The following is a 230,686-nucleotide window of genomic DNA, read 5'->3' as shown; positions in this document are numbered from 1 at the left end:
GCAGCGCGCATCATCTCAATATCATGCTCGATAACGAGCACCGTATTACCCAAATCGCGCAGCTCCTGAAGCACACGAACGAGGCCAACAGTATCCCGCGGATGAAGCCCGGTCGTCGGTTCATCTAGAATGTATAACACTCCAGTCAGACCTGACCCCAGCAATGAGGCAAGGCGCAGCCGCTGTGCCTCTCCACCAGAGAGGGAGACCGTCTGACGGTTCATGGAAAGATAACCAAGACCAACATCGATAATCCGTTTTAGTCGGGTAGGCATATCGTGAAGGATGGGTTCAAGCAGATGAAGTCCCTCGTTTGGCAAAGTCGCCTCCAAGCCTTTAGTCCACTCGTAAACATCGCTTAATGGCCAATCCGATACCTCCGTAATCGATGCGCCAGCTACCCGAACGAGACGAACTTCTTTTTTTAGGCGAGTGCCAAGGCATTCTGGGCATTGCTGCTCATGAAAAAATCCGCCGTCTTTTTCCTGTGTACCAGCTTCTCCTTCCTTCTCCTTGTATCGCCGCCACAAACCAGGAATGACGCCTTCAAATTTGGTGCCTTGAATCGGCTTAACATTGGGAAAATGGCGCTTAAACGCCTCACTTTCCACTCCGTAATATAACAAGTCGCGCTGAATTTCGCCGTAATCTTTTAAGGGCTGATCCGGGTCAAACTCAAAGCCAAAATGCTTGCCAGCAGCCACTAATATACGCATCTGTATATCACGATGAACACCATTCAGCGAGGCCACCCCACCCTCACGCATACTAAGCTCTGGATTAAACACCGCCGCTTCATTTATAGTTGCCACAGATCCAACACCACCGCAGGCTTCACAAGCTCCCTCCGGTTTATTAAAAGAAAAGTGGGACATGCCCAGCTTCTCAAGCTCAGCTCCGCAATGCGGACAACCCATAGTTTGACCATCCATTTCCTCGTCTTCCTCGATCAGCAATCCCCTCGCTTCAAAAGAAGGTGGAATGCTGCCACTACAGGAAGGGCAAACCCGCTCGCCTAATCTGGAAAAGATAAACCGGACAAACGTATAGATGTCGGTAACTGTCCCAACTGTCGAACGGGGATTACGATTGGTGACATGTTGTCCAACACTAATGGACGGAGACAGTCCAATAATAGATTCCACCTTTGGTTTGCTGATCGTATCTGACGTCATGCCCATGGAATCCAAATACTGTCTTTGGCATTCCCGCTGAAGTGTATCCATAGCTAACGTCGATTTTCCTGATCCCGAAGGTCCTGTCAGGACAACTAGCTTATACTTAGGAATCGTGAGCGAGACATTTTTCAGATTATTCTCTCTTGCACCTTTAATAACAATAGTCTCTTTCACATCTATTCCCCTCTCAATTCAACCCACTGGTTCGTAGTTATATCTTCTATCCATATGGTTGCCCAAAGTTGTTGGATTGCAATTATTTTGCAAAACATTTCTAATTTCGATAGAATGTATTTGATAAATCACAAAATTTTCGAATAACTTTATAATCTAATATCTTGACTATCAAGATATAATTATTTTAAAAGGAGCGTTATCTTTTGTCAAGCCACGAACAACCTACACCAGAGCAGGAACAATTCACCTTGCTTATGCGCAGTTTGGGAAACCGAACGGTATTGTACCAACAAAATGTAGCCGCCTCACTTGGGTTATACAATAATGATTTCTTATCTATAGATATTCTACGGGAGAAAGGTCCGATCACTGCCGGAGAACTGTCTAAATTAACGGGTCTGACCACAGGCAGTGTTACGGCATTAATAGACCGGCTCGAAAAAAATGGCTATGTCCGCAGACAAAATGACCCGAATGACCGCCGTAAAGTGATTATTGTGCCATTATATGAGAATAAAGATGATGTCATTAATACGTACCAACCGCTCCATACCGCCATGGTTAAGCTCGCAGCTTCTTATACGGATGAAGAGCTCGCCCTTATTTCGCAGTTTTTAGGCCAAGCAAGTGCAGTTCTGGAAGAGCAGATTGATCAGCTTAGATCCACTGCGCGCGGCAAATCTTCTTCCTAAGATACGCATTTATACAAAAAGGACGATATCCAAAAGTCATACGACTCTCTGGATACCGTCCTTTTTCATTTATTTTCTAATACCAATCGTTACAATTTCGCATGGACCGATCAGTAAGTCAAAGCTACCTTTCTCATCCCTAGAAACTGGGTGGCTCTCCTCTTCTAGAATCGTCGTTTTATAGAAATACTGCTGTGGAATAGACGAATGGAAGGCCAGGTTGGTGTTCTGCTGACTCATGTTGTACCAACGCATCAGTATATCTCCAGTCTGCTCGTTCATTTTTAGTGAAGAAAATGCGAGTTCCTTACTCTCCCAATCGAATGGAGTATACACCGGCGCAACCACACCTGCATGTACATCTGTCTGACATACAATCCACGGAACCTGGAATTGGTAAGCTTCAGCATAAGCACCAGAAGTTATACCCTCACCTGTGTGCGGGATTAGCTCCATACGAACAACGTGCTCTCCAAGACACTGCGCTTCTGGAGTAGGGAATAGCCCCCAGTCACCAAGTTCGCCAACAGAACGTAGCAGTGTAATCGCAATAGTGTTACGCCCATCTCGCAGCACTTCATATTCATTTAATCCAAAATTAGCGACGGTTAGACCCGCTTTCCCATCACTAATATCAACAAAGGCTTGCTGATGTTGCGTGTTACTCGGATTCTTCCATTCTGTGGCTGGTTCAATATTCCGCTCAGCAACCTCGAACATCGAATCTACACGATGCGTGGCAGCGTTCAAATCTGTTGGAAACAGTATACGAATCCGGTGATCTTTGGCCTGGTTATCTATTGTCGTTTCGATATGCAATCCCTTTCCGCCCCGCTCCAAGGTGATTACAGTACGAAGTTTTAGAATGACTGTGTCACTACTGCGCTGAGCTTTGCGCTCCGGATAGTAAACCAGTGCACGCTGCTCCTCATCCAGCTTATCATCTGCCGAGGCTGGAATCTCCCAGTTATGGTTAATTTCTATAGCGGCGCGAAACGATGTATTTTCCAGTACACAAATGTTAGCCTTCAGTCCTTTAGTCGTCAAAGCTTGTTCAGCCTCTGGCTGTTTGTACATATATTCATTGCCGATATCCCCGGTGTTTTCATATACGCCAAGATCGTTATAGGTCACTCCACTAGTTTTGTCACTTAGCATAAACGAACCATCATCATTAATGACTACCTTGATAACGTCATTTTCCAGCACCCGATCTCCATATAACAAAGATTCAGCGGCTATTGGCAGTTTTGCATCTGCTCGGCGAACCCAAGCATATGATCGAAGACCTAGCGCAGGAACTTCTACGGCTTCAAAGGTAAGTCTTACCCGGCGGCACATATACGGCTGACGGAACTTATCATCTGGCAAATCATAACCAAACTGAAGACCCAAGTCCTCCAGCTGGGAGGCAATGTTATTCCCTTGATCGTCTACTAACACACGACCGTGCAAGTCAATTCCAGTCATACGGCTAGCCGTTTCTTCCAGAGAGAATCCTTCTCGCAAATATAGACGCGCCACATCAAGTTCTACGCTCACAGTACCCGTGCGACTCCAACCCGTCATATTCATCGCTACTAATGGAAGCACATCTTCACCATATGTGGTAAACCCGGACGTATCCACAGCTTCTGCAATCACTCGTTTACTATCCTCAACAATGGTCTCTGCCACATGACGGCTTTTGTCAAAACGGGTGACCATCTCACGGTGTACCTCATCCACGCTGCATCCACAAATACTATCATGCGGATGATTCTGCATTAATGTCTTCCATGCATAGGTGAACAGATGATGGGGGTACTCTTTGCCCAGTAAATGTGCGAACGAAGCAAGTGGCTCGGCCAACTTTTCAAGCAAGATTTGCCCTTCCTGATTCCTCTGTTTCAAATAGACACGAGCAGACGCGGTATTCACTAACGTACCCCATCCATCGGTATGCTGGCTCCGCAGTTCGCCCTTTACAGTCGACAGATTGCTGCGATCCATTACACCCTCTACGGCCTTAAGGTAATCAGGAAAGTTCGAATGAATGAACTCCATATCTGGATACAACCGCTTCGCAGTTTCGATAGCCTCTGGCAAATCCAGTTGAGCCGGCTGATGATCACAACCATTCATGAACAGCAGCTCACCTGTAGAGGCAAACTTCCGCGCATCTGCCAGCTTTTTCTCCCAGAACACTTTGGCTTCTGCTTCATTTACAGGCACTTCGTTTCCGTTAGAATACCAATTGGCAAATAGGATGCCGAGCACTTTTGATCCATCAGGACCTTCCCAAATCAGCTCCGAGAATGAGGATTCGTAACCTCCATCCGACACCGTATTATTGAATCCAGTGGGCTTCACACCTCTTCCAAAAAAGGCATTATTGATGCCGGATTGCAGCATTAATTGTGGAGTCTGGCCGACTAGACCAAAGGTGTCCGGAAAATAACCGATTTTGGAGGGTTCCCCGTAACGCTTCGAATCCTGATGGCCAATCTGCATATTACGAACATTGGCCTCCCCACTAGTAAGGAACGCATCCTGCAAAATATACCAAGGTCCTATTAGAAGGCGACCTTCCGTAATATATTTCTGTAGCCGCTCTTGATTTTCTGGACGTACCTGAAGATAATCTTCCAGAATAATCGTCTGTCCATCCAGATAGAAACTCTTAAATTCGTTATCCTCATCCAACCGGTTCAGTAATTCATCAACCAGTTTCACTAAGCGTACATGATGCTTCTCATAGGGAAGATACCATTCCCGGTCCCAGTGTGTATGGGAAATGATATGGGCTGTCTGAGGGCTAATTGATTGTTTTGAGCTTTCCAAAGTGAAGACCTCCTTATATGCAATGCGTTCTATCTACCAAGTTGCTTAATGTAGAAGATGTGGATAATTGACATGAATCTCGACTTCCTGCGGGCGATAAACACCAAGCAAATCTCCTTTACTATCCGTGGCAAAAAGAACAGAACGTTCCTGTTCCAACACGAACGAATAAGTTCGGCCAGTGGCCGAATCCTTCACCTCGATCTTTGCATCCTGGGCATATTCCGACACGAAGGTAAAAAGTGCACCCGTAGCAAAGCTCAGTTTTCGTCCGTAGATACCCGCTAAGTCCCCACCACTAATCCATTCAAAATCACGTTCCACAAAAGCAGCATTAACCGCGTAGCGGTAAAGTGCAGCCGTAGTATCCCTACGCTCACTCAATTCAACTGGCAGTGGACTCCATAGGAGTCGACCCTTGCCCAGCGGAAGGTTCACGACAGTGTCTATAGTAGAACTCCCACCATTTTTTTGAATGATCGTTTCCTTCGTCACCTCAGCTATCCGGCGGTGGCCGAAAGAGACAGGCAGTACTTGACCTTGAAGCATAAGCACTTCTTCGCGGCGCACATTACGCAATTCGCGTTTGCCAAGAATATCACTCAACCGATCCGAAGAACGCCAGTAGGCATCAATGCTTAACGGTCCAGTGGCAAGCAATACCGCTCCTGTCTCTTCAACGATATGTAACAACCGTTCCATCGCTGCATCAGCGAAGTTATGCGCGCTTGGCAGTATAATCAGCTTCGCAGGGTTCTTCTCCAAATCATCTAGGTGGTATTCAGAAGCCCCCCGAAAAGACATCTTGAGCTCATAAGACAGAATGCGGGTAAGCTCTGTTGTAGACGCAAAAGCCAACTTTCGATTAGAGAAATCATTCGAATAAGGGAACACCACCGCAATCTCTTCCAATTTCCGATCACCAAATATATCACGGATACCTTCTATAAACTTCCCGAAATCATAAGATACGTCTGCCTCAGGCTTCTCGGTTCCATCCGCTCTCAGTGCTCCGATATGGGACTCATTCGCATTATCCATATAGAAATTCGTATTCCAGATCCAGTGAATAGCTCCCGCACCTGCCGTTCCAAAAGCGTAAGCATACTTGCGTTCCAGCAAATTCCGCAGCTCTTGTTCTGAACGTTTGGCTCGGCCATCTGGAGTTTCTACATACATGACGCCTGTCTCCTGAATTAGGTTTGGCTTATTGGGGGTTTTGGCAAAAATGCCATCCCATATCAAATAGTCGTTAAACCACCAGGAATGCACAGTAGTGTAATCTACCGCCTCCTCATAGAAAAATGGCGAAGGACGCTGTGCTCCAAGTCCCTCATCCTGGCCAACCGTAACCATCTGAGCTGGACATTGCTCCTTAATGGTGTCGTATAATTGCTTCACCCAACGGTTATGCATCTCCATAGAAAACAGACAATAATCCAACCAGCGTGTTCCCCTCTTGGCACTGTGCATATCTTGTACGTCGAAGTTCATCTCTCTTGCTTCAGGCAGCCCTGCCGATGCAAAGTCCGGAAGCTGTGCGGGTGTCATATTCCAACGTTCCTGTAGTACTTCAATTTCCACATGTCTATGTCGAAGCCATTCTATGAAAGCTTGTCGCTCAAAGCGATCATGGCATGAACTCGGGCCGTCCGAGAAAATACGGTCCGGATCAAACATCGACGGTTCATTAATAAGATCCCAGTCTACATTCGAAGAATCTTTATGACGAGATACAATAGACCGAATGAACCGCTTCTGAGCCTCCACACTTTGTGGGTCCAGATAAGGATTTACCCCACCCCACGTTTCCGGGGTGAAGGAGAAAAACGTGAACGTCACCTGAAGATCATGCTTTTTCGCCGTCATGATGAAGGCGTCGATCGCCCGCAATACTTCTTCCGAGACATGTCCATCGTCTTGCATCACATTGCGATAAGCTGTCCAGATCCCTGTACGGATCCAGTTAATCCCGGCCTTCCGCATCTGGCCCATATCACGATCCCAAACTCCGACGTTCGGCAGAAAAAGAAATTTTCGCGCCACATCACTCGCCATATAAGTCATGCCGACCACTGGTAGCGGACGCCCATCTTTTATAAAATAATCTCTGCCGCTCGTTACCGGATGGCCTGCTGCCAGCAGCTCAGGAGCATGACCCCAGAACCCTTGGCGCAGAATACGAACCTCACCATCACTGGCTTCTGCTTCACAGACAATCTGGTAGAGGCCCCTACTTATCTCCAGAGGAATGGGCAGACGCACCATGTTTAGTTCAGCATTCGCCTTCATTTCCAAACTCTGAGACCACTTCAAAGAGGTATCTGATTCATGCTCTACATAAATTGTGAAATTCCATGTATCTTCATTTCGCATAGAAGGTCTCACTCGTTCAAGCTGCTGAATCTGAAGGGTTAGGGAAGCACGTTCTCCTGATTCATAAGACGCGTAATTGGGCTTAACCCACATTTCCGTAACACCCTTGCTGCAGAAACGCGCCCAATTGGATATCGCGGAAGGACCTTTTTGCTCCCAAAAAGAAGCTGTTGCAGGTGTATTTACGAACAGCCAGCGTGAACCTGCATATAAACCAATCGTATTCTCCCAAAGAACCACTGGGGCAGCCGTTTCTCGACCCTCGGACGTAATTCCCTTTAAGAGCGGGTAAATCCTTGTGCTCATCGGACCTGCCGAGCCCATTTGATGTGGTAAATCACTCGACTTTGTCGTATGTGGCACGAGGTTCCATGTGTCTGCACTCGTTAGAAAAAGAGATTCTTGACCCTTAAGCAGAGGAATGACATCCAAGGCAAGCAATGAATGGTTGCGTGAGCATTCAACACGAAGTGCCTCATGAATATACAGTTCCTGATGATAGGAAGTCTGCTCCGCTTCCACATGCCATCGGCCATTTTCCCAACGAACAGGTTGTTTGAAGGGTGCGCCTCCAATGCTAATCAGCCCGCCTCCTCTTTGCAGGTATTCAAGAATGGCTATCCAGGCCGCTTTCGGGAAATAAGGGGCATGCAGATTGATGAAACAGCCGCCTTCCGTTTCGCATAGCGTTTGTGCAAGCTGATTCTCATTTACAATAGATCCGAACTCACTCATGGATGTAATCGCATCGCTAGGAATGGGACTGGAAATTGGAAAATCAGAATCATAAAATATGATGACAGGTCTGCTCGAGCTGGTCATAGTAGTCCTTCCTTCATCGTTTTATAGACAAGTTGGGAGAACAGGCTATTGGACCAGGCGAACCATTTTCTAGTGAACGTATTCGGATCATCAACATGGAATCCCTCATGCATAAAGCCAGTATCCGCATCTGTAGCTTCTAACATCGCAAGCATCTCCAGCTTTTCTTCCTTAGTTGAAGCCGTCAAACCTTGCATCGATAATGCCATATGCCAGATGTAGTCTTTGGGAGTATGCGGACTGCCGATTCCCTTCGCTGCGGTTCCTTCAAAATAAAAAGGATTCTCCTTGCTCAGAGCAAATCGTCTCGTATTCTGATAAATTTCATCCTCTGCGGTAACATAGCCGAGATAAGGAATCGACAGGAGTCCTGGTGTTCCCGCATCATCCATCAAGCAGTAGTTGCCATAACCATCGGTCTCGTAGGCGTAGATTGGACCGAATTTCGGATGACGATAAATACCATACAATTGAATTCCGTGATCAATCTCAGCTTCTAATGCTTTAAGCTGTTCCAGAAATTCATGATCACGGAATACCCATTCAGCGAATTCCTGCATATGACGTAATGCAACAACAGCGAACATATTCCCCGGGATGTTGTAATGAAAGTCGCATGCATCATCACTCGAGCGGAATCCCGACCAGACCATACCCGTGTAATTAACAGGCATACCTAGACCGTTATTACGCAGTGTATCTTCAGGAATCCCATTGTTACGCGTAAAGCGGTATGGAGATAATTCACTATGGCGCTGTTCAGTTTTGAACAGGTTGAATATTTTGAACATTGCTGCCTTAAATCCGGCGTCGAATATATCAGCCTTTCCGGTTTCTTTCCAATAGGCATAAGCCAGACGCATGGAAAAACAAAGAGAATCGATCTCGAATTTACGCTCCCACACCCAGGGGGACATTTCCGTAATATCGCTAGTGCTCCAATGCCAATCATTCGCTGTCTCATTAAACGCATTGGCGTACGGATCGATATGAATATACTCGATATGACGTTTAATTAACCCGCCAATAATCCGCCGAAGATCGGGATCTTTTTTAGCAAAGGGCACGTAGTGCATAACCTGCTCCACAGAGTCTCGCAACCAAGAAGCTGGGATATCTCCTGTAATTACAAACGTTGTCCCATCATCCATAAGCTTAGTCGTTGTCTCAAGCGTATTGGGAAAACAGTTCTTAAAAAGCTGCAACAGCTTTGGCCGATGAGCTAACTTCTCCTCTGCTTCGTTCAATACTTCTTGAACCGCTTGAGGAAGCGGCAGCTTCGGCATAGAGATGGCGGGAAGTCGGAATTGTTCCATATTCTCACTCCTTCATAATAAATGGGGATAGATAGAGAGACGGGCAGCATAGCTGCCCGTCTCCACTAATCCTATTTGTGTTACCTTTAGTGATTAATCTTAGGCGTGTTACGTTCATTAGCTTATTTCTTTGTCTGGTTCCACTCATCAAGTTGCTTTTGAACTTCTGCAATGACTTTATCAAGTCCAGCTTCTTTAAATTTCTTCGCTGCTTTTGGCAGATATGTTTTAGGATCAACAGAACCTGTGTATAGCGCTGGCATAAATTCTTTAGTTACGTTGTTGATAGCCGCTACTTCTGTTTTTACAGGTGTAGGATCAAATGCAAAACCGAAGGTAGGGGCTTCTTTTGAAGAATCATTAAACTTCTTGAAAGCATCCCATTTATCAGCAGGGTCATCAGCATGCAGATAAGTCAGTAACATGTTCCCAAGTGTGAAGCCTGGCATTGCATAGCTATCTTGCATAGCTGGCAGATCTTCAATGACATTGTCAGAGATTTTCTTATAATGTGTTCCTTCAATACCATAGTTGAGCAAATTGCGTAAGTACTTATCTGTATTCAAAAGATTCAAGAACATCATCGCGCGCTCAGGATCACCTGAGGTTACGGAAATCGCGTGCATCGAACCTGCGGCGGACTGTGTATATACATAAGGCTCATGCATAGGCGAAGTTACAATTTCATAACCTGCTGAACGAGACCAACCTTTTTCTGCATAAGGCTGTGTAATTTCGCGATCGGCAAACCATTTACCGGTCTTAATGTTATCAATACCTTCAAGTGTTGCAACGTCTGGGCGTAAGTAACCTGCTGTGTAAAGTCTACGCATCGTATCTAACGATGTTGCAAGTTCAGGTGTCTCCAGAATATTAACAACCTTGCCATCTGTGGAATCCATATAGACCCCGATAGGTAGCTCATCACCTAGTACATAGTCAAATGGCATAAATGGTTTAAAGCCTTTAGGAACAGCTAGCGGTGTAATATCCGCCGGCTCGTTCTCTTTAATCGTTTTAAGAAGTGGCTCTAGATCATCCAATGTACGGATATTGGAAATGTCCATGTTGTATTTATCAACATATTTCTTATTGAAGCGCCATACCCATTGCTGTCCAAGCTCCTTATTTACAGGAACACCATAGATCTCACCTTTAATCTTAGTTCCTTCTAAGAAACGAGGGTCCAAAACTTCTTTCGTTTCCTTACCATACTTATCTAGCAGATCATTCAGACCCAAGAACGTACCATTAGCTGCGTTACGGCGGAAATCATTTGTCCAAGAAGAGGTAAAGGCAATATCATAAGGCTCACCAGAAGCGGTGATGACTTGCATCTTCTTATCGTAATCGCCCCAATCGAACATCGTAATGTTCAATGTCGCGTTAATTTTTTCTTGGGTATATTTATTAACTTCTTTTAAGACAAGATCCAAATCCTTTTGAGGTCCACCAATTAAATACATCTTCAACTCATATGGCTTTAATTCTGATGTGTTCCCTGCTGAATTCCCTGCTGCCGCTGAATTGTTTGTTTCTTTAGCAGCATTTGTATTATTATTCGAACCACATCCAGCTAGAAGGCCAGAAAAAAGCATTGTCCCTGCAAGAGCGAGTGTTAAGCCTTTTTTCATTTTCATTTCTATTTTCCCCCTTTAGATTAATAAACGCTTTATTTATATCGATTCCTGTCCTAGCGATTCGAATAAATACATCTTAGTAGTGTTACTCCTTTAAAGAGCCCACGGTTAAGCCTTGTACAAAATACTTTTGGAAGAACGGATACGCTAGTGCTATAGGCAAGGTCGCCAGTACAACCATCGCCATACGAACGGTTTCTGTTGGCAAGGTTGCAGCAATCTCAAAGCTTGATCCCATCTGCATACTGTTCTGAATGACAAACTCCATATTGTTCTGAATTCGCATCAGCATCGCTTGGAGTGGAACAAGACTCGCATCATCTATATACAGCAGGGCATTAAACCAATCATTCCAATAGCCCAGCGTACAGAACAATCCAATCGTTGCAATCCCCGGTAAAGAGATTGGAAGTACAATTTGCAGGAAGGTCCGAAACTCACCAGACCCATCAATTTTGGCAGCCTCAATGAGTGCATCAGGTACACTAGTCTGGAAGAAGGTCCGCATTACTAGAATAAAGAATGCATTCATCGCGATGGGCAATATCAAAGCCCATATCGTATTGTACAAATGTAAAAACTGCGTAGCCACGATATAGTTGGGAACCATTCCGCCTGAGAATAACATCGTGAAGAAGGCGAAGAAGCTGAAATAATTACGATACCGAAATGATCTTCGAGAGAGAACATACGCATAAGTTGTTATTAGAAATAAACTAATGAGCGTACCTAGTACAGTAACCATCAAAGTAACTCCAAAGGAACGAAGCAATTGATCACCTGTGTTAAAAACAAACTGATAAGCTGCTAAACTATATTTTTCGGGTAACAAGCTAAATCCATTTAGAGCAAGTACTTTCTCATCTGTAAAAGAAATGGCTATGACAAACAAGAACGGAAACACACAAGTAAAAGCGAAGATGCCAATTATAATATTGAGTACCACATTCCATAAAGGAGTAATGGCGTTGTTGTCGATTTCTTTTGGCTTACGTTTGAATACTGCCATAACGTCACTAACTCCTTTCTAGAATATCGCATTCTCTTTGCTGATCTTTTTCACAATAGAATTCGTTACAAGCACCATGATAAATCCAACAATCGATTGATATAGACCCGCTGCTGTACTCATCCCTAGATTACCTGTCGTACTCATGCTGCGATAAATATAAGTATCGATAACATTCGTTACGGAGTATAGAACACCTGAATCCCGAGGGATTTGATAGAATAAACCGAAGTCCGATCTAAAAATACCACCAATCGCTAAAATCGTTAGCGTTACCATTAAAGGTTTAAGCAAAGGAAGTGTAATAAACTTAATCTGCTGCCATTTGCTGGCCCCATCAATCATAGCTGCTTCATAGTAGGACTTGTCGATACCCGCTATAGCCGCTAAGTAAACAACACTTGAATAACCAATTGATTTCCAAATCCCCATGAAAATTAGGATATATGGCCAAAAGCGAGTATCCCCATACCAGGAAATAGGATCGCCTCCGAAGTAAACAACCACTTGATTCAATATTCCTTTATCTACACTCAGAAAGCTGAAGGTAAAGAAACTAATAATGACCCAAGAAAGGAAGTAAGGCATAAACATCGCCGTTTGATAAACTTTAGCCATCCGTTTGTTCACAAGTTCATTTAAGGTGATCGCAATGCCCACCGCAAGAACTAAACCGAGAGAGATCAACGCCAAGTTATAAAGAATCGTATTTCTTGTAATGATATAGGCGTCCTCCGTCGAGAACAAAAAGTTAAAATTTTCAAGGCCAACCCACTTACTATTTAAAACGCTTGCAAAGAATCCATCCCGATGAATCTTGAAATCCTTGAATGCAATTACTGTTCCAAACATCGGTAAGTAGCAAAAGATCAGGAACCATAATGTCCCTGGTAATACCATAAACCAGAGTACTTTATCCTTAATTAAACTTTTGAAAAATGCAGGCATTATTCCACATCCCCCTTCTCTCTATCCCCAAACAACCCCTATATATCCCTTCGATCTTTTTCCCTCGCCCCTTTAACTACCCTTAATTCTGCGCTATAAAAGCGGTTTCATAAAGTTGAAAAACTCCAGAATCAGATGTAAAAATTAAAGATCCACAGCAGAAAGGACATTTAAAAAGTCTATTTCCCCTTAAATTTGAGCAAAAAAAAAGGAAACATTCTCGTTATCAACGTCCATGAAGCCCGTACTTGAACGTGATACTCAGGAACATTTCCTTTATTTTAGGATCTTGCTTTTTTGTACATATTCCGAAGCTCTGTCGGCGATACACCTACTGATTTTTTGAACTGGCGATAGAAATATGCTGGATCCGGATATCCTACTTCAGCTGCAATTTCGTTGGTTAGTAACGTAGTTTGAAGCAGCAATTGTCTTGCCTTTTCAATTCGAAATTGATTAACATAATCAGAGAAACTACGGCCCATTTCCTTCTGAAATAGCTGGCCCAAATAATTAGGATGCATTTCCATACGCTGACTGAGCGTTTTCAGGGATAGCTCTTCTCTATAGTGTTTGCTTACTTGATCAACCATATATCTCATATTCGGACTGAGCTCATCATTTACTAATGATAATTGGTCCAGTGTTTCTTTCACACTTTCCTGCACATGGTGCACCAATTGCTCAATAGTATGTATGCGCAGCAATGGATTAAACACGGCACTAAAATTAGAGTTTTTCTCCATTTTCTTAGCAATCAACATTAACTCAATCGCTACGTTGTAATTATCAATGCGGGTAATCATGCCACAGCCAAACAGCTTTTCGAACGTTTCTGCGATAAATTGGTTCGTAGCCTCCCGGTCTCCAGATAATAATAATTTGGTGAATTCCTCATAATCAATTTCGAGCTTCTCCTCATGCAGAACCATCTTTGATAGTTGTTCCACATCTATAATCGGGTAACCCGGTAGCATAAGATGATCAACATATAAACTCTTCGCCTTTTTATAACTATTTGGGACTTCCTGAAAAGCATGCTCCTTACTTCCTATCGTTATCCAGACAGACTTTTCTAACTCATGCATAATCTCACATTGCACTTGCTCCAGTACACAATAAAGCTCTTCTTTGTTCTCAGCTTCAGCCCGCTCAGCAATAATAAGAACAAGATCACCTTCCATATCTATAAATACAATAACGGTTCCAAGTTGCTCTAATGATTTCACAGCGATACGATAACATTCATCCATAAGCTGATTCCTATGGAGTTTATCCTGGCCCTCATCGTCATCCTGTTCGGTGATAAGCCGAATCGCAGCCACCGTAAAAAATGAACAGTCCAGTGAGATATTTAAGACTTTTGAACGGTGCTGTAGCTCCTGCCGGCCTATATTGCCAGTTACCCAGCGGTTTAGAATATTATTGCGTAGAACTTGCCAATCCTCTTTAGCATGAAATTGTTCAACATCCTCTTGATTCAGCACTTCAACAATTTGTTCAATGGTTGATTCCAACTCATGTATATTAATGGGTTTGAGAATATAATTTTCAATGCCTAGACTCATTCCAGCTTTTAAATACTCAAATTGCTCATACCCGCTCAAGATTATAAACCTCATTTTTGAATCAAAAACCTTTATTTGCTGAATCAGTTCAAGTCCCGTAAGTTTTGGCATCGTAATGTCAGTAATTAATATGTCGATCCCTTCATTATGATTGCGTAGAAATTCTAAAGCTTCTTCCCCATTAGACGCTTGTCCCGCGATTCTCAATCCATATTTTTCCCATTCAATCACTGAACGTAATCCTTCAAGAATAAGAGGTTCATCATCCACGATAAGTATATTGTGCATTATTAGTACTCTCCCTTACTACTGGTATATTCATGATGACTATTGTTCCTTTATTTACTTCACTAGCGATCGTTAATCCATATTCAGTCCCATAATAAAGTTTAATTCGTTCATTCACATTACATAGGCCTACCGAAGAAGGAGGTTCATCCATTCTCATACTGACTTGAAGCATTTGCTGTAGCTCTGTCAGCTTGCTGGCAGTAATTCCATTCCCGTTATCACTTATAGCAATTTGAATTCCCCCGCCAGATTCAGTAACTTCAATACGGATGAGATTGCCAAAACGGTCAGGTCTAAATCCGTGAACAATATAATTTTCAATGACCGGTTGGATGAGCAATTTAACGATAGAACAATTCATGGCAACTGGACTTATTTGTGATATGATTTGGAGCCTATCTTTATGTCTAATCTGAAACAACTCCAGATACAAATTGCAGTATTCAATCTCATCAGATATTGTAACGACCATGCTTTTCTTAATCATCGTTCGAAATAATGTCGATAAAATGTAAATCATCTGACCTACATCCTTCGCTCCTTGCGTAATTGCCCGCATCCTAATCGCCTCAAGTGTGTTATATAAAAAGTGTGGATTAATCTGTGATTGAAGTGCAACTAGCTCTGCATTTTTCTGCGTAAGCTCCGAAATGTACACTTTATTAATATAGAGTTCTAACCTTTCACACATATAGTTAAAGTTGTTGGCAATTAGCTGCAATTCATCTTCTCGATTTAGGTGAATACGTGTGCTTAAATCACCTTCCTGTAAGCGCTTCATAGATTTGATAATGATCTTCACTTTTTTAGAAAAACGTAAAATAATTCCGTATGTAAAAGACATTGCAGTAATAATAAGCGCTGTGGTAATCCCGATAATCCAAGTTCGAACCGTTTTCATTTCGTTGTTGACCTGTGACTTCTGAATGATCCCTGCCATAATAAGACCTGAGCTATTCGTTGTATTTAAGTTAACCTTGGAGATCCCATCCAGTGTTGTCCAACCATCCGCATGAAGCACATCGAGATGTGGATATCGCTGTCCCATATACCTTCCCAATGAATCATATATAACGTCACCGCTTGGGGTTAAGACCAACAATTGACCATTATTTTCTGCAACTTTTGTGCCAAGCCATTTTGAAATAAGTTCTGCGTCAAAATCTACTATGAGCATCCCGATCGTTTTCAGTGTAATCGGATCTTTAATTTCCCTAGTCATTGTATACAAATTGTTATTGTCTTCTCTTATTTCCTTAAGCACTAATTTGGTTTCATGCGAGACCCAGCCATTCTTCGGTAAGGATAACTTTTGCTTAGAACCGTCCATGTCGCTCAAGTAGAATTGTCGGGTATTATTTTTATATAAATAATAAAATTCTTTCTCTGTACTGTATAAAATAACGTCATAAATCCCGTTTTTCTGATTCAAATAGGTTTTGAAATAAGTATCGAACGTATGAGGAACGGAGCTCCCTATGTCTGCATATTGATCTAAACGGTATTTAAGATAATCCCCATAATCATTTTGCAAAAAGTAGGACAAATCCTCACTAACAGAGGCATCGCTATAAATTTGCTGGATGGCTACCTGGATGCTTTCGTACTGCTGATTCATATACAAACTTACATAATCCAGCACCTCCCGATTGGCATCTACATGTTGGCGAGTGATCGTCTGTTCATAGTATTTATATACGGTAATGGATGAGGCAATTAACGTAATTATGATGATCGAAGAGTATATAGCTAAAATTTTATTGAACAGTTTTTTCTGCAAATGGTTTTGATAAAATTTCTTTACATTCAACAAAGCCACCTTCTTTCTGAATATCACCTTTAGGATTAGAAGCTTAACATCACACTTCTTTTTCTGCAATGGAAGCGCATGCATTTTTTAATTTATATATTCTAGCGCTCCAACTTTTCTCTCCACCGAGAGTTTACAACTCACACAAAATCGTCTATAGTTGATTTCTACCCCCCAAACAAACCTATAATAACCCAAATAGATCTTAATTTCCTCGTCCCCCATCAACATATTGGAGGGGCTATTACTCATGTTTCTAACCAAACGCAAACTCAACTCCCAACTAAACGAAATTTCCGAATATCGTTACCGGGATCGTATACACATTCCTTTTTTCAACTCTATGATTGACGAACAAGGTGAAATTGCAGCCGAACCGCCCGTGGATGGAGAATGGTCTAAGCTACGAGTTGGAGATACTTGGAAAGGCCGCGATTTGTATTTATGGCTAACGACAAATATAGAAGTACCCGCTACTTGGGCAGGCCGTAGAGTACTGGGTCGATTTGATTTTGGCGAGACGGGTGCTGGAAATAACTCCGGATTTGAATCCTTATTCTTTTTCAACGGCAAACCCTATCAAGGTGTGGATTCCAATCATACCGAAGTGTTCTTGCCAAATGAAACGGCAGGCACTCAGCTTCCACTGACCTTCCGGTTATGGTCGGGACTCGAAGGTGGCGGCCCAAAAAAGGATCAGACACATGGGATTCGCATGGCTGAAATTTGTTGGCTGGATGAACCAACGGATGATTTCTATTTTACCACGCTTGCTGTAGTTGAGACGCTGAACGTACTCGATGCCAAAACACCAGAATATACACAACTTATGAGTGCAGTAGACCGCTCCTTTCTTCTGATCGACTGGTCTCGTCCAGGTTCAGACAACTTCTACGCTTCGATCGGGGAAGCCCGCAATTATTTGCGTGATGAAATTAACAAAATGGAGAAGTCCTCACCCGTCACAGTTACCTGTATTGGCCATACCCATATTGATGTAGCTTGGTTGTGGCAATTGAAACACACCCGTGAGAAATGTGCGCGTTCCTTCTCAACCGTACTACGTCTGATGGAAATGTTCCCGGACTATACCTTTTTACAGACTCAGCCGCAACTCTATGAATATATCAAAAATGACTATCCAGAAATCTATGAAAATATTCGTGAACGTGTGGCTGAAGGACGCTGGGAAGCTGGCGGCGGCATGTGGCTTGAGGCAGATTGCAACTTGACCTCAGGGGAGTCTCTAGTCCGTCAATTACTCTATGGAACTCGCTTCTTACGTAATGAATTTGGGGTTGAATGTGACTATTTATGGCTGCCAGACGTATTTGGCTACAGCTGGTCCTTGCCACAAATTCTAAAAAAATCAGGAATTAATACCTTCATGACCACAAAAATTAGCTGGAATCAATATAACCGGATGCCCCATGATACCTTTCAATGGCGTGGGATTGATGGCACAGAGGTGTTAACACACTTTATTACAACACCAGAGCCTTGGTCCGAAGAAGATTCTTGGTTCTACACTTATAATGGCCGGATTATTCCTAAGACTGTAAAAGGAATTTGGGATACTTACCGGGATAAAGAAGTAAATCGCAATCTGTTACTTTCTTACGGATATGGCGATGGTGGCGGGGGTGTGAACCGTGAAATGCTAGAGATGCGCCGTCGGTTAAACGATCTTCCCGGTCTGCCGAAGATTGAAACAGGAACAGCGGGAGACTACTTCCGTACCCTGCAAGAAACTGTTGCAAATACAGATCGTTATGTCCATGTATGGGATGGCGAGCTTTACTTAGAATATCACCGCGGCACCTACACAAGCCAAGCCTACAATAAGCGGATGAACCGTAAGCTTGAACTGCTATACCGTGAGGCGGAATGGCTAAATACACTGCAAAGTGTAATGACAGGTGACTGGTCGAACTATCGTCAGACCGATTTAGACGAGGGCTGGAGAATTATTTTGCGCAACCAATTCCATGATATTATTCCGGGCTCTTCGATTCGTGAAGTGTATGAAGACAGTACAATTGAATATGCACAAGCAGAAGCAATAGGTCAGTCTGTCTGGGAGCAATCCAGTAAGGCACTTGTGAGCGGAAATGAAGCCGGTAAATATACGATCTGGAACAATGCTGCTTGGGAGCTGACAGAACTCGTAGAAATTACTGTTGAAGCCGGGATGGAAACAGGACATTGGATAAGCTCAGAAGGAAAACAACTACAAGCTCAGCGTGAAGGTGAGCGCTGGATCGTTGAAGTATCTAACATTCCTTCTCTTGGATACACAACGATCTCCTTCGTAGAAGATGTGAATTCTAAGTCACTAAGCGCTCCATTCAAGCTAAATGAATCAGGAATCTCAACGCCTCACTTCGAAATTGAGTGGAACGAACAAGGTCAATTAGTATCCATCTATGATATAAATGAACAAAGACAAGTATTAGCAAACGGAAGTCACGGTAACGTGTTCCAAGTGTTTGAAGATAAACCCCTAGCCCATGAAGCTTGGGACATTGACATCTACTATCAGCAAAAGAAACGTGAAGTCACCGACTGCCGCAGCATTGAAGTCATAGAAAAGGGTTCACTGCGATGTGTTGTACAATTCACATGGAGTTATATGGATTCCACGATTAAGCAGCAAATGATCTTACATGCACACCATCGTCGTATCGATTTCGTGACAAAGGTAGACTGGCATGAGCGACAACAGCTAATGAAAGTAGCTTTCCCTGTTGCAATACGAGCTACCGAAGCCACTTATGATATCCAGTTCGGTAATGTTACACGTCCAACACATTGGAACACTAGCTGGGATTATGCTAGATTCGAGACTGTGGGGCATCAGTGGGCAGATTTATCAGATCGTGGTTATGGCGTTAGCTTGCTGAACGACTGCAAATACGGTTATGACATCAAGGATAATGTGATGCGTCTATCCTTAATCAAATCGGCAACGCACCCTGACCCTGAAGCGGATCAAGGTGAACATACTTTCACCTACTCTATCCTGCCTCATACTGGGGATTGGCTACAGGGTGACACCGTCCGTCAAGCTTGGTCCGTCAACAACCCTCTACGGAGCACCATGGGGCAAGCAGAAGTAGCAACCAAGTCGCTTATTCGCCTTTCTACTCAAACGGTTATGGTTTCTGCGATCAAGAAGTCTGAGGATGGTCAAAAATTAATCGTACGTGTGCACGACTATTCCGGAAGCCGCCAGCAAATTGATATGACTAGCGACTTGAATATTATTTCGTGGCAAGAGTGTAATCTAATGGAGCGTCCTGAAGGGGAAGTCCACACTGAACCTGTCATTACTTTTATACTTGAACCTTACGAACTAAAAACATTTGAAATCGAAGCAGCAAAATTAATAAAGTAACATACAAATAAAGTAACATACACAATCGAGGTGTCCCTGTAGCCATGGATCAAAGGCTGCGAGGACACCTCTTTATATATTTTCTCACGATTGTTTCTTATGCTTTTAAGTATACACCTTGTGTAATGAGTGATCTTGACGTATACTCCGAGTAAGGGAGAGATGGATATGAGAAAAATGAGGAAAATCACAATATTCACAGGTATTGGATTATTCAGCCTTGTTTTGATTGCCATGTTTGCAATCAGCGCTTTTGTAATCAAAAGACCGGCGACTACCACCCCTGTAATTGCGGAAGTGAAGCCTTACAAGTGGAATAAAGTCACGCTAGACGGAAATGTCATATCAAGTGATGGATCAGAGTATTTTTTGTGGAATAAAAAGGGTGAAAATAATAACTGGATCATCTTTTTTTCCGGTGGCGGAGCCAGCTGGGATGCCCAAAGTGCCGCACACCCCATCAAGCTTATGAACTTTATTAAAGGTGGAGATACAGGCAACTATTTCCAGAACATCCCCTTCTATATGTTGACATTGCTGAGAGGCATGATGGATACGGATAACCCTGCCAATCCTTTTCATGGCTGGAATGTGGTCTACCTTCCCTATTCAACCGGTGACTTCCATATCGGCAACCGCAAAGTTGAATATAAAAAAGATGACGGCAGCCCCTTTACTATGCGTTATAACGGCAGCAATAATGTGCGAAGCAGCCTCGATTGGATATATGCCAACGTGGATAAACCCGGCAAACTACTGATTGCTGGCGAAAGTGCCGGTGGCTTCGGGTCCGCTTTTTGGGCTCCCGAGATCGCCTCTCATTACAAGAACTCCGAGATTTTCCAATATTCAGACAGTTCCTTCTTGAAATCAGACAAGTGGCCAAATGTTGTGAAGCAGGAATGGCAGGCAGACTTCGTGAAGAACTTCGGATATGCCCCTGAAGCGGATATCATCGGGGCAGCTTTTAAAGCGAACGGCCATCTACTTCCTGCGAATGCGATAATATTGCAATCCTACTCGGTATTTGACGAGATTCTAATCCACTTTCAGAACAATATCAACGATTACAAGGGGCCAAGAGATCAAAGCATCATTAATGAGTGGTCACAGGAAATGCGGCAATCTGTTTCTTCTTTGGCAGCCACTTTACCTAATTATTATTACTATCTCACCGACTATGGACTGAACGCTAAGACGGGTACAACTCCGCACACTTTTGCCACCAGAGAGACCTTCTTTCAGGCTGAACAGGATGGTGTGAAGCTTCTGAATTGGTTAGGTGATGCGATCAACCGGCAGAACCCCTATTCAGTGGGCAGCAAATTCCTCATGAATTCGAAGCCAGCTCAGAAATAGTGCTAGAAGCAGCGGAAGAGTTGCAACAAGACAGGAGAGAAAATCAATGAATTTGCGGGAAAAGCAAATGCAAATGACAAGGGAGATCATTAAGGATACAGCGCTTAGCTTATTCTGTGCTCAAGGTATTGAGCGCACGGATATGGCACAGATTGCGGAACAAGCCGGCATCTCCCGGCGTACTTTGTATCATCATTATAAAGACAAGGAAGAGTTAGCCGCTCAAATCTATGTCCTTAATCTGGAGCGGATGTTTGGACAGCTGCTGTTTGATTTTGATTTTAAACACCCTGTACAGTCATTGGAGAACATTCTCGATAAATATCTGGCATTAAGAGATCAGCAGGAAGCCCTGATCTACTATGATGCCATTTTTGGAGTTTACTACAGCACGCTTTCCAAAAATCCCGCGGAACTTCCTGACTTTAAGCAGGCTATGGAAGGCTGGTATTCACGGTTAATTCTCCTTGAGTCCATATCAGTCGCTCCGGAGGAAAAAAATAAGTGGCTGGACATTCTGCACAAGTCCACCCACCTGTATTTCATGTATTTACAAAAAGCCGTCATTATTACTCATCAGCGGGGGGGTGTGGTTACGGAGGAAGATCGGGTTATGGACCGGCAATTCAAGGATTTCATTATGTTTGGCGTACGGCAATCCAAGAATCAGACAAACCCTTAATTTCACTTATGGGGCAACCTGACGATAATCGTCGTTCCCGCTCCAACCGCACCGTCCACTTCTATGTTTCCCTGATGCAGGGAGACAATTTTTTTAACGATTGCAAGTCCCAAGCCATTGCCATTGTTGTTTCCATTCCGTGACTTGTCTATTTTATAAAATCTTTGGAATACGGCGTTGAACTCTTCCGGGGAAATCCCGATCCCGTTATCACTGATGGTGACCGATACATCTGCTGCACTGTCATCTATACTAATGCGGATGTTCCCGCCTTCAGGTGTGAACTTGATGCTGTTGCTCAGCAAATTCATCCATACTTGCTTCAGCTGATCTTCATCACCCTTAATTTTGACAGCTTCCGGCAGCTCAAGATCGATAACGATGCCTTTGGCTGACCATTGTGGCTCACAGGTCACAACGATGGTTCTAATCTGCTCGTCAAGATTGAAGGAACCTGCATTAAAGGGATGATGTTCAGAATCCAGGGAAGCGAGCTTCAGCAAATTATCACTTAACCTCGACAGACGTTCACTCTCTGCAATGATGATATCAAGATATTCAGAACGTTCCTCTTCCACGATTAGATCATTGTTCTGCAATGCCTTGGCAAAGCCGGAAATAGACGTAAGCGGTGTCTGAATTTCATGAGAAACGTTGGATACGAAATCCTGCCTCATCAGTTCCAGCTGCTTCAGCTCCCCGGCCATCTCCACATAGCTTTGTGTCAGTTCCCCTATTTCGTCTACTCGGTTTACTTTAAGCTCTACCTCGAAATCACCCTTGGCCAGCCTTCTTGTCGCATTCGTCAAAGCTTTGATCGGCTCCACCAAATATCTGGCGGCAATAAGAATGCATAGACTACCCAGTAAAAGCACGAGTAAAAGCACAAAGAGCAGCATCCGATTGACGATATTTTCGTTCTCGGCAGAATACTGCAAGAACATTGCTTGCCACTCCCCGTTAAACATAAAGGGCATCCCGATAAAGGTATCCTTATCTTTCGCGGAGGAACGATAGAGTTTTCCTTGCAGCACTTGTTTCACAGCCTCGGGGGTGATAGTGACGGCCGGACTATCCTTGAGCCCATAAAAGGTATATTCCCCGGAATGATTATACAAGTGGATAGGGTATGCAGATACCTTAACCATACTATTCAAGAACTCGTCTGTATCCTCAGGCTTGGCGTCATCATAACGGTGAATGATCTCCTTCCCCACTGTGATCATTTCATTCTGTCCCTCGTAACTTATTTGTTTCTGAAAGACATACAAACCAATGAAAAAGGAACAGATCAGACTAAAGATAATGATGCCTAGAAACGTGAGAACGACGCGTACATACAATGTCTTGATCATAGCGCAGGGATCAGCCGGTATCCTAGGCCGCGGGCCGTTTCGATTTGAAATTGCTCGTCGTTACCGCAGAATTTCTCCCTCAACCGGCTTATATGCACATCTACAGTCCGGCCGTCTCCTTCATAGTTCAATCCCCAGATTTGAGAAATCAACTGTTCTCTTGTGAAGATTTGCCTAGGGTGACTAGCCAGCAGAAACAGTAGCTCAAATTCCTTCAAAGGAATCGTTACCGGTTCTTCATCACGCGTAACCTGGAAAGTGCGGCGGTTAAGCACCACATTGCCCAACTGCACAGACTGGGAAGAAACAACCAGCGAGCGTTTAAGCAAAGCTTTTACTCGCATCACCAGTTCAAGCGGATCAAACGGTTTGGTCAGATAGTCATCCGTGCCGAGTTGAAAACCTTTCACTTTATGTGCAGATTCTCCTTTAGCCGTCACCATGAGGAGGGGAATGTTGGCATCAGAGCGCCTGATTTCTCTGCACAGATCCCAACCATCCAATCCTGGCATCATAATATCTAGGATGACGAGATCGACTCGCGAGTTCTCTATAATGGACAGCGCTTTGGTGCCATCCCTGGCTTCTTTGAGGTCAAAACCTTCTTTTCGCAAAAACAAAGACATTAGCTTTCGGATGTTATCATCATCATCAGCAATAAGTATAGTAGCCACGATTGTCCTCCTCTCTTAAGCTTACATTATATATGATATATTCTTGACAAGAAACGAAGTTATCCGAACTGCCAACCCAACAGGTTCCAATAGTAGAAAAACAGAGTCATCACTACAGCCGAAAGTGCCACTAGTGTATAATGCACACGCTTGAAAGCTGTCCAGTATTTATTCTTCCAAACCAGTATAGCCGAGATTAGCAAAGCTAAAGTCAGTCCAACCAAAAGGATTGGCATAACTAAACTGAGCGAAAGCGAAAGACTGATACCGCTGAACTTCTGCATCGTATCCATGGACATAACCACCATAAATATCGTAACGAAAGATAGCAGCGCCCACCCAGCAGTTCCCGCAGATAAGCGGATGGCCCACTTTTCCGGAGGCGTCATCGCCTTGATCTTGCGTCTGGAGAAGATTAGTCCAAGCAATGCAGTGATGAAAATCAACCCCGAGCCGCCAAGTACGATAAGCCAAAACTTATTCTGATTCAAGAGTGGCGTACGCTCCAGTGGCATTTCCGGTGCCATACCTAAGAGCATATGTGTAACCTTACCGGTATCATTTGTGCGGAAGCCGATTTGTTCGGTGCCTCCCTCGAGCTGGAACAGATTCGGAGCGATTTCTCTATACAACTGTTGTTCACTACCACTTCCCAAAGATAGCTTATTGTCCTTTACCTTAACATTTAGCTGGGCAAAAAAATTGAAAAATTTATCAATATCACTGTGGTTACGGCGTGTGAATTGATAGGTTCCCGCATATTTCTGAACAGATTCTGCAGAAGTGGAGAATTCAGGCTGCTTCGCTTCAGGATCGGGATAATAGCGCTCAAAAAAGGCATGGACTAGGCCTGCCGCGGAATCACCGCCCTGACCGCCGTTATAGGAAACAAAGATACCTACATGCTTGGCAGGCACAAGATAAAACTCTGTATTAAACATGGGGTCGGAACCACCATGAGTGATTAGTCTAAGACCATTGATGCGTTTCTCAGAGAACCCCAGATCTACTCCCGGCATACGTTTATCGAATTGGTACGCCGTTGAATGCATTAGTTCTGCAGTCTCCGTTCTAAGAATCTGCTGGTCACCATATTTCCCGTTCTGCAGATGGGCAATCATAAAGTGCGCCATGTCTACTGCTGATACTGTACCCGAGCCGGCAGGACGAAAGCCGCCCTCGAAGGTAAGTGTGCCAGGAATAAAGCTACCGTTCTCACTCGTGTACCCTACAACTTGATTGGGTATGAATGACTCCGGCAAAGGCTCTACCACCGTCGAATATTTCATGTCGAGCGGATCGAAAATATACTTTTGTATATAGTCATTGTAAGGAACACCGCTGACTTCCTCCACAATCCGACCCGCGAGAGTAGCCCCGAAGTTCGAATAAGAACTCATCTCTCCGGGGGGTCTTACCCGTGCCAGCATATGCTTATTGAGTGTTTCCGAGATTGATCCCGGCAATTTGGCAGGGTCGGTAGTGATTTGATAACCCACTCCACCCTCTTCAAACCCCGCTGTATGTGTCATCAAATGGCGCATCGTGATCGGCTCAGGATAAGTAACAGGGATCTTCACTGATTTCAGGTAGGTGTTAATATCAGTGTCCAGATCTATCTTACCTTGTTCGACCATTTGCATCACCGCTGTCCAGGTGAACAGCTTTGTTGTTGAAGCGATTCGAAACATGCTGGTTGTCGGATTAACCGGTGCCGCTTCTTCCAGATTGGAACTGCCATAACCTTTGGCCAAAATAATCTTGCCGTCTTTTACAATGGAGATAACCGCTCCCGGAATTTGCAGCCGGTTCATATCTTTTTCCATAATTCCATCAACGAAGCTAGTCAGTCCCGCGGTATCATCGAGATTGGCAAATGCTTCAATTTGCGCTGCCGGCAGTCCGGTTTGACCCGTTTGGTTCTCAGCCGAGGCCTGTTTCCCAGGAAATACCAAGCTTGCGCCAAAGCCGGCACTAATCACAGCCAATAGGGTCAGACCAGCGATCAGCCTTTTTTTCATAGGTGTCAACATTATTATCCTCCGAGTCATCATTTATTGGGGTGGATGATCATCCGCCTAACACTTATAGAGATTATCAGAGTATTATGAATGGAACGTTAACAAGACAATAAAAAAACTAGACAGCAATCCACCCTTAAAAGTGACGGATCATAGTCTAGTTACATCAGAAAAATCTATAAAAAATCCCATAGCGAACGTATGCCTACAACCTTACTGTAGCTCAGTCCCGATCCCTTTTTCTCTAGCCTTCTTCACGAAGTATACCGCTGTTGCGATATCAAAAACCGCCATCCCCATCGGACAAAAGAAAATCGGCTCATCTGCTCTGAGTTCATTCAGGCAATGGCGCGAGACGACATCGGTAATCATTCGGGTATCGGCACGAGTTAACCCATGTTTCAGATGGAGCTGCTGTATGTCAGTATTCTCGCGGCACACCTCATCCCAGTCGTCGACGATTATGGCCTTCACCGAAGCTAATGCCTCAGGCTTATAATCACGCAGTGAAATATTCAGTAGAAGACTACCTTCCGCCGGAAGCATATCGATATATCTATGATTGGATACGGTACAGGTGATAAAGATATTGGACTTTCGATAAACGTCCGCCCACGTCTCCTCCACTTCTATCCTATCCTTATATATAGATGAGATGTCTGACAAATCTACTTCCCTTATATCAAAGATGCGGACACGTTCAACTCGATCTCCGTACAATGCCATAACCATTTGAAAATGATATTGCCCGATTGGTCCCCAGCCGATAATGCCAAGATAAATCCGTTCAAGTGAACGTGCCTGCAAAAAGTAGCCAATCATCAGTCCACTGATGGAAGCTGTCCTTACGATGCTGGGGAGCGGAGAGCTTAGGACGGATATAGGCTCGCCCGTAATGGGATCATTCAAGACAATGATGCTATGCGCGCGGGGAAGACCAACCTGGATATTATCCGGGAAGCTGGAAATCCATTTGATCCCTGCTGCGTTCACGTTCCCCCCTACGTATGCGGGCATTGCAATAATACGATTTTGAGGATTTTTATACCTTAGATAAGGTTTTACGGGCTGCGCGTAATCTCCAGAATCAAGTATGCGCACCGTAGTTTCTATCGATTCCACGAGAGAAGGCCAATCAAGCCCCACCTCCCGGATGTCCCGATCGTTTAAATACAGCATTCCACAACCTCCTTTTGCCGTTCGTTAAGCAAGGACATCTCCACCGTCAGCCGAGAACTCCTGCCCAAATTCATTCTGAATCCATGGGTCAGAGTATACCGTATCGAGGTAACGCTCCCCTTTGTCATGCAGGATCACCGCACAGACAGATCCTGGAGCCAATTCTTGCTCCATACGCCTAACAGCGGCAAGGTTAGCCCCTGAGGATGCACCGGCCAGAATCGATTCATTCTGAGCGAGTGCTCGGCATCCTTTTACGATATCCAAGTCTGAGACATGCACGATACGGTCGATTAAATCCGTTCTGCAGAAAGGGGGTACGATGCCAGCACCCAGTCCCGGGAACCGCCGTTTCTCTTTGTTGCCACCAAAAATAGTACTTCCCTCCGCATCGACGGCAACAATCTTAGTCTTCAGACCATGATCCCTTACATATTCCGCGAGACCTCGAATCGTGCCGCATGTACTTACGCTGCAAAACAAATAATCTACTTCGCCAAGCTCAGTCACGATTTCTTTCATGGTCGTATGGTAGTGGGACAAATAGTTATTTGCGTTTGCATATTGATTCGGCCAGTAGCTGCCCGGTATTTCCTCCAAGAGTCGCTGCACTCGATTCAGTCTGGCAGGTAGATATTCACCGGTATCAGGGTCAGGATCGCTAACAAAGTCAATTTTTGCAGTTAATGTTTTCAGAATCTGCAGATTTGTTGTGGTGGTTCTTGGATCAACCACGCTAATAAACCGCAGCCCTAAATATTGGCAAATCATCGCCAAGCTAATCGCCATATTTCCCGAACTTGACTCAATAATAGTAGTTCCCGGCCCGATTTTCCCTTCCTTCCATGCCTCATGGATCATCCGCAGAGCTGGACGGTCTTTCACACTTCCTCCCGGATTTAGCAGTTCCATTTTTGCGTAGACTTCGAACTCACTGTTCTGGAACAAATTATTCAGCTTGATTAATGGCGTTTTTCCGATAGTCGACAAGATACCGCCTTGGATATTTATGTCCACCTTAGCTTTGTCCTTCTGATAATATAACTTCTTGTTCTTGACCTGCCCGCTGGCCAGCGACTCCCCTTTAGCTACTATAATGATCTCAATATCATCAAGCAGATGGTTGCGAATCATCATCCCGATTTCCGGAATACACTCCCTGATTTCCTCTTTGATTACCGGGATAATAGAGGGCTTCACAGATTTACTCTTGATATAAATAGAGAGCGCATTGTTTTTTACCTTGACCCGAATGATCGCATCTTCAATATGACGGTATACGACCTGCTCGATATCGTACAGGCTGATCTTCTCACCGTGCTTCAGTTCTTGACCCACTCTTTTTACAATGGACTCAAAGCTTTGTTGTTCAACCCCGTCTATCATCACAGGCCTAAAATCCCTTACAACGTCATAAGTAACAAAACGAAGAGCTGGCAGCATCTTGCGGACAGTTGAGGTAAGCACCAGAATACTTTCATTGTTTCGAAGCGGCCTTACTTCTTCGTCTAACTCCTGAACCCCGATTCCTTCCGCAAAAATTCCGTCGGCAAAAATGTACCTGCCATGATCATGGGAGTAATAAGCGATCGTACCGATTTCAATGGAGCCGTAAGTATCGATGATATCTCTAGGATCAATACCAAACAAGCCAGCCATATTCCGCTGCCACTCAGGCGGAGCAATTTCCCCTACCAAAATAATCTTGCGAATTCCGAATTCACGCGGGTTTCCGGCAGCATATACGATATGGTCAAGGATGGACGGCATCGTATAGAGCAAGTCAGGTTTAAAAGCTTTAAGCTGTTCAATATGCTGTTCGATTGGCAGTTCAAAGGGTATTGAACTTTTCTCCAATCCTAACCTTTCAAAAATGGTCAGCGCAGTATTTGCTGCATGTCCAGTGCCCATATCCGCCAACGCTCTGTTACATCCGCTTCCCGCAATAAGCTCGCCGAATAGCTTCGTTTTAATATCCACATAGTGTTTGTCATCTTCCTCAGAGTAAAGGATTGCTTTTCTACGGCCTGAGCTTGTACCAGACGTCCTATAGACAGTCCAAGAAGGATCGATGGGTTGGTTATAATAGAAGGTTTCAAGTGTTTTCGAAGACATAAGAGGTAAGTTCTGCAGGTTATAATTCGTTTTCTCCCCATCGATCAGCCCCTTGTACCAAGGGTATTCGTCCATTACTTCTTGCACCTTATTCTGCAATTTCCCGAGCAGCATCATAGCCGCCTCCCGTTGACCGCATGCTGCAGCCCAAGTTTAATAAATGCCTCCAATATTCATATGTAGAATTCTTTGCATGTGTTCTATTATTCTGTGGTTGCCCAAGCAAAAACTGCGTATTCCCGTAATATAGCCTATAGATATATAGAACGGAGGAACAAAATGAAGGAGCCAATACGGCGGATATCCAATAAGCTGACGAAAACAAGGGTACTGCTTAGAAAACAAGAGCTAAGGAAGTATATCCCGGTAACGAAAAAAATGAATAAAAACGTACTCTATGAGATGTTGCAAAAACATAAAATGGTGTACATTAAGCCCTGCTGTGGATCTTTGGGACAGGGTGTAATCCGGATTGAAAGATCGCAAGATCATTCCTCCAAAAAACGACCAGCCTACAGCTATCAGTCCGGTACGCATAAACATACATTTTCTGATTACGAGATGGCTTATCGGGCAATCTCTAGCGAGACCCAAGGAAAGTCCTATTTGGTGCAAAAAGGGATTTGGCTTTTGGTTTATGAGGGAAGGCCATTTGATATCCGGGTTATGGTGCAAAGAAATCTTAAGGGTGGATGGGAAGCTACAGGCATTGCGGGTCGCGTAGCTCATCCTCGCAAAGTGGTTACGAATGGGAGCCAAGGGGGAACGATTTATCCGGTAGAGGCATTATTAGAATCCTACACAAACGTAGAGAATAGTAGCGCGTTGATCCGGTCCATGCAACAAATCGGAGTGAACTCCGCCAGACAGCTGAGCACAGCCTATCCCGGCCTGCAGGAAATCGGTGTGGATATTGCTTTGGATCGACGCCTTAAACCATGGATCTTGGAAGTAAATACTGCCCCCGATCCGTGCCCGTTTACCAAACTGAATGACACCAGCATGATTGAGCGAATCGTCAAATATGCAAAAGCCTATGGCCGCACATACAATCTTAAATGCATGAAGTCCAAACAGGGTATGGTCTGAACGGATTTGATTGGTAATAATACAAACAGCCCTGATATATAAAAATCTCTACCAGAGCTGTTTGTGTTGTTTTAGAATTCGGAGTCGCTCACCTTAACAAGCATCTTCCCGAGGTTCGCACCTTGGAACAATTGCAGGAATGCTTCAACCACATTGTCGAATCCTTCAACAACTGTTTCTTCATATTTTAATTTACCTTCTGTTAGCCATTTTCCAAGCTCTTGAAGTCCTTCTGACTGGCGGGCTGCGTAATCACTAAGAACGAATCCTTTGATAAGAGAGCGGGTTTTGATCAATCTGCTCTGAATACGTGGACCCATATCTCCATCTGTACTATTATAGGAAGAAATAGCGCCACATAGGGGAATACGTGCATAATCATTAAGCAAGCTCATCACAGCATCTGAAATCGATCCACCCACGTTGTCAAAATAAACATCCACACCCTTTGGACATGCTTCTTCCAAAGCCTGGCCTAAATTTTCCGTTGTTTTATAATTAATGGTTGCATCAAAGCCAAGTTCTTTTTTCAAATAGTCGCATTTATCATCGCTACCTGCGATCCCAACGACACGAGCGCCTTTGATTTTGGCAATCTGTCCAACAAACATCCCCACTGAACCCGCTGCTCCAGACACTACGACAGTCTCTCCTTCTTTCGGCTGCCCGATATCAAGTAAACCGAAATATGCAGTGAGCCCTGTTAAACCTAGAACACTTAAGTAAGCCGATACAGGTGCAATCGAATCATCGATTTTGGTTACTGCTTTAGCATCTACAGTATTATATAACTGCCAGCCCAGCATACCGATGACTTTATCTCCAGCTTTGAATCGCTCCGATTTGGATTCTACGATCTCTCCCACAAGTCCTCCAGCGATGACTTCATTAAGCTGATACGGAGGAATATACGATTTAGAATCATTCATTCTTCCGCGCATATAAGGATCCACTGACAAATACAACGTACGTACAACAACTTGTCCTTCTTTTGCTTCAACTACAGGAATATCTTTGAACTCGAAATTTTGCTGGGTTGGCATGCCTACAGGACGTGAAATTAACAGGACCTGTTTATTTTTCAACTGATTCATAGATCACTACTCCATTAATATTTATTTTTGCTGCTACCTATAACTATTAACCAAACCCTGTACATGATTATCAAATAGTTATAAAACTATCAAACTATCAAGAAAAAATTATAGGTTTCCGGACATATTATAAACTGTCCAAGAAACCCGGTAATAATTCGCTAAACGTATCCTCTCGAAGCTGGCTAATCTTATTCTGCCCCATACGTGTGACACTTACTAAATCAGCTTCATACAAAATCTTCAGATGGTACGACACATTGGATTTATCCATTCCCATAGATTCACCAATGGACCCACATGTATTGTTCTCCTTATGGAGATGAAGATAACGAATCATTTCAATTCGTTTCACTTCTGCTAATGCTTTAAAAATCTTCACTCGCTTTTCATCATCTTTTAAGGAATATTGTTCGATAGTCATAAAACTATTGTATTCTTCTGATTGCGCAAAGTCAATTTACAATCCCATTTCTTAATCGGATTCATTTTTGTATAATATACCAATCGGCATTAGCGCGGATCTATTTATAAGGAAAGAGGGATGGTAGAAATGGACATTACCAAATACGAAAATCTTGTTCCCCGTGTTTTTTTGTTCGTTGATCGCCGATCCTTCCCGGATTGGGAGATTACGAGGAGTAAAATTGATTTCCATGATCTTACCTTCATCGTAGAAGGGAAGTCTGACTATTTTATTAATGGAGAGAAATTCACGGTTGAAGCCGGGGATATGCTCTATGCCCCTTCTGGCAGCATTCGGGAAGCTCAGACTTTCAAGGAGGCACCCATGCGTTCCTTTGCCTTCAATTTCTTCTGGGAGGGTGAGGACAATCATGTGCAGCTCCCTTTTGAGACTGTAACTAGGAATTGGAGAACTAAAGAGATTCTAGAGGATATTAAAGAATTCTCACATATCTGGATGGGCAAACAACCTTTCTACAAAATGAAGGCCCGGGCCATCTTTCAACTGATTGTGTACCGCTTATTAAGTATCGCCCACCATCAAGAAACACCTCTGATAGATCTAAGAATCCAAAAAGTGATGACCTATATCATGGATCATTATTCGGAGGAAGTTACGATCAAGGAGCTGGCAGATTTGGTTGCCCTAAATCCCGTATATCTTGGTAAGCTGTTTAAGCAGAACACTGGCTCCACCTGTAAAGAATTTATAAACAAGGTGCGCGTGAACAATGCTGAGATGATTCTATCGGCAGGTGGTTTTAATGTGTCCGAAGTGGCAGCGCACTGTGGTTATCAAGATGTCGCCTACTTCAGCAACGTTTTCAAAAATATAAAGGGTTATCCTCCGTCATCTGCCCTGAAATAACGGAGGATCCGAAGCAACCCAGTTGTTCGCCCTATTAATTCAACCTAACTAAGAATGGACGCCGTCCCGCTAGTATAAAAGCTCTCCTCCGGCCCTAAATAGGAATAAGGAAGCTGGGCAGCGGACAATACAAGCTTTTGCAGAACCAGACCCGCATCCAATCCGTAAAAGCGGAGGGTATGAAGACCCTTCGTTAAAGCATGGCTGGTGGTCACAGCATGAATATTGTCCATAACCGCGCGGCACCATGGTTCATTATCATGATTGCCGCCTTCAAAGTTCGTTGGTAAAGCATCCTTAATCACGGGTGCCTCATCATCGAAGCTTATCGCATATTTTAACCCGCTAGTTTGTGACAGATTGTTTGTCGGCGCAATATACGCGGTTAAGCTATAATCGGTGTCCTGCTGCACTAGAATCCGATATTCCAGACAAGGAGCATCCTCCGGTTGTTCAAAAGATACAGCATCCGGAAACATTTTAACCGAGGATAAAGAACGTCCATAGCTGTCAATGGTCTTCCATACCACCCCTGATTTCGAAACACGAGTTATGGTATGCTCCGCTTCAATGGACACGATATTATGGGTCTCGATGAATGTCATCGGTGGCATATCCGGAATGTCTATCCAATCCACGGCTGCCTTCACCTTAACTATATTTCCGGCACCGGAGATCGTAATTTCGCCCGTCGATGCTTCTTTGACCTTCTCCCAATCTACGGAAACCTGAAGCGTCTCCCCTGCCTCAATCCAGCCGCGTATTTTCTCAAGCTTGATCCAATCCACGCTGCTCCGCACCTGATATTCAAAACCCGCTTCTCCACCGTTACTGATTGTGATGCGATAGTTTTCTTTTTGGAGATTTGTAAATACCCGAAGATTAGCTGTGCCGGAAACATACGCTTGTTCCGTTCCTTCCACATCGACAATCATTAAAGAACCTCTGGCGGGCGTCAAGGTGTTTACATCCGGATATTTCCACCCTTCTGCATTCCAATGTATATACCCTACATGAGGGGAACTCATCATTCCCTGCCATTTTCCATCCGAAATTCCGCTATTATAAACCAGCTCCAGATACTTATCCCGTTCGATGGTTTCGCGGGTCAGAGCAGCGTAAGTATTTGCCAACATACTATTTCGCTTAGCGTATAGATGGTTCAGTCCAGCATAAATTTGCATTTTGACCACATTGGCCGAGGCAACAGCAGGGAAATATACGAGCTGGAAGTAAGCATCCTTTAGTTGTTCCGGGATTAGCTCATCGTATTTGCCGGCAGCCTTCTCGATCATCACCGCTTGCTCCAGAACTCTGTGCGCCTCATTGTAATGGATAGGACTGAAGGTGGACGGATAAATAATTTCAGGCTTGCGCCGACCGTTCATCCGGATATAATCCCCTAACAATTGTGCGATTCCCAGACATGTCTCTTGTTCCAGCACATATCCGAATTGCTGCTCTACCCAACGGTTGGTGTATTCCACAGTCCGATTGATTGCACCTGTCCCCCAAGCCTCAAAATCGTAGGCCAAATCCAGAAAGTAGGAAATGGGCAATTCCATAGGCTTCAAATCCCCGACGTTCACAATCCATACATCACGGATGCCATAGTCAAATGCCATACACATTTGCTCCCAGACTTTTTCAAGCGGGGTCGTATTTAACCATTCATAGGAATGCGGACCACCATGGTAGTCAAAATGATAATACATCCCCCATCCTGCGCTGCGGTTACGTTCGTTTTTCGTCGGGATTTTGCGGAGATTGCCAAAGTTATCGTCAGCGAGCAGGATCGTAACGTCATTCAGAACATCCCAGTCCTTCAACCCTTCCACCCCGGCAGTGCCATACCAGTACTTCTCAACTTCCTTATAAACGGCCAAAATTTGCGGCGCATGTTCAAGATTGTATTTCTTCAATAGTTCTTTTTGCGTAAGTATAATGTCCTTCAGCAGATCAATATTCTCCTGGTCGGAGCCCTCCAGCGCAGAGTCACTTTCCCCCCGCATGCCTAGGGTAATCAAGTTATCAAAGTCCTGATTACGCTTGATTCCGTCTTCCCAGAAATCTGTAATCGCCTGTTTATTACGGGCGAAATCCCATAGGTTACTTGTCCCGTATTGGCTGTATACCTTCTGCCATTCACTGCCTGCCCGGAATAAGGGTTCATGATGGGAGGTTCCCATAATAATTCCGTATTCTTGCGCATGCTTAGCGTTGGCAATCGGGCTGCTTTTACCATTCAGGCTAAATTCGGCGCTCCACATCGCCGGCCATAAATAATTCCCCTTCAAGCGAAGAATGAGTTCAAATACCTTGTCATAGAAATCTTCATTAAAGTCACCAAATCTTTGAGTTACCCAAGAACCTAAAGACGGCCAGTCGTCATTCAAAAAAATACCTCTATATTTAACCGAAGGCTCCTTGGAGATCACATGAAGCTGGTTATCAGGAATGGACAATGCCGGCTTCTTCTCCGGCACAATATCCGCCCAGTACACCCAAGGACTAACTCCAATCTTTTCGGAGATCGAATACAACCCGTAAATCGTCCCCCGTTTATCACTTCCTACAATGACGAGCGCCTTGTCCACTCCCGCTGTGGGTTGTTCAACCACCTGAATTTTATAACATTCTCTTTTATTTTGGATGGCCGATACATCAACGGTTCCCTCCGCGATTAAATCACCGATAAAATCATTGCTGCCTATCGATCCAGCGATTATGACTGTTCCATCCAATTCGTTCAATTGTGTATATATCTCAGGCTCAACCTCTGTTACCTGTTTAACATCTGCTGCAAAAGACTGTGCCACCCGGCGTAATCCCTCATAATCTTTCCCCTTGGGGTCTATGTAAATCTTGGCAGCATTGCCCTGCTTCACAAGGTGCAATTCCTTCGTAGGCATGATAATTCTCCCCTTAAGCATCCTATTTTCGTATGACTAGGCACATTATATAAGTAAGCGATTTCAACTTCCATGTGTAAACTAGCAACTTTTTGTAATTATTAAACGAAACTTTGTTTATCGGTTGAACAATCTGGATATTTGGTGTTACTGTTAACAGGTATTCCTTCTAACAAAAGCATGTTTTTTGCAAACGCATCCATAACAAGAAAAGCTTATACAAAAAGCGAGGATGATCAATATGAAAAACAATAACGGGGTCATTACAGGTGGCAAGATTGAAGGTCCAAAGGCGCCCAAGGACCCGGCTGAACGCAGGAACGGTTTTTTTGTGCTCTACGAAACAGCGATTGAGGCGACAGCCCGGGCCGAAGGTCCACCTTCACAGGAAGTTTATCTGGAAGGTAACTATCTAATCGACAAGGCCAGATATATTGGCGGCGTCACTGATGAGACAATACTGGAGCTGCTAGGAAACTGTGTTGGATTTCGCAAATTAGTCCATAGTATCGGAGTGTCTGTGAGAAGGGATCCTGAGCAGAACGAGCCCATCTCTTTTCTATTGCAGAACTGGGGCAAAACCAGCAAATACGAAACAGGCAGCAGCATACGTGTGCCCTGTCCCTCCGACGGTTCAGAAGTCCTCTTAAAGTTAGAGGATTTGGAATGGTCTGAAGAGGATGCAGTGCTCGGCAAATTCGCTTTTGAATTTAAACATGAAGGCGAACTGGCCATCGCGAGTATAATTTTTTATTTGCATGACGGTTATTCTGTACCAGAGCTAATCATTGAACCGCCTGTAGCGTTTGATTCTAACGAATACCGGGAGATCATTACCCAATCCTTGCTTCATCCGGGCAATAATAAAAGATTAAAAACGGCCATCCATAAGGCTATAAAAGGTGAGGATGTCACGATTGCTTATATTGGGGGTTCCATTACTCAGGGAGCAGGTGCTAAGCCGATCCATACAGAATGTTATGCCTACCAATCGTATCTGAGATTTAAGGAATTATTCGGTACGAATGGTGGTGAGAACATCCATTTTGTGAAGGCTGGGGTAGGTGGAACACCGTCCGAGCTTGGGGTCATCCGTTATGAAAGGGATATTCTCCGGGAAGGTTCTGTAACACCTGATATCGTGGTGGTAGAATTTGCGGTAAACGACGAAGGGGATGAAACGAAAGGCAACTGTTTTGAAAGCTTATGCCTAAAAATACTTTCCGCCGATAATAGACCGGCAGTAGTTCTCCTGTTCAGCGTGTTTATGAATGACTGGAACCTGCAGGAACGGCTCTCCCCCATTGGCCGGGCTTATAATCTTCCTATGGTTAGTGTAAAGGATGCGGTATCCGGGCAGTTCCGCCTAAGCAAAAATGAGGGGAACATCCTCTCGAAACGGCAATTTTTCTATGATATCTATCATCCTACTAATGATGGTCACCGGGTAATGGCTGATTGTCTGGCTTATTTATTCTCCGAAACCCACAAAACGCTAATGGACGAAGATGATCTCCTATTGGATCAACATCCGGTCATCGGGAATGATTTTGTGGGAACCCTCCTGCTGGACCGCAAAAGCCATATTGACGCAGGCAGGATCGAGGTGGGCGGATTTTCGGGGATCGATACCGATTTGCAGCGGGTAGAAATGGATACCAATCCTTTCGGAACTCCGGAATTCCCTCATAATTGGATGCATTCAGCGTCGTCTGGGGAACACAGCTTCAAGCTGACGATAACAAGCAAAAATCTCATCCTTGTATACAAGGATTCTGGCAGCAGCGAATTCGGCAAGGCAAACATTTACGTCGATGGTTGTCTTGTAGTCACCGCTGATCCCCATGAGAATAATTGGACACATTGCAATCCGGTAATTCTTTATCAAAATGAGGTTAGTGGGGAGCATCAGGTAGAAATCAGAATGGTGCCGGAAGATCAGGACAAGTCTTTTACTATACTGGGCTTCGGCTATAATGTTTAATAATTTGACCTAGTGGCATATAACCTAAAAAGAAACCCATGGTCTTTAAATGACCTGGGTTTCTCAATAATTTGAGGAATCTTTTTCTATTTGGTAGGCAGCTTCTTATCCAAAATAGCCTTCACATCTTTAACAAGCTGTACGGATGCTTCAATCTCCAACTTACTTGTTGAAACACTTTCAATACTGCAACCAATAGGAATTCCCTTCTCCAGCCCGAAATCTAGCAATTCTTCAAAGATTTTTTGTGATAGCTGGATTGATTTATCCAAAATATCATTCGAGTATTTTAACTCGTTTTCTAACCATCCCGGGATACTGATCCCTAACCACTTCATAAATTGTAATGTTTTCGCGGTGCCGCATGGTGCAAGATTAAATAAAATAGGAACCATCTCAAAACCGTTATTTGTATAGTAATAATATAAATCAGACAATAAATTCTTAGATGCCTCTACATTATAAGTTGCCTGTGTAATAAAAAAGTTGCACCCACTGTTGGTCTTTTCGACAACCCGTATATGCTCATCATTCTTTTTTATATGTCTTTCCGGAATGACAACTCCGCCAAAAGTTAAATTGTTATTTAGCTGTTTACTTAGCTTATAAGCATCTGGTAAATTCAATTTCACCTCTTGTTTACTTGACGAAGCGCCCACATACACGGAAAATCTATCTTCATTTTCATCAGTTTTAACCCAATCCTCGAACTGGGCTCTAGTATCATTACCGACGCACCGGTAAATTATTTTCGGGACCTCCACCTGTCTTAGATATTTATCACCATAGACAGCCGGATCAATCGTTGGTAAATAGGGATAAGGTCTTTCATGATCCACTCTGTCTACTTCTTCCTGAACGTCGTACAGAATTAACGCATCTAAATCAAGGTTTTTAAGTCTCTCAACCTGTTTCTGGGCGATTTCCGAGACCTTTTCTGGTGCGTGGCTTGCCTTCGGTGGTGTCATTCCATATGTTATAATACCCGGTTTTTTGCTCAATATTTTTTGTTTAAATGTATTTTCTGCCGCTCCCAAATTATAAAACCCCTCTACTCGTCGCTTTTAAGATAAGGTTACCATGGCAGGCTTAATATGTGTAACTTCTATTTACTATATCTAGTTATATTTTAAAGCTATGATTCCCTAATGATGCTTTTCGAGTAGTACATGTTGACAACCATTTGGTGTGACTATAATATTAGAAGTCCTGCCAACCTTAAAGTTGGCGATAAGGGGACCGAAAGGTTCATTCTTATTTAAAAAGGGTGAGTATTATGAATAAAGAAGAATTAATGGAAAGCGCACGTAACACAAAGAAAGCTGCTTATGCCCCTTATTCTAAATTTCCAGTTGGAGCAGCCTTATTGCTTAAAGATGGAAATGTTATTAATGGAGTAAACGTAGAAAATGTATCTTTTGGCGCTACTAATTGTGCAGAGAGAACAGCAATCTTCACGGCTATTACAAAGGGCTATACTAAAGGTGATTTTCAGGCTATAGCTGTAGCAGGTGACACAATGGATTTTCTGCCGCCATGCAGTATCTGCAGACAAGTATTATCGGAATTCTGTTTACCCGACATGCCTGTCTATTTAACCAATGAGAAAAAAGAAATCTTAGAGCTGAGTTTAAGGGATTTATTGCCTTATGCATTCAAAAATTTAGATATGTAAAAATAATTCCTCTCGTAGTGGAATAACAAAAACACGCGTACCTGTGTTAGACAAGTACGCGAGTTTTTGTGTTAAAAAGCTTAGCAGAACCAGAGTTCACAGACCAGACACACCGCGTAAATACGTTGTTACTTACCAAATCGCAATTCCAACCTTATCTTTTTCTTTAAATACTACCTTTATCATTTCCAAAGCATTTCTTACCCTAAATTCAATAAATTCTTTATCATAGTCTGTATGTAGTTCTATAGTATCTAAAACTCATATAGTTAAAACCTCTCAATGAACATCATCAATAATAAAAAAACAAGCGATCCATTGAGATAAAAGGATAAACACTTCCTCTCGATGATCGCTTGCTTTTAGTAGCTATGCATAGTCACATTTCTAGTTTTCTGTGATTTTTCATTTTAAATGAAAATTCACTATCAGAAAACCCTTGTAAAATAAGAAAGACTGTTTCAATTTAATTGAGAATTTAAATCCCCAGTAACTAATAATCATCTAATATTTCATTTTAAATGAGAAAATGCGCTATTAAAAAGAGTACCGTAAAATGGGTACACTTTTCATTTAACGTAATAATGTAATATACTGTTTGCTCCTTCAAATGAAATCCTAGGACCTCCACTTGTCCTAGATATTTATCACCATAAATAGCCAGATCAATCGTTGGTAAATATGGGTAAGGTCTTTCATGATCAACTCTTTCTACCTCCTCCTCGAAGTCGTTAAGAATTAAAGTATCTAAATCAACGTTTTTAAGTCTTTCAACCTGTTTCTGTGCAATTTCTGATATCTTTTCTGGTGAATGGCTTGCCTTCGGTGGTGTCATCCCATATGTTAAAATACCAGGTTTCTTGCTCAATATTTTTGGTTTAAATATACTCCCTGCCGCTCCCAAAATAAAAAACTCCTCTACACGTCTCTTTTAAGTTAAGGCTACCATGCAGGTGAAACTGGATTAATTCTCGTACCATCTCCCAGTTCGCCATTCGTGTTAGCTCCCCAGCCCCACACATTTCCTTCCTTAGAAATTGCAAAACTAAATAGATTGCCTGCTGTTATGACTTTTATATTGCTAAGTCCGGTTACAATTGTCGGGGTTGAGTTAGTACTGTTACTCGGAAGAGGGGTTTACTATTAATTTTCGCCTTAAAATTCCCGATGATTACATTATAAGGATATTTAGTGTTTTAGTTAAAATTAATCCATATAATTTCAGGGGTGGTATATAGGTGCTTGAAGTAAGAAGAAAATCTCGATGAAGGGTGATGATATCATTAGAGCATTAAGTGAACGAATGGAAAAGGGGAACGAAAGATGAAGTCATTCAAGACAGGACTACAAGCCATTCTTTATGTAATACTAGTGGTTGGACTGCATCTGATCTTAATCTATTTTTTAAAGATAAGAATAGAGGGATGGGGAACGGAGTTATTAAATATCTCATTTAAGGTGTACTTTATACCACTTTTATTATGTTTTATTAATTCTTTTTTGTTTATAAGGACTCAGAGGATAAAGTACAATGCCATTTGGTTTTTGGTAACTATGCTATCCAGCCTCTTACTTTTTTTATTTTTCAATGCAATGCAAGATGACAGTGATAGTGAATATGGAGTTGTCGTTTCTATTGAATTTTTTCCAAAATATCAAGTGGAAATGCTCTTTCTGCTTCCTTGGAGTATTTCTATTATACAATTTATCTTAACTCTATATTATCTAATCAAAATAAGAAAAAATCTAATCGTTAGAAATAATAAAGGGGGAATATAATATGAAAAGAATATTTTCATTAAGTATAATTATTACAGTTTTTGTTTCTTTATTTAGTCCAACTGGAAAGCTCCAGTGATTTATAAATTGATTGAATTGATAGACGCATGGGATGAAAAACGGCTTGTTGTAAAGAAAGAATCTACTAATAAACTGTTGCCCCGCTTATACGATCCTGACCTGTTATTCAATGAAGAATATAAAATTATGGATAACCGCTATAAAATATTAATTCCAGTTATCTCAGGTGAAATAAAACCGACAGAATTTCAAATGTATATTGATTCATTAACAGATGAGCTGAAAATGAGTATTGGTTCAGTATCCAGGCTATATAAATGGAAAAAAAGATATTCAGCATCTTTTCTATATGTATTACCATAAATCTTAATCGATTTATTCTCCCTGCTTACGTCAGTCCCAAACTTGTCTTTTAAAGCTTCTTCTATCTCATCCTTAAACTTTTTAGAACGAGATGGCGCATTAACAAATCCATAATTGGAATCACTTACACCAGATCTATATTGAGTTCTGAATGTATCTTCCTCTACAACTGCAATGTCCACATCACTTTGGGTGCGTACATTAGTATTTAATTTGTCTTCCTCCATAAGAGATTCCAATTCTTGAAAATACGCCTAAGTTTCAGGGTACATTGGTTCCACAATACTTCTCTTTTCTTGAAATCCTAATGGCTTTAGGGCATTTACAACCATTGCAATTGCATTTTTACATTACTGATCTTCAGTCTTGCTTAGTGGTTGGGAATAATTATCTAACATTGATTCAGTAAACTTCATACATATACCTCCACAATTCAAATAAAAAAATAAGAACAAGAGTTCGTTTTGATCGATTATATAGTATCATTAGGATTACTACAATTAGGTAGAAATCGAGAATCAACCTTAACTAGTGAAGAAACCAACTAGAATCAATCGCCTATAAATAGCAGTTACGCTTAAATGAAAAGCCGGAAAACCCAAAAAGTTAGGCTTGCCGGCTTGATAAGAAAGATTGTGAAACTCGTTGCTTTTATTTTAGATGTATAAATATACGCTTTATTGAATGACTGAGATTTTTCTCTTTTAAAACGAATTTTTATCGCTTTAAATGAACCATTTCTCATTTAAAATGAAAAATCACATTTCCCATAAAACACCTATTGGCTCTAACGTTTACCCACAGCGACTATACCCGCAATTGCCACAAGTCTTACAGCCCTCAATATTAATCAGCGAGGCGCTGCCGCAGGATGGGCAAAGGTCACGGGAAGCCGTAGCATGGTTATGTCCATGATGACCACCATGTCCATCTTCCGTAGCTGACGGAACGCTCGATTTCAACTCCGCATTTAATGCTTCATTGAAATCCTCCAGCTCCAAAGTTGCCGCAATCGGAGCAGGTACATGATCATCATGAGCATTGTTCAGCACATGTGATTCCAGTGCCTTAGCTACAGCGTCAGCAATGGATTCAACCCGGTTCGCGCCGAAGCCGATAGCTCCTGATCCGCCAATGCCTTTCAGATGTTTAATCAACAGCTCCACTTTCTCACCATGATCTCCGTAACGGAGGAACAAGGAGCAGACGCGGCCTAATGCTTCTGCCATAGCAAATACGTCAGAACCTGCTTTACCTACATTCAGGAAGATTTCAGCCGGTATTCCATCAAGATCATTGATCGTAATATATGCCATCCCAAATGGTGTGTTGATTTTATAGGTAGCGCCGCGCAGAACCTGCGGACGTTTTTTGTATTGTTTATCCGCCTCTTTTGTAGTCACTTGAGGCGCTGGGCTTGCTGCTACAACATTTGTACTCGCTTCTACAGTAGTTGTAGCTTCCTCTGCCGCAACCGTAGCAGCTTCTTTTTTGTCTTCCTTCTTCGTGGTTTCCAGAACTTGAACGTCACGACTTCCATCGCGGTAGATCGTAACACCCTTACATCCTAGATCAAAGGCCATTTCATATAGCTCAGCCGTCTCCTCAACCGTAAAGTCAGACGGGCAGTTCGCTGTTTTGGAAATAGAGCTATCTACCCAGCGTTGGATCGCTGCTTGCGCACGAATATGATCTTTAGCTGACAGATCCATCGAAGTTACAAAGTAGTCAGGCAGCTCTTCACCCGGATGAGCCTCCAGCCACTCTTGAGCGATTGGAACAAACTGTTCATCATAGCCAAGACGACTTTGACGGAAATATTTGAAGGCAAAATAAGGCTCAATTCCCGTAGAAGTACCTACCATTGTACCTGTACTACCTGTAGGTGCTTGTGTAATCACTGTAACGTTACGCATACCATGTTCACGAATCGCTTCGCCAACCTCTGGATACGCTTCGACTATATTTTTCATAAAGCCGCTCATTAGATATTTCTCAGTATCAAAAGCTAGGAAGGAACCCTTCTCTCCAGCAATTTCTGCCGAAGCAAGGTAGGCTTCACGAGCCATAAAGCCGTATAGCTTGTCCAGAAACTCCAACGATTCCGGGCTGCCGTAACGGATGTTCAATTTAATCATCAGCTCCGCCAATCCCATGGTTCCGAGACCCACGCGGCGTTCCTTTTTCTGATTCGCTTCATTTTCCGGGAAATGATAAGGTGTTTTATCAATTACATTGTCCAGAAAACGGACCGAATAACGGGTTGTAGTCGCAAGATCTTCCCAATCTACATCATGATTTTTCTCATCGTAGAACTTGGACAGGTTCACCGCAGACAGATTGCAGACTCCCCAGCCTGGCAGTCCTTGCTCTCCACAAGGATTTGTACAAATAATCGGGTTGAAATACCAGCTGTTAGACATCTGGTTATAGTATTCCATGAACACGACGCCTGGCTCAGCGGATTTCCATGCCGATTCAATGATCGTACGCCACACGTCACGCGCTTTTACAGTGCGATAATGGATAACGTTTTTGCCGGCAGCTTTCCACTTGTCGAGATCGCCATCCCACATTTCGTTATATTCAGGATCGGTTGTATCCGGGAATACGAGATCCCAGTCCAGATCTTCTTTTACAGCCTTCATAAAACCATTGCTCACACATACCGAAAGGTTAGCATTAGTGACTTGGCCCATCGTTTGCTTCACGGTAATGAAGTCCTCAACATCGGGATGCCAGTCATTAATCATCAGCATGAGCGCACCACGACGGCTGCCGCCTTGCTCAATAAGCCCCGTAGTATAACTAAACAAACCGCCCCAAGATACGGAACCACTGGATGAACCATTAACCCCTCTAACAATCGCACGACGAGGACGCAATGAAGACAGGTTAATGCCCACACCGCCACCACGGGCCATAATCTCCGTCATTTCAGACAATGTCTGCATGATGCCGCCACGGCTGTCTTTTGGAGAAGGGATTACATAACAGTTGAACAATGTTAATTCTTCACTAGCACCTGCACCAGCCGCAATACGTCCACCCGGCACAAGCTTCCAATCATCTAGGATTGAACGGAATTTGCCCGCCCATTCTGCTTGAAGCTCAGGTGTCTTCTCTACAGAAGCCATCGCTGTGGATAGACGGTCCCACATTTCCTCAGGAGTTTTTTCTATATTAAGGGTCAACTTTTCAACATCCGATTTCACAAACTCACCGCTGCGTGTCTTTACAGTTACGATTCGACCACTGCGCTCCACAATTTCTCCGACTTCCTTAGTTGGAAACTTCGGATCATCTTTGGTCAGCACCAATACAACATCGCCTACTTTAGCATTGTTGCTGTCTGCATCCTTCCAAGCATAACGATCCAAAAATATTTTTTCACTTAGCCCTTCAAGGCGTTGCTTACGTTCCACTTTACTCAATAAAAAAACCTCCCGCATGTGTAGTAGATATTAGTTTCCGGTCCAAGGTATGGGCCCACAACAAAAACCCCCTTACCATCCTCCACTGCTTAACAGGTGTATGTAGGAAGCTCATCTTGTCAATAACAAATACCAGCTAAGCACTCTATAAAAAATACATTTTCAAGCTTTTGTCACAATATATTGTGTGCGTCAGCTTTTAAACTATACCACATATTGTATCGAAGGTCTTATTCGAAAATAGAGTCAAGTTGCCGGATTATCGCAAACGTTGCTGCTTTTTCTCGCTCTTGCTCTCTTTTTTAAAGGCTATCGTGAAAAATAAGAGGTTATGAATTCTCTCGTTTACGAGCATACTACTCTTACGAATGGTGATATAAATCCGAGCTTGAGGAGGCTGCATTATGACGCAATTATTCCGTAATTCTCTACCCCAGCAAGGGGGAACACCCGCGCCAATACTGCCTGTTCCTATTTCTTTTGACCGGAATTGGTTGCAAGATCTGGAGCTCAAATTGGAAAAGGGCGGCCCATGGGGAGACTACCGTTTATCTAAGCTTGCCGTACAAGGAGAGGAAACAGGTCTAGTAACGAGCTTCGATGAGCTGCAATGTATGAAGCATTTATCCGGCTTGTCCCCACTTCCCCATCAGCTGGATACAGCGCATAAGGTTCTGTTCGAAATGTCAGGCCGCGCGATTCTTGCAGATGAGGTTGGACTGGGCAAGACCATCGAAGCAGGACTGGTGCTCAAAGAATATCTGGTACGCGGTCTTGTCTCCAAAGTGCTTATTCTCGTACCTGCTTCTCTAGTATTGCAATGGGTTCGTGAGCTGAATGCGAAATTTGGCATCACTGCTGTCGCTCAGAAAAAAGCCTATTCTTGGGGCAACGCCATAGTCGTCGCATCGATGGATACCGCCAAACGAGATCCTCATAAGGAAATCTTGCTGGAAAATGAATACGATATGTTGATCATTGATGAAGCTCACAAGCTGAAGAATAAAAAATCGACCAATTATCTATTTGTACAGCAATTACGCAAAAAATATTGCCTGCTGCTCACCGCGACTCCCGTTCAGAATGATCTGGGCGAACTCTTTAATCTGATCACTATACTGAAGCCGGGGCAACTTGGAAATCAGGGCGATTTTGCCTCGAATTTCGTGGTTGATAAACGCCAGCCCAAGAATGAAGGTCAACTGCGGGACGAGCTTTCGAAGGTCATGATCCGCAATCGCCGTGGTGAAGGTCCAGTTAATTTCACGAAACGAAAAGTCCGTAATATCCCCTTAGTTCTCTCCCAAGAAGAGAAAGATTTGTATAACAGTGTTACTTCCTTTGTCAAAGACCAGTATCAGGAATCCGGCGGCAATCTTAGCAGTATGCTTTCTCTGGTAACCCTTCAACGTGAGGTGTGCAGCAGCCGGGATGCCGTCTTTATCACTTTAGTTAATTTGATCAAAAAGCTGCCTGCGGATTCCCCAAAAAGAGACCGGATGATGGAGCTGCTACAGACCCTCCGTACCGTTAAAACAAACACTAAAGCTGAAACAACCTTAGCCCTCATTCAAGAAATGAATGAAAAGGTCATCGTTTTCACGGAATATCGAGCAACTCAAGAGTATTTACTACAGTATTTCCGTGAACATGGGCTGATGTGTGTCTCTTATTCCGGCGGAATGAACCGTGGAAAAAAAGATTGGATGATGGATCTTTTCCGCGGCCGCGCTCAAGTTATGATTGCAACGGAAGCCGGTGGTGAAGGAATTAACCTGCAATTTTGCCACCATATGATCAACTTTGACCTGCCCTGGAATCCCATGCGCGTGGAACAACGTATCGGCCGTGTCCACCGGTTAGGGCAAGAAAATGACGTAGTGATCTACAACTTGTCTACGCAAGGCACGATTGAAGAACATATCCTGCATCTGCTGCATGAAAAAATCAATATGTTTGAAATGGTGATTGGCGGGCTGGATGTAATCCTGGAACGTTTTGAAAAGAAGGAATCACTGGAGAAAAGTTTATACAAAATCATGCTCGAATCCCGCTCCGACGAAGAATTGCGGCATGAGCTGGACCATATTGGTGAATCCCTCAGTGAATTGACACAGGGTATTAAAAAAGAAAGTGGGACTGCGACATGACCCTCACCGCACAGGAAGTACGCAAGCATGTGATGGACTATCTTGAAGCCACTGAATGCTCCATCATTGAGGCTTCGCCCCTTCACGTAACTGTGAAATTATCACCTAGAGCTGACAAAATGCTTACCGACCGGCCGTATTATTGGGGATTCGTGGAGCGCACAGGTGTAGATCCTGAGACCCTTTCTTTCACCTTTGTTTTTGATCCGGAAAAATACAACAGTCAAGCTGCAGCAGAGGTTCCCCCCATTGCAAATCGTAGTGCTGGCATTTTGAATCAAGTTGTCACCGGAAGCCTAGCCACAGGCGGAACAAACGATGCAGAGGCTAGCGCTGACTTACTCGAATCCGCCTCCCCGGGCTCAGAAGCAGTGAATGCTCCATCTACTGACCCGGAGGAAAGTATCCTAGCCCGCTACTTCGGCATTGTGCCGGCACTCCCACGAATTGGGCCAGGAATGATCCGCAGAGAGGATATTATTTACGGAAGCAAGCGATTGCAACAGATTTGGAACGCCGCTCGGGACGAAGGGAAATGCCTTTACTTATTTGAGGACCCGGGCAGCAGGCAGCGAAACACGCTGTTCTCTGCCGCTTACGAGCCATGGCTTAGTGTTTGCTATAAAGTGGAGATGAGCTGCGATTTGAAACGTGAAGAACTCCATTATCTTGGCATCTCCCTAACAAAGGGAACCATCATTGATGACTTTAATGCAAAAGTTTCCACAAAAGAGATGATGCCACGCTTGCCGGAAAATGTGCATATCCAGCCTTATGAAATGACAGTAGCAGCCGCTACCGACTTATTGGAAACTCATCTTACCACTCAGTTAGCCGAACTGGACTACACTTGGGCAGAACAGGCACGTGAGCGGCTAAGGGTTGAACTGGACATCATTGATGTCTATTATGGAGAGCTGCTGAAGGAGCCTGACGAAGAAAAACGCCTAGCGACTCAAGAGCAGTATAATCGGCGTCGACAAGAGACCATTTGGCAATATGAGCCGCAAATCGCAGTTTCTGCGGTGACCTATGGACTGTTTCATCTGCGGAGCCTATAGAATGCGACCCTACTCGCTAAAAGCAGGCAAAAAAACAAGAGAACTTCCGCCTTCCGGCGCGACAGCAAGCAACAGCCTTTTTATAGCTTGTCCTCTACAATAAAAAGGAAGCTTATACTTTCTGATATTTCATAACAAAGAAAGGTGAACGACGCCATGAAAATAAGTGTACGGCGGAGGCTGCTTCTTGCAGGTCAAAGCTGCTTCCTCCTGTTTCTATGCATCGGACTCATCGCAACGAGCTCCGGTTCCTCTTCTGCGCTTGCCGCTTCCAGAGTAAGTGTAGTTGATTCAGTCACACAGGATTTGATACCTGTACTGCAGATGGATGTCTTACCTTCACCCGGTACGGTCCAAGAATTTGCCAAGAGTACACTGAACAAGCTCGCAGCAGAAGCTCCATTTACAGCCTGGAAGGACGCAGGAATAGAATATTATCCTCTGGGTCCAGGTACTCATAGCTGGCTTGTCAACGTTATGAAAGGTGAACAGCGGATCGGCTACATGATCATTTCCGCTACGGATCAAGGTGGTTATATGCTTAGCGAATATGGAGCTGGCACTTACGGAATCCCCTATAGTTTGTTAGAACTGCGCCAATTTTTGGTGCAGGAAGGACTTATACCTTCATCTTATACAGGAAAAATAAAACTCACAGCCTTATATGCACCACTTCTACCCGTATGGAAAATCGTCATTGACGATAAAACCATATTTATCAATGCTTCCGTGCCGCAAGTTTTACCGTGGACGCTAAGTAAAGCGGAAGAAGTGCTTAAAGGACAGCAGACAGAAACGGATGTAATCACTAACCTAACTACTGATTTGTCTCCGCTTTCTGCCTATCAAAGCGGGGGAACAGATGATCCTTATAAAGATATCATGTGGTTGACCTCCCCAAAACTGCTTGCTGTAGGCGGTGACAATATCGCCGCACTGATTCGTCCCAAGGAAAGTATTGCTTATCAAGCCGCTGGCCGAAATGATATCGTAGGGGCACCTTTCATGATTACAGGTTATCAAAACTGGTTGCCTGCTTCGAATAAAACAAAAGCAATAAACAACATGCCTACCGTTTACGCAGCATCAGGGCCAGAAGGAAGACGGTATTTGCCACTCACTGCCTTGCAGGCTATAGGAACACTGCACAAGCTGCCCGACAGAAATATCTATAACTAAACATAACAAATAACCTTCCGCTGCCACGCTCGATTAGGCACTGGAAGGTTATTTGTTATTTGTGAAATTCAATCCTTGTCACTGTGGCTCCATTTGCTTCGCCAGATCGACCAACCAAGCGGAAGCATACCGAACCATTTTTGTGACCACGGCTGCTTTGTAGCCGCTCTACGAGCATGAATGGCACGGGGATCCTCGATATAAACAACTACCTTCTCAGTGATATACTTCACAAGCTCATCGCCGCCGGAAGCCATTTGTAACACCTCCTACATTGTAAGTGAATTAAGATAGCCAGCGTCGTTCCATGCTCTTAGTGTGCACCACCGAGCATATATCTAAACTCTTGTCTCGAATTGTTCGAATAGGTTTACCTATTAAAGCACAATCTAACAAAGAATCTAGGGCACGAGGTTATTCACATGCAAGGAGGAGTTCATTTGAACAATGGGAGAAATAAAGCTTATTCCAAGACAGCAGCTGCAATATGTAGCTTGCGTATTACTTTAACCACAGTTGGACTTCTAATGCTGTTTATGGGGAGTGCATATGCTTCTGCAACTCCATCCAAACCCGTAGTGAATGATGAACGTCAGCATCTCTTAAGCCACGGTCACCGTATGATCTTAATTGACGCAGGACATGGGGGGATCGACGGAGGAACTTCCTACGGGAACATTCTTGAAAAGGATATTACATTAGATATCTCACGCCGATTATTTCTGCTGCTGCGCAGCGATGGATTTGACGTTGCCTTAAATCGTAATGGAGATTATGCCCCAAGCGATGAGAACCGCTGGCTGCGCAGTAAATCCCGGCATCTGCGCGACCTTGCCCAGCGTAAAGAGCTGGCTGAGACATTACCAGCTACTGTAGTCGTCAGCATCCATGTTAACTGGGCACCTTCACCATCCAAGCATGGTCCGCTTGTATTATATCGCCAAGAAGGGCGCAGCTTTATCCTCGCCCAGACCATTCAGCAACAATTAAACAGTCTCTATAATATCCAGGCAGAGACAAGACCGGGTAAACCTTTTTATTTACTCAACAAAATAACCGCCACAACCGTAATTGTTGAGGCGGGTTTTGTAAGCAGTCCGACAGATCGCGAAAAGCTGTGCACCCCTAAAGGGCAACAAGAAATTGCTGAAGCAATTGCTGGCGGCATAGTAGCTTATCTTATGGAAGTGTAGGATTCGAGTTCCATTTCATTTCGTTTTTAACGAGATCAGAAATGCCTATAAATTCAACATCATCTTTTATTTGCTCCACACCGCTGCGGATGCCTGCGGCGGTTTCTTTTCCATATACACCAACATGACCAATGGTTACGCAGAATCGTTGATCCTTCGCCAGATTATTTACTAGACCCATTTGTTTCAGCACATGATTAGCTGTGTGTGTATCATCCAAAAAGATATGGTTCTCTACGCGCGGCAGCCCCATTCGATAAGCCATATTGCCAGCAACAGAACGGTAGTTGGTCTTACTGTCCACAAAAAACAATCCCCGCTCTTTGCAGACGGCTAAAATCACACCCATAATCCGTTCGTCCCCGGTAATCTTAGAGCCCATATGGTTGTTTATACCGATAGCATAAGGCACATTATCGAGCGCGGCTTCCACCTTTTGACGCACTTCTTCATCAGACATCTTAGCCAGTATAGCTCCCGGTCCAAGCCATTTAGGATTACCCTGGCGGGGCTCCATTGGCAAATGGACCAGAACATCATCTCCGCGTTCATGCGCGCGTGTGGCGTCCTTCACAGATGTAGGCAAAAAGGGCATAACCGCCACAGTAAGCTTTATTGGCAGCGAAAACATTTCATCCGTCCCCTTCATGCCATTGCCGAAATCGTCAATAATAATTACGACCTTATTACGTTGAGATGTCTTCTCTTCACTTGGTGTGTTTGTAGGGTTGTCTCTGGACTCGGCAGCTGAAACAGACGGTGCCATGGGAGCGATTAAAGTAGCCATTAGAGCAGCAACAGCAATCCAAATTAGTAAATAACGATTAAACTTTCGATTGTCCTTCATCAAGAGGAACGCCTCCTTCGTCTTAAACAATTGTTCTCATTGTTTGGTTCACGAAGGTTAAATATGTACGGGGAGGGTTCGCAATAATTTACAATCGGGCTTTTTCTATTGTCCCCGCGTGTCTGCGGCAAGAATTGCTTCCAGCACATCCACAGCTTGAACTTCAAAAGGCATATTCCAGATGGGGCTATCCCCAGTACAGCTAGCTTCCGCCACCATCATCAATGGATCAATATCCTTACTGGTAATTCCAAGATCGTTGAGAGTAACGGGAAGACCGATTTTTTTGCAGAAACCAATCACCTGATCAATCTCTTCATATGGTGCTTTCTCCAGTACAAGCTGAACGATCGTAGCAAAAGCAACCTTTTCACCATGAAGAGTATTCCTGCATTCCTCATGCAGCGTCAATCCATTATGAATCGCATGCGCCGCAGCAAGTCCTCCACTTTCAAACCCAATGCCACTCAAGTAAATATTGGCTTCAATGATATGTTCCACCGCAGGAGAGGTGATGCCTTGCTTAACATCTTTTAATGCCGTTTCACCCTCTGCAAGAAGGGTATCCAGACAGGCACGAGCTAATGAAAGGGCTGCAATTGTGCTAGTCCCACCTGCGTGGGTAATAGCCCCAGATTCTCGACAAGCTTTTGCTTCGTAAAAAGTGGACAAAGCATCACCCATTCCAGCAACAAGCAATCTTGCAGGAGCTTTAGCAATGATATCGACGTCTACGATAACCAGATCGGGATTTCTTTTTAGTGGAAGATAACAGTCAAAGTCTCCCTCATCCGTATACAACACTGATAAAGCACTACAAGGTGCATCCGTTGAAGCCACTGTGGGTACAATAACTACCGGGAGGTTACTCATGTGGCTTACTGCTTTTGCCGTATCTAAGGTCTTGCCGCCGCCAATCCCTATAATGACTTCCGCATCCTTCAAGCCAAGTGCTGCAACTATCTCATTAACCTGATTACGGCTACACTCGCCCTTGAATTCACACATCACTAGTGGCATTTCGTTCATTTCAAAACTGTATGTGATCTCTTTTTTGTACACAGAGAAAATATAAGGATCAATAATGGCATAAGCTCTTGTCGCTCCTAGCTGCAAACAATAATCTCCCAGCTTACGAATTTCACCATGTCCTTGTATATATTTAGTCGGTGAGCAGATGATCTGCGTCATGGTTTCACTCCTCCTTTTATTTACATTCATATTAGAAGGATTGACCACATTCAGCTATTAAAAAGATCCCTTTAACCACCAGCTTAAATAAATCCACCATTCACACGGATCGTCTGACCTGTAACCCACTGTGATTCTTTGCTGGCTAAGAACAACACAATGCTTGAGATATCCTCAGGCTCGCCTAAACGTCCAAAGGAATTCATATTCCCCACGGTCGCAATCTCTTCCGCCGATTTCCCTACGGTAAATAACTCCGTATTCACAGGTCCAGGTGAAACAGCATTGATAGTGATTCCTTTTCGTCCAAATTCTTTGGCCAGCTGACGAGTGATTTGTTCCACTGCTCCCTTAGTTCCTGCATAGACGCTGTAGGTCGGGAACATTTGACCCGTAACGGAAGTTGAAAAATTGATAATCCGTCCGTTATCATTCATATATTTAGCTGCTTGCTGGCAAGCAAAAAAGGTGCCTTTTACATTTATCGCAAACTGCTTGTCGAAATCTTCTTCCGTCATATTTAGTATCGGCTTCGTAATCATAATCCCGGCGTTATTGACGAGAATGTCGAGTTGTCCATAGGCTTCTAGTGTGGTTTGGAATAATTGTTCAAGTTCTGCCACCTGGCTGATGTCTGCCCGAATAGCGACGGCCTCTCCACCCTTTTGTTTAATACCGGTTACGACTTCCTCGGCTTTGCCGGGGTTACTCGAATAGTTAACGACCACCTTCGCACCCTGTTGTGCCAAGTTCTCCGCAATCTCCCGGCCCATGCCTCTCGATGCACCTGTTACTAATGCTACTTTTCCAGCTAAATTCTGATTCATAATTACTCCTCCTATCACTTTGTCCTTCTTGTTGGTCTGATTATAAATCGATCGATTACAAATTACAAGTGACATTTTTTAATATTTGTCATTTGGATTCGTTTTTGCACACGGGATTTATACCGTTTATCTGCCGCTAGTCGCTCGATTCAGACTGATCTACGGGATTTATACCGTTCATCTGCCCCTAGTTGCTCAATTCAGACTAATCAAACGGGATTTATACCGTTCATTTACTGCTAGTCGCTCAATTCAAACTAATCTACGGGATTTATACCGTTGATCTGCCCCTAGTTGCTCAATTCAGACTAATCTGCGGGATTTATACCGTTCATTCGCCGCTAGTCGCTCAATTCAATCATATCTACGGCATTTATACCATTCATCTGCTGCAACTCGCACAATTCAGCCTAATCTACGGGATTTATACCGATCATCTGCCGCTAGTCGCTCCACTCAGACTAATCTACGGGATTTATACCGCTCATTCGCCACTAGTTGCTCGATTCAGCCTAATCTACGGGATTTATACCGCTCATTCGCCGCTAGTCGCTTAATTCTGACCAATCAACGGGATTTATACCGTTCATTTGCCGCTAGTCGCTCGATTCAGCCTAATCTACGGGATTTATACCGTTCATTTGCTGCAACTCGCACAATTCAGACTAATCTACGGGATTTATACCGCTCATCTGCTAGCAAATCGCTTAATTAATCAAATCTACGGGATTTATACCGTTCATCTGCCGCTAGTCGCTCCATTCAGACTAATCTACGGGATTTATACCGTTCATTCGCCGCTAGTTGCTTGATTCAGCCTAATCTACGGGATTTATACCGTTCATTCGCCGCTAGTCGCTCAATTCAATCATATCTACGGGATTTATACCGTTCATCTGCCGCTAGTCGCTCCATTCAGACTAATCTACGGGATTTATACCGTTCATTCGCCGCTAGTCGCACAATTCAATCATATCTACGGGATTTATACCTCTTTAAGACACAAAAAAACCTCCTGAATATCAGAAGGTTTTAAGTAGATGTTACAAAGAAATCCCGGAAATAATCAAATCCCAAACGGAGGCGAAATCCTGATCAATCGTAGCCGACTGCCACTCTATAGCATGTGCTGGATGGTGATACCGCGAAGTAGCATTAAAAATTGCTCTAGCCGTTACCACTGGTTCAACCACTCTATACTCTTTGGATTGTATGCCTTTTTCAATAATGCCTGCGATTTGCCCAATTAATTGATCTACGTGTAGGGTAATCATATCCACCGCTTCTAAAGTTACAGCTGCATACATAGCAAACATTTCGGCATCATCCACAGCATAGGTGCGTTTACTACGAATCAGCGTATCCATCCATAATCGGAGCTGCTCTTTGGCATTCCCATCAAAATGCTCTGAAATATTCTTTAAAGGCTCTGAAATATTATACTGCAACCATCTTTCGGTTACGGCTTCTCGCAAAGCAGATTTACTGGAAAAATGTCTATACAACGTACCATGACTTACTTTAAGCACCTTCGCTACATCTACAACAGAAGTCTTGTCCGGGCCAAAACGCCGGAGCACTTGTTCAGCCGCGTCCAAAATGTTTTCTTTTGATAATGGAAGATCATTCGACATATGTATTCCCCTCGCTCTATCTCTGGTGGTAATTATCATAGCATATTATGTTCAAAAACGAACTGACAATATTACCACTTTGTCATTCGTTAAATCATTATCAGTATATACTCGCACCCAATTATTAAACTTAGGTCCCAGTTTAGTATCTTATTCTCCGTAGCCCCGTACTACATGAATTCGGACTGAGGAGCCCTTATTTTCAAAAATCACCGTAATTCGCCATGCTATCGGACTCCAATGCGGCTATTCACCCAAATCCCCACCTTTTCGGCATTCTAATGTGCTAATAAGAGCTATGCAGTCCGAAAAGTTAGCCAAACACGCTAAATTGAGCAAATAGCTGCAATACGGTCCGTTACGATGAAGCAGCCCAATATCTAGCAATCCACCTTCTGCTAACCTACGATTTCACCAAAAAACCTCCTTGATCTCTCAAGAAGGCGGGGAATATCAGCTGCTTTTTTGCTCAATCCGATCTAGTCTCGTTCTAACAAACTTACCGACATTCGCAATCGCTTGCTGCGCCTCTGGCAGCATATAAGCTAAAAAGTGAAAGACACTCCACATGTTCTCCCATATTTCCAGTTCTACATGAACATCCGCAGCTTGTGCTCGTTCAGCCAACCTCGTTGCATCACTTAACAATACCTCGTGGTCGCCTACTTGAACAAGTAAATCAGGTAATCCCTGCAAATCCAACCTTAAGGGAGATAATATAGGAGCTAGTTCTGTCCGAGCACCTAAATAAACATCAATTATTCGTTTATTTCCGTCTATGCTGCCTGTTGGATCAAACTCCGCTCGGCTCAGATACGATTCACCATCCAAATGGACGAGATCTGTATGCGGCGAGATTAAAAAAGCACCCGCCGGCAATTCCCCACCCGCATCCCGTATAGTAATCAACGTCATCAGCGCAAGGCTGGCTCCAACAGAATCCCCTCCAAGCACGACATTCCCGGCAGAATATCCATTCGCGAGCAGCCACAGATAAGCGTCTATACAATCTTCATTAGCAGCCGGATAAGTAAACTCTGGTGCCAAGCGATATTCAATGATTAGGATCTTCGTGCCACTAGATTTTGCAATTCGTGTAACCAGATCCCGATAAAATTCACAAGTCCCCGAAATAAAACCCCCACCGTGGAAATAAAGGATCACTTCATCAGCGGGTGGAGCAGAATTCACAGGAATAATCCACTCTCCGCTTAAGGGTCCAATCATGACCCGCTCGACGATAACATCCGTAGGACTGGGCATGTTCGCAGCCGTCGCATCCATCTCCTGCCGTATTTGCCCGATAGACTTGCTATCCCATCGGTTGCTTTGTCGCAAATAATCTTTGATCGCTGCAAGCTGCTCTGTACTTGTCTTTTCCATCTCGTAAATCCCTCCTACAATTTTTTTCAACTCAGATTGTAAAGGCTGTAGGAGACTACAAGGTCAAGTTAAGAATCCATTTTTAGGATTTCGAGCGTGGACTGTACGCCTGGATGTTTATCTGTGGTTAACAAATTTTTTCTCAAATCTGCGAGGGCTGTTAGTTTTATTTCCTGTTTTGCAATTTCGCCTCGAACTCGATCCATTTTCTTATCCACAACAGTTACAAAATCAGCTATGCTAATGCCGCTGCTTTCAGATTTAGTGAGTGCCTTCTTGATTTCCTTTAAAGTGAAACCACACAGTTTAGCATTATGTATAAAAACAAGTCGGCTAAGCACCTCATCCGAATAAAGACGATAACCAGCTTCCGAACGTAAGGGAGTGCTAATTAATCCGAGCTCTTCATAATATCTTAACGTCTCCATATTCACATTCGCCATTTTGGCAATTTGGCCTCGCAAGTACTCTGTCATAATCAGCGCCCCCTTAGAATCCCCTACATTATACCAAATCCAGAGACTGCAGAGGACATCAAAAGGACATCAAAGGGACATCAAAAGAACGTCAACAACTACCCAAACTCCTTTTTAAAAACTCCTTATTTACGCACAAAAAAAACGACATTTCTGCCGTTTTCTCATCAATCATTTCCCAATTCACTATACTTCACTTCGAACTGCATTTTTCTGTATAAGCGAAATCTGTCCGGCATGAATGCCTGTATGATACATAAGTCTGCCTATCGCTTCAAGCGGTGTAGATGTGCCAAAAGCCGACTCCACACTCACATGCCACACTTCTTCCGGAAGCTCCTGCATCGCAGCAGTTAGATTCTCATTGGAAACAGTCAGCAGATCAACGAGTTCATTCAATGTAGAATATGCCGCCTTGTCGCCTTGAGGATTAGGTCTTCCAAAAAAACACTCTGCGAACATAAACTCAACTTCTGCATTATGCTGAATTAATCCCCCAATCGTAGAGTTCCCTAGCTTAAGGTTAAGATCCTCTTCCGGCAAAGTCTTCACCATTTTATGAAATCGCGTTTGCACCGCTTGCCAGATTGGCAACACTGAAGTGAAAGCCATAGATTATTTGCTCCCTTGTACAGTGGCTTCTTCGTCTTTTTTCTTGTCGATCACCACATGGTTGAACAGGTTCGCATCTACGTCGATGTCAAAGGCCAAGCCAAAACCAACAACATAACGCCCTTGGAGAAGGGTCAATTCAAACAATGAAAAATCCAATCCACGCAGCAAATTCACCATTGCCGCCCCATGATCAGCATTAAACAATTCAAAGATCTCCTCATGCCCGTCATTCCCGATATTGCTTGATGTGCAATTCCACCGCACACGTTCCGTTGCAAATTTATTATTCGTCGCAGACTCATCTGCAATTAGAAGCGCATCTACAAAATCGTTATTTTCCATATATCTGTAATGCTCGGCGATCTTACTAATGTAGATATACAGCTTGCCTTCATGCTTAACAAAAGGAGCATAGCTGATAAAAGGTTTTCCTTCGTCATCAATCAAGCTCAAAATCAGATTTTTACGATTCGCAATAAATTGCAAATAGTTTTCTTTATTTTTTTCAACATCTACAGGCTTCTTCATTATAAAATCCCTCCATTAATAGGTTATGTAATCTAGCCACGAATCTAGCGAACGGTACTTAGCAAATGAATACGAGGTTTCGTCTCTGTAGGAACATATTGAACTTCGGCATCCATTCGGTATATATCCCGGATCATATCGGTTGTCATAACTTCATTTGGTGTCCCATACATCGCTTTTTCACCCGCCTGCACCACAACAATACTATCACTATAGGTAGAGGCTTGATTGAGGTCATGCAACACCATCACGACGGTCATCCCCATGTCTTGATTTAGCTCACGTACTAACTCAAGAACTTCATGCTGATGCGAAATATCCAAGTAAGTGGTCGGTTCGTCAAGCAACATAACCAAAGGACGCTGCGCCAAGGCCATAGCAATCCAAGCACGCTGTGATTCACCACCGGATAACGAGGAAACGGCTCGATCCTTATAATCCTTTAAATGTGTCTTCTCCAGTGCCCAGTCGACAATGTCCATATCCTCATGATTTAATTTTTCGAACCATTTTTTATGTGGATACCTTCCATAGGAGACGAGATCGATCACAGTCATATCATTAGGTGCTTGGTTCTTCTGGCTCAGCATACACATTTTTCGAGCGACTTGTTTGGCAGTCATAGACTTTAGATCCGTACCATCGAGTGTGACCGCACCCGTATGATATGGAATTAGCCGTGATACCGCCTTAAGCAATGTAGATTTACCTGAGCCGTTTGGTCCTATAATCGAGACGATTTCACCCTTTTTTACGGAAAAAGAGAAGTTGTTAATAATGTTTTTCTGCTCATACCGAATCGAAATAGAATCGACAGTAAACATGTTAGAACGCCTTCTTTCTCATCAGGTATAGAAAATAAGGTCCACCGATCACCGCCATAAGGATACCCGCAGGAATATCTAAAGGTGCAAATAGGGTACGTCCACCTGTATCTGCTATCAACAATACCAATGCACCAAGTCCCATACTCATCGGCAAAAGAAATTTATAGTCTGAACCCACCAACAATCGAGCCATATGTGGCACAACAAGCCCTACAAAGCCAATCATCCCAATAGCCGCTACAGAGATAGCCGCTAGAAATACTGCCAGCAAGGAAAGTAGAATACGAATTCGGTCCACATTTTCACCTAAATTCGAAGCTACCTGATCCCCTAAACGTATAATATTCGCCTTGCGGATCGCGAAAAAGGATAAGATCCAGCCTGCTATGGCATACGGGAAAACCATCATCAAGGCATTGTTCCCTTTAGCAGCCAGACTGCCGTTTAACCATTGGACCGCTGCCGGAAGTCTGTCGCTGTACATGATGGTCAGGAGTCCTATTAATCCCCCGCAAAGAGCATTCACAGCAACTCCTGATAAAATAATAGTGATGGGCGAAATACCGGTTCTTCTCCACGCTAATGCATATACAATCCCTGCAGCAATTAGTCCACCCACAAAAGCCGCAATTGGAATGAACTCCGTATATTGTGGGGCTGCAAGCATAATGACAAGCACACATGCAGCCGCTCCACTCGTTACACCGGTCAATCCTGGATCAGCAAGTGGGTTGCCCATCACGGCTTGCAGAAGAGCACCTGAAACCGCGATATTTGCCCCAATGATCATCGCCAGTAATACACGCGGCAAACGAATATCCCATATGATGGTCGCATTCACCGCTTTTGCCGCTGAACCAAAGATCGTGCTTAGGATGTCTGGTATAGGAATGTATACTGAGCCTAGTCCAATCGCAATTATAGCGGCAACGAGCGCAAGTGCTAACGTTACAATAACAATAATTCTGCTACGAGATGTATTTATCACTTGCTGTCTCCTTTAATTATTCATAGAAGTATTTTGCAATTTCGGTTAAGGCTGTCTCCGCGTTAATAATCGAAGTGACACCGAATACGCTGTAATCTAGAATGTTGATTTTGTTATTTGCATAAGCCGAAAGCTTTGTCCAAGTTTCATTTTTCTCTATTTCTTTTTTGAACTTATCCTCAGTCGCTCCGTGATCGCCTGAAGCGAGTACGAGAATGATGTCTGGATCAGCGGCTACAATGTTCTCCATATTGATAGGTGAGTAAGTGTCAGTAACTTGCAATACAGAAGTTGCGATGTTATCAGCACCAAGCTTTTTAACCAAGCTACCTAAATAAGATTTCTCACTCATGACCATAAAGGAATCTGCGGTTCCGATTACTAGCAGCACGCTTGGCAGTTCTTTGCCTTCGGCTAATTGAATCAGCTCATTTTCTTTGTTCAAAATCTTTGTTAAAGCAGCATTCATTTCATCTTTTTTATTAAAATAAGTGCCTAATACTTTGAGACTAAGCTTTAGATCCTCGAATGATTCTGTTCTCAAATATGCTTTTTGTAGGTCGATTCCTTCTAGCGATTTGTCCAACGTGCTGCGAAGAGATTCCGCTCCCAGCAGCAAGTCCGGTTCGAGTTTGGTTACTACCTCCAGATCCGGCGCCATAGGTGATCCAATACGATCAATTGTTTCGAAATCAGCAGGGATTGGATTCGTTGAAGTTGGTACACCTACCGGTGTTATGCCGAGCAAATAAAGCATTTCTGTTAACGGTACAGAAGTTGTTACAATACGCTCCGGTACTGTGGCTGGGAATTGGCTTAACGCTTCGTTGAACAATGCTTCATCTACACCATCATTCTCCAGACTGTACACCTTGCCGGCAGCTTCCGCTGTATTTGCTACTTCTGTTGTTTTTGCTGCATTTGCTTCTTTCGATTCATTAGCAGTTGTATTCGTTACCGCTTCATTTTTTGGATTGTCCGCTGTATTTGTAGACGAACATGCAGTCATTGCCGTAAGCGCTGCAATAACCAGTAGTACTAATATTTTTTTCAAAATCTATCCCTCCAAATATGTATATTTATACGTTTCATGTAGTGATAATGATTTTCATTTTCACTTATCGATTCCTATGATAATCGTTATCAATGAGAAGTGTCAAGAATTTTATTTTAATTTTAAATAAGAGGGAATCTCATTATTGTCCGTTGAAGCCAACTAGCATTTCTAATAAAAAAGCCACGCCCTATGGGCGTGACTTCAAATAGTGGTGTATGAAATCCAAGCGTTAGTCAGTAGCTCCCGTATTTAATATCCCATAATGAATAAGGTCTACAAACTCATTCTCTTTATAAATATGCTGTAACAAAACGCCTTCTTTCAGCATGCCAGATTTTTGCATAACTCGTCCCGAACCAGGATTTGAAGCAAAGAATCTGGCGTACACTTTGTGATAATGTTTTTCTGTAAAAGCAAAATTAATGACCGCTTTTGTTGCTTCTGTAGCATATCCATTACCCCAGTGTTCCTCGCCTATCCAATATCCAAGCTCGCCATTTCTGTGTGTCCGGTTATTTCTCAAACCTATAGCACCATACAGTTCGTTTGTATTATTATCAGTAATAGCGAATTCATATGAATTATCATTATTGAACTCAACTTCATGTGTTTCAATCCATGATAATGCACAATCAATAGGGTATGGATAAGGTAGAGTTAATGTACTTTTGTAAACATTATAATTATTGCAGAGCTCACTGACACGCTGTGCATCAGACAATGCAAAAGGTCTTAAAATCAATCTTTCAGTAGTAATTGTTCTCTTCTCTGAATTGTACAATGGTGTCCCCCCCGTTAAACTAATTATTATAAAACAAATACAAGCCAGATAAACAGAAAACTTGGCCACCACTGCTTGCCCGCTTTCACAAACAGCCAGCCAAATATCAAAGAAAAAGCAGTAATATACAAGCCGCTTTGCAGACCATGCGTCAAATGACCTAATCCCCAAGTCAGCATTAAACCTATTCCCCCATAAGGAAGAGAAGGATTCTTAAACCATACTTCTCCTGCACGCTGCATTAGCGCAACCAATAGTACAACTAGTACAGCTTCCACAATGTAATATATGTTTTGAACCAAGGCAACCCATATGCCCATAAAACCATGTTCTAACTTGAAGTTTTCATATTCTCTATAAATCTGTGGAATGCTCTCCCCATTAATCCAAAATTCCAACACAGCGAACAAAAAGCTTGATATAAAAGCTACAATTAACAAAGGAATGACCTTAGAGCTCCAACACAAAGATATAACCGGTCCAATCAACTTCCTCTTCCTGAACCAAAGTAGAAACATCATAGCTCCTACTGCCCACAATAGGGTAACTATGCTCCAATGAACAACTAGTACGTACCAAGGGCTGACAAAAAAGTCGTCTATATTAAACAAATCCCCCCATAACCATTGATCTAATCCCATGATGAACATATCCATTCCTAACATTAAAAATATAAGCAGTCCTAATAAAAAATATTGAATACCTGATATATTCCCTTTTTCTTTCACGAAACCTCTCACCCGCCTTATATATTGTCCATTTTTGTACTATATTCCCAAAATTATGATGCTGAAAGTATGGCATCCCCCCATTCTGTTTGTCTGTAACAAATCACTCACTTGAATCAAAGTTAGAAAAATAAAAAAACAGCATGCATCGATATAAAATCGACGCATGCTGTTTACTTGACCTGGCTTGTCCAAACTAGAATCTAGCCACAAAAAATTCGCGGTCTGCGGGAACGTTAAAGCTTCTTATAGTAGCTCCACTCTCATCTCTTAAAGTGAGAAGATAAGGTACCGATGTTAAGGTACTAATTGTTGGGAATCTAACTACACCAAATTCGTCAAAATCAGCAGTAACCGTTGTAGTTCCAGCTCTCAATGAAGCTGTCCACCCCGTAGTATCTTTAGGTGTACCCGTTGCATTTGTACCAATAGCAACAACAATGAATCTATCCAGAGTCTGTCTAATTCTCCGTTTCTTTCTTGTAGCAGCTGCTTTCGCTTTTTTAGCCGCGAGAACTTTGCTAGCCATAACAGCTTGCTTGTTAACTGGTTTTTTAATCATTGCCATTTATTTCACCACTTTCTTTTTAGGATACGTTAGTAAATGCAAGAATCGTAAGATTTGACCTCTCTTTCACCTACAAATCTGAAAATATGTTAAACCCTAGTTTCATAGTTTCGTGTCCACTAGCTCTGCAGTGCATATAATACCTTCAAGAGGTGATTCATTACTAATGAACGGTCAAAAATGGCTAGAGCAATATCATTCGAAAATGCACCATTCCTTGAGAAAAAGAGTTCAACGTTCCTATTATCCAGGACATAAAGCGAATACCATTCCAGTTATCATTAAATTCAAACAAAAAATAACTACAGCCCAGCTACAGTCTTTACAAAAGCATTTAAAATCCCACGACCTTCCGATCAGACATCATCTTCACCTGCTCAATTTGATATCATCCAAAGTTTCAAAAAGCTGCTTGAACCGGATGTGCCGCTGGGATGGAATCGAGAAAATTTATTTGGATCAAGTCAAAAAAACATCCCTTAATATAGCCACACCATCCATTGGTTCTACAACCGCTCAAAAGAAAAAGGGGCTTACCGGAAAAGGAATAAACATTGCGATTCTTGATACAGGGGTGTATCGTCACCCTGACCTGTTTCGCCCTGTTAACCGTATAGTTGCTTTTAAAGATTTTATCAATCATAGAAAACAGCCCTATGACGATAACGGCCATGGAACTCATATCGCAGGGGATGCAGCAGGCAACGGATGGATGAGTAAAGGAAAATACAAAAGCCCTGCTCCAGAGGCAGGGATAGTAGGTGTCAAAGTACTAGATAAAAATGGCGATGGATATGACTCCACAATCATTAAAGGAATTGAATGGTGTATTGCGAATCGGAGAAGACTTAATCTTCGTATTCTTTCGATGTCGTTCGGGGGTAAGGTGAATCTTCCTTGTTCAGATGATCCACTCTGCCAAGCTGTAGAAAAAGCAATTAAAGCCGGACTTAACGTTGTAATAGCTGCTGGAAACAGCGGCCCGGGACGCAGTACGATCGAATCTCCAGGGATTAGTCCTTCAGCAATTACTGTCGGTGCAGTGGATGACCGTCGCACGCTCACACAAGCGGACGACCGAATCACTTGGTTCTCCAGTCGCGGACCCGCACCGGGAGGAAGGAAGAAACCAGATCTCGTTGCTCCAGGCGAGACGATCATCTCCCTTCGTGCTCCACGATCCAAGCTGGATCGCGAGCTTCCTTATTTGCGGATAGCTAAAGATTACTTTGTGCTGTCCGGTACCAGTGTCTCAACACCTATCGTCTCGGGTGTGATCGCGCAATTACTCCAGAAGAACCCTTCTCTTACGCCTAAGCAAGTAAAATCCATACTAAAAAAGAACACGTATCGCCTTAAACTAAGTCCTAACACAGCAGGATGCGGTGAGATCAATGCGCGGTTTTTATCGTAAATCCGCTTCTTTTTTAAAGGCAGTAATGACGGAAACCGACAAGTCCTCTGTAAATACACCTGTAGGTTCTATTTCTAATAAAGCTGATTTCATATCATCTTCAAAACGTTCTAAGTTATCTCTAAATAATCGCTTAGAAGCATAAGACGTAGAATACAAATTTCCTAGTATCGAATCAACAGTCCAAGTGATGGAATAACTCGGTAATACCTGTCTTTTAACGTCTTTAAAACTGGATCGCTTTACAACATCCTCATGTCTTTCTTGGGGATGTTTATATGTACTTTTTCCGGCTATTCTTTCGTCACCCAACCAGCGTTTCACTACTTCCTCTACCTTTTGTTGCCAAGGTAACGGTTCTTGTTGTTCATTAAAAGTATCAATTACAGCAATACCACCGTTATCATCTAAACTATGATAGAGAACTTCAAGTATGGATTCTCGGTCCATCCAGTGAAACGCCTTAGCCATCATGATGAGACGAAAGGAACCCCAGTCATTGAATAGTTCTTCCGCTCTCCCCTGTTGCCAGCTAACATTCTCAACCCTGTTGTACTGTGATAACAGCTTTGCTTCATCTAGCATCTCTAGTTCAGTATCTACGCCAATGATTTCTTCGAACCAATCCGTAAACCTTAGCGCTAACTGCCCAGTACCACAACCTAAGTCCAGCAACCGGCCCTCTCCGTGAAGTGAGAATTTGTCCACTAGATATCGAATCAGTGAGGACGGATATAGCGGGCGATATCTGGTGTAATAGCTTGCAGTATCTTTGAACAGATCCGGACCATAATCATTCATAGCTGAACTCCCCCTTCTTTTTTACCAAGGACAAAATCATAGCAGATATGTTGTGCAAATAAAAGGCTATCCAGAGCATTCTGGGCAGCCTTTATTTATGTGGATACAGCCCAAAATAATTAAAAATATTGACAATTAACTTCGTTGCATATATGGTTAATTACATAACTAACTAACCAATGAAGTTGGCGGTGAATACATGGGAAACTTAATGGATGATACACGACCGATATTTATGCAGATCGCCGAACGAATAGAAAATGACATCATCGAAGAAACACTGCTGGAGGAATCACAAGTTCCTTCGACAAATCAGTTTGCTGTTTTCTACCAGATCAATCCGGCTACAGCTGCGAAAGGTGTGAATTTGCTTGTGGATCAAGGGATATTGTACAAAAAACGAGGAATCGGTATGTTTGTAGCTTCTGGAGCGCGTGCAGTATTAATGGAGAAGAGAAAAGAACAATTTTATGAACAGTATGTAGTAACCATGATCCGTGAAGCTGAAAAATTAGGAATTACGTTGGATCAATTAACAATTATGATTCAGAGGGGAGACAACAAGTCATGAATGAAGTTGTTGAAATCAAAGGATTGACTAAGTCATACGGAAATGTCACTGCCATTCATGAACTCAGTTTTTCTTTGGAGAAAAACAAGATATACGGGCTTCTCGGCAGAAACGGTGCAGGAAAAACCACAATAATGCATATGATCACAGCTCAGCTTTTCCCCACAAGTGGTGTCCTGAACGTATTTGGTGAACATCCGTACGAGAATAACCGGGTTCTCAGGCAGATTTGCTTCATTAAGGAAAGCCAAAGGTATCCGGACACGTACCGAATCATCGATGTACTGGAGGTATCCGAATTATTTTTTCCAAACTTTGATCGGGAATATGCTCACTCTTTAATCAAGGATTTCAATCTGCCATTAAAAAGAAGAATAAAAAAGCTATCCCGAGGTATGCTCTCGGCTGTAGGAATTGTAGTAGGTCTAGCCAGCCGTGCCCCGCTTACCATTTTTGACGAACCCTATTTAGGACTTGATGCTGTAGCTAGAAGCCTGTTTTACGATCGCCTAATTGAAGATTATGCTGAAAATCCACGCACAGTTGTTTTGTCCACCCATTTGATCGATGAGGTAAGTCAGCTTTTAGAGCATGTTATCGTCATCGACAACGGCAAGCTAATTATTAACGAAGATGCTGAAGCCCTTCGCGGGCAAGCTGTTAAGGTAATCGGCGCGACAGCGAAGATCGAAGATTTTATCGCCGGCAAACAAGTCATTTCCCGCGAGTCTTTTGGCGGATTGCTTACGGCCACCATTATCGGTTTCAACGCGAAAGATCACGCACATGCTGAAAAGTTAGGCTTAGAGATCTCACCTGTATCTTTACAGCAATTAATCGTTCATCTCACAAATAAAAAAACTCTAGGAAAGGAAGTGACCGTGTAATGAATCCTACGGCAGGCATGATAAAAATGCATTTCAGAGATAAGTGGTTATGGTTGTATATGCCTTGGGTAATCTTGTTATCCAGCTTCTTGGTGAATGTCATCGTCGCTTCTTTCATCCAAGAACCAATCTATACCGGCGGTCTCGTCTCCATCTTCATTTATATGTTAATCACCGGTATACTCATTTTGGTGCAGACCTTCCCTTTTGCTCTGGGCTTAAGCCAACGCAGAACGGATTATTTCATAGGCACTTCCTTAATGGCTATTATAACTAGCGCCACCTACTCAATTCTCCTCTACCTGCTCGCAATCATTGAAAGCAAGCTCACGGGTGGCTGGGGTTTGGAACTACATTATTTTCATTTGCCTTTTTTAAATGATGGTAATGCCATAGAACAGCTGTGGATGTATTTTGTGCTCTTTCTTAATATGTTTTTTCTGGGGCTAATGATATCCAGCATCTTCCGGAGATTTGGCCGAAGCGGTTTGTTCATTTTCTCAGGGGCTATGTTTATCCTGTGCAGTCTCGGTGTATTGTTAATGACCTATAATCAGTGGTGGGTAGACCTCTTCAACTGGTTTGCTGGATATACCGCATTTGAACTTGCCTTGTGGTCCATGCCTTTGACAGTTGTGTACGCTCTTTTATCGTTTTTGATGCTGCGTAGAGCAACAGTATAATTCATTATCCTATAAAAAAACAGGTGTGTCCCAAAAGCCATGCCGGGTGCACCTGTTTTCTTTCGTGTCTTAGACTTTGATCTAGACAACAAACTTTATTGGATTCGAGCATAGTTGCGCGTGCGATGGTACTATCGGATTCTGCGGGGCGAGTAGCTTAGAAGCAAACACAGTGTCGCTATTGCAGATATCGACGGGTCAAAACACAGATTAGTATTTCGCTAATTAGCGCGTCCGAAGGCTCTATCGGACTCCGCTGACCTTATTCGTGGCTTTAGAGCATATTGGATTCTATCGGATCCAGCTGACCTTATTCGTGGCTTTAGAGCACATTTGGATTTTATCGAGCCAGCTGACCTTTTTCGTGGTTTTAGAGCACATTTGGATTCTATCGGACCCAGCTGACCTTATTCGTGGTTTTAGAGCACATTTGGATTCCTATCGGACCCCACAGTCGCTATTGGTATAAAAAATGCCTAATTCGTTCCTTTTTCCATGCAATAGCTGCACTGGGGTCCGATACTACGCTCAAAAGGCGATAAATGAGCAAATAGCTTCATCAGGGTCCGTTAGCCTCAGGTGATGATGACGACTCCGCGGGGCGAGTAGCGTAGAAACAAAATACAAATTAGTTTTTATCCAATCTGCGCGTGGAGAGACGCTATCGGACCAACTGACTTTATTCGCAGCTTTAGAGTACATTTAGATTCCTATCGGACCACGTTGACCTTATTCGTACCATTAGGGCAGATTTAGATTCCTTTCGGACCCCACAGTCGCTATTGGCATAAAAAATGCCTTATTCGTTCCTTTTTCCATGTAATAGCTGCGCTGGGGTCCGATACTATGCTCAAAAAGCGATAAATGAGCAAATAGCTTCATCTGGGTCCGTAAGCCTCAGGAGATGTTTCTTAAAGATTTCTTTCGCTTAAGCACTACCGTCTGCTGAAAAACATAAAAAAAGGATTATAAACCTGCTACTAGAGCAGTTCTATAATCCTTTTAGCTATGCGGTCAAGAGGACTCGAACCTCCACGATATTGCTACCACTGGCACCTGAAGCCAGCGCGTCTGCCAATTCCGCCATGACCGCGTATTATAATGACTCGCTTATTGCGGTCACAAGATAGATCATACCACGCTGAGAATTCCACGTCAATATATTTTTGCCGTTTTCTTATCATTCATTAATTTATGGATAATTATTGCTTTTGTTGCCGAATATAAGGTATAATGAGAACAAAAGTTCGCATAATATAAATGAGGTGATTTATAATGGCGACTACAAAGCTAAACACATCCATTATTGATGAAGAAGTAACTAAAGAAGAACTGTCCCTGGTCAGAAGCTATTTGCTGCTAACGTTTATTCATAAAGTTTTCGAACGTGACTGCCGTGTAATCAGTAGAAGCGGCCTGTTTAAGACCCCTCAGCTATATATGGAGCTCGTATCTGGTGCCACTAAGAAGACGTCACTAATGCTTCAAGAGGTTACGCGCGAGCTGAGCTCCCATGATTTGAAGATTACAACCGTTCGCCAAGATCAGCGAGGAGTCGAAGCCTTATATTCCTGCAGAGGATTTCAAGGAGAGATGAATATATTATGGCCAGGCTTCCGTAGAGAAATGATGCTGCGCATGCGCGCGTATCTTGGACTGTCCACAGAACTCTCCATACTCTCCAGAGAAGAGAATGCGTCTGAACTTGCTCTAACTATATAATCCCAAATGATATTACAGAAACAGCTCCCGCCCAGTAGGGCGAGGAGCTGTTTTGTATTATGAAGATTATTACTGCGAAAATTATTACTGTGAAGATTATATATTATCCGGATCTTGTCTTGGTTCACTAAATGGCTGGAATATATAATTGCGATCCAGCTTCACTACTCGTCTATTCTGACGACGTATCATCACCTGAGAATCATCCCAAGCAAGAACTATCCCTTTTACATCGTTACTTTCCAAGCCATCACGCACTACACGAATTTTCTCACCGGAAATCCGATAGGCATCCAATTGCTCATCGCTAATCATCATTAATCCCTCCTGTCATAGCTTGTCCTATTTAGTCTCAGAAAAAAGACCCAAATGATAAATCATCTGGGTCTCATGTAGGCAATTAACGACTTGCATGTCTACTAAAGCATTCTTATATCAGCGCTTCATTCTTCTCAAACCAGAAGTCAAGAACTTTAGCGGACATCACACGTTGCTCCAGATACTCCACTTGGTTAGTTGTGAATTTCTCCCTCCACGGGAAGGATAACTCTTCGCACAAACCTTTGATTGTCAGAAGCTCTGACCAGGCTACATAGCGTTTGTACCAAAAAAACTGAGGATGTTCAATCATATAGGGATACAGATCGTCGAATTCCGTGTGTTTGCAATCCAGCGCACGCTCGAAATGATCCTTGGCCTCGGTTAATTTATCAATAAAAAATTGTTCAGTCACCGGTTCTTTCCCCATTGTGACGCCTCCTCCCTATGTCTAATTTTTATTATAAAGGAAAATCCATAGGGTGAAAAGCAGTTGTTTAAAAAATAGGCCTGTTCTTATTACCAATTAGGTTATTCCCCAAATTCGATGGTGCCTCCATTTAGAGAGGTAATTCTTACGAGTGACTCCAGACGAATGCCTTGCTCTCTGATCGTCCGAGCCCCTGCCTGAAAGCTTTTTTCTACTACAACACCAAGACCAACTAGCTCAGCGCCAGAACGTTGAATGATCTTAATCAAGCCACGCGCTGCATCACCATTGGCAATAATATCATCAATAAAGAGGATTTTATCCTCTGGAGAGATGAACTGGCGAGACAACATAATATCGGTAACGATACCTTTTGTAAAAGACGGAACTCTTTCGCAAAGCGCATCCGGATCAGCTAACAGAGTTTTTTTGCGGCGTGCAAAAACTAGCGGCACCTTTAATTCATACGCGGTGGCAAATGCCACGGCAATGCCCGAGGATTCAACGGTCACAATACGAGTAATTCCTGAATCCGCAAACCTCCCGGCAAACTCCCGTCCCATTTCCATCGTAAGCTGTGGATCAACCTGATGATTTAGCAGTGCATCCAGCTTCAGTACCTCATCCGAAACGACGACACCTTCTTCCAAAATCCGCTGTTTCAACACTTCCATGACTTTGAACCTCCAATACCCTTTATAATCGCAGACATTCCGTACAAATTAATCACTGATCATAAAGCAATTACGACGGAAGTCATGTCCTACTGATCCTCATCATAACCTGTACTATACAGAGTACACAAGGTTATCCTGCATAGCACTCGTTATGATTTTTCTTTAGCTTCGTAAAACTATTAGGAGGGGAGCCATGAAATCACATGTCCGAACATTACAGATCGCTTTCACTTATATTGGCACCATTGTAGGAGCCGGATTCGCCACCGGGCAGGAAATATTAAAATTCTTCACACGTTACGGGCACTGGGCAGTCCTGACCATCCTGCTCTCAACTATATTGTTCATATGGCTGGGTACAAAAATGATGGTCATTGCTCGGCGAATAGAAGCAGAATCCTATGAGGACTTTAACCGTCACCTCTTCGGGGAACAGGTCGGAAGCACCATCAGTTTGTTCACGATGGTCGTCCTGATCGGAGTAAACAGTATTATGCTTGCAGGGGCCGGCGCTATTTTTCAGGAGCATCTCGGACTTCATTATCAGACTGGACTACTTATTACATTGCTTGGTTCATACTTTCTGCTAAAACGAGGGATTTCCGGTATTCTGCAAATGAACAGTATTGTTGTTCCTTTAATGCTTACTCTGTCACTTATCATTATTTTTAATACTTTTCAAATTCCGGGAGCTGGACGGTTCCTGTTCCTTGATAACGATCGCTCTCTCTTTGGGGCATGGATGTCACCGCTGCTCTACACCGCCTTTAATTTAGGGATGGCACAAGCTGTTTTAGTCCCAATGGCTCGTCACACAGAGGAAGAAAAATCCCTTGTATGGGGCGGTATTATTGGGGGTACCGGGATTGGTTTTATGTTGATTGCCGCACATTTCGCAATGAGCTCACAGATGCCAGGGATTCTCAAGTTTGAAATTCCGATGGGCAGCATCGCCGTCCGGTTGGGTACTGTAGTGCAAACTATATATCTGCTGCTGATCTTTTTGGAGATCTTCAGCACTTTTGTCGCCGATATTTATGGAGTAGCTGTACAGCTTAAGCAACGGCTTCCCCTATCAACTGCACTAATCACACCTCTTCTGATGTTGGTCTGCTATTTACTGAGCCAGTTTGGCTTTAGTTCACTTCTCTCGGTGTTCTACCCAATCTTCGGAGGCTTATCATTAGTCTGGGCTGTCAAGCTGCTGCGAACGCCATGGTCCTCTCCACCAGGTAGTAATACTTCATCGAACTCAAAGGAGAAGGGGAACAGTATCGTATCCGTAAAACCAATCACCCGAACTACACGGAAATAACCGCTGCTGTAGGAATCATACGTGCTGCCGCTTCCGCCACATGCTTGTGACAGGTCATCATCACAATCTGGCGGGAGATCGACAGTTCTCCAAGAAGTCCAAGCGCAGCATGAAGACGAGACTCATCAAAGTTAACGAAGAGATCATCGAATAACAGCGGCAGCGATACTTGCCGTGACATGGTCTCTGCCAATGCCAGCCGGATGGCAAGATACAGCTGTTCTGCCGTCCCTCGGCTGAGCAGTCCACTGTCCAGCAGTCCCCCGTCCTTGTGTTCAGCTTTCAGCTCTTTATGCCCTAGTGTCATAACAACCCTTTTGTATTCCCCTTCCGTCAGCTTGGAGAAATAATCTGAGGCAAGCAGTAATACCTGTGGCTGCTTCTCCTGCTCATACACACGGCGAGTTCGCCCGATTAGTTCGGCAGTTATCGCTGCCACTGCATATTTATCAGCCACGATCCGCAAGGCTGCTCTCTGCTCTTCCAGTTGCTGAATAACGGAATCCTCCACGCAGCGCTCCTTCAAATACTCCCTTTCCTGAAGCAGCTTGCCTCGTTGCTCCAGCAGGGTGTTCCAACCCTCTTCCTGCCGTTCCATCAATTCTTCAGCCGATGACCGCTCCAGCTGCAATGCTTCCGCATCATGATGATTTAATAATTCCAGCAGAGCAGCAACCCGCTCCTCCTCCCAACCACCGAACATAGCAAGCTCCCACTGGCGAATCAATTTATTCAGATCACTGCGCCGCTGCACAGCTGCTGACCTGCGTAAGAAATCCTCTCCACCAGTCGCCCCGCCTTCCTGTATCAGAAGCTCACGCTGTTCTCTCAGCTCACCTAATATCCTGTGGCTCTCCTTGAGTTCTTCATCCACATCCTGCAATCTTGACTGCATAGTTTCCCGGCGAATCAAGTCCTTTTTCAGATCATCCCATGCTCTTTTTCGCAGTTCCAGCCAGCTTAGTAAGGTTAATGCAGATACTCGTTTCCCCTCTTGCGGATCTATTTCAAAGCCAGCTGCCGCTACACCAGACTCGTCGCCAAGATCAGCACCCGACTCATAAATAAGAGCGAGCAGCTCCTCCTCAAACACGTTACATTCTGCTTCCAGCTCCTTCAATCGTAAGGAGAGTTTATTCTCTTGGCGCAGCAGCTCATTCCCTTGTTCAACCATAGCAAAAATATCCGGCAGCCCTTCAGGAGATAATCCTTCAGGCAACCTGCGTTGGCAAAGCCATTCTTCATATTGCTCAGCCGTTTCCGTGAATGCCGCCTCCGCCCGGTGCATTTCTTCAGCGAGCAGCTTCTCTTGGCCTGCCAGCGTCTCCAGCTCCGTGCGGCAGGCATCACGCTCGGCGGCATAGCGTTCGATGCGCTGCCGCCAAGCTGACCAAGCCTCCATGAGCCTGCGAAGCTCCCTCATGGAGGCCTCCAGCCCGCCTGCGTCAGGGCTGGACCCCGGGGCGGCCGTCCGCCGCCCCGGCACAACGCTCTCCGGCTCCGCCCCGGAGAGCAGCTGCCCCCGCAGCCGCAGCATCTCGGCTGCGGCTGCGCTGACGTCCCCGCCATGCTCTGGCGGGGACTCTTCCACCCGGCGCGCTCCGCGCAAGCCGGCCCAAAGGGCCAGATCGGCCGCGCCCAGCAGGCCGATCGCAAGCACGGCGCTGGCCGGCGGAGCACCGGTCAGCCACAGCGCTGCGGGCAGCAGCACGGTTAGTGCTGCCCCAGCGCACAGCAGGCGCAGGTAGAGCGCGGCCATGCGCTTCGCGCCAAGGCCGTCACTTCCGGCGCCGCGCGCTGGCCCTTCGCTGAGCTGCGCTTCGCGCCAGCGTTCGGCCGCCTGCTGCAGCTCGTCCCACAGCTGCAGCACTTCACGGGCGCTGCACGGAGCCAGCTGCGCAAAAGCTTCCGCGCCGGTAGCGTGCTCACGCGCCAGCGCCCGTTCTGCTGCTTGGAGCGACGCTGAGGCAGCGGCCAAACGGGAGCGCAACGACTGCCGCGTTGCACCCTCCGCCTCCATGCGGCGGTCATAACTAGCGAACGCCGCCGCAAACTTCCGTGCAGCTTCACGATCCGCCGCTGTCCCAGAGAATGAAGTCAGCTCTGCAGGGCCCCAGCTCACATCAATGCCGCGCAGAATTCGCCGCAAATGCTCATTCAGCGCCGTTAACTCTCCCTCAAGCCGTTGTCTTTCCGTTCTACGGTTCTCGTAACTGCTCCGATGCCGGTCCAGCCGCTCCAAAGCAGGCCCCTGCGCTGCTAATACTTCATCTGGAGGGTTCTTTGCCAGTTCAATAGTAAGCTCGCTTAGAAGACGTTCATAACGTACTACTGATCCCTGTGCATTCCGAATTTCTCCTTCAAACGCCTGAAAGCGAGTTGCCCCTTCTTCAGGAAAGGCTAAAATCAATGGCAATCCTTGCAGCTCTAGCTGAGCCTCGCTCCACTTTAACCACAGCTCACGGACTTCCTGTGCTTTTCGAAACATCACTAGCTGCTCTCCAGTGAGCTTGCGCTGTTGCTCCAATTCATCTAGCTCCGACTCCGTTACCCTCAATGCCACTATATTATCGTTATATCGCGGAAGATAAGAACGGCTCTCAACCATTTGTCGCTCAAGCTTTTCTATGGCTTGCACAACTTTTGCTGCTTCTTGCAGCTTGCCACGAGGTTTGTACAGCTTCTCAGCTTCCTGCACCAAACGGCGTTCCGCACGCATGATTGCACCGCCACCGCCCATACCTGCATGAAAAAGAAAGCTGCTCATCTCCTCAGATTGAAGGGCAGCAAGCTCCTGCAGCTCGTCCAGTGAAACTGCGAACAATTGCTGGAACATACTCCTAGAGATCCCCCCAAGTAAATATCGTTCCATTTCAGCTTGTCCCAGCTCTTGAGTCGTTTCATTTGGATGATTTACTGTAATGTTCAGCTTTTCATTTCTTCCTGATCCCTCAGCACCTGAAGCAAAACGGCGAATGGTCCACAAACCATCATTACTGTCACGTATCTTCAAGGTTCCCCCATGCAATCCGCCTTGCATAGGTTCATACCTCTCCAAGGGATTTCCTCGGCTTGGAATTCCAAACAGCATAGAGCGTATGAATTGCAGTGTCGTACTTTTTCCTGCTTCATTACGCCCATAAAGTACGGTCACTCCCTGCGTTAAATGAATCTCTCGATTGTGAAGACGCCCGAAGCCATTGATATGCAAATGTTCAATTCTCATCGTTTTGCCCTCCGGCTTGTTGATACGAAAGACTTTCCGCCGCTTCAACAGTATCATCCATCCCGCCAAGCATCGTGATTCCCTGCTCTGCTGCACCACGTAGCCAGCTCAACTTCTCTTCTTGACTAGTCATAAACAACAGCTTTCGCAGCTCCTGATTCTCCAATAGCGGTTTAAGCGCACTATTTAATAGTTCTTCGAGCGCTTCCGGGGAATGTTCCGTATGCTCTGCAATGCGCAGCATTTCTCCAAGAAAACTATCCTCTTCCAATAAGCGTTGGCGATCAATAGCTAAACCGGACTCTATAGCGAACCCTTCCGTCCAGACAAGCCCTGCGTAATCTTTACGCTCAGCCCTAATCGCCTCACGGCGCTGGAGTTCAGACAGCAGATCCTCTGCTGCCCCTTTTTCAGCCAATACTTTATGTACGTCCCCTCGCCCAATCAGACGAAATCTGACCACCGACATGAGCTCCGGGAGCTCCGCGCGGATGTCTTCAATAACCTGCTCCACTTTCTGTATCCATTCTGCTTCATTGCTTAATCCTTCTATAGATAAGTCTCTAACCTGCCAGCGAACGAAATCCAGTTCATGAAATTGCAGAGTGGATCTTCCAGCCTCATCTACATCCACAATATAACAACCTTTAGCTCCGGTTTCCTTAATGCTGCGCCCTTGTATATTGCCTGGATATACAATCACAGGCTTCTCATGCAGTACACTACGTTTATGAATATGTCCAAGCGCCCAATAATCAAACCCCCGTTCGATAAGGTCCCTGCGACTGCAAGGAGAATAGGTCTCATGCAGCAAATCACCGTCTACATTGCCATGCAGCATCGCAATATGAAACAGGCGGCTGCCAGGTTTACGAGAAAAGGTTACAGCTGTGTTGTTCGTCACTTTCGCCGTTGGATAAGAGATTCCACTAACGATGGCAACTTCTTGGCCATCTATACGGCGGCAAGCTGTAGCGTGATCTGGCTTCTCTCCGCCAAATACGGTAACATGCTTTGGCATTTCCGTTGTCAGACGCAGTCCGTCAAGCGGATCGTGGTTGCCATGAATCAGGAACACGTGAATCCCGTGCTCACCGAGTTCTTTGAGCGCTTCCTGAAATCGCAGCTGTCCCTGTAATGATGCATCTGAAACATCATACACATCTCCACTAATAACAATAAAATCAACATTCTCTTGGATCGCAACGCGGACAAGCCGCCCGAGGGCGGCAAAGGTAGACTCACGTAAATAAGCACGAATGGCTGGCGAAATATGCGCCAGCCCGGCAAAACGGCTATCCAGATGTAAATCAGCAGTATGCAGAAAGCGAAATGGAATCATAGGTGCTCACCCTTTCGTTCCTGAAGGATACTGTAAATAGGTTTTTTTAAGTTCATTAGCAACTCGTGTCAACGAATATAGGCTTTTGGCTTTATCCCATGCGGAACGTGAAAGCTCATAACGATAAGCCGGATCAGATATCACCTTCTCTAATGCGTCAGCAAGAGCAATCTCATCGTCAGGACTGACCAATAAACCATTCACACCATCTTCAATCTGCTCCGGTATTCCGCCCACATTTGTCCCCACTAAAGCCAGGCAGCTAAGTGCCGCTTCCGCAAACACTGAACCGAACGCCTCCGCCCGAGAGGGCAATACGAAAATATCAAAGAATGGCATGAATTCTTCAGGGTGCAGCGTATATCCGTAAAAGATCGTTTCATTATAGATCCCTAAATGTTGGGCCATCTTTTCCAGATCTGCACGTGAAGGACCGTCGCCAATAATATGCAGTACATACTCATGGCCGCGATTTTTAAGCTCCGCGCAAGCGTTGAGTAATATATCTATTCCTTTGGCCGGAACCAGACGTGTCACGGTCACTAGCTGCGGAATAGCGTTATCATGCGGAACAGGCTTAAATCTTTTTTCATCAAAACCATTCGGTATAACACCTATATTAGAAGGATCAATAATATAAGGGGCCACATACTCTGCAAAAGATCGCGACACCGTCATTAATCGATCACTAACATGCTCAAGTTCACGATAAAGTGAGACTAGAAAACGATGCTCCAAGCCATCCTCGGAAATCGCTCCATTTAGAATCAATTCTCGCTCGTAACTGGAATGCAGGGTATGAATTAACGGAGTATCAGGGAACACTTTTTTCATCGCTAAGCCAGCAATCGGATGATGAGAATGAATAAGATCATAAGGCTTACTCATCCGCAGTTTTGTCCACCATAAATAATCACGATAGGTCTGAATATATTTCTGAACGATCGGACTTTCTCCATACTGCGTCCAATCAAACGTCTCGAATATTACTTCCTCATGCCCCTTATTGCGAATCCGCTTAGGCAGCCAAAACAAATCCATCTCCCAACGGCTTGAACGGAATCTTTCCTGAAGATAAGGGATCATAGATGATACACCACCGGGTTGCTCCGGCGGGAAGAAGAGCGCTTGCAGCAAATTCATATGGTACATCCCCTTTACAATTGCCCTGTGTACTGTAAGACTCGGCAATTATGATATAGTTGAATATATGTAGAATTTCAGGTACGATTACGTTCCCCATACCTTGATTTTATCGGTATAAACATGAAACAGCAACTAAGAAAAAGGAGAATGATCTATGAAGGAAGAACAGCTGCCTGCCTCTTACACCGCATCTATTAAAGAAATGCTGGGGCAAGAGGCAGATGCTTTTCTAGAAAGTTATTCAGCACCACGAACTCAAGGACTGCGCTTTAATCCGCTAAAAAGCACCTCAGCCATAGGCCAAGTTGCGGTGGACCGTACAGTCTCACAATTTAATTTGAAGCCTATCCCATGGTGCCAGGGCGGGTTTTATTATGATGAGCCCGCTCGACCAGGCAGACATCCTTACCATGCAGCTGGACTATATTATATTCAGGAGCCTTCCGCAATGTCCGCAGCTGAACTGCTGGCACCTGAACCCGGTGAAACCGTCCTCGATCTTGCAGCAGCCCCTGGAGGTAAAACTACGCATATCGCTGGTTTAATGCAGGGACAAGGCCTCTTAATCTCTAATGAAATCCATCCGGAACGCGCAAAAATTCTAGCAGAGAACGTTGAACGTCTGGGCATTAAGAATACCCTCGTAACCTGTGCAACACCAGAACAGCTATCTGCGCGTTTCCCGCAAGCTTTTGACCGAATTATGCTGGATGCTCCTTGTTCTGGAGAAGGCATGTTCCGAAAAGATCCAAAAGCCATTCAAGAATGGTCTCCTGCTCATGTAGTTATGTGCGCAGCGAGACAATGGGATATCCTGCAAGACGCCTACATTATGCTTAAACCAGGGGGTACTTTAGCTTACTCTACCTGCACCTTTAACCGTCAAGAGAATGAAGAAACCATTGCTCGATTGACGGCTAGTTACCCCGATATGGAACTACTCACCTGCAAACGCCTTTGGCCGCATTTAGAAAAGGGCGAAGGTCACTTTGTTGCACTCCTGCGTAAGCAAATTGACACTGTATCCGTGAATGACGATGCCAACCGCAACGCCAAAAAACGCCGAAGCAAAAACAACCCAAAAACTAATTCTTCTGTACGTGATGCCTACCAGCTTTTTCAAGACTGGGCTGCGGTAGAACTGCCTGGTCTTTCATGCCAAGGTGTACCCCTGCTCTTCGGTGAATCTCTTTATTTGCTGCCAGAATCCTTTAATGGCAACCTCCATACCGGGCTGCTGGACGGACTGCGTATTCCACGAGCTGGACTACATATTGCCCATTTGAAGAAAAATCGGATTGAACCTGCTCATGCATTAGCTATGGCACTTCAGCCCCTACAAGCATCACGAAGCTTTGATCTCAGCAGTGAGGGCCCGGAAATACATGCTTGGCTCCGCGGTGAAAGCCTGCCTGTCCCCAGCGAATTACATGGATGGACGCTTGTAACTTTAGATGGTTTGCCAATTAGTTGGGGCAAGGCGAGTTTAGGCCAGCTTAAAAATCATCTCCCTAAAGGATTACGTATCCTAAAAGCCCATATTGACGAGCAATAGGCCATAGACCAGTGCAACAGGCCCTCTTCGGCATATGATGTCATTATCTCAGAAAGCTGCGACACCAGTCACAGCAATTGAGAAGAAGACATAAGTTGAGGAGGAATAAATCATGGGTGAATTTCAAGGAGGAGCTTTCACTTCGACCGGAGCGATTTTGGTACTTTTCATCTTGCTGGTCATCATTTCCCGTTCGTTGTTTGTTTAAAACCTTCCCGGCTTAATTAGCTGGTGAAACGAAGCGGCTGTGTCGTCCTTTTTTGGGCGGTGCGGCCGCTTTATTTCTTTCCGACATAACATCTCCATTTGTTATTCTCGTGAATATTTACCGTCTGAAAGCCCGATTTCCATAATAACTGCTCCATCTCTTCGTTCTTAGTGAATTGCTTCATATGATAATTGATTTTATAGATCTCAGAAATAATAACAAATGTACCGCCTGCTATCAGCACCCTAAATGCTTCACTTATATCTTGTTCGAGGTCCGGCCAGAAATAATGCGTCTGAATCGCTGTGATCGTCCCAAAAAATCCATCGTTGTACGGTAACGCCGACACATCTCCCTGACTAATCCTCACCCTACCAGCGGCAACAGCCTTATTGTTTTTTTGAATAGATGTCTCTACAGCTTGTTGTGAGTAATCTATGCCGTAAATTTCATGTTGTTTATTTTGTTTTGCTAAAGTATGTATAGTTTGACCGCCACCACAGCCTATGTCCAGGATAGGAGTGCCGCTCTTGATTTCTATTTTTCTAAGCCCCCATGTTGTGATGCTGGTATGTGCCTGATTCATGATTTTGATCATGATATTTCCTACGAACCCTCTAGGATTCTTGGCTTGCTCAATCAGCGCATTCAATAAACCCATATTTGTACCTCCCAATCAATTGGCCATACCAGCAGCCTGATCCCTTGATATATGTTCCGTAAGATTTTCTGCTGTAACTGCCCACTTATCTGCTTGATACTCTATTTTATGAATACTAGTATATGAAGTCGGGAAATGAGCATTCTTATTCGTCCACGTTAGCCCTTTTAAAATATGGTATATAACATTAATTACGCCACCATGAGTGACCATAATTACATTTTCATTTGGATCAGTACTCTCCAGTTCATTACATAGTTTTGAGAAACTTGAACTTATTCGCGTAAAAAATTCCTGAGGACTTTCTCCTCCTGGAAATCTCTCATCCATTCTTAAAGCCGAGAAATAAAGACCCGGGTATCGTTCATTTGCGATTTCATGGGGCATTCCAGCGATTACACCATTGTTCGTTTCTCTCCAATACTGGCTGCTTTCAACAGGCAAATTAAGCTCTCTGGCGATCTCATTTGCTGTATCTAACGCACGTTGCAAATCACTACAAAGAATACGGGTTATGTTAAAGCTAGATTGATTTTCCTTAAGATAATATCCAAGACGTTCGGCTTGTCTATATCCCTCTACTACAAGTCCACGTTGACTCCAACCCCCACGAAAGCCTTCTTCATCTATTCCATGCCTTATAAAATATATAGCCATCGATTGTATACCTCCTGAACAAGATTGTTATACATTTGCATTAAACTTCGAAAACGCGTGTTTTTTAAGTTGATCCCAATTGGGCGTTGCGATGTTTGCTTGTTGCTTCAAAATATCAAATGAATCAAACAAAGCTGCTATTTCGTTGAAAGAACCGTCCACTAATTTCATAAACGGTAATTTATGAATTATTGTCAGACCATAATATACAGCCTGCTTGTGCTTTCGAACAAAGTTAACTTGCCCTGCTGGAGTGACAGTATAACCTAATTGCTCCATGATTTGAAACCCCTCATCCATTACTGAAATGGCTTGTCTTAATAGCTTCTTATCTTTGGATACCTTTTTCAAATCCCCGTCATGCAGATAACTAAGGGAGTTCAAAGCCACTATAGGCACGATATGACTTTTGAGCCAAGCATCCATATCCTCATGATAAGTTAGCTTATACTTAGCGTTCTCAAACGCTTTTTCCAGTAAGTGTTTTATTGAGATCTCACCGTCTAAACTGCCAAGTACCATTTGCCCTCCTGCGTGTATTTTGATAACACGACCGCTCGTTTCCCGAATTCCTGCACTAAGCTGAAATCCGAAGAGTATATTTTTCCTCACATTGCTCATTTCCTGGAGAGCCTTTTGCATGCCAAGAGCATCGCCATTGTTCCCCACAAGAATTATATTCTGACTCTGATTCTCAGCTAGAATAGGTAGCACAGATGGAAAATCATTATATTTCATAACAACAAAAATAAGATCATAGAGATCATCGGATCGAAGCGTAGAGATGACCTTTACTGTATCCACAGTGTTTTTAATTTGAAAATAATGGCGAAGCACAAGTCCGTCTTTCGTCAATTGCTCTGCTCGCTTTCCTCTGGCAAGCATGGTGACATCATTTCCCCCACGCACTAGAACATGTGCAAGATAGCTGCCTAATACTCCCGCTCCAAAAACTAAAACTCTCATATTTAACTCCTCTATCCCTTTTTAGACATTTGTTGAATTTTGATCAACTGTTCGATAAAATCAGATTATCACATCTCGGGTAGGGTTCAATCGTTAGTTTGATCGGGTTTGTTGATTTTTCAACAGAATACAATACATTGTTTAATAAAAAGGGAGTCTTACCATGGACAGAAGAATTAAAAAAAACCAAACAGCCATCATGAATGCATTAATTCAACTGATGGCTGAAAAAGATTTTGAAAAAATAACGATCAACGAAATCGCAGAGCGCGCTGATGTAAACCGCGGAACGATTTATTCCCATTATGCGGATAAATACGATCTGATGGATAAATGTCTGGAGGCTCAGCTCCGGCAACTAATCGAAAGCTGCTCCGCAGTGGAGGATGAAACCGAACCTAATCCCTCGAAGGCGTCATTGCTCCGCACGCTGGAACAATTGGAGGAGAATGCTCTCTTTTATAAGACTTTATTAAGAAACAAAGCTTTACTCTCCTTTAGAAACCAATTACAAGAAATGATAAATGAGCAGATTAAGGTACAATTTTTAGAAAACAATTTTAACCTGGATGAGCTGAGTAAAGATATATCTGTGCAATTTTTGAGTTCGGCGACTGTCGGAGTGATTGAATGGTGGTTTACTCATAGTAATCCTTGCTCTGCAAAAGAGATCACTGAAAAGTTATGGTCCATGGTCAATCTAAATCTGCAGATGATCCGTTCTCAAGCTTGAATATGCTCTCCCGTATCCATCTCATAAATGGAGCTGATGATTTTTTCAATGGGAATCTCCTTAATAGATATATCAAGGATCTCTACCTTTTCGCTAAGAATATGCAGAAACTCGCCCATTTTACATTGCTCGGTATCGATCAGCAGCTCCACTTCGTAATCCGATATTCTTTCCGATATCAAAGTTCCAGGCAGATCAATATCTCCAATAGTTGTGGCGGCTGAAAGCCTGACTACTTTTTTGGCGCCCAGATGCAGTCGAAGTTCAGAGAACTTGTCGTCATATACTTTTTTCCCTTGATGAATTATAAGTACTCTTTGAACCAAACGCTCTACATCTTCCAAGTCATGTGTTGTCAGAATAAATGTGGTGCCTTCCTGATTCATTTGCTTAATGAATTCTCTGATTCTTTGTTTAGCTATCACATCCAGCCCGATCGTCGGCTCATCCAAAAAAACCACAGGTGGTGAATGAAGCATCGCCATAATAAACTCGCATTTCATTCGTTCTCCCAGGGAAAGGGTTCGTGTGGGTTTAGTGATAATATCGCCAATCTCAAACATGTTTACAAATCGGTCTAGTCTTGTACGAAAGTCGTTCGTAGGAATATCATAGATTTCCTTGTTCATATAAAAGCTATCCAATGGGGGAATGTCCCATATTAACTGCGATTTCTGTCCGAACAATACCCCTATTTGTTTTACATATTGATTTTTCTGCTTATGAGGGTTGTACCCTAGAACATTTATTTCACCCGAGGTAGGATAAAGAACGCCTGTCAGCATTTTAATAGTCGTAGATTTCCCCGCACCGTTTGGACCCAGAATCCCAATAATTTCTCCTTTTCCAACACTGAACGAAAGATCTTCTACAGAGGTAATGATCGATTTTTCACGGTGAAACAGACTTTTAAATACACTTTTTGCATCTTGTCCACGGTGATAGGTTTCGTATTGCTTGGTTAAGTTCTTGACGGTAATAATGTCCAAGTGAAATTCTCCTTCTTAGAGCTAAACTAATCTTTTATCCTCCGGCGCTTTTGTAACTGCGAAGCATGTATGTATAGAGCCAAATTCCGAAGGCAGCAAATAACACACAAGGGATAATCGCTATAAAAAAATAGGGTTCCCATCGGCCAATCAGTGTAGATGCTGGAAAGTAAGCAATCATGGAAACCGGAAACAGAAAAGAACTCACGGCTACGACTGCTTTAGGAAAAATCGTCCCTGGATAACGTCCAAAAGACTTAATGCTCTCAAACATCTCCGGCAAGCGGGAATTCGCTACCCATTTGAAGGAAATCGCTGCCACAATAAGCGCCACGCCGAACATAACAAGCAGCCCTGCGCCAAACAACAACAGGAACAATAACCAAGAGCCGATGGTCATCCCATCGATTCCGCTAAGTGCGTATACGAACATGATTACTCCTCCGCCTAAAAGCCCGATACTTTCGAACTCAAAAGATCTGGCCAACAGCAGAAAAAGGCTCGAGGTCGGTTTAATTAATACCACTTCCAAAGTCCCTTCTACAACATGAGACATCGTATTCCACATAATTCCGTTAAAAAAAATCCCGGCACAAGCCGTAGACAGAATAAAAACGGATTGAATCAACAGCGCCTCTTTAAAGGTCCAACCTGCAAATGAAGCATTCGAATTATAAATGAATACCGTTACTAGAGGAAACAGCACATTCCCTATGAGCATGATAAGACTATTAAGAATAAAATTAACACGATAAGTGATAGCAGAAGCAATATTCGCCTTCATGCAGATTTTATATATTTGATACATACGTTTCATGCGCCCACCCCCGTAAAATGCTTAAGCGACACCGCATACAGCACCCGGCAGACAACTCCGGCAATAATTACCGCTATGAGCTGCAGCAATAACACTTGAGGAATAGGTAAGGTTATATCTGCTAAAGTATAGCTACCTGTATAGACCATTGCGGGAAGAAAGGCCGTGTATTGAAAGGGTAAGAAAAAGGACGCCATTTGTAAGGATTTTGGGAAAAATACTAATGGAATCAGCGATCCTGAAAATATCCCTTCGCAAAGATTAAAAAAATTACGAATACTAGAGGATTGCACCATCCAAAAGGCGACCATTCCAATACTATAATGAATGAAAAAATTCATCATAAACGCCATAGCTACCGAAAGAATCGCGTATAGTAAATTTGCGGGTAAGACATCAATATGAAAAATAAAGAAAAAGATCATAAAGCAGGGTAAAAATTCAAATAAAAGCCCAAGTACCCTATGCCCTGCCTTCTGAGACAAAGCAAAGAACATATGATTTAGCGGTCTTAACGAAAACGTAATGAATTTCCCGGTACGAATAAGCATTTGTAAATTCCAATCGGCAAAATCCATCGTCAAATAGTTGATCAACATCGTAGCACAAAAATAGGAAAGCATTTGGGAGAGTGACATCCCGTTGATATAAGATTCCCCGCTATAAACAGCGCTCCATATATAATACTGCACTAAAAAGTACACTGGGCCTACAAAAATAGAAACCATCGAATGCGTCCTGTACGCACTCCATTCCTTATAAGTAACAAAAGCAACCGCCCTCATAATGCGAAAGCGGTGCTTTATCATCTCAAACATAAGTCACATCCTGCCTATCTATAGATATCACATAAAAAAGTCTTTTTCTTATTCGAGTCCGGACCAGATCACATTATGAGTGCCAAACACCGCTCTGCCGTCCCAAATCCCTTTGTGAAAAGGAAGATACCAAATGGCAATCAGCTTTTCAACCGGGTCAACAAATAAGGCACACGCCCCAGCCCCTTCGTGAAAAAAAGTGCCTTCAGAGTAAGAAGTACTCACATTATAGCGAAGGTCTGGTCCCAGTCCGTATGGTCGATCCGCTCCTGCATCTCCCCATGCATAGTTTGGGATTTTCTCAGAATTAAACCGCTTGGTCATTCTTTGTACCGCCATACGGCTTAAGATATGACCCCCTTCGTATTCCCCTTGATTAAGCAGCATAATCCCGAACTTTTGCAGATCAGCAACTGTGGAATATAAACCACCACCAGTTTCGGGAACGTTGATTTCTTCCTCAGACCTATGTCCCGCGTCCGTAATTTCCCCGTTTTGCAGCTTCTGAAGATATTCCTTAGCCCTTTCCGAACGAATGGCGATCCTACCAGCTTTTTCTGCTGGTATATCAAAGAAGGTATCTTTCATGCCTAACGGTTTTACAATGTGGTCCATTATGTATTTTTCTGCAAAAACACCCGTTATTTTCTCGATAATTGCACCCAAGATCGCGTATCCAAACGATGAATACATCCATTGAGTCCCTACCGGAAAATGAATCCCTTTAGATAGACCGGCTTTAATCCAGTTTTCTTTTCCAAGCTCTGATTCAAAAATATACCACCATGCACTTTTATAGTAAGTATCACTTATAGTGCCAGGATCGGGAGCGATGCCAGAGGTATGAGTCAGTAAATGTGCAATGGTAATCGGCTTAAAAGGGTCGGCATCAAACTCTGGAAGAATAGAACTCACAGGCTGCCCCATAAAAATCTTACCATCATCCGCAAGCTGCCAAATCGCTGTCGCCGTAAACAGCTTCGTAATTGAAGCAACACGAAAAATTGTATCCGTTTTCATTTCCTGGGTGCTTTCTTCTTCGTAACTGAAACGTCCTCCGGCAGCACTAGCAAAGATTTTCCCGTAACGACTAAGAGAATAAATATAACCATCGACTACTTTTTTATCACAGAGATCCTCATAAAAATGATTAACTACCTCTAAACGGTCCTCCCTGTAATTCACTTCGTTCAGCTTGCTAAGCTCTGTGGATGATAACATTATTCGCACTCCCCCTTATTATTCAATAAAATACATGATGCATAAATATCTTGCAATAAAACCCAAATAATTGAAAGGGTGATTTTACATATAACTATTTTATACTGCTCCAATAATTCTGTAACAGCAATGCTGTAATCTCGTTAACGGTTTGTCGTTAGAGATTTAACTAGTGCCATTCCACTAACCAGACCAAATACTATTCCATCATGTATGCTTGCAAATTTGTAGATCTCGATATTCGAAATGTTAAAATACATTACTAAAGTTGGATACATAAGCAGAAGAAAACTTGGAAGAAACACAATAAACAACAGAAGCCAATTAACAACAAAAGCTTTAGGTAATCCTTCTAATAATGCCAGATAGATTCCATAGACAAACGGGATAATAGCCGTGATCCATACAGTATTTTCTAATTGATAGTTCTTTTGTGCCTCTTCAGTGTAATGACTAATTAGCGAGTTTCCATAATGTAATAAGAGCGCCCCCACTATGATCCAGACAAGATAATATAAAAGTTTTGAATTCCGCATCTTCATGAAATCACTCCATTTCTTTTTATATAGTTCATTAGAATGTCTCCATTTAACTTACCATATAATCCATACTTTGGATATTATATTAAAGTAAACTGGCCCTAACTAAAAAGGCTACCTCTCGGCAGCCCTTAATTGAATTCCAACTCCCCTGTAGGATAAGTCTATCTGCGAGGCATGGTGACGCCAGCTTTGTTGTTATATTTTTCCGTAGCTTCCTTGATGACATCGTTACCGCCCTTAGAAAGCCACTCTTCCACAACCTTCGGCCAGTCGCTGATAGGTTCCTTGCCATATACCATCTTTACCATGTGCGTCAGCAGTACCGGAGGAGCCGTGTCCGAGTTAGGTGCAATGTCTGGATTCTTCACCAAGGCATCTAGCCGCGGGTCGAACTGAATTCCGTCACGGCCTTCGTTAGCCAGAATAGTATCGTATACATTGATCAAGCTTCTACCTTCTTCTGTCATGTTAAGGACACCCTTATTATAAGTAGTATCCTGCACCATCCAGAGGAATGACTGGCGGTAGCGCTCCTCATCTATAGCGGCGGAATCCGCAGGAGAAGTGTATACGATTTTGCCGTTCTCTTCCTTATAGGTTTCGTCCTTAATCCCAAAGGTAAAGAAGGTTTCTGCCTCTTCGCTCAGCATCCAGTCAAAAAATTTCACAATATCCGCAGCATTCTTCGTACCTTCCTTAATAAAATAGGTGCGCGTGGCGGAGCCGTACAAGTAGGAGCCTCCTTTTCCATCAGGTCCCACTGGCGAAGGAATAATCTCCAGCTTGGCGGATGGCGTCGTAGCCTTCAGTTGCTGCTCCCACTGCAGAAGCTCGTTGGCATTCATCGTCCACATGCCCGCTTTGCCTGAGAGAATCGCATTTTTGTAGTTGGTCGGGTTAATGGTGGCAAATTCCTTGTTGATCAAACCCTCTGTATACATGGTGTTGTAGGTTTGTAACGCCTTCATCATATTTTCGCTATCCATAAACTTCGGCTGAACCTGGCCGTTTACTTCCTCGAACATAGTCAGATACGGAAAAACATCATAAGCGCCAAAGAAAGCATCCGCATATTTGAAGTCTTGGCGGCCCATGTACGGGTTCTCTATCCCCAGCTTTTTGAAGGCACGCAACACAGTCAAGTACTCATCGACCGTTTTTGGAACCTGCAAGCCGGTTTGATCCAGCAGGTCCTTGCGAATCCAAGTCGCCCGGCGGGAGGGATTGGACAGAAACTCCGGTATTGCATAAATTTTCCCTTGATAGGTGACGTTCTCCCAAGCTTCCTTTGGGATTACTTTCAAAAGGTTCTGGCCGTTTTGCTGCAGCAGATCATCCAAGGGCATGAACACACCAGCTTCAACAGAACCAGCCATCTCCTTGCCATTTACGCCGCCCGAACCTTGAACGACATCCGGTATATCATTAGTAGCGAACATCTGCACCATTTTCTGCTCGAACTCTTTATGAGGAACCAACACAATATCCAAGTCTGTGTTTGTCATCTCCTCCAGCTTTTTCACCCATTTGTCCTTATTCAAGTCGGGTGATTTCTCAACGTAGTTAAAAGCCAGCGTCCGCATCGAGATCGAGAATTCAGTTTTCTGCGGCGTATTTGACGCGCCTCCGGCAGTCTCTTCTTTGTCCTTGTTCGAGCAACCTGCAATAACGGTAGCACCCATTACGATAGCCAGACAGATGCCAATCCATTTTTTCATAATATAACCCTCTCCTTGTACAATGGGGTGTATACGTAAAATGAAGATATCTTAAGACTAATAAGCTTTTGGGATCTCAACACGGTGGGTAATTCCCTGATTCGTAAAGTAGACATGAACCCCATGGTCCTGATCGTCCATAAAGTACGATACGTAATCCCGGCTTCCTGCTTTTTGGGGAATCAGAAGAGTGACGATCCGATGGCTTACAGCCTCTTGGGTAGAGGCAGTCAAATGCCAATGCTCGGGCAGCCCTTCCCATTCTTTCGGATCTACATCTGTAAATTGATTGCTTTGACTGAGTGCCATTTCTCCCGAGGAACTATAGACAAATCTGCCCTCCATCTGAGCTTTTTTACCATGTACTTTAAAAGATTGATCCTTCAGCTTCATGGGATACAGCGTATGAAACAGCCAATCCAATTTTCCCGGACGTTCCAGCTCGACACTGTCTGTGATAACAAAGTAAGCGCTATTAAAGAAAAATATTTCCCGCACATACCGCTTGATATAGGGTACATTCTCGCGGTAGGCTTCGGTGGCATCCATTTGCGTGTAGTTGATTCCGGGCGTACTATACGCCTTCAACACCTTACCGTAGGCTGCCATGTTCTTCGACTTGTCCGTGCCAGCATATTGGCCTTTGCCGTCAATAAGAATTGCGTTCTTGGAGCGGGTCTGCCTGCGCCACTGCATATGCATCGTACTGTTGAATGCAACGTAATAGCCGCTTTCAATAGCCAAGGGCTCGCCGAAGGCATGCAGCAGGAAGGCGTTTTGATCCCCATGGCTATGGCTCACAGAGCCGTAACGGCTGCTCTTGGTCAACAGCATGATATGTTCCTGCGGATCCTCCATCCGATGATGCATGGCCACCCATCCCACATCCTGAAACCACTTCAAAGGTTCTGCAGCCACCGGTGGCTCTGAAGAAATCTGCGGATAATCTGTGCGATAAACCATCTCATCGAACCGGAAATCCCACCAGCCGTAGTTATAGAAGATCATCTGGGTGTCAGGGTTCAGTTCCTTAGTTTGCTCAAAATACCATTGGTACTGGCCATTTCCGGTTAAACCGGCGAATTGGCGGATATTGAAGCCCGTCTTGAGATTGACCGGATCTCCCAGTGACGATTGATCGCCGAAGCTAGCCCTCATGGTATCCGGACTGAAGCAATAGAGCGGAAAGTCACCTGTTTTGCGAAAGAAAGGACGGTCATAGAAATTGATTGCCATGTATTTGCGAATTAGATTGAGCGCCTCCGTAACGAATGCCATCTGAGTGGTCCAATACATCGGACCTTCTGCCCACCCGCCATCTTTGCCACCCCATGGGGTATACATGGCGGAGAAGTACTCCAGCGTATAATCAAGCCATTCCTGCGCCTTCTCCTCCTCACCCAACATGGAAATACAACAGGGTACGAGTACAGAGGATAAAGAGCGGATCGCATGGCTGTCATAAGGAACTTGATGGATGCGGGAACGTTCGATGACATGGAATGCGATCTGCCCGGTTCTTCGCAGTAGCGCCTGCCTTACCTTAAGGCGTTCTTCTTCCGTCAGAGAGCCGTGAAGCCAATCATAGCCCCATGCCAACGCTCCGGCTATGCGAAAGGAGCATTCATCGTTGTAATCCCGGCTGGTGGTACCATCTGTGTTCCAGCTTGCAGCATGAAGCAGCCACTCTTTAGCTTTGGCGATAAGCGCCTCGTCCTCCAACACAACTCCAGCTATAGCAAGATGCCGGATAGCATAGAAGACTTCCTGGCAGTCCATATACATCTGCCGCCATAGTGTGGCGACACGCTTATTATCTGGATACGGTGCAGGCTCGGGAATAAGCTCGCGCTTTGTCCAGGGTAGAACGGAATGCTTCAGGAAGTCTTCCCAGCCAGTTGAAATCGGGTCTTGGCGGACAACTTCCCGGTAAAACGGAAGTTGCTCCGCTTGAAGCCAAAGCCGCGGATGGTTGGCGGAAGCAGCTGAATATCGTTCTGTACGGGAAGGCAGTGGCGTTAGCGGCAATTCATCCTCCACCACAAAAGCTCTTACTTTACTCCACTCGGAACGGATATCTTTCTCCCCGATAAGACTATATCGCCAATAATACGAGCCAGGCGCCAACGGCTTATCCGGGGTAAACAAATTATAGGGAATTCTACTGTAGGTCAATGTGCCTTCCGGCTTAAATTCAGTGTTTGAGGAGATCTGTAGCTCATACATACTCTCTTCCAGACATGCAGGCATCCAAGTAAACCGCGGAGGATTCTCTCCAACATCTGTATGTTCATCTGGCCCATATGACAGGTCGAGTACGCCGCTGGTAGGTTGAAATAAAGGTTCTAACATCTCTACTCCTCCGTATTCCGGGACTTTTCCTGAATCAGTCCCGCTTTAGGGTCAAGGCAATACACCACTGCTTGCCCAGTTGTTGCTATTTGGATTCGGGGCGGTTCGCCCACCAGACTCACTAGCTTCATTACAGCAGGTTCGTGCCCGTCCCGATAAACCGTGATAAAATCAACCGACGGGCCTTTGTACCGAAGCATAATGCCTCGTAGCAATCTACTCGGGTCTTCGGCATTACCCGGTGTGCGGATTTCATACATAGTGGAGCCGGGCGCCAGTAGAGTACTCGTGGATACTTCATACTCCCGGCCGGTGCTCACTCCATCATAACGGATATTCCACTCCGTATTTAACGGACAGTCCGTCTCATTTTTCATTGCGGACAGTACTTCTACTGAGCCATAACCCGCTTCCAGTCCAAGGACTGCCGGAGAATCCTTCTGGACACGGTGAGGGTCGAACGGTAACAGCAAATGTCCCGTCGGATGAAACCATAAGTCTACTTCCTGACTCCGCTCCGTTACTTGCTCAACATGAAACCAATCCAGCAGCCAACCGTCGGCCAATACAAGATGCCGCTCTAGAACAGCTCCTTCATAGGCGCCGTCTGAACGAATCCATAAGTACGTAGCGTTGCCTTCCTGGCGAAATTGACAGCAGCTTCCGGTATGTGGAGCTTGGGAACGACCTCCGATGGTGACCGTGTTATGGCTCGCAGTTTCGGAATACCATTCCTTGCGCAAAACAGATCCATAAGGAACCATACCCAGTTCGGGAGCAACCTCGCCCCATCGGTGCATAATCGTGATATGAAGCTTGTCGAAATGTCCATGTGATCCGCCATGCTCTCCGAAATCCGCCAGCACGGACAGCGGATTGCCCGGGTGGCGGAGCACGGCGAATCCGGAATCCGGCAGTAGGACAGAGTCTCTCACCCTGTAACTGGTCTGAAGCTCCTTACTCTCACCTGCTCCATACAGCACTGCCTCCAGACCAGTCCTTAATTCCTGCCCGTATAGATATCTATAAGCATTCGCCAGTATTGGCTGGAGACTCGGGTCTTGGTAAACCGCAATACCTATTTCAAATACTTCAGCAATTTCTCGGGCGAAAGGAACGCGCGCATAAGGACCATCATGCACGGCTGGAAGCTCCCCGTTATCGCCGCTAAGCTCTGCCAGCAACTGAAACATGCCACGGATGGATTGTCCCTGTTCTCCTTTGGCAGCATAGAGGTCAACCCCGAAGCGCCCGTACATCTCGGCTGCTATGAGATAAGCCCGCAATACAAAAATATGGTAGTACGTGCTGCCTTCAAATTCAAAACCATCTGGCTTCACGCCAATGGACAGATGATGATAGAATCCGCCTTCTCCCTCCAGCAAAGAAGCAAGCTTTTCTCTGGTACCCTTGGCGGCATATACACAAGCCAGGCTAGCATTCAGCCATGCGGTATAATTGTTCTCTGCATTCTTCTTCTCGTAAATGAGGATGTGGCGGTATTGCTCCATACTCTCCTCCAGCATCGTGAAGAACACTTGCAGCTTTACCTCTTCCTCCCCAGCGAACGTTACTCCATGATCCACAAGCAGCAGATAGGCCCGAATAAGCGTAGTGGACCAGATAGCCTCTGTCAGCGCCTGATGAAAGGCACGGCCACTAAGCATCCAGGGTTGAGCATCGGGATGAACCGGATACAAAGGAAACTGCTCCGCATAACCGACAAGAATCTTCCGGGCTAAGCTGCTGTATAATTCTTCTCCGTCTGCGGCGAATACCACGGCAGCTTGCAGGGCGTATCGCGCCATTGCCTGATGCCGGTATACCAGCCATGCTCCCCGGTAGGGTTCACCTTCCAGCTTGCAGCCCTTCGGGCAAGAAAAGACAACCGCATCTTGCTCCATAACATCGAAGATTAGCTCAGTATGATGCTGGGGACATACATATTGGTGCCACCAGCCACCAGGTTCTGTCGGGAGCAGAATCTCTTCTCTCCGGAATGGATCCAGCTCCATTTTCAATTTATCCACCTCAAGGCCAACCCAGGAAAAAGTATCTGCTTTCTCCTTAAGGTTCATCATCGCATGAACAAGCCTCCGTTAATTTCAATAATTTCGCCTGTCAGATAATCCGACAGCTCTGAAGCGAGGAAGAGTGCCACATTGCTCACATCCTGTGGAGCACCTTCCCGGCCCAGCGGAATCTTCGCAATCGTTGCCTGTCTTGCCGCATCTGCAGTAAAGGTAGCATGGAAAGCGGTCTGACCGATAAATCCAGGAGAGATAGCGTTTACATTAATCCCGTGAGGACTCAGCTCCTTGGCAAGTCCCTTGGTATAAGACCATACCGCAGCTTTGCCCGCTGCATAAATGGAAGCGCCCGGTCCGCCGCCGTCATGGGCCGCAAGGGAAGATACATTGATGATTTTACCGCTTTTCTTGGCAATCATTCCTGCGGATACGGCTTTGCAGGCAAACACGCATGATTTAAAATTAACGTCCATCACCTTGTTGTAATGCTCTTCGTTCATTTCAGTATTGGGAACCCGATTGATCATGCCGCCTGCATTGTTGACGAGAATATCGATGGTTCCGCCAAAATGCTCCTCTATTTCCTTCACCATATTGTCCAGTTGACCAGGACTTGTTGCGTCTGCCTGAAAAGCATAAGCTTCTCCTCCGGCCTGACGGATCGCGTCCACCGTCTCCTCCGCAGAACCGAACAAATAGTTTACCGCCACTTTGGCGCCGGAAGCAGCCAAAGTCTCCAAGATTTGTCGGCCTATCCCTGCATTGGACCCTGTAACAAGCGCAATTTTACCAGTCAAATCAATTTTCATTGCCTATTTCCTCCTAATAGTAATTTTTTCTGAAAACATCTTTTTCCTCACTCCGCAGGCATGGATAAGATCAACCGGGTTCCCTCATTCTCCACGCTTTCGACACTTAATCCGTATTGTTCACCGAACACCATTTGAATTCTCCGATGCACGTTCATGAGCCCGATTCCACCTCTATGATAGAGGGAGTCTCCTTCCGTATCCGCCAGCTGATTCAGATTCAGCTTCTCACGAAGCTTATCAAGCCGTTCGCGGGACATCCCTGCGCCGTTATCCTCTACAAGAACTAGAAAACGATCTCCCTCTTTTCTGGCGTCGATTCTAATATAGTGCTTGTCTTCAATTCCCTCGGGAAACGCATGCTGAAAAATATTTTCGATCAAGGGCTGAAGTGTAAGCCTGACCATCTTAGCCAGTAGCAGCGTCGGCGGAATCACTACGTCAATTTCGAACTCCCTGCCGATCCGGTGCTTGAGAATCGTCATGTAGCTCAGTACATGATTAAGCTCATTGGCAATCGTAATTTCCTCCAGATTAGTTTGGATGGAGTAGCGAAGCATGAATGCCATGGCCTCCACTATTTCTGTGATTTCATCCGAATCCTGAACGACCGCATAACATTTGATAGTCTCTAATGTGTTATATAGATAGTGCGGATTAATCTGCAGCTGGAGTGCCTGGAATTCAGCTTGATGACGCTCCAGAGCCTCCTTCTGGGTGGTAAGCTCCGCTTCGTATACCCGCTCAATCATTTCGGACAGCCGGGTCACCATGAGATTGTAGCTGCGCATCAATCCCCCCAGTTCATCCTGACGGCCGTTCATCTCAAGCCTGCGCCACTTGCCTTTTTCCGTCTCCCTCATGCCCTCCTTAAGAATCAGGATGGGCTTCGTGATGGATCGTCCGAACCAGGCTGCAAGGAGCAGTGTGCCGACAAGCGTGAGAACTCCCACCACCAGCGTGGTCGTACGAATGGTAGAAATAGGCTTGCGCAGCTCACCAACGGGTATGGATACTACAAGCTGCCATTTGGAATATTCGGATTTTCTCGACACGAACAAATACTCTTTCCCGTCTACTTTTTCCACCACAGAGTCATTTGGGTGTTGAAATACGTTCTGAATGTGCTCAGCAGATAACCCAGGGTGGTTATTATTCCCTTCCGCCCGGTAAAGGAGCTTGCCGAATTCGTCCATGATAAAATAGGACCCGCCCTGTCCCAGATCAAGAGGTTCCCATATACGGGCCAGATCCTCTGCCTTGAATTCAATGGCGACTATACCTTTGGGACGATAGGAAGAGACCCCTCTGATTCGGCGGACCATCGTAATAATGTTCTTATCCCCTTCATTCATCACATTCGTGTTGAGAATGGTGATGCGGCCGCTCTCCGGCGTATGTTCGCTTAAGAAACTGTAGCGTTCCTGAGGATGAAACTGCAGGCTATGTGCCTGATAGGAGTTATCATCGCTAATGGCCTTGCCGTGTTCACCGATGACGTACATCAGATTAATCTGGGGATACAGAATAAACAAAGAACGAAACAAATACTTCTGAATGTCATTCGTATATTGATAGTAGGAGAAGCTATCCTCCGGGTCCATATCCAAGAACTCCTTGACTTGATTGTAGGACAGAATGGAATCGCTAGCCTTTTCATAATTTTGCAAATACAGATCCGTTTGATAAGACGCACTCCTGATGACTTGGGCTATGGACTTCTCTGAAGACTTATCCAGCTCAGCCGAAGCCTGAAAATAAGAGATAAATCCAACCATGGACAAGGATAGAAGAATGACGGTCAGAAAGGAGGCAAACAGCTTGTTCGACAGACTCTTTCTCATCAATCGATCCCCAGCTGGTTGCGGTACTCAGAAGGAGCCAGCCCGGTGAACTTTTTGAACGTCTTCGTAAAATGAGGATGGTCTGCATACCCGACTTCATAGGAAATATCGGTGATCCGATAGCTTGCATCGGCAAGTAATCTTTTGGCCTTCTCCATCCTGCGTTTTATGCGGTAATGCACAAAGGTCTCTCCTGTTGAGTGCTTAAACATCTGGCTGAAATAAGAGGCATTTAGCCCAAGCACTTCCGCCACTTCTTCCAGCGATACTTCCTGGGCGAGATGCTTTTCAATAAATGCTTTAGCTTCCTCTATCGGATCCTTCGCTTTACCCTTGCGCTTTCTACGAAGCTCTTCCAATATAGCTGCTGACGCTTCTGCGAAGCAGTGAAATAACTGCTCAGGTCCAGCTGCTGCGGACAAGTCTAACACGCTTTTACCGGGTGTAACTGAATTGACAAGCAGCTTCTTCACGAGTAAAGCATAGCCCTCTTCCAGAAGCTCTTTTTGCTGAATTCGGCTCATCTTACGCTGGAGGAAATCAGTTTCCCATTCCTTCAGTACAAGGTACAGCCTTTCTTTATCCAAGGTCCAGATGGCATCATCCATACGCACGACCCATTCATCGAGCTTAGCGACAGAGACAAAACTCTCTAACTTCTCTCTATGCGCTTCCAGTTTGGCGATCACATTTTGAAGGTTCCCTTTGCTCACGGGTTTCAGGAGATATTCTTTCACTCCATAGGACACGCATTGGCGGGCGTATTCAAAATCCCCATAACCCGAGATGACAACAGTCTGAATATCCGTCTCCATCTCCGACAGCCGCCGGCACAGCTCCAGTCCGTCTACCTTGGGCATACGGATATCTGTAAAAAGAAAATCCGGCTGCTCCTCCATAATGAGCTGGATGGCCTCCTCGCCATTCTGGGCCAGCTTAATGTTATACGGATGCTCGCCGCATTGCTGGATCATGATAGAAAGTCCCTTTCGAATCATGGGCTCGTCGTCTACGATTAATACACATCTCATCCATGGATACCACCTTCCGATTCGTCTCGCTTAACGCGTTCCTATTCTACCACACTATGATAGATCAGGATTTGACGGATCCGACCATCATTCCTTTAACGAAATGGCGTTGAAGAAACGGATAAATCATGATAATCGGAATAGTAGCGACAATGATAACAGCCATTTTGATGCCCTCAGGTGAGGTGTGGGCCAAAGAGCTATAAACTGAGGAAGCCGGATCAATGCTGATATCGTCCGTCTCGAAGAGCTTCTTCAACATCACTTGCAGAGGCCATAATGACGGCTTGTTGATATAATACAGAGCGCTCATGTACGTATTCCAGTGCCCGACGGCGTAAAAAATCCCCAATGAGGCCATTACCGGTTTGGACAACGGCAGTACCATATTGACTATGATCCGCAGCTCGCCACACCCATCGATTCTGGAGGAATCTATCAGCTCCTGAGGCAGCTGCATAAAGAAGCTTCTCATCACGAAAAAGTTAAATGCGCTGATGGCCCCCGGAATCATAAGTGCCCATAAGGAGTTCATAAGCCCCAAATTTTTGATCAGGATAAAGTTTGGAATAAGAGGGGCACTGAATACCATAGTGAACAATACCATCATGACGATGTATTTACGTCCTACGAATTCCGGCCGCGACACCGGATAAGCGAGAGAAGCTGTCGCAATCAGATTAATGGCGGTGCCCAGTACCGTAATATAGACGGAAACACCGAACGCCCGCCAAATGGAATGATCGCTGAAAACGTACTGATAATTGATCGCGGTAAATTCCTTTGGCAGCAAGCCTACCCTGCCATTAATAATTGCTTCAGAGCTGCTAAAGGACTGGGCAATCACATTCAGAAACGGCAGAAACATAGCCAAAGCGAGAGCGGTCAGAAACAAAAGATTGAACACATTAAATAGATTCTGGCCGCGAGTATAGCGTACTCTCATCATCCCTACCTCCATAAAGAGCGATTAATACAGCGATTCACCGGTTGTTTTTTTGCTCAAAATGTTGCCGATGAGCACCAGAATGAGTCCAACTACCGACTTGAATAGCCCCACTGCTGTTGTATAGCTGTATTGCTGAGACAGCAGCCCCGCCTTATAGATATAAGTGTCCAGAATCTCCCCGTTCCCGGTATTAAGCGCGTTCAGGAATACCCATACCCGCTCGAAGCCAAGATCAAGAAATCTCCCGATATGGAGAAGGAACAAAATCATAATCGTCGGTATCAGAGACGGCAGTGTAATGGCTAAGGTTTGTTTCCAGCGCCCGGCTCCGTCTACTTCAGCAGCCTCATAAAGATCTGGGTTTATTCCTGCCAACGCGGCCAGATAAATGATCGTACCGTACCCGGAATCCCTCCAGATACCGGAACTGATCAAAATCGTGCGAATGTATGAATTTTCACCAAGAAAATAAATCGGTTCAAAGCCGAAAGCTTGTAAAGCCTGATTCACAATCCCTGTTCCTGGGGAGAGGATACCCAAGGCGATACCGCTGACAATTACCCAAGATAGGAAATGGGGCATATAAACCACCGTTTGCAAAAACCGTTTGTAAAACACAAGCCGAATTTCATTCAGCAGAAGCGCAAGCAATATTGGAGCCGGAAAGGCGAATATAAGATCATACAAGCCTAGCAGAATTGTATTGCTCAAGATTCTTCCGAAATCCTGGTATTGGAACATCGTCCTAAAGTGCTCGAGTCCCACCCATTCACTGCCTGTAAAGCCTTTAAAAATATTGTAGTTCTGAAACGCAATAACTGAACCAGCCAACGGCAAGTACTTGAAAATAATAAAATACAAGATCCCGGGAATCGCAATCACATAGAGTGCTCTGAATTTCCACATGTTTAAAAGCAAGGACCTTTTCGTGTCGGCTTTGTAGTTAATAAGGTCAACCCCAGTTAACTTAGCTTTCATAACCGTTTCCTATAGGTCCTGTTTTCAGCAGGTTCGCCGGAGCATTCTCATCCAGGGGAATTTCTTGAAATTCGACGGTAATAAATCGTTCCTCCCGTTCAATAATTCGGGATAACTCCCGCGTGAATACGGTGACTATCTCCTCCTTCTGCTCACTCGTTCGGCCTTCGTACATCCTAATCTCAATATGTGGCATCGGCTTTCCTCCATTTCCTTAAATAGTGAATGAATCTAACCTCATTCTACCTACAATAAAGCGCTTGCAATATGGAGTTTCTATGAGTGAGCTTGTGTTTTCTTTAGGGTATAATCGGTAACGGCCAACCCTCTACTACTACATGATCATTTTTGAAATAATTGCAACTTATACTGTCAATAAGATTCCCCTGCAGGATGATCCCTTTTCCAGCAAGAAGTCGAATACCGTTCGTATTGCCAATCAGCGAATTTGCGATCAATTGAACGTCCTGCGGGTCGCCCGCTCCGATATCATTTGCTTTGCTGTCGCCGGGATCATGCTCAAGGGATACAGCCCAATAATTCGACGCGGTGTTGTTGCGAATGATATTCTCCTTAATGATAGTACCTGGCCCGTTCAAAATCTGAATGCCCTTGGCGTTCTCTATATGCGTTGTATTCTCAATCACATTTCGCTCAATGACTGTATCCGGGGTGCCCATAGTTACATTGATTCCTTCTCTTGTATTACGAATCGTATTGTCATGGATATAGTTACGCGGTCCTGACTTACTGTGATTGCTGGGTGCTGTACCCCCAGTGTTTCCCAGTCCGATCGCCGCGCCGTAGGGAATATCGCTAATCACATTGCCGTATATCTCGTTCAAATATTCGAGTTCTCCGTGCAGATCGATGGCATCCAGCTTTGTATTCATAAACTGATTGTTTCGCAGGACATTGTTATGGGCAACAAATTGGATCAGCGCCCCATGCCGCAAATAAGGGCCTTCGAAATGGGAGTCCTCCACAACATTCCAAACCGTGTCGTTCTCATACCCGTTGCGATCCTGCTTGGCCATGCCCTGAATCGACACACCATAGCCAGCACCGCCCGGACCTACATCTGTCGCATTTCGGAACGTGCTGCGGCGTACGACGATATCACGGCTGTTGTCGATACGCACACCCATACGTGAATACTTCTCTACAGTAACTCCATCAACCGTGACGTTGTATGACGGAACCTCACCAAAATTTGCGATGGTAATCATGCTGTCGGGACCACCGGCGTCCGGGTTGTTCACTTTGTGATCCGTCGTGTAGACACCGTTCCATGTAGAAGTCAATGTGAGATTAGTTATGGACAGATCATGCTGTCCGGATACTTTCATCAGGGCGCTGTTTTTTACCTTATTGAGAGATGTCTTGAGGATGGTTGTTGATTGATCCTCACCGCGAAGGTTTACTCCTGACTTGAGCTTCAAATTGACAAGAGTATCCAATGTTGAGTTCAAATTATAAACCCCAGACGGCAAATAGACCTCATCGCCGGGCTCAGCACTGTTTATGGCAGCTTGAATAGCAATACCGTCATCTGTGTCGTTATCGGCGAGATCAGCATTATAGTCCAGCACGTTCAAGATGCGCCCAGTGGTAGTAGGTGAGGAATGAACCGGATGCACCGTACCCTCAGGTTCGGTTAATCCGGGAGCTGTGAATGGGATCGGTTCCCGGGGGGGATTAGGTGTGTAGTTCGGGATGCTGGCTACAGGTGTATCGCCATTTGCGAACGGCGCATAGATGTTTACCTCCGATAAACTTGTAAACGCGCTGCCATCAGAATTTCCAAGACCCACGATCCGCACATATCTGGCTTCTGTGTCAGGAAGATCAAAAGGTTGCATCTCTATGGTTCTGTACATGCTTGCACCAGTCCATATGGTAGTCCAAGCCAAACCGTCATTTGAAGTTTCGATACTCAATTGAGCCGTACGCGTGTCACCTTTATAAACGGCAATACCTAAATAACTGATCTGCTTCCGTTCGCCTAAATCGTATTGGACCCACGGGCTGTTACCTGCGGCGGACCAACGGGTGAACAAGTTATTATCGATGGTATTCGTTGCGATATTGCCATCGCTGTCGCTGGCTGTCACGTTTGCAATCGCGTAAGGAATGATGGGTTCTGTAAGCGTTGACCGCGTAAAAGAAAGCGGTACGGATGTATTGCCCGACTGATCCACCGCTTCAACCTTAAAGCTGTACGCCGTGCTAAGGCTAAGCCCAACGGCTGTATACGTTGCACCGGTAACATTGGATAACAGGGTGTTATCCCGGTATACGCGATAGGAGCCGATACCTTGATTATCGCTGGCGGCCGGCCATGAAAGTTGAATGAACTCTGTACCTATATTGACAGCTTTCAGAGAACTTCCATCCGGCCAGGAAGGTTTCTCATGGTCGCTTGAAGGTGCAACCGCTTCTTGAACAACAAGCTGTGGACGGGGGTTGCTGTTGCCATTAGCTTCTTTCGAATAGACATTGAGGGAAATTCCAGTGCTTGCCGCATCACCAAGCAGAAAAGCGATATTACCGCCCGATGCGGACAATCTTTCTCTGACAAACTCGGACACATCGATGCTGTAAACCTGTGGAGCTCCTGATTTGTCTGCCGTTACGGTAAATTTCCCACTTAACGAAGCAATGGTCAGATCCGTGACAGGCGCATTGCTCCAAGTCAGCTCCGATTCAGTCCAATTTGTATCCTTTAGGCCGAATAACGAAAGTTCGAGGTCCGCATTGGATGAACCCTTTTTGGCAGCAACATTAAAAATATACCTGTTTGCAGGATTGCTATATGAAGAGACATCAAATTTAAAATACACATATTTCTTGTTCTCGGCGCCAGAAGAAATACTGAACAATCCATTGCTGCTGCCCGTCGCGCTATTGAAGTTTACAGTGGGCTTGCTGCTGTCGATGACTGCATCGTCGCTCGGTGCCAGAATGGCTAGATCGCGGTATACAACCTCATCATCAGGTGTTGTTGCCGTTCGATTCTTTACATATTGATCCATAAAAGCCCAAGCCTCGGCGCTTGCTTGCTCAGCCGCTTGGCCTATAAAACCGTGACCTTGTTTAGGTACAATTTTGACATCGACCACTTTCACGCCTGCATCCTTCAATTGATTGGAGAACGTAATACTGTCCGTATATGGGATCGTCGAATCCACATCCCCATGGCGGATGAAAAAAGGCGGATCGTCCGGTGACGCATAAGTGCCAGGCATAGCCAACCTTGCCTGGTCTGGCACAGAGAACGCGTCGTTCCCGCCTAAAAGCGCTTTTACAGATTTATAGCTATTAGCGAAGTTTGTTGTAAAATCCGCTGGACCGTAGAGATCGACAACGGCTTGCACTTGATCAGAATATTGCTGCCAACCGCCATTCCCTGCCAAATCCGGAACATTTACGGTATGTCCTGTATCCAATGTGATTGTCTCGCCTGACTTAATGTTCCCAGTCGTACCGAGTAGTGAGGCCAGATGCCCCCCTGATGACGAACCCCATACACCGATCCGACTCGGGTCCAGATGGTATTCTGCCGCATGCGCGCGCAAGTAACGAATAGCAAGCTTCACATCCTGAATTTGCGCCGGGAATGGCGCTTCCGGGGTTAAGCGGTAATCCAGCGATACTCCGATATATCCTCGCTTGGTTACATAGTTGCAGATACTGGCAAGGGCTTGCTTCCGGTCTCCGTGATTCCAACCTCCGCCATGAATGTATACCATCACTGGCACGGGTGCTTGAGGCAGGATCTTGGGTACGGCAATCGAAGTATAAATCGGCCGCGTTCCAGCATTCCCAATCCGCACATCTTCATACAGCTTAACGCCTTCAGGAACCACAAACGGCTTAGGTTCAGCCGGTGTAGGGATTGGCACCGGTGTCTCTGCGGGTGGTATTCCGGGAATCGCTTGAGCTTTGAGGGCGACACTATCAATGTACATATTCGCGCTCATAAGCTCCCCCACACGAACCCGGATTTTGACGTTCGGGTTGTTGTCAGCTCCGCTGCCCAAGTTTTGGACTTTGAGTTGGTTCGGCTCACTGTTCTTTTGTTCCAGCGTTCCTGGGGGCAGCTTAAATTCCTCCAACGTTGTCCAATTTATCCCTCCGTCACTTGACCATTCTACGATGACGCTTCCTCCGATGTAGGAGGATGCCCGTGTATAATAACTCAATTGAAGATTGCGGTACCCCGTCGAATTCACTGGCAGCGCCAATGCATCCTTGCCATCGATTTTCACCAGATTCGGTAAGGACGGGGCCGTGGACGAAACCGAAGTTTTCGCCATACTGTTTCCTTCGCCTTCCTGCAGCCAAGGCCCCGGAATGGCAATACCACCGGTAGATCCAAAATTGTCAGGGTCATCGAAGTTTTCCTCGTAGAGCGTAACATAGTCATCGGTTATTCCGTCTGCATAAACTCCAGTAAGCGCTTGCATTTCCAAAGGCGAATATAACAAAGCCAAAGCCAACAGTACTCTAATGCCCACTCGAAAAGCTTTCCTATATAGTCCGTTTCTCAAATGAATTCCTCCCTGTCATGGTATAGGTAATCACAAGCATTATGGAGTTCAAACCTCTTTTGAGGTGCAGCTTATTAATGTCGGGACAAAATCACACCGTCGTTATTGTTATAACGTTCTGTTGCTTCCTTGACGACATCACTTCCCCCTTTCTGCAGCCATTCCTCCACCACCTTCGGATAGTCGGAGATCGGCTTTTTGCCGTATACCATATTGATCACATGCGTCAATATAACAGGCGGCAATTTATCTCCACCTGGAGTGATGTCCGGGTTTTTCTGATAGCCTTTTACTTGCGGTTCAAATTGAATCCCGTCGCGTCCCTCATTCGCAAGTACTGTGTCGTAGAGCTTCATCAAATCTTTTCCTTCGGGTGTGAGACTAAGCGCACCTTTATTGTAGGTAGTATCCTGTACGAACCACAGCAGGATTTGACGGAACGTTTCTTCATCAACTTCATCAGCTGTTTTCGGTCTGTTATAGTTAATATTTCCGTTCTCTACAGTGTAGTTTTCCCCTTCAATTCCGAAGGTAAAAAACTTCTCCGCTTCGTCACTAACCATCCAGTTGAAAAACTTGACGATCCCGGCAGGGTCTTTCGCATTCTTGTTAATTAAATACGCTCGCGGCACCGTACCGACAAGACGAAGTCCCCCCTTACCGTCTGGCCCTGTGGGCGAGGCGATCAGCTTCATTTTACCTGTAGGCACCTGTTCTCTTAGCTGCTGATCCCATTGGATCAACAGGTTCGCATTCATGTTCCAGATGCCCGCCTTGCCTGCAAGAATATCGTTCTTAAATTTCGTGGGATTAATTGTGACGAATTCCTTGTTGATCAGTCCTTCGTCGAACATTGTCTTGTACGTTTGGATCGTCTTTTGCATATTTTCGATATTCATAAATTTCGGGACAATTTGATCCCCTTGTTTCATAAAGAAATTAGCAAAGGTATCGTAAGATCCGAAGAACATATCCGAATATACAAAGTCCTCCCGGCCCATATAAGGATTCTCCACACCCAGCTTCTTAAAAGCACGCATGACATTCAGGAAGTCATCTACTGTTTTAGGCTCTGGCAGCCCTGTTTGTTCCAAAAGATCCGCACGAATCCAAGTTGCCCGGCGTGACGGATTGGACAGCCATTCCGGAATCGCATAGATATTACCTTTCGCATCGGTCTCCTTCTCCCATGCCTCCTTCGGAACTTTCTTGAGAAGATCCTGCCCATACTGCTCAAGCAATTCATTTAGGGGCATGAATACTCCGGCTTCCACGGAACCTGCCAACTGAGGGTTCGTCAGCCCAGAGCTTGCTTGCACGACATCCGGAATGTCGTTGATCGCGAACATTTGAATCATTTGCGAATCAAAATTTTTCTGCTGCATCAAACGGATGTTAAGAACTGTATTTGTAAGGTCCTCCAGCTTTTTGACCCATTTGTCATCATTAATATTCGGATGATTGTCTGCATACGAAATGTTTCCGCTCCGGAACGATATGGAGAAAGCAGTGGTTTTTTCCGGACTCTCCCCTGCTTGTTCTTCTCCCCCCTTATTAGAAGAGGAACATCCATTCATAGAGACGGCTAATAATGAAACTCCCACCATGGTAAGCATCCAACGCTTCATTTCCATCAACTCCCTATTATAAAATTGGGGACACTTCAGTAGAATGACTAGAAGTTCGGAGGGGTTCGATCATGGGCCGCAACAGCTTGGCTAAATGCTCGCTCATTAGCGTGTGTCCATAATCGGAAGGATGAATCAGATCGGAGGTCAGCGAGGTAAGATCGCGCATGACTGATGCGCCATCCAGCAGATGTAGTTGTGGATGTTTATTGCTTTCACAGTAACGAAGCAGCACTTCGTTAAAAACCGCCTCTTGGACATGAAGAAGATGGCCTGTATCAAGAAAATACGTTGCACGATTCGGATAAATCGTAGTAACGAACACAGGTTTGTCAGGATGATTTTTGATAACCCGGTCCAGCATGTAAGACACTCTACGCTTGAATTCCTCGGGAGACACTACAGCACGCATATTGACACCAAGTTCCAGAAACAGAAAATTCCAATCCTCACGTTCAGCCAGATGATCGGCAACTACGTCCTCGCAATAACAAGATCCGCTAAGCGCAAGATTTAGCACATCCACACCAAGTCTGCGCGCTGTCTGCTGTAAGTAACCATTGAAATGATGCGTGGATCCCGCGCTCTGGCTGATGGAAGATCCATAGGCGAGCATCGTAAGCTTCGGTACCTCTTCCGGTCTAGGCGCACGTACTTCACAACCAAAAGCATCCACATCGTAGTAAACAGCTCCGAAACGATCAAAATGCAAACGCCATACGTTAGAGGAAAATCCAGACTGATTCAGCCGCTTACTTGATACCTCTGTAAAACGTTCCGGCTCCTCCAAGTGCAGAGTGGTTACCGTACCCGCCTGCAGAAAATGCTGAGAATGAAAAAAATCCCCTCTGCATACCACAACGCGGCCGTTACTATCATTCGATCCGACAGTGACCCTAACATGCTTGGATTCGGTGACAAACCGCAATTCACAGCCGTTCGATTGTATAGCTTTGGTTCTTCCTTTCTCTGACAAGCCATTGCGCACATGCTGCGGAAAACGCTGGAGATGCAATCCAGATTGATAGGGTTTATGAACCAGCTCCGAAACATTGTGAAAATAAACGCCTTCCTTTTCCATCTTTGCAGCTACACCACCTTAATAAAATCGAGTTCGTGTTAACTCATATCTGACTTCTATTGCATCATATAATAACAACAAAAGCATAGTCAACAAGTTTTTATGTTTATTATGAGTCATATATGAGTCAATTCTTGTGCAACAAACAAATACTTCAACATAACAAAAAGCACAGATTCAGAATTGAACCTGTGCCGGGATTTTCACATGAACTTTCAGTCCTCAAGAGTGCTGAGTCTCCTGATTTACCGCATTCAATATTTCCTCAAGTCTGCGGCATAACTCGTCGTTGTCCAGTAGACCTGAAACAAACATCATGATATCACGTTGAATCTCTTTCAACTGGAGGTTGCTTAAACCCAGCTCTGTAACCAGACGATAGGTAGGGAAGATCTCACGATAAAGCTGAAAACGGGCCGGACGATAACCCACTTCCTCACCTTCCCAATCCATCACCAAACGGTTGGCTGCAATATTCAGCGTCTTGCGCCTAATGATCAGTTGTGCCTCGTGTGAGGTGAGAAAATCGACGAGTAGCATGGATGCATCCTTGTTCTGTGATTTGCTGTTAACCGCCAGTCCATTTATAATCAGCAGCGTATCAGCATTTTGCAGCCGCGGCAATGGAGCAATATCGAATGCCAAATCGGATTGACGCAATTGATTCAAGAAGTAATAGGTCGTCATTATCATGGACACTTTGCCTTGCAAGAACAAGGCTTCCGCATCCGCATCGCTCTCGGACAATACGGCTGGAAATACATCTTTCATGCCTATCAGCTTTCGGATGGTTCCTAAACTGTCGAGTAGCTTTGAGCCGCTGAACCGGTATTTCCCTTCGTCATCCTGTTCTGCCGCAAACGTTGTGCCGCTTTGAAGCAGGAACAACGGCCACCGGTTACGAGAAGGCAAATAAAAATAAAAACCGTACCAGTCATGACCTTCTGCTACCTTTCGACCATTAGCGAACAAATCGTCCCAGGTCCAGCTACTGTCGGGTGGTGATACGCCGGCTTCCTTAAAATGCTGTTTATTATAACAAAGCACGACTGGAGAATAAATGAAGGGGCGAACGCGATTACGGTCACCATACCGGAACGGGTCGGAAAGAAAACGATACGTGTCCGGCTGTTCCTCCATCGGCTCCAGCAGCTCCGTACAGCCTTGCTCCAAAAAATCCTGATAATTGTTATTATTCATCAGTACGACATCCATGATTTCCGACTGCAAATATTCCTTCAAAGATGTCGAGTAGTTTCCTGAAGACAACTCGAGCGGCTGAACGTCGATATGCGGATAGCGTTTGCCGAACTCATTCAGTAGCTCTTGCATCTCTACAAGCTTGGGAATGTTGTTCACATATCCGAACTTGATCGTCGTTCTGCCTTCCTCTACCGGAGGAATTACCCGATTGCCAACACGCGGAATTTTCTCAATTAATCCTTCATCCACCAGCACCTTAAGCCCGTTGCGCACAGAAGCGTTACTAAGTCCGAAGCGCACCTCTAAGTCACTTTCTGAAGGAAGATAACTGCCGATCGCTATACTTCCCGAATGAATTTCATGTCGCACGGTTTGAATCATTTCCTCTAGCCTGATACGGAAAAATTTTCTGCTATTCCTTTTCTGCATTGGGTTTCCTCGCCATCTTCCGATTAATCGAGCCCATAGGGACAAGTTTATATAGTATTCATCATACTGAAATCCTTTGGGAACGACAAGTATCGGAGTCTGGCCCCATATAGCGTATGTTCTGCACCCACGGTGTCATACAGAGCGGTCAATACACCGTAATCCTCTTAATACCCCATATAACTCTCCAAACCGGCTGGATCTATAATGAGCATTTGCTTGTTTCCGATTAGCTCAATAAGACCTGAATCTTCAAACCTTGAGAATTTTCTGCTAATAGTTTCGCGGGTGACCCCAACATAACTGGCCAGCTCTTCACGAGACAACGGAAGGTCAATATGAATATGAGCGCCACGCTGCTTACCATATTTGTCGCTGAGTTCCATGATCATATAAGCAATTCGTATTTCGGGATCTTTGGTCGCCAGGCTTTGCGCCAGATTTTCCGTATGGGCTAGTCTTTTGGTCACACTCTTCAGTAGTCTAAGCGAAATATCCGGATTATCCCTCATCAGCTGCTCCATATCCGTTCGGGTCAGCATGCAAATGTTAGTGTCTTTCAGAGCATAAGCACTGAAGTTACTCAGCTCATCGCTGTTAAAAATGCTCAGTTCCCCGAAAAAGTCTCCATTCGTCAAGATGTGCAAAATTTGTTCCTTGCCCTCAGGAGTTGTTTTGGATAATTTAACATGCCCTCGCTGAATAATGTACAGCGTATCTGACGGCGCCCCTTCCAGAATTAAAGGTTGACCTTTAGTAAACTTACGATGCTTGATCATAGCGCTGATCCGGGAGAGATCGTCATCGCTTAACGCAGCAAAAATAGGCACCTTGCGGGTACAAGGTTCAGCAGCGTATTGGCAAGAATACTCCTTCATAACTGTCCCCCCTGTTGTTCATTTTTTTGTACAACTCCTACTTTCCTTTAGGATACAGAAGTTTTTTTATCTTCAACCGGCGCAAAATGACTGGTATCTTCACCGCATACCGGACAGACCCAATCTTCAGGCAAATCTTCAAATGCAGTGCCTGCAACAACATCCTCATCGGGATCGCCTAATGCCGGATCATAGATATAACCACAGGGTAGACAAATGTATTTTTTCATCTTTATCATCTCCTAAAAAGTTAATAGTTTAGTTCAACCTGGTTTGTACTTCAGCCATAATCTCCTCGATGCTACTCCCGTTAACATCGATCCCCTCAAGGGAGATGCCATACTCTACAGCGGTTTTATACCCCAGAGAAGCAGCTGCACCTTGCCAGGATATCGCACCGATCATTGTGTTATCTTTCACATAGATACGCGTATACGCCCCATTGTCATCTCCGCTTACCGCCGTATCGCAACACTGTTCATCCACGTTGCCTATCGAAAATAAAGAGATACCAAAGGCGGTAAACAAGGTAACCGGAACAGCTCTACGATACGCCGTCAGATTGGCGACCATATTACTGCCGGCAATCCTGCCCTGCTCAATCGCTCCGCCCCACAGTCCTTCCACATGCCCGTTAATTTCAGCCACATCTCCGGCTGCATACACATGCGGATCATTTGTTTGCATTTGTTCATTTACGATAATGCCCTGCCGGACTTGAATATTCGAGCCACTTACCAGTTTCGTATTCGGTACAATACCAATAGAGTAGACTACATGGTCACAGGAAAAATGAGATTGGTCGTGCAGCGTAATTCCGGTAACATACTCAGTTCCTGTTATAGACGCTACATCAGCTCGAAGAATAACCTTCACACCTGCTTGTTCAAGGTTCTCTTTAAGAAGCTGTGAGGATTTCTCATCAAGCTGTCTGCCCATCAACCGGTGAAAAGCTTCGATCACCGTTACCTGATATCCAGCTTCATGCAGCGCCCAAGCGGTTTCGATTCCCTGCACTCCCCCACCGATTACGGCTACATGGCTGCCATCCTGCAGGTTTTCTTTCAATCTGTCCGCGTCGTTCATATCCCGGAGGGTATGAACATTGTTCAGGGCGAAGCCCTCAAGGGAGAGTGCACGATTCTTCGCTCCCATACACAATAAAAGCTTATGATAAGAAACACTCTGCCCATCTTCTGTCACAACTATTTGCCGGTCCGGGTGGACAGAACGGATTCGGGTCGAGGTTTTTACGGAGATACGGTTATCGCGGTACCATTTTTCCTTTTTAATCAGCACCTTCTCACTGTGCAGGTCGGTAAACAGCCCTTTGGTCAGCTTAATCCGGTTATAGGGCAGTAGACTTTCCTCCCCGAGGATCGAAATTTCCGATTCTGCGTCTTGATCACGGATGGCTTTGGCGGCATGGACGGCGGCTACTCCTCCGCCAACAATAACGTAATGTTTTGTCATCCTATGTTCCTCCTCCCTAAAATGAACTCAGCAGCAAATCCGAAACAAATTCAGCCGCATTTTTAATTTTTTGAACTTTCTCAGGCTCTTTCGGGGAAAATCTGATTCGTACAGGGAACTCTACATGTGTCATCCCCGTGGTTTTAATAACCTCAGATGTGCTTTGCACCGTCATGTTTGTTCCATTCAGATAATCCTGAATGACTTCAATGGCTTCACCACTCCAGCCGTAGGAGCCAAAGGCTGCAGCAAGTTTACCTTCCAGATTCATATTGTGCAATTCTTTCAGAATGTTCTCCAGGTTCCCAATCATGTCCGCGTATTTAGTGGAGCTGCCAATAAAGACCGCGTCCGCTGACGTTATGCTGTTCAGAATATCAGTGGCACTACTTTTATCTGCATCCCAGACCTCTGTCTCTATATTATTTTCCTGCAAGCAATCCTGTATGATTTTGGCCATCTTCTTGGTACTGTTTTTGATGGTGGTATATACGATGGTTGCCTTTTTTCCTTGCGTTGTTTCACGGCTCAATGTGGCGTACATCCCGATATATTTACGTATGTCCTTCCGGATCACAAATCCATGGGAAGGAGCGATCATCCGGATCTCAAGATCCTTAACAGCCTCTAACAGGGTTCTTACATATCTTCTGTGAGGATGAATAATTGCTGCGTAATAGCCCTCGAAATCTTCCGTAATATCAAACCCGGCTTCATCGCTGAATAGATTCTCCACCGCAACATGCGTGCTGAAAATATCACAAGGAAATAAGATTTGATCTTCGATACAATAGGTGATCATCGTTTCTGCGGTATGGAGATACGGTGTTTCTTTAAACAGCAGCGTTTTCCCGCCAATATCCAGCTTATCTCCGTCTTTAACCACCAGGAAGTTCCGGCTATGAAGCTTGTACATTTCCTGCAATTCGGGAACAGCAATCTCGGTGCATACGATCGTGGCATTTGCAGCCTTGGCAGCGAGAGCTGCCAGTCCACCAGAGTGATCAGGCTCTGTATGATTAATTACAATGTAATGGATATCTAGAAGATCAATCATTTCACCCAGACACTCGGCATATTCACGTCCGAATTCCATATCTACGGTATCAATGACAGTTGGCTTACCTGTTTTTAATAAATAAGAATTATAGGTAGTTCCTTTTGCCAGAATCAGGCGGTGAAATGGAACCTGGCGGTTATCGATTTTGCCTATCCAGTAAGTATCCTCGGCGATTTTTTTGAATTGTGTACTCATTTCTTTAACCTCCAATGTTTGATTGATAATGTTTATCAACAACCTTATTTTATTATGGCTGCCAAACAAAAAAGAGGATTTGAATCAAATTATAAAAGTTTGAAAAAAATGAATACCTTAAATTTAGACGATCTAAATAAAGTGATTATGCGTTGAGTCACATTTTAAATAAAAAGCCACACAAAGCCACACAAATGTTTGCACTTCGCCTTAAAGAAAGAATAACCCCTAACAACTTTATGCCATATCCTAATGAAAATAATAAAAAGGTGGATATCCATGACTGAAATACAAATAGCTGCTGTGGGAGATCTAATGGTCAAACGTTATATTATTTCGGATGCTAAACAGCCTGACGGAACCTATTCGTTCAGCCCCCTGTTTGCAAAAGTAGCTCCTTATCTGAAACAGGCTGATTTGACGATTGGCAATCTCGAAACCACCTTTGCTGGAAGCGGCCCCGAATGCCGGAAAAGCCCCCGATCAGGCGGTCCGATATTCAAATGTCCAGACGAACTGGCCCCTGCACTTAAGGAAGCCGGATTCGACGTATTAGTAACGGCCAACAATCATTGCATGGATTATGGTGCCCCGGGTCTGGTTCGGACGTTACGAGTTCTGGACCGTAATGGAATCGACCACACGGGAACAGCTAAATCATTAGAAGAATCCAAGAGAACGCTTATTAAAAACGTCAAAGGAATTACGATTGGCATCCTCTCCTACACAGCAGGAACCAACCGAATTCCTGTACCAGTGAGTAAGCCATGGCTGGTTAACCGGATATCTACGCCCAAGATCATTCGGGAGATTCGAGATTTAAAAAAGAAAGTCGATCTAGTCTTGCTTTATCTGCATTTCGGAAGCGAATATCGTTACACTCCAAACAAGAGGCAAAAAGAGCTGGTCAATCTCTTCTTTAAAAATGGCGCCGACATCATACTGGGGTCTCACCCACATGTTCTTCAACCGTTAGCGCTTCGTGGAAAAAAACAATTCGTTATTTACTCATTGGGGAATTTTGTTTCGACTAAACTAATGAATATTCCTTATACACAAAGCGGTATCATTCTTACGCTTAAAATAAAGAAGGATGAAAAAGGACACACGAGTATAACTAACGTAGGTTACATCCCGACTTGTGTAGATCGAAGAATAAAAAGCGGCAGGAAAATTACAGAGATCATCCCCATCCGCGACGCATTAAAGAGAAGCGACACCGACATAAAAACAGAACGGCGAAATCTCATGAATCGAATGTTGAAACATACGACAACAATCTTAAAGAGGGAATAGAGTCGTTACAGAAAAATAACGTTCCGCGGAATTTACCGCGGAACGTTATAGATTTAGACCTCAAAACTGTGTTTGGGTTTAGCGTAAACGATCAGGCATCATTAATTTAAGGAATTCTAGAATACCATTCTCTACTACGAGTTCTTCTCTATCTTGATCAGCAAGTACTCTTCTGATGATATCTTCTTTACCCTCCAGCACTTTACTTGTCCAATGAGGATCAATGATAAGAGATCGTCCTACTGCTACTAATTCAGCATTTGTCAACGTGTCCTCTGCGTCCTGTTTGGTACGGATATCTCCTACCCCAATTAAAGGTACACGGCCATTGATTTTCTCATGTACATATTGCAGGATTGATTTTTCTTTAAAATCTTCTGATGCAGATACTTTCTTAAAATCCCCTAATGAAATATGCAGATAATCCAGCTTTTTATCAGCTAATTTATCAATAAGATAAAAGGTATCGGTGATTTTAATTCCAGGCTCTTCATATTCTTCTGGAGAAAAACGATACCCGACAATAAAATCCTTAACCTTTGAATTGTCAACGACAGCAATAACTGCATCCACTAATTGGTTAATGAAATTAAATCTTTTCTCTAAGCTTCCGCCCCATTGATCTTCACGACGGTTGGAGTGTGGAGAGAAGAATTGTTGGATTAAATATGTGTTTGCTCCATGAATTTCTACCCCGTCAAATCCAGCTTGAATAGCACGTTGAGTCGCTTTTTTAAAATCCTCAATTACACCGAAAATTTCATCTTCTGTTAATGCTCTTGGAATTTCTGCATTCGGGCGTTCGGCAGCAATGGCGCTGGAGGAAACGGGTTGTACGCCACGCAATATTTTTGAATCTGTCATTCTTCCTGCATGGAATAGCTGTAAAATAGCCTTTGTTCCATTTCGTTTAATAGTAGATGCTAATCGGCTGAGGCTAGGAATAAATTCATCGGAGGAAACACTAAGTTCACCTTCCCATCCTTTTCCACCCTCTTGTACATTTGCTGCCGCAGTGATGACCGCACCTACTTCGCCCGTTCTTAGCGAATAGTATTTCAATTCATCTTGTGTTACTACACCGTCATAAAAGCTCATTCGCGTGGTCATTGGAGCCATAACCACTCGGTTTTTTAATGTCAGCCCTCTGCGAAAAGTTAATGCTGTGTCTAGTGCTATCATCTTTTTCCCAACTTTCATTAAATTATATTTAGATAAATTATTATATACATGCGCATACATATAAATTACAGCAATGATTTATTCTTGTCAACTAATAAAGAACTGCTGTTGGATACAACAAAAAGCGCTGTTCCGCTGAACAGCGCTTTTCGCTCGTTATGAATCGTCCTTATTATTCTAGTTCGGCCGGTTTTACAATGGCTGCACCTTTATTATTTTTGGAATATTTAGCTTCGATTTTCGTGGTGTATGTATCTTTGGCTCCATCACTTACCAGCACATAACTCAGATCGACTATCAGCTTTTCCGTTTGCCAGGTCTTAGTATTGACGAATAATTTCCACGTTACGCTTTTGGGTTGAACTGTCTCTCCATCCCAGAGGTTCTCCTGGTCATAGAGTTTGATTATCCCCTTAGCTGCTGTCGGATCGGTTACCGTGAATTGTAAGACTGTTTGTGCGCCAGCAGTGCTGACTTTCATGGATTTTTTATAACTTTTGACCGAATCAAGCATGGAAACAGGATCGTATTGGCCTTTAGAGTAAAAGGCATCCCATTCCGTTTTCTCCAGTCCAAGCCAATATTGTGCATCAGGATCGATTGGCTCCCCGTCATCGTCGTAACCTTCATCTTCAGATTCATCGATCAGTTCACTTCCGTCTACAAGATAGTAAAACTCCTTGTCATTGGCATATAGACTGTACGATGTTTCTAAAAGACTACTAGCGACAGTGCCTGCTGCGGCAAAATTCGGCAGACGGTTGATATCCAGCTTCAGAGTGTTGGTGTTGCTGATACGCACCCCGCCGCTTTGAATATCCTGTTTTTTGGTCACATCCAGATGGAAATTCTTTATTGCTTTGGAGGCTGCCGTTACTTTGCTGATCATCTGATCCGCGGTTACTACTGTTGAGGTAGCTGCTGACACTACTCCTGGATTAGACATCCATCCGATCGTTCCGGACAGCAATAAAGCACCTACTGCCAAACTAGTACCTATTGTTTTGAAAAAACTGTTCATGTACTTCCCCTTTCGGCCCCTTGCGATAATGTAACGCCGTATAGGTCGAAATAATAAAAGAGCTCAAAATAGACTACATATTCTTAGAGCTATCCTTTATGCTTCATAAGACATCCCTATGGCGGCCTGGCGATCATTTCCTTCTGTCGAAAGGCTTTAGACCCATGGCTTTGTGTCATCATCTTTCGATGATTTTACCTTTAACGCGGACATTCAATTAGTTTTAATAGATTACGGACGCATGTCCCACCGCTAATTTTATCATGGTTATAATTACCTGTAAACGACTTATCTTCCATTCGAATTCGCTATGATACTCAGAAGAAATACTACAATCAAAATGAAAAATGAACGATTACATACGCTTATAAGTCTTATTAATGAGAACAGTAAAGACAGGGGGTGCAGCAAAATGAGTGACCGGGAAATTTTCGAGCTCTATAAAGAACAAGTATATTATTTTTGTTACTACTTAATGAAAAATCAGGCAGATGCGGAGGATATTTCCCAAGAGGTATTTGTAAAAGTTATATTAGCGGATAAGTCGAAGGTAAGAAACTTGAAAGCTTGGATTTTACGAATTGCTTCGAATGAGTGCAACAGTGTGATCAAAAGGCGTAAGACGGGGTGGATGAAAGAAGTACGTAATTATTTACTATCCAGGTCTGAGGAATCAAACCCTGTAGAAAAACGTTTGGATCGACAGGAAACTAAAAAAGAATTACAAGGGTTATACAGTCAGCTTCCCGACAAAATCAGAATGGTAGTAGTCCTTCGTTTTATAAACGAATTGACTGTACCCGAGATCTCTAAAGTTATGAGCATACCCGAAGGAACTGTAAAATCCAGACTGAACAAGGGACTTAAAATACTAAATAGAATGGGTGGAACCCAACTAAAGGAGCTGAATAGTAATGAGTCTGTATATTGAAAAAGATAAACATATTCCCCGACCGGATTATGATTTGATGTGGACTGCCATAGAACAAGAAGCTTATACACGTCAAAGAAATCTGCATGCCTCCCAGAATACTCCTAGGTCTAATAAAAAGGTTATTCCTATCAGTATTGTCTTCTCTTGCCTCTTACTTGTAGCCATTCCTGTATTCGCTAGTATGACGATTAATTGGGATAAAATTGGTGGTCGAAGTGTGAGCAATGCATTAAATAACGGCATCGGTCAACAGTATAATCTTCAAACTTCCAGTTCAGGAGTAACAATGAATTTGAACGGTGTTGTAACTGATGGAGAAAAAATGAAAATGCTGTTATCACTTGATACTAAATCTGATCTATCCAAATATACTGGATTTGCTACAGAGGAAAACATCATGACTAATGAATCCGGTGCCAAGGCAAAGGTATACGGTTATTTAGAATACGATCCTGAAAGCCAGAAACTCATTGGAGTATATGAGACACCTGATACATTAAAGGATGATAAAAAGGACTACAGGTTTGAAGCACGGAATCTCATTTTTTACCGTGATCAGAATATTCCCTTACAATCTAATCATCAAGCAGGGGATACTATCGATACTGGAGTTAAGCAATATCCAAGCATTCAAATCGAATCCGTTCGACAGGTTTCCAATCAAACCATTATCCGTTACAAAGTCGCTGCATCACCATCTGACTTAGGACGGGGTAATCCACATTTGGTAGTTAGTACTGGTGGTCAAAAGAATGAAGCAATTCCAACCATCATGCCTAACGAAGGATCGGATTTATTTATTGAACAGGTTTTCAATATAACTGAATCAGATTGGAAGGAAGCTAGTCTTCATTTTAGTTACATTGAAGAAGCGAAACGATTTTCAGGTACGTGGAAGTTCGATTTTAACGCAGATGGAAAAAAAGCAAGTGAGGCGATTTACACTAAGAAACTGTATAACAGTCCTGAATTTCAAGAAAAGACCGGTATAACCTTAGATCAGCTAGTGGTTACCCCTTTGGATATCCAAATTCTAATAGATGAAAATGATTCGCTTAAAAAAGGAATTGTCCACTATAATACCGCTCAGTTGGTTATAGATGATCAAACAATCACTGGGGGTTGGAATTTGAAAGGAGATCTTTCCGAAAGCTACCAGCATTTTTTTCAATTCGAATCTCCGGAATGGTATAACGACTGGTCCGATGTTCCAATGAAACTTATATTAAAGGATGCTGTCATTGAGAAACGTGATACTACTAAGAATTGGATCACTATAAACAAACCTAAAGAAGAAAAGCAGTTCACTTCACTTGATGTCGATGGGTTAAAAATTGAATTCACTTACTATACTGAGGGCGAAAATTTGATTGTCGAATCAACATCCAAATCTTCTGGCTTCAAAAGCGTTAACCAAACTACGTTACGGATTAATGGCAAAGAAGTGGTGCCTGAAATTACACCTAAGGGCATGATATCTACAGGAACTAATATTGATAGCTACAAAGATATCCCTTTCGACGAAAAAATCGAACTGAACCCTGGTATCTATAAATATAGCGATCCTAGCCGGAACGAGGAAATTAAACTTTAATGCAGGAAGTTAATCTATGTCCCGCCCTTTCTAGTTAATCCTAAGGGCGGGTTATTTATGGATAAAATCATTTCTGTTTAGGTATCTCTTTTATTTCCTTCACAACAAAAAAAGCATAGAACGGACTCAAGTCCGCTTTATGCTTTCCATTATTAAGATAAACAATATTTAACCAGCGCATCTCGCACACCATGCTCGTTGTTAGACCCCGTGACAGCATTCGCTGCCGCTTTGACCTCAACCGGAGAATTATCCATCGCAACGCCCATACCCGCGTATGTAAGCATAGAAATATCATTAAAATAATTACCGATCGAAAGAACTTCCTCTTGCGGAATTTCCAGCTTCACAGCCAGATTCTTTAAGGCGTTGCCCTTGGAGGCTTCCGGATGCATCAAGTCAACGAAAAATTCACCACTGCGCAAAATATTGTACTCATGGGTCCAAGTACGCCATTCACGTTCAGCTTCGTCAAGGATTTCTGGTTGTGTAAATACAGTAAACTTAACAACCGGTTCACGGAAATCTTCCCATGCTGGCAGTGTAGCCGGCACGATACGGAAGTGTTCATACATATAATTGGCTTCTTTGGTCAGGTTTTCTACATTATCTACATACATATCAAAAGCCGTATTCACATCATAATGAATATCATGCTTTCTACAATAATCAATATAAGGGTCAAGACCACGAGCATCCATACCGTATTGATGCAGCACTTCCCGATCTTTCACACGAACCGTAGCAGCTCCATTATGACCCAGCACATAACCAGACAGCCCCATTTCCTCCATAAAAGGAATCGAGTTCTGCGGACTGCGGCCGGTACATAACACGATCTGCCCGCCAAGACGCGTAACCTCAGCAATGGCTTCTTTATTCTCAGTGCTCAAGTGGTGATCATCATTCAACAGTGTACCATCTACATCTAGTGCAATCAGTTTGTATCTCATACTCCCACCATCCTTGTCTTTCTTTTTCTATATATATTGAACCTGGCTATTTGAGTTAAGTTTCAGTCGCAACTGCGGTTAATATTTGGACTTCCAGCCGCTGTTGTTTCCAGATTTCTTGATTTATACCGTTTACTAGTGGTTGAAATCCGGAAACAAAGGCGGTCGCTATCGCTTTTACAGTTCCAAATTTCCCCTCCGCCACTCCATTCCCTTATCCCAAGTTTCCAAATTCAATTTACATACCATTTTTTCTCTATATTATTGTTCTAATGCTTCTGTACTTAAGAGTGCCAGTTCCTCTAGCGTAAGTTCACGACTAGCTCCCAGTGGCAGGCTTTCGTCCAGCTTCAATTCTCCCATAGATACTCGTTTCAGAAAAGTGACTTTTTTGCCGACAGCTTGGAACATTCGCTTCACCTGGTGAAACTTTCCTTCTGTGATGATCAGCGAAATATGTGAGATTACTTTACTGCCGCGTTCTCTTCCCAATATAGTTAGCTGTGCAGGTAAAGTAACATATCCATCTTCCAGCTCAACACCTGCCGCAAAAGCCGCTACATCGTCTGCATCTACGTCTCCCTCAACTGTAGCTTCATACGTCTTAGGGACATGCTTGCGTGGCGATAGTAGCTCGTGAGCAAGCTTTCCATCATTCGTGAGCAGAAGCAGCCCTACTGTGTCCTTATCTAACCTACCTACAGGAAAAGGTTCAAACTGTACATATTCCTGCTTTAAAAGATCCAGAACGGTCCGATCCCGCTTGTCCTCTGTTGCCGACAGGACTCCCGGTGGCTTATTCATCATAAGATAAATAAATTCACGATAGGTAACAAGCTCGCCGCCAACCACAATTTTATCGTGATACGGGTCTACATGAAATCCACTATCCTTGACGACTGCACCATTCACGGTAATTAAACCTTGCTTGGCTTGTTTACGAATATCGCTGCGTGATCCTACCCCCATATGGGACAATACTTTATCTAAACGCTGCTTTTTTGCAGTTTTCCCTGATAGGCTCATTCTTACATCCACCTCCAGCCTGCGGGATATTCATTCTTGAGCACACCGTCCTGCCACTTCCCCCAGCCTGCACTATAACCATCTATGCAGACCAGTACGTATCCTTTTTGGGTAGTTCCTATTTTAATAGAGAGACGTTCTTGACTAATCAACAATGTCTCTCCTTTAAGATAGGAAATAGCTTCATTACTCGTACTGGAAAGTGAGACACTTCGGCAGCTCTCTTCAGGGTGTAACGCGGTAGCCATTGGATGTCCTGGGATAAATCTGCCGTTACGGACATGTCCTACATACCATCCTGGACGAATCGCCTTTAATCCATTTAATCTTTCCTTAGGTAGTGGGGAGATGTACAGATGATCACCGAAGAAAATCGGATACCCTTTTGGCTCCCAGCCAAGCTGGTCTTTTATAAAATCTCCATATGCAGCCAAGGCTTGCTCTTCTCCTGAACCTTGACGGCCACGTTCAGCGCCAGCAGCAGATTTATTAGAGAACTTACCTTCTTTCCCTCGTCTGGCTTCTGGTTTGTTTGCGGATTTAATATGAGCAGTGCCTTTTTTATTCGTATTCCGTGTAACTGCACTCAACTTAACTTCGGCTTGATCACGTTCCTCTGCAGATACCTTTGGCCCCACATGCTGCAGCACAGCCATGAAATGTCCTTCACCTTTTACTTTATGCGGCCATAGTCTTGCTGTCCCTGATAGTTCTCCAAAACCAGGAGCAAATGAGCCAGTGCCTCCAACTGTAATCACCGAAAACTGTGGATGTTCAGAAATAAACTCCGATATAATTTCTTCATTTTCTTCTGTAGCAAATGTACAGGTTGAATAGACAAGTGTACCTCCCGGTGCCAACGCTGTTGCAGCAGAACGTAAAATATCCCGCTGCATGGCTGCATATTTGGCAGGTGTACCTGAATCCCACTGCTTCACCATGTCTTCATCTTTACGGAACATCCCTTCACCTGAGCAAGGAGCATCAATCAAGATTTTGTCAAAATAAAGCGGGAATGCCGCTGCAATATGATCTGGACTTTCGTTTAGTACGATACCGTTGCGCACCCCATATAGCTCTAGATTTTTGGCTAAGGCTTTCGTGCGTTCTGGATGAAGATCATTGGTAACCAACAAGCCTTCTCCTGAGAGCTTGGCAGAAATCTGTGTGGATTTGCCCCCAGGTGCAGCGCATAAATCAAGGACACGATCTCCTGGCTGTACATCAAGCAGTTCCACAGGTGCCATAGCGCTTGGCTCTTGAATGTAATACAATCCCGCGTGATAATGTGGATGTTTACCTGGTCTGGCCCCATCCTCTGTATAGAATCCGGTTGGACACCACGGAATGGGTTCCAGCTCTAAAGTGGAAAGAGCTTGCAATTTCTCCACTGAAATTTTCAAGGTATTAACACGAACGCCTCCGTTAGGGGTCTCCTTGTACGAATCCGCAAATTGATTATAATCCGTTCCCAGCAAGTCCATCATACGCTCGCTGAAAGAACTGGGCAGTTGTGCCGCCATGATGCCGTCCTCCTGATAGTACTGCTAAAATTTAGGTGTTTAAAGATTCAAGGAACACCCTTACGGGTGTTCCTTTGGCAATACTCATTTATAGAGGATCATTATTTACGATGAGAAGAGGTCGGTCTTTGAGGACCTCGTCGTTGAGGATTATTCGGTGTGATCACCTCAGCCGCAGAGTTCACTTCATCCGCTAGACCTTGATCAATGATTTCTATAGTCAGATCATAATAAGAAAATGGCTGCTGCTCACACGACTCCATGCGGCGAACATAATCCTTCACTTCCACCACTAGCTTAGCCAAATTAATGCCGAGTGTCACTGCTGAATATTCTTCCAGCTTGGCAGCAGCCCCGCTTAGCATAATCGTTGCACCACGCATATTATTATTACGGCAATGGTACAACCCAACAGCTACTTGGAGAAGTGCTTTGTACAATGGGTCGCGTTGCTTGGCAAGCCATAGCTCTTCGAGCACCTCGTGACATTCGAAATAATCCCGGTCACGATTAAAGTACACTAGATACGCCAAGTACAACGGATCATAAGCCATCCGGCAAACTATCCTTTTTAGCTGCGGAGAGAAGTCCCCGTACATGATCCAGAAGCTCCTTCATCGCTTCCATGTCCTGAGCCTGCCATATTTCGTTAAATCGAGCCTGAGTATCTATAGCCTCATTCACCAAATGATAGAAATACAATTGATGAATAGATTTGAGAATTTGAGTCGTCATATTCGAGTTTTCCTCGAAGGTCTTTTGCGCTTCCAGGATTTCATCACGAATACTGGACATTTCGCTGTCCAAGATGGAGGCTGCTTCAGCTGCGGTTTTCAGGCGCACTCGCATTTCATCCGGTAAGCTTTCCCGATATTTATAATTCAGAGAGTGCTCTATGGTTGCCCAGAAATTCATAGCTAGTGTACGAATTTGGATCTCTGCGAGCACTATTTTTTGTCCCAGAGCTGTCTGCACAGGATATTTAATAATCATATGAAAGCTGCGATACCCGCTCTCTTTATAATTGGTGATGTAATCCTTCTCATACAGGACTTCAAGATCCTTACGAGCCCGGATATATTCGGCCACTCTGCGGATATCCTCCACGAACTGGCACATAATCCGGATCCCGGCTATATCTTCAATGCCTGTCTCCAGATCCTCCATCTTCACATTCAGGCGCTTAGCCTTCTCCAAAATGCTTGACAGCCGCTTTACACGACCAGTTACGAATTCAATCGGCGTGTATTCCTCTCTTTTCTTCAACTCCGAACGCATTGTTTTGAATTTAACTTTCAATTCTTCCACAGTCTGTTCATATGGAAGCAAAAAAGTTCCCCAGTCCCTGCCGTCCATCGCCTTCGTCCTCCTGTCCTTTCGACTCCTTCAATCAGTGATGATCAGCACCCACTGCTTCAGAGATATGACTGAATCCGTCCCGCCGTAAGAGCTGCCGTAATCCGGCATGCAGCCTGCGGTTAACCTCCGGTCCTTCGTAGATGAGTGCTGTATAAATTTCGACCAGACTTGCGCCTGCTCTTATCTTGTCATACGCATCCTGACTGGTGAATATGCCCCCTGAACCTATGATCGGCATCTTCCCTTCAGTCTGGCGATAAATCCTACGAATGATTTCCGTTGACCGGTCACGAAGTGGCTTACCGCTTAATCCACCTGTCTCATTAGCCTTTTCATGACTAAGTCCATCCCGGTTCAATGTAGTATTCGTAGCAATAATACCATCCATACCAGCTTCTGTCAGTGATTGAACCATATACTCCAACTCAGAGTCACTTACATCTGGAGCAATCTTAACCAACAAGCTCTTATTCAGGCCTGTGGCTTTACGCTGAATCTCCATTTCTTCCTTTACTTGTGCCAGCAGGAACGCTAATTCGCTGCCATGCTGGAGACTGCGCAGCCCCGGTGTATTTGGTGAGCTGATATTGACCACAAAAAAATCACCGTACGGATAAAGCGTACGGATACACTGACGATAATCTTCATGAGCCGCTTCATTACTAGTTATTTTATTCCGTCCAATATTTACTGCTATTGGAACTCTGCGATTTTTTAATTTTTTTAGACGCTCTGCCATAGCGTCAGCCCCTTCGTTATTGAAGCCCATACGATTGATCAGAGCTTCATCAGAGGGAAGACGGAACAAACGCGGGCTATCATTACCCGGCTGACCCTTAGGGGTAACCGTCCCCACTTCCATAAATCCGAATCCGATCGAAGAGAATCCAGAAACGGCCTCGGCATTCTTATCCAAGCCTGCTGCCAGTCCAACTGGAGTCGGAAAATGTATGCCAAACAGATCAACTGCTAAATCTGCCGTTTCAGGAACGCCATACATTAAACGCAATGCCGCGCTTCCCCCTGGAACTGATGATGATTTATCCAATCCACCTATGACGAGATGGTGAGCCTTCTCAGGGTCCAGCTTAAAGAAAATTGGTTTACCAAAATTACGATACAACACCGTTCTCGCTCCTTAAGGGGTACTTCACTAATCCACGTGTCTACCCGATTCTGTAGGTTTCTTCTTAATTTTAGCCTTTTCTTGAACAAAAGAAAAGCATTTTACCCTGTAAGTGTGCAGAGAGCTTAACCCAAAGTATAGTAATTTTCTTGTAAACGCATTACAATATAGGGGTAATCAGCGATTAAGAGAGAAAGAAGGTATGCTGGATGTCAACTAAACGTAAACCACCAACTTTGCAGCAAAAGAAAGAAGAAGTTAATCGTAAAGCGCTAATGTGGATCGGCGTAAGTTTAACTTTACTAATTCTTCTCATCATCGTTCTGTTTATAGTTGCCGGGAACTAATTCAGCCAGTGGTATACTTTGTGGGGGTTGGTCTGATCATATGGAGCAGCAGGGTTGAAGCGTTTCGCCGGCAGCAGCTGCTTGTCAGGCAGAACCCCTTTACTAATCACCACTTTTGTTCCTTTTGGAATCATAGCGAATAGTTCTTCCACATCTTCTCGACTCATCCGAATACAGCCAAGGGATTCATCCTTGCCGACACTTTCTGGCTCATTGGTGCCATGAATAGCATAATTACTATCTGAAAGTTGTAGTCCGCGGCTTCCGAACTCCCCATTATCATGACCGTTTGGATTGACCACTTTATCTGTAATGATGAAATTGCCTTCCGGAGTCTTGTCTCCCCCAAGCCCTACCTCATAATTTCGTAGAATAACAGAGCCGCTGACTACTGCCAAGCGGTGTTTTTGTTTATCCACAATCACTCTAAGCGGCTGGTCAAAAAAAGGAACGCCCTTTCCACTACTTCCACTCTCGCTTAACGCCGTCGGTATGCCCATTCCCGCCTCAGCAGTTGAGCTTGGAGGCTCACCCGCAACTTCCGGTGTACCCAGTGCCTTAGCAGTTGCTATTTCCTTAAGAGATTTGAACTCACGTTTCATAACTGGTGTCGTCCCGCCAATCCAATTTTCCGGAAAAGGTCTGGTCAATTCCGCCAAAGAAGCCGGAAGCTTGCCTTTATGATTCTGATAAGACCTCATTGCACTCCATAATGTAGCTAGCTCCTCTTGATCCCCCTGCCACTTAGCTGCATCCACCGCAAGTTCCCCTTGCTCTGGCGGTTCGCATGCACATGCCGCTGGATCATAGGATTGGTATACCAACCGTCCGTTCCCATTCTTCTGCAGTGTGGAATTAAGCGGAAGCTTCTCTTTCCACAGCAGCCACTTCCCTTCCCGCTCCATGCCCAAAATAGCAGCTTGAAACGGTTCCTCGCGCATTAGCATAGTTGCCATCAGCTTCCCTGACGAAGCCGAAGCTCCACTCTCTTGCGCTGTATACATCATTTTTCGTGCCTCTAGAACGGGTTCCTTCTTAACATCTTTTTGGTCAAGCGGATCTTTGACTTCAGAAGCAACCGTGTCTTGGACCATTTCCTGATCTTCCGCAATATCTAGACCCGGAGCCACAGCCGATGGCACCATAACCAGTAATAGAAGCATCAGCCCAAGCATAATGTAGCGGAATCTTTGCTGCCTTCGGTCCCGCTGGCGGCTTGCCTGAAGCAGCCCTTCCTCATATTCCCGTAGCGTTTCCGCAGGCACCTTACTATGCTCGAAAGCTTCATATACTTCTCCAGCCTGATTGAAGCAATAGTTAGCTTTCCCCTGTTGACCGTTCTTATAGTATTCCTTACCCAGCAAGTACCATGCCATCTTATTGTCTGGATGCATCTGTACATATGCTTTGAGGTGCTGAGAATTTTTCATCGGAACCTCCGAAATTTTATAATTCCTTCCTACATTAATATCGGTCAGACATCGCAAAAAAGACATCCCTAGCTGAACAAAAGTTCGCGAGAGATGTCTTTATGTTGTGCTAGAAGTTACAAAATCCCGGCTAATTAGCCCTCTTTGTTAAAAGGCTCATCCGCAATTTTAATAGAGTCGGTTGGGCATCCATCACAAGAATCCTGGAGATCATCAAACAAATCATCCGGAATCGCTGTGATGCCGTGGTTTCCGTCATTTTCATAAATAACTTCTGCCAAACCTTCGTCATCGTAATCAAAAATATCAGGAGCCGTTGCGCCACATGCACCGCAAGCGATACAAGTGTCTTTTTCGACCCAAGTGTACTTAGCCATTTTATCTCTGCCTCCCGTTGAACAATACAGCGCTGTTGTACCAGCGTCTTATATTTTCTCATATTAATATAAAAAGAATACAATTTCAATCGATTTTCAATACGTTTGCATTTCTGACGCATTCTACGGCATCTATTTTGACATGTCATAGAATGTTCTTGTTACTCTTTATCAGACTCGACAGATAGAAGATTATCCTTTTGCAACGAAGTGCCACGTTCTTTATGATTGCGGAGCCTTGCAGAGTGAGAATCGCTTAACATCCCGGCGGTCAACACTGCATTTTCACCGAATTTATTACGTAGCATGTCCATAGTCTTGTTAAGAGACTCTTTCTTAGGCTGACGTTCGTAATCGAACAAATCAAGCTGAATGGCAGAATCCTCTTTAGCAATCAAGCCCTGCAGGGTCACACCCAGCAGCCGCACAGGCTTCTCCCCATTCCAATGACGAACATATAGATCGCAGACGGACTTGTAGATATCCTCCCCACTCTCCGAAGGAGCCTCTAGCTGACGCGAACGGGTTATGGTCTTCATATCGGGTGTCCGAATGGTCAGCTGCACCCCTGAGGCAACAAGACCTTGCTTACGCAAGCGCCGGGCTACCTGATCACTTAAATTCAACAAAATCGGTCGTACCTCAGCAAGACCTATGACATCCCGCGGCAATGTTGTGGTGTGTCCAATCGACTTACTCTGCTCCCGCTCAGGATTAACGATCCCATGATCAATACCGTTGCCAGCACGCTTTAGCCATGAGCCCATAACTCCGAAATTCTCAACCAGCATATTTTCATCAGCCGCTGCTAATTGACCAATACTGTAAATGCCCAGTTTGCGGAGCTTTTCTGCTGTTTTTCCACCAATGCCGAACATTTCGTTACAAGGCTTGTCCCATAAAATCTTAGGCACATCCCGCAGTCGCAGCACTGAAATACCGTTTGGCTTTTTTAAATCGGAAGCCATCTTCGCAAGCAGCTTATTGGGAGCGATCCCCACTGAGCATGGCAAGCCCAATTCTTCCATTATACGGCGCTGAATCGTCTCCGCTATTTCCATGGGTGTACCGAATTGTCTGGAGCCAGTTATATCAAGGTAACATTCATCGATGGACACTGCTTCCAGTAACGGAGTATAGCTATATGCAATCTGCATAAAAGCATTAGAATATTTGCGGTATAAATGGAAGTCCGGTTTAATAACGATAAGCGATGGACAAATACGAAGCGCCTTCTGAACCTGCATTCCCGTCGAAATCCCCATTCTGCGGGCGACGTAGGAACAAGTCACTATGATCCCTTTCCGCAATTCAACACTACCCGCAACCGCAGTAGCTTTGCCTCTATATTGGTCAGGGTCCTCTGCCTCATGCACAGAGCAGTAAAAAGCATTCATATCAACATGCAGGATAACCCTGCCACTCGTTGGATAATACTGATCAACATTCTGCACAATATCTACCTTCTTATCCTCAGGTTTTCTATTGTCCAACTTAGAATAACTCTCCGCTGCGGTTAGGTCAACTTAAGAGGCTGTAAAGTTCTTTGTTACATTCCCGCGTAAAAATGCTATAATATATAAATTCATTTCCCTATAAGGAGGACTCTCATGTCTAAGTCCATCTCCATCTTCGATACTACATTACGCGACGGCACCCAAGGTGAAGGCATCAGTCTGTCGGCTGACGACAAGCTGAAGATTGCCAAGAAACTCGATGATCTGGGTGTGCACTATATTGAAGGTGGCATCCCGGGAAGCAACAATAAAGACATTGAATTTTTCAAAAGAGTCAAGGAGCTTCATCTGAACGCCAAAATTACAGCGTTCGGCAGCACTCGGCGGAAGAATTCCTTGGCCGAAAACGATGACAATTTAAAACGTATGATTGACGCAGGGGTTCCTGCTGCTACACTCGTCGGAAAATCTTGGGATTTCCATGTACACACTGCATTACAGACTACGCTTGAGGAGAATCTCGCCATGATCGGCGACTCCATATCCTACTTGAAACACCAAGGCCTTGAAGTGATTTTTGATGCCGAGCATTTCTTCGACGGATACAAGAATAATCCTGAATATGCAGCAGCTGTTCTGTCCAAAGCCCGGGAAGCCGGAGCAGATTGGCTTGTAATGTGCGATACCAACGGTGGGACCTTACCTTACGAAATTCATGAGATTGTTACCGCTCTAAATCAACAATTGCCCGGAGCCAATCTCGGAATTCACACTCACAATGACTGTGAGCTAGCGGTTGCCAATGCACTTAGCGCCATCGGAGCTGGAGCACGGCAAGTACAAGGTACCATTAATGGTTACGGTGAACGGTGTGGTAACGCCAACCTATGTTCTATTATTCCTACACTACAGATCAAAATGGGTTATCACTGTATTCCAGGCGATTCATTATCGCAGATTACCAACACTGCCCGCTATATTAGTGAAGTGGCTAATGTTAATCTGCCGGTAAATCAGCCTTATGTCGGAAATGCAGCTTTCGCACACAAAGGTGGAATCCATGTCTCCGCCATCATGCGTGATTCACGGACCTATGAGCATATCGCTCCTGAGCTTGTCGGGAACAAGCAGCGTGTGCTGGTCTCCGAACTTGCCGGACAGAGCAATGTACTCTCCAAAGCACAGGACATGGGTTTAAATCTGGATCCAAGCAGCGAGCAGGCTCGCCGGGTGATCGAGAAGATTAAAACGATGGAACATCAAGGTTATCAATTTGAAGGTGCCGATGCCTCACTGGAGCTACTCCTTCGGGAAGCTACCGGCGAGATGAATGAAACCTTTACCTTTGAATCCTTCAAGATGTTAGTTGAGAAAACCGCAGAACATCCAGTAGTATCTGAAGCGTTCGTGAAACTGAAAGTTGGCAGTGAGAATCTTTATACTGCTGCTGAAGGTAACGGTCCAGTCAACGCACTCGATAACGCGCTTCGTAAAGCATTACAGACCTATTTCCCACAATTAAAGGAAATGCATCTATCCGACTATAAAGTCCGTGTAATAGATGAACAGGATCAGACTGCAGCGAAGGTAAGGGTATTGATTGAATCCAAGAACTTCACAGACACCTGGAGTACGGTTGGTGTCTCCAGTAACGTAATTGAAGCCAGCTGGGAGGCTCTTGTTGACAGTATGCGCTACGCGCTTCTCAATGAGCTCTCATTGGAGAATGAGAAGACGACCAGCAATGAACCTAGAGGCCTGGTCAATCATTAATTGATCACTTATAGAATTTTGTAAGACAAAAAAGAAGCTTCCCAAAAGTAGAATTCTACTTATAGGGCAGCTTCTTTTTATTAAATAGGCTATATAACGGACTATTGCTTTAGCCCATAGACTTTGGGTGGTGGGCGGTGAGCAATGGGCAGTGTGCGGTGCGGGATGCGCAGGGGCGAGTGCGGGGTGCGGGTGCGGTAGAGTAATTAGGGAAAAACTCCCTGAAAATAGCCGATATTCGCTATAAATGAACAGAACCAGGGAATTCCTCCCTAAAAATCAGGGTGATTTCATTATTTTCCACCAAAACAGCTAGATTAGAGGGATATTTTCCCTAATTATTCGTTGAATGACCCGAGATCTCGAAATAATAGGGAGAAATTCCCCAATTGTTCTAACGAGGCTTACTTCGGGGTTCCAGCCATTTCTGCTCCACTGTATAGTGAAATTAATGCTTGGGGTCAACTAAAGCAAATCACGGCTGACCAAAAACGCAGATCAGCGATCCTCCAAAAAGAAGAATCGCTGATCTATAGACTTTTGCTGTTTGGAGAAAAAAGCAGATCTGTCTCCACATGGGACAGCCTGCTTCATGATTCGGTAAGCTTGATTATTTTCTCCTCCAACTCTTCAGGGCTAAGAATACCTAGAATAATCTCAGAGATCACTCCATTCTTATCAATGAGCACATTGGTGGGAAAAACAGCTCCATTATATTTGCTGTACACCTCATCTTTTACATCAAACATAACCGGAAACACAAGACCGTATTTCTTGATAAAACGTTCAGCATTGGGTTTATAATCCTGACTGCTCACATTAATACCGTAGATATCTAGAACATCCTTATACTTAGTGGCCATGGTATTAAGTTCAGGAGCTTCCTGCTGGCAGGGATCACACCATGAAGCCCAGAAATTAAGGATTACCGCTTTATCTCTGGGGCCATCAACAACATAGGTAGTCCCATCTGTTCCCTGAAGTGAAAACGAAGGTGCACGCAGTCCAGCCTTAGGTCCGCTCTTCATCGGCAGCTCATTTTGTTGCGCAAGCACAGCTTCTGCTTTTGGCTCACGATTATACCACACCGCAAACACAGCAACACATACAACTATGAGTAATACTGTTATATTTAATTTATTACTTGCTTTCATAGTCATCTGTTCCTTTACGATTGGAATAGTTTTCTACTATTGTACCCTCAATAGGTTAAATTTCAAACCATCCATTTTTTACACAATAATATATACTTTTATAATAAAAAAGAGGGTTTCGTCTGCGACGAAACCCTAATGAAGAGAGAGGGGTGAACAAATGGCAGCATTCCAGGGAAATGTCCAGCCTATTAGACTGAAATATTCCGTACAGCAAGCACTGGGGAAGCACCTGCTGTCCTGTTATCCGCATGAAGCATGCGGAGTCCTGCTGGGTGCTGCCGCAGCGGGTGGCATGCTCATAGATACTTACGTACCCTTGCGCAACGTAGCGCCAGACCCGCTGCACACCTTTACTCCTCACCCTGAAGAGTGGATTGATGTTCTTTACAACGAACCGACAATCATCGGCCTATTTCATTCCCACCCACATTCAGCACCTATCCCTTCAGTTGCCGATTATAAAGGACTAACAGCACTAGGACCTGAGTTTGCGCTTTATCTTATAGGTTCTCCCAACACCAAAGATAGCGGCAATCCCATTCTGAACGGATTTTATATTGAGCGTTTGCCTGATAACCGCGGCGGAAATTTGTTCCGCGGTTTATCTCAAGCCCCGCTTCACGTTCTACTTAAATAAGCATAAAGATCACCCAAGGTATCCACTTGGCCGCGCTCCGAAATTTCCCGCAGGTAGATCACCCACAGCTGTGCTGTCATCTTTGCGTCTTCCAAGGCATGATGACGGCCATGAATCGGAATTTCATGCACATATAGCAGCTCATCCAGCGAATAATTACTTCGCTGTGGCTCAAGCCATCGCGCTAACATCATCGTGTCCAGCACACGGTGTGTTAGCTGAACTTTAGAGGTTTTCCATAAAGCAGCATTAAGAAAAGCCTTATCATGTGAGCTTGCATGTGCCACCAGCACATTTTGACCTACAAAGGACATAAAATTATGAAGGCCATCCATTAAGGAGGGAGCGGATTGTGTCATTTCTTCCGTAATCCCAGTCAGCCTTGTAATATCCTCCGGAATAGCCGTCTGACAGTTCACCAGTGTATAAAAGCATTCCTCTTCTTTGATCTGCTCTCCAACAACCTTGACGGCTCCGAAAGACATAATCTCATCCCCATGCTGATGGGAAAAGCCTGTAGTCTCTAGATCAAAGATCACTGTCTCTAATTCAGACAATGGGGTATGCAGCACCTCAGGCCGCCGCTTCTCTCGCATCAAAGATCGAATAAAGGCCATTTGCTGCGCAGTCTGTTGCGCAGTTTCCCCACCTCTCATCGAAGCAATTGCCGAGGGCATTCCACCTTGTCTTAGATTACTCCAGAATCCTCCGCTTTTGTTCGGCTCCCTCATGACCGCCACCTTTCCGCTGAGCGGAGCTGACGCTGCAGCGCCCGATGAAGGCGTCTGACAAGCAGCAGGCTTTCACGCAGCTCAGACAGCAGCTGCTTATTCTTCAATTCACTCTCAGCTACATAATCACTGCTGATTAACAATCCATCCTGAACACTATATGGCGTGTTCACTCGCAACCGCATTGCTAATAAGAAAGCTCTGCGGATATCCTCTAAATGTTGATATTTCCCAAGCCTATCAAGCGCTTCAATCCGCTCTAATGTCGAGCCAGCTCTAATGCCATGTAGTAATGACAACCGTCTAACAATGTTCACTAACGGAATATAGACCCCATACTTAACATCAAATCCGCCTGCATAATCACCAAACCGTTCTGTTAACACCTGTCCCAGTAAATTCAAAGTCGCTTTGTGGCGTACTGTATTGCGAAGAACAGCATTAGACAGCTGCTCATTTTCCGCAAAGCCTTCATAGAAAGCTTCTTGCCACTTCGCTGATAACTTCACGCTTCCTGCCACATGACGCATATCAGAAGAGATAATAAGATACCGGATCGGCTCCCATTCCAACTGAGTTCTCCAGCTATCAAGCTGCTCTATCCATTCAGATAATGTCTTACGCCACATGACTTGGGAGCACATTACCTTCCCCGCACATTTCTCATATCCTACTTCTTCAAGCATATCGGATAACAAAGTTCCGAAAAATTCGAAATAGCGATTTTTTTCCCCATCAGGCTCTCCTTCGACTATCAGGCCATTATCCTGATCGCTCCAAAGCGTTGCCTCCTGCCTCCCACTGCTGCCAAACACAATAAAGGAATAAGCACAGGGAGGCGGGCCATAGCCCGCCTCTTTCATCTGCGCCTCACATATGAGTACTGCGGTTTGGGCAATAAGATCATGCATAGTATTCACACGGAACATCCATTCCTCTATAGGAATAACATTCAACTGTTCGAGAAGTACTTTTTGACAGGCAACACGCCTCTCCCTAAGCTCCTCTGACGAACCGGCCAATACGATGGTCCTAAAGCTTTCTTCATTATACTCATCTGTTAACTCCATCGATGCCACACGGTCCGCCTCCCTGTCCGAGTTGAAATGTTATTGTTTAAGGGTTTTGGATTCCGAATCTGCGATCAATTTCATTTGCTCAGGGTATCCGTAAGTACCATGCTCACTGATATCCAGACCCATTAATTCTTCTTCTTCTGTAACGCGAAGTCCGATAGTTACCTTCATTACATACAAGATGATGAAAGAAAGAACGGCTACGAAAACAAATGTTCCAACCACACCAAGCACTTGAACCCCTAGTTGATGGAAACCGCCACCGTAGAACAACCCAGCTTCACCTACCAAGCCGCCTTTAGTAATAAGCTCAGGTACAGCGAACAGACCCGTTGAAACTGCACCCCACATCCCCGCAATACCATGCACCGAAAAAGCATAGATTGGATCATCAAGCCCTGCACGTTCCAGCCATTGGGAAGTCATGAATGTAAAAGCACCGGCTACAAAACCAATAATGATTGCTGCCCATGGATCAACGAAAGCACACGCTCCTGTGATTGCAACCAATGCAGCCAGAACACCATTCAGCATTGCTGGAATATCAGACTTACCAAAGTACAACCAAGAAGCAATCAATGCTGCCAAACCACCTGCTGCTGCTGCGATGTTCGTTGTTAGGGCTACGTGACCGAAGAAACCGCCCATTGGGGACAAAGCACTACCTGGATTGAATCCGAACCAACCAAACCAGAGGATAATAACACCGAGTACAGTAAATACTTGGTTATGACCTGGAATGATCACGGGTTTACCTTCTTTATTAAACTTACCAAGCCGAGGCTTAAGCAATATGGTTGCTACGACTGCTGCCGTTGCACCTGTAAGATGGACAACCGTGGAACCTGCATAATCTTGCATACCCAGCTCAGCCAACCAGCCACCGCCCCATACCCAGTGAGCTACAACTGGATAAATTACGACGGAGAACAAAATTCCGAAAATGATATACACACTTAGCTTCGCACGTTCTGCCATACCACCAGATACGATAGCCAAGGAAACTGCTGCAAAGGCCATTTGGAATAAGAATTTAACATTTAAAGTAACATCAGAAAATGCAAGTGATTCAAAAGAAGCTGCGGTTGAATCTCCTCCGTACAAGAAGCCTGTAGTACCGAAGAAGCCATTGCCGTTACCGAAACCAAGTCCAAAGCCGATAGCCCAGAAGCAAAGACTTGCGATAGCCAGAGTTAGTACTGTCTTACCTGCTACATGCCCTGCATTCTTCATCCGAACCGAACCCGCTTCGAGCATTGCAAACCCTGCTTGCATAAAGAATACTAAAATGAATGCCAGGAAGGTAAACGCTGTGTCCAATCCGACTTGTAAGTCAACGTTCGTCGGACCGTCCGCTGCAAAAGCACTTACCGGATAAATCATCAGTGTAATCATGGCCAGTAACATCATCAACCATTTCTTTTTCATTTTTACCCCACTCCCCAATGTTATATTTTCTAACAAAGCGTGAAACTCTTAATGTCATTATAATCAGAAGTCAGGTAAATTGACAAGACTATTTTAGGAATGTTTTTATTTTATTTTATTTGAGCACACGAAATTTTCACAGTACTAATGGACTAGAGGTCCTAAAGGCCTGATTCTAGCTGCATTTTCATTAAAATAACTACGCGCACAACCTCATTTATATTACCTAATACTTGAACGCATCTTTTACCAAAATTACAAAATACATAACATTTAATGTTATGTATCGGGGTAACTTATAGTTTTGAACCTCAATCATTCTTCAAATTTGATATCCCTTTGAGTTTGAGTGTATTGTATAGAAACTACAGATCACCGTTCATGAATTAACCCTTCTTTACTGCATATACTTTATGAAAGTATGACGTTTGACTGTATGGTTTCCAGTTTGTTATCATTACAGATAGCATAAGAAACCATCAATTTAGGAGATGACCGCCACTTATCGGCAGTCGTATTCAATTAGTGAGGCGAGATTAAATGGGGATATGATTTTGTATCGAATTGGAGAATTAGCTAAGGCTGCTCACATTAGTGAACGAACTATTGATTATTACACGAAACTGGGATTAATCTCCCCGGAATCTAGAAGCACCAAAAATTATCGGCTATACAGCCATGAAACCTTGGCTGCTTTAGAACGTATTACTCAATTAAAGCATGACAAGTATTCATTGGAAGAAATCAAATCTATGCTAGGCAAATGGAACGAGGCAACACCAGAAACTGACGTCTCTGATAAATTAGTTGAGTTAGAGCAGCAAATGCAGCGGCTAGAACGGGAAGTAAAAGCCCTTGAACCTCTTATTAGTGGTTTGAAGCCAGGACAGGCCAGTCGCGTACTTTCAAATCTGCTCCCTCAGGGATTAGCCTGCATGGAAGCGATCCGGCTATTGCTTACGCAAGGACCGCCAATGTAAATACCATATTTACAATACAGTGGAGGAATGCATCTATGTTTATGTACCTATTAGTAATTATTGCTTTTCTTTTCTCATTGTGGGCACAGTTTAGAGTCAAAGGAACCTTCAGCAAGTGGTCAAAGGTAGCTAATTCGAACGGCCTGACTGGATATGAAGCCGCGAGACGTATGCTCGATGCTAATGGCTTACACGATGTTCCGATTGAACCTGTAAGAGGCACACTCTCAGACCATTATGACCCCATCCACAGAGTTGTACGCTTATCAGAGCCTGTGTATTATGAAAGTTCCATCTCAGCAATTTCTGTCGCTTGTCACGAAGTAGGCCACGCGATTCAGCATAAAGTAAGTTATCCTATGTTGACACTTCGTCACCGGATGTTCCCGGTAGTTAATTTCGCATCAGGCATCGCGCCTTTCATGCTGATGGCAGGTTTCATCTTCGGTTACTTTAATCTTATAGGCTTGGGTATCATTTTCTTCTCAGCAGCTGTTGCATTCCAGCTCGTAACGCTGCCTGTAGAATTCAACGCCAGTAACCGGGCTCGTCAGGTCATGGTAGAACAAGGTTTCATCCGCAACGAAGAAGAACGCGGAGTAGCAAAGGTTCTCAACGCCGCTGCATTAACTTATGTTGCTGCCGCTCTAGTATCCTTGCTTGAATTGCTTCGCTTGATCACCGTCTTTTTAGGCAACCGCGACTAATATCGCTTACCTCTAAACAACAAAAACCCCGGAAGGCTAAGAGCCGACCGGGGTATTATTTTGCCTAGCTTTAAAGTAGGAGATTAAAAAAGTCCGAAAGGAACGTGCCACCAGCGGTAATTTACTATCTGTACGGTAGATCAAACCAACCGTTCTCGTCACCGCAGGCTCCACAACCTTCACCTGGGCTGGTTGAAGAGGATTCGTCTGATAGAACGCCATCTCCGGAAGCAAGCTTACACCCATCCCTGCGGCCACCAAACCACGAATGGTATCGGTCTCTCCGCCTTCAAAAGCAATCTGCGGTTGGAATCCCGCCTGCAAGCAAGCTTGCCAAACGATAGGTCTCAACGAATAGCCTTGGCTGAATAGAACAAACTTCTCTTTTTGCAGCTGTTCCAACCGAATTTCAGATTCTCCTGCCAGCCGGTGATTCTGAGGAAGAATCGCAAACAACTCTTCAGTCATTACAATATCCCCCGAGACATGCTCATCATTCTCAGGAAAAGGTGAAATGAAAGTTAAATCCACTTCTCCAGACAATACGTCTTTTATCAAAGAAGGGTAAGATCCTTGTTTAAAACGAAATTTGACATGAGGATAATACTTACGAAAATCTGCAACGATAGTCGGGATTAGATGTGTGCCAAGGCTATGCGGGAATCCAATCCGAATCTCACCACGCTCGGGATCCAGAAATTCATGCACCTCATTTACTGAATGCTCCAACTCCTTAAGGATACTCTCAACCTTCTTGCAAAAGAGCTGCCCAACAGGGGTAAGCTGCAGATTGCGCCCTTTTTGCATGAATAGATCAACCCCAAGCTCTTGCTCCAGCTGATGAATCTGACGACTTACCGCAGACTGCGCTACATGAAGCTCTTCTGCCGCTCTTGTTACGTGTTCTTTTTGAGCTACCTTTAAAAAATATTGCAGCTGTCTTAGCTCCACTCCATCATCGCCCCTGTCTTAGGCTTTTTTTGAATATACGAATAATTAGCCCATACACGAAAAAGCCAGAAACCAAACCTCCGAGATGTGCAACCCAATTCACATTCGGTGTAGCAAACGACATAATGATCCCGATCATTAGCAATCCGTATAAAGTCTTACGCGAGCCCTCATCCATCATCGCCCGTTGAATAACGGCAATGTATAAAAATGCACCATAAATGGCGTAGATTGCTCCAGAAGCACCAACCGAAACCGTACCAACCTCTACTACTGAGCGGGCACTAATCGCAATTGTAAGCAGATTTGCCAGAAAACCACCCGCCACATAGAGCAGCGCATAACGCCACCAGCCCAGCAATCGCTCCAGAGGCGGTGCAAACACCAGGAGAGCGAAGCAATTAAAGAACAGATGGGAAAACCCATTATGTAAAAAAATAGCGGCCAGATAGCGCCACAGTTCCTCTTTGTACGGACTCACATCTACTATAGCACCAAAATCAATAAGCGTTTGAATATTAGTTGATCCTCCGTTAATTACCGTCAGGATAAACATGATCACATTGGCCAATATGAGCAAACAGGTTACCGGATAATACCGGACATAACTTTTCCAATTTTCGTATCGAATAAATATCATAACACCCATCCCTTTACATATATATCTTGTCCGGTTGGACATCTTCCTGCTATTAAGATTATAATTTATTGTGGCAGTAAGAATCCAATATTATAATTCGAGGAGGAAAACAAGGATATGACGCAAGAAAAAACAGGCGTAGCTACTTTTAAAGGCAACCCCATCACTCTCGTAGGACCTAAGCTAACAGCTGGTGATCCTGCACCCGATTTTGTTCTGAGCAAGAATCTTCTAGAAGACGTGTCTCTAAGTGATTATGCCGGTAAAATCAAGCTAATCAGTGTTGTCCCTTCTCTTGATACCGGGGTATGTGACGCACAGACCCGCCGGTTCAACAGTGAAGCCGCAGAGCTTGGTGACGATGTGGTAATTCTCACGGTAAGCACGGACCTGCCGTTTGCCCAAGCTCGCTGGTGCGGTGCTGCCGGTATCGATCGAGTTATTACTCTATCCGACCACAAAGCAACCTCATTTGGACAAGCCTATGGTGTGCTGATTAAAGAATTCCGCTTAGATATGCGCTCCATCTTTGTTCTGGATAAGAACGACAAGATCGTATATGTTGAATATTTGAGTGAAATGACCGAGCACCCTAACTATGAAGATGCTATTGCTGCCGTGAAGAAGCTGCTCTAATTCTTTAATCAGTAGCGGTTATTCCAACAATACTTAATTATCTCTGTTAAAAAAGCGGCAGAAGGTCCATCCTTCTCCCGCTTTTTTTTGTAATAGAAAGATTTATCGATAACACACTGAGCAGCTCACCGTTTACGTAAACGCATTCATACTACCCCTAAGCAAGAAGGGTTTGACGGGCCTCTAAAATTCAGTCTGCTTTGTATTTTCCTAATTTTTTGTCCAAAGATGCATACAAGCGTTGAATCACACGGTAATTCGCCCCGAGATCACCAAGTGAACCTCTAGATGCAGAATACATATCTACACCACAACGAACAGGCGTCGTATTTAGCACCGATACCGTAATGTCCAGCGTACGGCCAAATGCCGTTCTTTTCTCAAGAGTAATCTCACCTACAGACTCCACTTCGTGAAGCACCTTAAATCCAGGAACTTTCTTTAAAGTTGATGAAACTTCTTCCCATGCTTTGTCTTTAGTTAGATTGTAATAACGCGTTTTTAATGTCGGATCTTTGGCGCGGTCGCTTGTTCCATCATGACTGCGGAATAAGCCAACCAAGGTTCTTTTTAACGACAAAATTCTTCCCCCTCTACAAATCCCAAGTTCATTATTATAAGTGTAACACTCTTGTCTCAGGAACAAAAGGGTATAACTCACTTTCCCTTTATTCCAGACATACAAAAAAGCGCCCGCTCCCATTATTCACGGGAAACAGGGCGCCTTGGCTTAAACAAGAGAAAACCCGCTTATGCCGTCCGGCTACAGTGTCTTCTGAACCTGCTAGAGCAGGTGGGTGATCGCAGAAAACGTTTTTGAATTCCCCAAGTCATATAGACAGGGCGGTTCAGCTGCGCTTCGTGTAGATCTCCCAAGACATTATCATTGGTTCAAAACAACGAGTAACCGTAACGTACATCGCAGGATTTGTTATTATTATATTGCGTTTTAACGAAAAAGTAAACCTGTATGCGCTTTATTTTTACACAGGAATTAATTACCTGGAAATATCCAACGCTTAATCCAGCATTTTGTTAAATGCGTTTGGTGTCCTTTTCATCAATTTCATCCTCGTAGTCATCGTCATCGTCATCGTCGTCGTATTCATCCGCCCGATTGTTCAATGCTGCTGCTTCTGCTTCTTCCTGCTCTTTTAGTTTCTTCTTTTCTACTTGCAGCTGTAGCTTATTATAAGTAGCGTAGAAGTTAAAGAAGGCCGCCATTGCAATCAACGTTGGAATACAAATGAAATACAGAGCCGGATATCTAAGACCGATATAAACAAGAACCGCGGCTGCAATCAATGTAGAGAACACACGAATTGGGCGTGCTATAGTCAGCAATATAGAATTGGTCATCACTTGCTTGAAGCCCATTTGGTAATGAACCACAATGGAAAAGAAGTTAAACATGGATACCGACAAAAGTATCATCAGCACCAACATCAAAATACCAACAATTCTGAAGTTAGGCATTTGTGTCATGTAAACTGTTACATCAACGTACATAACAACGAACATCAATGTATAGATAACTCCTCCGAGCATGCTTTTTACATAGTTCTCTTTATACCCCTGGAAAAATGTACGAAAAGTTCCTACATCCGTATTCCCCATTACCCACTTACGTACTACAGTAAATAAAGCGGCTGAAGCTGGAAACACCGTAAAGGGCGCTAGAATCCCCATTGCCCAGTTCAATGTAATTTGCTCGTTCGCTCCACCTGCGCCTGTCCCTAACATAATCATCTTTAAAACACCAAAAAACAAAAACGGGGCGGAACATAGTGCCCATAAGATATTACTTCCTGCGATACGTGAAATCCATTCTGTCACGCGGTATAAGCCGCCCATTGCTCCTTTAAACTCCAATTCCCTTCCTCCTCTGTCTCTTACATACTACATATCTTAACTATACCTCATTTGACCTCCTCATTTCCATAGCCCAACTTTCTGAATTATAGACTATCGTCTATACGTAAAGCCTTTATAGTCCATATATTAGGATTGTAACCATAAGAAATACCAAAATCCCCACATTCTAAAGGAGGTTATCTCATGTCTACACCTGTTGGCTTCGGCGGTTGGACTTCTACAGGCACGATCCTCGTATTGTTTATCTTGCTCGTTATCATCACTCGTACATTCGGATACTAATATCTCACAAAACAAATTCGCGCCCTACTAAGGACACAACAATTCACCAAACATCCTTATATTTCAGCAAAAAGAAGACGAGAACCGCAATGCGGCATCTCGTCTTCTTTGGTATCTTGACGAAGTATTAATTATCGAAATCTTCACGTTTTGCAGGACGAGTGCTCGTGCTGCTTGGACGAGTGTATGGTTTACGCTCTGCGCTGCGGTTTGCACCACCGTCACGAGCTGGTGCACCATCACGGTTGCCTTTATAGCCACCGCCATAGCCGCCACTGCCGCTACCGTAGTTACTGCCACCGCTGCTATAGCCACCACGACTACCGCCACCGTTATTATCACGGTTACCACGGTATCCACCACCGCTACTGCTGCCACCGGAAGTGCCACGGTTTCCGCCATAACCACCATTAGGTTTACGGCCACTGCGGATATCGTTTTTGCCACCACGACGTTTAGCACGAATTGGATCTTCAGGAGTCAATTCAATTGCAGAATCCTTCTTGTCGCCAGTGAGAAGCTTCATAGCTGCGGACAACAATTGTACGGAATCATATTGCTCAAGCAATTGAATAGAAATTCCTTTGTACTCGTTCAACTCTCCGCTTTCTACCACTTCAAGCAAACGCTCAGCAGTAACGCGTTGTTTACCTTCAATAGCTTCAGCCATTGTTGGCAAAGGTTTACGAGTAATCCGGTGACGAGTAACACGTTCGATCAAATGCAGGTGATCGATTTCGCGTGGAGTAACGAATGACCAAGCCGTACCTTCTTTACCTGCGCGTCCTGTACGACCAATACGGTGTACATAGCTTTCAGGATCTTGTGGCAAGTCAAAGTTAATTACGTGAGTTACGCCGGATACGTCCAGACCACGTGCCGCTACGTCAGTAGCTACCAGCACGTCAATGCTGCCATCACGGAATTTACGCATTACAGCATCACGTTGGTTCTGTGACAAGTCACCATGCAATCCATCAGCAGAATATCCGCGTTTTTGCAAAGCTTCAGCAAGCTCATCAACCCGGCGCTTAGTACGTCCGAATACGATAGCTAATTCAGGTGATTCCATATCAATCAAACGACTAAGAGCTTCAAACTTTTGACGCTCAGGCACTTCCACATAAGCTTGATCAATCAGTGGGGCACTGATTTGTTTCGGAATAACGGAGACATGTTGCGGGTTGTTAAGAAATTGTTGAGCTAGGCGTTGAATGTTTGGTGGCATTGTAGCAGAGAACAACATGGTTTGACGTTCTACAGGAACGAGCTTCAAGATAGTCTGAATATCTTCCATAAAGCCCATATCCAGCATTTCATCTGCTTCATCCAATACAACGGTTTGAACATCATCCAAACGGATCGTTTTACGGTTGATGTGATCGAGCAAACGACCAGGTGTACCAATAATGATTTGTGGTTTCTTTTTCAATCCACGGATTTGACGTCCAATATCCTGTCCGCCATAAATCGCCAACGAGCGAAGACCTTTGAAACGGCTTAGTTTGCCAATTTCTTCTGACACTTGGATGGCCAACTCACGAGTTGGTGCCATAATAAGGGCCAAGATTTTTTCGTCTTCACGGTTAATCTTCGAAATGAGGGGGATACCAAAAGCAGCAGTCTTACCTGTACCAGTCTGAGCTTGACCGATCAGATCCGACCCAGTCAATGCTAATGGGATCGACTGTTCCTGTATCGGTGTTGCCTCCTCAAATCCTAACTCTGTGATTGCTTGTAGCACTTTTGGCTCCAAGCCAAATTCTGCGAATGTTTTCAAATTATTCATGCTCCTTCTATACAGTGGACATTCCACATGCTTGTCTGTATTCTTAAGTAGCGGTAAACACATTTATAGGCTGTCCAATCATGCTCTATTTTCTGCATGATATAGCGCTTTTGGGACGAAAAGCCTCCCTAATCATCAGGTACCTTGTTGTACCTGAGCAACTGTAGCTTTACATCCGATGCAATGCAAAAATACCATTGTAACGTTCTACTCAAGAATATCCTATACATTATATCACAAACACATGTGAGAATACCAGTGGGTTCCTTTCATTTCATTGCTTTCATGTTTTATTTTTTTAAATATATATATAAGGGTGGATTTACTTGTTAAGACAGATTTTGAATTGTTTGGTTGTTTTTTTAGGGGCAGCACTGATCGCCAGTGGATTTAATCTATTCTTAATTCCACACCGTTTACTAAGTGGTGGTGTATCTGGGCTTTCCATGTTAGTGGGTTATTTCACTCCATTAAACATAAGCCTCCTATACTTGCTCTTTAATATTCCTCTGCTGGCTGCTGGCTGGTTCCAGTTAGGCCGGAGATTTATTATTATGAGCATGTTGTCCGTTGTGTTTACAACCTGGTTCTTAACGGTGATTCCCGAGCATCTGGTGGCTACAGATATGCTGCTGTCCTCTGTATTTGGCGGAGTTCTTGTTGGGATTGGCTGTGGTATCTCCTTTCGTGCAGGAGGTTCTTCCGGAGGTTTTGACATCTTGGGTTCAATTATCACTAAATACCGTGATTTCCCGGTCGGTAATGTAGTGGTAAGTTTAAATGGACTAGTTATCCTGGCGGCCGCTTATCTTGACCAGAACTGGAATTTAGCACTTTCATCAATGGTATCTATATATGTAACAGGTAAAGTGTTGGATATGATTCATATCAGCCACTTAAAAGTAACCGTATATATTGTAACAAACCGTACAGATGAATTACTGCAACATCTAATAGGCCTTCAACGAGGTGTCACAAAGATTAAAACAGAAGGCGCTTATTCTCACGTTGAAAAGGACATGCTAATGACGGTAACAACCCGCTACGAACTTGCAGAGCTGCAACGTATCATCCGCACGACAGATCCTCAAGCTTTTGTAAATATTGTTGAAACAGTGGGTGTCATGGGCTCCTTCCGGAAAGACAAAATGAGGAAATAAAAATTCCTAGTATTGGAAAATGCACCAAACTCAGAATTATGATATATTATACACACGCAGAACCCTAACAATTTCATAAAGATTGAGATTTACCCCTCTTTTTTCCAAAGCACTTCGTTTTCCGATGAACACTGAATCTATTCAGAACTATCGAAAAAGGAAAGGGTGATTTTTGTGGAAATGGAAACGGTAAAACTGTCAGCAATCGTCATGAGGTGGTATCCTGATATGATGCCGTTTCTCAAACAGGACGAATTAAATTCAGTAATCGTTCTGCGAGACGGGCTAAGTATTCTGGAACCTGCAGATGCCATGGATATTATCCATTACAGCATCTGTGAACATCAGAATTCTGCGTATCTTCAATGAGCAAGCCGCAAGAGAAGTCTTGATAGTTGCCGCCTTGGGTTCGGCCCTGTTGCCGATTTAAGGCGGCATTTACTTTTTTCATACCGTTTCGAATCCATACATCTCGTTTATAAACAACAAAGGCGGTTTTTTATTCCCAATCTGAGCTAATATTGTTACAACACTGTTCTTTTTGGGAGCAACCGTTCCTATATAATTTAGGGGAAAGTACATAAAGGGAGAGAAAAACGAATGAACATCACCTGGGCTCTACTGATGATGGCCTTGGGAAGCGTAGGCGTACAACAGAACCAACATGACGCTGAAGTGGCGATCGCTTTGAAGTCCGCCATGAATCCCCCCATCATTGCACAACAAAACAACAATTCGAATGTAGCAACTCCGGCTCCAAGCGCTTCACCTGAAGCAACAAACTCAGAAAGTATGTTACACACCGATCCACAGCCAGATGCACCCAAAGTAAAAGGCATTTATGTTACCGCCTACAGTGCTGGTGGGGAACGAATGGAAAAGCTGCTTACACTGCTTGACCAAACCGAACTTAACTCAATGGTTATAGACATTAAGGACGATGCGGGTTATATCACGTATAAGACCGATAATGCCGACCTTCAGAAACTCGGTAACCCTCAGCCTTTTATTGGAGATATCAGCAAGTTAATGGAACGTTTGAAGAAACATGATGTTTATCCTATCGCCCGGATTGTTGTTTTTAAAGATTCTATTCTTGCCAAGAAGAACCCGCAGATGTCTTTTGTTAATTCTGATGGCACTGTATGGAAGAATAAGGGCGGCGACAGCTTTGTTAATCCTTATAATGAAGATGTTTGGAAATACAATGTGGATATCGCCAAGGAAGCTGTCAAGCTCGGCTTCAAAGAAATTCAGTTCGACTATGTTCGTTTTCCGGAAGGATTCGAAAAACGCGCTGAAACCCTTAAATACACTAAAACCAGTGATTCACGCGTAGAAATTGTATCTAATTTTGTTAAATATGCCAAAGCAGAGCTAGCTCCACTTGGTGTCCGTGTGTCCGTAGATATTTTTGGATATGCCGCATCTGCCCCTGCTGAGGGTATCGGCCAAGACTTTGTTAAAATATCCAAGAATGTGGATGTTATCAGTCCAATGGTTTATCCAAGTCACTATTCAACGGGATGGTTTGGCGTGAAAGAGCCCGACTTAGATCCTTACGCTACAATCAAAGGCTCCATGGTTGATACACATAAGAAGCTTGATCCACTGGGCAGCTACAAACCCGTTATTCGGCCTTGGATTCAAGACTTTACAGCAAGCTGGCTCGGAAGTGGTCATTATGTGAAATATGGTAAAAAACAGGTGGAAGATCAAATCCGCGCTTTGAAAGATGAGAATGTGGATGAGTTCCTTCTCTGGAACGCCAACAATCGCTATACAGCCGATGTTGATTACGAAAAACAATGAATACAGCCCTTATTATTTATAGCTGATCTGATATACGTATGCTAAAGACCCGGCGTTTGCCGGGTCTTTTAACGGAAACTTATTGAACTATTTAACCTATTCCATGAAAAATCATAAAGAATGAGGCACAGAATTATGATACAGACCACCTCTTTAAAACAAAAGGCAGGACAATTTTTTCATATTTTATTCCCAATCCTTGTTACACAAATTGCTTTATCCGCGATCACCTTCTTTGATACTAATATGTCCGGTAAATTCGGGACCGTCGATCTGGCAGGAGTTGCGATAGGAACTAGTCTTTGGATTCCAATCCAAACCGGTCTCAGCGGTATTCTTATGGGGATCACACCTATTGTTTCACAGCTCATCGGGAGCAAAAAAGATAAGGATGTCGCCTTTCAAGTCACACAAGGTATTTGGCTGTCACTAATTGTTTCGATCATCGTCTTGCTGATTGGCAGCTTTGCCTTGTCACCTATTCTTAATTTTATGAACTTGGAGCCTGGTGTAAGAGATGTTGCTTTCCGCTTCCTCAGTTCTATTTCGTTCGGAATTATCCCCCTGTTTGGATATACGGTACTTCGTAGCTGTATAGACGCTTTAGGGCAAACACGCGTATCCATGTGTATTACACTAATAGCTTTGCCTGTAAATGTAGGTTTGAACTATTTGCTCATCTTCGGGAACTTCGGATTCCCTCGTCTCGGGGGTGTTGGTGCAGGGGTAGCTTCAGCCATTACCTATTGGGTTATATTTGCCGTTGCTCTATTGTTCATATATCGTTCTCAGGCCTTTGTAAATCTCAGATTATTCCGTAATTTCTACTTCATATCGTTAAACAGCATTAAAGATTTGCTTAAAATCGGAGTACCCATCGGTTTCTCGATTTTTTTCGAAACGGCTGTCTTTTCCGCTGTAACCTTGTTAATGAGCCGATTTGATACCGTAACAATTGCCGCGCATCAGGCAGCAATCAATTTTGCAACAACACTCTATATGATTCCGCTCAGTATTTGCATCAGCCTTACCATCCTCGTCGGCTTCGAGACCGGGTCTGGCAGACAAAAGGATGCACGCCAATATGCCATAATGGGTATCGGGCTGGCGGCAATCCTTTCGCTGGCCACAGCTTTATTACTCTTGTTTGCCGGAAATCATGTAGCTGGTCTATATTCAGATGAACCCGATGTCATCTCGTTGATTCAGCATTTCCTGATCTATGCAATCTTTTTTCAAATCTCAGATGCAATTGCTACACCTACTCAAGGGGCGCTTCGCGGATATAAGGATGTTAACCCAGCCTTTATCATTTGTTTTATTGCCTATTGGGTAATTGGCTTACCTACAGGTTATATACTTGCAACTTATACAGATCTAGGAGCATTCGGCTACTGGATTGGTCTTATCACCGGTCTTGCCATCGGTGCGACCCTGCTATTGTCTCGGCTTATCAAAGTTCAACGGCGTTATGCCGCACAATACACACAGGAACAACTACAGAGTTAACGATCCATATTACACAAAAAAGGAACAGTGCGAATTTCGCAGCTGTTCCTTTTTATATATAGGGTCGCTAATTATTGGGAAAGACGGGAAGCCAGCTCGTACAGCTCCAGGTCAAAGCCTTTTTTCGTATTCACAACGAGATCAATATCCGTAAGGGTTAATTCACCTTTGATGATACCACAAGCCTTGTCGGATTCACCTTCGATTAGCTTACGTACGGCAAAATCGCCAAGACGGCTAGCCAAATTCCGGTCTCCAGGAGTTGGTGTTCCACCACGTTGGATATGTCCGAGTACAGTAACACGTGCGTCCAGAGAAGCATGACGGTCTTTCAGAGCTTGAGCCACATCTTCACCTTTGCCAACGCCTTCGGCAACAATTACGATACTGTGACGTTTACCTCTGATAAAGTTATCGCGCATCCGGTCAGCAACTTCATTCAAATCATACGGCATTTCCGGCACAAGAATTGTTTCTGCTCCGGAAGCCAGTCCAGCATGCAGCGCGATATCGCCACAGTGGCGTCCCATAACCTCTACAATGGAAGAACGTTCATGAGAGGACATAGTGTCACGCAACTTGTTAATAGCGTCTACAACAACGCCAACCGCTGTATCAAAACCGATAGTGTAGTCTGTGAAGGAGATATCGTTATCAATCGTACCTGGCAAAGCCATAGTCTTGATACCGAGTTTACTTAATTTGTTAGCTCCTTTATAAGAACCATCTCCACCGATAACTACTAGACCATCGATACCCAGTTCATTAAGGATATCCGCGCCTTTTTGTTGTCCTTCCGGTTTCGTGAACTCCAGACATCTTGCAGACTGCAGAACAGTACCGCCACGTTGAATAATATCTCCTACACTGCGAAGATCCATTGGGAAGATATCGCGATTCAGCAGACCTTGATAACCACGTTGCACCCCAAATACCTCAATACCGAAATAAAGTGCGCTTCTTACAACCGCACGAACAGCGGCGTTCATTCCCTGTGAATCTCCACCACTAGTCAATACTGCGATTTTTTGAATTTTAGACATTCTGTTGTTCCTCCTTAAAATTGTGCGAAGTCTGATACTTCTTATAAAAATAACTTCGCGACATGGTTACAAAAAGCGTTTGCGTATCCAACGGCTGTTAGCGAAGAAGAACAGTCTTGTAAGCGGACTGCCTTTCATCAGGCTTTTAGATACAGAGCGAACTTCCCGCTGTTCGCTAACTTTCGGATCAGATAAATAAAGTGCCAGCAATCCCTCAATCACCATACGATGCATCGAAGACTCTGGAAGATTACGAACATCCTTACGGGCCCACTCAACCATTGCAGCGATCCGACTCAGCATGGTATCCGTGTCATCATAATAATTGCAGAAATTAAGATCACCGCCTGCTCGGTCCTCTTCCTGATCAATCAGATAATCCAGCATAATGTGCAGACCACATACATGCGGAAAATACGCGGCTCGAATCGAAGCCGCAGAAGCTTGGTTCAGCTTCGGATCACATGCAGATAGAAATAACATAAATACACCTAGCGTTGATCCCGTTGCAGCCGAAAACTCATTCCATTGCAGATGCGGCGCTCGACTGCCCTGTTCCTCCCACCACTCCTTCAGGGCTGTTTCCCTGAGTTCCGGGCGGATGTGCTTATACACTTGTAAATCTGTATAGAGCACAGCCAGTTCTCGAATCTCCGCTGCAGCAGCGGAATAACCTGGCAACAAAGAAATCATTTCTTGGCATTTACGAACCAGCCTGTACAAATATCCGCCGTCATTCTGTTCACTTCGAAGCGCATAATAATTACCTGGCTCAGCATTTGGATCAATAGCATCCAGCATAGATTGATGCAGCAGCCTGAAATCTGCAGGATCAAGCGAAGTACTGCGATCACATAAGTTGTCCAGATAATCACTGATAGTTTGATAAGCAACAATTAGCGGAATCAGTATATGTTTCATCGATAAATTGCCGGCGGCATAAATACCACCGCCTATGCAATGAAACTCTTTAGTTTCAATGCTGGCAAGTGCTTGCTTCCGGAGCTCGGGATCGGGAATCCCGTTCGCATCTTGGCGCCAGAAATGGAGACATTCTCTCACTTCCGGCAGCACGTACTTATAGACCCTGTTCATAAGTCCCAGTGGACCACGCGGGCTAAGGTAACGGCCTTGCTCTAATTCACTCAATGACAGTGCCTCCACATTGTTGTCTCCTTATCCAAATCACCACTTATTATAATATGATCAGGCGTATTTGTACAAACAACAAAATCACTTTCGTAAAATCATGAAAGATTCAGAAATACAGCAGTTTTTAAAAACATCTCCCCATTGCTTTATGCTATACTAGGCATATTTCAATTTCGGAGGAGTGCAATCCATGTTTTCAAAACGGACCGGCAGCCTTTACAGTGATCAAAACTGGCTGCGTTCCTTTCTCTTTACCATATATGGTACCAGCGTCCTTGTAGTATCCTACTTTCCTTTATTCTACACACATTTAGGGTTTAGCAGTTCTCAGATAGGCTACTTGTATTCCCTCGGCCCCCTTATCTCCATCCTATCCAATCTATTCTGGAGTATGATAAGCGATAAGTTAGGCACCGTTCGAAAGATCATGTTCATACTACTTGCGGGTCAATTAGTAACTGGTCTTCTATTAGCCAGAGCGGCCGAATTTTCATCTGTCATGCTTATTTTGTCCTTCTTCTACTTCTTCTATTACCCAGTTTTTCCGCTTGCCGATACAATGGCTATCAAAGTTGCCGAAAGGCACGGACGGAACTTCATTACCATTCGCGTTTTTGGCTCCTTAGGCTACTCTTTCTTTGCTCTAACCGTTGGCTATGCATTAAGAGCATTGGGCTCTACTTGGAGCTTGACCCTATGTATCATCATCATTATTGCTGCACTTTTAATTACCCTAGGTCTTAAGGATGTTAAGAGACCTGCTGTTATAGAAACAACGAATCAAGATAAGGACACAGCTGAAGCTGATAATAGCAAAAATGGACTTAAAGATATATTGTTGCAAAAAGAGGTGTTGTGGTTCTTCGGCTGTGTGTTTGTACTCGCGTTGGGCCATAGAATGAACGAAGCCTTTCTGACGATCAGTCTAAAACAACTAGGCGCAGGTGAGGAAATCATTGGCTGGGCATTGCTCGCGTCAGCTCTTAGTGAGATCCCTGTATTATTTATCCTCAGCAGATACGGCGACAAATTCAAAGAATTGCCCTTGCTGGCCTTGGGGAGTCTGATGTATGCTCTGCGTTTTCTTTTGATGTCCCTGGCGGATCATCCAGGCTCAATGATTGCCATTCAAGCCATGCACAGTATATCATTTGGTGTTTTTTATGTAACATCTGTCCGTTATATCACCCGGATTATCCCGGATCGCCTTCGGGCAACAGGTCTTGCCATTTTCACCGTCGTTTGGTCAAGTGCCTCTGGGCTGCTTAGCGGTACCTTTGGCGGCATTATTTATCAAGAGGCGGGGCGTTATATTTTTTATATAGTGGCTACGGGTTTCAGCTTGCTTGCTTTTGCAGGGTTTCTGGGACAGCATTTATTGAAATCCAACCTGGAGCCGATCAATTATTTCAGAAAAAAGAACAAAAAAGCCTCCCTATAATTAGGGTTGGTATTATTCCATAATACAAAGAGGTCGTTGCACTCCCCTTCAATGGAGTGCAACGACCTTTTTCATTTAGGAGAACATCTATAGTGGGCGTAAAAAAACACAGTTCCCGAAAGAACTGTGTTCTGTAAGTTGGTAACCACTCTTGCAAGGGCTTGCCAAGTAAATTATATATTTGTAGCAGACAGCTTAACTGTCCTGCTGTTTCTTATAATTTTACTACGTTTTCAGCTTGCGGTCCGCGACTACCATCAGTGATGTCGAATTCTACTTCTTGACCTTCGTCCAAAGTCTTGAATCCTTCACCTTGAATTGCTGAGAAGTGTACGAATACATCTTCGCCGCCTTCTACTTGAAGAAAACCATAACCTTTTTCTGCGTTAAACCATTTTACTGTACCTTTCAATTGAACAACCTCCTAAAAATAACCGCCATATATGGCGTATAACTATAGTATACTGCAATCTTCTGTTCAAATCAATCAAACCCAACCCTTAATATATGATTTAATTTGCTTTTCCCTTCTCCAGTGCGTTATCATTGAGCCAAAAGCCAAAAATCGCCAGGGTGGTAATGATAATGATCAAAAAACATGAAATATACAAAACAGACAAATGGAATATGATGACGGTAGAAGTTCAAGGCCGCTACATTGTACTCCGCGAAATTTCCGATCAATGGGGAGAAGAAACACATACCTTCCTGAGTCGTCCAGCGATGATGCAATGGGTGAATAACCGCTTCAACAAAGAATCTTATAAAGACAATGAAGAAGAGTACAAAAACATCATTGCAGCTTTCAAACAGGTATAACAGGAAATGAATAACGAAAATCTCACGATTTATGTTGTCCTAGTCCTCTGTCTAGGCGCAGTATTAATTATGACCAAGGATCGTGTCCCGCCGAAACTAAAGCGGGGCATGGCCATGGCTGCGGTCGTAATGATTCTGTTTGCTTTCATCTTTGTTATTTATAGCTTGTTGGCATAACTACCATATAAAGAAGACTAAATATTAATAATCAGGACTTAGCAGGACATAATAAGCTGACTCTACTTTTCAAAGAGGAGGACGTCATGCCTATTACACTCAAGTCCATCCCTCTTCTACTTGTGCTCAGCTTGCTACCGGGTGAAATATCATCCACAGTATTGCCGAGGGAGATTATGCCTACTACATCTCATCATTCTAGGAGGGTTTCTATGGAACAATTATTGAAGAGAAGTGAAGTACCTGCTGAGAATCGTTGGAAGCTTGAAGATATATTTGCCTCTCAGAAGGATTGGGATGCAGAATATGCTGAAGCTAAATCACTGATCAAAAAAGCTGCTGATTTCCAAGGTAAACTTGATTCCGCAGAAGCTGTGAAACAATGTTTTGAGCTGGATGACAAGCTGTCCGTCTCCACTGAGCGACTCTTTGTCTATGCTCATATGCGTCAGGATGAAGACACTGCTAATCCTGAATATCAAGCTTTGTCCTCCAAAGCGAAGAAGCTTGGGATCGAAGCAGGCGAAGCCTTTTCTTTTGTAACCCCAGAAATCTTGGCACTGCCTATTGAGAAGCTGGATCAATTTATTGCTGATCCTGAACTGTCCGCTTACACCTTCACTTTAAAAGAGATGAAACGTGAGAAAGCGCATGTATTGTCCAAGGCTGAGGAAGCTCTGCTTGCCCAAGTTGGAAACCTAGCACAAGCGCCTCAGAATATTTTTAGTATGCTGAACAACGCAGATCTGAAATTCCCTAAGATTAAAGATGAAGATGGCAAAGAGGTCGAGCTGACTCACGGCAACTATATCAAGTTCTTGGAAAGCTCCGATCGCGAGGTTCGCCGAAATGCTTTTAAAGCAGTCTATGACACCTATCGTAAGCAAAAAAACACCATCGCAGCAACGCTTAGCGCCAATGTGAACAAAAACGTCTTTTTCTCACACGTCCGCAAGTATCCATCTGTAATGGAAATGTCTCTTTACGGTGATAACATTCCAAAAGAGGTATACACCAACCTGATCGATACGATTCATGAGAGTCTTCCTTTAATGCACCGTTACATGAAGTTGCGTCAAAAGCTGCTTGGTGTGGATGAGTTACATATGTATGACCTATTTGCACCACTAGTAGATGAATATAAGCTGGATATCACGTACGAAGAAGCGAAGAAAATTACCAAAGAAGGCCTCAAACCGCTGGGTGAAGATTATCTGAATGTGCTGCAAAAAGGCTACGACAATGGCTGGATTGATGTCTATGAGAACGAGAATAAACGCTCTGGAGCTTACAGCTGGGGCCCTTATGGCACACACCCATACGTCCTGCTGAACCATAACGATAATCTGAACAGTATGTTTACTCTGGCACATGAGATGGGTCATGCTCTACACTCTTATTTTTCAGACAACGCTCTGAACTATCGGGATGCACAGTATACCATTTTCCTTGCAGAGGTTGCTTCAACTACCAATGAAGCTTTGCTTATGGATTATCTACTCAAAAAGTCTACAGATCCTAAGGAAAAAATGTATCTGCTCACTTACTATGCCGATCAGTTCCGGACAACGATTTTCCGGCAAACAATGTTCGCAGAATTCGAAAAGATCATTCATCAGCGTGTTGAAGAGGGCGATTCGCTTACCCCACAAGATCTTTCGAGTATCTACTACGACCTGAATGTCAAATACTACGGCAAAGAAATGGTTGTGGATCAGGATATCGAGATGGAATGGGCACGAATTCCGCATTTCTATAACAGCTTCTATGTTTACAAATATGCAACAGGCTTCTCGGCAGCGACTAGCTTTGCCAAACAAATCCTTGAAGAAGGTAAACCGGCGGTAGATCGTTACGTCGGCTTCCTGAAGAGCGGTGGCAGTGATTACTCCATCAATATTTTGTCAAAAGCAGGCGTTGACATGTCGTCTCCTGAGCCGATTCGCGAAGCGATGAGTGTGTTCGAAAGTGTTATCGAGCAAATGGAACAGTTGACCAAATAAGGCAGAGAGCTTAGTATTACATTAATCCCTTGCCCTATCTGGGCAGGGGATTTTATATTGTTATATCCCCCTGAGGAGGAAGAATTCAATGAGAATTCAATGGTCACTAATTGCGGGTCTAATCTTCGCGCTGCTAACCGCCATATTCGCAGTCATCAACGTTGATCCCGTTCAAGTCAATTTCGGTTTTGATGTGGTTAATATACCACTTATACTCGTTATTCTTGGCTGCGCGTTAATTGGCGGAATCATCGTGGGCTCTTACGGCATTTTTCGTCAATACAAACTACAAAAGCAAATTAAAAGCTTAACTGCTGAGCTTACCAAGCTTCGTGATGCCGACACTTCACTGGATTCTTTTAACACAGACAATGATGGCTTAACAGGAGGGCTTAACTAATGATTACCATTCAACCTAATGAAGACTACATACTTTCCATCCTAAAAAAATTACTCGACACCCCCAGCCCAAGCGGTTTCGCCGCACAGGTAATGACACTAGTTGCTGAAGAAGCAGCTGCGCTGAACGTACCTTTAAGCTGGAATGAAAAAGGCGGCGTAATTCTTAACGTCCCTGGCTTAGATCCCTCTCGTACTATTGGCATCAGCGCTCACGTGGATACACTTGGTGCCATGGTCCGCTCGATTAAAGCTAATGGCACACTGCGTCTGACCTCTGTGGGTGGCTTCGCCATGCACAGCATTGAGAATGAATACTGCACGATCCATACCCGTAGCGGCAAAACTTATACAGGAACCATCTTAACCAGCCATCCATCTGTTCACGTATATCCAGACGCCCGTGACTTCAAACGATCAGAGGAGAACATGGAAGTACGTATTGATGAGCTGGTATCTTCTAAAGAAGACGTACTCAAGCTTGGCATTTCCGTCGGAGATTTCATTTCTTTCGATGCACGTGCAGTGATTACGCCTAGCGGCTACATTAAATCCCGTCATTTAGATGACAAAGCAAGCGTGGCTGCCCTTCTCGGATTGCTGGAAAGTATTAAACGTGAAGGCTGGAAACCTCTCCACAACCTTTCTTTCCTCATCTCTAACTACGAGGAAGTGGGACATGGTACAGCTTGGATTCCTGGTGAAATCAATGAAATGATTGCCGTCGATATGGGCGCCATGGGTGATGATCTCAGCTGTAAAGAAACCGATGTATCCATCTGTGCAAAAGACTCTTCCGGCCCTTACGATTATGTTATGACAGGTCGTTTGATTGAACTGGCAGAAGCACTCGCAATTCCTTATGCCGTTGATATTTATCCTATGTACGGCTCCGATGCTTCCGCAGCGCTCAGAGGCGGAAACAATATCCGTGCAGCATTGATTGGCCCAGGTGTACATGCCTCCCACTCCATGGAACGTACGCATAAGCAAGCTGTAGTGAACACTGCTAAGCTTCTCGCTGCTTATGTGGGGACAAACTGAGGGTAGCTCTGGCAAGCTGAACCAGCTCTGGAGGCGCAGACAGGGACTTATCGTCTCACTTCTGGTGTTATTGATAGTGGGGTTAGCGCTATCGTTGTTTCTGGTATTTAGAAATCATAAGGAAGATCCCTTTAAAGGTCTTCCTCACGCCTATAGCTTTTTGGAAACAGTGAGTACAGATAACGTGCAGCTCTATATGATGTCACTTTCACCTGAGGATATTAAGCTCAGGGCCGCGGGTGTCCCTTTACGGCAAGTTAATGCATATGGGATTAACGGTGGTTTTTTCTATCAAGATGCGCTTTTATCCATGGCTATCATGAATGATACTCCAGTCAACGGAGCCCAGAAGGGTTATGGGTCTGGCTGGTTCAATGCTAAATACGCACGTGGAACCCTTGTCTGGGATAGTGCCAGCCGTAGCTTCTCCGTACAGGTTGTCTCTTCTGGAGAAGAATTGAAGATTACTGATCGCCAGCATTATTTTGCGCAAGGTGGCATTAGTATGAATCTGGGACACGAAGACTTATGGGAAGCGGCAGTAGCTGAAGAGCATCTTCCTTACGCTGATGAGAAACGCCTGCGCTCAGGCATGGTGTATGACAACACAGGAAAGCTCTGGCTGATTGTTACCCCAACGCTCTCAACAGCGGCAGAGTTCCGCTCAGCGATCCTCCAGACAGTTCCTGCTAAGGGTCTGGAGGGCATCTTCTTGGACGGAGATGGCTCTTCCCAGATGAATGCGAAGGAAATCATTGTACCCGGCGATTCTCGGTCTGTAGTACAAATGATTGCTGTGGACGGAACGAAATAAATAAGTAGAAAAATAAAAGAGTAGAATTCTCCAATTAGTGGAGGACCCTACTCTTTTTTTTTATTGGTGGTTCGCTTGTTCTTCAACAGACACTGCCGGACTTTCCGGTGGTCATCACTTACGGCTGGTGCTTACGGACCCAGATGGCGTTATTCGCAAATTATTAGCCTTTGGAGCATTGTTTCGGACCCAAGCGACGTTATTCACGCAAAAAAGGAACGTATCGGGTGCTTTTAGTGTCAATAGCGACTGTGGTGTCCGTTAACATTCCAAATGTGCAATAATGCTGCGTTTAAGGTCAGTGGTGTCCGGATAGTACTTCGTAAGTATTAATGTGATCTAAAAACAAGCATCAATCCCAGACTTGCTCCAGTTTATCTGAATAATAAGAAATGGCCTTACTGTAACTTCTTATCCCTTCATCCGCAGAGGTTTCTGCCAACAGCTTAAGCAGCAGCTCCATCGCTTGACTATGCTCTCCAAGATTGTGCAAGGTCATGGCTAGGAACGCCGGAAATTCCTTATTCTCCGGGTACTCCTGAACAGCCAGCATCAGAAGACCTTTTGACTTCTCGTATTCTCCGAGTGTCCGGTAGGTGCTGCCCAGTCCCAATAGAGCGCCAACTCTCTGCTCAGAAGGTAATCCTAACGCCAAGCTTTTCTCATAAAAGGGTACTGCCGCCCGCTCCAAACCCAGCACATCATGCGTCCAGGCCAATTGATATAGAAGTTCAGCGTCCCCAGCATTCTGCTCATATAGCTCAAACAGCATCATTTTGGCTTCTTCCGCTTTACCAGCGTTGCGTAGGGCTACGGCAGCTTTAAGTTTATCTTCCACACAGAGCCCTCCCCTATTTTCATTCAAAGCCATCCAACGGGTTTAAGCCTTACCAGCGATTTTCTCCGCAAGCTCGTTCAGATAGGTCCAGCGTTCCATAAGACGCTCCAGCTCTGCTTCGGCTAGGCGTTGCTCCTCTACTAGCTCCTGCAGCCTTCCAGAGTCAGCAAAAGCCGCCTCCATCTGTACACTAATATCCGTCAAACGTTGCTCTGCAAGCTCAATTTGCTCATCAATGCCCTCATATTCACGCTGTTCCTTGAAGCTGAATTTGAGTTTTGTTTTGGGAGCCGTTGAAGCTGCAGGGTTGCTGGCAGTGTCCGCGGCCTCTTTTTGCTTTGAGCTTCCTTCTTTGTTCGGTTCTCCAATGCGTGACGGTACATTTTTGGCCAGCCATTCTTCATATTCCGTATAATCGCCAACGTGAATCCGGATATCGCCATTTTCAAAAGCAATCAGCTTATCTATCGTACGGTCCAAGAAATAACGGTCATGGGATACGGTAAAGACGACACCCGGAAATTCATCCAGATAATCTTCCAAAACAGCCAATGTGCCGATATCCAAATCGTTCGTAGGTTCATCCAAAAGCAATACGTTAGGCGCTCCCATCAATACACGAAGCAGATACAAGCGTCTTTTTTCGCCCCCGGACAGCTTGGAGATCGGTGTCCATTGCATCGCAGGAGGGAACAAGAAGCGTTCCAGCATTTGACCAGCCGTAATCACACTGCCGTCTGCTGTCCGTATCACTTCTGCTTCTTCCTTCACGTATTCAATGGCACGCATACTGTCATCCATATCCTGATGCTCTTGTGTAAAGTAACCAAGCTTAACCGTAGCGCCAAGCTGAACTTCACCTTTATCGGGTTGCAGCTGACCTGCAATCATATTTAAGAGTGTTGATTTGCCGCTGCCGTTCGGGCCGACGATGCCCACTCTATCCTGGGGTACAGCGATATAGCTGAGATCTTTGATTAGCTGACGACCATCCAACGCTTTCGACAGGTCATTAATTTCAATGATCTTGCGACCTAAACGTGTAGAAGCCACAGAGATATCCAATGAACCGTTCGAGCTGCTTCCCGTACTCTCTTTCAGCTTCTCGAAGCGGTCGATTCTTGCCTTCTGTTTTGTTGAACGGGCTTTGGCACCGCGACGAATCCAAGCCAGCTCTGTACGCAACAGATTCTTACGCTTCTGTTCGGCAGAGGCTTCTCGTTCTTCTCGATCGGCTTTAAGCTCTAGAAACCGTGAATAGTTAGCTTCATAACGATAAAGCTGGCCACCATCCAGCTCTAGCATGACACTAGCCACACGCTCCAGGAAGTAACGATCATGCGTCACCATCAAAAGAGCGCCGCGCCGTTTCTGCAAATATTGCTCCAACCAAGCCACGGAATCCGTATCAATATGGTTGGTAGGCTCATCAAGAATCAGCAGTTCAGAGGGGGTAATCAGTGCAGCTGCCAGAGCCACACGTTTACGTTGTCCACCAGAAAGTGTGTCCATTAACGCATCAAACTTTAAGATGCCTAGCTTGGTAAGCACGCTTTTGGCTTCACTCTCCAAATGCCATGTTCCCGCAGCGTCGATCGCCTGCCCAATCTTTACTAGTTTTCCTTCCAGTTCAGCATTACCAGGCTGCTGTTCAAGCTGGGACATAGTCTCCATATACTCACGCATGGTAGCAAGGTCTGGATCATCCCCGGCGAACACTTGCTGCAAAACTGTATTCATAGGATCATAAGGAGGATTCTGCGCCAAATATTGTACTCTTACATTATTCCCGATGGCAATTTGTCCACCATCCGGAGTATCCAGACCGGCAATAATCCGTAAAAAGGTTGATTTACCCGTTCCATTCACACCGATCAAGCCAATTTTATCCCGATCGTCCATACCAAATGAAGCGTCGCTAAAGAGTACTTTCTCGCCATAACTCTTGGAAAGATGTTCCACGGTCATAATATTCATGCTATTTCCTCGCTTGCCTTATATTTTCATAAAACCGGCCCGCATCTAACCAATGCTATTTATCCGGTCTATCATCCTATCCAAAATTCAGGTGATCATGGCCCCTCTAATAAAAAGACCAGCAGCGAAATCAGCGCGTTTATACGCGTCCTCCTCCGTAAAAGACGGATCAAATAAAATATCCATCTTCAAACGATCCAGCATCCCTATGTAGGACTGTGCCATAAGCTCAGGCTCGGATGCTCCACCTTCTAATAATACCTTGACCACATCTTGCATGTACTGCTCCATAAATTGAGTCATATACGCCACTAATTCAGGATTATTGTTAGGGGCACGGAAAAAGAGCTTCGTATGCCGCTTGCGTTCATAATAATAATTCAGGTGATGTTTAGCAATGATCGACAGTTTACCGGCCAAAGTATCACTAGCCTTCAGCCTTTCCTGTAATTGCAGGAGAAATCCCTCACAATCGCGGCGAGTCACTGCCATGAATAATTCTTCCTTGCTCTTGAAGTATAAATAAACGGTGCCCTTTGCTATCCCGGCTTGCTCCGCCACTTCCGACATCTTCGTTTCGTAAAATCCACCTGAACCGAAGAGCTCGTATGCGGCATCCAGAATAGCAGTATGTTTTTGATTGGATGTGCTACTCATCGGTCCCTCCCTAAACTGTGCCGTTCAAAGCTTAAATTCAAATGCTAAATGATCATGCTCAGCAGTAAGGCTGCCGCACCTCCTAGGATAGAGCTGATGGCATTGACTGCGTCATTGCTCATCCACTTCCAGCCTCTTGCGTGTACAGCTGGAGCCCCACAATGCTGTGAGCCTTCCACTTCGCGGCCGCATACAGTACAGCGGTTCATCTGCTGCACGGTTGCACCAAGGATAGAGTCGGCAAAGGCGCCGACTAATCCTCCGGCAAGTCCTGCTAGGGTAAGCAGCACGAAAGAGTGATCCGGCATGCCGGATATCATACGCAGCAGCCAAGCTGACGCACCGATGAGTGCGCCTCCTGCTGCCGCCGCCAGCGTACCCAAGCTGGATACACCACCCGAAGCTCCGGCAGGAAGAACTTTACCCGTAAGGACAGAACGAGGCGGTTTCTTGCTCAGTGTTCCGATCTCCGTAGCCCATGTATCCGAGGTTACTGTAGCCATTACACCAATAAATAGGAACCCCCACAGCTCATGCGGGAAGATCGCATTCAGAAGAACCAGAACCATGCCAAGTCCACCGTTAGCAAAGACCTGCCCGGCATCGCGGCGGCCCGTCTTAGCATACGTCAGCTCTAATTCTGCTTTATTATCATGATGAAGTTTGGACAGCAGGCTTGAAGTGATGAAGAAGATCAGCAATATCCCAAACCAAAAAGCATTTCCGGCACCAAAATAAATAGTGCCCATCACTACCGCGGCAATCATGCCAGAGAGACTTAAAGACTGCTTCCAATATGCCGCTCCCGCAACAATCAAAGCGCCTAAAGCGCCAATAACCCACTGCATAGATTCATCTCCAACAGATCTATTAACCGATCAGGCAAGTCCCCATCAGCTTGTCGCCCCAGTACAGCTCGAAAGCGTCGCCAGCTACAGTAGGACCCACGCCTGCCGGAGTACCTGTAAATATCACATCGTCTTTCCCTAACCCGTAGCGCTCCGCGATAAAATCAACAATTTTTTGAAGTGAAAAAATCATGTTTTTAACATTGCCGCGTTGTACTTCCACCCCATTTTTCACCACTGTAAAATCAGTTCCCTCCAGCTCTTCCTTATCTGGAAACGCTATGTAAGGGGTGAGTGGTGCGGCATTTTTAAAGCCTTTAGCTGGCGTCCACGGCAAACCTTTCTTCTGCAGATCATTATGCACATCACGCAGCGTGAAATCCAGTCCCAGTGCCATAACATCTACCAGATCCTCCACGCTCATGCCTGGTGTATAATCACGTGCAATACGCAGTACAAGTTCACCTTCATAATGAATCTGACCCGCATCCTTTGGCAGCTTAATTACTGTTTTATCGAGGGAAACAGCCGCATGTGAGGGCTTCATGAAGATGAGCGGCTCCACGGGCACATTGTTACCCAATTCCTCCGCGTGTAGCTTGTAGTTGCGTCCAACACAATATAGATTATTAACAGCAGCGCACATAAACAGTCAGCTCTCTTTCCCATCGATTTGGATTATTTATACCTTCAGAAAGGTGTCGCCCCATATATCCGGGCGGTTTGTACAGATCATTATATCAGAATGCATGTCGGCTAAGCGACGCATCTCTTTCGCTTTGTTCACAGTCCAAGCCATAATTTCCACCCCACGCTCGGACAAAAGCTTAGCCAGTCTAGGATTCAGACGCGAGAAGCTAATCGAAAGTAAAGAGCAATCCAGTTCATGCAGCCTGCGTGCAGGATTGCCAAATCTGGAATCAAAGATCAATCCGGTGCGAAAACGGGGATCAATTTCCTTGACTTTTTTTAATGCTCCAGTATCAAAAGAGGTCAAGATCACGTCGTCCCGCATACCTTTTGCAGAAATAAGATCCGTCACCGTCTTCTCAATGCCAGGATACATATCTCCCACTGTTTTCAGTTCAATATTCAGATGCAATCTTCCGGAGGCTAGTGACAGCACCTCTTCCAAAGAAGGCACCCGCTCGCCCTGAAAAGAACGCCCTTTCCAGCTCCCCGCATCCAGACGCCGGATATATTCCCAGTCCATGTTCTTCACCTTGCCATGACCATTGGTCGTCCGGTCCAACGTATAATCATGAATGACAACAGGAACGCCGTCTTTGGAGAGCTGGACATCAATTTCCATCCAGTGCACATAGGGCATGGCAATCGCCATCCGAATGGCTGCCAATGTATTCTCTGGAGCTTTACCGGAAAACCCTCGATGGGCTACACACAAATTGTTCATCATAAGGACCTCCCAGGAACCCTATTTGGTAACTTGAGTGACTTTACCGTCGCTACCGATCTTTACCCGTCCTGCGGATAGAGCTTCTACTCTTTTTAACAAAAGCTTTCCATCCACTTCGTTCATCGGCACAGGCTGTGCTAGCTCGGCTTTCATAGGCTTCAGCTTTAAGGAGCATTGACCTTTTACACTACATTCCGCCTGAAAAACCGCAGTTTCCCAAGTGGCAGGCACTGTAGATCTCGTAAAAATAAAATTCCCGGTGCTGTAGGCAATCCATTTGCCCTTGTATGGCTCCACGCCTTGCAGCACGTGTGGATGGCCGCCAATGACAAGATCGGCTCCTGCATCGATAAAGCTATGGCCCAGCGACTGTTGCGTTTTATCATATTGTTCTACCCGTTCTTTACCCCAATGGACCACTACGACCACCAAATCGGCTTTCTTTTTGGCTGCAGCAATAGCCTTCAGTCCTTCTGCACTATCGTATACGGAGGCAAGTCCCGGCTTATTTTTCCCTGCCATCCAATCCGACGCAGGAATCACCCGGGTGAATCCCAGCAAAGCGATCTTAATGCCCTTACGTTCAAAATATTGCGCCGAATATGCTTCTTTACTGTTAAGCCCCGCACCCACATAAGGAATTCCTCTTTCAGCAAGGTGGTTAAGGGTATCCCGCAAGCCTTGCTCTCCTTGATCAAGCGTGTGATTATTCGCCATATTTACTGCGTCCACACCCGCTGACTTAAGCGCATCCAGAGCGAGTGGTGATCCTTTGAATACAAATTGCTTATTAGTGGCACTTACGCCACCTGTGGTCACTGGAGTTTCCAGATTCAAGATCGTAAGATCATCTTTCTTGAACAGACCCTCCAATGCGGCATACGAATAATCATAACCTTTCTTCTCCAGCAGTTCTCCAGCTTTCCCGGAAAATATAACATCTCCACCAAAATTCAAAGTTACCGTCTTACCAGACGCGTTATCATCTGACGGCAGACCAGACACTGCATCATTATTTGCTGCTTCCGAGCTGTCCTCATCCTTCGCAGGGGTCGCTGTCGCTTCAGGAGCTTGTGTTTCAATAATCTCTTCGGGCTCCTCCTGCGGTGTAGGCGTTGGCTCTGGAGTTGCCGTAGGAGAAGGGCTTGGCGTCTCTGTAGCTTCAGGCGTTGCAACTGCAACCACCGGAGGTGCTGTCTGAGGCTGATCACTACTCTCTGGTATAGGCGTAGCTGTCGCTTCTGCTACCGGAGGCGGTGAGGCGCTTTTCTTGTCAGGGTCATTCGTAAAGCTATAAGTCAATAACACGGTAATCATCAAAAGAAGACCTGCATTGATCCAAGCCCAGGCCGTTCTGCGCTTGCGTTTGCTCTTATGTTTGTTCTTTTGTCTAGAACGCGATCGCGGCGGATACATGGTTTCTGTGATCTCCTCTACTCTCAAATTGTTTTTATTATAGCATATCTATCACAGCACCCTACAAATAAGAGAGTCGATAGAAATAGAAAATTTTACTAACTAAAGAAAAACAGTGAAGCGCCTCATGCTTCGCTTCACTGTTTTATTTAGTCATCGTACTCACATTTCATTCATTAGCTGTTTAGCAACGCTTTCCGCAATAAGCTTGGACTGCTTGATGCAATCCGGCATTGCTATGCCATTAAATCCGGCGCCAATGACATACACACCAGGAAGCGAAGCCGCTAATTCTTTGCGGAATTCGGTAATATTATCAAGATGTCCTATAGGATACTGAGGCATGGAATGCTCTAAGCGGGTGATTTCCGTAAATATTGGATTCGCAGTAATGCCCATGATCTCTCGCAAATCTTTAAGCACAAGCTCCGTCAAAGCCTCATCAGGCAGCTGAACATTCTGTTCATCACCAGAACGACCCACATAACAGCGCAAAAGCACCTTATCATCAGGAGCCGTATGCGGCCATTTCGTAGATGTCCATGTGCAGGCAGTAATATTTCGCCCTTCTTTACGAGGCACAAAAAAACCTGATCCATCATATTCGTTAACAATATCCTTTTTGTTAAAAGCCATGACTAGATTCGCTACTGAAACATAATCCACCGCTTCCAGCGCCGTAACCTCCATATGGGGACGAAGTAAGTCAGCAGCCGAAAAGTTAGGCGTAGTGATATATACATCATCCGCAAGCAACCGTTCGCCATTCTCCAGCTCTACCTCATAAATAGAAGGACTCCCAACAGCCTGAATAGAAACTACGTTAGATTCCGTCCGTTGTTCTACATCATGCAGCTCATAAATCAGACTATGCACGAGACTTTGCAGCCCTTTGCGGAACGTCAAGAAGGTACTCTGTGTAGTACCTTCCTGTGCCTTTTTATTCTTTCGCCCTGTGCGCATTCCACGAATAAGGCTGCCGTACTGTTGTTCTAATTGTCCAAATTGCGGAAAAGTAGCATGCAGGCTAATTTTTTGTATATCTCCGGCGTACATGCCAGAGAGGAGTGGCTCGGTTAAGTTCTCCAGCACTTCAGACCCTAGACGGCGCTCAATAAGCTCACCAAGCGATTCGTCCTCATCATTACGCCGCGGAGGAAGAATAAAATCCATCATCGCACGTATTTTGCCCCCAAACGAAACTAACCCACTTGATAAAAAAGGTTTCAGTTCGGTAGGGATACCGAGTACAAGACCGTTTGGCAAAGGATTAAGCTTGTCCCGCTGCAAGATATATCGCTTCTTAGCAAGAGGGTTAGTGGATACCAGCTCGTGATCCAATTCCAATTCCTTAGCCAGCTCGCACATCTCCGCCCTTTCCGCCAGAAATGAATCCGGTCCCTTTTCAATCACAAAACCATCGCGATGTAAGGTTTCAATCTTTCCACCGAGGTTTTTCTCTTTCTCAAGCAAGACAATATCAGGCTTAATACCCGCTTCTTTATAAAATTTACGAATATAAAAGGCGGCGCTGAGTCCGCTCAGCCCTCCGCCTATGATAACAATTTTTCTTGTGGGGCCAATCATGATTGAGCGGCCTTCATCTGCTCCAGTCGTTTACGAATTACATCGCTCAATACAGACATATATGCGGGATCACTATTCAGTGAGTCAATCCGCATAAGACGCATATCAAGCTCTGCAGCTACGGCTGTTGCCTCAATATCGAGATCGTACAGTACCTCTAAATGATCGGATACGAATCCGATAGGGGCCACCAATACGTATTCCACCTGTTCTTTACTAAGCTGTTGCAGCGTGTCCAGAATATCTGGACCAAGCCACGGTTCAGCTGTGCGGCCAGCACTTTGCCAAGTAAACTGCCAGTTGGTTATGCCTGCTTGAGCTGCAATTGCCTGCGAAGTTTCCAGCAGCTGATCCCGATATGGATCACCCATAGCCAGAATACGTTCTGGAAGACTATGAGCGCTGAATAATACGCGAATCTCATCACGGGTCGCACCTGCTTCAATATATTGATCCAGCTTCGCCGACACTCTTTGGCTTAACACATCGATCAATTCAGGATGCATATGGTAACTCTCCACAAAACCCATGTCAATCTTGCATGCATCAGCCTTTTCCTGCGCACGCTTGATGTAGCTCCCTACACTCATACTGGAATAGTGTGGCGCCAAAACAATACCCACTGCTTGAGTAATGCCATCCTTCGCCATAGCCTCCACGCCGTCCTCAATAAAGGGACTGGCATGCTTCAAGCCTTGATAGCAGACAAATTCAACATCTGCTCCCGCTTTATCCGCATTTAATGCTGCTTGTAAAGCTTCTACTTGCCGGTCTGTATTCTCCCGCAGTGGGAATACCCCCCCGACGATTGCTTCATAACGGTCGGTTAACTCTTTAAGCTGCTCCGCTGTTGGCGGATTCCCCCGTCTAATATGCGTGTAATAAGCTTTAACATCTTCTAGGCTCTTAGGAGTGCCATACGACATGACGAGAACACCTATTTTTACTGTCACGGATTCCGTCCCCTTTACAATTTAATAGCGTGGAACATATAAATTCTTATATTTTTACGAACGTTGCTTAGCCGTTTCTTGTAATACTTCCTGAGAATAAGCGTGAATATACTCCGTCAATTCTCTAAGTTTGTCTAATGAGGCCTCCGGGAATAATCCATGGCCCAGATTGAAGATATAACCTGGCTCAAGCACACCTTCATCGATCAGTGCTTTCGCGCGTTCTTTCAAGAGGTCCATCGGAGCTGTAAGCAAATATGGATCAAGATTTCCTTGAATCGCAAATTTATTGCCTATTCTGCGTCGGCCTTCAGTCAAGCTAACTCGCCAATCCAGCCCGATTACGTCTGCTTGAAGCTTCGTAAGGCTTGGCAGCAATTCTCCAGAGCTTACGCCAGGAAAGTATATTTTAGGTACATCAAGATCAGATAATTCGGAAAAAATACGAGAAACCGTCGGCAGCACGTACGTTTCAAAATCGCGTGGAGCAAGCGCACCAACCCAACTGTCGAACAATTGGAAGGCTTTGCCTCCACTCCGCACATGACTTCGGAGGTAAGTGATAATCATATCGCCCAGCTTGTCCATCAGCATTTCCCAGACACGGGGTTCACTGTACATTAGCTCTTTCGTACGGATATATCCTTTGGAAGGTCTACCTTCGATCAAATAGCTGGCAATTGTAAACGGCGCGCCTGCAAAAGTGATCAAAGGAACGTCCAGTTCCTTATCCAGAATAGCAATCGTTTCCAAAATGTGGCTCAGATCACCCTCCACATCAATGGGTTTTAGTCTCTCCACATCAGCTGCACTACGGATCGGATTCTCAATCACTGGACCGATATCCTTAACGATATCGAATTTCACTCCGATTGAAGCAACTGGATTCATAATGTCGGAATACAAAATGGCCGCATCCACACCCAGCTTGCGAACGGGCATCATGGTTACTTCTGCCGCCAGCTCAGGCTGCTTGCAGATTTCAAGCAACGAATACTTTTCCTTAATTTTACGGTACTCGGGATCATAACGGCCGGCCTGCCGCATGTACCATACGGGAACGTGCTCCGTGTCCTGCTTTCTGCAGGCGCGGATAAAAGTGTCATTGTAGGTCATGATAAGATCTCCATTATATTTTATTAGATTTTTTTAATCGGCATATCTACTATTATGCCCTTTTTAAAAGCTTGTAACAACTAATACGAAGAGTTTGGAATGACAATCCTATGACATTACTATGACATGTGTTGCACACATGAAGCTGCAAAAAATGATATACTGATAAAATGGCATTTTTTCCGTGAATCATATATTCTCTGAAATTCTTTGAAAGGATGTGAAAGCACTATGAAGAAATGGGAGACCTGGAAGGTCAACCTCTTAGTGCTTTGGTTCGGGCAATTTTTGGTGAATGCTGGAATGACAATGATTACACCCTTCCTGACCTTGTACCTTGCGAAGGATCTTGGTGTCCAGGGTGAACATGAAATTGGAATCTGGGCGGGACTTATTTTTGCCGCAAACTTCTTAACCTCTTTCATATTCCAGCCATTATGGGGCAAGCTTGCAGACAAATATGGACGCAAAATCATGTTGCTGCGTTCCAGCTTTGGGATGGCTATTGTCATGGTATTAATGGGCTTCGCACAATCCCCTTTACAGCTGCTCCTGCTCCGTCTCTTAAACGGTACAATCTCTGGCTTCAATCCCGCCTCCATCGCACTGGTGTCAGGTACTACCCCCAAAGAACGTATGGGCTTCTCCATGGGATTGATGCAATCAGGATCTGTAGCAGGAACAATTCTAGGGCCACTGATTGGTGGCTTACTTGCCGATTTAATCGGATTTCGGCCGATTTTTTATGTCGTTGGAGCCTTGCTCTTTATCGCCTCTCTGCTGGCATTATTTCTTGTTAAAGAAAAATTCGACCGCGCCGAAGCCGCACAAGAGCCACAGGTTTCTGTACTCGCAGGCTTGAAGGAATTAATCAAAATCCCTCAGCTTCCAGCTCTATTCGGTGTAACCTTTCTGCTGCAATTTGCAATGATTAGTCCTATGGCCTTGTTGCCACTTTATGTAGAAAAATTAAATGGACCCGCTGAGAATATAGCCTTCTTGGCCGGGATGGTCAGTGCCGTTACAGGGATCTCCAATATGCTGGCTTCTCCCTTGCTTGGGAAGCTAAGTGACAAAGTCGGCGCACATCGTATTCTGACCTATGCGTTAATTGGCGCTTCACTCTTCCTAATTCCGCAGGCATTCGTAACTAGTGTCTGGCAGCTGATTATAGTCCGTTTCCTAATGGGAGTCTTCATGGGCGGACTGTTGCCCAGCGTTAATGCGCTTATCCGCTCCTATACCCCTGACGGAAAAGAAAGCCGCGCATTCGGCTTCAACAGCAGTACATTGGCGCTAGGCAATATGCTGGGAGCTATCTTGGGCGGCTTTCTATCAGGTTACATCGGAATTGAGGGGCTCTTCATTATATCCGGCTGCTTGCTGCTGGTTAATACGATTTGGGTTCGATTGAAGCTGTACAAAGTAACAACACCGCGGTTATTTCGCTAATCAGCTATTTGACCATCGCTAGTGCCAGTCCATCATAGGCAGGCAGACATGTACTGATAAGGCGTTCATCCGTGGCGATCATCTCATTAAAGTGGCGCACAGCCAGGATGGCAGGACCATTTCTATCTGTATTTAAGGTCCGTCCACGGAGAAAAATATTATCACCCGCAATGATCGCTCCTGGATTGGCCAGCTTGATGGCATATTCCAAGTAGTTAGTGTAGTTCAACTTATCTGCGTCAATGAAAAAGAAATCGAACCTAGCGCCCTCTGCTTCCAGTGCCTTCAAGCTGTCCATTGCGGGTCCTATTCTATACTCCGTAGTATCGCCGAAGCCTGCCAGCTCTAAATTACGGCGGGCAAGCTCGGCATAGTCGGCTCTCAGCTCTAGCGAAGTCAGTGTGCCACTTTCAGAGAAACCGCGGGACAAACAAATTCCGCTGTAACCGCCAAGTGCGCCAATTTCCAAAATACGCTTAGAGCGAGACAGTCTAACTAGCATGGTGAGCAGTCTTCCGTACCCTGGCTCGACAGACACCGGCGGCATGCCTGCTTGGACGATTGCTTCTTTTACTTGAAGCAGAATTTCGTCCTCTGTATAAAGTTGTTCACTGTATTCTTCTTGCGTAAGCATAAAGATTCTCCTTTGAGGATCCCCCGTTTGCTCATAGTAAGGGATGACGGGGAACATTTTATGATTTATGGAATGCCGGGCATTGTGAAGTGTCCCACATTCCCCTATACTTGTATGGATGCTTTAAAGGACGACAATGCCGTCTCTTCTTATTGTACTGGCTTTTTGTATTTATCTACAAGTTAAACGGAGTTGAGAGTATTTGAGCAAATTACAATTAATCGCTACTGCCCCTATGGGTTTAGAAGCTGTGGTAGCACGCGAATTAAACGAACTGGGTTATGAGACCAAGGTCGAGAACGGACGAGTATTATTCAGCGGTGATTACATCGATATCTGTCGCTGTAACTTGTGGCTGCGTACATCTGACCGCGTATTGGTTAAAATGGGCCAATTCCCTGCTAAAACCTTTGACGAGTTATTCGAAGGGGTTAAAGCGTTGCCTTGGGAAGACTGGATTCCAGAGAATGGAGAATTCCCGGTTGAAGGACGGTCCCATAAATCACAACTAACGAGTGTACCCGCTTGCCAAGGGATTGTCAAAAAAGCTATCGTCGAGAAGCTGAAGCTTTCGTATCATACAGACTGGTTCCCGGAGAACGGTCCTCGATATGTGATCGAAGTGATTTTATTAAATGACATCGCTTTGATCACATTAGATACCACAGGACCCGCGCTTCACAAACGGGGTTACCGCAGACATGCAACAGAGGCTCCGCTGAAGGAAACAATGGCTGCTGCACTAATCCAGCTTAGCCGCTGGAATGGCCATCGGCCGCTTTTCGATCCATGTTGTGGTTCGGGAACACTGTTAATTGAAGCTGCCATGATCGCTTGGAATATTGCTCCAGGACTACGCCGCTCATTTCCATCTGAACATTGGCCAGTCATCCCCAAACATCTTTGGGAAGAGGCTCGCGAAGAAGCTTTCGATGCGGTGCGCGATGATTATCCTTTGCAATTAACAGGTACGGACATCGATCCAGAAGCAATTGAAATTGCTGAAGCTGCCGCCAAGAGTGCTGGACTGTCCGGAGAAATTACCTTCAAAGTGATGGCTGCCGCCAAAGCAAGACCTGAAGGAGAATATGGTTGTATCATTACTAACCCTCCATATGGGGAACGGATCAGTAATGACAAAGAAGTGGAGAAGCTGACCCGCCAGTTTGGTGAAATGATGATATATCTGCCAACATGGTCATTTTTTGCGATCAGCCCTTACAAGGAATTCGAACAATTTTACGGTCGTAAGGCAGACAAACGCCGCAAACTGTATAACGGACGTATCGAGTGTCAATATTATCAATACTTGGGTCCACTTCCACCTAGAAATCCGAAATAATTAGGATCACCATTGCTTTGAATGCAGAACGGACATCTACCTCGTATGAGGAGGGTGTCCGTTTTTCTCCGAGTATAAGACTGTTTTAGTTTAGCGCCTATAACTTTTCGCTCATATATTTCTATGAGAAACGTTTATCATCTGAAAAAGACAACAACATTGTTTATTCTGGTTTTATTTATTTTCTGTGTTAGGAGGTTTTATAATGTCTGACTTTCCATCAATTCGGAGCAACAGAACCGTAACAAGTACAATAGCTGCTGTGATTCGCTCCCGATATATCGGTTATCTCCTTTTTCTTGGCATCATGCTGGCCAAGTTATTATTTCTGCATAGTGGGCTGCATGCTCCCAATATAGATATGAACCGGCAGGACAAATGGATTGCTGTAGGTTCAGTCATGTTATTGTCTTTTTGGACCCTGTGGCTTCCCCGCCGGGGACAGACGATAGCGTTGTTAAGTATAAACTTGCTTCTGACACTGCTTATTTATTCGGATATCGTCTACTATCGTTATTTTCAGGATTTTATCACGGTACCCGTATTGTTTCAGGCTGGACAGATGGATGCGCTTGGTGGAAGTATCTTCGCCCTACTGCGTCCTTCCGATCTTTATTTGTTCGCTGACTGGCTTCTGCTTATTGCCTATGGAATCGGAATAGGGTTCTACCACCGGAAAACCCATACATACTTGTCTAATGCCGCCCCTCGCCGTTATGGGCAATCTCACTCTTATTCTCAAACCGGTTATTCCCGCCGCTCTTCACGCCTGAGCAGGATGCTAAAAAGAAGCGTGAATGGCATCGTTGCTCTGGCGCTAGGTTGCGTGCTAACCTTTGGACCTATACACACCTACGCTACTACCTGGGCTAAAGATCTATTCACTGGCAACTGGTGGAGTCTGGCGATGTATAACGTAACCGGACTAATCGGTTTTCACGGTTATGATATTTACTTATATGCTAAAGATCATCTAGGTCCGCAGCCCGAGCTTTCGCAAGAAGAAGCCACCTCAATGCAGCTCTGGTTCAATAAACAAAACACTGAGCAAAATGCCAATAATGACAGCTTTGGAAAATACAGCGGAAGCAACATCGTTGTTATTCAAGCTGAAGCTTTTATGAACTTTGTAGTTGGACGCTCAATATCCGGCCAGGAGATCACGCCTAATCTGAACGCTCTAATCAAAGAAAACACCTATTTCAGCAATTACTACCATCAGACCTCACAAGGACGAACTTCCGATGCGGATTTCACGTCCAACGCTTCCCTGTACCCGCTGGTCTCCGGCTCGGTATTTGTCCGTTACCCGGATCATCAGTTTGACACGCTGCCTGCTATTTTGAAATCAAAGGGCTACAGTACCAATGCTTTTCATGCGTACGAAGGCAGCTTCTGGAATCGGCAGATTATGTATAACGCGATGGGTTATGACCATTTTTATAACAAAAAAGACTATACAATAGACGAACCTCTAGGCTGGTCTCTGGGTGACAAATCCTTTTTGCGGCAATCCCTCGATATTATGGACACTTCAGAAACGATAAAGCAGCCTTTTTATTCATTTTTGACTACACTATCCAGCCATCATCCTTATTCTCTCCCTGCAGATAAACAAGGGCTTGATACTGGAGAGTTCAAGGGCACGATCTTCGGAGATTATTTGCAGGCTGTTCACTATACGGATGAAGCTTTAGGGGAAATGGTCAAAGAGATGAAGCAGCGTGGGCTGTGGGATAATACCATTGTTGCATTCTATGGAGATCATGATAATTCGATTCAGGAGACCTCTTATTACGAACAATTTCTCGGCAAAAGCCTTAGCGCACTCGATATGCAGCAAATAATGCATCAGGTTCCCTTGCTCATTCATCTGCCAGGCTCTAACGCCTCTGTCCTTGATTCAGCTCCAGCTGGTCAGTTGGATCTTACACCTTCCTTGCTCCATTTGCTGGGGATCTCACGTGATCCTTATTATCTCATGGGCAATAATCTGTTTAGCGGGCATGAGCGTCTTGTAACGCTGCGATCCGGCGCCTATGCCGATGCAAAGCTGTCTTATCTCCCCAGCGAAAATGGGCAATTTGCCAGCGGAACCTGTTATAGTCTCGAAAGCCGCGAAGCCGTTGACGTAGGGGAGTGCAGTATCGGGTATGAGACCAGCAAGCTCCGGCTACAGATCTCCGACGATATCATGAAATATGATGGAATCAAGAAGCTCAAGAACACACAATCTGCACCTTAAGCTTACATCCGGGTAAACGAAGAGACTATCCAAAAAAAACTATCGAAAACGGCTGCTGCGATATCCTCTCTATGTTGGACATTTACCACTTGATCGTTGTTGGAAGCACGTTTGGTTTTCCGACTTAAATACGTAAAGTATCTCACTAAAGGACACAGCTGACCCTAAACGCAGCATTATCCGAGATTTGGAATGCTAACGGACTCCAGAGCAGCTATTAGCCTAGAAAACGCCGATATGAGCCTCTTTTTAAGGAATAGCGTCTCTGGGGTCCGAAATCTTGCTTTAAAGGCTAAAAACAGGCAAATAACGTCATCTGAGTCCGTAACTCCTGTGGGATGGTGGAATGATAGGATGGTGGGCTCGATGAGACGGTGAGATGGTGTGACGATGAGATGATGAGACGGAGAAATGATGGGATGATGGGCACGATTGAAGTAAGCCGTCAATGGCCAGAAAACGCAGAGCAGCGATCCTCCAAATTAACAGGAGAATCGCTGCTCTGTTTACTTTTACTTATTCTGAGAATGAAGAGGGATCGACCCTATTATCTTAGTTGATAAGAACTCAGTATTATTTCTGAACGGAGGGCTGTTTGATAAAAGCTTCCGCTTTCTTCAACACTTCATCCTCCGTTGGAGCACTCACATAACGACCATTCACATAAACAAAAGCCCGTTTACCACATGGACCGCAGTACGACTTGCAGCCGACCTTGATCTCGGCATCAGGTGCCATTTTTTGCAGCTTAGGGATAATACTTTTCAACTTCATGAAATTACATTCATCGCACACTTGTATTTCGTTAGCCATGGAGCAACCCTTCTTTGTGTTCGAAATTTACAGGCGAATGTTTAGTGATCGCCGTGATTACCTTTAGAGGGATTCGTAATGACAAAACCTTCTTGTGGAAGATACAAATAATCAACGACCACGCCATCAAGGAGTGGTTGGCTCGGATCAAGAATAACATCGATTTCTTTATCTGTCGATACTACAACATCGTTCTCTTTAGGCGTGTCCAAGTCCAGTCCGTAGTGAGCATGATCACCGTGTGCATGTGTAATTGCTACGCGCAGCTTCAACTCACTGTTTCCTTCAAGCTCCATTTGTTTCTTTATCACTTTAGCCGCATTACGGGTAATTTTGACCTTCATCTATATTCCATCTCCTAGTCCGAAAATTAAATACTCAATTACTTATTTTAAAGGTAAATGACATCTAAAAGCAACTATATTGGCTAATTAGCTCTGAAGTTCTTGTCGAAAATGTGCGGTGCTATCCTTCACCCTGCTGAAGGGTAGGATATTTCCGGCCCATTCGTGACACGAACCAGCCCATTAGCAGCATGGTCACTCCAATATCATCGATCGGAATAAATGGCATGAAGTCCGGCAAGACCCAATAGAGCAGTACTGGAATTGTAAATAACAGCTTGTCCCCCATTGCTACTTTAGGGGAGCGGATGTATTGCCAGGAGCTACTGAAGATATGGGACCATTGTTTTAGTGACAGTATTTTTTTCAGTTTCATGGTGACCCTCCTCCCAAGTAAAAAGGATACAGCCGCGGATAACGTGTAGTGACGACAGCGGCCATACCCTATGGTTTATTTTACGCAAGTTTACTGCAAATGTTTCATAATTATTTCACATTGGAAAGGAGCGTTGCTAATATAAGTCCTGTTTCCAGGGTCATATCTTCAAAATCTGCTAGTGGCAGCGGATTTTTGCCAATCCCAAGCTCCACAGTAAATCCAGGTTTGCGGAAGGTCTGAATAAACCAATCCTTATATCCGGCATCACTTCCCGTCAGCTCCACTGCCCGGTAACTGCTCGCAACTGCCAGCTGCGCGGCTAATTCGCGGCTCTCGGGAGGCTCATACCCGCGGTAGTTCCAATAAATCTCTCCTCCTTGGCTATGCAGAGACACTGCAGCTTCGCCAGGCGCTTCCTCAGCCAGGGCTGCCAGAGCAGCTGCTTCAGGCTCACTCAGCGGCTCAGGGCCGCTGTAATCCCGAGGTGAGGGCTGCCTTACTCCCCGACGTTCCCGCTCCTCTTCCCAATGAGCGGGAAATTGATCCCCAAGATCCACACCGCGGATGTTAGCTTTCCAATGCCGGAAGCTGCTTCGTCCACCATTCCATCTCATGAGGTCATCATAAAACGGATGGTCAGGCAAAACCCCTTCCTGAACCAGCTCCACACCATCTGGATTAGCCATAGGCACGACCCATAATGTCCAGTTTTGGAACCAAACCTCAGGGTTATGTCCATTCCATTCCAAGCCTTCAGCATAAGCTGCTGCATACTCCTCTATGAAGGACATCAAGCACGGCGAAGTCAGCCATTCATTGGCATGCAAAGCGGCGTTAACATGCAGATGACGAGTGCCGTTCCCGATCTTGAGTACATGGAGTGGCTTGCCGAGTACGCTCGTGCCTATTGTGGCTGCTTGTATAAACGGGTATTGGACAAGCAAGCTGTCAATGTCACTCTCAACATCAGCCGGACCGTACTCCCCGCGCAGAAACACCACGCGGTCTGGAATCGGGGGTGGAATGACAAGTATTTTTCCAGGTGTACAGCAGCGCCCTGAGGTCACACCAGGATTAAGCTTCTCCAAATCCTCTAAATTCACATTAAATAATGAGGTTATCCGTTCTGGAGTGTCCCCTTCCTGCACAGCATACCTTTTACGCGGCGAAGATGGCAGAAATAAAACCTGGCCTGGGTATAAATAAGACTGCCTCCCAACCCATGGATTACCTTGAATAACATGCTCAGGTGTTAATCCATGTAGAGCGGCAATTCGGCTTACGGTATCTCCCCTGTTTGCAATATATTGTCGCATTAGGTCTCATCCTCTCGGCCTTAAATTGCTGATACAGCAATACAAAAACAGCGGCATACAGCACTTAACTCTATTGTATGCAAGCGCCACTACCCGGCATGAAGGAGAAATGAATCACAAGAAAAAACAACGTCATCGCCCTTTATAGATGGCAACCATTTCTCATGAAAATAAGGATATTACAGATCCGCAGCGTATAAATGCTTATATTTCAAAAAAACAGACTGGGAAATGTGCTTTCCCAGTCTGTTTTTCTTTTTACACTCCCATGGAGTTTGTCCCTATTCAATTCAACATTGCTCCTGCTTATAACGTGGATACTTGCCACACTACTGGAGTACGTCTAATTTGTTCTCCAAGCCAGTCTCGCGCGATGCTTTGAAACATCTCAGCATCACCGCTGCAGAAGAACTGATGAATTGGACTTTCATCGCCGATGGACAGCTTGCCTTTGTCATATAAAATTGTGCTGATCTCACGAGCGGTCTCATCTGCAGAACTGATCAGCTTGACTCCTGATCCCATAGTCTCACCAATGGGTTCTACAAGAAATGGATAATGAGTGCATCCTAAAATTAAAGTATCGATGTTAGTGTCTTTAATGCCTTCGAGTGCCTCTTCTACGATATCGTAACTTTTCTCTGAGCGGAACTTGCCTTGCTCGACAAGTGGGACAAGCGCTGGACAGGCTTGACTTACAACCTCAACAAAAGGGGACAACTGCTTTAATGCGTTAGTATAAGCTCCGCTGTTGATGGTTCCTACCGTACCGATCACGCCGACATGTCCGCTTTTGGTTGCGCTAATTGCTGCGCGGGCTCCGGGATGAATCACCCCAATTACAGGGATAGAGACCTTGGCTGAGATATAATCGAGTGCCGCAGCTGTTGCGGTATTACAAGCGATAACGATCATTTTAGGATTAAACTGGATCAAATAATCTACAATTTGTTCAGTAAACAGTTGTACTTCCTCGGTCGAACGGGGTCCGTACGGAGCTCGGGCAGTATCTCCGAAATAAATGATCTTCTCCCGCGGGAGTTGCCTCATCACTTCTTTGACAACTGTTAACCCTCCCACACCTGAGTCTAATATTGCTATAGCTTGCTGCACGAACACACCGCTTCCTTCTACTTGTTTTGTGTAGCTTATGTAAGGTGAAAACAAAATGTACCTGGCTTTCAGCCCCAATTGCAGATATTACTCCTTTTGCCCTCTTAGTTCAAGACTAGTCTTCTTCCATCATTTAACAAGCGGGTGCAAACTAATTAAAAAAGCCACCCTCCGCCCAATGCGAAAAAGCGGCTCTATTATAAGAGAATGAGTACTCTTTTACCACTGAAACAGAGGATTTAAACCACGGTCCCATTATAGAATTTCTTTATCAACCTTGTCATCTTGAACGACTTCTTCCAGGCTAACTTCTTCGCTTACATCTTCACTTATAGTGGCCTCAACCCACTCAGTTTCCATTTCCAAAGTGGCAGCAGCCTCTTCAACAGCTTCTACAGCGTCAACTGCTTCTACAGCATCTTCTGTAGCAATACCGCTTACAGTTACTGTGATTTTTTCTTCTTCATCAACAGCATTCGCACATGATTTGCTCCATTCCCGAACTTCATGCACTACATGCCCAATCGAATCTTTTGCTTTGTCATAAATTTCAATGCTCTTGTCTCCGGCTTGAACAGCAATTTCTTGAACCTTCTCAATACCAGCGGCAGTTCCTTCCGCAATATCCTTGCGCAGCTCTTTACCTGGTTTAGGTGCGAACAGCAATGCTGTCACCGATCCAACCACACTGCCGACTAAAGCGCCCCATAATAAGCCTTTGGTGTCCTTTTTCATCGTTTCATCTCTCCTTTAAATTCATTGCTCCCCGCTCTACCGGGCTAATGCCTATATCTGCTATATCATAAGCAGCAGGGGATTGTCTTGTGACTAATTATTATAACTTTTCAGAAGTTTTGTCTGTAACATTTTTGGGTACGATAGCGTAGCGGCAGCAATGGCCGCCCTCTGCCATACATTCATTACGTGTTACCTTAGCATCCAGCAGTTCTTCGAAAAGACTATGCTCACATTGGCAAGCCTTACGATACTGGGTAGCCACTTGGCGAATCGGGCAATTGTACTCCTTTATGACATATGAGCCATCCTCTTCGCGGTTCCATTCTGCCATATATCCACCGGCATTTTGGATGGAAGATAATTCGGCGACGCGTTCTTCCAAATTCCGCCGTTCCATCATCGGAGCATACTGAGCGAGCATTCGGCGGCGGCGTCCTTCAAATAATGTATTAACAGCATCCAGTCCACTGCCGTAATCCAATTCACGCAGAAGCTCCAAAGCCAAGTTGTGATAACTTTTCGGGAAATATTCTTCGGCTCTCTCCGTTAATGAGTACATATGTAAAGGCCGCCCCATCGCTTGCCGGACCACTTTTGTCTTTGCAAGCCCTTCTTGCTCCAGCTGAAGCACATGACGACGGACACCCATCTCTGTAATTCCCAATTCTTCTGCCAGCGCGCCGATGGTCAGTGTTCCTTTCGTCTTCAGGAGCGTCATAATCATTTGTCTTGTCGATCCGTTTTCCTGCCCCATCTTCATCATAAAGGAACCCCTCTCTTTCACGGCTATCGCCTATTCTATGTGATTCTACCCTATGCTATTATAGCGGTACACTGGCTCCAAGCTCCTGGTCCAAATATTTCCGTACCTCAACGGCAAACTGCTCAAGTACTTCCGAAAGAATGGGGGTAAGTGGATGCAGATCACCTCTCTCCCAGGCATAATAATCCTGAACGAGTGGCTTACGCAGAGCAACTAATTCTATCAATCTCTCATAAATTTCACTTTGACCTAGCACTTTCTCTTCATGAATAATAGAAATTATATCCTCATAACTTCCAGCATCACGCATAATAAACCCGTCAATGAGACAGCTACCAACGTCTGTTACAACCTCTATTGCCAGATGGAGGCAGCGTTCCTGTATTAGTCCAGTTAATGTTGTACCATCCCAGGAAGCTGATACAGTCCGAAGACCAGCGGTAATATCAGGGATTTGAGCAAGAATGGTTTCGATTTGATTGCGGTTGACATAATACACAGCAATACCCCCATGTCGATAATTGTTAGAGAATCGTCCTAATCTCTACTTACCGCGTTTGCCACGGCGTTTCAGCCAGAAGAACATTACGAAACATGCTCCGAGAAAAACGACTAAATAAGTTAACGCTTCCATTGGATACTCAAGCTCACGCATTCCTGTCACCGCTTCCGGTATAAAATGATGATACTATATTCAAGCAGCTGCTTAAATTTCGTAATCTACAGCAATCGAGAGTTCTTTGACTTCATTAATGTGAGCAATAACTTCTTTATGCGCCGGATGAACCTGATACGCCTGTAAATCCTCTAGAGAAGCCACTTCTGTGACTAGAGCAATATCAAAGGAACGATCGGAATGAATGATGTCAGCACCCACCTCGATGGAGAGAAGCTGCGGGATATTACCTTCCATATTACGCAGTACCGCTACCGTTGCCGCTACGCTTTCTTCGGACCGATCTTTTAATTTGAAAAACACAATATGTTTGATCATTCTATATCGCTCCCTAATGTAATATTGTAATTAGATATTAAAAATATATCATAAGCGTAGCTGTTCTGAAAGAAACTTAAACGGTGTTGTCAGAAATAGCAGCATTAACCATTGCCGATATACCAGAAAGTGTTGTAGTATATTTTTAAAAAATCGGAGGAATTATGCCTAATAACCAACAAGAAACTCATAATATCCAGGCGTGGTCTCTGATCAATCGCAAATACCTTGGACAAGGCGTTCGAGTCAAAAGATTTCGCCGTCCAAAGCGCAGCCAGATTAGAAACCGTGTGCTGCTTGCTGTATTGATGGCTAAGGATATCAAGCTGTCACGACTCGCAGAAGAGCTTGGTATATCCTCACGCAGTGTAAGCGCTTGGGTATACGAAGGTCGTATCCCTTCCAACAATAACATTGACAAGACCTGCCGCCTATTGGGGTACCCACCCCACATTCTGTTCAATGAAGCGTTGATTCGTCAAAGCCCCATTGTATGTCAGCCTACACCTTCACGTTTTATGAAAAGAAGTATTACCAGTTCACCGCGCAGCAATGTTATCCTGACCGGACTTTGTATGGTTTACGATTTCTCAGTAACGGATGTAAGTATCTGGATAGGCGTCCATCCTGGAACATTTCGAAAATGGCTCCACAACAGCCATCTGCCGACCCCTGCTCTGCAGGAAAAAGCCGAAGCTTTCTTTCGGATTCCACGCCATATTCTATTTGCAGACTGCGGAACGCTCTAATACAATCCTCTCACAAAACACGTCTAACACAGCCCTTCTTCAAGAAATCATGAGAAGGGTTATTTGCCATACCTTTTTTTCTTAAAAAGAGGTCATACTACTGTGTGTAAATATATTGTCTAGTACTAAAGAACGGGTCAGGAGGCGCAAGATGAAACTTAACGGAATTCTGTCAAAGGGCTATACCGATACTTGGAAAGTGGCCCCTGGTGTCATTGGACTTCGCACTATGTTTGTAAATGTCGCATTAATTGGCCAGCCCTCTTCGGATTGGGTTCTTGTAGATACTGGTCTTAGCTCATATACAGGCAATATTATTGATTTTGCTACGGAGCATTATGATAAACCTCCGGTGGCAATTATCCTGACGCATGGGCATTTTGACCATATTGGGGGTGTAAAAAGGCTTGTTGAGGAATGGAATGTGCCTGTATATGCTCATCCTCTAGAACTACCTTTTCTGACAGGTAAAGAAGACTACCCTCCAGCCGATCCGGCCGTAGGCGGCGGGCTTATGAGCATGATTTCCCCTTTATTTTCACATCATGGCATTGACCTTGGTTCAGCCGTTCATCCCTTGCCGGAAGACAGGACTGTCCCTGGTGCGAAGGGCTGGGAATGGATCCATACCCCTGGACATAGTCCCGGACATATCTCCCTGTTCAGGCCTGAGGATAGAGTTCTGATCGCAGGTGATACGTTCCTTACGGTCAAACAGGAATCTGTATTTGCAGTGGCTACGCAGCATCAGGTGGTGCATGGCCCACCCTCTTATTTCACGACAGACTGGGAAGCTGCTGAGAAATCGGTCCGTACCCTTGCCTTGCTGAATCCACATCTTGTTCTTTCGGGACATGGAGTACCCATGGAAGGTGAGGAGCTGTCTACTCAGCTTGCTCATTTGTGCAAAAATTTCAAAGAAATGGCGCTACCGGGTCAAGGTAAATTTGTGTAAAAAAGGTACTCCTGATCAGCGCACAGAGGTCTAGGGAAAAAGTCCCTATAATTCATTTGATATAGCCGATTCTACGGATATTCAACGAAATTATAGGGAGTTCCTCCCTAAATTACTTGCTTAGTGCAGATTTACGTGCGACGATATATCTCAGTATGTATTGATGTTTTTTTCCAAGCGGCCCACATAAAGTCTCCACACATGAGCCGGTCGTAATTATTTTCGTACCTGCAAAATGTTGTCTTAAATCTTCTTCACTAAAAAAATGGGCGTATTTTCCCTCTTTGTATTCGTAGGTTCCCGGTTCCAAAAGTGTTCCACAGCCGTTGTTCGCATCCTCATCGGAAAAACTGGTAAAATAGAGCAAGCCATCCGGCCGCAGCTGTTCCAGACAATTAGCTACGAGCCTGCGGCGATCCTCTTCGAGAAATAAATGCAATACGTCATAGCAGTAGACAGCATCAACCTGTACTTCAGAAATAGGATCTAATACGGAACCTGAGATAAAATGGCTCTTGGGATCCCATTCTGCCGCCATCTTTAACGCGTCCTCGCTCAACTCAATGCCTAAGGTCTTAAACTCATCTGAGAACACCTTCGTATTTCTTCCGTATCCCGCACCCGGGACTAAAACTGATTTCACGTTATGTTGCCGGAATATATCCCTTGCTGCCTGAGCTGTAGGACTAGGTTCACTCCCCCAGATCATTCCTTCCTGAGCAAATCTTCGACTCCAGTATTCGGACATAGATTAGACCTTCTTTTTAAATTTATTCGCTAATTTCATCGCAAGGAACTGAGGGATCAGGTTTAGCATACTAAAAAATATAAACGATCCTGTAGGTCCAAGTGGTTTGAAAAACGTCCCGTCCCAACCGCCTTCCCCTGACAAGTTGCTAATAAAATAATAAGAGACAAATGCAGAAGCGATATTCCCAATGACTATAGCAATTATATTATTAGACCATTTTCCCAAAAAAGCTATTAGTGATGTTATGACGATCATCATTAAATAACCAACCATTGAACCATTATTGAAATCTTTATCCATCGCGAAATATACAAATGGAAAACAGTACACAATAATGATCAGGAGATTCAATCCTAATTTTCTCACCGCATCCCCTCCTCAGCTAGTTTTTCACTCTATACCAATACTGATAGATCTCCTTAAAACCCAGCTTGTCATACAAGGCTGAAGCCCCCGTATTCGCTTGCACAACTTGCAGAAAGGAAGTTGTTGCTCCCTTTGCTCTACCCCAATTAAGCAACGCTAGCAGCAGTTGTTCCGCCATTCCCTTTCTACGATGAGCAGGGGAAGTGACAATATCATACAGACCCAAGTACCCGTTCTGAATCACACCAAGACCGCAGGTGACAGGAACACCATGATTAAACAACAGGACATAACCCTGCTGCAAATGTGATGCAGACAACATTCTAGTTAAGGTTTCCCGGTTCTTATCAGACAAGCCGGTAAGCTCACTGAAGGTGTGCAGCCACTCTTCAGTCAAGCTCTCCTGTATCTGAACCGTATAACGCAGATCGGGGCTCGCTAAGTCCCCCAGATCAAGAAGCCTTACAGATGAAGGCTCGGCAATTGTATAGCCACGCTCTGCAAGAATCTCATCAAGCTTTGGCGGCAGGATGTAGGGGGTTATTTTGAACACGGACTGTAGTCCAGCATGCTCATAATACCGCTCCGCAAGCTTGATTTGTTCTGTGAGTTCAACCTGAGAGCTGTCAGCCCCGTATAATGGATTGACCGAATTGGCCCTTTTTGTATAACCAGCTGCCGAACGTAGAATCCAGCCCTGCAGGAGAACGCTTTGCTCCGCCGGCCAAGTATTAAGTGTGATTTCTTCTATGAATTTATACAGCTTAATCCGCTCCTTTTGAAGCACGTTTGTTACGCATCGCAGGCAGTAATTTCACAGCTCCCTCCCCTTGGGAGGTGAAATAGTCATATTCGGGAGACTCTTTGCCATAGAGAGCTATTTTCCCCTCACCGTTATAATGAACACCCCAACCAAAACGCTTCGGCAACAGTGAAGCCCTTAGACAAGGATGATTTTTGGAAAATAGTTCGTTCCATATTTCTTCCTTACGGGCCAAACGTTCTTCCTGTGGAATTTGTTTATGGCGCACATGAACCTCGTACAGAAGTTCTTCATGATTGTATTTGTAGGGCTCATTGATTAACAGTTCATATTGAATCACATGTGCAGGCGGGAGCGTTCGGCAAGACATCGGAGGAACTCCTATTTCCTCAGGACAGTCCTCTGCTACACGAATAAAAGTATCGGTATAGCTCATTTGCATCCCCTCCATCTTAAATAGAAATATATTCCTTATATGATAAATCATTTTCCTATTCTAAGCATAGCCGAATTTTCTAAAGCCCATGATGGATGAACAGAAAAAACGGCCAATCCTCTAAACTACGGAGGATTAGCCGTTCTCATTTACCAACTCGACTTGGTAATGCCCGGAATCTGACCTTTATGCGCCAATTCGCGGAATACAATTCGGGAAACATTAAATTTCCGCAAATAGCCTCGAGGTCTGCCAGACACTTGGCATCTATTTTTTTGACGAGTTGCGGAGGAATCACGTGGCAGCTTTTGCAAAGCCATATAGTCCCCCTGTTCCTTTAGTTCTTTTCTTTTAACAGCGTATTTGGCGACTAGTGCTTGTCTCTTCAATTCTTTCACAACTTTAGATTTCTTGGCCATGTTCGTTCTCCTTCCATCCTTTAAATCTACTCGTTCAATGCACTCTTCAAGGCTTCCAGGTTCTGACGCATGATTCCTAAATAATCCAGGTTTTGACTGCGATCTTCCTCTGTTAATCCTTCAATTGGGTTTAGAACGGCTGCTTTGGCACCAATCTCTTTTGCTATTGTGTCTGCCACACTGGAGGATACAAGTGTCTCGAAGAAAATCGTCTTCACTTTATGCTCTTTCGCAAACTCCACAATCTTACTCATATTTGCGGCAGAAGGCTCCTGCTCCGGAGATAGTCCGGCAATCGGGACCTGAGTTAATCCATACTGCTTGGCAAGGTATCCAAAAGCCGCATGCTGAGTAATAAAATCCTTGCGTTTAGTATCCTTAAGACCGTCCTTAAATTCTTGATCCAGTTGCTCCAGCTTAGCTACATAAGCATCTGCATTTGTCTTAAAATCCTCGGCATGTTCAGGTGCGGCAGCAGCTAAAGCTGCTTCAATGTTACGCACTTCTTGAATGGCTAATGTAGGATTGAGCCACACATGCGGATCTAATCCACCGTGATCATGCGAATGCTCTTCATGAGCATGTTCTCCTTCTTCATGAGCATGCTCCTCTTCTTCATGAGCATGCTCTCCATCTTCATGGTGGTGGTCAGCTTCTTCATGGTGGTGGTCAGCTTCTTCCTCTTCCGTGCCTTCCATGATGTCCAGACCCTTGCTCGCTTCTACAGTAATTAACGGAGTGCCAGATACACTTTCCAGCACCTGATCTACCCAGCCTTCCATTCCTGCGCCATTATAGATCAGCATATCCGCATCTGAGATTTCTGCCATATCTTTTGCAGTCGGTTCCCAATCATGGGGTTCGATTCCTGCCGGTATGAGTGCTTCCACGTCCGCCAGATCTCCTGCCACATTTTTGGTAAACTCGTAAATAGGATAGAAACTGACTTTAATATTTAATTTAGATGACTCCGGAAGGGCTGTAGCTTCTGCGGCTCCAGAAGCATTCGTAGTAGTAGAAGAATTAACAGCATTATTACCGCAACCGGCGGCAATAAGTAACGCGGACAGGGACAAAATGGCTAAATGATGGATTCTAAATTTCATTGAGAGGTGTAACTCCTTTACTGGAAATAGTTTTATGAATTCGCCGACGATTTCTTAGTCGGATCAGCTTCTGTACCAAAATTGCGATTAATAAGAACGATAGCAGTATAAGAGCAATCGTCCCACCAGGCGGTGTATTGATGTAATACGAGGCACTTAGGCCACTAAAAACGCCGAGTAATCCTACGCCGATTGAGATCAATATAGCTGTCGTAAAACCAGACGCTATACGCAAAGCAATCGAAGCTGGCAAAACAATAAGCGCTGAGACTAACAGCACTCCAACAACTGGCATCGCAGCAGCGACTGTCATTCCAGTTAGTACAGCAAACGAAAATGATAACCAGCCCACATGAACTCCACTGATACTAGCGGTCTCTTCATCAAAGGTCAGATTATATAAGGATCTGCGTAACACAATAAAATAGATCAGACCGATTACAGCAACCACAGCGATAATCTTTAGTTGAGTGTCGCTGACCGCAACGATGGAACCAAACAGATAGGAACTGAAGCTTTTACTTAAATTCTGCTTTAAGCTCATAAGTACAACTGCCAATGCTAATCCAGAGGTCATAATAATCGCTACCGGAAGCTCGCTATATGTACGATAAGAACGTCGAAGCTGTTCGATGACAATACCACCGAGAATCGCTACCATGAAGCCACTTAGTGCCGGATTAAGCTGTAGTATTGAGCCTAGTGCTACTCCTGCAAGCGAAACATGAGAGAGGGTATCCGCCATTAGGACCTGACGGCGAAGCATGAGATATACCCCGAGTAGCGGACCGATAATGCCAATTAATCCACCGGCCCAAAATGCACGTTGCATGAATTCGTAACTAAACATTGCCAACCCTCATTCTCCTTTCGTTCCAGGCTGATCAACGTATCCAGATAGGAGCTGGTCTCTTCCAGGCCATGCGTCACCATGATTACGGTCCGGCCGTGTTCACTGACATCATGGCGCATCAGCTTATAGAACCCAATACGACTGTCCAGATCCATCCCCGTAGTAGGTTCATCGAGAACCAATATCTGCGGCTGTTGTGCCAATGCTCGAGCGATGCAAATCCGCTGCTTCTGGCCGCCTGACAGTTCTCCTATCTTCCGGTCTCGCAAATGCCACATCTCCACCTGCTTTAAACTTCGCTCAACGATCTCGTCCTGCTCAGGTGTAAAGCGTCTAAATAATCCAAGCCTTGGATAACAACCCGAGCGAACCAGTTCGATCACCTTACTTGGGAACCCTGCGTTAAAAGAAGCTACCTGCTGTGGAACGTAGCCGATAACCATCTTTCCGTTATCTGATAACTCTTTATTCAACTGAACCGTTCCACTCCATGGACGAAGCAGGCCGAGCATTAGCTTCAGCAGGGTGGTTTTAGCAGCACCATTGGGTCCCGTTATACCAATAAACTGTCCGATATGAATATCTAATGAGATATCATCAAGAACAGGTTCATCCCCATACCCGAACACTACATTCCGCATGGATGATAGGATCATCATGCCTCGCCTCCCTTCTGACTGATATTATGTCCAACCCAGATTAAATCGTAAGTTTTACGATTTAACAAATTTGATAATATCGTAATCATTACGATTTGTAAACCCAAAACTGAAAATTAATCGTAATAATAACTATTAGTCCTTTTTCGAATACAACAAAAATCCGGAATCCCACCTTCTGGATTCCGGATTTCCACCGTTAATTTACTAAGTATCTATTCCTCAGCAGCCGCAAGGAGTTCTTCAACAGGCCACGGAAGTGGATTGTTGAACTTTGTCCAATCCTGCTTCAGCTCCTCCGCTGTCAGCAGACATCTGTCCAATCTGGCTTCGAGTTGTGCCTGATCTATATTTACACCGATAAATACGATTTCATTTATTCTATCGCCCCACTGCTCGTCCCATTTTGCCCGCAGCTCAGGTTCGCTTTCCAGCACCTCCAACTGCTGATCCTTAGGCATTGTAGCCAACCAGTAACCAGCAGGTCCGAACTCAATGGAAGGTCCTGCCTGACTTACAGTAGCTGCAAGATCACCTTTTGCCGCTACCCATGCCACCCCTTTTGCCCGAACGACCTCTTCCGGCCAGTTGCTAAAGAAAAAACTTAATCTTTGCGGGTGGAACGGTGTTCTCCGGCGATAGACGAAAGAAGAAATCCCGTATTCCTCCGTCTCAGGGGTATGGGTCTCTTTATTCAGCTCCGCGATCCAACCAGAGGATAAGCTTGTTTTCTCAAAATCAAACAATCCGGTATTTAGAATTTCCTTTGGATCTACTACGCCGTTAATTGTACGGATCAGCTTAGCAGACGGCTGAAGCTTACGCAGCACAGCTTCAAGCTTATTGAGTTCATCTTCTTTCAACAGATCGCACTTATTAAGCAGCAAGACATCACAAGTTTCGATCTGATCAATAAGCAGATCCACAATATCGCGGAAATCCCCTTCTCCAGCCGTTTGGTTGCGGTCCATCAGACTATCACCTGAGGAGAAGTCATGCCAGAAACGCCCAGCATCCACAACAGTCACCATCGTGTCTAATTGAGCAAGCGAAGTCAGATCAATATCCAACTCGGGATTGGCATAGGTAAAGGTCTGTGCTACTGGTACAGGTTCGCTAATGCCTGAGGATTCAATCAGGATGTAATCAAATCGCCCTTCCGCAGCCAGTTTTTGTACTTCGACAATCAAATCATCACGAAGTGTACAACAGATGCAACCATTGGACATCTCAACCAATTTCTCTTCAGTCCTGGAAAGCGTATTTCCGGACTTCACCAGATTCGCATCCACATTCACTTCACTCATGTCATTTACAATAACAGCTACTTTAAGACCGTCACGGTTGTGCAGAATATGATTCAACAATGTTGTTTTCCCAGAGCCCAAATATCCACTGAGCACGGTAACAGGGAGCTTTTTCAACTATACCACTCCTATCGTTTATAAAATCAAGATTAAAAACATCCGCCCTTAACGGGTTTCGCGATGTAAGGTTACTCTCTTTAGGCGTGGACAATATTTTTTCATTTCCATACGCCCTGGATGATTTCGTTTATTCTTGGTAGTGGTATAGTTGCGATCTCCTGTCTCCGTACATGCCAAAGTAATGATTACTCTCATCGTTTCCATCTCCTTTTTATTAAATCGTAATAATTACGATTAACACATCGTACACGGTTTATTCACAATCTGTCAACTATGATCTTGTAAAAATTTCAACTCTCTTAATTTTGTGGTCTTTCTGGTGGACAAATTACGTATAGATGGAATTATAAAAAATATGATTCTTGTAATTCCTAGAGAATCAGGCAGGAGTGGAGATCATGAAGATACCAGTAATTATTTTGAGCGGGTTTCTGGGGAGCGGGAAGACAACTCTGCTGTTGTCCCTGCTGAAAGAGAGCAAGGTAAGAGGGCTGAATCCAGGAGTAGTAATGAATGAACTGGGCAAACGAGATGTGGACGGGTATATTTTGCAGGAGCATACCGGTACAGCTGTAACTAAACTGCTGGACGGATGCGTATGTTGTAGCCGTAAAGAGGATTTGGCAGATAGCCTGATGGTGCTGCTGAGAGGACGTCCAGATGCCATTTATATGGAGTTGACCGGCGTCGCCGATCCTGAAGAAATCGCCAAAACGTTGCAGGAAACTCCTCTACAGGATCTGGTGGAGCTGCACTATACCATCACTCTGTTAGATGCGGAAAATGCTCTAGAATATAACAGCAGACTCTCCTCTGACAAACAGCTCGTTCGGACCCTGCGTAAGCAGCTCTCCACAGCTGATCTTATTGTCGTTAATAAAAGTGATCTCGTAGAACCGGAAACCTTATGGCGAATTGAAAAGGGAGTTCGCAAACAAAATACGGAGGCTGAAATTGTGTACACCCATTACAGTGAAATCAACCTGTCTCCGATATTGTCAGGAATTATCCCACGTAAAATCATAGCTCCGGCTCCGCAGCGAGCGCCTCAAACCTTCAAAGGAGCATCACTGAAACAAATGCATTCAGAGCATGGGGGAACCGCTGTAAAAGAGCTGCATGAGGAGCAGCATGCTTCTTTCTCGCAGGTAACAGCCATCACGTTAACCATTCCGCAGGTAAGGACAACTATGCCTTCTAAAGAACGCCTAGAGGCCTTCTTCCAAGAATGGGGTGACAACCTATTACGTGCCAAGGGGCATATTCTTTTGTCCGAACAGGAGCCGGTTCAGCTTGTTCAATATGCGGGGATGCGTACTACCTGGGAAGCCTCTCGTTATCCTGGTATGCCTTATGTAGTGTTCATCGGGATGAATATAGATGAAGAACAGCTGGCAGATCGGTGGTCCGCCTTATTCGAGTTTTGACTACCTTTTCACCATTAAAAATACTGCCGTTGCTCCTCCCGATCTCGTTCCTGATTATCATTGGTTTTGTATGGCTGCCGAATCATCTGGAACTGTTGGATAATGCGTACATCGACACCTTCAAAACCGCTTTTATCGGCATATTGCTGGAAGCCTTGCCGTTTGTATTAGCAGGAGCATTGTTATCTTCACTGCTTCGCGTCTTTATCCCGGATGAAATGATTTCCCGGTGGATTCCGCGGCGACCTCTTCCGGCCATTCTGTTCGCATGTCTGCTCGGAATTATTTTCCCGGTCTGCGAATGTGGAATGATCCCGCTCGTCCGCCGGCTTATCCATAAAGGTATGCCTGTTTACGTGGCTATCGTCTTTATTTTGTCCGGACCGATCCTAAATCCTGTCGTCTATGGGGCGACCATGACAGCATTTCGCAGCCACTCGGAGCTGGCCTATGCCCGTATGGGTCTGGCGTTTGTTGTAGCCTGTCTCATAGGCTTGATAATCTACGCAACGGTCAAAAAATCTCCCATCCGCCTAAATGTTCAGCGTGAAACGGGGGAAGCTCATCACAATAATTCTCGCGGGGGAAAAATAGCCGCTGTTTTCGTCCATACCTCAGATGAGTTTTTTGAGATGGGGAAATATTTAATGATCGGCTGCTTGTTAACCGCTGGTATTCAGACATTTATGGTTCAAGACAGTCTGGCCGCGATCGGAGCTAAGCCGCTGGGGTCATATTTCTTCATGATGGGACTGGCATTTGTGCTCTCGCTCTGCTCCACCTCAGATGCCTTTGTAGCTTCCACCTTCGTACATTCTTTTCCATCTGGGGCTCTGCTCGCTTTTATGGTATTCGGACCCATGCTGGATTTCAAAAATTCATTGATGTTGCTCTCACTGTTTAAGACCAAATTCGCTCTTTATTTGTTCTTTCTGATCTTCGCAAGCGTGTTTGTTGGGGCGGTATTCATGTCCTTGTGGCTGTAATTCATAGAGGTGGTAAGCTGTTGCTTACAACATGGGTAGGAGGATAGAGCATGAATGACTCTCGTAGCATCCGGTTTCACTATTTCTTAAGGGCGGTCATTCTGCTCGCTTTCGCCCTCTATATCGGGCATCTGGTACAGCAGGACGCTTTGCATTATTATGTAGCTCCTAAACTGGCACGCTGGGTTCAATTATGCCCAATCCCGCTGACACTTATGGCGCTCAGTCTGACCATACAGGCTTTATTTGGCAAAGGTAGTGTTCTCTGTGACTGCGAGCATCGGCTCCCACATTCTTTTTTCAAAAGTACAGCGCTATATGGATTATTCCTTTTTCCACTGCTGCTCGGATTTCTTCTTCCTGATCGCGCATTGGGAAGTATGGCTGCTGCTAAAAAAGGAATCTCCCTATCCTCCTTGCCCACTGAAGCTAAAAATTCCGCGAGATTCGAGTCCATTGATCCTTACCATGAAGAGCTTACCGAGCTGGCCAAGATCCTTTATGCACAACCTGTGGTCCCAGTTTATTCGGCGATTTTCTCCGAAACTTTAGGTGCGCTTGAGCTGTACAAACAACAATTTGCAGGCAAAGAAATTACTATTTCCGGCTTTTTATATCGTGATCAAGGTGAACATTCAGAGAATTCTTTTGCCATAGGTAGATTTCTGGTCCAATGCTGTACTGCCGATGCTACACCTTTTGGGATATTAGTGGATTCCGGCAAGCTAAAAAGCCTGCCTACCGATACCTGGATAGAGGTCCGGGGCAAGCTTCAAGTTGTTCCCTATAAAGGTCAAGAAATTATGCAAATTAGTGCAGAGTCTATTACACCTATCAAACAACCCGTAACACCTTACATCTACACCAGTCCTGACTCTATCACCGCATGGAAGGAGCTAGAAGGTTCATCTAAGATTACTAAATAATCGCATCTAGCTCATCCTCATCATTCTCAGACTTATTAGGATTAAATACTTCTACCATAATACGAGCTGGAATACAGATAATTTGCTGTTTGGGTCTTGAGATGAACCCCATTTCCAAAGCAATTCTTAAGGGAGCATCAGAATAGGTCATTTGGATTCCATAATCAAACACCTTTAGCGTATTGTGGCCGAATTTCGTTTGAATATCTATAATTTGTTCTTCTTTAGTCAAAGAAACGGTTTTGTACTCTTTACCGTCCACCGTAATTATAGCTTTCAAATCCCCTTGCTGATACTGCTCATTGCTGCTGTCCCACCACTTCATGCCATAAATCAAGCCCGCAGCTAACAAGGCTATCACAATAATTAAAATATCCCCGCGCTTCATTGTTAGCAAGATAAGAATCCTTTCATGACAAATAATATACGTAATGATTACGATTAATATCAATATATTAATCATAACCTTATTTGTCAATGATGCTCACCTAAACGAATTTGGGCAGACCACTCTCTTAATACCCGGTCGAGCTCTTTTATCGAGATGGGTTTAGAAATGAAATCCTGCATTCCAGCACTAAGACACATCATCTTATCTTCATCTCTGGCAAAGGCTGTAGCCGCAATGATGATTGGATTCAGCCCAAGCTTCTCACGTATGATTCCTGTTGCTTCTATTCCATCCATAATAGGCATCTGAATATCCATAAATACCAGATCATAATGATTGGAAAGCACAGCCCGAACTGCTTCCTCACCATTTAAGGCGATGTCAGGAACATATCCCCTCTTTTTCAGATACGCCTGCATAAGCTGCTGATTCACAGGATGATCTTCAGCAATAAGAATGGACATCGGTCCATATTCACCGGTAGTTAACTCTTTAACAGTGGATTTATCATTTCTGACCAAATCCGTTGAGGCGTTGACGGTCAATTTCTGATCCCATTCCTCTTTGGGAAGAGAAACCTCCACTGTAAAATAAAACTCCGAGCCTTCATTCTCACAGCTATTTACACCGATAGATCCGCCAAGAAGCTCGGCCAGCTTTTTACTAATGGCAAGGCCAAGCCCTGTTCCGCCATATTTACGATTGATCGACGGATGCAATTGCGAGAAGGATTGAAATAATAGACCTTGGCTGGAAACTGGAATCCCCAACCCAGTATCTTTTACGACAAATTTCACGATAAGATTTCCGGATGCCTCTGAGGCTTCTAGCATAACAGAGATACTGATTTCACCTGTCTCCGTAAATTTCACTGCGTTCCCAACCAGATTTACGAGAATTTGACGCAATCTCGCCCCATCAGTCATGATGACGGCTGGAAGCTCAGGAGATAACTCGCTAGTAAGTAAAAGCCCTTTTTCCTTAACCTTCGGATAAAACAGTTCACAAACGTTCTGTATCACTTCATGCAAATCCACCATTTGCAGTTCAAGCGTCATCATGCCTGCTTCAATTTTGCTGAAATCCAGCACTTCATTCAGAATATGAAGCAATGCCTCTCCGCTTTTGTTAATGATCTGTGTGTAGTAGCTTTGCTCTTCATCCAGCTCCGTCCCAGATAAAAGATCAGCCATCCCAATAATACCGTTCATAGGCGTACGCAGCTCATGGCTCATGATCGCTAGGAACTCCGATTTTGCCCGGTCCGCTTCCTCGGCAGACTCCTTCGCCCGCACAATCTCCTTCTCCTCCGTGATATCACGAAAGACGACAACCGCCCCAATCCGTTCATCACCATCAAACAGTGGGGTCATTCGATATCTGACTAAAAAGCTTGAACCATCCTGCCTCCAAAACACACCCTCCCTATCTTCAATAGTGAGATTATTGGAGCGCGAAGGAAGCAGCGTCTTCTGAATTCCTGTAAAAGACTCGTTATCCAGCCAGGTTTGGTGAATCGCATGAAATTTGCTGTTTCCCCACTCAGTAGGATCGAAACCCAACATAGTAATGGCTGCTGGATTAATGAACATCGTGTTGCCTTCAAGGTTCATCCCAAATATGCCCTCAGAGACCGAATTCAAGATCAGCGCATACTCGTTACTTAATTTCTGTATTTCTTCAAAATGACGCGTACGTTCCCCAATGTCGCGGGTTACACAGACAAGCTCCTGATTCCCGCAGGTCTCAGAGTAAATATACCGCAGTGTCGTTTCTGTCCAAATACAGGTTCCGTCTTTGCAAATAAACCGGAGAATAACAGGCTCAAGCTTCTTCCCCTCCATACAATTGCTGAGATATGAAGTTAATTTGATTCTGTCCTCCGGATGTATGTAATCAATCCCTCTAGTTCCGCACATTTCTTCTGGTGCATAGCCAAACATAGTCTGGCAGATGGGTGAGGCATACAGATAGGTAAAGCTCCCGTCCGCTGCATTACGTGAAATGAAGTCCATAGAATTTTCTGAGATCAGACGATAGTTCTGCTCACTTTCCCGCAGTTGTTCTTCCATTCGTTGACGTTCGGTGACATCCTGGGCTATCCCGCTGATCTGCAGCAGTCTTCCTTCTTCATCCGTAATCACTTCCCAGTGCGCATCCAGATATTTCAGCTCTCCATCCGCACTATGAATACGGACCGTTACTTCGCCATTAGTCCCATTCTCCATGGATTGATGTACTAACCGTTCAAGTCTGATGAAATCGTCAGGATCAATGCAAGCAAAAACACGTCTGTAATCAAAATAAGAATGATTGCTCTCATCTTCCAAAAAGCCAAAAATATTACGCATCTCTCTGGAAACCGTCAGCCGTGATTTTGTCATGTCCCATTCCCAGGATCCCATCTTCGCAAGGTGTTGCGCTTTAGCCAGCATATCCTCGTATTTCTTGCGCTGAGTAATATCGCGACCAATGGTTAATATCTGTTTAACGTTCCCCTGCTCATCACGTACCACTTGGGAAGAACTCTCGATCCACAAATAATGTCCATCTTTATGACGGGCTCTACGAGTAAATACGTCCGTATCGGAATATATCTTACCTTGTTCAATCATCTCTAGAGCATCATCTACGTGATAATACTCGGGTCTTTTGGTACCTATCATTTCTTGTGCGGAATAACCTAATAGCAGCTCCACTGAGGGAGATACGTAGTGCAGTGTCCCGTCAGGATCGCCAAAAGAAATCATATCCGGTGTATTTTTCGTAATCAAATTATATAACTGCTCATCTTCATGAATCTTTTGTTCAGCAAGTTTTCGGTCAGTGATATCCGTTAACTCAGAAATCAGGACATAGGGTTCACTGGAATTCTCCTGATAGATTAAAAATATATGTTGGGCTACCCAGATGATTTCTCCATCCTTACGCAAGAACCGCCGTTCTTTCTCTAATGCAGTCCCAGGCTCAGCTAACAAATCGTTCAGGATAACGGAATGATCGTTATTAGTTTTATCTTCCGGATACACAAGATCCAGATAATTTATATTCAAAAGATCTTCTTCTGCATAACCAAACATTTGGCATAGCGCAGGATTCGATTGTAATAACGTCCCATCCTTTGGAGAGACTACCGCAATCCCGATAGAAGACCGTAAGTATAGCTGTTTAAAAAGAAAATCAGACACCTGTAAGCCTCCTCTTTTGAAAATGGGGGACTATATTAACAAACTTGTAATAATTTCAGTATACCTTTTTTTCGGTAAATAAGCTTGATAGTTGAGTCCTAAATGATAGACTGGTAACTTTCGCAGTAAAACTCCGCAAAAATAAACAGCAAGTCTCCCTCTGAAAAGGAAACTTGCCGTGTGTGCATGTTACAACTCTAAAGTCCTATTCTATTATCAAATTTTCCAGCTGAAGCTTCTTAATTTTCTTACGGATAGGTGCACCAATAATTAAAAAAACAAGACCTAACAAAATCAACATTCCGCCCATTATTACGTTTACCATGCTGAGATTCTGTGATGAAAAAGAATAATTTATTACACCAATCATCACATTAAATAGGCCTAAAATCAACTCTAACCACATTACAGATTTCCATAACCTGTTGATTCGCTTATAGTGTTTTATTCTGGATTCCAGATCTGTGTAAATATCAAACGGACCTTCCACTGACTTCTTTCTAAGGTAAACCCAGCGCATGTAAGTACTCACACAATCTATACCGTTTTCCTCTAAAAACTTGATATATTTGATGCTATCCGGATGATCCGGCAAGTTATCTAAAAGCTCAATTCTATACGTGTACTCATTATTGGGGGTCTCTGTAAACACATATTTGCACCAAGATAATTCTGATAGAGCCATCCCCTTCGCAGACATTTCATTAAGCCACTGTTCTTCCTTCTCATAATCCCAAATCAGCTTGCGAACCACATGTTTCATTTGGACTCACCTCCAGCTATTCTCTTACCATTGGCTATCAATTCTTCCAGACGGATGATCTCTCCCTGAATCACTGACTTTCCTAAGCCGGTAATTTCGTATTCTTTTCTACGAGAACCTTGCTCCCCTTCCACTGCTTTTATCCAGCCTTTTTCCAGTAAAGTGTTAAGTGCTCCGTATAAAGTGCCCGCGCCCAGATCAACCCGACCGTTACTTAAGTCCTTCACATTCTGCATAATTGCGTATCCGTGCATTGCTGTATATAGAGACAATAAGATATAAAATACAGCTTCAGTTAATGCGCCTCTTTCTGTGCTTTCAGGCATTATTTCATCCCCATTCTATTACTGTTGTCGATATATCGGCTTCCGTAATACCATTATTACGGAAGCCGATATAATTGTCAATACAAAAACACCCATTTTTTCATCGCAGCGATTATGAGCGCAACAAAAAAAACGCCTAGCACTTAGCTAGGACGGATAGTTGGGGGGCTACTCAGCAGCTAGATACTCCCACCGTGGCACCTATTCCTTCCTCATTATGAAGTATCGGACTGAGATGCCGCTATTTCCGAAAAATAGCGTGTTTCAGCTTACGTTCGGACTCAGATGCAGCTATTCGTCTCCAAACACTCGCTTTTCACACGATTCCTTAGCAATAAGCGCTATGCAGTCCGAAACCTCTGTAAAATGTGCCAAAAATCAATAATAGCGGCCATACGGTCCGTTAGCAGACACTGTTCGTACATATACTAAAACTACAAAAGTCTATACAAAAAATAGGCCAGATAAGATATGTAAAAAAGGAACATACCCAACCTGACCTATTCTTTATTTTGTTCTGCATAGTTTTTTATGGTCTCTCTTTTGAGGCATTTTCAACCATGACACCTAATACATTTTTAAACGTTTGAAGATCCTGTTCAGAAATATTGGTGATCGTATCATCTTTAAACTTTTCGGCAACCGGCAGTAAATCGAGATAGATCTGTACTCCCTTATCTGACAATTCCAACTGCTTGACTCGCTTATCCGCATGGGTGCCAGAGCGATGCAAGAACCCCTCAGATTCTAATTTTTGAAGCAGCCTGACTACGCTGGGCTCTTTTATAGACATTTTATCTGCTAGTTCTCTCTGGGTAATGGATTCACTGGTATAGATGTAATACATCGCAATCCATTGGCTCCGGGTCATATTATACGGCCGAAATTCCTTTTCCAAGGCTTCCGCGAATATTTTTGCACTACGGTTTGCAATAAAGGCCATACAGTCATCTAAATTAAACAATGTTTACACCAACCAATCCCAACTGTTTTATCTTAAAATAATCAACTCTTTTCTAATTTATTATAGCAAAATATATTAAGGAAGCTGAACATACTTTTCAAGTGATCAAATAGTTCATTTATTTAGGCTGCAGTAGGGGATCCGTCTCCCGAGATACATAGAACAACTTATCCTTGATGCAACGCCCCAATTCCTAAACCGAATGCAGCTTCATGAATTACTTCCCCAGTAGTTGGATGGGCAAAGATTGTCTGTGTAATCTGTTGTTCCGTAAGCCCATTGGCAATCGCAAGTGTAAGGCTACTAATCAGAGAAGACGCATCGGGACCAATGATAGACCCTCCCACAATCTTTCCGGAGCCATTATCTTTGATTAATTTGATATAACCTTCCGGTTCATTCATAGTCAATGATTTTCCGTTACTTGCAAAAGATGCCTTACTCACGCGATAGTCCAGCCCATTCTCCTTACATTCATCTTCCAACAGCCCGACGCTGGCAATCTCTGGAGAGGTGAAAATTACATTCGGTACCGCGGAATAATGCATATCTTGGGATTCGCCGAGTAAGGTGTTTACAGCCGTAATGCCCTGATGTGAAGCAACATGAGCAAGCTGAATAATGTTAGTTACATCGCCAATCGCATACACATTCTCTACATTCGTACGCATTTGTTTATCAACGGCAATACCTTTACCACGTTCATTTAGTTGAATACCTGCTTTTTCGATATCCAGACCCTCTAGGTTAGGCTCGCGTCCAATAGCGACCAATACTTTTTCACTAACTAGCAGATGCTCACCCTCACTATTCTCATAGGTTACAATCGCCTGACCATCATCCGCACGTTGGATTTTGGAAACTTTGGAGTTGGTATGAATATGAATCCCAGCCCGCTGAGCTAAACACATAATTTCTACCGAAATATCACTGTCCAGCATCGTTAGCAGACGGTCCATAAATTCTACAACATGAACTTCAACTCCTAGGTTACGGTAAATGAAGGCGAATTCCATGCCGATAACCCCACCACCGATGATAGTTATTACCTTTGGTAACTCTTCGCAGGCGAGCGCTTCAGTACTGTTCATTACAAATGGCAGATCAATTCCTGGGATGTTCACCTTGGAAATCCTCGAGCCTGTTGCCACAATGATATTTTTTGCTGAAATATGGTAACTATTTTCGCCGGTTACCTTCACTTCATGCGCCGATAGGAACGAAGCGTGGCCGCGAACAACCTGAACACCGTTTTTTTCCATTAAATAACCAACGCCGGAGACCAATTTCTCTTTGACTTCATTTTTACGACGAATAACCTGCTTCATATCCACTTGAAGATCAGATCCTGTTGTTATACCAAACAAAGAGGAGTTTTTTATTTCATGACAGATTTCAGATGATTTGACTAAAGATTTTGTAGGGATACAGCCAACATTTAAGCAGGTACCTCCTAATTCTTCTTTCTCAATCATCGCTACCTGAAGTCCTTTTTTTGCTGCATAAATAGCGGCAACGTAACCTCCTGGTCCTGCTCCAATGATAAGCAAGTCAGGGTTTATAGCATGAGTTTGTTGCACGGCGACTGCAGGTTGTGGGACAGATGATTGGACCGGAGCCTCCACCTGGATTGGATTTACTTCAAATAAGACTTGATTTGAGGCAATCTCGCCCCCCTCTTCAAATAATATATTGATAATAATACCCTCTTCTGCCGCTTCAATCGATCTGTTGCCTTTTCCAGTTTCAATCTGTACCAAGGTATCTCCTGCAGATATCTTGTCTCCGATATTTACATTTATCTTGCCTGCTTTCCCCTTTTTGCCACCTGGAATCATAGACATTTTTATTTCCATCGTTATGCTCCTCATATCCTTGAGGGGACTCATAAAGAGCCCCCTCAAGCGAATGTATTAGTGAATGACTACGCCTGCTTTTACCAGCTTCACACCGTTAGCAAGACAATCCCCAACAGGACATGTCTTCTCGATAAAGTCTGCAAAAGCATCTGCCTTTTCTTGGCTTTCGTTGGTTTTAAAATGCATAACAAAACGAATTTCTTGGAAACCATTTCTCACATCTGCAAGACCCATGAAACCATCCGGATCTAAGTCTCCTTCAAGTTCAACATAAAATTCTTCGAAGCTAAAATCGTTAGCGTCTGCAAAGGCACTAGCGACAATGGACTGACATGCACCAAAGGCACACAATAACGCCTCGACGGGATTCAAACCAACATCGGTCCCCCCCAAATCCTCTGGTTCGTCCATAATAATCTTAAAACCTCTAGAATTGGTTTCAACTTGCATTCCATTAGGCAGTTTTTTAGCTGTCGCTTTAAAAGTAGTTAACATATGTATTACCTCCTCCTTAAGATTGTGAAAATAATAACATAGTAATCGGTGAATATCAATACTTAGCTAAGTAAGTATTTTTTCGAAGAAGAACTCGAACCTGATTCAATAAAAAAAAACAGGTTTCCAATCTACCTGAATAGGTAAATCAGAAACCTGTTTTTGTTGATAGGATGCGGTCAAGAGGACTCGAACCTCCACGATATTGCTACCACTGGCACCTGAAGCCAGCGCGTCTGCCAATTCCGCCATGACCGCATATTATGTAACTGGCGACCAAAACCGCCTGTACATAATACTATACTCCCTCTGCACTTAAAACGCAAGGTTTTTGTGTTTTTGAAATAGGCTTCATATAGACTCATAGGCACAACCAATCAATATTATTCAGTTTATATATTTCTATTATAAAGCCTCCTATGGTACAACATAGATAAAGTAAGGCGCTATGACGGAGATGTCGGAATAATCGATCAATAGAAAGGATGAATACTTATGAACCAGCAGTGGAATACCCAAACCTATGATACTGATATGGCCTTTGTGTCTCAGTTTGGAGAATCATTAATTGATCTGCTTCACCCACAGCCAGGCGAACAGATTATCGATTGGGGCTGTGGAACCGGGGATTTGGCGGCAGCCATTGCTGCTAGGGGCGCCACTGTGACAGGTATTGATGCCTCTGCCGAAATGATTCAGACAGCCAGTGACAAACATCCCCATCTAAGCTTTGTCTTAGCTGATGGGCAAACTTATGTCGCGGAACAGCCAGTCGATGCTGTGTTCAGCAACGCTGCCCTTCACTGGCTAACAGACGCAAACGGAGCGGCGGCGTCCATTGTTGCCAGCCTGCGGGTAGGCGGCCGTTTCGTGGCCGAGTTCGGTGGACTGGGTAATATTGCTTCCATCGTCGCTGGCCTTCCACAAGCTTTTGCAGCCATTGGCTGTAGTCATAAGCTGCATTTGCCCTGGTACTTTCCAAGCGTTGGCGAGTATGCAACTCTACTAGAGAAGCACGGACTGACCGTGGACCTCGCTCTTTGTTTTGACCGGCCAACACCACTGGAAGGCTTGGAGCAAGGATTTCAGCGGTGGCTGAATACTTTTGCCGATGGAATCTTAAGCGTGCTCACACCCACCGAACGCGCAGAAGTTCTCTCTTCTATGGAACAGAAATTGAAATCCAAGCTATATCAGGACGGCCGCTGGGTAATGGATTATCGCAGAATCCGGATTGTTGCTTACAAACGAAGCTAGAATAGATAAGAAATACTTCTCATGTTCAATAGTCAAAAAAGAGTGCACTGGCGCTTAAAACGCGCTAGTACACTCTTTTTACACGGGATCCTATTTTCTATCTCCAACGTACCGATCACTGCCAGCGCCAAGCCCGACAACCATCAACAGCACACTTGCACCCAGCAGTAAAATCAATGGCACCGTCCAGCTGTTCGTTACATCATGCAGCCAGCCGAATAATGCCGGTCCCATTGCTGCCAGTACATAACCCACAGATTGGGCCATTCCTGACAGCTCCGCCGCTTCTTGCGTGCTTCTTGTTCTTAGACTGAAGAACATCATCGCAAGACCGAAGGCAAATCCTCCGGCAATACCAAAGCATACCGCCCAGACAGCCATTAAAGCGCCGCTGCCCTGCCAGATGCCACCTAATGCGATAAAATAAAGAACAGCAGTGATTATAACTAGAATACGTTGGTTCTTCATCCGGCCTGCCCACAGCGGTACGAAGAAAGTAAAGGGTAGCTGTGCCAATTGCATGAGCGAGAGAAACCAACCCGCATTACTCGACGACATTCCCCGTTCACCAAGGAGAACCGAAAACCAGGCAATAAAGACGTAATAAAGCAGTGACTGTAAGCCCATAAAGATCGTGACTTTCCAAGCAAGAGATGAACGCCACATATTTTTGCTTGAGGCTGCACTCTTAGAGCCGGTTCCTTGATTAAGCTTACGCATTTGCGGAATCCAGAACACTGTTGCTAGAGCTGCGATCATAAACCAGATGGCCAAGGTCCCTCTCCAACCGAATCCAGCATTCGTTGCCAGCGGTACACTAATTCCTGAGGCAATAGCTGCGCATAAATTCATAGAAACCGTGTAGATACCTGTCATTAGCCCGATTTTGTGAGGAAACTTCCCTTTAATAAGACCTGGAAGTAGTACATTACACACGGCAATGGATAATCCAAGTATAGCAGTACCTGTGAACAACAGACCTGCTCCAGATCCCGAGCGAATTAGAATTCCCATAGCCAGCATGACCATGGCAACTAATAACACATTAGCTAAACCAAAACGGCGGGCCAGCTTTGGAGCAAACGGGGACAAGATGGCAAAAGCCAATAATGGTAAAGTAGTAATAGCTCCTGCTAGAGTATTGGATAAGCCGAGGTCATCCTGAATCAATTGTATTAATGGACCCACAGAAGTAAATGGAGCCCGCAGCGCTGCAGCGATAAAAATAATTCCCAGCACAAGTAGCCAGCGATCATATTTGCTGTCCATTAAGCTATTATTCTGAATGTGTCCTTCGCTTTGTGAAGCTTTCATCGTGTATCCTCCTAAATTACAAACAAATAACCCCGCCAAGCACAGAGCTTGTCAAGGATTTGAAATATTTTAAACACTATGAACCATCATCTACTATTCTATTAGAAGTTACAACCCTTAAGTAATTTTATACCCGAATTATTGACAAAACCGCTGACCATCTTTAGTATCCATATCATCGGGTAGTTGAGAATCAATTTCATTTGAACTCATATTTAAACCACAGAAAAGAGTGAACAGAATGCTTCGAAGATTTTTTTCCTACTATCGTCCGTATAGAAAATTATTTATATTGGATTTCTCCTGCGCTGTTTTTGCGGGACTGCTAGAACTGGCTTTTCCGGTAGCCGTCAATAAATTTATTGATGATTTGCTTCCTGGTCAAGATTGGCCGCTTATTCTTATCGCTTGTGTTGCGCTGCTGGCGATTTACGCCTTAAATACGGTGATGCAGTATATTGTCACTTACTGGGGTCATATGCTGGGCATAAATATCGAAACTGATATGCGAAAAAAAATGTTTGACCATATTCAGAAACTCTCGTTCCGATTCTTTGATAATAATAAAACAGGCCATCTAATCGGAAGAATCACCAATGACTTAAATGATATCGGCGAAGTGGCGCATCACGGTCCTGAGGATGTATTTATTGCAATCATGACCCTTGTCGGAGCCTTTCTCCTAATGGCTGATATTAATCTGAAGCTGGCGATTATTACTTTTATTATCGTTCCAATTATGGCTTGGGTAATCATCTACTTCGGCCGCAATATGACTTCAACTTATCGCCAGCTATTTGGAAATGTAGGCAGTTTCAATGCCCGTATCGAAGATAATGTCGGCGGGATTCGGGTCGTGCAATCTTTTGCCAATGAGCAGCATGAACAAGAGCTATTCGCAGTAGATAATCAAATGTTCCGCAAAACAAAACTTATGGCTTATAAAATCATGGCTAGAAGCTTGTCCGTCAGCTATATGATGACCCGCCTCATTACCATCCTGGTGATGATCTGCGGCGCATGGTTCTTCATCAATGGTGAGCTGCAAATCGGTGAATTTGTGGCGTTTATCTTGTTGTCGAATATCTTCTTCCGTCCTATCGAGAAAATCAATGCCGTGATCGAAAGTTATCCTAAAGGAATTGCCGGCTTCAGACGTTATCTGGAGATCATTGACACGGAACCTGACATCAGTGACAAACCGGATGCCGTGGAGATCAACGCTTTGCGCGGTGATATTACATTCCAGGATGTATCTTTTGGATACGAAGAGAATCGTCCGGTTCTGCAAAATATAAGCCTTAACGTAAAGGCTGGCGAAACCATTGCCTTTGTTGGGCCGTCCGGCGCAGGCAAAACAACAATCTGCAGCCTGCTTCCGCGCTTCTATGATGTCACAGCCGGGGCCATCACGATTGATGGCATCGATATCCGTGACATGAAGCTGGAATCGCTGCGCAAACAAATCGGGATCGTGCAGCAGGATGTTTTCCTGTTCTCCGGGACAATTCGCGAGAATATCGCCTATGGGAAACTGGATGCAAAGCTGCCTGAAATCTGGGAAGCTGCGCGACGTGCTCATCTGGAGGAGCTCATTCAGAATCTACCAGATGGAATGGAGACAGTCATCGGGGAGCGCGGTGTGAAGCTGTCCGGTGGACAAAAGCAGCGCCTGGCTATCGCTCGCATGTTCCTCAAGAATCCGCCGATTCTGATTCTGGATGAAGCTACTTCCGCGCTGGACACAGAGACCGAAGCCGCGATTCAGCAATCCCTGGCTGATCTGTCCGTAGGCAGAACCACACTCGTCATCGCTCACCGTTTGACGACAATCAAAAATGCCGACCGGATTATGGTCGTGAATGAAGAAGGAATCGCTGAGCAAGGCAGACATGAGGAATTAGTCCATGCTGGTGGAATTTACAGCCGTCTGCATCAGGCGCAATATAATTTTTAAAAAGTAATTTGCCACAGCTGGGCAAAAATGAAGCAAGCCTAGTCACCATGTTTTTGGCGACTAGGCTTGCTTTTTCACGTAACTCCTCTATTTGCAGCAAACGTGATGCTTGATTAAGGAATTCCTCCCTGATTTTCTTTGGTTTATTGCTCTAACCCTTGCAATCAGGGAAAACCTCCCGCAATTCACCCCAATTTGCTCTTAATAGTGGAATTCAGGCAATATTTAGGGAGGTTTTCCCTAAAAATTAAAAACGGCACAATTAAAGCTCAGTTCCCCTAGTTTCGCTATTGCGGCTCTGTTCCCCATACCAGCACTCCGTTCCGATAAAGGGTCACCTTGTTCCAATCCGCATAAGCGGTCTGAAGTGAATTAAACGAATAATCATTGGCCTCGTTAAAATTGCTCCAATCTGTCTTGTGTATCCGGGTCTGAATATCCCCGGAAGTTCCTCCAGCGGCAAGCATGCCCGCACCTGCGTTGAATTTCACTTCCAAATAGTAATCTGCTCCCGTTCGAGGCGTGTCCAGCTTTACAAAGCTGCCTGCTACCTTGCTGTTGCCGATCTGGGCATAATCGCAGAAAAAGGATTGCGGCTTGTCTCCATCGATCGTATACCAGTAACGGATGCTCAGCTCGCTAAGATCGACTGCAGTTGTGCCGTTATTTTTAATATTAAAATAGGGCTTCATCTGGTTGTCATTTGGGTTAGTATCCGCTGTCCGATACGCCACTGCAAGCCCGGTGACCGGTTCGACAGGCCCCGAGCCTTGCGGTGTAGCCATCGCTTGTACAGAATTGCTGCTCGTACCCGCACTATTGACAGCATTCACAACATAATAATAAGTCGTTCCGTTGCTAACCGCCGCATCGCTATAGCTCGTCCCGGTAGCCGTAGTCAGAGTGGTATAAGGGCCACCACTCGTAAGTGACCGTTTCACCGTGTAGGAAGTTGCGCCCGCCGAGGTGCTCCAGCTAAGATTCACGAGCCCATTGCCTGCAGCTGCATTCAAGTTAGCAGGAGCTGCTGGAACTACGGGAGCTGCCACTGTCTCCAATACAGACCAGTAGGCCGGCTTAGATTGGAGGCGCTCATCAAATAATAAAGGCCAATTGTTACGGGCTACCGGATAAGTGCGCAACCAAGTATTACTGTCATCCTTCCCCCAGAGAGTGACATTCGTGACCGTATCCGTGTGCCGCAGGAAGATCTCAAATAATGATTTGTATAAAGCCGCTTGGCGCTGCTTCAAATTATCAGGGAAGATCTCATAGGCTTGAGAATTATCAGAATACACACTAATATCCAGCTCAGTAATATGAGTTTCCAGCCCTAAAGCCTTGAATTTGATAATCGAATTCTCGATTTCAGAGAGCGAAGGATAATACAAGCTGATGTGCGTTTGATGCCCTACTCCGTCAATAGGCACCCCTTTGGCCTGAAGTCGTACAATCAGATTGTATAGCGCCTGGCTTTTGGCTGGCTCATGCGTATTGTAGTCATTGATGAACAGTTTTGCATTAGGATCAGCTTCATGAGCGAACTGGAATGCCTTCTCAATATACTCTTCACCCGCGATCTGGTACCACAGGCTGCGGCGCATGCCATCCGATTGCGAAGTGTCAATCACTTCGTTGACGACATCCCAAGCATAGATTTCACCTTTATAACGTTCCATAACAGTCTTAATATGACTCTTCATCCGTTCATATAACACCGTTTTGGAGACCAAATTACCGCTGGCGTCACGGAACACCCAATCCGGTGTCTGCGAATGCCAGACTAGGGTATGTCCACGTACCTGCTGTCCATTTGCGGTGGCAAAAGCTACTGCCGTGTCAGCTTCAGCGAAATTAAACACACCTTCCTGCGGCTCCGTGCTGTCCCATTTCAGAACATTTCCTGGTGTCACACTATCAAAATGCTTGGCCAACAATTGCCGATCCGGAGCTGTCAGCAGCTCACTATTCGTAAACGCCGAGCCGATCAGAAATTTGTTTGCAAACACATCCTTCAGCGAAGGAATCGCATCCTCGATGACAATTGGACCGAGATCCGGTAGCTTTTCCAATCGAAAATCATCCAAATAAAAAGAAGTTGTCGCGCTACCCGGCACTTCAAAATAAATAGAAAGCTGATCTGCCGGCTCCAATAGCTTGTACTGCGCCTGAAGCTTCACCCAACCGTTCGCTGTCACTGCACCAAAGGTCAAATTGTCATAATGAATGGTAGAAGGTAATGTCCGCTGCAGTGACATATAGATATTCGCGTTGGATGATCCGGCAGGCAGCTTCACCCATCCAATAAACACATAAGTTTGTCCTACTTCCAGCTGGCTAGTCACATCCAGTGAAGGTCCATGCCACGTTTTTGTTCGGCCGCTTACCTCCAGGCCATATGTGCCGCTGCGTGCCGCATCTGTTTTGGCTGTAAGCACCTCAACTTCCCCACGTCCATTCCAGCCCTGAACAGTGCCATCTTCAAAATCGCTTTGCTGAATAAGCGTGTTCTCCGCATGTGCGGGTGCAGCCCAATACACAGGTACAAGCAAACATAAAACCAAAACAAAATTAAGCGCTTTCAAAAAAGTTCCTTTTTTCATCGCTTCGATTCTCCCTTCTGAATTAGGTTCGAACCTTATTGCTTCGTTTCTTCCTGTTCCCCGATACCGCTCGGGCCACACCACCTTCCTCATAAAAAAAATCAGAGCCTATCCTCAGGAGGAACCAAGCTAGGCAGGTCATCCGTGAAGTATGGGCTCTATATCGCCATAATATCACATTTGTTTCCATTTATGGAACGAAAATAAATTATTTTCGATCTTATTTTACTTAAGCTGAACGGATCTGCGTTATCAGCTCCATTTAGCGCCGAAAAAACCCAAGAGACGACACCATTATGGTGTTGTCTCTTGGGTTACATAACATGCTGACTGAATGTACGGAAATTTTACCGTACAATTCGGTATTTCCAGCTGGATCAGCTCATTATACGGGAGTTCTACCGTTCATTTCGCCACTTCCAGCTGGATCAGCGCATTGTACGGGAGTTTTACCGTACATTTCGCCACTTCCAGCTGGATCAGCACAATGTACGGGATTTCTACCGTTCATTTCGCCACTTCCAGCTGGATCAGCACATTGTACGGGATTTCTACCGTACAATTCGGCACTTTCAGCTGGATCAACGCATTGTACGGGATTTTTACCGTTCATTTCGGCGTTTCCAGCAGGATCAGCGCATTGTACGGGAGTTCTACCGTTCATTTGGACGTTTCCAGCGGGATCAACACATTGTACGGGATTTTTACCGTTCATTTCGGCATTCCTAGTATGTACAAGAACATTATGCTAGTCAGATATTTATTTTTCTTTCGTTACTATCATGATCAGTAGTAAAAAAATCAAAACTAGTTGAATACCTAAATATATTATAGGAAAAAAATAGATAAGTCTTATCTGATCAAAGTCAGGCTTAATATCAAAAAAACTTAAATCAACAACCCCTGAACCTCTAGACTCTTTTCCTTGTAATTCTTTTAAATAAAATAGAATTCTCGTGCTAGGAACAATACTAATAACTAACCAAGAAATATTGTACCTAAGCTTTTCCGTCTTTAAAGCTATCTTGCAAGACACATTCAGAAGAATTATTGGTGCTGCATACATTATAAACATTTTTTTTACTACTTCTACTTCCAACTTCCCCGTTTTCATTCCCAAATGGTGACTTGTAGGAGTACTTTCATCCTTGTGCTTCTAGATTCACCTTTCAATCTATCACCTCTCACAAGTTATATTCTAGTTTCTATAATTTTACAATGAAAAAATGGAGATACTGAGATACAACAACAAATAAAAAAAGAGCCGTGTTGTGAACACGACTCCCTCTTCATATAAACCGCATCAGTAGCGGCATATTTGCAAGGAGCTTAGCAATAAGCTGTCATCCCTGATTTATTTTTTCGCAATATGAACCTTCAGCTGCTTACCCTTCACGGTGGTCTCTCTCATCGCTTGCAGCACCATTGCGCCTTTACCGTTCAAAATATCCACGTAGGTCACATTGTCCTGAATCGAGATAATCCCGATATCTTCGGCGGAAATACCTTCAAGTTTTGCTATTGTGCCGACAAAATCGACGGCTCTTAGCTTCTTTTTCTTGCCGCCGTTGAAGTATAGCTTCATAATCTCTTTGTTTAAGCTTTCGCTTTTGTCCTTCTTGCGGACAGGTTGCTTATTGATCTTCTGCTCGAACGCTTCCTTTGCGTAGGCCACTGCGTCGTCCGAAGGAGCTTTCATATGCGGAATGCTGAAGCCAATATAGCTTTCAATTTCAGTTACCCACTTCTGCTCATTCGGAGTGACAAAAGTGATCGCTTTACCCGTCTTGCCTGCACGCGCGGTTCTGCCTGTACGATGCACGTAGCTTTCTTTTTCCAGTGGAATATCGTAATTAATCACATGGGTGATATTCTCGATATCAATCCCTCTAGCCGCTACATCGGTAGCGATTAAATAGCGGAATTGCCCTCTTTTAAAAGCATTCATGACCTCAAAGCGCTCATCCTGCTCCATACCTCCGTGGATCTTATCACAAGGATATTCCAGATCCGCCAATCCTCTGAATACAGCATTTACCTGCTCCTGCGTACGGCAAAAAATAATACAGCTATCCGGATTCTCCACCGTTATGATATCGCTTAGCAAAGAGAATTTGGCAGCTTGTCTCACTTCAATCAACGCATGTTCAATCGTAGCCGTCGTAATTCCACTTGCCTGAATCTCGATATCCGTTGGATCGCTCATATATTTTAGGCACAAATTCTTAATGACTTCGGGTAAGGTAGCTGAGAATAACATCGTTACTCGCTCTTTGGGCAGCTGCTTAATGATCTTCTCGATCTGCTCAATAAAGCCCATGCTCAGCATTTCGTCAGCTTCATCGATGATCAAATATTTGATTCGATTTAGCGGAAGTGTGCCTCTTTCAATATGGTCAAATACGCGTCCAGGCGTACCTACGACAACATGTGTTTTTTGCGTAAGCTCTATCTTTTGAGGGGCAAAGGGCTGCTTGCCGAAAAGAGCAACTGCTTTAATCCGTTTAAAACGTCCGATGTTCGTAATATCCTCTTTCACCTGCATCGCAAGCTCCCGAGTTGGCGTAAGAATCAAAGCCTGCGGCTTATTCTCCACCCAATCCACCAGATCGCAAAGCGGAATACCATAAGCTCCCGTCTTGCCACTGCCTGTTTGCGATTTCACAATCAGATCCTTTTGCTGCAAAGCCACAGGAATTACCTTGCTCTGTACCTCCGTAGGTGTCATAAATTTCAGAACATCCAGTGCTTTAATTATCTCTTCGTCTAACTCATAATCTCTAAATTGCAATTCACTCATCGTTCAACCTCTTCTATGCCGATTGTTCTGGTTAAAGCGGAAACTCCGCGATCCTTCCATCTTGTGCATACTTATCATTATAACAGTTATTGGCGTCCTTGATTCCATTCCTTATAGAACTGGTCCAGAAAATTCAACATGAAATCATGCCGTTCTTCCGCTAACTTGCGTCCATAAGCCGTATTCATTAAGAATTTTAGTTTCAACAGCTTCTCATAAAAATGATTCACAGCCGTCCCTTTGCTATAATCCCTGTATTCCTTCTGCAGCGACTCCTCGCGTGGAGAAACTTCCGGATCATAGGCCGGACGTCCCTTTGCGCCTGAGAAAATAAAGGTTCTGGCAATGCCAATCGCGCCAAGTGCATCTAGTCGATCTGCATCCTGCACCACTTGACCTTCCAGAGTCTGCATAGGTTCTCCTCCACCACCACTAAAAGACATCGTTTCAACGATCAGCATGATATGACGAATTTGCTCCTCCTCTGTAAGGTTTGCCGTAAGCCAAGTGTGGACTTTAAGCAGACCTGCTTCTTTTGACGGATTAAGCTTCTCGTCTGCAACATCATGCAGCAAGGCTGCCATCGTACAGATAAAAACATCCGCACGCTCGATCTCAGCAATTTCACATGCCGTGCTGCGGACCCGATGGGTGTGCCACCAGTCATGCCCCGTAGTATCTTGTCCTAGTTGTTCTTTCACAAATTCTTCCGCCCGGGCTATTATTAAAGGTTGATTCATCGTCAACAAGCTCCCCTCGCCTATGAAATATCGAAGCCCTATTATAGCTGATTGCCTGTCCATTCGCCTACTAAAAATCTTCGTTATAACAAATTCTTACTTGCACGACTCCAAATGATCCGCTATAATCGGCAGTAATCAAAATGTCGAAGGGAATTGATTCTGATGAACACCATAACAATCATGCTGAATCAACTTCATTATTATCACAAACAGCGTTAGCAACCCTGAAATTCTCAGGGAGGCTAACGCTACTCGCGTTGGCCTCCCTGCGGCATAGATCACGCGCAGGACCATGAGGTCCTGCGCGTTTTTTTATTTCTAAACTATGCCAATTCAAAGGAGCTACTAACGATGCAGAACATTAAAGGAACTTATGATTACTTCGGAAAAGAGCAGGCGCTCAGAAAGAACATTCAAAATACGCTGCAGGATTTGTTCGAACTCTATGATTTTGAATCCATGGACACCACATTATTAAATGAACTGGAGTTATTAACCTCGAAATATGCAGGTGGGGATGAAATTCTCAAGGAGATGTACCAACTCACCGATCAAGGCAACCGCAAGCTGGGCTTACGATATGATCTGACCATCCCTTTTGCCAAAGTGATCGCCTTAAATCCTGGAATAGTGTTTCCCTTCAAGCGTTATGAGATCGGAAAAGTATTCCGTGATGGTCCCGTGAAACGTGGGCGCCTGCGTGAATTTCTGCAATGCGATGTTGATGTTGTTGGTATTTCAGGACCTGAGGCGGAAGCTGAATTGATGCAGCTGGCCACAGAAGCTTTTCGCAAGCTGGACATCCCGATCATCCTAAAATGGAACAACAGACGTTTTCTCGGTGAGATCCTTGAATCGATTGGTGTACCTGCCGAGGACCAACTGTCCGTTATGCTAACCTTGGATAAATTAGAAAAAATCAACCTCGTCGGCGTGAAAAATGAATTGATCAGCAAGGAAATCGAATCTGCAACCATCGCTGCTATTCTAGAGCTTATTGAAATGGACAACCCAAGCTTTGAGCAGTTATGCGAAAAATATAGTCTTACTGGACAACCGGGAGCAATGGAGGTTCTTGTCCTGCAAAAGCTGCTCCAAGACATTCAGCTGCAGCAGACTTGCCGTTTCGATCCCTTCTTATCCCGCGGGCTTTCTTTCTACACTGGAACCGTCTACGAGATCTTTGATGCATCCGGTTCCTTTACCTCGAGCTTGGGTGGTGGAGGCAGATATGACGCTATCATCGGACAGCTAGTGGGCAGAGAGGATATTCAATATCCTACGGTTGGCTTATCTTTTGGTATGGAGTCTATCATGGCGCTCCTTGCAGAACGTCCTATCCAAGAGCGCAAGACAGCAGAGGTTATGGTCATTCCGATTGGCGAGACGCTCCCACAGGCTTTAATTGCAGCCGCCGAGCTCCGTGCCTGTTCTATCCGGACCAATCTGGTATCCGGTAAAAGAAAACTTAAAAAGCAACTCGCCACAGCCTCATCCCAAAAAATACGTTACGTTATTCTGATCGGCGAAAGTGAATCCAGTGTGGATAAGGTGCGTCTGAAGGATATGAAGGAACAAACAGAGGTTATAGTTCCATTAGATGAAGCTATCTACCTTATTACTGGCTAAACTACTGCCTGATATCCTCCTAAAAAGATCTGCATAAAAAAAGACCCCGCCGGCGACCGGCGGGGTAAAGTCTATATATAAGGGAGGTTATACATGTACTATAACCCTGCAAGCTTAATATTTTATGAAAAAGAGATAAGGATTCCCTTAATTCATTTCAAACCCTTAGATCTTAAACTTATCTACTAACCCCTGAAGCTCTTTGGCACTTTGAGTATTTTCATCAGCCATAGTAACCTCCAGGAATGTTTTTTCCACGATATCCGCCGTTTTTACCGCGATATCCTGAATCCCTATAGCTCCCTCGTTTACTGTAGCAGCTACCTCATTAACGGCAATATTAATACTTGATATAGCCCTACTCAAATGATCGGCTGCGCTCTCGAATTGTTTTAACAGCGTATTTACAGTAGCAGCATCACTGTTGTATTGCTGACTTACCTCAGTTAATCGTTCATAATCTGCTAGAACATTCTGATCAATAAAAGAAAGTAATGCCTCAGAATTCTCCTTCATGGATTCAACAGAGGAATATACACCTGTTACCACACCTTGAATTCCAGCCGCAATCTTAGACGACTTCTCAGCCAACTTCCGAATCTCACCAGCTACAACCGCGAAACCTTTGCCTGCCTCACCCGCTCTTGCCGCTTCTATAGCTGCATTCAGGGCCAGCAGATTGGTCTGACTGGCAATGGATAGAATCGTATCCGTCAGTACATTAATCTCTGCAATCGCGCTCGACTGTTCAATCGCTTTTTCCATATCGATTCGCACGGATTCATAAATTTGTTTAGCATTCGTCGTAGATTCTGTTGCCTCATCTTGGAGAGCCAGCGCCCGCTCACTAATTTGTCTAGAAACGGCAGCGCCTTCCTTCACATTATTGGTGATCCCGGATACATTGTTATCAATTTCAGTAATTGCTGCTGTCATTTCCTCTGTGGAGGCTGCGGTCTCTTCCATACCTGCCGATAGCTGCTGCGTAGTCGCTGAATTATCGTGGGCATTTTCCCGCACATCTATAGACAGCTTCTCCAGCGTTTCTGCATTTTCAAGCACTTTGGACGAGATCGTAATTAAGCTTCCAGCCATCTCACGAAGTGTAGCCCGGGTGCTGAACATCGCTTTGGCGATCGTCCCTGTCTCATCTTTGTTTTTAGTCAAATACTCATACTCTGAGTCATGCGTCAAATTCAATTCTGCCGTTTTATTAATCATGTCCGTTAGTTTAACAATCGGAGAAGAGATTTTTTTAGCAAAATAAAGAGCAATCAGCAAGGCAATAATCAAACTTCCCACACCAAGAAATAAGTTGAAATTTCTCATATCAGTGACAGGTTTCACGATTTCATCGAGGTCTGCGGTTAATACAAGCAACCAGTGCGTCTCAGGTAAAACTGTATAGGTTGATTTTTTTTCCACATCTTTATATGTATTATTGAGCAGGCCATCCGCTACCTTCTCACCAGATTTCACACGCTCCATAACAGCTGCGATCTGCGTATTCTCAATAGGCTGACCAATTTGTGTTTTATCCGGATAATATAATTTATTGCCGTTCTCATCCAGTAAATAAGCGTAAGAGCTCGTCGTGTTTACCACTTTGGTATCCGCCAAATACTTAATCATACTATCTGCGGAAACAGCTGACGCAATAAATCCAATCATCTTTCCATTACTCTTTACGGGCTGTACAAAAGCCACTACATAAGCTCCTGTAGATTTTGATTTCAGCGTTTCACTGATCACAGGCTCAGCCGTCTCCATTACTCTTTTCGTATAATCTCTTTCACTAAAATCTGTCCCTATAAGCTTAGTATCACTGTCAGCCACACTAATACCTTTCATATCACTGACTAGAATGTGCTCAAGGTTCCCGGCCTCCTCCACAATGCTTTGAAGACTGGCGTTCACCTCATTCTGAAGCTTATCTCCTTTGTTAACTCCACCATTCCCAGCTTGCAGCAGTAGATCAACAATTTCCGAACGGCTCGCAATAAGCTCTGTGCTTCTCTGCTCTTTTGCTATCATGGCTGATATGGTCTGAGCTTTGTTCGTATTGACCTGCTTCATAGAATTCTCAGTAAGATTCACAATCGCCTGAGTTGATTTCAAATACGTAAATATCCCCATTACAGAAATACATAAAAGGGTCACACCTATCATAACAAGTGATAACTTTAGGCGAATCTTCATATTCTTTTCATCCTTCCGACTGCTTGTTCATTTGCGAACAATGAAATTGTAAATAATACAATTACTATCGGGTGGCAAAGTTGAATAGTGAATATAAATCGCGCAAAAATAAGAAATATATCATAAAATGTCGAAATTTTTCATGTAAATGAATAAAATATCACAGCTTTTAGGTCATATATCCTTCACAAGATGGTTAACAAGGCCTGTCATCTGTCCTAGAAGGACTAGGTGGTTCTAGCTGAGAGACAGTATTCGCTTGCATTAATGCACCCTCACTTAACAGTCGTTTAGTTCTACTACGTAAAAATAGACCAGACATCGCAGCGAGTATTTGTTGGAACAACATTCCCGAAATTACTGGAAGCGCGACAGCAGGAGGAAAATATTTCACCGCTAATACAGCTCCCGCACTTAAATTCCGCATACCCGAATTAAACTGCACAGCCACGGAATCTTCATAACTAAAGCGGAAACGGCGTGACACCAAAGCTCCGATTACATAGCCAAGCACAACGGTTATGAAGGTCACTCCAATAATGATCGCTAATTTGCCATCCGGATGTTTCAGATAACGGGCAATGCTGGCCCCATTAATAGAAACAACTACAAACAATCCGACTTTAACAAACGGAGCAAGCGGCGGTCCACATACTGTATTTACTTTCCCTTTTGTCCATTGATTCAGCAGCATCCCAACTACAGAAGGAATGACTACCATCCATAGCAGCCCTTTCATCATATCGCCTAGCTGAATTTCAACACTCGCTCCCATCAGCAAATATAAGGTACCCGGGACAACAATTGGCGACAAGAGCGTATCAATCAGAATAAGCGCCAATGTCAGCGCAATATTCCCTCCGTACATCGACACCCATACCACACTTACAACACCTGTAGGAATCGCGAACAGCAATACATAACCAGTTACTGTATATGGATCTCCCGGAAAAAAAGCCATGGCTGCAAGCCAGCCGATCAGCGGCATTACAATATGTAAAATTACCATTAGAATAATCAGCTTCTGAGGTTTCAGAAGTACCCCCAGCAGATCCTTTAGATTGGACTTCAAGCTCCCTATCAGCGTCATTACAGCGAAAATCCAGGGCACGAGACCTGTGAAAGGCAGCAGTCTGCTTTCGTTAAGTACGCCGACCACGATGGCCGTGGGTGTTAATAACGGCATAATCTTTTCTAGAACAACATTAGATTTGATGAGTCCATTTCTTATATTAGCAAACACTTGGCAGTACACCTTATGTATGAAGCTCATACATCCCTTATCTTTGTTTTTATTAAGTCTACCATAAAAAAATAGGAACCAATTCTTAAATTGGTCCCTCGAAGTAATCTATATAGAGTGTTAAACTTCTATGCCTTGTGGAAACAATGCATCCAGTGCTGGGCAGGGCTGCTTATCCAAAAACTGTGCCAATGGCGCTGGCATATTATTGTATAAATCTTTTAGTGAAGTTCCTTGATAAATGTTGCCGATAATCACCGGATGGCAAAGCTCTGAAATCAAAATGTCGCCATTTCCATGCAGATGAAGCTGCTTCTTCCCCTCGATACAGTGAGGAAAATACACACCCGGCTGCTCTTCGAACCCAAGGGCGTCCATAAAGCGGTCCATACAAGTGAAATACAGAATCGTATCTTCTTTCTTCCGTGCGATCAGCTCACTCACTGCATTCTTTAATTGTTCCCGTGCAGCTATAGACTTCCAACCCGTATGATCCATGATAATACTGTTCTGAATTTCATGTGTGCGCACGCCCATTGCGTAGACATGATCGCTGATCTCCTTCATATTATCCTGGGTTTCACTGAACAGCAGCGTCTCCAGTACGGTATCCACACTTGTTGCAGCGAATAGGGTAATATTTTCTCTTATTTTTTCATAGATGCTTGGATGAATATTATAATATTTTGAGAAAGCTTCCGCAGTAGTAAAATTGAAGGAAATATGTATAGTCGTTAATCCTGCGGAGACCAATTGGCCAATTCGTTCAGCATTTAAAAGACTGCCGTTGGAATTTAACTGTGTCTGAATCCCTCTGGATGCGCAGTAGGTTACAATTTCCACACAGTCATCGAATTTCAGCGTCACTTCTCCACCTGATAAGCGTACTCTTTTAAGGCCTGGAAGTTCGTCCAGAATGCGGATGACCTCTTTGGCTTTAATGCTTTGTCCATCATTTCTATTATATGCACAGCAATAATCGCAGCGGAAATTACAGTTCGAAGTTACCCCTATTTCTAACCCTTCCAGCTCATAAGTAAGCGGTTTGTCGAGCTCTAATGCTTTATATCTCATACTCTAAAGTCCTCCTGAAAAATAATGAATTTAGTTCAAAAGTTCAACCTTAGAGATTATATAGGTTTATGGCTTAGGTTAATGTGAGTTTTATAACATTCGAGTGTACGGTTTAATTAACGAATTAGTCGGAAGCGCATGCGTAATCACTTTCAGATACGCATAGTAACCTGTAACGGACTCAGCTGACCCTAAACCTAAAATTATCCTATTTTAAGAATGCCAACGGACTCCAGTGCACCTATTGACCGGAAAAACGCCCAATATGAGCCTTTTGCCAATGAATAGCGTCAGCGGAGTCCGAAATCATGTTTTGATAGCTGATAACATACAAATAACGTCATCCGAGTCCGAAAGCCTCGTGGAGTGATGGATAAACCGATACGCATTCAGGCATGTATATTACAGGTTATCTTCAAACTGGTGATGTCCACCGACACTTTTTATAGGGATATAAAGATCAACTTTTGCTTTACCTTCAGGGTCTGTATATGGATCATTCATACAAAATTCGAGCGCATACCGATCATCCGGTTCATAATCACTGTTAGGTAGCCATTGACCGTACACACTTTGATAGGCAATAGCCAATTTGTCGATCGTATCATAAAACGAATATAAGGCATAAAGACCACCAGATAAAGTTTTGAACTCTACGCTCGAATCACCCTCTTTAACAAACTCTTCTGGAATGGTTATGCAGGCATCATATCTACAAGAGTATTCGTCAGTCACGCTGGGATCATCTAAAGAAATACCAATGAAGTATTCTGTTGAAGGTAAATCATTTTTCTCAACCCACTTGCTGAGTGTTCCCCATGCCTTATACGTTTCAAGATAGCTGCCAACATGCCTTACGTATGCCACTTGATAACTTGGAAGTTCTTTTACCTCAATGTTCATTTCCCATACTCTCCTTAAAAAATTATTTATGTTGATACTCACATCATAATTTTTAGAAGGAGACAATTCTTCCTGATTATTGCTGGACATTAACTGATAATTGCTATGTTCTTGCCTTGACCTTCTCATCTCGCTTGGGGTTGTCTTAAACAGTTTCCTAAAGGATGAATTAAAACTTGAGATGGAACTAAAACCGCATAGAGTTGAGATATCTAGCATGGTTTTATGGGTTGTTTCAAGATAGGTTATCGCGTGATGTAGACGTCTTTCCGTCAGATAGGTCATTGGTGTTTTATTTGTAATTGCAGAAAAAACTCTAGAAAAATGATACTTAGAAAAATTAGAAACTTCAGCTAGCGTTTCTAGATTTATTTCTTGATCTAAGTTGTCCTCAATAAAATGAAGAACCGTCTGAATACGCACCCTGTAATCATTGTTCACTAGACCTACCTCAATCCCGTGATGATTAAATGATTTTTTTCTTATTTATTTTCTTCGCCCTATATACAACAGATGAGATGAAATCCCCAAAATGGATGGATCCTTTGCTGCATTAATGAGAAATTCTAAGAGCTCCTCATGTTCACCCCGGTCAGTCCAGTATTGTTTCTGCTCATTTGTCAGTAATGCTCCGAGGCTAGAAGAACCAATTAAATCAATGGTTTGAAATCCATTCTCCTCCATGAAAGATTTTATGTCCTCAATATTGAAGTAATAAGCTCCCGTAAACCTACCTTCATCTTTATGATTAAAAATCCCGCTATCATAAAATTCTTGTATTGAATCCATGTTGTCATTAGGCTTCCAATGTTGTGGGAACTGTAAGGATGTAAGAGTCATTCTCATCCGACTTTGAAAGGCTACAAATACGATGCCATTCTTCTTTGTCACACGAAACAATTCCTTAACTGCTAAAATCCGATCCTCTTCTTCTTGCAAATGATATAAAGGGCCTAACATCAGAGAAGCATCAAAGCTCTCGTCTGATATTCCCTCTAAACTAGTTGCATTCAGCACATGAAAACCCTTAAATTGCTCAGTTAATCCTAATTCATTAACCTTCTGCTGAGCTATTTCAACTAACTTAGGGGTAAGATCCGATAACGTTACGTTATAGCCCAGCTTCGCCAGCTCCATGGCATATTTACCGGGCCCAGCACCATTATCCAGTATAGAGTGTGCGGTAGTTAAATACTGTTTTATATAATGCAGATTAATGATGAACTCCAGCGGCTCCCTATCCAATCTTCCCCACTCATCAAATTGGGAGTAATAATCAATAATATTGCCCATTGCCAAAACACCGACCTTTAATTGTATTTTTTTCTGTAGAGAACAGAAAAAACCTATCGCCTCCAAAGAGGCGATAGGTTTAACCTTCGCGGTACCACTCTTTTTGATCGTTGCTTATTGCTTATAATAAACAACGAATCTTAGAACCCGATTACGGAGGGTTAGCCGTTAAGATCTACTGAGGTTCGATCTTACCGCTCATGGGTGAGTTGGGGAACCTACTCCGCTGTCTTGCACCAACCGGCAGCTCTCTGGGCAGTAGTTATTCCTTAATACTCCCAATCATTACGTTTATTCCGTATTGTATTTTGACCTAGTATATATTTAGTAATTATTCCCTGTCAATACAAATTCCACTTACAGCTCTACTGACTTCCCCATCTCGTTCCAGACAGGCTGTCCGATCAGACCTAAACGCCAGATCGCAATTCCTTTAAGACCATAACGTTTAGCAAGTCCTACCTTAGAATTCACTGAAGATTCGTTTTCGCTATACACAGAGATCCCGAGGATCAGCTTATCCTTACTCACTTGCTGAAGCGCAAGCCGGATGCCTTCATCAACTAAACTCATCGGCTCTGGAACTTTTTTCTCTTGTAAATAATCGTACGCCATAATGACCAAATCATCTGCAAGTGTTCCTAAAGTTTTGTAATCATAACCTTTATAAGAACTATTTAATGGATGAAGAATAACGGTAAGTTTAAGTCCTGCTGCATGTGCTTTTTGTGATAGGTTTTTCACAAAAGCATTGTAATCTGCTTGCACCTTCGCCTTATCACCGGTTAGACCTAGGCCCTCCAGATCCAGGGTAATGCCTTGGAATCCTTTTTGCGTTGCAAGATCTACGATTCCAGTAATCGTCTGTTCTTGAAGCTGCTTATCTTCCAGGTTCTTAGTTAACTCTGATGCGGTGTCTCCAGAGAAGACCATCAGATAAGGAGCAGTTCCACCTGCCGCTGCATTCGTGACAATCGATTCTGGTGTTACGTCACCAGCCGCCTGAGGCCATTTGAAATCAGTCCCCGTTGTGGTGAATTGCCCGCTTTTATCAATCCCACTCCAACCGAAGGCCATAGCATCAAAATTAGGAAGTAAGGAAATCTCACTATAAGAACTCAGAGCATAGAAACCAAGAGTGTACAGCTCAGTCTTCGGCGAAGTAATAGATACGGTCTTCGTAGATTGATTCCAAGCTACACCCGCACCAAACTGCTGGCCGAAGAAGCTAAGGGGAATCATCGTTGTATCCCGGATCGTCTGCGGAGCAACTCCTAACTTCACAACCGCGCCGTTAACACCTGCATTTTTGCTGCCAAGGGTCAGGGTTACCACTTTAGTCCCTGCAGTATCTGTTTTGGTAGCCGTAATTTTCTTCTGCGCTTGATTCCACTCGACATTAATTCCCAAAGCTTCAGATATAGCTCGGAATGGCACCATCGTTGTTCCGCTCATCACAACAGGTTCTACTGGAAATGGTAGTGGATAACCATCCAGCACAATGCTAACTCCACCAGCTGTGGCTGCCTGTGTGGTATTTTGGAATAACGCCGTGGTGCCTCCTAGCGAAATAGCCATACATAATACTAATTTACCGATTCGCTTATTCATGAATGTTAAGTCTCCCTCTTCTATGATATGCAGTCTAATCTTGTAAACTCTTATATGTCCTCTACCATTTTACCAAAGATTATCCAATTGTAAAATTAATAGATTGTCATTTATGAGCTGCGAAATTATTTGTCATATTAGAAGAGGTCGGCAAAATTACATAAACACGCTCAAAAAGGTTCCCACTGCTCGTTCAACATCTACATCCACTGCAACTTGTATGGGTTTACCCACTTTTGGCTGAGCCCGCAAGTCCGCTACGACCATTCCCGATGTAAACTCACCTTTGTGCTCCACTCGAACATTCATCTCTTTGTAGGTTACCAGATCTGGTTGCAGCGCAACCATAAGTGCGAGTGGATCATGCAGCGGTGCGCTGTTGATCAAAAAGTTCGCTTCACGATAGAAATTAAAATAATGAGTAAGCGATTGTTCCATAAACGAAATGATCGCTTTATTTTCTTCACGTCCAAAACGTTTTAATAAATCGATATGCTCTTGTGTAATCCGCGTCTTAAGCGTAACGTCTAGACCCACCATCATAACAGGAAGCCCAGATGTAAATACATGATCAGCAGCTTCCGGATCCCCAGCAATATTCGCTTCCGCAACCGGTGTTCTATTGCCGGGATTGAAGATCGTACCGCCCATCACCACTACTTTTTTCAAAGTATTCTTAATACCAGGGTCCATATCAAGCGCCATAGAAAGGTTGGTTAGATGTGCCAGTGTGACTAATACAATCTCTCCGGGATTCTCATTAGCCATCCGAACAATAAACTCAGATGCAGTTTCGTTAATGGGACGCTGGCTGGATGGAGCAATTTCCACATTGCCAATACCGTTCTCACCATGCACATGAGTGGCGTAGCCTGAGTGCTCACGAACAAGTGCCTTGGATGCTCCGATCGCTACAGGAATCTCATAACCGGGCTTAGCAAGCTCAATTAGCCGCAGTGAATTGTCTGCCGCCTTTTCGACCTCAATATTCCCAAAAACGGTTGTAATTCCTTCTACAATTACGTTTGGAGCACGTAAGGCATATAGAATCGCCAGTGCATCGTCAATACCTGTATCTGCATCAATAATAATTCGTGTTTTGCTCATTTATGTTCTCTCCCATTATGTTTTTTTCATAAAAGCTATCATATCACGGCCAACGAGGGTCGCTCAATTTTTATTCAATTCCTGTTCTTTAAAGGCTTCAATAAACCGCTCAGGATCGCACTCTATCAAATAAGCATACACGCCCTTACTCGTGTGGAGATAGAACATGCCGCCTATATCCCCCATTGAGCGATAAGACATATCGAAAATATCTTTTAGCGGGAATTCCCGATGACGTGTTACAATTCTATCTTGATACAGATACATTAGCCGATTGGAAGCAACACTTCGTTGTTCTCCATCCCTAATTTCTCGTTGTATCTTATAATACGGAAGCTGAGCTACCCATTTCATTTGCAGTCCTCCTGCTTGTCGTAATGGACTCCATTTTATTATTCTTTTTACCCTATTGCAAAATAAAGAAGCTTAACGATCCCATTAGCGGAATCATCAAGCTTCAGTAATCACCGTTTATTTCGTTGTATAAGCTGCGGCTGCCTTGCAAAAGCGTTCCAATGCCTCAACTAATGTGGATCTCGGACAAGCCAGATTAATTCGTAGATGGCCTTTGCCTTCTGTTCCAAAAACAGAACCTTCATTAAAAGCCACTTTAGCCTCTTTGTACATCAGCTGCTTCAGATCGTCTATTTCCAAGTTCAGTTCGCGGCAATCCACCCAGAGCAGGTAGGTTCCTTGCGGCTGCATCACATGAACCTGTGGTAAATGCTCCGCCAAATAGCTGACCGTATAATCCACATTATCTGATACATATTGTAACAGCTCATCCAGCCATTCTTCTCCGTCATTGTAAGCGGCTTGTACCGCTCCTTGCGCGAAGAAACTAGCCATATGTAAGCTCAAGGCTTTCATTTTTTGATCAAATTTACGTTTCAATTCCGGATTCGAGGACACGATAAAAGAGGATTGAAGCCCCGGAAGATTGAAGGTTTTGGTCGCAGCAAGGGTGGTTAATGTAATATTGGCAATTTCCTCAGACAAGGATGCAAAAGGAATATGCTCATAACCTGGAAGCGCCAAATCACAATGGATCTCATCAGAGATAACTGTCACTCCGTGACGCAAGCACAGTTCACCGAGCTTCAACAGCTCTTCTCTTTCCCATACTCTACCGCCTGGATTATGCGGACTGCATAACAGCAGCAGCTTCGCTCCACCCAACATCAACCCTTCCAATTGCTCATAATCCATCTCAAAGCGCCCATTACGGACGATAAGCGGATTCTTGGCAACCTTCCGGTCATTCATCTGGATGACATCATAAAAGGGATAATAAACTGGCGATTGTAAAATAACCTCGTCCCCAGGCTCAGTAAACAGTTCAACAGAGAGGCTTAAGGAAGTTACAATTCCGGGAGAATCTGAAATCCACTCCGGTTTGATCTGCCAATCATGCCGTCTTTTAAACCATGACGTGATGGCTTCTTTATAAGTATCACTAGGTACACTGTAACCGTAAACTCCTTGTTCTGCGCGGCGCAGAATGGCTTCCTTCACTGCGGGAGGACTTTCAAAATCCATGTCTGCCACCCAAAGCGGCATAATATCCTTCTCACCAAACAACTTCTCGGATTGGTCCCATTTGTAAGAGCTAGTATTACGGCGGTCAATTACGCGATCGAAATCATACTTCAACTAAAGTCACCTCATCCTTATAAACTTATCTTTTATTGTATCATGAGGAAACCGATATGGCATCTTAAGATAGAATCAAAAGAATTCACATAAATAGATGATTAATTTCAAGTCGTTAGACGATAGAAAAACAATAGAATGTTAATAGTAAATACTCTGAATAAAGAGGAGGACCTTCGTTCGTCCTCCTCTTTACAATAATCATAAGTAAAATCACCAATATTAAGGTGACCAACTTATCTATACGAAATACACCTTGTTACGCTAATTGTGTAATAACGAGATGTGCTGAAACAGATCTTGTTCCTCCAGCGAGAGGAGTAATAGTAAGTGCAGTAGAGTTACCGGCAGGATTCCGAACGGTCAGGATGGTGTTAATGACCGTTGTTTGCACTATAGCCATTTCTACGATTTGCGATGTACCTGTTGCGCGTCCAACTACGGTATAAGCGAGATCTGCGCCATTAAGAGTCAAGATTAGTTGTCCCGCTTCGGTTACACTAACCTGAAACAACACCTGATAAGTCCCTATTGCCGCTAAATTAAAAGAACTAGGACCTGTTCGTGCAATTGTTGTCCCGCTAGTAGGTCCGTTTTGAGGAAAACTTACGTCTGTGCCCGGTGCTACAGTTGCTGCATTATCAGGAGGCATTAGGGCAAAAAAATCAGCAAAACCTAATACGCCTCCTGTTGCCCCGGTTGCGCCCGTTGCTCCTGCTGCTCCCGGTGCTCCGGTTGCTCCCGCGGCTCCTGCTGCCCCCGGTGCTCCTGCTGCTCCCGGCGCCCCGGTTGCTCCCGTTGCTCCTGCTGCTCCCGGTGCTCCTGATGCTCCCGGTGCTCCTGCTGCTCCCGGTGCTCCGGCCGCTCCCGGTGCTCCTGTTGCTCCAGCTACTCCCGGCGCTCCCGGCGCTCCCGGCGCTCCCGGCGCTCCCGGTGCTCCTGTTGCTCCGGTTGCTCCCGGTGCTCCCGGTGCTCCTGGCGCTCCCGGTGCTCCCGGCGCTCCGGTTGCTCCTACAAAACCTTGTGGTCCTATAGCTCCTGCAGGACCCGGTAAACCTTGCGGTCCCTGAGGACCTACAACTCCTTGGGCACCCGGCACGCCTTGTGCACCCTGAGGACCAACGGGTCCCGCTACACCCTGTGGACCAATCGCTCCCGCTGGCCCGGGTTCACCTTGAGGTCCTTGGGGTCCCGGAGGTCCGCCGGCAGGTCCTTGAGGTCCTTCAGCTCCTTGGAATCCTCGTGCTCCTTGAGCTCCGGGAATGCCTTGGGCCCCTTGTATTCCTTGGAGTCCTTGTGCTCCTTGCGGCCCTTGCGGTCCTGTAGCACCAACGACTGTCGGAGTAGTAACATTCACTTCTGGTGGAGGACAGGTTACTTTTACAATCTTCTTAATAACCTTTCGACGATGTTCTTTTCTTTTTCTTTTCGAAGGAAATACAGTGGCGACTTTTTTCTTATGACACTTTTTATCGTCTGGACAACTCAATGCGAACACCTCCCTATAAAGATAGTTCAGTGTACGCATCTTATTAATTTTAGACATGGACCAATAACTAGTTTCTATTAGACTGGAACCTATTTTTATAAAAAAGGGCTAATAAAATAGGAAGTGGCCCTTAAGCACATTACAATGTCCACACCATTTTAATTTACTTTTCGTATTTTATGATTAGGACAACTGACACTTCCCTATTAGGCCCAAATCATAGATTTGGGTCTTTTTTTATGAGCACATAAAAAAACAACCCCCAAACCACGGGAGCTGCTAATCATCAACTATTATATTGTATCAACAGGCTTACGGATGGTGTTGCCTACCTTCGTGAGAATATCCGCCATTGATGCCGAATCATTTACGTCATAATCATCAATGTTCAGTCGGAGCACTGGGCAAGCTGTAAACTCATTGATCCATTTCGAATATCTGCCATGCATATGTTCCCAGTAGGACACGTCCGTTTGTATTTCCATTTCACGGCCACGTTCATTAATTCGCGCTAAAATAGAAGGAAGACTGCCTTCAATATAAATCAGCACATCAGGGTGCGGGAAATAAGGTGTCATAACCATAGCTTCATACAAGCTTGTATAGGTTTCATAGTCTGTCTTGGACATCGTGCCTTGATCCGCATGCATTCTAGCAAAAATACCAGTGTCTTCATAAATCGAGCGATCTTGAACAAAACCACCGCCCATTTCGAACATTTTCTTCTGTTCTTTAAAACGTTCGGCTAGGAAATAAATCTGTAGATGAAAACTCCATCTCTCAAAATCATGATAAAACTTTTCAAGATAAGGATTATGATCAACTTGCTCCAGCGAGGTTTGAAAATTCAACCTTTTAGCCAAAGCACCTGTTAAAGTGGATTTTCCTACCCCCACGGTTCCTGCCACGGTAATTATGGCGTTATCTGGGATGTTATATGGATTCATTTCATTAGCTCCTTTAGGTGAGAGGCAATTTCGACGAAGTGTTCTGGGTTCTCCACGAAATCGACTGCATTTCCATCTATGGTAATAATAGCGGTAGACGGCTCTTGAATCGCTAGAGAGGCCATCGCATCATCATAATCTTCTATCAATTGCTGCAAATACGCAGTATCCATATCCCCTTCAAAAGGGCGTCCGCGTTTGGCGATTCTTTTTAACAAGGTATCGAGATCCGCTTTTATATAGAGAATAATATTTGGCTTCGGCAGGTCATCCGTCAGCACATGATAGATTTGTCGATACTTTTCTCGTTTCGTTCCCTTCAGCGTTCGTTCCCCAAAGATAAGGTTCTTATAAATATGATAATCCGAGATCACCGGTTTACCTTTATCTATGTATTGAGTTACTGTATCTTCAAGCTGCTTGTACCGATTACAGAGAAAAAACATCTCCAGTTGAAAGCTCCAGTCATCCATGTTCTGATAAAATTTAGCCAGAAACGGATTCTCATCAACAATCTCCTTAATAATCGGTAAGTTTAATTCCTCTGCAAGCATCGAAGCTAATGTTGTTTTTCCAGCCCCGATCGGGCCTTCCACTGCAATAAACGGTGCATGTTTCATTGATGCTGACTTCCTCCTCAGATACGGACCCTTCAATAACTATTTTTAAAAACAGACTAAATTATTGTATCACATGAGACCTTACTTGTGAGTGGCTAATTATGAAGAAACTTTTCCAGTAATACAAGTATACAACTGTAATCTAGACCCAATAACAAGAGAAGGATCCCTATGAAAAAACGGTTCGATATCTATCTTCTCCCCATCCCCACGGCATGAAGCGGACCGAGGAGACTCTATTTCCGAAAAATCGGCTGTATCAGCATACAATCGGACTCAGTTGCAGCAATTCTACCAAATGCGCACTAATAATAGTCACTATCCGGCCAATAAGAGCTATCCTGTCCATAACCTTAGCTAAATAAGCTAATAAATACCAATAGCTGCTATACGGTCCTTAGCATCACTTCTCTTTTCCTAGATGTAATCGCGCATTCAAAGGACTGGAACCATAGCAAAAAAGGTGTCCCTGAAGGGACACCTTTTTAGATCATTCTATTAAGATAAACGTCCGCTGAAATCTTCGAAAGCAAACTGTTTGATTACTTTAATTCCTTCTTCGTCATTGTAGCTGACGATAGCTGGCAGATTCACGCCGTTAAACATATGGTTCTTCACCATAGAATAATGCGCCATATCTAGGAATACGAGTCTATCGCCGTATTTCAAAGGCTCCTTGAAGGAATAATCTCCAATAACATCTCCGGCTAGGCAAGTCATTCCACCTAATCTGTACGTATAAGGATATTCCCCAGGTTGTCCAGCATCGATAATGTTCGGACGGTATGGCATAGCCAGTACATCTGGCATGTGGCATTCAGCCGAAGTATCGAGAATCGCAATGTCCATTCCGTTATGCATAACATCCAGAACGGTAGCTACCAAATATCCAGTATTAAGCGCAACGGCCTCACCTGGCTCCAGATAGATTTCCACACCGTAAGTCTCTTTCATATGCAAAATGCAGCGGACAAGGGTCTCCAGATCATAATCGGGACGTGTAATATGATGACCGCCACCAAAATTAAGCCATTTCATCCCTTTGAGATAAGGTCCGAACTTCTCTTCGACTACCTTGAGCGTACGCTCCAGTGTGTCAGAATTTTGTTCGCACATGGTATGGAAGTGTAATCCATCAATCCCCTCAAGCTCTTCAGGTCTAAAGTTAGGGAGAGTTACTCCCATTCTGGAATAATTGTAGCATGGATCATACAGCGGAACTTCGATCTCGGAATACTCCGGATTCACTCGAATGCCGCAGCTGATATGCTTCGGTGCATTTTTCACACGATCCTTGAATCGATTCCACTGGTCAAAAGAATTGAACACAATGTGATCGGAGTATTCAAGAAGCTCATCGAATTCACTGTCCACATAAGCTGGTGCGTAGACATGAACCTCTTTGCCCATTTTTTCATAGCCAAGTCTGGCTTCGAATAAGGAGCTGGAAGTTACGCCATGCAAGTACTTGCCAACTAGCGGATACAAGGAATGCATAGAGAAGCCTTTTTGCGCGAGCAAAATCTTAGCTCCTGTACGTTCTTGTACAGAATTCATAATCTCAAGATTGCGGGTAAGCAATCTTTCATCTACAAGGTAACATGGTGACGGGACAACGCTGATATCAATATCCATCAATCGCGCCTTAGTCTAGCAGCGTTGGCGAGAAATCTTCTTGCCAAGGCAGACCATGTTTATTCAAAGCTTCCATGAATGGATCTGGATCGAACTCTTCTACGTTGTACACGCCTGGTTTCTTCCAGATTCCTTTTATAATTAACATTGCTCCGATCATTGCAGGAACGCCTGTAGTATAGGAAATGGCTTGGGAGCCAACCTCTGCATAACATTCTTCATGATCGCAAACGTTGTATACATAATAAGTTTTTGGCTTACCGTCTTTAGTACCTTGGATGATACATCCAATGTTAGTTTTACCTTTTGTTCTTGGTCCCAGGGAAGCTGGGTCAGGCAGCATTGCCTTCAAGAATTGCAAAGGAACGATCTCTTTACCTTCGTACATGATAGGCTCGATAGAAGTCATACCCACATTTTCAAGCACTTTCAAGTGAGTCAGGTAGTTCTGCGAGAAAGTCATCCAGAAACGGATCTTCTTCACGCCCTTGATGTTAACAGCCAAGGATTCCAGCTCTTCATGGTACAAAAGATAAATATCTTTAGGTCCAATTTCCGGAAGATCGTAAACTTTCTTCTCAGAAAGTGGTGCAGTTTCAATCCACTCGCCATTCTCGAAATAACGGCCGTTAGCTGTAATTTCACGAATATTGATTTCAGGATTAAAGTTTGTAGCGAATGGATATCCATGATCGCCAGCGTTGGCGTCAACAATATCAATGGTATGGATCTCGTCAAAATAGTGCTTTTGCGCGTAAGCCGTGAATACGCCAGTTACTCCTGGGTCAAATCCACTGCCGAGCAAAGCGGTAAGGCCAGCTTTCTCAAATCTTTCTTTGTAAGCCCACTGCCAGGAATATTCGAATTTCGCTGTATCTTGTGGTTCATAATTGGCAGTATCCACATAGTGCACTCCTGTTGCCAGGCACGCATCCATGATCGTCAGGTCCTGATATGGGAGAGCGACATTAATAACGACATCCGGCTCAAAGCTCTTGATCAGTTCAATGACTTCGTCCGTGTTATCTGCATCGAGCTGAGCAGTAGAAATCTTCGTGCGGCCTCCGGCTAATTTATCTTTCAGAGCGTCACATTTCGCGACAGTTCTGCTAGCAATGCAGATCTCTTCAAATACATCCGGGTTCTGGCAGCATTTATGAACAACAACACTTGCTACGCCGCCAGCGCCAATAATTAACGCTTTTCCCAAAATAAAAACCTCCTAAAATTCCATTTGCAAAATCAACAAGGCTGATTATACATAATATTTTTGAATAAATCAATAAAAACCGACAAAAAATGATGTGTTTTGTGTAAAATCTCTAAGAAATCTTGTTAATACTCTTAAATGCTCATATTTCCTCGATTATCCACGTGTATAGATCAGGTGTTTTGCTGGAACAGAGTGGATTCTCAGAAACTAGGGCAACTAGATTATTCTATCACAAGAGGGTTATACTTCATACGATTTATTTTAAAATCAATGAAAAATCTCACCACCCTTTCAACTCCGCCTAAAGAAGTTCGGTTTCCACACATTCCAATCAACAGCACTGCAGCAAATACAAAGAGGCCGTAATATATACTCTTACCCGTTTTTGTCCCAATATTAATCGTTGTTGCTATGCCCATCCGTTTCGCGCCCATAATTGAACGATCATTGGGATAATTATAAGTTGTCCCATTTTTCCAATATTCATCATCATCCGTATAAAGAATCCTCGAAAAGATTCCCGCACACATTCTTCAAAATCGCGTACGCTTTGTTTACGGTCATTGCATATCCCCCTAAATCTTCTGCCTTCCACGCAAAAAAGCTGAGCTCCCCTGAAGGAGAGTTCAGCCTAAAGCTTCTAATATATAGTCAACTTATTTATTGGAATTTATTCGAACGGCATAAGCATCTGCATCCCATTCTACCTGCGCCCCCAACATTTCACTTATCAATCTGAGGGGTACATAAACGCTATCATTAATGAAGACCGGTTTTTGATCTGTTGCGATAATCTTTCCATTAACAGTCGTTTGTCCAGTTACCGAATTCAAGATCAGCGTTGTAGATCCCTTCACAGCAACCACAGCTCTCGATGGAACATCCCAACGAACATTAACTCCCATCTGCTCGAAGACTCCTCTTAAAGGAACATATGTCGAATTATTGATTAGTAACGGCGGCATAGTCAGTTCCATTTCATTCCCATTCAACAACACTTGAATAGATTTCTTCACCAGCTGAGGCGTACTCACCTCGATCTCTCTGACCCCCAGACCCGTCTGTCCAAATTCATTTGCCCCCCAGGCAAGGACATGACCATCTTTTAAGAGTACATAATGATTTCTGCTCCCTTTAGAAACGGAAACTGCATTCTGGATGCCTTTAGACTGTGTAACATTAATCTTGTTCTTATCGCCAACCGTCCACTGCCACACGGTCCCATCCGCCTTCACTGCAGAATCTGTTGTCAGCGAAATGACGTCTGTAAGTCCTGGAACCTGAACAGGCTTTAGAGCTTCTCCCAGATATGGATCTATGTAATTATTCCAAATCCATACTGTACCATCCCATCTCAATGCCGCCCCATAAAGTCCATAGGCTCCATCCATATCAACCGCTCTATATTCTCCGCTTCCTTTAATAAGCGTAGGCTTTAAGATTACGCCCTTCTGAGTTCCCAGCGGTTGCTGTGATCCCCACACCCATACCTCTCCGCCGTTACCAAGAGCCACTGAATTATTCGATCCCGCTGCTATAGACAGGACGGAGGGTAGTCCCTTCACCTGCACCGGGGTTAGCTTGTTTTTCCGCGAATCGTCACCGAGTTCTCCTTGTTCATTGCCTCCCCACGCCCAGACCGTTCCATCTTTAAGAAGAGCTAAGCTAAAGGTGCCCCCTGCAGAAACAGCTTTCACATCTGTTAGCCCTTGCACTTGAACAGGCTCTGCAAGAATCTTAGAGGACTGTGTTCCAATGCCAAGTTGTCCATGCTCGTTCCCCCCTACCGCCCACACTGTTCCATCGTCCTTCAACATCAAGTTATGGCGATAACCACCTGAGATTTGCTTTACATGATCGATATGCATTTTGACGGGAGTATACGCTGGTGTGGTCGCCCCATTACCAATAGAGCCATACCCACCACCCCACGCCCAGGCTGTTCCATCCGCAGTGACGGCATACGCACTTCTGTCACCAGCGTCCAGTTGGGTGATGCCAGACAATAATTTCTTTTCTTCAAGTGAATTCACATTATCTGCTGCTGCCACTAAAGGTGAGACCATAGTCAGGCAAAGAACAGTCCCGACAACAACTCTACAAATCCGACTTACCTGCACTTTTGACATCAAGCTTTGTTTAAACACTTGAGATCACTCCTTTTATTAAAAAATAGATAACGCAACAACTCACGGTCCCGTTCCAAAACCTCCAATCTTCCAGCCGTTAGCGTGTTTGGTCAACACTGCGAAGCGAGTCTCCCGGCCATCTGGGGTATTGAAGACGGGATTTAGTGATTTCATATACAGATCGACCACAATATTTAACGTTGTGCGGTCACCGATGTCTTTAATTTCTGAGCCAGTATCATAATCCATCACTTTATAAGAGGTAGGCTTAGCCTCAACAATACTTTCACTGAGAGCATTTTCACCACCAAAACCCGGGTTATAGAGTTGATGCGCTTGACGGTTAACCGTCAATGCAGTGAGTAAGGCATTAGGATTCAAACATGCGCGGGCACGGGTATGATTACCATCCTGAATAGCCTGAAAAAAAGCATCCAGCAGCTCGAAATGGTCTAAAGAGGCTAAGTCACTATTCTCTCCTTCCTCAGCAAACAAACCTTCTCTCTCCGTCCACTCCTCAAATGTAAGTCCTGTAATGTCAGTCAAGCTACGCTTCTTAATAGACGGGCCGATACTTTGAATATTAAATTCCAGCCACGCACCAACGGTATTCCCTGATTGCACAAGCAAAACGAGGTTGGAGGGATAAGAAAATTCTTTTTGTTCGCCAGAACCAGGTAAACCATCGACTAAGGAATACCGCTGCACCTCTACCGTGGTCCCCTTCAGCAGTGTCAAATTCAATCCTGCATCTTTAGAGAACTCATTCGCTAATTGCCAGTAAAGTCCCACTGGATACTCCCCCAGCTTAACCTCCCAGTTCTGCGGTACCTCAACTGCAAATGCCTCCGGATGGCTCTGAACTTTATAATCCAGTGTTTGCAAAAAGTCTTCGGGAATCATAGTTACTTGAGCAGATGTTGGCGTTACCTGTGGTACAGACGTTGAAGCTATAGAGGCAGTAGGTTCCACACCTATGGAGTTCTCCCCTTGATTACATCCAGAGTTTAAGAGTACAAAAAAACAAATCGTTACCATCGTTACAAACTGCCGCTTAGTCATCTGATTCCCGCCTCTCTAATCACTCCTCTATATTTAGACTGAGGAATATTATACAAAGTTGCGGGATACTGGAAATTATTAAAATCATTTTATACGCATAGGACCCTGTAGTTTGGGATTGGCGTTGATTTTACCTGCTTATGCGGCATAAATCGCCTGTTGCTTCGCTCTAGGGCTCCCGTCCACCTTTTGACACTTGTTAACTTCGAGAGCATAATAAGCTTCGGCATATTGCAACGGATTTCCATGATATACAGGTATATGCAGGACCTTGGTGTAATTGCATCAGAGAGGATGATAACGAGTGAAAAAAGATTTTGATATAAAAAATAAACCCTTCCTAGTCTTTAGCTTCGTCCTGCTGCTAAAATGCGCAGTGGCCTGGTTCGTAGTTTTTAGCGACGGTCCTAACTGGAGCATGCTGCTGACAGAGATCCCATTTTTCTTTATCGTATTTGGACTCATAGAATGGATGGCTTCCAAACGAAAGTTTCTGTATTACATGATAGCCAACCTATTGATTTCAGTCATATATTTTGCCGTGCTAATGTATTACAAATATTACGGTGTAATTGCTACTTATCATGCCTTAGAACAAGCAGATAAAGTAACTAAGGTGGGAGAAAGCACATACTCATTGCTGGACCCTTACTACTTGTTCATTTTTGTGGATATTGTAGTTTTCATGTTTTTTATGTTCCGTCCGAAATATATTGAGATCTGGAAAGAAAGAGG

General features: G+C 44.3%; 208 protein-coding genes, 2 tRNA genes, 1 other RNA gene, 1 riboswitch and 1 other annotated feature (2 of these 213 running past the window's edge). Of the genes, 58 read left to right on the top strand and 153 right to left on the bottom strand.

Annotated elements, in window-relative coordinates; genetic code table 11:
* On the bottom strand, positions 1 to 1,352 hold the 5' portion of the coding sequence (uvrA, locus tag NST94_RS10655; protein ID WP_339281945.1) for an excinuclease ABC subunit UvrA. Its footprint begins 1,153 nt before the window's first position; 1,352 of the gene's 2,505 nt are visible here — the first part of the coding sequence; its start codon is at positions 1,350 to 1,352; its stop codon lies off the left edge, out of view.
* A gap of 257 nt (positions 1,353 to 1,609) precedes the next feature.
* Here uvrA and NST94_RS10650 point away from each other — a divergent pair, with 257 nt between their 5' ends.
* Positions 1,610 to 2,047, top strand: a complete 438-nt coding sequence (locus NST94_RS10650) for a MarR family transcriptional regulator (protein WP_248548314.1) — start codon at positions 1,610 to 1,612, stop codon at positions 2,045 to 2,047.
* 69 nt (positions 2,048 to 2,116) lie between these two features.
* Here the strand turns inward: NST94_RS10650 and NST94_RS10645 are convergent, their stop codons facing one another.
* From NST94_RS10645 to NST94_RS10610, 8 genes are all read right to left on the bottom strand, one after another.
* Positions 2,117 to 4,870, bottom strand: coding sequence for an alpha-mannosidase (locus NST94_RS10645; RefSeq protein WP_248547985.1), 2,754 nt, complete (start codon positions 4,868 to 4,870; stop codon positions 2,117 to 2,119).
* A 45-nt stretch (positions 4,871 to 4,915) separates the two neighbouring features.
* On the bottom strand, positions 4,916 to 8,068 hold the full coding sequence (locus tag NST94_RS10640) for a beta-galactosidase (protein WP_339281944.1): 3,153 nt from the start codon (positions 8,066 to 8,068) through the stop codon (positions 4,916 to 4,918).
* Positions 8,065 to 9,384, bottom strand: coding sequence for a glycoside hydrolase family 125 protein (locus NST94_RS10635; protein WP_339281943.1), 1,320 nt, complete (start codon positions 9,382 to 9,384; stop codon positions 8,065 to 8,067). The genes NST94_RS10640 and NST94_RS10635 overlap by 4 nt, the downstream gene beginning before the upstream one ends.
* A 122-nt stretch (positions 9,385 to 9,506) precedes the next feature.
* The gene (locus NST94_RS10630) at positions 9,507 to 11,024 is read right to left on the bottom strand and encodes an ABC transporter substrate-binding protein (protein WP_076129999.1); all 1,518 of its coding nucleotides are present in this window, start codon (positions 11,022 to 11,024) and stop codon (positions 9,507 to 9,509) included.
* Positions 11,025 to 11,109: 85 nt separating this feature from the next.
* Complete coding sequence (locus NST94_RS10625; protein ID WP_038569957.1) at positions 11,110 to 12,033, bottom strand: carbohydrate ABC transporter permease; 924 nt, start codon at positions 12,031 to 12,033, stop codon at positions 11,110 to 11,112.
* A gap of 18 nt (positions 12,034 to 12,051) precedes the next feature.
* The gene (locus NST94_RS10620; protein ID WP_076129998.1) at positions 12,052 to 12,981 is read right to left on the bottom strand and encodes an ABC transporter permease subunit; all 930 of its coding nucleotides are present in this window, start codon (positions 12,979 to 12,981) and stop codon (positions 12,052 to 12,054) included.
* Between the two features lie 281 nt (positions 12,982 to 13,262).
* Positions 13,263 to 14,837 (bottom strand): response regulator transcription factor, encoded by a 1,575-nt coding sequence (locus NST94_RS10615; protein WP_076129997.1) that lies wholly within the window; start codon positions 14,835 to 14,837, stop codon positions 13,263 to 13,265.
* Complete coding sequence (locus NST94_RS10610; RefSeq protein ID WP_339281942.1) at positions 14,812 to 16,650, bottom strand: sensor histidine kinase; 1,839 nt, start codon at positions 16,648 to 16,650, stop codon at positions 14,812 to 14,814. Before NST94_RS10610 ends, NST94_RS10615 begins: the two co-directional genes overlap by 26 nt.
* Positions 16,651 to 16,900: 250 nt before the next feature.
* On the opposite strand from NST94_RS10610, the gene NST94_RS10605 reads away from it, so the two are divergent.
* The 3 genes from NST94_RS10605 to NST94_RS10595 all read left to right on the top strand — a co-directional run bounded on the left by NST94_RS10605 (position 16,901) and on the right by NST94_RS10595 (position 22,088).
* Positions 16,901 to 20,047 carry an alpha-mannosidase gene (locus NST94_RS10605; protein ID WP_339281941.1) on the top strand — a complete coding sequence of 1,049 codons (3,147 nt, stop codon included), beginning with the start codon at positions 16,901 to 16,903 and terminating at the stop codon, positions 20,045 to 20,047.
* Between the two features lie 168 nt (positions 20,048 to 20,215).
* Positions 20,216 to 21,406 (top strand): pectin acetylesterase-family hydrolase, encoded by a 1,191-nt coding sequence (locus NST94_RS10600; RefSeq protein WP_179086337.1) that lies wholly within the window; start codon positions 20,216 to 20,218, stop codon positions 21,404 to 21,406.
* Positions 21,407 to 21,452: 46 nt separating this feature from the next.
* Positions 21,453 to 22,088, top strand: a complete 636-nt coding sequence (locus NST94_RS10595) for a TetR/AcrR family transcriptional regulator (protein ID WP_339247881.1) — start codon at positions 21,453 to 21,455, stop codon at positions 22,086 to 22,088.
* 2 nt (positions 22,089 to 22,090) lie between these two features.
* On the opposite strand, the gene NST94_RS10590 is transcribed toward NST94_RS10595, so the two are convergent.
* The 5 genes from NST94_RS10590 to sbnA all read right to left on the bottom strand — a co-directional run bounded on the left by NST94_RS10590 (position 22,091) and on the right by sbnA (position 29,549).
* Positions 22,091 to 23,443, bottom strand: coding sequence for a HAMP domain-containing sensor histidine kinase (locus NST94_RS10590; RefSeq protein WP_339281940.1), 1,353 nt, complete (start codon positions 23,441 to 23,443; stop codon positions 22,091 to 22,093).
* Positions 23,440 to 24,117, bottom strand: coding sequence for a response regulator transcription factor (locus tag NST94_RS10585; protein ID WP_076100805.1), 678 nt, complete (start codon positions 24,115 to 24,117; stop codon positions 23,440 to 23,442). The genes NST94_RS10590 and NST94_RS10585 overlap by 4 nt, the downstream gene beginning before the upstream one ends.
* A 59-nt stretch (positions 24,118 to 24,176) precedes the next feature.
* A complete protein-coding gene (locus NST94_RS10580) occupies positions 24,177 to 26,150 on the bottom strand; it encodes a serine hydrolase domain-containing protein (protein ID WP_339281939.1) in 1,974 nt (657 codons plus the stop codon).
* Between the two features lie 201 nt (positions 26,151 to 26,351).
* The gene (locus NST94_RS10575; protein ID WP_339281938.1) at positions 26,352 to 27,317 is read right to left on the bottom strand and encodes a 2,3-diaminopropionate biosynthesis protein SbnB; all 966 of its coding nucleotides are present in this window, start codon (positions 27,315 to 27,317) and stop codon (positions 26,352 to 26,354) included.
* 24 nt (positions 27,318 to 27,341) lie between these two features.
* The gene (sbnA, locus tag NST94_RS10570; RefSeq protein ID WP_339281937.1) at positions 27,342 to 29,549 is read right to left on the bottom strand and encodes a 2,3-diaminopropionate biosynthesis protein SbnA; all 2,208 of its coding nucleotides are present in this window, start codon (positions 29,547 to 29,549) and stop codon (positions 27,342 to 27,344) included.
* Between the two features lie 162 nt (positions 29,550 to 29,711).
* On the opposite strand from sbnA, the gene NST94_RS10565 reads away from it, so the two are divergent.
* Positions 29,712 to 30,521, top strand: a complete 810-nt coding sequence (locus NST94_RS10565) for a YheC/YheD family protein (protein WP_076129991.1) — start codon at positions 29,712 to 29,714, stop codon at positions 30,519 to 30,521.
* 71 nt (positions 30,522 to 30,592) lie between these two features.
* Here NST94_RS10565 and NST94_RS10560 read toward each other — a convergent pair whose 3' ends face one another.
* Positions 30,593 to 31,615: an NADP-dependent oxidoreductase gene (locus NST94_RS10560; protein WP_076186483.1), complete on the bottom strand. Its 1,023-nt coding sequence runs from the start codon at positions 31,613 to 31,615 to the stop codon at positions 30,593 to 30,595.
* Positions 31,616 to 31,742: 127 nt separating this feature from the next.
* Positions 31,743 to 32,039: a metalloregulator ArsR/SmtB family transcription factor gene (locus tag NST94_RS10555; RefSeq protein ID WP_038569940.1), complete on the bottom strand. Its 297-nt coding sequence runs from the start codon at positions 32,037 to 32,039 to the stop codon at positions 31,743 to 31,745.
* 129 nt (positions 32,040 to 32,168) lie between these two features.
* Between NST94_RS10555 and NST94_RS10550 the strand changes: the two genes are divergently transcribed.
* Entirely contained in the window at positions 32,169 to 32,948 is a 780-nt protein-coding gene (locus NST94_RS10550; RefSeq protein ID WP_076186480.1) for a helix-turn-helix domain-containing protein, read from the top strand.
* 44 nt (positions 32,949 to 32,992) lie between these two features.
* On the opposite strand, the gene NST94_RS10545 is transcribed toward NST94_RS10550, so the two are convergent.
* On the bottom strand, positions 32,993 to 35,860 hold the full coding sequence (locus NST94_RS10545; protein WP_339281936.1) for a glycosyl hydrolase 115 family protein: 2,868 nt from the start codon (positions 35,858 to 35,860) through the stop codon (positions 32,993 to 32,995).
* Positions 35,861 to 36,101: 241 nt separating this feature from the next.
* Between NST94_RS10545 and NST94_RS10540 the strand changes: the two genes are divergently transcribed.
* The gene (locus NST94_RS10540) at positions 36,102 to 37,844 is read left to right on the top strand and encodes an SGNH/GDSL hydrolase family protein (protein WP_339281935.1); all 1,743 of its coding nucleotides are present in this window, start codon (positions 36,102 to 36,104) and stop codon (positions 37,842 to 37,844) included.
* Positions 37,845 to 37,930: 86 nt separating this feature from the next.
* On the opposite strand, the gene NST94_RS10535 is transcribed toward NST94_RS10540, so the two are convergent.
* Complete coding sequence (locus NST94_RS10535; RefSeq protein ID WP_339173175.1) at positions 37,931 to 38,881, bottom strand: 5,10-methylenetetrahydrofolate reductase; 951 nt, start codon at positions 38,879 to 38,881, stop codon at positions 37,931 to 37,933.
* A gap of 239 nt (positions 38,882 to 39,120) precedes the next feature.
* Here NST94_RS10535 and NST94_RS10530 point away from each other — a divergent pair, with 239 nt between their 5' ends.
* Positions 39,121 to 39,519 carry a cytidine deaminase gene (locus NST94_RS10530; RefSeq protein WP_036689594.1) on the top strand — a complete coding sequence of 133 codons (399 nt, stop codon included), beginning with the start codon at positions 39,121 to 39,123 and terminating at the stop codon, positions 39,517 to 39,519.
* Positions 39,520 to 40,036: 517 nt separating this feature from the next.
* Here NST94_RS10530 and NST94_RS10525 read toward each other — a convergent pair.
* The gene (locus NST94_RS10525) at positions 40,037 to 40,423 is read right to left on the bottom strand and encodes a hypothetical protein (RefSeq protein ID WP_339281934.1); all 387 of its coding nucleotides are present in this window, start codon (positions 40,421 to 40,423) and stop codon (positions 40,037 to 40,039) included.
* Between the two features lie 419 nt (positions 40,424 to 40,842).
* On the opposite strand from NST94_RS10525, the gene NST94_RS10520 reads away from it, so the two are divergent.
* Positions 40,843 to 41,298, top strand: coding sequence for a hypothetical protein (locus NST94_RS10520; RefSeq protein WP_339281933.1), 456 nt, complete (start codon positions 40,843 to 40,845; stop codon positions 41,296 to 41,298).
* Between the two features lie 269 nt (positions 41,299 to 41,567).
* Here NST94_RS10520 and NST94_RS10515 read toward each other — a convergent pair whose 3' ends face one another.
* Positions 41,568 to 41,909: a hypothetical protein gene (locus NST94_RS10515; RefSeq protein ID WP_339281932.1), complete on the bottom strand. Its 342-nt coding sequence runs from the start codon at positions 41,907 to 41,909 to the stop codon at positions 41,568 to 41,570.
* A gap of 567 nt (positions 41,910 to 42,476) precedes the next feature.
* Entirely contained in the window at positions 42,477 to 45,134 is a 2,658-nt protein-coding gene (locus NST94_RS10510) for an adenosylcobalamin-dependent ribonucleoside-diphosphate reductase (protein ID WP_280752732.1), read from the bottom strand.
* 386 nt (positions 45,135 to 45,520) lie between these two features.
* Between NST94_RS10510 and NST94_RS10505 the strand changes: the two genes are divergently transcribed.
* The 3 genes from NST94_RS10505 to NST94_RS10495 all read left to right on the top strand — a co-directional run bounded on the left by NST94_RS10505 (position 45,521) and on the right by NST94_RS10495 (position 49,506).
* Entirely contained in the window at positions 45,521 to 47,266 is a 1,746-nt protein-coding gene (locus NST94_RS10505; protein ID WP_339281931.1) for an SNF2-related protein, read from the top strand.
* On the top strand, positions 47,263 to 48,327 hold the full coding sequence (locus NST94_RS10500) for a YqhG family protein (RefSeq protein ID WP_076301188.1): 1,065 nt from the start codon (positions 47,263 to 47,265) through the stop codon (positions 48,325 to 48,327). Before NST94_RS10505 ends, NST94_RS10500 begins: the two co-directional genes overlap by 4 nt.
* A gap of 156 nt (positions 48,328 to 48,483) precedes the next feature.
* Positions 48,484 to 49,506: a hypothetical protein gene (locus tag NST94_RS10495; RefSeq protein WP_076301189.1), complete on the top strand. Its 1,023-nt coding sequence runs from the start codon at positions 48,484 to 48,486 to the stop codon at positions 49,504 to 49,506.
* Positions 49,507 to 49,574: 68 nt separating this feature from the next.
* Here the strand turns inward: NST94_RS10495 and NST94_RS10490 are convergent, their stop codons facing one another.
* Positions 49,575 to 49,763, bottom strand: coding sequence for a YqzE family protein (locus NST94_RS10490; RefSeq protein ID WP_036689445.1), 189 nt, complete (start codon positions 49,761 to 49,763; stop codon positions 49,575 to 49,577).
* Between the two features lie 183 nt (positions 49,764 to 49,946).
* On the opposite strand from NST94_RS10490, the gene NST94_RS10485 reads away from it, so the two are divergent.
* Complete coding sequence (locus NST94_RS10485; RefSeq protein ID WP_248549233.1) at positions 49,947 to 50,699, top strand: N-acetylmuramoyl-L-alanine amidase; 753 nt, start codon at positions 49,947 to 49,949, stop codon at positions 50,697 to 50,699.
* Here NST94_RS10485 and NST94_RS10480 read toward each other — a convergent pair.
* From NST94_RS10480 to NST94_RS10470, 3 genes are all read right to left on the bottom strand, one after another.
* Positions 50,686 to 51,546 carry a divergent polysaccharide deacetylase family protein gene (locus tag NST94_RS10480; protein WP_081383120.1) on the bottom strand — a complete coding sequence of 287 codons (861 nt, stop codon included), beginning with the start codon at positions 51,544 to 51,546 and terminating at the stop codon, positions 50,686 to 50,688. The genes NST94_RS10485 and NST94_RS10480 overlap by 14 nt on opposite strands.
* 105 nt (positions 51,547 to 51,651) lie before the next feature.
* Entirely contained in the window at positions 51,652 to 52,737 is a 1,086-nt protein-coding gene (locus tag NST94_RS10475; RefSeq protein WP_076301190.1) for a glycerol dehydrogenase, read from the bottom strand.
* A gap of 83 nt (positions 52,738 to 52,820) precedes the next feature.
* A complete protein-coding gene (locus tag NST94_RS10470; protein ID WP_076301191.1) occupies positions 52,821 to 53,564 on the bottom strand; it encodes an SDR family oxidoreductase in 744 nt (247 codons plus the stop codon).
* Between the two features lie 590 nt (positions 53,565 to 54,154).
* Here NST94_RS10470 and NST94_RS10465 point away from each other — a divergent pair.
* Positions 54,155 to 54,376 carry a hypothetical protein gene (locus NST94_RS10465; protein WP_280752727.1) on the top strand — a complete coding sequence of 74 codons (222 nt, stop codon included), beginning with the start codon at positions 54,155 to 54,157 and terminating at the stop codon, positions 54,374 to 54,376.
* A gap of 231 nt (positions 54,377 to 54,607) precedes the next feature.
* On the opposite strand, the gene NST94_RS10460 is transcribed toward NST94_RS10465, so the two are convergent.
* The 11 genes from NST94_RS10460 to NST94_RS10410 all read right to left on the bottom strand — a co-directional run bounded on the left by NST94_RS10460 (position 54,608) and on the right by NST94_RS10410 (position 63,149).
* Positions 54,608 to 55,198 (bottom strand): TetR family transcriptional regulator, encoded by a 591-nt coding sequence (locus NST94_RS10460; RefSeq protein WP_076186459.1) that lies wholly within the window; start codon positions 55,196 to 55,198, stop codon positions 54,608 to 54,610.
* A 453-nt stretch (positions 55,199 to 55,651) separates the two neighbouring features.
* Positions 55,652 to 56,581: an alpha/beta hydrolase gene (locus NST94_RS10455; RefSeq protein WP_081383122.1), complete on the bottom strand. Its 930-nt coding sequence runs from the start codon at positions 56,579 to 56,581 to the stop codon at positions 55,652 to 55,654.
* Between the two features lie 68 nt (positions 56,582 to 56,649).
* The gene (locus tag NST94_RS10450) at positions 56,650 to 57,057 is read right to left on the bottom strand and encodes a MerR family transcriptional regulator (RefSeq protein ID WP_076195026.1); all 408 of its coding nucleotides are present in this window, start codon (positions 57,055 to 57,057) and stop codon (positions 56,650 to 56,652) included.
* A gap of 186 nt (positions 57,058 to 57,243) precedes the next feature.
* Positions 57,244 to 57,669 (bottom strand): DinB family protein, encoded by a 426-nt coding sequence (locus NST94_RS10445; RefSeq protein ID WP_076301192.1) that lies wholly within the window; start codon positions 57,667 to 57,669, stop codon positions 57,244 to 57,246.
* A 3-nt stretch (positions 57,670 to 57,672) separates the two neighbouring features.
* On the bottom strand, positions 57,673 to 58,200 hold the full coding sequence (locus NST94_RS10440) for a pyridoxamine 5'-phosphate oxidase family protein (protein WP_076301193.1): 528 nt from the start codon (positions 58,198 to 58,200) through the stop codon (positions 57,673 to 57,675).
* A 44-nt stretch (positions 58,201 to 58,244) separates the two neighbouring features.
* Positions 58,245 to 59,024, bottom strand: coding sequence for an ABC transporter ATP-binding protein (locus NST94_RS10435; protein ID WP_076301194.1), 780 nt, complete (start codon positions 59,022 to 59,024; stop codon positions 58,245 to 58,247).
* Position 59,025: 1 nt separating this feature from the next.
* Positions 59,026 to 60,015 carry an iron ABC transporter permease gene (locus NST94_RS10430; protein WP_051491618.1) on the bottom strand — a complete coding sequence of 330 codons (990 nt, stop codon included), beginning with the start codon at positions 60,013 to 60,015 and terminating at the stop codon, positions 59,026 to 59,028.
* Positions 60,016 to 60,031: 16 nt separating this feature from the next.
* Positions 60,032 to 61,069 carry an ABC transporter substrate-binding protein gene (locus tag NST94_RS10425; RefSeq protein ID WP_081383123.1) on the bottom strand — a complete coding sequence of 346 codons (1,038 nt, stop codon included), beginning with the start codon at positions 61,067 to 61,069 and terminating at the stop codon, positions 60,032 to 60,034.
* A gap of 232 nt (positions 61,070 to 61,301) precedes the next feature.
* A complete protein-coding gene (locus tag NST94_RS10420) occupies positions 61,302 to 61,853 on the bottom strand; it encodes a GNAT family N-acetyltransferase (protein ID WP_076301195.1) in 552 nt (183 codons plus the stop codon).
* Between the two features lie 26 nt (positions 61,854 to 61,879).
* Complete coding sequence (locus NST94_RS10415; protein ID WP_076301196.1) at positions 61,880 to 62,581, bottom strand: hypothetical protein; 702 nt, start codon at positions 62,579 to 62,581, stop codon at positions 61,880 to 61,882.
* A gap of 196 nt (positions 62,582 to 62,777) precedes the next feature.
* The gene (locus tag NST94_RS10410; RefSeq protein ID WP_081383124.1) at positions 62,778 to 63,149 is read right to left on the bottom strand and encodes a hypothetical protein; all 372 of its coding nucleotides are present in this window, start codon (positions 63,147 to 63,149) and stop codon (positions 62,778 to 62,780) included.
* A 166-nt stretch (positions 63,150 to 63,315) separates the two neighbouring features.
* Here NST94_RS10410 and NST94_RS10405 point away from each other — a divergent pair, with 166 nt between their 5' ends.
* A complete protein-coding gene (locus tag NST94_RS10405; RefSeq protein ID WP_076301197.1) occupies positions 63,316 to 64,563 on the top strand; it encodes a S8 family peptidase in 1,248 nt (415 codons plus the stop codon).
* On the opposite strand, the gene NST94_RS10400 is transcribed toward NST94_RS10405, so the two are convergent.
* Positions 64,555 to 65,364 (bottom strand): class I SAM-dependent methyltransferase, encoded by an 810-nt coding sequence (locus tag NST94_RS10400; protein ID WP_076129969.1) that lies wholly within the window; start codon positions 65,362 to 65,364, stop codon positions 64,555 to 64,557. The two genes, NST94_RS10405 and NST94_RS10400, sit on opposite strands and share 9 nt — an antisense overlap.
* 199 nt (positions 65,365 to 65,563) lie before the next feature.
* On the opposite strand from NST94_RS10400, the gene NST94_RS10395 reads away from it, so the two are divergent.
* From NST94_RS10395 to NST94_RS10385, 3 genes are read left to right on the top strand one after another with little or no spacing between them, the layout of a single operon-like run.
* A complete protein-coding gene (locus tag NST94_RS10395) occupies positions 65,564 to 65,935 on the top strand; it encodes a GntR family transcriptional regulator (protein ID WP_036689422.1) in 372 nt (123 codons plus the stop codon).
* On the top strand, positions 65,932 to 66,822 hold the full coding sequence (locus NST94_RS10390; RefSeq protein ID WP_339281930.1) for an ABC transporter ATP-binding protein: 891 nt from the start codon (positions 65,932 to 65,934) through the stop codon (positions 66,820 to 66,822). Before NST94_RS10395 ends, NST94_RS10390 begins: the two co-directional genes overlap by 4 nt.
* Positions 66,822 to 67,505, top strand: coding sequence for a hypothetical protein (locus NST94_RS10385; protein WP_076277473.1), 684 nt, complete (start codon positions 66,822 to 66,824; stop codon positions 67,503 to 67,505). Before NST94_RS10390 ends, NST94_RS10385 begins: the two co-directional genes overlap by 1 nt.
* A gap of 1,009 nt (positions 67,506 to 68,514) precedes the next feature.
* Here NST94_RS10385 and NST94_RS10380 read toward each other — a convergent pair.
* Positions 68,515 to 68,598, bottom strand: a tRNA-Leu gene (locus NST94_RS10380).
* 182 nt (positions 68,599 to 68,780) lie between these two features.
* Here NST94_RS10380 and NST94_RS10375 point away from each other — a divergent pair.
* Entirely contained in the window at positions 68,781 to 69,227 is a 447-nt protein-coding gene (locus tag NST94_RS10375) for a hypothetical protein (RefSeq protein WP_051491615.1), read from the top strand.
* 96 nt (positions 69,228 to 69,323) lie between these two features.
* Here the strand turns inward: NST94_RS10375 and NST94_RS10370 are convergent, their stop codons facing one another.
* From NST94_RS10370 to NST94_RS10360, 3 genes are all read right to left on the bottom strand, one after another.
* Positions 69,324 to 69,542, bottom strand: a complete 219-nt coding sequence (locus NST94_RS10370) for a hypothetical protein (protein WP_076186635.1) — start codon at positions 69,540 to 69,542, stop codon at positions 69,324 to 69,326.
* Positions 69,543 to 69,657: 115 nt separating this feature from the next.
* Positions 69,658 to 69,975 carry a hypothetical protein gene (locus tag NST94_RS10365; protein WP_036689410.1) on the bottom strand — a complete coding sequence of 106 codons (318 nt, stop codon included), beginning with the start codon at positions 69,973 to 69,975 and terminating at the stop codon, positions 69,658 to 69,660.
* A gap of 101 nt (positions 69,976 to 70,076) precedes the next feature.
* Positions 70,077 to 70,649: a xanthine phosphoribosyltransferase gene (locus NST94_RS10360; RefSeq protein ID WP_038569895.1), complete on the bottom strand. Its 573-nt coding sequence runs from the start codon at positions 70,647 to 70,649 to the stop codon at positions 70,077 to 70,079.
* A gap of 196 nt (positions 70,650 to 70,845) precedes the next feature.
* On the opposite strand from NST94_RS10360, the gene NST94_RS10355 reads away from it, so the two are divergent.
* Positions 70,846 to 71,967 (top strand): hypothetical protein, encoded by a 1,122-nt coding sequence (locus NST94_RS10355; RefSeq protein ID WP_339281929.1) that lies wholly within the window; start codon positions 70,846 to 70,848, stop codon positions 71,965 to 71,967.
* On the opposite strand, the gene NST94_RS10350 is transcribed toward NST94_RS10355, so the two are convergent.
* Genes NST94_RS10350 through NST94_RS10340 form a run of 3 tightly spaced genes read right to left on the bottom strand, consistent with a single transcriptional unit; the run spans position 71,954 to position 77,678 of the window.
* The gene (locus NST94_RS10350) at positions 71,954 to 75,193 is read right to left on the bottom strand and encodes an AAA family ATPase (protein ID WP_339281928.1); all 3,240 of its coding nucleotides are present in this window, start codon (positions 75,191 to 75,193) and stop codon (positions 71,954 to 71,956) included. The genes NST94_RS10355 and NST94_RS10350 overlap by 14 nt on opposite strands.
* Complete coding sequence (locus tag NST94_RS10345) at positions 75,183 to 76,535, bottom strand: DNA repair exonuclease (protein WP_339281927.1); 1,353 nt, start codon at positions 76,533 to 76,535, stop codon at positions 75,183 to 75,185. The genes NST94_RS10350 and NST94_RS10345 overlap by 11 nt, the downstream gene beginning before the upstream one ends.
* 6 nt (positions 76,536 to 76,541) lie before the next feature.
* On the bottom strand, positions 76,542 to 77,678 hold the full coding sequence (locus NST94_RS10340) for a glycosyltransferase family 4 protein (RefSeq protein ID WP_076191391.1): 1,137 nt from the start codon (positions 77,676 to 77,678) through the stop codon (positions 76,542 to 76,544).
* Between the two features lie 157 nt (positions 77,679 to 77,835).
* Between NST94_RS10340 and NST94_RS10335 the strand changes: the two genes are divergently transcribed.
* Both NST94_RS10335 and NST94_RS10330 read left to right on the top strand, forming a co-directional pair.
* Positions 77,836 to 79,236 carry an RsmB/NOP family class I SAM-dependent RNA methyltransferase gene (locus tag NST94_RS10335; protein WP_339173039.1) on the top strand — a complete coding sequence of 467 codons (1,401 nt, stop codon included), beginning with the start codon at positions 77,836 to 77,838 and terminating at the stop codon, positions 79,234 to 79,236.
* A 112-nt stretch (positions 79,237 to 79,348) separates the two neighbouring features.
* Positions 79,349 to 79,444 (top strand): sporulation protein YjcZ, encoded by a 96-nt coding sequence (locus tag NST94_RS10330; protein WP_081383126.1) that lies wholly within the window; start codon positions 79,349 to 79,351, stop codon positions 79,442 to 79,444.
* A gap of 70 nt (positions 79,445 to 79,514) precedes the next feature.
* Here NST94_RS10330 and NST94_RS10325 read toward each other — a convergent pair whose 3' ends face one another.
* From NST94_RS10325 to NST94_RS10315, 3 genes are read right to left on the bottom strand one after another with little or no spacing between them, the layout of a single operon-like run.
* Complete coding sequence (locus tag NST94_RS10325; RefSeq protein ID WP_339281926.1) at positions 79,515 to 80,105, bottom strand: class I SAM-dependent methyltransferase; 591 nt, start codon at positions 80,103 to 80,105, stop codon at positions 79,515 to 79,517.
* Between the two features lie 15 nt (positions 80,106 to 80,120).
* Positions 80,121 to 80,762 (bottom strand): histidine phosphatase family protein, encoded by a 642-nt coding sequence (locus NST94_RS10320; protein WP_076191382.1) that lies wholly within the window; start codon positions 80,760 to 80,762, stop codon positions 80,121 to 80,123.
* 27 nt (positions 80,763 to 80,789) lie between these two features.
* The gene (locus NST94_RS10315; RefSeq protein ID WP_339281925.1) at positions 80,790 to 81,728 is read right to left on the bottom strand and encodes a 2-dehydropantoate 2-reductase N-terminal domain-containing protein; all 939 of its coding nucleotides are present in this window, start codon (positions 81,726 to 81,728) and stop codon (positions 80,790 to 80,792) included.
* Between the two features lie 163 nt (positions 81,729 to 81,891).
* Between NST94_RS10315 and NST94_RS10310 the strand changes: the two genes are divergently transcribed.
* Positions 81,892 to 82,461: a TetR/AcrR family transcriptional regulator gene (locus tag NST94_RS10310; RefSeq protein ID WP_339281924.1), complete on the top strand. Its 570-nt coding sequence runs from the start codon at positions 81,892 to 81,894 to the stop codon at positions 82,459 to 82,461.
* On the opposite strand, the gene NST94_RS10305 is transcribed toward NST94_RS10310, so the two are convergent.
* From NST94_RS10305 to NST94_RS10200, 22 genes are all read right to left on the bottom strand, one after another.
* Positions 82,452 to 83,450, bottom strand: a complete 999-nt coding sequence (locus NST94_RS10305; protein WP_248549246.1) for an ATP-binding cassette domain-containing protein — start codon at positions 83,448 to 83,450, stop codon at positions 82,452 to 82,454. The genes NST94_RS10310 and NST94_RS10305 overlap by 10 nt on opposite strands.
* A 34-nt stretch (positions 83,451 to 83,484) precedes the next feature.
* The gene (locus tag NST94_RS10300) at positions 83,485 to 84,267 is read right to left on the bottom strand and encodes an ABC-2 family transporter protein (protein WP_076130141.1); all 783 of its coding nucleotides are present in this window, start codon (positions 84,265 to 84,267) and stop codon (positions 83,485 to 83,487) included.
* The gene (locus NST94_RS10295; RefSeq protein ID WP_339282140.1) at positions 84,264 to 84,995 is read right to left on the bottom strand and encodes an ABC-2 family transporter protein; all 732 of its coding nucleotides are present in this window, start codon (positions 84,993 to 84,995) and stop codon (positions 84,264 to 84,266) included. The genes NST94_RS10300 and NST94_RS10295 overlap by 4 nt, the downstream gene beginning before the upstream one ends.
* Before the next feature lie 138 nt (positions 84,996 to 85,133).
* Complete coding sequence (locus NST94_RS10290; protein WP_076130139.1) at positions 85,134 to 86,306, bottom strand: serine hydrolase domain-containing protein; 1,173 nt, start codon at positions 86,304 to 86,306, stop codon at positions 85,134 to 85,136.
* A 143-nt stretch (positions 86,307 to 86,449) separates the two neighbouring features.
* The gene (locus NST94_RS10285) at positions 86,450 to 86,848 is read right to left on the bottom strand and encodes a hypothetical protein (RefSeq protein WP_076280946.1); all 399 of its coding nucleotides are present in this window, start codon (positions 86,846 to 86,848) and stop codon (positions 86,450 to 86,452) included.
* 161 nt (positions 86,849 to 87,009) lie between these two features.
* Positions 87,010 to 88,566: an extracellular solute-binding protein gene (locus tag NST94_RS10280; RefSeq protein WP_076130137.1), complete on the bottom strand. Its 1,557-nt coding sequence runs from the start codon at positions 88,564 to 88,566 to the stop codon at positions 87,010 to 87,012.
* Between the two features lie 57 nt (positions 88,567 to 88,623).
* Complete coding sequence (locus NST94_RS10275) at positions 88,624 to 90,918, bottom strand: DUF4962 domain-containing protein (protein ID WP_339281923.1); 2,295 nt, start codon at positions 90,916 to 90,918, stop codon at positions 88,624 to 88,626.
* Between the two features lie 2 nt (positions 90,919 to 90,920).
* Positions 90,921 to 92,999, bottom strand: a complete 2,079-nt coding sequence (locus NST94_RS10270; RefSeq protein ID WP_339281922.1) for a heparinase II/III family protein — start codon at positions 92,997 to 92,999, stop codon at positions 90,921 to 90,923.
* Positions 92,996 to 93,757, bottom strand: a complete 762-nt coding sequence (locus tag NST94_RS10265) for a glucose 1-dehydrogenase (protein WP_076280949.1) — start codon at positions 93,755 to 93,757, stop codon at positions 92,996 to 92,998. The genes NST94_RS10270 and NST94_RS10265 overlap by 4 nt, the downstream gene beginning before the upstream one ends.
* A 47-nt stretch (positions 93,758 to 93,804) precedes the next feature.
* On the bottom strand, positions 93,805 to 95,601 hold the full coding sequence (locus NST94_RS10260) for a histidine kinase (protein ID WP_076280254.1): 1,797 nt from the start codon (positions 95,599 to 95,601) through the stop codon (positions 93,805 to 93,807).
* A complete protein-coding gene (locus NST94_RS10255) occupies positions 95,601 to 96,632 on the bottom strand; it encodes a response regulator (protein WP_076186675.1) in 1,032 nt (343 codons plus the stop codon). The genes NST94_RS10260 and NST94_RS10255 overlap by 1 nt, the downstream gene beginning before the upstream one ends.
* 64 nt (positions 96,633 to 96,696) lie before the next feature.
* The gene (locus tag NST94_RS10250) at positions 96,697 to 97,581 is read right to left on the bottom strand and encodes a carbohydrate ABC transporter permease (protein ID WP_139329962.1); all 885 of its coding nucleotides are present in this window, start codon (positions 97,579 to 97,581) and stop codon (positions 96,697 to 96,699) included.
* A gap of 21 nt (positions 97,582 to 97,602) precedes the next feature.
* Positions 97,603 to 98,487 carry an ABC transporter permease subunit gene (locus tag NST94_RS10245; protein WP_248549251.1) on the bottom strand — a complete coding sequence of 295 codons (885 nt, stop codon included), beginning with the start codon at positions 98,485 to 98,487 and terminating at the stop codon, positions 97,603 to 97,605.
* Between the two features lie 61 nt (positions 98,488 to 98,548).
* A complete protein-coding gene (locus NST94_RS10240; RefSeq protein WP_076130129.1) occupies positions 98,549 to 98,755 on the bottom strand; it encodes a tautomerase family protein in 207 nt (68 codons plus the stop codon).
* A 103-nt stretch (positions 98,756 to 98,858) separates the two neighbouring features.
* Positions 98,859 to 103,112: an alpha/beta hydrolase fold domain-containing protein gene (locus NST94_RS10235; protein ID WP_339281921.1), complete on the bottom strand. Its 4,254-nt coding sequence runs from the start codon at positions 103,110 to 103,112 to the stop codon at positions 98,859 to 98,861.
* A gap of 74 nt (positions 103,113 to 103,186) precedes the next feature.
* On the bottom strand, positions 103,187 to 104,740 hold the full coding sequence (locus tag NST94_RS10230) for an extracellular solute-binding protein (RefSeq protein ID WP_339281920.1): 1,554 nt from the start codon (positions 104,738 to 104,740) through the stop codon (positions 103,187 to 103,189).
* A 16-nt stretch (positions 104,741 to 104,756) separates the two neighbouring features.
* The gene (locus NST94_RS10225; RefSeq protein WP_076130126.1) at positions 104,757 to 105,821 is read right to left on the bottom strand and encodes a GDSL-type esterase/lipase family protein; all 1,065 of its coding nucleotides are present in this window, start codon (positions 105,819 to 105,821) and stop codon (positions 104,757 to 104,759) included.
* 222 nt (positions 105,822 to 106,043) lie between these two features.
* Positions 106,044 to 107,453, bottom strand: coding sequence for an extracellular solute-binding protein (locus tag NST94_RS10220; RefSeq protein WP_339281919.1), 1,410 nt, complete (start codon positions 107,451 to 107,453; stop codon positions 106,044 to 106,046).
* Between the two features lie 167 nt (positions 107,454 to 107,620).
* Positions 107,621 to 108,331, bottom strand: coding sequence for a Crp/Fnr family transcriptional regulator (locus NST94_RS10215; protein ID WP_076130124.1), 711 nt, complete (start codon positions 108,329 to 108,331; stop codon positions 107,621 to 107,623).
* Between the two features lie 47 nt (positions 108,332 to 108,378).
* On the bottom strand, positions 108,379 to 108,561 hold the full coding sequence (gene rd / locus NST94_RS10210) for a rubredoxin (RefSeq protein ID WP_076130123.1): 183 nt from the start codon (positions 108,559 to 108,561) through the stop codon (positions 108,379 to 108,381).
* Positions 108,562 to 108,589: 28 nt separating this feature from the next.
* Entirely contained in the window at positions 108,590 to 109,804 is a 1,215-nt protein-coding gene (locus NST94_RS10205) for an FAD-dependent oxidoreductase (protein WP_036689346.1), read from the bottom strand.
* A gap of 16 nt (positions 109,805 to 109,820) precedes the next feature.
* Positions 109,821 to 111,059, bottom strand: a complete 1,239-nt coding sequence (locus tag NST94_RS10200; protein ID WP_036689344.1) for an FprA family A-type flavoprotein — start codon at positions 111,057 to 111,059, stop codon at positions 109,821 to 109,823.
* 279 nt (positions 111,060 to 111,338) lie between these two features.
* On the opposite strand from NST94_RS10200, the gene NST94_RS10195 reads away from it, so the two are divergent.
* Entirely contained in the window at positions 111,339 to 112,355 is a 1,017-nt protein-coding gene (locus NST94_RS10195; RefSeq protein WP_076130122.1) for a CapA family protein, read from the top strand.
* Between the two features lie 78 nt (positions 112,356 to 112,433).
* Here NST94_RS10195 and NST94_RS10190 read toward each other — a convergent pair whose 3' ends face one another.
* Positions 112,434 to 113,555: an NADH-dependent flavin oxidoreductase gene (locus NST94_RS10190; RefSeq protein ID WP_339281918.1), complete on the bottom strand. Its 1,122-nt coding sequence runs from the start codon at positions 113,553 to 113,555 to the stop codon at positions 112,434 to 112,436.
* Positions 113,556 to 113,709: 154 nt separating this feature from the next.
* Positions 113,710 to 114,558 (bottom strand): DUF6612 family protein, encoded by an 849-nt coding sequence (locus tag NST94_RS10185; RefSeq protein WP_076301216.1) that lies wholly within the window; start codon positions 114,556 to 114,558, stop codon positions 113,710 to 113,712.
* A gap of 117 nt (positions 114,559 to 114,675) precedes the next feature.
* Positions 114,676 to 114,767, bottom strand: a riboswitch (cyclic di-GMP riboswitch).
* 203 nt (positions 114,768 to 114,970) lie between these two features.
* On the opposite strand from NST94_RS10185, the gene NST94_RS10180 reads away from it, so the two are divergent.
* Together NST94_RS10180 and NST94_RS10175 are read left to right on the top strand one after the other, a co-directional pair.
* Complete coding sequence (locus NST94_RS10180) at positions 114,971 to 115,489, top strand: RNA polymerase sigma factor (RefSeq protein ID WP_076301217.1); 519 nt, start codon at positions 114,971 to 114,973, stop codon at positions 115,487 to 115,489.
* Positions 115,473 to 117,086, top strand: coding sequence for a DUF4179 domain-containing protein (locus NST94_RS10175; protein ID WP_076301218.1), 1,614 nt, complete (start codon positions 115,473 to 115,475; stop codon positions 117,084 to 117,086). Before NST94_RS10180 ends, NST94_RS10175 begins: the two co-directional genes overlap by 17 nt.
* 152 nt (positions 117,087 to 117,238) lie before the next feature.
* Here the strand turns inward: NST94_RS10175 and NST94_RS10170 are convergent, their stop codons facing one another.
* From NST94_RS10170 to NST94_RS10145, 6 genes are all read right to left on the bottom strand, one after another.
* Positions 117,239 to 118,039: a Cof-type HAD-IIB family hydrolase gene (locus NST94_RS10170; protein WP_339281917.1), complete on the bottom strand. Its 801-nt coding sequence runs from the start codon at positions 118,037 to 118,039 to the stop codon at positions 117,239 to 117,241.
* A 261-nt stretch (positions 118,040 to 118,300) separates the two neighbouring features.
* Positions 118,301 to 119,065, bottom strand: a complete 765-nt coding sequence (locus tag NST94_RS10165; protein WP_076186699.1) for a pseudouridine synthase — start codon at positions 119,063 to 119,065, stop codon at positions 118,301 to 118,303.
* Positions 119,066 to 119,067: 2 nt separating this feature from the next.
* A complete protein-coding gene (locus NST94_RS10160; RefSeq protein ID WP_339281916.1) occupies positions 119,068 to 120,588 on the bottom strand; it encodes an RsmB/NOP family class I SAM-dependent RNA methyltransferase in 1,521 nt (506 codons plus the stop codon).
* A gap of 101 nt (positions 120,589 to 120,689) precedes the next feature.
* A complete protein-coding gene (locus tag NST94_RS10155) occupies positions 120,690 to 121,142 on the bottom strand; it encodes a DUF309 domain-containing protein (protein WP_076130116.1) in 453 nt (150 codons plus the stop codon).
* Positions 121,132 to 121,944: a GTP pyrophosphokinase family protein gene (locus NST94_RS10150; protein WP_036689325.1), complete on the bottom strand. Its 813-nt coding sequence runs from the start codon at positions 121,942 to 121,944 to the stop codon at positions 121,132 to 121,134. Before NST94_RS10150 ends, NST94_RS10155 begins: the two co-directional genes overlap by 11 nt.
* Before the next feature lie 34 nt (positions 121,945 to 121,978).
* On the bottom strand, positions 121,979 to 123,073 hold the full coding sequence (locus tag NST94_RS10145) for a quinone-dependent dihydroorotate dehydrogenase (RefSeq protein ID WP_076130115.1): 1,095 nt from the start codon (positions 123,071 to 123,073) through the stop codon (positions 121,979 to 121,981).
* A 209-nt stretch (positions 123,074 to 123,282) separates the two neighbouring features.
* Here NST94_RS10145 and NST94_RS10140 point away from each other — a divergent pair, with 209 nt between their 5' ends.
* Entirely contained in the window at positions 123,283 to 123,420 is a 138-nt protein-coding gene (locus NST94_RS10140) for a hypothetical protein (RefSeq protein ID WP_167348489.1), read from the top strand.
* On the opposite strand, the gene NST94_RS10135 is transcribed toward NST94_RS10140, so the two are convergent.
* From NST94_RS10135 to NST94_RS10125, 3 genes are all read right to left on the bottom strand, one after another.
* Entirely contained in the window at positions 123,417 to 124,850 is a 1,434-nt protein-coding gene (locus NST94_RS10135) for a L,D-transpeptidase (protein ID WP_076130114.1), read from the bottom strand. The two genes, NST94_RS10140 and NST94_RS10135, sit on opposite strands and share 4 nt — an antisense overlap.
* 134 nt (positions 124,851 to 124,984) lie before the next feature.
* A complete protein-coding gene (locus NST94_RS10130) occupies positions 124,985 to 125,227 on the bottom strand; it encodes a ferredoxin (protein ID WP_036689316.1) in 243 nt (80 codons plus the stop codon).
* A gap of 161 nt (positions 125,228 to 125,388) precedes the next feature.
* On the bottom strand, positions 125,389 to 126,681 hold the full coding sequence (locus tag NST94_RS10125) for a DNA polymerase IV (RefSeq protein ID WP_076130151.1): 1,293 nt from the start codon (positions 126,679 to 126,681) through the stop codon (positions 125,389 to 125,391).
* A gap of 156 nt (positions 126,682 to 126,837) precedes the next feature.
* On the opposite strand from NST94_RS10125, the gene cimA reads away from it, so the two are divergent.
* Positions 126,838 to 128,457, top strand: a complete 1,620-nt coding sequence (gene cimA / locus NST94_RS10120) for a citramalate synthase (protein ID WP_076130113.1) — start codon at positions 126,838 to 126,840, stop codon at positions 128,455 to 128,457.
* A gap of 590 nt (positions 128,458 to 129,047) precedes the next feature.
* Here cimA and NST94_RS10115 read toward each other — a convergent pair.
* Positions 129,048 to 129,611 (bottom strand): TlpA disulfide reductase family protein, encoded by a 564-nt coding sequence (locus NST94_RS10115; RefSeq protein WP_076191350.1) that lies wholly within the window; start codon positions 129,609 to 129,611, stop codon positions 129,048 to 129,050.
* Between the two features lie 160 nt (positions 129,612 to 129,771).
* Between NST94_RS10115 and NST94_RS10110 the strand changes: the two genes are divergently transcribed.
* Positions 129,772 to 130,251, top strand: a complete 480-nt coding sequence (locus NST94_RS10110; RefSeq protein ID WP_339190458.1) for a M67 family metallopeptidase — start codon at positions 129,772 to 129,774, stop codon at positions 130,249 to 130,251.
* Here the strand turns inward: NST94_RS10110 and NST94_RS10105 are convergent.
* Genes NST94_RS10105 through NST94_RS10095 form a run of 3 tightly spaced genes read right to left on the bottom strand, consistent with a single transcriptional unit; the run spans position 130,233 to position 133,486 of the window.
* A complete protein-coding gene (locus NST94_RS10105) occupies positions 130,233 to 130,982 on the bottom strand; it encodes an exonuclease domain-containing protein (RefSeq protein ID WP_038569828.1) in 750 nt (249 codons plus the stop codon). The genes NST94_RS10110 and NST94_RS10105 overlap by 19 nt on opposite strands.
* A complete protein-coding gene (locus NST94_RS10100) occupies positions 130,979 to 132,052 on the bottom strand; it encodes a DUF294 nucleotidyltransferase-like domain-containing protein (RefSeq protein WP_076184365.1) in 1,074 nt (357 codons plus the stop codon). Before NST94_RS10100 ends, NST94_RS10105 begins: the two co-directional genes overlap by 4 nt.
* A gap of 39 nt (positions 132,053 to 132,091) precedes the next feature.
* Positions 132,092 to 133,486: an ammonium transporter gene (locus NST94_RS10095; RefSeq protein ID WP_036689307.1), complete on the bottom strand. Its 1,395-nt coding sequence runs from the start codon at positions 133,484 to 133,486 to the stop codon at positions 132,092 to 132,094.
* 548 nt (positions 133,487 to 134,034) lie between these two features.
* Here NST94_RS10095 and NST94_RS10090 point away from each other — a divergent pair.
* Both NST94_RS10090 and NST94_RS10085 read left to right on the top strand, forming a co-directional pair.
* A complete protein-coding gene (locus NST94_RS10090; RefSeq protein WP_036689305.1) occupies positions 134,035 to 134,466 on the top strand; it encodes a MerR family transcriptional regulator in 432 nt (143 codons plus the stop codon).
* Positions 134,467 to 134,501: 35 nt separating this feature from the next.
* Positions 134,502 to 135,173, top strand: a complete 672-nt coding sequence (locus NST94_RS10085) for a zinc metallopeptidase (RefSeq protein WP_076125126.1) — start codon at positions 134,502 to 134,504, stop codon at positions 135,171 to 135,173.
* Between the two features lie 36 nt (positions 135,174 to 135,209).
* Here the strand turns inward: NST94_RS10085 and NST94_RS10080 are convergent, their stop codons facing one another.
* Together NST94_RS10080 and NST94_RS10075 are read right to left on the bottom strand one after the other, a co-directional pair.
* Complete coding sequence (locus NST94_RS10080; protein ID WP_076125124.1) at positions 135,210 to 136,124, bottom strand: LysR family transcriptional regulator; 915 nt, start codon at positions 136,122 to 136,124, stop codon at positions 135,210 to 135,212.
* A gap of 4 nt (positions 136,125 to 136,128) precedes the next feature.
* A complete protein-coding gene (locus NST94_RS10075; RefSeq protein WP_076125160.1) occupies positions 136,129 to 136,764 on the bottom strand; it encodes a rhomboid family intramembrane serine protease in 636 nt (211 codons plus the stop codon).
* 117 nt (positions 136,765 to 136,881) lie between these two features.
* On the opposite strand from NST94_RS10075, the gene tpx reads away from it, so the two are divergent.
* Positions 136,882 to 137,400, top strand: coding sequence for a thiol peroxidase (tpx, locus tag NST94_RS10070; RefSeq protein ID WP_076125122.1), 519 nt, complete (start codon positions 136,882 to 136,884; stop codon positions 137,398 to 137,400).
* A 190-nt stretch (positions 137,401 to 137,590) separates the two neighbouring features.
* Here the strand turns inward: tpx and NST94_RS10065 are convergent, their stop codons facing one another.
* The 3 genes from NST94_RS10065 to NST94_RS10055 form a co-directional block, all read right to left on the bottom strand.
* Positions 137,591 to 137,980, bottom strand: a complete 390-nt coding sequence (locus NST94_RS10065; protein WP_036689295.1) for a DUF1499 domain-containing protein — start codon at positions 137,978 to 137,980, stop codon at positions 137,591 to 137,593.
* A 159-nt stretch (positions 137,981 to 138,139) separates the two neighbouring features.
* Positions 138,140 to 138,331, bottom strand: a non-coding RNA gene (gene ssrS / locus NST94_RS10060) — 6S RNA.
* 104 nt (positions 138,332 to 138,435) lie between these two features.
* Positions 138,436 to 139,272, bottom strand: coding sequence for a DUF624 domain-containing protein (locus NST94_RS10055; protein ID WP_076125120.1), 837 nt, complete (start codon positions 139,270 to 139,272; stop codon positions 138,436 to 138,438).
* A 186-nt stretch (positions 139,273 to 139,458) separates the two neighbouring features.
* Between NST94_RS10055 and NST94_RS10050 the strand changes: the two genes are divergently transcribed.
* The gene (locus NST94_RS10050; protein ID WP_036689290.1) at positions 139,459 to 139,557 is read left to right on the top strand and encodes a hypothetical protein; all 99 of its coding nucleotides are present in this window, start codon (positions 139,459 to 139,461) and stop codon (positions 139,555 to 139,557) included.
* A 127-nt stretch (positions 139,558 to 139,684) separates the two neighbouring features.
* On the opposite strand, the gene NST94_RS10045 is transcribed toward NST94_RS10050, so the two are convergent.
* Complete coding sequence (locus NST94_RS10045; RefSeq protein ID WP_076308293.1) at positions 139,685 to 141,337, bottom strand: DEAD/DEAH box helicase; 1,653 nt, start codon at positions 141,335 to 141,337, stop codon at positions 139,685 to 139,687.
* 335 nt (positions 141,338 to 141,672) lie between these two features.
* Here NST94_RS10045 and NST94_RS10040 point away from each other — a divergent pair, with 335 nt between their 5' ends.
* The 4 genes from NST94_RS10040 (at position 141,673) to NST94_RS10025 (ending at position 145,827) form a co-directional block, all read left to right on the top strand.
* Complete coding sequence (locus NST94_RS10040) at positions 141,673 to 142,506, top strand: YitT family protein (protein WP_036689285.1); 834 nt, start codon at positions 141,673 to 141,675, stop codon at positions 142,504 to 142,506.
* 180 nt (positions 142,507 to 142,686) lie between these two features.
* A complete protein-coding gene (locus NST94_RS10035) occupies positions 142,687 to 142,875 on the top strand; it encodes a hypothetical protein (protein ID WP_036689649.1) in 189 nt (62 codons plus the stop codon).
* A 231-nt stretch (positions 142,876 to 143,106) separates the two neighbouring features.
* Positions 143,107 to 144,318, top strand: a complete 1,212-nt coding sequence (locus tag NST94_RS10030) for a putative glycoside hydrolase (protein WP_076125118.1) — start codon at positions 143,107 to 143,109, stop codon at positions 144,316 to 144,318.
* 135 nt (positions 144,319 to 144,453) lie between these two features.
* Positions 144,454 to 145,827 carry an MATE family efflux transporter gene (locus NST94_RS10025; protein ID WP_339281915.1) on the top strand — a complete coding sequence of 458 codons (1,374 nt, stop codon included), beginning with the start codon at positions 144,454 to 144,456 and terminating at the stop codon, positions 145,825 to 145,827.
* Positions 145,828 to 145,898: 71 nt separating this feature from the next.
* Here NST94_RS10025 and pfkA read toward each other — a convergent pair whose 3' ends face one another.
* Positions 145,899 to 146,870, bottom strand: a complete 972-nt coding sequence (gene pfkA, locus NST94_RS10020; protein WP_036689277.1) for a 6-phosphofructokinase — start codon at positions 146,868 to 146,870, stop codon at positions 145,899 to 145,901.
* 66 nt (positions 146,871 to 146,936) lie between these two features.
* Positions 146,937 to 148,019: a tetraprenyl-beta-curcumene synthase family protein gene (locus tag NST94_RS10015; RefSeq protein ID WP_036689648.1), complete on the bottom strand. Its 1,083-nt coding sequence runs from the start codon at positions 148,017 to 148,019 to the stop codon at positions 146,937 to 146,939.
* Between the two features lie 193 nt (positions 148,020 to 148,212).
* Here NST94_RS10015 and NST94_RS10010 point away from each other — a divergent pair, with 193 nt between their 5' ends.
* Positions 148,213 to 149,463: an MFS transporter gene (locus NST94_RS10010; protein WP_076125115.1), complete on the top strand. Its 1,251-nt coding sequence runs from the start codon at positions 148,213 to 148,215 to the stop codon at positions 149,461 to 149,463.
* 214 nt (positions 149,464 to 149,677) lie between these two features.
* Here NST94_RS10010 and NST94_RS10005 read toward each other — a convergent pair whose 3' ends face one another.
* Positions 149,678 to 149,875 (bottom strand): cold shock domain-containing protein, encoded by a 198-nt coding sequence (locus NST94_RS10005; protein WP_036689272.1) that lies wholly within the window; start codon positions 149,873 to 149,875, stop codon positions 149,678 to 149,680.
* A gap of 173 nt (positions 149,876 to 150,048) precedes the next feature.
* Between NST94_RS10005 and NST94_RS10000 the strand changes: the two genes are divergently transcribed.
* The 6 genes from NST94_RS10000 (at position 150,049) to NST94_RS09975 (ending at position 154,719) form a co-directional block, all read left to right on the top strand.
* A complete protein-coding gene (locus tag NST94_RS10000; protein WP_036689271.1) occupies positions 150,049 to 150,282 on the top strand; it encodes a hypothetical protein in 234 nt (77 codons plus the stop codon).
* 6 nt (positions 150,283 to 150,288) lie between these two features.
* On the top strand, positions 150,289 to 150,459 hold the full coding sequence (locus NST94_RS09995) for a hypothetical protein (RefSeq protein WP_036689267.1): 171 nt from the start codon (positions 150,289 to 150,291) through the stop codon (positions 150,457 to 150,459).
* Between the two features lie 212 nt (positions 150,460 to 150,671).
* Positions 150,672 to 152,462 (top strand): oligoendopeptidase F, encoded by a 1,791-nt coding sequence (pepF, locus tag NST94_RS09990; protein ID WP_076280964.1) that lies wholly within the window; start codon positions 150,672 to 150,674, stop codon positions 152,460 to 152,462.
* Positions 152,463 to 152,550: 88 nt separating this feature from the next.
* Positions 152,551 to 152,862 (top strand): lipopolysaccharide assembly protein LapA domain-containing protein, encoded by a 312-nt coding sequence (locus tag NST94_RS09985; RefSeq protein WP_042126298.1) that lies wholly within the window; start codon positions 152,551 to 152,553, stop codon positions 152,860 to 152,862.
* 2 nt (positions 152,863 to 152,864) lie between these two features.
* Positions 152,865 to 153,905: a M42 family metallopeptidase gene (locus NST94_RS09980; protein WP_076301375.1), complete on the top strand. Its 1,041-nt coding sequence runs from the start codon at positions 152,865 to 152,867 to the stop codon at positions 153,903 to 153,905.
* Between the two features lie 169 nt (positions 153,906 to 154,074).
* Complete coding sequence (locus NST94_RS09975; protein ID WP_339281914.1) at positions 154,075 to 154,719, top strand: hypothetical protein; 645 nt, start codon at positions 154,075 to 154,077, stop codon at positions 154,717 to 154,719.
* Positions 154,720 to 155,071: 352 nt separating this feature from the next.
* On the opposite strand, the gene NST94_RS09970 is transcribed toward NST94_RS09975, so the two are convergent.
* From NST94_RS09970 to hemE, 10 genes are all read right to left on the bottom strand, one after another.
* A complete protein-coding gene (locus NST94_RS09970; protein WP_248549266.1) occupies positions 155,072 to 155,557 on the bottom strand; it encodes a tetratricopeptide repeat protein in 486 nt (161 codons plus the stop codon).
* Positions 155,558 to 155,599: 42 nt separating this feature from the next.
* Positions 155,600 to 157,534, bottom strand: coding sequence for an ABC-F family ATP-binding cassette domain-containing protein (locus tag NST94_RS09965; protein ID WP_036689259.1), 1,935 nt, complete (start codon positions 157,532 to 157,534; stop codon positions 155,600 to 155,602).
* An 87-nt stretch (positions 157,535 to 157,621) separates the two neighbouring features.
* Positions 157,622 to 158,191, bottom strand: coding sequence for a TetR/AcrR family transcriptional regulator (locus NST94_RS09960; protein ID WP_036689257.1), 570 nt, complete (start codon positions 158,189 to 158,191; stop codon positions 157,622 to 157,624).
* A 44-nt stretch (positions 158,192 to 158,235) separates the two neighbouring features.
* Positions 158,236 to 159,039 (bottom strand): DUF92 domain-containing protein, encoded by an 804-nt coding sequence (locus tag NST94_RS09955; protein ID WP_036689254.1) that lies wholly within the window; start codon positions 159,037 to 159,039, stop codon positions 158,236 to 158,238.
* A gap of 22 nt (positions 159,040 to 159,061) precedes the next feature.
* Positions 159,062 to 159,685, bottom strand: a complete 624-nt coding sequence (locus NST94_RS09950; protein WP_076301226.1) for a fumarylacetoacetate hydrolase family protein — start codon at positions 159,683 to 159,685, stop codon at positions 159,062 to 159,064.
* Between the two features lie 36 nt (positions 159,686 to 159,721).
* On the bottom strand, positions 159,722 to 160,456 hold the full coding sequence (locus NST94_RS09945; RefSeq protein WP_256718962.1) for a glycerophosphodiester phosphodiesterase family protein: 735 nt from the start codon (positions 160,454 to 160,456) through the stop codon (positions 159,722 to 159,724).
* An 18-nt stretch (positions 160,457 to 160,474) separates the two neighbouring features.
* On the bottom strand, positions 160,475 to 161,872 hold the full coding sequence (locus NST94_RS09940) for a CapA family protein (RefSeq protein ID WP_076125103.1): 1,398 nt from the start codon (positions 161,870 to 161,872) through the stop codon (positions 160,475 to 160,477).
* A gap of 162 nt (positions 161,873 to 162,034) precedes the next feature.
* On the bottom strand, positions 162,035 to 163,459 hold the full coding sequence (gene hemG, locus NST94_RS09935; RefSeq protein ID WP_076301227.1) for a protoporphyrinogen oxidase: 1,425 nt from the start codon (positions 163,457 to 163,459) through the stop codon (positions 162,035 to 162,037).
* Positions 163,456 to 164,412 (bottom strand): ferrochelatase, encoded by a 957-nt coding sequence (hemH, locus tag NST94_RS09930; protein ID WP_076191329.1) that lies wholly within the window; start codon positions 164,410 to 164,412, stop codon positions 163,456 to 163,458. Before hemH ends, hemG begins: the two co-directional genes overlap by 4 nt.
* A gap of 54 nt (positions 164,413 to 164,466) precedes the next feature.
* A complete protein-coding gene (gene hemE, locus NST94_RS09925) occupies positions 164,467 to 165,528 on the bottom strand; it encodes a uroporphyrinogen decarboxylase (RefSeq protein WP_076125097.1) in 1,062 nt (353 codons plus the stop codon).
* A 231-nt stretch (positions 165,529 to 165,759) separates the two neighbouring features.
* On the opposite strand from hemE, the gene NST94_RS09920 reads away from it, so the two are divergent.
* Complete coding sequence (locus NST94_RS09920) at positions 165,760 to 166,980, top strand: MFS transporter (protein WP_038569803.1); 1,221 nt, start codon at positions 165,760 to 165,762, stop codon at positions 166,978 to 166,980.
* Between the two features lie 4 nt (positions 166,981 to 166,984).
* On the opposite strand, the gene NST94_RS09915 is transcribed toward NST94_RS09920, so the two are convergent.
* Positions 166,985 to 167,614: an O-methyltransferase gene (locus NST94_RS09915; RefSeq protein WP_076184347.1), complete on the bottom strand. Its 630-nt coding sequence runs from the start codon at positions 167,612 to 167,614 to the stop codon at positions 166,985 to 166,987.
* Between the two features lie 202 nt (positions 167,615 to 167,816).
* Here NST94_RS09915 and NST94_RS09910 point away from each other — a divergent pair, with 202 nt between their 5' ends.
* The 3 genes from NST94_RS09910 (at position 167,817) to NST94_RS09900 (ending at position 171,761) form a co-directional block, all read left to right on the top strand.
* On the top strand, positions 167,817 to 168,956 hold the full coding sequence (locus NST94_RS09910) for a class I SAM-dependent RNA methyltransferase (RefSeq protein WP_036689227.1): 1,140 nt from the start codon (positions 167,817 to 167,819) through the stop codon (positions 168,954 to 168,956).
* 205 nt (positions 168,957 to 169,161) lie between these two features.
* A complete protein-coding gene (locus NST94_RS09905) occupies positions 169,162 to 171,201 on the top strand; it encodes an LTA synthase family protein (protein ID WP_076191321.1) in 2,040 nt (679 codons plus the stop codon).
* 395 nt (positions 171,202 to 171,596) lie between these two features.
* Positions 171,597 to 171,761, top strand: a complete 165-nt coding sequence (locus NST94_RS09900) for a hypothetical protein (protein ID WP_175617317.1) — start codon at positions 171,597 to 171,599, stop codon at positions 171,759 to 171,761.
* Positions 171,762 to 171,774: 13 nt separating this feature from the next.
* On the opposite strand, the gene NST94_RS09895 is transcribed toward NST94_RS09900, so the two are convergent.
* The 9 genes from NST94_RS09895 to NST94_RS09855 all read right to left on the bottom strand — a co-directional run bounded on the left by NST94_RS09895 (position 171,775) and on the right by NST94_RS09855 (position 177,661).
* Entirely contained in the window at positions 171,775 to 172,014 is a 240-nt protein-coding gene (locus tag NST94_RS09895; RefSeq protein WP_036689224.1) for a DUF1450 domain-containing protein, read from the bottom strand.
* Between the two features lie 41 nt (positions 172,015 to 172,055).
* Positions 172,056 to 172,358, bottom strand: coding sequence for a heme biosynthesis protein HemY (locus NST94_RS09890; protein WP_036689223.1), 303 nt, complete (start codon positions 172,356 to 172,358; stop codon positions 172,056 to 172,058).
* A 121-nt stretch (positions 172,359 to 172,479) separates the two neighbouring features.
* The gene (locus NST94_RS09885) at positions 172,480 to 172,734 is read right to left on the bottom strand and encodes a hypothetical protein (RefSeq protein ID WP_076125091.1); all 255 of its coding nucleotides are present in this window, start codon (positions 172,732 to 172,734) and stop codon (positions 172,480 to 172,482) included.
* A 110-nt stretch (positions 172,735 to 172,844) separates the two neighbouring features.
* Positions 172,845 to 174,053 carry a M14 family metallopeptidase gene (locus NST94_RS09880; RefSeq protein ID WP_076125089.1) on the bottom strand — a complete coding sequence of 403 codons (1,209 nt, stop codon included), beginning with the start codon at positions 174,051 to 174,053 and terminating at the stop codon, positions 172,845 to 172,847.
* Between the two features lie 306 nt (positions 174,054 to 174,359).
* Positions 174,360 to 175,166 (bottom strand): glutamate racemase, encoded by an 807-nt coding sequence (gene racE, locus NST94_RS09875; RefSeq protein ID WP_036689641.1) that lies wholly within the window; start codon positions 175,164 to 175,166, stop codon positions 174,360 to 174,362.
* Positions 175,167 to 175,421: 255 nt separating this feature from the next.
* On the bottom strand, positions 175,422 to 175,901 hold the full coding sequence (locus tag NST94_RS09870) for a YtxH domain-containing protein (RefSeq protein ID WP_076125087.1): 480 nt from the start codon (positions 175,899 to 175,901) through the stop codon (positions 175,422 to 175,424).
* Positions 175,902 to 176,001: 100 nt separating this feature from the next.
* On the bottom strand, positions 176,002 to 176,667 hold the full coding sequence (locus NST94_RS09865; protein ID WP_076184345.1) for a metalloregulator ArsR/SmtB family transcription factor: 666 nt from the start codon (positions 176,665 to 176,667) through the stop codon (positions 176,002 to 176,004).
* Positions 176,668 to 176,725: 58 nt separating this feature from the next.
* The gene (locus NST94_RS09860; RefSeq protein WP_076301229.1) at positions 176,726 to 177,166 is read right to left on the bottom strand and encodes a HepT-like ribonuclease domain-containing protein; all 441 of its coding nucleotides are present in this window, start codon (positions 177,164 to 177,166) and stop codon (positions 176,726 to 176,728) included.
* A gap of 207 nt (positions 177,167 to 177,373) precedes the next feature.
* Positions 177,374 to 177,661 carry a Dabb family protein gene (locus NST94_RS09855; RefSeq protein WP_339281913.1) on the bottom strand — a complete coding sequence of 96 codons (288 nt, stop codon included), beginning with the start codon at positions 177,659 to 177,661 and terminating at the stop codon, positions 177,374 to 177,376.
* Positions 177,662 to 177,825: 164 nt separating this feature from the next.
* On the opposite strand from NST94_RS09855, the gene NST94_RS09850 reads away from it, so the two are divergent.
* Together NST94_RS09850 and NST94_RS09845 are read left to right on the top strand one after the other, a co-directional pair.
* Positions 177,826 to 178,410: a helix-turn-helix transcriptional regulator gene (locus NST94_RS09850; protein WP_036679391.1), complete on the top strand. Its 585-nt coding sequence runs from the start codon at positions 177,826 to 177,828 to the stop codon at positions 178,408 to 178,410.
* A 151-nt stretch (positions 178,411 to 178,561) separates the two neighbouring features.
* Positions 178,562 to 179,365 (top strand): MBL fold metallo-hydrolase, encoded by an 804-nt coding sequence (locus NST94_RS09845; protein ID WP_076125083.1) that lies wholly within the window; start codon positions 178,562 to 178,564, stop codon positions 179,363 to 179,365.
* A 112-nt stretch (positions 179,366 to 179,477) separates the two neighbouring features.
* On the opposite strand, the gene NST94_RS09840 is transcribed toward NST94_RS09845, so the two are convergent.
* From NST94_RS09840 to rpmG, 10 genes are all read right to left on the bottom strand, one after another.
* The gene (locus NST94_RS09840) at positions 179,478 to 180,113 is read right to left on the bottom strand and encodes a class I SAM-dependent methyltransferase (protein ID WP_076125081.1); all 636 of its coding nucleotides are present in this window, start codon (positions 180,111 to 180,113) and stop codon (positions 179,478 to 179,480) included.
* Positions 180,114 to 180,116: 3 nt separating this feature from the next.
* Positions 180,117 to 180,482 carry a hypothetical protein gene (locus NST94_RS09835; protein ID WP_076125079.1) on the bottom strand — a complete coding sequence of 122 codons (366 nt, stop codon included), beginning with the start codon at positions 180,480 to 180,482 and terminating at the stop codon, positions 180,117 to 180,119.
* A gap of 16 nt (positions 180,483 to 180,498) precedes the next feature.
* Positions 180,499 to 181,269 (bottom strand): GNAT family N-acetyltransferase, encoded by a 771-nt coding sequence (locus tag NST94_RS09830; protein WP_081383128.1) that lies wholly within the window; start codon positions 181,267 to 181,269, stop codon positions 180,499 to 180,501.
* Positions 181,247 to 181,681, bottom strand: coding sequence for a DUF6157 family protein (locus NST94_RS09825; RefSeq protein WP_081383129.1), 435 nt, complete (start codon positions 181,679 to 181,681; stop codon positions 181,247 to 181,249). The genes NST94_RS09830 and NST94_RS09825 overlap by 23 nt, the downstream gene beginning before the upstream one ends.
* Positions 181,682 to 181,830: 149 nt before the next feature.
* A complete protein-coding gene (rpsN, locus tag NST94_RS09820) occupies positions 181,831 to 182,100 on the bottom strand; it encodes a 30S ribosomal protein S14 (protein ID WP_038569786.1) in 270 nt (89 codons plus the stop codon).
* Between the two features lie 26 nt (positions 182,101 to 182,126).
* On the bottom strand, positions 182,127 to 183,206 hold the full coding sequence (locus NST94_RS09815; RefSeq protein ID WP_076301230.1) for a metal ABC transporter substrate-binding protein: 1,080 nt from the start codon (positions 183,204 to 183,206) through the stop codon (positions 182,127 to 182,129).
* The gene (locus NST94_RS09810) at positions 183,196 to 184,062 is read right to left on the bottom strand and encodes a metal ABC transporter permease (protein WP_076125073.1); all 867 of its coding nucleotides are present in this window, start codon (positions 184,060 to 184,062) and stop codon (positions 183,196 to 183,198) included. The genes NST94_RS09815 and NST94_RS09810 overlap by 11 nt, the downstream gene beginning before the upstream one ends.
* Complete coding sequence (locus NST94_RS09805) at positions 184,008 to 184,715, bottom strand: metal ABC transporter ATP-binding protein (protein ID WP_076184339.1); 708 nt, start codon at positions 184,713 to 184,715, stop codon at positions 184,008 to 184,010. Before NST94_RS09805 ends, NST94_RS09810 begins: the two co-directional genes overlap by 55 nt.
* Before the next feature lie 218 nt (positions 184,716 to 184,933).
* The gene (locus NST94_RS09800; RefSeq protein ID WP_076301231.1) at positions 184,934 to 186,142 is read right to left on the bottom strand and encodes a GTP-binding protein; all 1,209 of its coding nucleotides are present in this window, start codon (positions 186,140 to 186,142) and stop codon (positions 184,934 to 184,936) included.
* 48 nt (positions 186,143 to 186,190) lie between these two features.
* A complete protein-coding gene (gene rpmG / locus NST94_RS09795) occupies positions 186,191 to 186,340 on the bottom strand; it encodes a 50S ribosomal protein L33 (protein WP_076098468.1) in 150 nt (49 codons plus the stop codon).
* Between the two features lie 203 nt (positions 186,341 to 186,543).
* Between rpmG and NST94_RS09790 the strand changes: the two genes are divergently transcribed.
* The 3 genes from NST94_RS09790 to NST94_RS09780 are packed head-to-tail and all read left to right on the top strand — an operon-like array spanning position 186,544 to position 189,484.
* Complete coding sequence (locus NST94_RS09790) at positions 186,544 to 187,572, top strand: GTP-binding protein (RefSeq protein WP_036679372.1); 1,029 nt, start codon at positions 186,544 to 186,546, stop codon at positions 187,570 to 187,572.
* Positions 187,569 to 188,558, top strand: coding sequence for a permease (locus tag NST94_RS09785; RefSeq protein ID WP_339281912.1), 990 nt, complete (start codon positions 187,569 to 187,571; stop codon positions 188,556 to 188,558). Before NST94_RS09790 ends, NST94_RS09785 begins: the two co-directional genes overlap by 4 nt.
* 50 nt (positions 188,559 to 188,608) lie before the next feature.
* Positions 188,609 to 189,484, top strand: a complete 876-nt coding sequence (locus tag NST94_RS09780) for a TIGR03943 family protein (protein ID WP_339281911.1) — start codon at positions 188,609 to 188,611, stop codon at positions 189,482 to 189,484.
* Here the strand turns inward: NST94_RS09780 and NST94_RS09775 are convergent.
* The 8 genes from NST94_RS09775 to NST94_RS09740 form a co-directional block, all read right to left on the bottom strand.
* Positions 189,477 to 189,872: a NusG domain II-containing protein gene (locus tag NST94_RS09775; protein ID WP_036679457.1), complete on the bottom strand. Its 396-nt coding sequence runs from the start codon at positions 189,870 to 189,872 to the stop codon at positions 189,477 to 189,479. The genes NST94_RS09780 and NST94_RS09775 overlap by 8 nt on opposite strands.
* A gap of 86 nt (positions 189,873 to 189,958) precedes the next feature.
* Complete coding sequence (locus NST94_RS09770) at positions 189,959 to 193,063, bottom strand: PAS domain-containing hybrid sensor histidine kinase/response regulator (protein WP_076278625.1); 3,105 nt, start codon at positions 193,061 to 193,063, stop codon at positions 189,959 to 189,961.
* Between the two features lie 205 nt (positions 193,064 to 193,268).
* Positions 193,269 to 193,826 carry a DUF2812 domain-containing protein gene (locus NST94_RS09765; protein WP_076278624.1) on the bottom strand — a complete coding sequence of 186 codons (558 nt, stop codon included), beginning with the start codon at positions 193,824 to 193,826 and terminating at the stop codon, positions 193,269 to 193,271.
* Positions 193,823 to 194,152: a helix-turn-helix transcriptional regulator gene (locus NST94_RS09760; RefSeq protein ID WP_076133666.1), complete on the bottom strand. Its 330-nt coding sequence runs from the start codon at positions 194,150 to 194,152 to the stop codon at positions 193,823 to 193,825. The genes NST94_RS09765 and NST94_RS09760 overlap by 4 nt, the downstream gene beginning before the upstream one ends.
* 529 nt (positions 194,153 to 194,681) lie before the next feature.
* Positions 194,682 to 195,095, bottom strand: coding sequence for a MarR family transcriptional regulator (locus NST94_RS09755; protein ID WP_248549275.1), 414 nt, complete (start codon positions 195,093 to 195,095; stop codon positions 194,682 to 194,684).
* Between the two features lie 188 nt (positions 195,096 to 195,283).
* The gene (gene lpdA, locus NST94_RS09750; RefSeq protein ID WP_339281910.1) at positions 195,284 to 196,972 is read right to left on the bottom strand and encodes a dihydrolipoyl dehydrogenase; all 1,689 of its coding nucleotides are present in this window, start codon (positions 196,970 to 196,972) and stop codon (positions 195,284 to 195,286) included.
* 57 nt (positions 196,973 to 197,029) lie between these two features.
* Entirely contained in the window at positions 197,030 to 197,470 is a 441-nt protein-coding gene (locus NST94_RS09745) for an OsmC family protein (RefSeq protein WP_076125055.1), read from the bottom strand.
* A 174-nt stretch (positions 197,471 to 197,644) separates the two neighbouring features.
* Positions 197,645 to 197,728: transfer RNA gene (locus NST94_RS09740), tRNA-Leu, on the bottom strand.
* 237 nt (positions 197,729 to 197,965) lie between these two features.
* Between NST94_RS09740 and NST94_RS09735 the strand changes: the two genes are divergently transcribed.
* Complete coding sequence (locus tag NST94_RS09735) at positions 197,966 to 198,727, top strand: methyltransferase domain-containing protein (RefSeq protein WP_339281909.1); 762 nt, start codon at positions 197,966 to 197,968, stop codon at positions 198,725 to 198,727.
* 90 nt (positions 198,728 to 198,817) lie between these two features.
* On the opposite strand, the gene NST94_RS09730 is transcribed toward NST94_RS09735, so the two are convergent.
* Positions 198,818 to 199,996, bottom strand: a complete 1,179-nt coding sequence (locus NST94_RS09730) for an MFS transporter (RefSeq protein ID WP_248549329.1) — start codon at positions 199,994 to 199,996, stop codon at positions 198,818 to 198,820.
* Positions 199,997 to 200,282: 286 nt separating this feature from the next.
* On the opposite strand from NST94_RS09730, the gene NST94_RS09725 reads away from it, so the two are divergent.
* Positions 200,283 to 201,998: an ABC transporter ATP-binding protein gene (locus tag NST94_RS09725; RefSeq protein ID WP_076125049.1), complete on the top strand. Its 1,716-nt coding sequence runs from the start codon at positions 200,283 to 200,285 to the stop codon at positions 201,996 to 201,998.
* 287 nt (positions 201,999 to 202,285) lie between these two features.
* Here NST94_RS09725 and NST94_RS09720 read toward each other — a convergent pair whose 3' ends face one another.
* Positions 202,286 to 204,601, bottom strand: coding sequence for an endo-1,4-beta-xylanase (locus NST94_RS09720; RefSeq protein WP_280752719.1), 2,316 nt, complete (start codon positions 204,599 to 204,601; stop codon positions 202,286 to 202,288).
* A 334-nt stretch (positions 204,602 to 204,935) separates the two neighbouring features.
* On the opposite strand from NST94_RS09720, the gene NST94_RS09715 reads away from it, so the two are divergent.
* Positions 204,936 to 205,394: a hypothetical protein gene (locus NST94_RS09715; RefSeq protein ID WP_339281908.1), complete on the top strand. Its 459-nt coding sequence runs from the start codon at positions 204,936 to 204,938 to the stop codon at positions 205,392 to 205,394.
* Here NST94_RS09715 and NST94_RS09710 read toward each other — a convergent pair.
* From NST94_RS09710 to NST94_RS09700, 3 genes are all read right to left on the bottom strand, one after another.
* Entirely contained in the window at positions 205,362 to 205,721 is a 360-nt protein-coding gene (locus tag NST94_RS09710) for a hypothetical protein (RefSeq protein ID WP_339281907.1), read from the bottom strand. The genes NST94_RS09715 and NST94_RS09710 overlap by 33 nt on opposite strands.
* Positions 205,722 to 205,955: 234 nt before the next feature.
* Positions 205,956 to 207,401, bottom strand: coding sequence for a DEAD/DEAH box helicase (locus tag NST94_RS09705; protein ID WP_076184329.1), 1,446 nt, complete (start codon positions 207,399 to 207,401; stop codon positions 205,956 to 205,958).
* Positions 207,402 to 207,487: 86 nt separating this feature from the next.
* On the bottom strand, positions 207,488 to 208,141 hold the full coding sequence (locus NST94_RS09700) for an HD domain-containing protein (RefSeq protein WP_076276371.1): 654 nt from the start codon (positions 208,139 to 208,141) through the stop codon (positions 207,488 to 207,490).
* 354 nt (positions 208,142 to 208,495) lie between these two features.
* Here NST94_RS09700 and NST94_RS09695 point away from each other — a divergent pair, with 354 nt between their 5' ends.
* The gene (locus tag NST94_RS09695; RefSeq protein ID WP_280752717.1) at positions 208,496 to 209,773 is read left to right on the top strand and encodes a histidine--tRNA ligase; all 1,278 of its coding nucleotides are present in this window, start codon (positions 208,496 to 208,498) and stop codon (positions 209,771 to 209,773) included.
* Positions 209,774 to 209,938: 165 nt separating this feature from the next.
* Here the strand turns inward: NST94_RS09695 and NST94_RS09690 are convergent, their stop codons facing one another.
* The 17 genes from NST94_RS09690 to NST94_RS09610 all read right to left on the bottom strand — a co-directional run bounded on the left by NST94_RS09690 (position 209,939) and on the right by NST94_RS09610 (position 229,951).
* Positions 209,939 to 211,972, bottom strand: a complete 2,034-nt coding sequence (locus tag NST94_RS09690; RefSeq protein ID WP_280752716.1) for a methyl-accepting chemotaxis protein — start codon at positions 211,970 to 211,972, stop codon at positions 209,939 to 209,941.
* Between the two features lie 196 nt (positions 211,973 to 212,168).
* Positions 212,169 to 213,215, bottom strand: coding sequence for a bile acid:sodium symporter family protein (locus NST94_RS09685; protein ID WP_280752715.1), 1,047 nt, complete (start codon positions 213,213 to 213,215; stop codon positions 212,169 to 212,171).
* A 120-nt stretch (positions 213,216 to 213,335) separates the two neighbouring features.
* Positions 213,336 to 214,289 carry a radical SAM protein gene (locus tag NST94_RS09680; protein WP_038569765.1) on the bottom strand — a complete coding sequence of 318 codons (954 nt, stop codon included), beginning with the start codon at positions 214,287 to 214,289 and terminating at the stop codon, positions 213,336 to 213,338.
* A 402-nt stretch (positions 214,290 to 214,691) separates the two neighbouring features.
* Positions 214,692 to 215,633 (bottom strand): AraC family transcriptional regulator, encoded by a 942-nt coding sequence (locus NST94_RS09675; RefSeq protein WP_280752714.1) that lies wholly within the window; start codon positions 215,631 to 215,633, stop codon positions 214,692 to 214,694.
* Positions 215,634 to 215,678: 45 nt separating this feature from the next.
* Positions 215,679 to 216,485, bottom strand: a complete 807-nt coding sequence (locus NST94_RS09670) for a class I SAM-dependent methyltransferase (RefSeq protein ID WP_280752713.1) — start codon at positions 216,483 to 216,485, stop codon at positions 215,679 to 215,681.
* A gap of 63 nt (positions 216,486 to 216,548) precedes the next feature.
* Positions 216,549 to 216,780, bottom strand: a binding site (T-box leader).
* 62 nt (positions 216,781 to 216,842) lie between these two features.
* Positions 216,843 to 218,063, bottom strand: coding sequence for a stalk domain-containing protein (locus NST94_RS09665; RefSeq protein WP_280752992.1), 1,221 nt, complete (start codon positions 218,061 to 218,063; stop codon positions 216,843 to 216,845).
* A 189-nt stretch (positions 218,064 to 218,252) separates the two neighbouring features.
* Entirely contained in the window at positions 218,253 to 219,203 is a 951-nt protein-coding gene (locus NST94_RS09660) for a nucleoside hydrolase (protein ID WP_280752712.1), read from the bottom strand.
* Between the two features lie 63 nt (positions 219,204 to 219,266).
* Positions 219,267 to 219,557: a hypothetical protein gene (locus NST94_RS09655; protein ID WP_280752711.1), complete on the bottom strand. Its 291-nt coding sequence runs from the start codon at positions 219,555 to 219,557 to the stop codon at positions 219,267 to 219,269.
* Positions 219,558 to 219,674: 117 nt separating this feature from the next.
* Positions 219,675 to 220,856, bottom strand: coding sequence for a MalY/PatB family protein (locus NST94_RS09650; protein ID WP_076301246.1), 1,182 nt, complete (start codon positions 220,854 to 220,856; stop codon positions 219,675 to 219,677).
* A gap of 259 nt (positions 220,857 to 221,115) precedes the next feature.
* Positions 221,116 to 222,354 carry a collagen-like protein gene (locus tag NST94_RS09645; RefSeq protein WP_280752991.1) on the bottom strand — a complete coding sequence of 413 codons (1,239 nt, stop codon included), beginning with the start codon at positions 222,352 to 222,354 and terminating at the stop codon, positions 221,116 to 221,118.
* 284 nt (positions 222,355 to 222,638) lie between these two features.
* Positions 222,639 to 223,292 (bottom strand): deoxynucleoside kinase, encoded by a 654-nt coding sequence (locus NST94_RS09640; RefSeq protein WP_076278613.1) that lies wholly within the window; start codon positions 223,290 to 223,292, stop codon positions 222,639 to 222,641.
* Positions 223,289 to 223,912, bottom strand: a complete 624-nt coding sequence (locus NST94_RS09635; protein ID WP_076304418.1) for a deoxynucleoside kinase — start codon at positions 223,910 to 223,912, stop codon at positions 223,289 to 223,291. Before NST94_RS09635 ends, NST94_RS09640 begins: the two co-directional genes overlap by 4 nt.
* Before the next feature lie 498 nt (positions 223,913 to 224,410).
* Complete coding sequence (gene nspC, locus NST94_RS09630; RefSeq protein WP_076125019.1) at positions 224,411 to 225,547, bottom strand: carboxynorspermidine decarboxylase; 1,137 nt, start codon at positions 225,545 to 225,547, stop codon at positions 224,411 to 224,413.
* Positions 225,548 to 225,557: 10 nt separating this feature from the next.
* Positions 225,558 to 226,757: a saccharopine dehydrogenase family protein gene (locus NST94_RS09625; RefSeq protein WP_036679313.1), complete on the bottom strand. Its 1,200-nt coding sequence runs from the start codon at positions 226,755 to 226,757 to the stop codon at positions 225,558 to 225,560.
* 224 nt (positions 226,758 to 226,981) lie between these two features.
* Positions 226,982 to 227,290 (bottom strand): hypothetical protein, encoded by a 309-nt coding sequence (locus NST94_RS09620; protein ID WP_076125017.1) that lies wholly within the window; start codon positions 227,288 to 227,290, stop codon positions 226,982 to 226,984.
* Positions 227,291 to 227,416: 126 nt separating this feature from the next.
* The gene (locus tag NST94_RS09615; protein ID WP_280752709.1) at positions 227,417 to 228,907 is read right to left on the bottom strand and encodes a stalk domain-containing protein; all 1,491 of its coding nucleotides are present in this window, start codon (positions 228,905 to 228,907) and stop codon (positions 227,417 to 227,419) included.
* 42 nt (positions 228,908 to 228,949) lie between these two features.
* A complete protein-coding gene (locus tag NST94_RS09610; RefSeq protein ID WP_076125013.1) occupies positions 228,950 to 229,951 on the bottom strand; it encodes a DUF4830 domain-containing protein in 1,002 nt (333 codons plus the stop codon).
* A gap of 304 nt (positions 229,952 to 230,255) precedes the next feature.
* Here NST94_RS09610 and NST94_RS09605 point away from each other — a divergent pair, with 304 nt between their 5' ends.
* Positions 230,256 to 230,686: the 5' portion of an LTA synthase family protein gene (locus NST94_RS09605; RefSeq protein WP_280752708.1), read on the top strand. The gene runs 1,447 nt beyond the window's last position; only the first 431 of its 1,878 coding nucleotides appear in the window; the start codon lies at positions 230,256 to 230,258; its stop codon lies beyond the right edge, outside the window.

This window comes from Paenibacillus sp. FSL H8-0282 (assembly GCF_037963825.1).
In the GTDB taxonomy this organism is placed as follows: Bacteria; Bacillota; Bacilli; order Paenibacillales; family Paenibacillaceae; genus Paenibacillus_AQ; species Paenibacillus_AQ odorifer.
The sequence above is the reverse complement of the archived record's forward strand: the minus strand, read 5'-3'. Positions and strand labels throughout refer to the sequence as shown.

Coding starts and splice junctions, on each gene's coding strand:
- NST94_RS10105 (WP_038569828.1), bottom strand. CDS start 130,982: ATGAGGGAGCCGAACAAAAGCGGAGGATTCTGGAGTAATCTAAGACAA.
- NST94_RS10405 (WP_076301197.1), top strand. CDS start 63,316: ATGAACGGTCAAAAATGGCTAGAGCAATATCATTCGAAAATGCACCAT.
- NST94_RS09705 (WP_076184329.1), bottom strand. CDS start 207,401: ATGAGTGAATTGCAATTTAGAGATTATGAGTTAGACGAAGAGATAATT.
- sbnA (WP_339281937.1), bottom strand. CDS start 29,549: ATGATGCTGCTCGGGAAATTGCAGAATAAGGTGCAAGAAGTAATGGAC.
- NST94_RS10205 (WP_036689346.1), bottom strand. CDS start 109,804: ATGACAAAACATTACGTTATTGTTGGCGGAGGAGTAGCCGCCGTCCAT.
- NST94_RS10000 (WP_036689271.1), top strand. CDS start 150,049: ATGATCAAAAAACATGAAATATACAAAACAGACAAATGGAATATGATG.
- NST94_RS09670 (WP_280752713.1), bottom strand. CDS start 216,485: ATGGGCAATATTATTGATTATTACTCCCAATTTGATGAGTGGGGAAGA.
- NST94_RS10565 (WP_076129991.1), top strand. CDS start 29,712: ATGAAGGAGCCAATACGGCGGATATCCAATAAGCTGACGAAAACAAGG.
- NST94_RS10275 (WP_339281923.1), bottom strand. CDS start 90,918: ATGTTAGAACCTTTATTTCAACCTACCAGCGGCGTACTCGACCTGTCA.
- NST94_RS10085 (WP_076125126.1), top strand. CDS start 134,502: ATGTTTATGTACCTATTAGTAATTATTGCTTTTCTTTTCTCATTGTGG.
- NST94_RS10600 (WP_179086337.1), top strand. CDS start 20,216: ATGAGAAAAATGAGGAAAATCACAATATTCACAGGTATTGGATTATTC.
- NST94_RS09965 (WP_036689259.1), bottom strand. CDS start 157,534: ATGAATATTATGACCGTGGAACATCTTTCCAAGAGTTATGGCGAGAAA.
- NST94_RS10010 (WP_076125115.1), top strand. CDS start 148,213: ATGTTTTCAAAACGGACCGGCAGCCTTTACAGTGATCAAAACTGGCTG.
- NST94_RS09700 (WP_076276371.1), bottom strand. CDS start 208,141: ATGAATCAACCTTTAATAATAGCCCGGGCGGAAGAATTTGTGAAAGAA.
- NST94_RS09920 (WP_038569803.1), top strand. CDS start 165,760: ATGAAGAAATGGGAGACCTGGAAGGTCAACCTCTTAGTGCTTTGGTTC.
- NST94_RS09855 (WP_339281913.1), bottom strand. CDS start 177,661: ATGATCAAACATATTGTGTTTTTCAAATTAAAAGATCGGTCCGAAGAA.
- NST94_RS10290 (WP_076130139.1), bottom strand. CDS start 86,306: ATGTTATCATCCACAGAGCTTAGCAAGCTGAACGAAGTGAATTACAGG.
- NST94_RS10250 (WP_139329962.1), bottom strand. CDS start 97,581: ATGATGAGAGTACGCTATACTCGCGGCCAGAATCTATTTAATGTGTTC.
- NST94_RS10150 (WP_036689325.1), bottom strand. CDS start 121,944: ATGGACGGCAGGGACTGGGGAACTTTTTTGCTTCCATATGAACAGACT.
- NST94_RS09850 (WP_036679391.1), top strand. CDS start 177,826: ATGCCTAATAACCAACAAGAAACTCATAATATCCAGGCGTGGTCTCTG.
- NST94_RS10030 (WP_076125118.1), top strand. CDS start 143,107: ATGAACATCACCTGGGCTCTACTGATGATGGCCTTGGGAAGCGTAGGC.
- NST94_RS10515 (WP_339281932.1), bottom strand. CDS start 41,909: ATGGAGGAAGACAAATTAAATACTAATGTACGCACCCAAAGTGATGTG.
- NST94_RS10410 (WP_081383124.1), bottom strand. CDS start 63,149: ATGGCAATGATTAAAAAACCAGTTAACAAGCAAGCTGTTATGGCTAGC.
- NST94_RS10385 (WP_076277473.1), top strand. CDS start 66,822: ATGAATCCTACGGCAGGCATGATAAAAATGCATTTCAGAGATAAGTGG.
- NST94_RS10035 (WP_036689649.1), top strand. CDS start 142,687: ATGGAAACGGTAAAACTGTCAGCAATCGTCATGAGGTGGTATCCTGAT.
- hemE (WP_076125097.1), bottom strand. CDS start 165,528: ATGACCTACAATGACACTTTTATCCGCGCCTGCAGAAAGCAGGACACG.
- NST94_RS10395 (WP_036689422.1), top strand. CDS start 65,564: ATGGGAAACTTAATGGATGATACACGACCGATATTTATGCAGATCGCC.
- NST94_RS09955 (WP_036689254.1), bottom strand. CDS start 159,039: ATGCAGTGGGTTATTGGCGCTTTAGGCGCTTTGATTGTTGCGGGAGCG.
- nspC (WP_076125019.1), bottom strand. CDS start 225,547: ATGGATATTGATATCAGCGTTGTCCCGTCACCATGTTACCTTGTAGAT.
- NST94_RS09805 (WP_076184339.1), bottom strand. CDS start 184,715: ATGATCCTATCATCCATGCGGAATGTAGTGTTCGGGTATGGGGATGAA.
- NST94_RS09755 (WP_248549275.1), bottom strand. CDS start 195,095: ATGGCCTTTATTGCAAACCGTAGTGCAAAAATATTCGCGGAAGCCTTG.
- NST94_RS10230 (WP_339281920.1), bottom strand. CDS start 104,740: ATGAAGCGTTGGATGCTTACCATGGTGGGAGTTTCATTATTAGCCGTC.
- NST94_RS10300 (WP_076130141.1), bottom strand. CDS start 84,267: ATGAAACGTATGTATCAAATATATAAAATCTGCATGAAGGCGAATATT.
- NST94_RS10200 (WP_036689344.1), bottom strand. CDS start 111,059: ATGAGTACACAATTCAAAAAAATCGCCGAGGATACTTACTGGATAGGC.
- NST94_RS10475 (WP_076301190.1), bottom strand. CDS start 52,737: ATGACGCAGATCATCTGCTCACCGACTAAATATATACAAGGACATGGT.
- NST94_RS10285 (WP_076280946.1), bottom strand. CDS start 86,848: ATGAAGATGCGGAATTCAAAACTTTTATATTATCTTGTCTGGATCATA.
- NST94_RS10590 (WP_339281940.1), bottom strand. CDS start 23,443: ATGATCAAGACATTGTATGTACGCGTCGTTCTCACGTTTCTAGGCATC.
- NST94_RS10400 (WP_076129969.1), bottom strand. CDS start 65,364: ATGAATGATTATGGTCCGGATCTGTTCAAAGATACTGCAAGCTATTAC.
- NST94_RS10100 (WP_076184365.1), bottom strand. CDS start 132,052: ATGGAGTTAACAGATGAGTATAATGAAGAAAGCTTTAGGACCATCGTA.
- NST94_RS10155 (WP_076130116.1), bottom strand. CDS start 121,142: ATGGCTTATGATCCGTTGTACTTGGCGTATCTAGTGTACTTTAATCGT.
- NST94_RS10455 (WP_081383122.1), bottom strand. CDS start 56,581: ATGGAAAAGACAAGTACAGAGCAGCTTGCAGCGATCAAAGATTATTTG.
- NST94_RS09730 (WP_248549329.1), bottom strand. CDS start 199,996: ATGGACAGCAAATATGATCGCTGGCTACTTGTGCTGGGAATTATTTTT.
- NST94_RS10215 (WP_076130124.1), bottom strand. CDS start 108,331: ATGAAGGAGTATTCTTGCCAATACGCTGCTGAACCTTGTACCCGCAAG.
- NST94_RS10315 (WP_339281925.1), bottom strand. CDS start 81,728: ATGAGAGTTTTAGTTTTTGGAGCGGGAGTATTAGGCAGCTATCTTGCA.
- NST94_RS10325 (WP_339281926.1), bottom strand. CDS start 80,105: ATGGGTTTATTGAATGCGCTGATTGAGCAAGCCAAGAATCCTAGAGGG.
- NST94_RS09765 (WP_076278624.1), bottom strand. CDS start 193,826: ATGAAACATGTGGTTCGCAAGCTGATTTGGGATTATGAGAAGGAAGAA.
- NST94_RS10540 (WP_339281935.1), top strand. CDS start 36,102: ATGAAAAACAATAACGGGGTCATTACAGGTGGCAAGATTGAAGGTCCA.
- NST94_RS09950 (WP_076301226.1), bottom strand. CDS start 159,685: ATGTGCGCTGCTGTTAATAATCTATATTGTGTTGGACGCAACTACAAG.
- NST94_RS09995 (WP_036689267.1), top strand. CDS start 150,289: ATGAATAACGAAAATCTCACGATTTATGTTGTCCTAGTCCTCTGTCTA.
- NST94_RS10340 (WP_076191391.1), bottom strand. CDS start 77,678: ATGAATTTGCTGCAAGCGCTCTTCTTCCCGCCGGAGCAACCCGGTGGT.
- NST94_RS09790 (WP_036679372.1), top strand. CDS start 186,544: ATGAAGATACCAGTAATTATTTTGAGCGGGTTTCTGGGGAGCGGGAAG.
- NST94_RS10480 (WP_081383120.1), bottom strand. CDS start 51,546: ATGAAGGACAATCGAAAGTTTAATCGTTATTTACTAATTTGGATTGCT.
- pepF (WP_076280964.1), top strand. CDS start 150,672: ATGGAACAATTATTGAAGAGAAGTGAAGTACCTGCTGAGAATCGTTGG.
- NST94_RS10650 (WP_248548314.1), top strand. CDS start 1,610: ATGCGCAGTTTGGGAAACCGAACGGTATTGTACCAACAAAATGTAGCC.
- NST94_RS10550 (WP_076186480.1), top strand. CDS start 32,169: ATGGACATTACCAAATACGAAAATCTTGTTCCCCGTGTTTTTTTGTTC.
- NST94_RS10470 (WP_076301191.1), bottom strand. CDS start 53,564: ATGAATCAGAATTTAGCTGGAAAAGTAGCATTAGTAACAGGTGCATCG.
- NST94_RS10595 (WP_339247881.1), top strand. CDS start 21,453: ATGAATTTGCGGGAAAAGCAAATGCAAATGACAAGGGAGATCATTAAG.
- hemG (WP_076301227.1), bottom strand. CDS start 163,459: ATGATTGGCCCCACAAGAAAAATTGTTATCATAGGCGGAGGGCTGAGC.
- NST94_RS10555 (WP_038569940.1), bottom strand. CDS start 32,039: ATGACTATCGAACAATATTCCTTAAAAGATGATGAAAAGCGAGTGAAG.
- NST94_RS10270 (WP_339281922.1), bottom strand. CDS start 92,999: ATGATGAACCTTAAGGAGAAAGCAGATACTTTTTCCTGGGTTGGCCTT.
- NST94_RS10090 (WP_036689305.1), top strand. CDS start 134,035: ATGATTTTGTATCGAATTGGAGAATTAGCTAAGGCTGCTCACATTAGT.
- NST94_RS09895 (WP_036689224.1), bottom strand. CDS start 172,014: ATGGCTAACGAAATACAAGTGTGCGATGAATGTAATTTCATGAAGTTG.
- NST94_RS10345 (WP_339281927.1), bottom strand. CDS start 76,535: ATGATTCCATTTCGCTTTCTGCATACTGCTGATTTACATCTGGATAGC.
- NST94_RS09635 (WP_076304418.1), bottom strand. CDS start 223,912: ATGAAACATGCACCGTTTATTGCAGTGGAAGGCCCGATCGGGGCTGGA.
- NST94_RS10190 (WP_339281918.1), bottom strand. CDS start 113,555: ATGAAAGTTGGGAAAAAGATGATAGCACTAGACACAGCATTAACTTTT.
- NST94_RS10115 (WP_076191350.1), bottom strand. CDS start 129,611: ATGAAAGCAAGTAATAAATTAAATATAACAGTATTACTCATAGTTGTA.
- NST94_RS10295 (WP_339282140.1), bottom strand. CDS start 84,995: ATGGTTTCTATTTTTGTAGGCCCAGTGTACTTTTTAGTGCAGTATTAT.
- lpdA (WP_339281910.1), bottom strand. CDS start 196,972: ATGGAAATAAAAATGTCTATGATTCCAGGTGGCAAAAAGGGGAAAGCA.
- NST94_RS09870 (WP_076125087.1), bottom strand. CDS start 175,901: ATGAAAAAGGACACCAAAGGCTTATTATGGGGCGCTTTAGTCGGCAGT.
- NST94_RS10605 (WP_339281941.1), top strand. CDS start 16,901: ATGTTTCTAACCAAACGCAAACTCAACTCCCAACTAAACGAAATTTCC.
- NST94_RS10320 (WP_076191382.1), bottom strand. CDS start 80,762: ATGGCTATATATTTTATAAGGCATGGAATAGATGAAGAAGGCTTTCGT.
- rd (WP_076130123.1), bottom strand. CDS start 108,561: ATGAAAAAATACATTTGTCTACCCTGTGGTTATATCTATGATCCGGCA.
- NST94_RS10135 (WP_076130114.1), bottom strand. CDS start 124,850: ATGAAAAATTCTCAGCACCTCAAAGCATATGTACAGATGCATCCAGAC.
- NST94_RS10260 (WP_076280254.1), bottom strand. CDS start 95,601: ATGAGAAAGAGTCTGTCGAACAAGCTGTTTGCCTCCTTTCTGACCGTC.
- NST94_RS10330 (WP_081383126.1), top strand. CDS start 79,349: ATGGGTGAATTTCAAGGAGGAGCTTTCACTTCGACCGGAGCGATTTTG.
- NST94_RS09720 (WP_280752719.1), bottom strand. CDS start 204,601: ATGAAAAAAGGAACTTTTTTGAAAGCGCTTAATTTTGTTTTGGTTTTA.
- NST94_RS10435 (WP_076301194.1), bottom strand. CDS start 59,024: ATGTTTACTGTCGATTCTATTTCGATTCGGTATGAGCAGAAAAACATT.
- NST94_RS09840 (WP_076125081.1), bottom strand. CDS start 180,113: ATGTCCGAATACTGGAGTCGAAGATTTGCTCAGGAAGGAATGATCTGG.
- NST94_RS10490 (WP_036689445.1), bottom strand. CDS start 49,763: ATGGCTTCCGGCGGCGATGAGCTTGTGAAGTATATCACTGAGAAGGTA.
- NST94_RS10110 (WP_339190458.1), top strand. CDS start 129,772: ATGGCAGCATTCCAGGGAAATGTCCAGCCTATTAGACTGAAATATTCC.
- NST94_RS10450 (WP_076195026.1), bottom strand. CDS start 57,057: ATGACAGAGTACTTGCGAGGCCAAATTGCCAAAATGGCGAATGTGAAT.
- NST94_RS09960 (WP_036689257.1), bottom strand. CDS start 158,191: ATGAGTAGCACATCCAATCAAAAACATACTGCTATTCTGGATGCCGCA.
- NST94_RS10195 (WP_076130122.1), top strand. CDS start 111,339: ATGACTGAAATACAAATAGCTGCTGTGGGAGATCTAATGGTCAAACGT.
- NST94_RS10520 (WP_339281933.1), top strand. CDS start 40,843: ATGAAGTCATTCAAGACAGGACTACAAGCCATTCTTTATGTAATACTA.
- NST94_RS10255 (WP_076186675.1), bottom strand. CDS start 96,632: ATGAGATGTGTATTAATCGTAGACGACGAGCCCATGATTCGAAAGGGA.
- NST94_RS10130 (WP_036689316.1), bottom strand. CDS start 125,227: ATGGCTAAGTACACTTGGGTCGAAAAAGACACTTGTATCGCTTGCGGT.
- NST94_RS09880 (WP_076125089.1), bottom strand. CDS start 174,053: ATGCGACAATATATTGCAAACAGGGGAGATACCGTAAGCCGAATTGCC.
- NST94_RS10355 (WP_339281929.1), top strand. CDS start 70,846: ATGAAATCACATGTCCGAACATTACAGATCGCTTTCACTTATATTGGC.
- NST94_RS09620 (WP_076125017.1), bottom strand. CDS start 227,290: ATGTGTGCGGGAATCTTTTCGAGGATTCTTTATACGGATGATGATGAA.
- NST94_RS10510 (WP_280752732.1), bottom strand. CDS start 45,134: ATGCGGGAGGTTTTTTTATTGAGTAAAGTGGAACGTAAGCAACGCCTT.
- NST94_RS10365 (WP_036689410.1), bottom strand. CDS start 69,975: ATGGGGAAAGAACCGGTGACTGAACAATTTTTTATTGATAAATTAACC.
- pfkA (WP_036689277.1), bottom strand. CDS start 146,870: ATGTCTAAAATTCAAAAAATCGCAGTATTGACTAGTGGTGGAGATTCA.
- NST94_RS10170 (WP_339281917.1), bottom strand. CDS start 118,039: ATGAGATACAAACTGATTGCACTAGATGTAGATGGTACACTGTTGAAT.
- NST94_RS10160 (WP_339281916.1), bottom strand. CDS start 120,588: ATGGCGGCACAACTGCCCAGTTCTTTCAGCGAGCGTATGATGGACTTG.
- NST94_RS10560 (WP_076186483.1), bottom strand. CDS start 31,615: ATGAATCAGTTGAAAAATAAACAGGTCCTGTTAATTTCACGTCCTGTA.
- NST94_RS10220 (WP_339281919.1), bottom strand. CDS start 107,453: ATGCAGAAAAGGAATAGCAGAAAATTTTTCCGTATCAGGCTAGAGGAA.
- NST94_RS09985 (WP_042126298.1), top strand. CDS start 152,551: ATGAGAATTCAATGGTCACTAATTGCGGGTCTAATCTTCGCGCTGCTA.
- NST94_RS10460 (WP_076186459.1), bottom strand. CDS start 55,198: ATGTCGAATGATCTTCCATTATCAAAAGAAAACATTTTGGACGCGGCT.
- NST94_RS09865 (WP_076184345.1), bottom strand. CDS start 176,667: ATGATGAAGATGGGGCAGGAAAACGGATCGACAAGACAAATGATTATG.
- NST94_RS10620 (WP_076129998.1), bottom strand. CDS start 12,981: ATGCCTGCATTTTTCAAAAGTTTAATTAAGGATAAAGTACTCTGGTTT.
- NST94_RS10025 (WP_339281915.1), top strand. CDS start 144,454: ATGATACAGACCACCTCTTTAAAACAAAAGGCAGGACAATTTTTTCAT.
- NST94_RS10225 (WP_076130126.1), bottom strand. CDS start 105,821: ATGGAAAAGGAAGGCGTTTATTTTCACAATGTTTCGGAGCTGGTTCAT.
- NST94_RS10445 (WP_076301192.1), bottom strand. CDS start 57,669: ATGGCTTTCACTTCAGTGTTGCCAATCTGGCAAGCGGTGCAAACGCGA.
- NST94_RS10440 (WP_076301193.1), bottom strand. CDS start 58,200: ATGAAGAAGCCTGTAGATGTTGAAAAAAATAAAGAAAACTATTTGCAA.
- NST94_RS10245 (WP_248549251.1), bottom strand. CDS start 98,487: ATGTGGAAATTCAGAGCACTCTATGTGATTGCGATTCCCGGGATCTTG.
- NST94_RS10545 (WP_339281936.1), bottom strand. CDS start 35,860: ATGCCTACGAAGGAATTGCACCTTGTGAAGCAGGGCAATGCTGCCAAG.
- tpx (WP_076125122.1), top strand. CDS start 136,882: ATGACGCAAGAAAAAACAGGCGTAGCTACTTTTAAAGGCAACCCCATC.
- NST94_RS09760 (WP_076133666.1), bottom strand. CDS start 194,152: ATGCCTGAAAGCACAGAAAGAGGCGCATTAACTGAAGCTGTATTTTAT.
- NST94_RS10240 (WP_076130129.1), bottom strand. CDS start 98,755: ATGCCACATATTGAGATTAGGATGTACGAAGGCCGAACGAGTGAGCAG.
- NST94_RS09655 (WP_280752711.1), bottom strand. CDS start 219,557: ATGAAATGGGTAGCTCAGCTTCCGTATTATAAGATACAACGAGAAATT.
- NST94_RS09945 (WP_256718962.1), bottom strand. CDS start 160,456: ATGATGAACAATTTGTGTGTAGCCCATCGAGGGTTTTCCGGTAAAGCT.
- NST94_RS10615 (WP_076129997.1), bottom strand. CDS start 14,837: ATGCACAATATACTTATCGTGGATGATGAACCTCTTATTCTTGAAGGA.
- NST94_RS10265 (WP_076280949.1), bottom strand. CDS start 93,757: ATGAAAATTGATTTGACTGGTAAAATTGCGCTTGTTACAGGGTCCAAT.
- NST94_RS10530 (WP_036689594.1), top strand. CDS start 39,121: ATGAATAAAGAAGAATTAATGGAAAGCGCACGTAACACAAAGAAAGCT.
- NST94_RS09815 (WP_076301230.1), bottom strand. CDS start 183,206: ATGAAATTTAGAATCCATCATTTAGCCATTTTGTCCCTGTCCGCGTTA.
- NST94_RS10370 (WP_076186635.1), bottom strand. CDS start 69,542: ATGATTAGCGATGAGCAATTGGATGCCTATCGGATTTCCGGTGAGAAA.
- NST94_RS09640 (WP_076278613.1), bottom strand. CDS start 223,292: ATGAATCCATATAACATCCCAGATAACGCCATAATTACCGTGGCAGGA.
- NST94_RS10335 (WP_339173039.1), top strand. CDS start 77,836: ATGAAGGAAGAACAGCTGCCTGCCTCTTACACCGCATCTATTAAAGAA.
- NST94_RS10175 (WP_076301218.1), top strand. CDS start 115,473: ATGAGTCTGTATATTGAAAAAGATAAACATATTCCCCGACCGGATTAT.
- NST94_RS09745 (WP_076125055.1), bottom strand. CDS start 197,470: ATGTTAACTACTTTTAAAGCGACAGCTAAAAAACTGCCTAATGGAATG.
- NST94_RS09885 (WP_076125091.1), bottom strand. CDS start 172,734: ATGAAACTGAAAAAAATACTGTCACTAAAACAATGGTCCCATATCTTC.
- NST94_RS09845 (WP_076125083.1), top strand. CDS start 178,562: ATGAAACTTAACGGAATTCTGTCAAAGGGCTATACCGATACTTGGAAA.
- NST94_RS10360 (WP_038569895.1), bottom strand. CDS start 70,649: ATGGAAGTGTTGAAACAGCGGATTTTGGAAGAAGGTGTCGTCGTTTCG.
- NST94_RS09915 (WP_076184347.1), bottom strand. CDS start 167,614: ATGCTTACGCAAGAAGAATACAGTGAACAACTTTATACAGAGGACGAA.
- NST94_RS10185 (WP_076301216.1), bottom strand. CDS start 114,558: ATGAACAGTTTTTTCAAAACAATAGGTACTAGTTTGGCAGTAGGTGCT.
- NST94_RS09680 (WP_038569765.1), bottom strand. CDS start 214,289: ATGAGATATAAAGCATTAGAGCTCGACAAACCGCTTACTTATGAGCTG.
- NST94_RS09690 (WP_280752716.1), bottom strand. CDS start 211,972: ATGAAGATTCGCCTAAAGTTATCACTTGTTATGATAGGTGTGACCCTT.
- NST94_RS10180 (WP_076301217.1), top strand. CDS start 114,971: ATGAGTGACCGGGAAATTTTCGAGCTCTATAAAGAACAAGTATATTAT.
- NST94_RS10625 (WP_038569957.1), bottom strand. CDS start 12,033: ATGGCAGTATTCAAACGTAAGCCAAAAGAAATCGACAACAACGCCATT.
- NST94_RS09780 (WP_339281911.1), top strand. CDS start 188,609: ATGAATGACTCTCGTAGCATCCGGTTTCACTATTTCTTAAGGGCGGTC.
- NST94_RS10495 (WP_076301189.1), top strand. CDS start 48,484: ATGAAAATAAGTGTACGGCGGAGGCTGCTTCTTGCAGGTCAAAGCTGC.
- NST94_RS09940 (WP_076125103.1), bottom strand. CDS start 161,872: ATGTATCCGCCGCGATCGCGTTCTAGACAAAAGAACAAACATAAGAGC.
- NST94_RS10580 (WP_339281939.1), bottom strand. CDS start 26,150: ATGTTGACACCTATGAAAAAAAGGCTGATCGCTGGTCTGACCCTATTG.
- NST94_RS10050 (WP_036689290.1), top strand. CDS start 139,459: ATGTCTACACCTGTTGGCTTCGGCGGTTGGACTTCTACAGGCACGATC.
- NST94_RS09725 (WP_076125049.1), top strand. CDS start 200,283: ATGCTTCGAAGATTTTTTTCCTACTATCGTCCGTATAGAAAATTATTT.
- NST94_RS10075 (WP_076125160.1), bottom strand. CDS start 136,764: ATGATATTTATTCGATACGAAAATTGGAAAAGTTATGTCCGGTATTAT.
- NST94_RS09660 (WP_280752712.1), bottom strand. CDS start 219,203: ATGAGCAAAACACGAATTATTATTGATGCAGATACAGGTATTGACGAT.
- NST94_RS09825 (WP_081383129.1), bottom strand. CDS start 181,681: ATGAGCTATACCGATACTTTTATTCGTGTAGCAGAGGACTGTCCTGAG.
- NST94_RS10375 (WP_051491615.1), top strand. CDS start 68,781: ATGGCGACTACAAAGCTAAACACATCCATTATTGATGAAGAAGTAACT.
- NST94_RS09695 (WP_280752717.1), top strand. CDS start 208,496: ATGCAGAACATTAAAGGAACTTATGATTACTTCGGAAAAGAGCAGGCG.
- NST94_RS09890 (WP_036689223.1), bottom strand. CDS start 172,358: ATGAAGGTCAAAATTACCCGTAATGCGGCTAAAGTGATAAAGAAACAA.
- NST94_RS09900 (WP_175617317.1), top strand. CDS start 171,597: ATGATGAGACGGAGAAATGATGGGATGATGGGCACGATTGAAGTAAGC.
- NST94_RS10630 (WP_076129999.1), bottom strand. CDS start 11,024: ATGAAAATGAAAAAAGGCTTAACACTCGCTCTTGCAGGGACAATGCTT.
- NST94_RS10310 (WP_339281924.1), top strand. CDS start 81,892: ATGGACAGAAGAATTAAAAAAAACCAAACAGCCATCATGAATGCATTA.
- NST94_RS10390 (WP_339281930.1), top strand. CDS start 65,932: ATGAATGAAGTTGTTGAAATCAAAGGATTGACTAAGTCATACGGAAAT.
- NST94_RS10500 (WP_076301188.1), top strand. CDS start 47,263: ATGACCCTCACCGCACAGGAAGTACGCAAGCATGTGATGGACTATCTT.
- NST94_RS09610 (WP_076125013.1), bottom strand. CDS start 229,951: ATGACTAAGCGGCAGTTTGTAACGATGGTAACGATTTGTTTTTTTGTA.
- NST94_RS10640 (WP_339281944.1), bottom strand. CDS start 8,068: ATGACCAGCTCGAGCAGACCTGTCATCATATTTTATGATTCTGATTTT.
- NST94_RS09665 (WP_280752992.1), bottom strand. CDS start 218,063: ATGGCTATTTCGCTAGGAGGCACCACGGCGTTATTCCAAAATACCACA.
- NST94_RS10140 (WP_167348489.1), top strand. CDS start 123,283: ATGTCAACTAAACGTAAACCACCAACTTTGCAGCAAAAGAAAGAAGAA.
- NST94_RS10280 (WP_076130137.1), bottom strand. CDS start 88,566: ATGAAAAAATGGATTGGCATCTGTCTGGCTATCGTAATGGGTGCTACC.
- NST94_RS10350 (WP_339281928.1), bottom strand. CDS start 75,193: ATGAGAATTGAACATTTGCATATCAATGGCTTCGGGCGTCTTCACAAT.
- NST94_RS09905 (WP_076191321.1), top strand. CDS start 169,162: ATGTCTGACTTTCCATCAATTCGGAGCAACAGAACCGTAACAAGTACA.
- NST94_RS10575 (WP_339281938.1), bottom strand. CDS start 27,317: ATGCTGTATTTAAACGATCGGGACATCCGGGAGGTGGGGCTTGATTGG.
- cimA (WP_076130113.1), top strand. CDS start 126,838: ATGTCTAAGTCCATCTCCATCTTCGATACTACATTACGCGACGGCACC.
- rpsN (WP_038569786.1), bottom strand. CDS start 182,100: ATGGCCAAGAAATCTAAAGTTGTGAAAGAATTGAAGAGACAAGCACTA.
- NST94_RS10095 (WP_036689307.1), bottom strand. CDS start 133,486: ATGAAAAAGAAATGGTTGATGATGTTACTGGCCATGATTACACTGATG.
- NST94_RS09775 (WP_036679457.1), bottom strand. CDS start 189,872: ATGAAGCGCGGGGATATTTTAATTATTGTGATAGCCTTGTTAGCTGCG.
- NST94_RS10505 (WP_339281931.1), top strand. CDS start 45,521: ATGACGCAATTATTCCGTAATTCTCTACCCCAGCAAGGGGGAACACCC.
- NST94_RS09715 (WP_339281908.1), top strand. CDS start 204,936: ATGTACGGAAATTTTACCGTACAATTCGGTATTTCCAGCTGGATCAGC.
- NST94_RS09735 (WP_339281909.1), top strand. CDS start 197,966: ATGAACCAGCAGTGGAATACCCAAACCTATGATACTGATATGGCCTTT.
- NST94_RS10635 (WP_339281943.1), bottom strand. CDS start 9,384: ATGGAACAATTCCGACTTCCCGCCATCTCTATGCCGAAGCTGCCGCTT.
- rpmG (WP_076098468.1), bottom strand. CDS start 186,340: ATGAGAGTAATCATTACTTTGGCATGTACGGAGACAGGAGATCGCAAC.
- NST94_RS10165 (WP_076186699.1), bottom strand. CDS start 119,065: ATGAGCCTATCAGGGAAAACTGCAAAAAAGCAGCGTTTAGATAAAGTA.